Origin of the sequence: Thauera sp. 63 (assembly GCF_000310165.2) — a bacterium.
Classification (GTDB): domain Bacteria; phylum Pseudomonadota; class Gammaproteobacteria; order Burkholderiales; family Rhodocyclaceae; genus Thauera; species Thauera humireducens.
Genome location: NZ_AMXC01000002.1, coordinates 1 through 222,955 on the forward strand (window position 1 = coordinate 1; position 222,955 = coordinate 222,955).

Genomic DNA, 222,955 nt, shown 5'->3' on the forward strand with positions numbered 1-222,955 from the left:
CTGGCCGCCGACCTCCCCGCCGCCGAGGGCGTCGATCGGCTCGCCGCCGCCGCCCGCCAATTCGGCGCCAACGTGCTGATCAACAATGCGGGCATCGGAGGCTTCGGCCTGCTCGAAGAACAGGGCTGGGGCGAGGTCGAACGCATCCTCACGACGAATCTCGCGGTGCCGGTCAGGCTGACTCAGGCCCTGCTGCCTTCGCTGCGCGCACAGCCCGCGGCGGTGGTTGTGAACATCGGCTCCGCGTTCGGCAGCATTCCGTTCGCGGGTTTCGCGGCCTACTCGGCCGCCAAGGCGGGGCTGCGCGCCTTCTCCCAGGGGCTGCGGCGCGAGCTGGCCGATACCGGAGTGCGTATCGTGCATGTGGCCCCGCGGGCGATCGACACCGCGCTCAACTCGCGGGCGGTCAGGCAGCTCAATGCCGAACTCGGCAACGCCAGTGACACGCCTGAAGCCGTCGCCGGCGTCGTGATCGCCGCCATCGAGGACGAGTGCGCCGAGCGCGTTGTCGGCCAGCCCGAACGTCTCTTCGCCTGGCTCAACGGCTGTGCGCCCGCGCTGGTCGATCGCGGCCTGCGCGGCAAGTTGTCCACCATCAAGCGGCATGCCGGCGATCGGACGATCGCCGCCGCCGGACTTTCGCAATCATGAGAAGGAGCTCTCCGATGACATCCACCGTCGTTCTACGCCGAATGCTGTTCGCTGCGGCGCTCTCGTTCGGTCTGCCCGCCGCCGCGCAGCAGGCGGGCGCGCCCGAGGCGCTGGTCGCACCCATCCAGGTGCGCTGGGCCGAGATCAAGTACCAGCAGCTTGCCAAGGAGCAGGCGCAGCTGTACCGCAGTCTTGCCGAACAGGCCCATCAGGTGTCGGAGGCGCACCCCAACGAAGCGGCCGTGCTGATCTGGGAAGGGATCGTGCTGTCGAGCGAGGCCGGCGCGCGCGGCGGCCTCGGGGCCCTGTCGCTCGCCAAGGATGCGAAGGCCGTGCTGGAGGAAAGCCTCAAGCTCGACGAGCACGCGCTGGACGGCTCCGCCTACACCAGCCTGGCGACGCTCTATGCCAAGGTGCCCGGCTGGCCGCTGGGCTTCGGCGACAAGGCGCAGGCCGAGGCCCTGTTCAAGAAGTCGCTGGCCATCAACCCGGACGGGATTGACCCGAACTACTTCTATGGCGAGTATCTGATCGAGGCAGGACGGATCTCCGAGGGGCGAGTGTTCCTGGAGCGGGCGCTCAACGCGCCTCCGCGCCCGGGGCGCGCACTTGCGGATGCGGGGCGCCAGAGCGAGATCCGTGCCCTGCTAGCGCGTGCCGCCAGGGAAGGGAACTGATGTGAGGATCTTGCTGGTCGAAGACGACGCCCTGCTGGGGGACGGAATACGGGCGGGGCTGGAGCTCGACGCCTATGCCGTCGACTGGGTGCGCAACGGCGAGCAGGCGCTGCATGCCCTGGACAGTCACAGTTACGAAGCCTGCATTCTCGATCTCGGCCTGCCGGGGAAGGACGGAATCGCGGTGCTGAAGGAAGCGCGCAGCGCGGGCGACCGGACGCCGGTGCTGGTGCTGACCGCGCGCGATACCCGCGAGGACAAGATCGGCGGGCTGGATGCGGGGGCGGACGACTACCTCACCAAGCCCTTCGACCTCGGCGAACTGCAGGCGCGACTCCGCGCGCTGATCCGCCGGGCCAGCGGTACGGCGCGACCCGTGCTCGAGCATCGCGGCGTCGTGCTCGACCCCTCGACCAAGCGCGTGACCGCCGATGGCTGCGAGGTGACGCTTTCGGCGCGCGAGTATGCCTTGCTCCAGGACCTGCTCAGTCATCCCGGCCACATCCGCAGCCGGGCGCAGCTCGAGGAGAGCCTCTACGCATGGGGGGACGAAACCGGCAGCAATACGGTCGAGGTCTATATTCACCACCTGCGCAAGAAGCTCGGCGCCGATTTCATCCGCACCGTCCGGGGTTTCGGTTATCAGCTTGGGGTCGAGGGGTGAGGCGAGGGCGCCTGCTGGCCGGAATGCGGTCCCTGCGATGGCGATTGCTGGCGGCGGTGTCCGTCGCGGTGTTGCTGCTGTGGTTGCTCACGGCCTGGTTCAGCTACACCAAGGCGCAGCACGAGGCCGAGGAATTGATGGATGGCAGCCTCGCGCAGACGGGCCGGCTGCTTCTGGCGATCACCCAGCACAACGACGACGATCTGGGGAAGCTCGCGAGCCGCCTCGCCACGGTGCGGGGAGCAGCGGACAACGTCTATGAGCCCCCGCTCGAGTTCCAACTCGGCCTGGGCGACGGCACCATCCTTGCGCGCTCGATCGGGGCGCCGGATCTGCCTGTGCTCGGGGTGCCCGGCTACAGCGACATCCTGCGCAAGGACGGCTCGTGGCGCGTCCTCAACGTGGTGTCGGGCGACGGGCGGCATCGGGTGCAGGTTTCGCAGTCGATCGGCCTGAGGGACCGCGCCGCGCTCGAGGTAGCGGGGCAGACCGTTCTGCCGCTGGCGATCATCACCCCGGTGCTGCTGCTGCTGATCTATGTGTCGGTCGTGAAGGCGCTGGACCCGCTCAACCGGCTCGCGCGAGACGTGGCGGCGCGTAGCGCGGACAACCTGGCCGCCCTGTCCCGCGAGCACGTGCCCAATGAGGTCGGACCGCTGGTCGCGGCCATCAACCGCCTGTTCCTGCGGGTTGCACGGGCGCTGGACTACGAGCGGCGCTTCACCGCCGACGCGGCCCACGAGTTGCGGACGCCGCTGGCCGCGATCAAGGTGCAGACCCAGGTTGCGCGGCTCAGTCGCGATAGGGCGCAGACGGCGCGTGCGCTGGGGCAGATCGAGTGCGGTGTGGACCGCGCGACCCGCCTGGTCGAGCAACTCCTGCGCCTCGCGCGGCTCGATCCCCTGAACGTGCTGCCCGACCCGCAGCCGCTCGACCTGCTTTCGCTGACCGAAGGCACGCTGGCCAACGTCCTCGCCGCCAATCCGGCGCTGACGCAGACCGTTCGGCACGAACTGCCGCCACGGGCTCCGCGCGTGTATGGCGACGCCGACCTGCTGGGCATCGCCTTGCGCAACCTGATCGACAATGCGCTCCGCTACACGCCTGCCGGGAGCAGCATCGTGATCCGCGTGGAGGATGAGGAGGGCGGTCGCGTCTGCCTGTGTGTGCGGGACGATGGTCCGGGCGTGCCGGACGAGTTGATCACACGTCTCGGCGAGCGCTTCGTCCGGGGGCGCGACACGCTGGCCGAGGGCAGCGGGCTGGGCCTTGCGATCGTGTCACGCATCATGCAATTGCACGGCGGGCGCTTCTCGGCCCGGAACCTCGCGACGGGCGGGTTCGCCGCGTGCCTGTGCGGTCTCGTCAGAGCCGAGCCGGTATGAAAAAGCCCGGCACCTGGCCGGGCTTGCTGAAGGGCGTCGTCTTCGGGTTCAGCGCGAGTCGACGCGGTGGATCTTGTCCGCGTTCATCCTGGGCGACCACGGCAGGCCGCTGTTCTGCCAGCCGTTCTTGAGGCGGAAACCGGCCTGCGGGCCGTCCTTGATCGCGTCGCCCTGAAAGCCGTTGATGACGTAGCGTGCGTTGGGGAAGCCGCTCTCGCGCAGCAGGGCGGCGCTCGGTTCGCCGCGCTCGCTGCCCGAACGGCACATGGTGATGATCTCGGCATCGGCACTCAGACCGCGCCGGGCGAGTTCCAGCTTCACCTGATTGACGAAGTCCGGATTGCGGTAGAGGCGGAACACGCCCTTTTCGGCATTCCATTGCGTGCGGTCGACCAGCATGAAGGGCACGTTCGCGTGCACCGCATCGCTGAAGCCGACGAACATGATCTCGACCGGGTCGCGGACGTCGATGAACAGCACGTTCGGTTCGGCCTTCTGGATCTTGGCATAGGTCTCTGCCGCCGAGAGGCCTATGTCGGTCGCATGGGCGGTGAGGCTGGCGAAGCCGATGGCGGCAGCGATCAGGAGCTTCTTCATCTGATGGGTTCTCCGGTGATGGGTTGGGTTCAGGCCTTGCGGTGCAGGTAGGCAGCGATCGGCCAGGCCAGCGCGGCCGCGACCGCGCCGAAGGCGGCGGCGTAGAAGAACAGGTTCATCCAGTCCACCCAGTAGCCCATGTTGGCGAAGGACGACTTGGTCATGGCTGGGGTGATGAAGAAGGTGATCGCCGTGGCGATGAGGCCGGTGATGAAGGCCGGGGCGAGGGCCTTCGTCCAACTGGCGCCAGGCCGGGTGGCGGCGAAGATCATCAGCGCCAGCCACAGCACGACGGTGCCGATGACGGCGGGCAGGTACTGCATGCCGAGTTCGAACAGGATGTTCAGGGTCAGCCAGATTTCGTACATGTCGTCTCTCCCCTCAGACCCGGCCCTTGGCCACGGCCATGTAGGCGGGCTTGAGCAGGCGGTATTTCATGACCCAGGCGAAGTAGCTGTCCTGCAGCGGGTCGATCATGGGCAGCGAGGGCGTCAGGTTGTTCTCGTAGTCGAACTCGATCAGCAGCGCCGAGCCTTCGCGCAGCAGCAGCGGGCACGAGGTGTAGCCGTCGAAGACCAGCGAGGGCTCGCGGCCGGCGATCACCTCGATCAGGTGCTGCGCCACTAGCGGTGCGCTCTTCTTGACCGTCGCGGCGGTCTTGCCCTTGGCGGTGCCGTTGATGTCGCCGATACCGAAGACGTTGGGGAAGCGGCGGTGGCGCAGGGTCTTGGGGTCGACCTCCAACCAGCCGCCGGCGGCAAAACCGCCTTCCTTCCATGACAGCGGGCTGTTCTTCACCGAGTCGGGTGCGCGCATCGGCGGCACGACATGGATGAAGTCGTAGTCGATTTCGGTGCGTTCGCCTTCCGGGCTGGTCACCGTGGCGCGGCGCGAGCCGATGTCCACCGCCACGAGCTTGCTGTTGAAGGTGACCGGGATGTCCAGTTCGGCCCAGCGGCGCAGGACTTCCTCGTTGATGCGCGGCACGCTGAAGATGTTGCCCAGCGCGGAGTGGAAGTCGATCTTCGAGGCCGCACGCGTGCCGGCCTGCTTCAGGCGGTCGGCGATCATGAAGGTCATCTTCAGCGGCGCGCCGGCGCATTTGAGCGGCGTGGCGGGCAGGGTCATCAGCGCGTGACCGCCCTGCTGACGGAAACGGTCCATCGCCATCCAGGTGGCCTGGGCCGCCTCCGGGCTGGGGTAGACGCAGCCCAGACCGTTGGTGCCGATGGCGGCAACGTCCATGCCTTCGATCTGGGCGAAGTCCAGATGCAGGCCGGTGGCCACCACCAGGTAGTCGTACTCGATGCGCTTGCCGCTGTCGGTGACGACTGCATTGGCCTCGGGGTCGAACTCGGCCACCATCTCGCGCACCCATTCCACGCCGGCAGGCACCAGGTCGGCATTGCGGTCGCTGACCTTGCCGACCGGCCAGATGCCGGTGGCCACCAGGGTGTAGCCGGGCTGGTAGTTGTGGATTTCCTTGCGGTCGATGATCGTGATCTTCGCGCCGTCCAGCTCGCGCGACAGGCGGCTGGCAATGGCGAGGCCGCCCAGGCCGCTGCCGGCGATGACGATGCGGGCCGAGGTCTTCAGTGAAGCCTGTGCTGATTGGGGGCCGATCGACAGACCGGCACCAGCGACGACGGGCAGGGCGGACGCGCCGAACAGCAGGCGACGGCGCGTGGTGTCCACCACCGACGCGGCAAATGGGACTTGTGGCTTGTGGGTCATGTCTCGCTCCTCTCCGGCTTGACGCCTGTTCAGGGGCCGATACCGGCTTCATCCGTTTTTTCTGAATCATATAAGCGCCTGATGAAATAGCCATGCCTGTCGCAGGGCTATGTGACCGAGGTCACACAGCCCTCCGTTGCATGGGATTCGTCGTTCCATGCGCTCCGACTCTCCGAGATCTCGCCAGCAGGTGCCTTGCTTGCGCCGGTGACAGACAGAATGAGGACTGTCATGGTGGCGGTCATGTGGCGCGAATTCTGTCGTTGAGGCAGTCGTGGCAGCGCTGGAAGCGTGGGCTCCGGCGATGAACGGGCGTGGATGCTGGGAGTCCGTAGCTGGCACGGGCATTGCTGACTGGATCTGAAGAAGCGGAGTCGTGTCGTGGTCGACACCAAGATCGTCCCTCCCCTCTACGGTCATAACCCCCGTGGCGACGGCCCGATGAACTCCACCGGCTCCGCTTCTCTTTTCTTCTGCGCACTGCGCACACCCCCATCGGAGACGCAGAACATGTCAGACACCCTGAAGCAGGATCGTCGTCGGCTCCTGATCGCCACTTCCGTTGCCGGCGCGGTCGGCGCCGCGGCCACTGCCGTGCCCTTCGTCGCCAGCCTGACGCCGTCCGAACGGGCCCGCGCCGCTGGCGCGCCGGTCGAGGCCGATGTCAGCAAGCTCGCCGCGGGCGAGATGATGACCGTCGAGTGGCGTGGCAAGCCGGTGTGGATCCTGCGCCGCACGGCTGAGATGCTGGCCCGCCTGGAAGGGCACGAGCCCCGGCTGGTCGACCCCGCGTCGGTCGAGCCGCAGCAACCGGATTACGCCGCCAATCGCCATCGCTCGATCAATCCCGAGTACCTGGTGGTGATCGGTATCTGCACCCACCTCGGCTGCTCGCCCTCGGAGAAGTTCGCGCCCGGCGCAGCCAGCGGCATCGGTGAGGACTGGCCGGGCGGCTTCCTGTGCCCCTGCCACGGTTCGATCTTCGATCTGGCCGGGCGCGTGTTCCTCAGCCAGCCGGCACCGACAAACCTCGAGATTCCGCCGCACAAGTGGCTGTCCGCGAGCCTGGTGCTGATCGGCGAGGACGGCACCGCGGCCGCATGAGCGGATAGCGCGAGCTGCGCTATCCGCCGTTCCCTTCAGCTCAGAATTCGAGCCTCACGCCGACCGCAAGGTTGCGGCCCTCGAGCGGCGCGGCGTTCTTGATGAACGAGGTGTGCGCGTAGGCCAGCTGGTTGCCGAGGTTGTTGCCCTTGACGTAGACCTGCCAGGGCGTGGTGTTGTAGCGGCCGCTGTAGCTCAGGCCGACATTGACCATGTTGTAGCCCGGCGTTTCGCGCTCGAACTCGGCGACGTCGTCCTGGCGACCGACGCGATAGACCTCGGCCTCGGCACGCCAGGCATTCCACTTGGCATCCAGTCGCAGGCCGACGCGATGTGCCGGGATGCGCGGCAGGTCGCGGTCGCCGTCGCCGGCCTCGAGCCTGGCGCGAACGTAGTCGCCGAAGAGCGTCAGGCCGAAGGTGGCGTCGAGCTGCTGGCGGATGGCGCCCTCGATGCCGGTGAAGCGGGCGTCGCGCTGGGTGTACTCGATCAGCTGGAAGTCCTCATGGGCGTCGAGCGTGCGGGCGTGGATGTAGTCGTCGATGCGGTTGTGGAACACGCTGACGGAGAAGGTGGTCGGGCCGGCGAGCTTGCGCAGCGTCAGGTCGACGTTGTGGGCCGTCTCTACCTTCAGGTCGGGGTTGCCGCGTTCCCAGGTGCTGGTCGCCATGTGCAGGCCGCGTGCGTAGAGCTCCTCTGCCGTCGGCAGGTGCTGGGTGCGCGACAGCGTCATGCCCAGGCTGTACTGCGGGGCGAAGTTCCACACCGCGCCCAGCGAAACCGAGTTGCCGCGGTGGCTGCGGTTGCGCTGGGTGCTGCTGTCAACGTCGATGTCCTGCCATTCGTGACGCAGGCCGGCTTCGAAGCGCCAGTCGGGCAGTGTGTACTCCTCGGTCAGGAAGGCCGCGTGCCGGGTCGTCACGGTGGGGGGCACGTAGGCTTCGTCGCCGTCGGCGCGGAAGTCGCGGCGGCCTGTCTGCAGGCCCAGCACGCCGCGCCAGCCGCCGAGCGGCGCATGTTCGAGTTCGACGCGGGCATCGCTGGCCTTGCTGCGGAAACGGGTGCCGACGCTGTCGATCCCCTCGGCCCGCTCGATCTCGTCGTGGCCGTAGTCGGTGTAGGACGCGCGCAGGCGGGCGCGGGTGAAGCCGGCGAAGGGCTCCAGCAGTTCGCCGCGCAGGTCCCAGCGTTCGCTGTCGAGCTTCACGTAAGGGGTGCCGCCGTGTTCGTCGTGTTCATGGTCGTGATCGTGCTCGTCTTCCGCGCCGTGGTGGCCGCAGTGGAGATGGTTGCCGTGCGGGTGGCAGGCTTCGTATTCATGGCTGTGCCCGGGTAGCCCGTATTCGTTCTGCTGACGGGTATAGGCGAGGCCGAGATAGCCGCGCGCGCCCACCCAGGACACGCCGAGGCTGCCGGTCTCGGTCTGGTTGTAGCTGCCGTCGACCCGGCTGTGGTCCCAGCCGCTGCCGACACGGTAGTCGCGCGCGTCGCGCTTGAGCCCTTCGGCATGGAAGGCGAGGTTGCCGCTGCCCGCCGTGACTTCGAACGCGCCGGCGACGCCGTTTGCGACACTGTCGGCACGCAGTTCCACGCTGCCTTCGACCCCGCGTTCGGGCACGGCGGTGGGGACGCGCTTGTCGAGCACGTTCACGACGCCGCCGAGTGCGCCGCCGCCATAGGCCAGCGCGGACGGGCCGCGCAACACCTCGATCTGTTCGCTCAGCATCGGTTCGAGCGCCACGGCGTGGTCGGGGCTGATCGTGGACGCGTCCATGATCTCGCTGCCGTCCGACAGCAGCTTGACGCGCGGCCCGTCCATGCCGCGGATGATGGGCCGGCTGGCGCCGGCGCCGAAGTGGCTGGCGGCGATGCCGGGTTCGCCGGCCAGCGTCTCGCCGAGCGTGGCGGCACGACGGCGCACGAGTTCGTCGCCGGCGAGCACGCTGACCGGGGTGCTCATCTGATCGCTGCCGAGCGCGAGCGCGCTGGCAGAGACCGTGACCGGGGCAAGCGCGGTGTCGTCCGCGTACGCGACGGCGGACCCGAAAGCGAGGGCGAGGCTCAGCATGAGCGGGGTGGGTATGGTTTGAAGCCTGGACATCGGTGTTCTTCCTTCGTGTTCTGTTTGCGCAAGGCAAAGGCCGCCCTTCGTCCGGGCTAGCGCACCGGATGGAGAGGCGTCATGCAGGCCGGGTCACGGACCCGACGGTTTCAGCAGGGGATGGGGCGAAGGGCCGATGACGGCGGCGCGCGGCAGCGTGGCCGCCGCGGACTGGAGGACGACGGGGCCTGAGGGAGGGCGATGGGCGGGAGCGTGGCGCCGTCGTCGACGCAGGTGAAGGACGGCTGCGCGGCTGGAGGCAGATCGAGCGCGGCGAGCGCCAGGCATTCCAGGCACACGGCGCCGGCGTGACGGTCGTCTTCCTCGCCCGGCGATGCGCCGTTCGTCGTGGTGCTCGTGGCGGCCCGGTCTGGCTCTGCCAGATGGGACAGCGCATGTGCGTGCACCTCGATCTGCACGGCGAGCAGCGCGAGCGCCAGAACGAGCAGTAGCGCCCTGCCGGCAAGCACGTGTCCGTCGCCGATGCGGCGGGCGAGTCGGCGGGGGTGCGGAAGCGACAGGATGAAAGCGCGCAGCCCGGCGCGGGGCCGGGCTGCGGGTGCGGCGCAGGACATCGCCGCATTCTAGGATGAGGCGGCATCTAAGGCAACAAAGTTGCAATAATGAAATAGGAGGGCACGCCGAAGACCGGCAAGTCTGGTCGGGTGTGGCTCCCGGTGCTCTCGTCGCCTGGTCACGCTTCAGCGACCTGAGGCGTGGCCGCAGTTCTCGCGGCTGCGGCATACTGCGCTTTCCCCTACAACACGGAGATTCGCCTCATGAAGCTCTACTACAAGCCCGGCGCCTGCTCGCTGTCACCCCACATCGTGCTCGAAGAGTGCGGCCTGCCGTACGAGACCGAAGCGGTCGATCTGAAGACCAAGGTGACGGCCGGCGGCGCCGACTTCACGCGGATCAACCCCAAGGGCTATGTGCCGGCGCTGCTGCTCGACGGCGGTGAACTGCTGACCGAAGGGCCGGCGATCGTGCAGTACCTTGCGGACCGCGTGCCGGAGAAGAGGCTCGCGCCGCCGAACGGCACGGTCGAGCGCTACCGCCTGCAGTCGTGGCTGACCTTTATCGGCACCGAACTGCATCGATCGTGCTCCCCCTTCTTCAACCCCGCTTCGGGTGACACCTGGAAGGCGGCGGCGATGGCCAACCTCGAACGCCGGCTCGATTACACGAACGGCGAACTGGCCGGCAAGGCGTATCTGCTGGGCGACGATTTCAGCGTGGCCGACGCTTACCTGTTCACCGTGCTGAGCTGGATGCCCTTCGTCAAGATCGACCTGTCGCGCTGGTCCAACCTGACTGCCTTCCAGGCGCGCGTTGCCGCCCGCCCGGCGGTGCAGGCCGCACTCAAGGCCGAAGGGCTCGCCTGAGGATCTCCGCCGCCCTGAAGAGGGCGGCTGTGCCGGCGGCGGACGCGGAAGCAGAGGTCTTGATCCGCGTCACGATCGATGCGGATTGTCGTCCGTCGCCGGTACGCCCGGCCTGGTGCTGGTGCAGAATGGTCAGGCAGACCTCGCACGATGCATGTGGAACCCTTCGAAGCAGGAGGAAGGCGTGGCCGTCACGAACATCGAGTCGATCCTGGATCGGCATTCGCATGAGGCGCACCGCCTGGTGCAAATTCTGCGCGCGACGCAGGACGCGCTGGGCTGGCTGGCGCCGGAGACGCTGACCTGCATCGCACACCGGCTGCAGATTCCGCGTGTGCAGGTCGAGAGCACCGCGAACTTCTACAGCTTCTTCCACATCCGTCCGCTGGGTGAGTACCGCATCCTGTTCTCGGACAACATCACCGACCGCATGCTGGGCAACCAGGCGTTGATGCAGGCCCTGTGCGAGAAGCTGTGGCTCGAGCCCGGGCGCGTCGCCGAGGACGGCCTGGTCAGCGTGGACACCACGTCCTGCACCGGCATGTGCGACCAGGGGCCGGCGCTGCTTGCCAACTACCGCGCGATCACCCGGCTCACACCGGCGCGCATCGACGAGATGGCACACCTGATCCGCCGCCGCGTGCCGGTGGGCGACTGGCCGCCGGAGTGGTTCCACGTCGAGGACAACATCCGTCGCCGCGACGTGCTGCTCGACCACGGCCTGGCGCCGGGGGAAGCGCTGGCGGCCGCGCTGGATCGCGGTCCTACGGGGCTGCTGGGCGAGATCGAGCGCTCCGCCCTGCGCGGGCGCGGTGGCGCGGGCTTCGGCAGCGACATCAAGTGGCGTTCGTGCCGCGACGCCTGGGGCGACGCACACTACGTGATCTGCAACGCCGACGAGGGTGAGCCCGGCACCTTCAAGGACCGCGTGCTGCTCAGCAGCGACTTCGACATGGTGGTCGACGGCATGTGCATCGCCGGCTTCGCCATCGGCGCGAACAAGGGCTTCATCTACCTGCGCGGCGAATACCGCTACCTGCTCGACCGGCTCGAGACCCGGCTGGCACAGCGGCGCGAGGCGGGGCTGCTCGGGCGCGATATCCTCGGCCGCGGCTTCACCTTCGACATCGAGATCCACCTTGGCGCCGGCGCCTACATCTGCGGCGAGGAATCGGCGCTGATCGAGTCGCTCGAGGGCAAGCCGGGCAAGCCGCGCATCCGCCCGCCGTTCCCGGTGACCCACGGCTATCTGGGGCAGCCGACCACCGTCAATAACGTCGAGACGCTGGCGCTGGCAGCGCTGATTGCGGTGAGGGGCGGCGAATGGTTCCGCGCCATCGGCACCCCGGCCTCGACCGGCACCAAGCTGCTGTCGGTGTCGGGTGATGTGGCGCGGCCCGGCATCTACGAATTCCCCTTCGGCGTCACCGTGGCCGAGGTGCTGGAGGCCGCCGGCGCCACCGACACCCAGGCCGTGACCACCGCCGGCGCCGCGGGCTCGTGTCTGGCCGCCAGCGAGTTCGGCCGCCGCATCGCCTTCGAGGACGTGCCCACCGGCGGCTCGATCATGGTGTTCGACCAGTCGCGCGACATGTTCGAGGCGGCGCGCAACTTCGCGCACTTCTTCGCGCACGAAAGCTGCGGCTTCTGCACGCCGTGCCGGGTCGGCACCGCGGTCAATGCGCGGCTGATGGACAAGCTCGCCCTCGATCGCGGCTCGCCTTACGACCTCGACGAGATGGAGAGGATGCACCACCTGATGCAGGGCGCCAGCCATTGCGGCCTGGGCAACACGGCGACGATCGCGTTGCGCGACATCCTCGCCAAGTTCCGCCCGGCCTTCGATCGGCGCCTGCACTCGCCCGACTACGAACCTGGGTTCGATCTCGATGCCGCCCTGTCGCAGGCGCGGCGCATGACCGGTCGCGACGACGCGGGCGCGCACCTCACCGACAACCGCAGTGCGCATGCCGGCGGACATCCGAGCGAGGCCAAGCCATGACCAACAGTTTCCTGCTCGACGGCGAGGAAGTCCCCTTCACCCCCGGCCAGACGGTGATGCACGCGGCCAGCGCCGCGGGCAAGTACATCCCGCACCTGTGCTGGCATCCGGATTTCGCCGCGCATGGCTCGTGCAAGCTGTGCACGGTGAAGATCGGCGGTCGTTTCGCCACCGCCTGTACGACCCGCGCCGCGGCGGGGCAGGACGTGGAGAACGGGACCGAGGAACTCACCGCCAAGCGCCGCACGCTGCTGCAGCTGCTGTTCGTCGAGGGCAATCACTTCTGCCCCTCGTGCGAGAAGAGCGGCAGCTGTGTGCTGCAGGCCACAGCCTACGAGATGGGCATGCTGAGCCCGCACTTCGACCACTTTTACCCCGACCGCGCGGTCGACGCCTCGCACCCCGACGTGCTGCTCGATTTCAATCGCTGCATCATGTGCGAGTTGTGCGTGCGCGCCAGCCGCGAGGTGGATGGCAAGAACGTGTTCGCGCTGTCGGGCCGCGGGGCGAAGTCGCATCTCATCGTCAACAGCGAGAGCGGGCGGCTGGCCGATACCGATTTCGCCGCCACCGACCGCGCAGCCGAGGTGTGCCCGGTGGGCGTGATCCTGAGGAAGCGGGTGGGCTTCGCGGTGCCGATCGGGCAGCGCGACTATGACGCCATGCCGATCAGCCAGAAGGTGGTGGAGAAGCTTGCCGATGGCGAGCAGGAGGCCGGGTGATGAGCAGCGAAACCCTGGACGCAGGCATGAAGCCGCGCAAGCTGAAGGTTGCCACCGTGTCGCTGGCCGGTTGCTTCGGCTGCCACATGTCCTTCCTCGACATCGACGAGCGCATCCTGCCGCTGCTGGAACGGGTCGAGTTCGACCGCTCGCCGATCACCGACATCAAGCACTGCGGGCCCTGCGACATCGGCCTGATCGAAGGCGGCGTGTGCAATGCCGAGAACGTGCATGTGCTGCGCGAGTTTCGTGCCAACTGCAAGGTGCTGATTGCGCTGGGCGCCTGTGCGGTCAATGGCGGCCTGCCGGCGCAGCGTAACCACCTGGAGCTGGCCGACATCCTGCAGCAGGTGTATCGCACCGGCCATGGCCTGGCCGAGGGCAGCCAGATCCCCAACGACCCCGAGCTGCCGCTGCCACTCAACCAGGTCCACGCGGTGCACGAGGTGGTCAGGATCGACTACTTCCTGCCCGGCTGCCCGCCCTCGGGCGATGCGATCTGGGCTTTCCTGACCCAGCTCATCGAAGGCAGGGCGCCCATGCTCGGCCACGGCCTGCTGCAATACGACTGATCGAACCGAATGCCCGCGAGACTGCCATGAGCTTCGAACTCGAAACCGCCGCCGTGGCCGGCGAGAACCTGCGCCGCGTCGCCATCGACCCTGTGTCCCGCGTCGAAGGCCACGGCAAGGTCACGATCCTGCTCGACGAGCACAACAAGGTGCATCAGGTGCGCCTGCACATCGTCGAGTTCCGCGGCTTCGAGCGTTTCATCCAGGGCCGGCCGTACTGGGAGGTGCCGGTGATGGTGCAGCGACTGTGCGGCATCTGTCCGGTGTCGCACCACCTGGCGGCGAGCAAGGCGCTCGACGTGATCGTCGGCGCCGACCGCCTGACGCCCACTGCCGAGAAGATGCGCCGTCTGATGCACTACGGCCAGATCCTGCAGTCGCACGCGCTGCACTTCTTCCACCTGTCCTCGCCCGACCTGCTGTTCGGTTTCGACTCGGAAGTCTCCCGGCGCAACATCGTCGGCGTCGCCGAGAAGTATCCCGACATCGCAAGGCGGGGCATCCTGTTGCGCAAGTACGGCCAGGAGGTGATCCGCCACACCGCCGGCAAGCGGGTGCATGGCACCGGCTCGGTGCCGGGCGGGGTGAACAAGTCGTTGACCGCTGCGGAGCGCGCCGAGCTGCTGAAGGACGTCTACCAGATGATCGCGTGGAGCCGCGACGCGGTGAAGATCATCAAGGAACTGCACGAGCAGAACCCGGCGCTGTACGACCGCTTCGGCACCTTCCCGTCCAACTTCATGGGCATGGTCGCACCCGATGGCAGTCTCGACCTCTACCACGGCGTGCTGCGTGCCAAGGACGCCGCCGGGAACGTCCTCTTCGACCACGTCGACTACCAGACCTACGACACGCTGATCACCGAGGAGGTGAAGCCCTGGAGCTACATGAAGTTTCCGTACTTCACCTCGATGGGGCCGGAGCAGGGCTGGTACAGGGTCGGCCCGCTCGCCCGCGTGCAGAACTGCGACAGCATCCCGACGCCGTTCGCCGAGCACGAGCGCCGCGAATTCGTCGCCTACGCCGGCGGCAAGCCGATGCATGCCACGCTCGGCTACCACTGGGCGCGCATGATCGAGATGCTGTTCGCCGCGGAGACGATCAAGGAGCTGCTGCATGACGATGCCCTCGAGGGCTCGGACCTCGTCGTGACCGGCGAGCGCCGCCGCGAGGGCGTCGGCGTCATCGAGGCGCCGCGCGGCACGCTGTTCCACCACTACCAGGTGGGGGACGACGACCTGGTGACGATGGCCAACCTGATCGTGTCGACGACCAACAACAACCAGGCGATGAACAGTGCGGTGCGCGAGGTGGCGAAGCAGTATCTCGACGGCAATGAGATCACCGAGGGCCTGCTCAACCACATCGAGGTGGCGATCCGCGCCTACGATCCCTGCCTGTCGTGCGCCACGCACGCGCTGGGCAAGATGCCGCTGGAGGTCACGCTGCTCGATGCCGGGGGGCAGCTGCTCGACCGCAAGTACAAATCGTGATTGCGCGGGCTTGGGGTACGCGCCATGCCGCGACGATGGGCGGTGCTGGATGAGCCGGGCGCCGATTCTGGTCTTCGGTTGGGGCAATCCGGCGCGCGGCGACGATGCACTCGGGCCGCTGTTCGTCGAGGCGGTGGAGGCGATGGGCCTGCCCGGCGTCGAATGCCTGACGGACTTCCAGCTGCAGGTGGAGCATGCGCTGGATCTCGAGGGGCGCAGCCGCGTGCTGTTCGTCGATGCGTCCGTCGATGCGCCCGATCCGTTCGGCGTCGCGCCGCTGCGCGCCCGGCGCGATGACAGCTTCACCACGCACGCGATGACGCCGCAGGCCGTGTTGCAGGTGTATCGCGACCTGCGGGGCGAGCCGCCGCCCGCCTGGCTGCTGGGCATGCGTGGCAAACGCTGGGCACTGGGTGATCCGCTGTCGGCGTCCGCACGCAGGCATCTGGACGCCGCGCTGCACTGGGCGCGCCGCTGGCTTACACGGCCGCCTGCTTGAGCGGTGCCTGCATCACCCGGTTACGCCCCGCCTGCTTGGCCTGGTACATCGCCGCATCGGCGCGCTTCATCGCGGCGTCGAACGATTCGCCTGCGCCCAGAGGCGTGACGCCGGCGCTGAAGGTGATCACGATCTTCTGCTGGTCGGCCATGAAGAACTCGCGCGTGAGTTCGCGCTGCAGGCGGATCAGCGCCCGGTAGGCGTCGTCGGTCTCGGTCTCGGGCAGCAGGATCAGGAACTCTTCGCCGCCGAAGCGCGCCAGCACGTCCTGCGGCCGCAGGTGCTTGCGCACGACGTTGGCAAGATGCACGAGCGCGGCGTCGCCCGCGTGATGGCCGAGCGTGTCGTTGAGCTTCTTGAAGTGGTCGATGTCGAGCAGGCCGATCGACAGCGTGCTGCCGCGACGCTGGGCGCGGGCCGCTTCCTTCTCGAACACCTCTTCGAGGCCGCGCCGGTTGAGGGTGCCGGTCAGCTGGTCGTGCCGCATCTGCCGGCTGGCCTCGTCGAGTTCTTCCTGCAGCTTGGCGATGCGCTCCTCGGCGAGGCGGGCCTGCTCGCGGGTGGCGATCAGTTCGTCGCGCGAGCGTTGCGCTTCATCCTGCATGCTGCGGGTTTCCTGCATCACCTCGTCGAGCAGGGGGCCGATGGCCGAAATGTCGTTGACCTCCGCGATGCGCTGGGCGCAGGAGCCAATGCGGTCGTGATAGGCGCCGGTGCTTTCGGAGAAGCGGGCAAGCTGGTCGACGAAGCCGGCGAGCATCTGGCGCAGGTGCCGCTGGGTTTCGACCAGGTTGTGCTTGAGCTGACTCTGCTTGTAGATCAGATCCTTGAGGCGGCGACCGGCATCGTCGATGTTGCGCGGGTTGGGAGGCGCATCGATGATCTCGCGCAGCATCTCGATCTGGCCGGCGAGCCACTTGTCGTCCAGCACCAGGTCGTCGATGTTTCGCAGCAGCAGGCGCAGCAGTTCCAGCAGTCCGCTGCGGATCTCGGCATCGTCCGCTGCGGTCATCTCGAGCCGGTGCGCCAGCTGGCGCAGTCGCGCGCCGATGCGGTCGAGGCGGGCGGTGTCGTCGGTCGCGCCGACCTCCTGCGCAATCTGCGTGGCTTCGTCGGCGAGCTCGGGGTGATCACCGAGGAAGGCCGGCACCACGTCCTGCAAGGTGGCCTGCAGCAGCTTCAGCAGGGTGGCGGCGTGCTCGTTACCGACCAGACGCAGGATCTGCGTACTCGTTCCCGCCGGCCTGGCGGGCTGTGCCGGCAGGGCTGCGCCGCCCGTCGCCTCTGCACGACTCTCGCCGCCCGGGGATTCGCCGCCTTCCTCAGCTCCGCCCTGGTTCCAGCCCCGCAGCAGTCCTTGCAGGCGTGCGTGCAGGGTGGCGGGATCGGCTGCGTTCAGCACCCGGTCGAGCGATTCGCGTTTGCGCGCGGTGGTCCACCCCGGTTGCCGAGCCTCCCAGGCCCGCAGCAGGTTGGCGATCAGCTCGTTCCAGGCCGGCGGTTCGAGGGTCTTCAGCCCGTCCAGGTAGCGCCCTAGCGCTTCCTCCGCAGCCTTGAGCTTGCCGGCCGCCAGTGCCTGGTCGAACTCGCGGCCGATGCGTTGGCGTTCGGCCGAATCCCGCGGCAGGCGCAGACCCAGCGAGCGCAGGAAGGATTCCGACGCCCCTTCGTCCTCGCTGCGGGTGCCGGCGATCTCGTGATAAAGCTTGCGGTAGTTGTCCGGCGTCGGTGCCACCCGACGCAGGGCGAGCTGACGAAGGGCTTCGCGTGCGACTTCGGAGGGGTTGCTGAGGACGCTCATGAATGGGAAACCGGTGCTCGCAGGTGTATGCGCCGATTATATCGATAGCCCGCACCCGCGAAGGAACAGACGTGATGTCAGTGAGCGGCGGAGCTTGCATCTGCGGTGCCCTCCAGGGGGCCGCGAGACGAACAAGCGGACCCGTCCGCGGCTACGCCGGGAACGGCTCCGCATCATTCAATCCTCAGACGCGCAACTCGTTCATCAGCTTGCCGACGTCGAGCGTGCGGGCGCGTTCCTCGATCTGAGGCGCGTAGCGCTGCTGCAGTTCGCGCGCCTCGCCGACCAGCCCGCTGAACGAGGTCTTGAGCGCATCGCTGCTCAACGAGCGTCCGCCGGCGTAGTAGCGGCGGGCGACGTGACCGAGCGCGTAGGTGCTCGCGAACGAGAAGGCCGAGCCCGTGGCAACGCTGCCGATCGTGCGACCGGCCTTGCCCAGCATCTTGCCGAGCAGGCCGCCGACCAGCTTGCGGCCAAATTGCTCGACGTATTGCGAGGTCAGGCCCACGCCGACCGTAGCGAGGAAATCCTTGATGTGACCGCGGTCGAGCTCGTACCCGTAGGACTTGCCGATCCGGTACACCAGCCGCGTCTGCAGCGGGATGATCGCCATCGAAGCCAGCGATTGGGGCAGGAGTTCCAGCGCGCCGTTGAGGATGGAGGCGTTGAGGATCGTCCGGTCGAGTTCGGCGTCGCTCATCGTCGAGGGGCGCGGGCCGGACCCTGCAGCCGTCGCTGCAGGCGGGGTGGCCGATGCGGCTGCCGGGGCGACGTCGAGGGGCAGTTCGGCCAGCTGGTCAGCCTGTGCAGTGAATGCGTCGGCTTCGGCGCGAGCCAGGCCGAGCGCGGTCCGCAGGCGGTCGAGGAACGCCGTCTCGCGGGCATCGTGGACGCCGTCCGCATCGCACACGCCCACCGCGAACTCGAACGCGAGATGGCGCAGCTCCGCTGAATCCAGGGCCGCCGCAGCCGCGTCGAGGCTGAAGCGGCCGAGCAGCACATCTTGATAGACCTGCATCAGGTCCACGCCGCTGTTGGCGCTCAGCGATTCGGCAATACGCCGGATATGCTCGCGCTCGCGATCGTCCTTATGCTGGTCGGCGAAAGCCGCCATCAGGCAGATGGCGACGATGGCTCGGGTCTGTTCGGCTTGCATCCTGAAGTCCTGTCATGGTTTCGGAGAGGCGGGGGCGGGTAGAATACCGGCCTTGATCACCTTGGGATGAAATCGACCGCGTCCCGCCTGTAAGAGTTCTTGTCACCCATGATTACCGAAAACGACGGCAGCACGGCTGCTGCGCCCGAGTCCGATTCCTCTGTCGGGCCGGCCGCGCCAAAACAGCGCATCGAGCCGCGTGCCCTGCTGCAGCGCCTGCAGAAGGAATTTGCAGCCTTCCGCGACTGCAAGCCGCTGGCGTTGAAGATCGACGCCAGCATTGCCGAGCGTCTGCCCGAGATCGATCGCAAGAGCCTGCGTGCAGCGCTGCGCATGCACACCGCGTCGACCCGCTATCTCAAGGCGGTGGAGCGTTCGCAACAGCGCTTCGATCTCGATGGGCAACCTGCCGGAGAGGTCACGGAAGAGCAGCGTACGCACGCGGCAACGACTTTGAAGGAGCGGTTCGCTGCGGTCGCCAAGTTGCAGAAGGAGAAACGGGAAGCCGAGGCCGCCGAGAAGCGCCGTACCGAGAAGTTGCAGCAACTCGTGAGCAAGTTCGGGCGCTGAGCTGCGCCAGCGCTAACAGCGGCGCTGCACCAGGTTCTGCGAGCGAACCAGCCAGGTCGCGGCGCCAGCAATCACGCTCAGGGCAACGCCCGCCGCCAGGTTGCCGGTCCCCAGCATCAGGCCGGCAAGCAGGCCGAAGGCAAGCAGCAGGCGGGTAAGCAGCGTTTCGGTCATGATTGTCTCCAACATCGTGTGTTTGATGTCGGTAACTGTAAATCCATACAGGCATTGATGCAAGAGCATCGTGCAGCCTTCGATTCGCGCTTGCGCTATAATCGCGCTCCGCTGCCGGCATAGCTCAGTTGGTAGAGCAGCTGATTTGTAATCAGAAGGTCGTGGGTTCGATTCCTATTGCCGGCACCAAAGAATCAAGCACTTAGGCCAATCCTCCGGGGTTGGCCTTTTGCTTTCAGGGTGCCATGTAAGCTCTTTGTAAGCGCTGGCGCGAGGTCACCCGCCGCCGGTCTCGCTGGTGCAAGCCGTAGCCTCAGACCCTCGGCCGCCTGAAGGATGATGAGGGCGCAGGTCTGGTCCGAAAGCGCCCAGGCCATCTACAGTCTCCTGACGCTTATCGTCGCATCGCTAGACTTGAGGTTTGGATGACCTTTCAAGTACGCTTAAATCAATCCGGGTGTCGTCTCGCGCGTTGAGAAGGACGGAAGGCAGCAATGCCTTGGCATTCTTCGCACCCGGTACCTCCAGCCAAGAGCGGTCAAGGCGCAGCGAATCACGGAGCAGAGTGTGACCGTACGGCCGTGCCGCGAACATTGGATATCATGAGCCGGCGGAGCGCTCCCACCGAAACGTCAGCCAGACCCCGGGCGGATCGGTGCGTAACCCGCACGCAATCCTGCGGGTCTCGGGCAAGGGCTGCGGCGCATCGATCCGCACTACAATCACGACTGCGGCCTTCGGACGTATACGCGGCGCCACCTTCGGGTGTCGTACGTGACACGAGGGCGCACTTGCTCGCAAACGGCGGAGTAGGCGCTTGCGCTCTCCGGTAGCCCTGCGGGAACTGGGCAGTGCTCGCCTCTGGGAATTGGACCCGGACTGCATGAGGCTGCTTGGGGTGAAGCCCTGACGAACCTGGATTCTGTTGCCCAGGCTCACGTCGGGGCTTTTGCTTTGTAGCTCACCAGAAACGAGAAACCCGCCACGCGGGCGGGTCTGTCGAATCTTCGCTTGCTTTCGGCTCAGTCAGTGCTTGGTGCTGGCCTTGCATGTGCACGTGCCTCGCCACCGACCCAGATGAGCGCGGCAATCATGTCCGCCTGCTGGCTGATGGAACACAGCAAACTGGACACGCTGTCCGAATCCTGAAAGCTGCCGAAAGGACTGTCTTGCATGCCGTCGTTGTAGACAAGGCAGCTGATTCCTTCGGCCACGGACGACAGGTTCCGTGCGGCGCTTTCGGCTTGGTCGAGCATTGTGGAGCCTACCTCGTCCAGCTCGGCAGGCGTCATGTGGTCGCTTGCACGGTTATACAGCGCCGTTATGGCCTCGTGGATGCTGGTCATGCTCATGCCCTCCCGCCGAAGGCGATGCGATAGGCGAATGCAGGCCCGGTGATGCGGCGAAGGGTGCGATACAGGGTGAAGCGGGCAATGGTCGGCGCGACGTGCGCCTGAAGGATGGAGTGCATAGTGGTGCTCCTGGATTGCGGTTTCGTTCTCCGCATCCCGTCGCCAAACGGGGTGAGCGGAACCGTGTCGGGTTGGCGAACCGGATCCAGGGACCGGCAGACCTTGCGGTCTCCCAACACGGCCCGCCCATAGGGCAACACCATGCAACGGACGTAAAAAAACCGCGCTGCGGCGGTTGTCCGCCTGGATTTACCCGGTCGCCAAACCGGTGCGCCGTTGTTTGCGGTGCAAAGGAATCATGCACCCCGGATTCTCCCGGGTCAAGCGCTGTTGCAGATGTGCAGCCCCCCTTTGACGCTGCTTGGGCTGTCCGCCACAATCCGCCTCGCTCCTCATGATCGGGAGCGAATTGGGCAATTGCAGCCCATCGTCACCCGGTCGTGCGGGGTGCACCTCGTGCAGGTGAACCAGCTTTGGGCAATTGCAGCCCACTGTCTCGTACCTGCCGGGGTGCTTCTCCCGTCTACCTCCTGCCGAACAAAAAGGCAGCAGGGTAGCGATGGACCGGTCAAGGTCGAGACGTCCGTCAGAGCAAAAGTGGCTCCATTGTGCCGATCATCAACTGGCTCTAATGTGCCGGTCGGTGACACCGGTTACACGGAACAACGGTTTCCCGTGGATACCTGCTTGGATACCAGTCGGGCAGATACCGCGCCGCAAGGTCAGCGACCGGTTATGCCCAACATGCCAAGCCGCTTCGCCCACGCGCCCAGCGCGCCGCCCTTCAGTCGGTCATGCTCTGCCTTCAGCCGCCAGAAGGTGCGCCAGTGCATCCCTTTCGGCTTCCACCCGTCCGGGTTCAAGATGCCGGGTTCCCATTTCAGGCGGTCCCGGATGGCGTCCGCCCGTCTGGCCAAGCGATCCGTCTCATCCTCCCGTTGCACCTCGTAGGCCAGCCCGTAGCATGTCCGGCAGGCGAACGTCGCGCCGCCGTACAGGATCGCCACGCGCCGCCCACAGCACGGGCACAGGAACCACGGACGTTCGCCACCATAGTTACAGCCAGTGCGCACCAGCCCGACCTTGTAGTCGAAGTCCCGCCACTCGCCCCGGTCGGTCGCGCGGTAGCGCAACTGGATAGATGCTTCGCCCGCCTCGATGTTGATCTCTGCCCGCTTCTCACCGCGCCGATACCAGCACCAGCCGCCACGCCACCCAGGCACCAGTACGCCCGCACGATGCAGCTCGCGCACGTCGAGCCGTCGATAATCGGCGGTCACATCGCGTCCACCGCGCCGCCCGCTACCGCTTCCACCCATGGTGCCCCCGCAGGTTTCCCGAAATCAAAAGGCAGACCGCACCCGTGAATGCCGGTCCGAATAGGCCGCATCCCGCTTCAGCATTGGGGTTCAGCCAGATTTGACGATGTGCGATTTTTCGCATGGTCGGTAGCCCCAGCGCGCCGTCATGTTCCGTTATCAGGCGCGGCTGTTGAGGCCATTTCTTGGAGCTGACGCAGCTCCCGCCGAACCTCGCTTACCTGCGCCGACAACACCGCATTCAGGCGGGCGGCCTCATGGCCGATCTCGATCGCGACGAACTGCAACGCGGCCCCGGTCACCACCTCGCCCAGCATGCGGGACTCACGCGGGGTGAGGATCATCACCGTGTCGCCCACTTCAAGCACGGTCGTGCCATCGGGGCAAAGCGTGCGCGAGATCGGGCGGGCCGGCTTGTGCTGCTCCATCGGAACGAAGACCCCGCGCTGCACCCGGCGGATCTTGCCGTTATCCAGCAGGTAACCCAAGCGGTCGTCGATCGTTGTCAGCTTCAGGCCGGTCACCTCGGCAAGGATTTCGCGCGTGACAACCTGCTCGCGGGCGTGCAAATCCTGAATCGCTTCGAGGATCGTTTCTGCGGTCGATCGCTTCGGATGCGTGGTCGTGTCGGTCATTCGCTACCCCCTCACTCCCCGGACATTCCAAGGTGTTCGCGCTTGAGGCGGTGCAGCAGACTATGCAACTCGCTGCGGGCTGTCCTCATCTCGTCCAGCTGATTGCTCCGCCCGTTGCGCTTCTGGTTCAGTGCTGCCAGGGCTGAGTCTGCCGCGACGATCGTGCAGGACAGCCGCCGCACCTCTTCCGATGCAGCGAAGGCGCGCTTGAAGGTCAGAGGATTGTCCGCAAGGTCGTCGATCGCTGCATTCGTCATGTATGCGGAACGCTGCTGCAGTTCAAGACGCATTGCGGCGATCGCCTCTGTGAGCCGGCGATGTTGGTTCGGGTCTTCAGTCAGCTCGAACCGGCGCTCCAGAAGGGCGACGTGTTCGCGTTGGTGCTTGACCTCCGGATGGTCGTCGAACTGTGAGTCGGGCACTGCCGCAATCTGCGCGGCGATCTTCAACTGCTCGGCCTTCGTTGCTTCTCGTTCGCGGATGCTGCTCAGAAGGTTGGCGACTCCGTTGTTTGATTCGTTGCTCATGAATGTATCTCCTTGACTGGTTGTGGCTCTGTTGGTCGTCGATCTGTCTGGTTGATGCGGATCTGGTGTGTCAAGCGACACGAAGATTTGACCCCCTGACGACATCTGGAATTGACCCCCTGGGTTAATCAACTCTCCGACGTGATCGGGGTGGGGGCAGCGGCCTTCTGCAGAAGGCCGCTGCGGCGCTTGTCGCGCAGCCGGTAACTGTCACCCCGGATCGTGATGACCTGGCTGTGGTGCAGCAGCCGATCGAGGATGGCGGTGGCGGCGACCGCGTCGCCGAACACGTGTCCCCACTCGCCGACCGGCCGGTTGCTGGTGATCAGCATGCTGGCCCGTTCGTAGCGCCGCGACACGAGCTGGAAGAACAGGTGCGCGGCCGCCGGTTCGAGCGGCAGGTACCCAAGCTCATCGATGATCAGCAGCTTGGGCTTCGAGAGCTGCAACAGCTTCTCCTCGAGCCGCCCGTCGGCGTGCGCCTTCGTCAGCCCGGCCATCAGCGCCGCTGCCGAAGTGAAGAGCACCGTATAGCCGCGATCCACCGCTTCGCGCCCCACCCCGACTGCCCCAACCGAACGATCGTCGTGACCGCCTCCGGCTCCAACATCTCCCGCACTCCGCAAACCAGACGGCGTACAGGATTCACCTCGCTGTGCTTCGTTTCCAACAGTGGCCTCCTTGCGAACGAGGGGGTCAGTTCCTCGTGTCGCTAGGGGGTCAATTTACGGTGTCGCCTGACATCTGGTGGTTTCATGGGGCTGGTTGTAGTCGTCCGTTGAGTTCATCCAGCCAATCACCCGGCCGGGGTGGAATGCACACCTCAACTTCGATGCCTTTGAGCGCCAACCGGTGCGCGGCTCGATACGCTGCGGCCTGTCCAGCAAAGTTGGCGTCATGGTCGGCAAAGATGACGACATGCTCCACCCCTTCGGGAGGCTCAAAGGTTTCAATGCCCGACGTGCTTATGCAGGACCATGTGGGCACCTCGAACAGTTCGGACGCCGCTAGCGCAGTCTCGATACCCTCAGCTATTCCCAAAGATCGCGAAACGGGCGTCAGGCGGATTGCAGCGCCTGAGAGGGGTAGCCCCTGCATGAGCTTCTTCGGAGCCGGCACGGGCGCCTTTGTGCCGTCCTGAATGAACGTCCGGTGCATCGACAATGCGCGACCGGCTGCATCGGTTACGGTGGCGAGCATTGTCGGGAACGTGCCCATCACCGCGCCGCCGTCCCGGTATGGCATCCCCGGATGCAATCGAATCGACTCGGGCAGGTCGTACAGGCGCAGACCGCGCCCAGCCAGGTAACGGCAGGCTTCGTCTCCGCGTTCGATTGACTTCGACTCCAGAAACGCACGGCGTAGTGCCCTCAGCTTGTCCTCGTCGGTGCGCTCGTGCTTGATGGCGGTCGGCTTGGCAGTCCCGGCGATACGCTCCACCTCGCGCGCCACATCCCGGAAGCTCTGCCCGGTGATGCCCATCGCTAGCTGCACACCGTCACCAGCACCGCACCCGCTGCAAAAGTACGTTCCCCGGCCTTCTCGGTCGTCGAACCTGAAGCGATCCTTGCCCCCGCACATCGGGCAGGGGCCGTGCCTCCCGGATAGGGCGCGCTCATCAATGCCCAGGACTGTCAGAATCGACCGCCAGCGGCCTTGCGCGACCTCGCGCACATCTAGCCTTTCACCCATGCGCGCGGCCCTCCTGCTGCTTCTCGCGGGCCTTGGCGAATCGAATCTGCTGCGACTTCAGCCAGGACAGCAGTTCAGCCGATGGTGTGGCCGGCACATCGCGCATGTTGCGCGGCCACACGTCGAACATCGCGCGGTACTTGTGCGACACCCAGCCGGACGAATAGCCCTTGTTGCGAGCCACCTGAAGCAACTGCGAATAGACGTGCTGCTTGCGGTCGGGCGTTGCGGGCTTCTTCGTCTTGCGGTCCAGCTTGCGCAACTCGCCTTCTGCGACCTCAACATCAGACCGGCGAGCCGGTGCGAATCCGCACGACGGGCAGACATGCACGCCGGCAGGCCGTACGTACTTGCACGACGGGCAGGGCTTCGGCTCGCTCGCTTTGCGTTCCTGAGTCCTGGTGCTCGATGTGTTGGCCTTGCCGTCGTCGAGTTCCAGCGGCAGGTCATCGGTCGGAAAGCCCAGACGCAGGACCGTCCCCGAGTGGTCGAGAATCAGCGCGCGCCCTTTGCCGGGATGCGGGCGCAGTACGCGGCCGGCCATCTGAATGAAGCGAATCAGGCTCTTCGTCGGTCGCGCGAGAATCATGCACTCCGCGTGCGGCGCGTCCCATCCTTCAGCCAGAAGGGCGGAGTTCGACAGCACCGTGTAGCGGCCCTGGTTGAACCCGTCGAGGATGGCGGCGCGCTCGTCGTCGGTGTGGTGATAGTCGATGTGCGCGGCTGTAACTCCAGCGCGCTCGAACTCGGTAACGATGTGCTGCGAGTGGGCGATATTCGTCGCGAACACCACGGTCGGCTTTCCAGCCGCGTGCTTCATCCAGTGCGAAACGATGTTGCCCACCAAGGCCGGCTTATCAACCGCCTCCGCTAGCTGGCGCTCGTTGTAGTCGAGTTCGCCACCCATGCCGCGCTGCGTGCGCACGCCGGTCAGGTCGGGCTCTGCCGGGGCGAACACATCGCAGTCGACCAGATAGCCCAGGTCGATAAGCTCGCGGATGGTGGCGGCCGTCACAAGTTCCTGAAACAGTGCGCCGCGCAGTTCAGCATAGTGCTTGCCCAAGCCAGGACTGAACGGGGTGGCGCTCAGGCCGATAGCAGGGACACGGTTCAGCTTGAATAGCAGTTCGCGGTACTTCTTTGATCCGGCGACCGCGTGCGCCTCGTCGATGATGATGAGGCCGATGTCGTCGGGCAGGCCGCGCATATGCACGGTGTCGATTGAGCACACCAGCACCCGCGCGTCGAGGCTCCGCGTGTTGTCCGCTTGCAGGATGCCGTGGGCAATGCCCGAGCGCGTCAGGCGGCGCGATGCCTGATGCACCAACTCCTTGCGATTGGCGATGAACGCCACGCGGACGCCTTTTGCGAGTGCGCCGTGAATCATCCCGAATGCGGTTTCGGTCTTGCCGCTGCCGGTCGGGCTGTACAGCATCACGCGCCGGCGTCCCCGAGCCAGGGCGGCGCGGAGCTTGTCGAGGGCGGCGGACTGGTAGGGACGCAGGGTGACGGCGCTCATTCGTCGCCCCCCTCAGGGTCGTGGGTGAAGTCCGTGAAGTCAGACCACTCCCTACCAACTACCTCTGTATCTCCAGACTCAGTAACACCCCCATTCCTTGGCTGGGCTAGGCTGGGTTGTACTGTACTAAGGAGCGACCCGAAAGCGATACGCTCACCGACTCGCCCATCGTTTCGCCTACCGACTCGCTTACCGATATCGGTTGAATCCCCAGCAACGGCGCGGGGTTTGCGGCCCCAACGTTTTTCGTTTGTAGCCTTCGCTGCATCGGATTGGCGCTTGTGACGTTCGTCGAGATGCTCGCGGTAAGCTTCCAAGTCAGGTGCAAAAATGCGCCCGTTTTCGCAGGCGAAGAATTGCATGACATATGGGATTTCTGCGGCGACTTCGCTCGCATCGAATCCGAGGATGCGCGCGAGCACGTTGGGCGACTCGGGGAGGAACTGATTGACCCAGCACTCTAAGCGCATCGAGTACAACAATCCGCGCTGCGGCAGCGTCAGAGTCCGGTATTCAATCCTGCTCATCATCGCAGCGGCATACTCCTGATACGCGGGAGGGGTGCGATTCTGCGTGCTCATGCTGCACCCTCAAGGGCAGGCTCAGCGACCAACTCATAGACCGCAACGCCATAGTGCAGATAGCCTTGGTCGTCAGCGACTGTGACCCGGCCGACAGTCGGAATGTCATAGCCCAGCCGATTGCGCAGCTCGAAGATGCGAGTCTGCGACTGCATGATTCCGGCGCGCCGGAAGTCGAGTGTAGTTTTCCGGCCATGGCGCAGCATTTCGACGATGCGACGACGCTGGGCGTCGGTGGCGGTGCTAGAATCTTGGGGAGCGTTGTGGGGTGCGGCTTCGAAAGGGGCTGTGCCCTTTTTCTTTTGGTCGATCATTCGGGCCTCCCGTCGATTACGTCGGCGAGAGCGCCCAGGCGATAGGCGAGGTCGCGGAGACCGTCCGGGCCGATCAGAATGCGCGTGACAGTGGCGTCCAGATCGTTCGCAGCGATGAGACTGCCGCCATCGAACTCGATGCAGCCTTGCCCGTCGGGGTGCTGGTAGATAACGATGCTCATTGCGCCACCTCCACGTTGCGTGGCGAGGTCAGGCGCTGTAGTGCATCAGCGGGCCAGAGAAGGCGGCCGTTCGGAAGTTTGCGCGGGCGCAGGCCGAAGTAATGTCCGTCACGGCACAGGGCGGCGCGCAGGCTTTGCGGCTTAAGGCGCAGATCGCGCGCCAGTTCTTCAGTCGAGATACCCATTTCGATGAACTCCAATCATTCCGCTTACGCGGCATGGGATGCAGTTCAACGAAATGGGAAAAATGTGGAAAACCGGGGTAAAAGTGTGTAATTCAGCCGATGGCGCTAAGCTGCCCGTAAGCAGTTAGCCTGCCCTCGTGGCGAGGTGGCGCATCCTTCGGCCACATCCGACGACAGCCCGCTTCGATTTCCTCAAGGCGATAGCGACCGTGCTTCACCCTGGCGTCCATAATCCATTTGTCTTGGCGCTTCCATGCGCTCTCAAGCTCTGGAAAGCGCAAGGCCAGCCTACCGAGAATGTCACGCTTGGGCAGCACGGTGTCGGCTGGCGCGGCTACGACTTCTTCCTGGTGCTCATCGGTCGTTGGCTGAGCCTTCTGCGCTAGGGCAAGCGCTGGCGCGAAGGCCGCAGGTTGCTGCGCTACAATGCCTTTGGCGTACTTGACGAGGTAGCCTTTCAGGACGCAAAGCATGGATGATTTCACGTCAACCGGCGTGCCGAACTCAATCGCTTCTGCAAGACCGGGCTGGAAGCCTCGGTTAGCGATGAGACTCAGAAAGGGCGTGCCTCGATTCAACCTTTGCACTCCATGCCTAGCCAGCAAATGCAGGTCTCGCCTCGACAGCAGATATATCCCTTCCTCCTGGATAGTTTTTTCTATCTCTAGGCGGGTGGCTATGCCTCCGCTAAGGCCCCTTTTTGCGGCCTCCGCAATTTCCCTCGGAGTAAGGGGGCCTTTTCGCGCTGCCTTAGCATCCATCTCGACATCAACGGCCTTCGCCAAGATAGCGCGCTGCACTGCCCCTGAGAACTTGGGGTTCGCCAGAGATCTGGGTATCAACGCGCAAATGGGCAATTGCTCGCCCACAGCCAGCAGGTCATCGGGCGTGACGCGTTTCCCGGTCTTCTGCGACAACCATTCAGCGGCGTCATCGATCCGAACCGCACCATCCTTGAGTTCCATTTGCGCTCCATCGTGCGCACCATCGGGAAAGGGTGCCGCCCCAAGCCGGCGATGGTGTCCGGCTTTTCCCTCCGTCGAGGTAGGGACGGCATTGCTCGGTCAGGCGCTCAGGGCTTCGATGACGGCGGCGGGGTTGCGCTCAATGACATTGAGCAGCACCAGTGCGGGGCCGTGCGGCGTGCGGTCGCCTCGCTCCCAGTGGCGAAGGGTCGCCGTCGAGAATCCGAAGCGTGCAGCGAACTGCTCTTGCGTCATGCCCACCTTGGCGCGCAGTGCCTTCACGTCCACCGGGCGGGGGCGGTGAATGCGGGTGCCTGGTGCGGGTCGCCCTTCGGCGTGCTCGATGGCCTCTTGCAGGCCACGCTTGATGCTCTCGAATGCTGTGCTCATGTCCTTCTGTTCCTCCATGCCCTGACGAGTAGGTCAGTCAGGTCGGCAAGTTCGTTTCGTTCGGCCTTGGTCAGGTTCGCGCGGTCGCCCTTGGCGAAAAGCGTCAGCAGGTATAGCGGCACTTCCTCGCTGTGGAAGTAGTAGATGACGCGCACGCCACCGCTCTTGCCTTGCCCACCGCGCCGCCATCGCAGCTTGCGCACGCCTCCCGTGCCCTCCATAACGTCACCCTCTTTCGGGTGCTCGGCGAGGTAGCGGATGATGTCCTGTCGTTCGTCCGCGCTCATGAGCTTGTCGGCGGCGCGGATGTACTCAGGCAGTTCTGCAACGGTTTGCATGGTTGGAGTGTAATCCAATGGAACAGTTCAGCCTACTGCATGCCGTTGCTCAGGCGGCGCGCTGCCCGAGGCGGACCACGTTCGAGGGCGTGCGCTCGGCTTGGCGGATGGCCTCCAGCCTTGCCTCCCACGCAACCAGTGCGGCGCGCTTTTCGTCGGTGTATGCGTGCCGGTCGTAGTGCGCGGCCTGCACTCCGCTGATGCCGTGGGATAGCAGTTGTGCGCGGGTGTCCTTGCTGATGCCCAGGCCGGCTAGCATGGTTTCCACGGTGCGGCGAATGTCGCGCAGGGTGAAGGGCTCGCCTCGCATGCTGGCGCAGACTTCGGCGGCACGGTTGCTCACGGTCTCGGGGTTCATTGCAACGCGGCCATGCGTCGAGAAAAGCCACAGGCCGGCCATGTCGGGCGCGCGGCCGGCTTCCTTGGCTCGGGCCTGCTCTTGGGTCTTGGCGCGTTTCACAAGGGCGGACACCATCGCGGCGGCTTGCGGTGCCAGCGGCAACAGGTGTTCGCGCGGTTGCGTGCGCTTACCCTTGCCATCCCACAGGCGAAGGGTTGCCGTGTCTTGGTCGAAGTCGCTCACCTTGGCGCGCAGCAGTTGCGCCATGCGTTGCCCACCCGCGTACAGCGCCAGCAGCAAGGCCACGTCGGCAAGTTCGGGGCCGGTCTCGTGCCCGATGCGTAGCAGGTGCCCGATGTAGGCGCGCAGTTCGCCAGCGGATAGCGTGCGCTCGCCTCGCTGCACCGCAATTGCCGGGATGACGTCGACCGGGTTGTGTTCGATGCCGAAAGGAATCAGGTCAGCAGGAAGGGCGGAATCGAAGGGGGCGCGCTTTGCAGTGTTGAATGCAGCGCTCAGGTAGCTACGCAGGACTCCGGCGGCGCGTTCCTTGCCGGCCTCGCGCACCTTGCGCACCAGCGCGGCGATCTGGTGCGAGGTCACGGCGCGAGCGGGCGTGTCAGCAATCTCCGCATGTGGGAACACATGGCACTTGAAGGCGGAGCGGGTCGAGGCAGCGGACTTTGCTTTGCCGGTCTTTTCCAGACGGGCCACATAGGCATCGCACAGGGCGCGCAGGGTGTAGCGGGCCTGTTTGTCGGCTTCGGCCTTGGCGGCTTCTGCGGCGGCGCGCTTGGCCTCTTTCTCGGCCTGCTCAGCCTCCTTCGCAGCCTTTCTCGCCGCCTCTCGCTCTCGGACAAGCTCGCGCGGGTCAATGCGCTGGTCAATCAGGGTTTGGAGGCGGCGAGCCTCAGTGCGCGCGCCGCGTTGCGTCACCGCCCTGGTTTGTTTGTCGACCACGTCATCAAGAGGCCACACCCTTACATCCCCGATGGTCACCCGCAAGTCCTTGTCGTGTAGCTTGCTTTGGAAGATGTACGCCTTCCCCTTGCTGTCGTCTCGGGTCGTGCTTCCCGGCGTAGCGCGCACGGCAAGGCCGGGGGCTTCGGTGTCCCACAGGAAGACCTGCGCCTTGTCGGTCGGGCACGTGAAATCGCGGATTCGGCCGGCGGTCAGTTTGTCGCGGGGCATGGTCTAGCTCTCCGTCATGCGCGCTTACAAGGGAGTCCATGTAAGCCTTTTGTAAGCGGATTCTATCCATGCTGTTCAACATCAATCAACCATCTGACACACAAAAACAACATGTTTTCAGTGGTTTGTGGATTTATCGACGTTGAGCTGAGGTGATGTAGATTGACGGAAAATGTGATTTGTAATCAGAAGGTCGTGGGTTCGATTCCTATTGCCGGCACCAAAGAGTCAAGCAAAAACGCCAACCCTTCGGGGTTGGCGTTTTTGCTTTCTGGCACCGTGTATTAATCCTGTAAGCAGGTCCGGGCGGTCCGGGTACGCGAGCGATGCACTGGATTAAGTCGCCGGCGCGCCCGGCGTTTCCGTCAATCTAGCAGGCTAGCTCGGTCAGGGCGGCCGCGAGAATGCGTGCGCCTGCGATCAGATCCGTCTCGTCGGTGTTCTCGGCCGCGTTATGACTGATCCCCCTGTGGCTGGGAACGAACAGCATCCCCGTCGGGCACACATCTGCCAGATGCATCGCATCATGGAACGCACCCGACACCAGCCGGCAGGAGGGTTCGCCAGAGGTCGCGACGGCGGCCTCGACGATCGAAACGACTTCGTCAGCAAAAACGGTCGGAGTCCGCTGCATGAGGCGACGGACTTCAGCGGTACACCTGCCGGTGCCTTGGGCCACGATCTCGCGGATGTGGTGTTCGAATGCAGCGAGGCGCGCTTCTTCGGGGTGTCGCAGATCGATCGTGAACGTGACGCGGTCAGCAACCGTGTTGATGGCGCCCGGGGCTGCGTCGAAGCGGCCCACGGTGACGCGGAGGGCTGGGTCTTCGAGGGAGGCAGCACTATCGCCGATGCGGGCGACCATCCTTGCCGCGGTCATCAGGGCGTCGCGGCGATCGTCGAGCGGGGTGGTGCCCGCATGCGCGCTGCTGCCGCACACGGTGATCTCGAACCAACGCACGCCCTGGATCCCGGTGACGATCCCCAGTTTGCAGCCAGACGCCTCCAGGATGGGCCCCTGTTCGATGTGCGCTTCCAGGTAGGCCCGGACCGGACGGCCAAGCGGCACGTTCAAGGCTTCGGGTGTCGCCGCCACGGTGGCATCGCGCTCCGTCTCGAAGCGCACTCCGCTGGCATCGGTGCTGCCCAGAAAGGCTGCGAGGGACGCGGGTTCTGCGAAGGCACTCGAGCCCATCGCCCCTGGACTGAAGCGGGAACCCTCTTCGTTGGTCCAGATCGCCAGCTCGATCGGATGCCGTGTGTCGATACCCGCCGAGTCGAGTGCGAGCAAGGCTTCGAGCCCCGCGATGACTCCGTAGGCTCCGTCAAGCCAGCCGCCGACCGGTTGGGTGTCGATGTGGCTGCCCGTCATCACGGGCGGCAGGCTGTCATCGGTGCCGGCGCGGCGCAGGAAAAGGTTTGCCGCCGCATCGACGTGCCAGCTGTACCGGGGACCTGATACTTGCTGGATGAGCCAGCGCCTGGCCTCGCGCTCGGTGGCGGTCAGGGCTTCGCGCGCAACGCCGCCATCCTCACGGCCGCCGAAGCTTGCCAGCGTGCGCTGCAAGCCGATGAGCCGGCTGCCGTCCACCTGGGCCATGGCCTGTCTTGCTTCTTCGCTGAGCGAAGGACGGGGGTTTGCCGCATGCATCGCGATACGCCTCAGATCCGGTTCAGTGCGGCGGTGACGGCCTTGCCCATCTCCGTCGTGTCCGCCGAGCCGCCGAGGTCCGGTGTGCGCGGGCCGTGCTCGAGCACGTGCTCGATGGCGCTGACAAGCTCCTGCGCGGCCGCAAGGCATGCGGGCTGACGCTCACCGAGGAATTCGAGCATCAGTGCAGCCGACCAGATCATGCCTACGGGGTTCGCGATGTTGCGGCCGTAGATGTCGGGTGCGGAGCCATGAACGGGCTCGAACAGCGAGGGGAAGCGGCGCTCGGGGTTCAGGTTCGCCGATGGAGCGATGCCGATGGTGCCCGCGCAGGCGGGGCCGAGGTCGGAGAGGATGTCGCCGAAGAGGTTGGAGGCGACCACGACGTCGAAGCGCTCGGGCGAAAGGACGAAGCGGGCCGTGAGTATGTCGATGTGATACTTGTCCCAGCGGACCTCGGGGAAGCCGGCGGCAGCCACTTCGAGACGCTCGTCCCAGTACGGCATGCTGATTGCGATGCCGTTCGACTTGGTAGCCGAGGTCAGGTGCTTGCGCTCGCGTCGGGCCGCGAGCTTGAAGGCGTAGTCGAGTACGCGGTCGACGCCGTGGCGCGAGAACACGGCCTCCTGGAGCACGATCTCGCGCTCGGTGCCACCGAAGATCCTGCCGCCGAGATTGGTGTATTCCCCCTCGGTGTTCTCACGCACGACGAGGAAATCGATGTCGCCCGGCTTCTTGCCGGCGAGCGGGCAGGGTACGCCGGGCATCAGCCGGACGGGCCGCAGGTTGATGTACTGGTCGAATTCACGGCGGAACTTCAGCAGCGATCCCCACAGCGAGATGTGGTCGGGCACGACCTCGGGCCAGCCCACCGCGCCAAAGAGGATCGCATCGAAGCCCTTCAGGCGCTCGAACCAGTCCGGCGGCAGCATGTCGCCATGTTCGCGGTAGTACTCGGCGCAGGCCCAGTCAAAGTGTTCGTATTCAAGCGACAGGCCATGGCGCTCACCGAGCGCGTTGAGCGCGCGCAGGGCTTCGGGCATGACTTCCTTGCCGATTCCGTCACCCGGGATAACGGCGATTCTCGATGCAGACATGATTTTCCTCGTGAAAGGCTTCAGCAGCGGTCTTGCTGCCAGTCGAAGGCGGTTCGGATTGCCTGCGGGGTATTTGCCCCGTTGGCCAGAAGCAGGGCCAGGCGGATGCGTGCCTTGCGTGCCGTCAGGTGACGCACGCCGACGGCACCGGCCTCTTCCAGCTCGTGCAGGGAGCCGGGAAACTGGTAGCTCTGGTGGGTCGCGCCATGAAGGGTGGAACTGCAGACGAGGGTGGCAAGGCCCTGGTCCATCGCCGAACGCAGTGCCGGCATCCAGCTGGGCGGCACATGACCGCGCCCGACGCCATCGATGACGAGGCCGGCCGGTCCGCTCTCGAGCACGGCCTCGAGGAACGCGGCCGAGGCCCCCGCATACACGGGCAGGATGTCGACCCGCGGCAGGGGCGCGCGCAGCATCAGGCGTTGCTGGCGCATCGGCCGCTGCAGGATCTGGACCTCGCCGTTGTCGATGAAGCCCAGGCAGCCCAGTCCCGGCGCATCGAAGCCGTCGAGGCGGAAGCTGCTCACCTTGCGTACGAAACTGGCGCTGTAGAGCGACTCGTTGAACGCGATCATCACACCCATGCCGATCGAATGCGCCGATGCGGCAGCGTCTATCGCGCGTTTCAGATTGGCATGTGCGTCACTGCCCAAGGCATGTGGCACGCGCTGCGACCCGGTGACGACGACTGGCACCCTCGCGGTGTCCAGCACACACTCGAGAAAATAGGCTGTGTCCTCGAGCGTGTCCGTGCCGTGTGTAATCACGATTCCGTCGGCCAGACCGCCCGCAATCAGGGCCTCGCACCGCCGGGCAATCGTCACCCAGTCGGTGGCGTCGATGGCATTGCTTGGCTTTTGGAGTACCGACTCGACTTCGAGCCGGATGTCCTCGCCCAGTGCCAGCGCCTGAACCAGCGCCTCGCCCGGCAGTGCCCCGGACACGTCGCGGCCGTCCTGGCCGGGCGCGCTCGCGATCGTGCCCCCAGTGGAAAGCAGGAAGATGCGTTTCATGGAGATCAATAGAGTGCGTTGGGCAGCAGCATGCTGATTGCGGGAACGTAGGTGATCAGCAGCAGAGCCACCAACATGAGGCAGATCGTGGGCAGCGCCGCGCGGAAGATCTCGTAAAGGGTCATCTTCGCCACCCCCATCGCAACGAAGAGGTTCAGCCCCACCGGCGGCGTCAGCATGCCCACCGACAGGTTCACCAGCGTGATGATGCCGAAGTGGACCGCATCGACGCCGACCTGGGCGGCGATGGGCTGCATCAACGGCGCGAGGATGATGATTGCCGAAGCGCTATCTAGGAAGCAGCCGGCGATCAGCATGATCACGTTGAAGAGCAGCATGATCAGGATCGGGGAGTCCGTGCTCGACAGGACCTCCGAGGCGATCTGGGTCGGCGTGCCCGTGCTGGCCAGGATCCACGAGAATGCGGAGGCGCCCGCCGTGATCAGCAACAGGGTGCCCGACAGCAGTCCCGTGTTTCGCAGGGTCTCGAGGAGTGCGCGGAAGCTGATGTTGCGATACACCACCGCGCCGACGAACCAGCCGTACAGGCATGCCGTTGCCGCCGACTCGGTGGGCGTGAAGACGCCGCTGTAGATCCCGCCGAGCAGGATGACCGGCAAGCCGAGGCCCCACGCGGAGCGCTTGAACGCGAGGCCGATCTGTCCCAGTGACGGGAAAGGGTCACGCGGGTACTTGTGCCGGATGGCGTAGAAGGTGGTGTACGCGATGAGCAAGCCGCCGATGACCAATGCGGGCAGGAGACCGCCGGCAAAGAGCTTGCCAACCGACGTGCCGGTCACCGACCCATAGATGATGAGCGCGATGCTGGGCGGAACGATCGGCCCGAGCGTGCCCGCCGTCGCGATCAGGCCGATGGAGAAGTACTTGTTGTAGCCGGCCGCCACCATGGCCGGATACATGATGGTGCCGATCGCGATGACGGTCGCAGGACTCGAGCCGGAGATCGACCCGAAGAACAGGCAAGCGAGCACGGTCGCAGCCGCCAGACCACCTGGCAGCCAGCCGATGAGTGCCTTTGCCAGTTCGATGAGCCGGTCGGACAGCCCGCCGATGCGCATCAGTTCGGCCGCGAGGATGAAGAACGGAATCGACATCAGGGAGAAGTTGTTCATCCCCGAGAACATCCGCATCGGTACGACCAGCGGATCGACACCGCCGAAGAAGTGCAGCGCGGCCGTGACCGCGAGTGCGAGCGCTGCGAAGATCGGCAGGCCGAAAAGCAGCAGGCTGAAGAAGATGGGGACCAGAGCGGAGATCATTGCGTGCCTTTCCTCAGGTCGCGCTCATGGTGGTCGCGAGGGGCTTGTAGTCCTTGCCGGCCACCAGGGTCTGAAAGATCAGGAGATAGCGAACCAGCATGAAGGCGCCGGCCACCGGAATCGTCAGGTAGATGTACGCCACGGGGACCTGCATCGCTGGCGAGAGCTGGCCCATGTTGGACGTATTGATGAAGAGTCGTCCGCCGTAATAGACCAGCGTGGCGGCAAAGGCGAAGCCGAGGAGGGTCGCCACGTACTTGAGAACGCGGGTCAGTCGGGGACCGGCAAAGGCGTACAACATTTCCACCGAGATGTGCGCTGCGTACCGGACTCCCATGCTGGCGGCGAGGAAGCTCATCGTGATCAGCGAGTACAGGATGAGCTCTTCGGACCAGTAAAGGGAATTGTTGAATACGTAACGTGCCACGACCTGCACGATGGCAACGACCGTGGCCACGAGCATCAGGATGACCACCATGATGTTCTCGACCCAGTCGACGATTTTGTTGAGCGCGTGAATCATTGCCGTCCCCGATCAGAGCTGCGATTAGCTGCCGGCTGCCGCCTTCATGGCCTTCTGGAGCAGCGCGGGCGTGACGCGCGCCTCGAACTCCTTGTAGATCGGCTTGGACTTCTCGACAAAGGCGGCGCGGCCTTCAGGCGTCAGCTCACGAATGTCGATCTTGTCCTTGATCTCGGCGACGATGCGGGCATCCTCCGCGTCGGTGATCTGGCGCGCATAGTCGCGGCCCACATCGAAGGCGTCGCGCACGACCTTCTTCAGATCATCGGGCAGCGAGTTCCAGGCGGCCTTGTTCATCACCGCTGCATAGGTGTGATAGGCGTGACGGGTCAGCGTCAGATGCTTCTGGACCTCGTGGAAGCGCATCGAATAGATGTTCGCGAACGGGTTCTCCTGACCCTCGACGACGCCCTGCTGCAGGCCGTTGTACACCTCGGTGAAGGCCATCGCCGTCGGGTTGGCGCCGTAGGCACGATAGGTGGCGAGGATTGCAGGCGCCTGCAGGGTCCGCATCTTGATGTTCTTGAGGTCATCCGGCTGCGTGATCGGACGGACGTTGTTCGTCATGTGGCGGAAGCCCGCGCCCCAGAAGTTCACGCCGTAGAGGTTGCTCTTGTCGAGCGTGTCCAGCAGTTCGCGACCCACTTCGCCGTCGAGGACGCGCTTCATCGCGTCGTTGTCGGGCATCAGGAAGGGCAGGTCGAAGAGGTACATCTTCGGCTCGAAGTTGGCGAGGTTGCCGGTCGGCGGAATCGCGATGTGAACCAGGCCCATCTGGGTCTGTTCGATGATCTCCACGTCGCCGCCGAGCTGGGCGGCCGGCCGGATGTTGATCTCGATGCGACCGTTGGAGTTCTTCTCGACCTCTTCCTTGAACTTCACCGCGGCCTTTGCGTTGGGCGTGCTCTCGACCAGCACGTGCGCGAAGGTGAACTTGAACTCGGCGGCCTGCACTGCGCCAGAGAACAGGGCAGCCATCACGGACGCGACAGCGATCTTCTTCCAGCTCTTCTTGGGTGTCATATGAATCTCCTCCCTCTGCGAGGGTTGGTTGAAACGCAGGAAAAATCAGGCCAGCGCGGGGGCGCGGCCGAGTACGTCGAAACCCCTGCCGATCAGGGACTCGATGTTCAGTGCGATGCCGATCAGGCGATCTTCGGCCATTGGCGGTCCCATCAGCTGAAGTCCAACCGGCATGCGGCTGGCGTCCAGGCCCACGGGCAGGGTCAGCGCGCACCAGCCGAAGAGGTTGCTGATGACCGTATTGCGCAAGGCCATCATGTTCGCGGGGCCGTAGGCCGAGACCTCGGCGATGTCGGTCAGGCGCGGCGGACTGATCGGAACGGTCGGGGAGAGCAGGACATCCACCTCGTCATAGATGCGCGTGGCGCCCGCAGCGCAGCGTTTGAGCACGGCCTTGCGGCGCAGGTACTCGACCGAGGAGATGCCGTCGGCCCCCTGGACCCGGGCGCGCACCACGGGATCGAGCCGGTCGATCTTGTGAGGGAAATGTTCATTCAGGTACGCGGCCAGTTCGGGCGCGGCCAGACCGCCTTGCCGGAAGATCTCGTACGCTTCATCGCAATGCGACAACTGGAGCCGGACAATCCGCGCACCTGCTTGCGCCAGGCGTTCGATCGTCGACTCGACGAGCGCACCGATGCTGGAATCGATGTCGTGCCAGAAGAAGTTGTCAGGCACCCCGATGCGCAGACCGTCGAGCGGACGGGGCGTACCCGGGCTCGCCACCCTTAGGCCCCTGTCGTCGATGGCCGAGAAGGCGAAGGCAAGGTCCTCGACCGTACGTGCAAGCAGGCCCGGCGTATCCAGCGAGGACGACAAGGGCACGATGCCATCGAGCGACCAGCGGCCGTAGGTTGTCTTCAGTCCGACCTGTCCGGTCATTGACGCAGGCACGCGCACGGACCCGGCCGTATCCGTGCCCAGCGCGAGCAGGGCGCTTCCCTGGACCAGGGAGACGCCTGCGCCCGAGCTCGAGCCGCCGGGGGCGCGATGTTCCGACGCGGACCAGGGGTTGAACGGCGTGCCCCAGTGGGCGTTGACGCCGATGCCCCCGAACGCGAACTCGACCGTATGCGTCTTGCCGACGACGATGCCCAACTGCCTTTGCAGGCTGGAGATCACCGGCCCAGCGGCCTGCCATGCCTCAGGCAACTGCTCGGCGCTGCCGGCGAATACCGGCAGGCCCGGTACGCCGTAGAGGTCCTTCACCGAAACCGGGATCCCCATCAGCGGGCCGAGATCCACGCCCTGGGCAAACAGGGCATCGCTTGCCTCGGCGAGCTTGCGGGCACGGTCACCATCCCAGGTCTTGTAAGCGTTCAGGCGATTCTCGGTACGCAGGAAGTTCCGCGTGCAGTGTTCGATGAGTTCGACCGCTGTCTGCTCGCGATGGCGCAGCCGGCGCGCATGCTCGGCCAAGGGCAGGTAGCTTGTGTCCAACGGTGACCCCCGTAATCGTTTGGATGAACTATTTGTGTCAATTCATCGTACGATCGCATCACACCGGGGGCAACGGCCCATAAATAAACTTAGTTTTTACAAAGCGTGAACAATAGATTCTCGATCGAAGACCTGCAGGTGTTCTCGGAAGTCGTCCGGACACTCAACTTTTCGCAGGCCGCTCAAAGGCTTGGCGTGTCGCCTGCCTTCATTTCAAAGCGTATTCAGGTGCTTGAGGCGCAGCTCGAGTGCAAGCTCTTCCATCGCTCTACGCGTCAGGTTTCGCTCACGGAGCAAGGCGAGCACGTCTATGAGCTCGGTCGTTCGATCCTCGACAAGGTGAGCGAACTCCACGAGGAACTGGGGGTAAAGCGAAACGAGCCGCGCGGCGTCCTGCGGGTGTCGACGAGCTTCGGCTTCGGACGCCGGGTCGTAGGGGAGAGCCTGGCGGAGTTCTCGCACAAGTACCCCGAGATCGAGGTTCGGCTCGATGTGCTCGATCATCTGCTCGATCTCGCGCAGAACAAGATCGACCTCGATGTGCGCATCGGCGACGTCATCTCGCCGCACTACATCGCGAAGCGCCTTGCACGTAACCACCGCATCCTTTGCGCCGCGCCGTCCTACCTCGAGCGCTGCGGAACACCGACGGATCTCAACGAGCTTGCGCAGCACAACTGCCTGATCATCAAGGAACGAGACCACCCCGTCGGGCTATGGAAGCTGACGCGTCGAGGCCGGAACTACAACGTCAAGGTACGCGGCTCGCTGGTCACCAACAACGGCGAGATCGCGGTTGCATGGGCGCTTGCAGGCCATGGCATCATGCTGCGCTCGATCTGGGACGCTCGTACGCATCTCGATTCGGGGCTGCTGGTGAACATCCTCCCCGACTACACGCAGGAAGCGAACATCTGGGCCGTCTATCCCGAGCGGCTCAGTTCCTCCGCGAAGATCAAGCTTTGCGTGAAGCACATGGAAGAGTTTTTCCAGCGTTGGGAACAGCGCTGATCCTTTTCCCGCCGGTTGCCGGACCCGGTTCTTCCCCCTCTTTAGTCCGGCTGGGAGAGGGTGAGGGCACTGCCAGGGCAGCTGAACCAAAAAGATCGAAGAAAGGCTTGCATTGTTTCTCGTCATCACTTATAGTTCTGTTTCTCCGACGCGGGGTGGAGCAGTCTGGCAGCTCGTCGGGCTCATAACCCGAAGGTCGCAGGTTCAAATCCTGCCCCCGCAACCAAAAAAGTCAAAAAAGCCAATCACTTCACAGTGGTTGGCTTTTTTGTGTTTGGGCGCACGTGGGCACAGTGCGCATCCTCGCTGTACGGATTTTGTGCGCAAGGGTTTGACGCCGGTCGGCGCTATCATCTCGCACTTCGTTATTTGAGCTCGACCAACGATGCTGCCGATCAACTACCGAGGTGCGAGTTCAGTGCGGTTCGTGCCGGGGGATTTCCAGCCGACGGCCGAACAGCTGGCGATTCAGCGCTGCCAGAATCGCTATGTCATCGCAATGTCCGCTGCCGGGTCAGGCAAGTCGACGACCATCGCGCTCAAGGTGATGGAGAACGTCCGGTACGGGAAGGATCCGCGCAAGATCCTGGTGCTGACCTTCTCGCGTGAAGCGGCGCAGGTCATCCGGCGGATGATCGCCAAGCTTTCAAACGATGCGCAGCTCGCGAATGCCATCAGGTGTATCGCGTTCGACGACTTCTGTGTCGAGGTGCTGAACGGCTTTGGATACGAGCGGGCCGAACAGCTATCGTCGATGGACGAAGTCTGCGCATATGTCCGGAAGGCGGCGGCGAACATCAAGAAGCGCGAGGACGATCGCGTGCGGCCGCTCGAGATCGTGCTACCCGAGCATAACGAGCAGATCGCCGAGTTCGTGCGGAATGCCCGCCTGATGAAGGCCAATCTGTTGAGCCCCGACCTCGATGAGGACGAAACCTACGAAGACCGGGCGATCCGGTACGGGCTTCCAGAGAGCTTCTTTTATATCTATCGGGAGGTAGAGCGGGTCCGCGGGGCGGGCAGCTATTACGACGACCGGCCGGCGGCCTGGCGGAGCGAATTCGACGCAACTTTCGATCTGGCGAGGATGCTGATTGAGACGCAGGGCCGGATCCGGATGCCGACGTACGAGTTCGTCGCCGTCGACGAACTGCAGGACATGAACCCGGCAAGTTACGAGGTCTTGAAGTGGCTGCTGGATCCGTCGCATGAATCGGTCGAAGGATCGATCGCCGCGGAGATCCTGGGCCCGAAGCCCGTCTACTTCATCGGCGCGGGTGACTTTGACCAGATCATTCACGGCTGGGCGGGATCCAATATCCGCTTCATGAAGGAGTGTTTCGGGGCAGAGTGGCCATCTTCTTCGGTCGTCCGTCTCACGCTGTCGAGCACCTACCGCCACGGGCCGATCATGGCAAAGATGGTGTCGGCGCTGATGGGGGACGGGAGCGATAACGAGCGGGTGCGATCCGGGAGATCGCACAAGACCGAAGTCCGGGTAGAGCGCTATGCAGACCACGGTGCCGCCGCCGGCAAGCTCGTTGCGGCACTTGTGGACTTCAGGAAGCGAGGCGGACGTCTCGACGATACGGCGATCATCCTGCGCTCGCCCTATCAGTCCATCCTTGTCGAGAATGCGCTCTTCGAGGCCGGCCTGAACTGGCGTATCGAGGGGATGGAGAGTTATCTGATGCGGCCCGAGGTCCTGGTGCTGCGGGGCATCATGGCCTTTGCGCTGGACGATCTGACGACGATTCCTGGCGACGATAAATTTTCCAGAGTCATCAGTTCTCTGCTGCTTTGGCAGCAGTTCGAATGGGCGCCGGAGCGTCTTCAAGGGAAGTATCTGAAGGATGCGGCCAAGGATCCGGGGCTGAATTTTCAGCACTTCCTGCAGGGGGTGCTGCTGCGTCCGCGAACGATCTATGACCGGCGTGTCGCCCGTCTATCGTGGGAGCGGCAATCAATGGAGGAGACCGCGCTCCTTGAGCGGATCCAGGCGTTGAATCGGAGCGGCCAGACCGCCGAGGCCGAAGAATTGCGCCGGCGCAGCGATTACGAATCGAGCACGGTCGAGGAGACACCCGAGGAGAGAAGGAATCGTCTGCGGCTCGACGCGTCGGTGGCGCTCATTCGGGGCGCTGCGCCTGACGCTCCCGCTCACGTCCTGCTCGAACAGGTCGTAGCCACCCTGGACATGAAGAACAAGGCGCGCTTGCTGTTCGTTGACCCGGCCATGGCGCGAATGGTGTCTCAGTCGTTGGACGGCTTCGTGCAGAGTGCCAAGCGCAGGAACTGTTCGCTGCGCGAGTTCGCGAACTGGCTGAAGGATGTCGATATCGCGCTCCGAAAGGCCAGGCCGATGAACACGCTGCTGGTGTGTTCGGTAGAGGCGGCAAAGGGGCAGGAGTTCGAGGCGGTCCTTCTTCCGTTCCTGGAGGCGGGTGCTTTCCCGGCGCGGGATGCCGACCCGCACGAGGAGCGCAACCGCTTCTATGTCGCTGTCACGCGCGTCTGCGACGAACTGACCCTGCTGGTGCCGGAGGACGAGCAGCGCGTGAGCCCCTACGTCAAGTCCCTGAAGGTGGCGCGGTCGCTTCGGGAGGGGGGCTTTCTCGATCGCTGCAGTGATGACAATCGGTGATCCTTCGCTAGCAATACTCCGCCTTCGTCTCGACTTGTGCTTGCGGGCGGCCACATCAAGCGGGTCTGGCAGGCCACGCTGCGGGTATGTTGGGCTGGCTCAACCGGTGCTCATCGCCGTGTTGCCATGCAGCTTTTCCAGGCCAGTGTGATGCTGGCGGAGCGTTCCCGACTTTCCTTGGCTTCGCCATTTCCTGTGGTCGCGATTCGTGCCGCAACGCTGCGCATCCGACGACCTTTCGGGATGTACTCAAGAAGTTCGCCCAGTGAGATCAGCCATGGATGCCGGGTGGGCTCGGGCGATTTGCCGGGAAAAACGAACCAAGTAGCCGGTGTCCGATTACCGTGATGATCAGCAAGCTCAGGGTGCCCAGCGCCCAGACCGTCCAGAGCAGCGGGCTGAGCCACGCCATGCCGGCGGCAAGCCAAGGCATGATCTGACGGACCCCTTCGATGGTGGCGACGAGACCCGTGTGGATCGATTGGAGCCAGGCAGGGTCAATCCACAGTGCTAACCAGGACGGCAGCGCTGTTGCGTCGAGAACCGTACTGAGGTCGTTCTGAAGCGCAGTGCCCGACTTATGCGCAATCCAGTCGATGACATGAACAGTGAGTGCGGTCATCCCCGTCCACGCGGCGAGGGTCACGAAAAACAGGATCCAGATGATCGTTTTCATGTTGGCGTAATTCTTCCAATTGATGTGGAACGGTGAGTGTTCGATCTTCGTTGCTCGTCCGCGGTTGAGGCAATTGAGCTTACTGGCTGAAAGTCAGGCCCATCAGTGACAGCAGTTCGGTGGCGGCGACGGTGCCGCCCCACCACAGCAGCCCGACCGAAGCGACCGCGGCCAGCGTCACCAGATAACCGGCCAGCAGCATCAGGCCGTCACGCAGACGCAGCCCCCAGGAGATCAAGACGATGGCGAGCGCCGGCAGCACGTTGTCGAAGCTGATGATGGGGACGGGGATCATCATCGACAATCCCGCGGCGCAGAGCATCAACCCGTTGGCAACGCGCGCGGGCTTGTCGCTCAAGCGCAGCATGCGCGGTCGTCCCCACCGTGCGATGACCTGGATGACCCGGCTGGTCATGCGCTCGAGCAGCATCCGGGCGCGATCGTTCATCTCTCGCCTGGCAAGCCAGGCGGGCAAGGGCACGGGCTGGCCGCTAAGCAGCCCGAACGCGATCAGAATGGAAAAAGCGCCCACCACCGAAGCCATCCCCGGTAGTGCCACCGGAACAAGAAGTGGCATTGCCAGCAGGCTCAACCAGACCATGCGTTGCCGATTGCTTTGACCCACGGCGTCGGCCATCGTACCGTTCATCGAGGCCAGTCGCGCCCCGGCAATCCGTTCCAGGGTAGCTCGTCGTTTGTCCTTCATGACCAATAGACCCTGCTTGAACTATTCGGCAGTTCGGACTCGTGATCGGGTTCTGCGGTTCCCCGAGGTTTCGCCCCGGTTGCGCAACGACGCACGACACAGGCTTTCCACAGCAGCATCTTCCGGAGAACACATTCCATGCCCAACACCCGAAACCTCACCGCCGTCCGGATGCGGCATGGATGACAATTTCCGGCCCCAGTGGATCGGGGGCGACAGCGCGCACCGCGCCGCGATGTCGGCTCCCCGACTCGACCCCGCGGCGCCCCTGCTGTTCGTGATCAATGCCGGTGCGGGTGCGCTCGACCTTGAGGCCAAGCAGGCCGTGATCCGGCGTGCGCTCGCCGAGCATGGGCGAAAGGGTGAATTGTTGGCGTGCGAACCTGCTGATCTGGGACGGGTGGCCACCGAGGCCGCGGCGGCGGCGGCAGCGCGCGGCACGGCCGTGGTGGCGGTCGGTGGCGATGGAAGCCTCAACACGGTGGCGCAGGCTGCGCACGCAGCCTGTTGCCCAATGGGCGTCATCCCCTACGGTACCTTCAACTACTTTGCCAGGACGCACGGGATCGCCACCGAGCCGGACGCTGCGGCACGCCAGTTGATGGATGCGAGCCCGATGCCGGTGCAGGTGGGGGCCATCAACGACCGGATTTTCCTGGTCAATGCCAGCCTGGGCGCTTACCCCGAACTGTTGCAGGACCGCGAGGCCTGGAAAGCGCGCTTTGGCCGCAGCCGCTGGGTGGCGTTCGTGGCGGCTTGTGCGACCTTGCTGCGTGCGCAACGCCGACTGCGGCTGCACATCGAAACGGCTACCTCGGTGCGTGATGTGCAGACCCTGACGCTCTTCGTCGGCAACAACCGGCTGCAGTTGCAACAGGTCGGCGTGGATCCTGAAGACACCCTGGACGGGTCGCCCGGCGACGGCAGCATGGCCGCGCTGATGCTGCGGCCCATCGGTACGATGTCGATGCTCGGACTGATGCTGCACGGGGCAATGGGCAGACTGGGAGATGCCGCCGGCGTGGAAACTTTCGAGTTCCGGCACATGGTGGTGAGGCCCAGGCTGGCCACGAGACGCAAGGTGTTGGTCGTCGCGTTTGACGGAGAAGTGACACGCATGCGCGCGCCGATCGACATGCGTGTGCTGGACAAGCCCTTGTACCTGCTCCAGGCATCAGGCGCAGGCGGCAGGGCCAGTGCGCCCGAGGCCGCGGCATGAGTGTGCTGCTGCACATTTCCGACACCCATTTCGGCACCGAAGACCCGCGGGTGGTCGAGGCCCTGGTCACTCTGGCCGCCCAGCAGCGCCCGGATATGGTGGTGCTGTCGGGTGACATCACGCAGCGTGCGCGGCCCGCCCAGTTCCGCGCGGCAAAGACCTTCGCCGATCGACTGGGGGCGCTGGTTCTGGCTGTGCCGGGCAATCACGACATCGCACTGTTCGACCTATGGGCGCGCCTCACCCGCCCGTATGCGCGCTACGCCAAGGCGTTCGGATCTGATCTCGAGCCGGTTCACGCTTCGCAGGATCTCCTCGTTATCGGCGTCAACACCACGCGCCCATGGCGGTTCAAGAACGGCGAAGTGTCCGCGGCGCAGATCGATCGCGTGGCTGCACGGCTGGCAGGCGCCAGCGCGCAGCAGTTGCGCGTGGTGGTGGTCCACCAGCCTGCGGCCGTCATCAAGGCTGAAGACCGCGGCGACCAGTTGCGCGGCCACCATGCGGCCTTGCAGGCCTGGTCGGCTGCCGGGGCGGACCTGGTGCTGGGTGGGCACATTCATCTGCCCTACACGCTGGCACAGCACGGTTTGGCGCGGCGACTCTGGGTCGTACAGGCGGGAACCGCGGTCTCGTCACGCATACGCCTCGAGGTCCCCAACTCCGTAAACATCCTGCGCTGGGGCGCGTCGTGCGCTGAGCAGGTACGGCGCGGCGCCGATGCGGGCAAGGACTGCCTTCTCGAGCAGTGGGACTATGCGCGCCACGAAGATGCCTTCGTCCGCACGGCGGTCACGTCGGTCGCGCCCGAGCGCGACTGATCGGAAGGCGGTGTCGGCGACAGGGCGAGCCGCTGCTGGCCCCTCGTCGGCATGAGGCAGAGCCGCGGATGTCAGGGCTGTCGGCAATGCCGCCGTCCGGCGCCGATTGGTGCCCTGTCGCGAAGGACTGCTTCACGCGAACAGACAGCGCTAACGATCAGTCGGACTACAAATCCTGACGATCGTCAAAAACCTGGCATTGGTTCTTGCCGGCCTGCTTGGCAATGTACATGGCCTGGTCGGCTTGGCGCATGAGCTGATCGGGTGCGATCGGTTCGCGTTGGGGGTAGAAGGTAACCCCGATGCTGCCCGACACCTTGACCGTTGCGTTATCGAGGGCAACAGGCTGATTGATGGCGGCCAGCAGGCGAGCGATGGGTTGTTCGATGTCGCTGCGGCTGTCCAGTGCGCTCATCACCACCACAAACTCATCCCCACCCAGTCGTGCCACGGTGTCTTCGGCGCGCAGACTTTCCGTCATGCGCTGCGACACGGTTTTCAGGAGGACATCGCCAGCGTCATGACCATGAAGATCATTGACGGCCTTGAATCCGTCCAGGTCGATGAGCGCGACTGCGACGAGCTTGCTGCTGCGTCGGCTCTGGAGCAGGGCCTGCTCCATGCGGTCGGCGAGCAGGGTGCGGTTGGGGAGGCCGGTCAGCGAGTCGAAGTGGGCGAGCTTACGCAGGCGCTCTTCAGCTTCTTTCTGCGGGGTGATATCCGAGAACAGCCCGACGTGGTGAAGCACCTCACCCGAGGGGCTTCGCACCGTGCCGATTGTGAGCAGTTCGGCATAGTCTCGGCCGGATTTGTGACGGTTCCAAATCTCGCCCTCCCAGTAGCCATTGTCCTTGACCGAGCGCCACATCGCCTCATAGAAAGCCGGGTTGTGGCGCCCCGATTTGAACAGGCGCGGGTTCTCGCCAAGCAATTCGTCGCGCGACCAACCGGTGATGTCTGAACAGGCGGCGTTGGCCTCGACAATGCAGCCCTGCGGGTCGGTGATGATGATGCCCTCGCGGGCGCCACTGAACACGCTGGCCGCTAGCTCCAACTGGGTATGCGCATGATGCAACTCGGTGATGTCGGTACAGGAACCCACAATCTCGAGGACGGTGCCGGCATCGTCCAGAACGGCATTGTGGTGTAGCTCGACCCATTTCTGGCCCGCAGCGTCATGGGCAAGCCGGTAGGTGCCACTGAGCAGGCCGACAAAACCCCGTTCCCGCCAGGCCAGCAGTCCATCGCGCAGCGTTGCGCGGTCCTTGGGATGGATGGAGCCAAGCAGGTGCTCCAGATCGAGCGAGTCAGCATGGTCTGCGGGGCCGAGCAAAGCTTCAGCGTTGGGGCTGATGAATGTGCAGTTCAGCGTGTGGGGGTCAAGCGCAAACACAACCGACGGCGTGTTGCGCAGCAGGCCGGACAGACGTTGCGCTTGGGCGCGCTGCGCGTCGACCAGCGAGGCAATCTCGTCGGCCATCGCGTTGAACTGCTCGCCCAGGTGACGAAACTCGTCCTGCGACTGAACCTGAACCCTGACACTGAGGTCGCCTGCAGCAAAGAGGGCGGAGCCTTCATTGATGGTGTTTACCGAGCGCCGGATCGACGTGTAGATGGCGGCAAACAGCGTGCTGATGATGACGAAGAAGCTCATCAGCACAAGGACGTCAGCAATCATTGCGCGCCGCACGTCCGCCAGGCCCGCTTCGATCATGGCCACTGACCGAGGGTACAGATGATCGACATGAAGTCGTCTGGCCGCGTCGATGGCCTGCGTGGCGACGTCGAAGAGGTCTGCGGCCTCGACGGGTGCAGGAGAAAGGTAGGTGCTGGAGCGCGTGGTATTGCGGACATACCGGATGGCATCATGAAGCTCGCGCACCACAGGGTCATCCATGTGAAGGCTATCGGGCAGCAACCTGCTGATACGGTCGATGCGGTTGTGTGTGTGGCCTTCCACGATATCGACGGCCGACACGCGGCCAGCAAGTTCAGAGGTGATGCCTGCATCGCGCCCGCCCGCCAACAAGGTGCCGGTGGCGTAACCGCGCAGATTGGCCAGGCTTTCGACCAGACTAGGCAGTGACCGAATCTGCGCCAGATTGAGGTGGTAGAGCGCCGGGTTCGAGGTGGCGGTGATGCCTGCCTCATCCCCGATGTCCACGATCCACGCGAGCAACTCGTTTACTGCCGCCGTATGGGTGTCAAAGCTGGACTGCGCGCTTGATTGATCTTCGGTGGAGTGGATGGCGCGCTCGATACCCGCACGTACGGATGCCCAGCGGGGATGCAAGGCCGTGAGCGAATCAAGCCGCACGAGGGCCGCTTCCACCCGTTCGATGCCGCTGCGAACTGCTGCCTTCTGCTGAGGGAGGCGGGCCGTGAAATCGTCACCACCCTTACGCGCGGTGAAGGTCACCCCACGCTGGAGCTGAAGCTCGATCATCAGTGCGAGAGAGTCACGCACCAGCCCTAGACCACCGATTGCGCGCTCAGCCACCACGGCTTGCGCGCGGTAATGGGCGTAGATCTGGTGCAGGAACCCGGCTGCCGCGACGACAAACACCACGGCCACGGTCGCGAACTTCCAGCGAAAGCTGAGGCGGTCCAGGAGACGGACGATGAACGCGAACGGGGCGTAGAAGGCGGGCGTAGAGGGGGCGCTCAAGGCTGGTTCTGGGCGCCCCTTCGCTGGGTGGGGCGTGATTGTCTCAGAGTCCCGAGTGTACCTCCATCGAGTATGCGGTACTGCAACATCGGTCACGCCCCGTCTGTGTTTGCGGGGCTGGAGCGATCGTCGAGCATGCGTCAATGCAGTAAGGCGCTGAGATGCGCCTCAGTCCGACTGCTTCTTGATCCGGTAGTTGAGCTGCGGCCGGGTCATGCCCAGCAGCCGCGCGGCGGCGGCGAGGTTGCCGTTGGCGCGCTCGACGGCGCGTTGCAGGAGGCTTTGCTCGAAGGCGTCGAGCGACACCCCTGACTCGAGCACGGCAGCGGCGAGATCCTGTGGCGACTGCCGTGTGGCTTCGAGCGCGCCGTGCGCGCCCAGCGAGTGTTGCTGGGCGGCCTCACTGAAGTTGCCGATGAAAAGGTGCTCGACCTCGATCATGCCGTTTTGTGGCGCGAGGATCACGCCGCGCTCGAGCACGTTCTCGAGTTCGCGCACATTGCCGGGCCAGGTGTGGAGCTTCAGCGCGTGCATGGCCTTGTCGCTGATGCCGGCGATGCGCTTGCCATGCAGGGTCTCGAAGCGGCGGACCATGGCATCGACCAGGGCCGGGATGTCGCCCGTTCGCTCGCGCAGCGGTGGGATCGTCACCGGATAGACGTTGAGGCGGTAGAGCAGGTCGCGGCGGAAGGTGCCGGCATGGACGGCCTTCTGCAAGTCGACGTTGGTCGCGGCGACCAGCCGCACATTGACCTTGCGCGTCCGCTCGTCGCCGAGCCGTTCGATCTCCCCTTCCTGCAATACGCGCAGCAGCTTGGCCTGGGCCGGTAGAGGCAATTCGCCGACTTCGTCGAGGAACAGCGTGCCGCCGTGCGCGCGCTCGAACTTGCCCGCACGTGAGGCGTGGGCGCCGGTGAAGGCGCCGCGCTCGACCCCGAACAGCTCGGATTCGATCAGCTCGTCGGGCAGGGCGGCGCAGTTTACCGCGACGAAGGGCTCGTCCTTGCGCGGGCTCATCTCATGCAGGGTGCGTGCGAAGCGCTCCTTGCCGACGCCGGTTTCGCCGAGCAGCAGTACCGAGACGTTGGTTGACGCGGCACGGCTGATCAGGTCGTAGGCGTGGAGGAAGGCCGCGGAGTTGCCGATGAGGTCGGCGGTCCGGCGCGGGCAGGCGATCGTGTGGCGCATGGCCTCGATCTCGTCGCGCAGTTCGAGCAGGCGACCGACGATCGAGTCGGCCTCGAAGTACGGCCGCAGCTCGTCCGCGTCGGGCCACGCCTCGGCGGGTTTGCCGACGATGCGGCAGTGTTCGCTCCCCGTCGCCGCACACTCGACTTCCTTGAACAGGATGAAGCGTCCCATGAAGGCGCTGGTGTAGCCCGAGGCATAGCCGATCATCATCCAGCACACCGGGTGGTCCACTTCACCAAAAGCCTGCACGTGCGCCTCGGCTTCCCAGGCGTTGTACCACAGGAATTCGCCGTAAAAGACGTTGTCCGCGCCGCCAAACTCGAGCCGTACCGGCTCGACCTGCGCACAGTCCTCGAGCATGTGCAGTTGTGGCCCGACCACGAAGGCGTCTGCGGGTTCGCTGGTGCCGCGCGTCTTGCGCGCCAGTTCGGCGTCGCGCATGCCGGAGGCGAAGCCCATGCGCGTGAGGATGCGGCGTGCCTGTTGCTGGCCCACCGAAGCGATCAGTTCCTTGCGCAGTTCGGACATGGCGCCGGCATGCAGGAGCAGCATACGGTGCTCTCCCAGCCAGATGTGCCCGTCTTCCGCAGCGAACCGGAGCAGGCTGCGGAGATCTGCGCTCTCCGGGTAATGGATAGTGGCCAAGGGTCTCCTCCAGGTCAGGTCGCTCCGCTCTGCGGCGGGTCGTTCCCCGGACACCTCGGCGTTGTCCGGACTGAGGTCGAAGCTTAACCGAGGCGGCTCCTGTTTAGGGAGCGGGGACTTCTGGCGATGATAGTAAGAATCTCGAGATAAATAAACGATTGGCACGATTCTTGTAACGGTGCGCCACATCGCCGGTATGCGCGACCAATTGCTGATCGCGTACAGGCGTAGTGATACGCACGACGACAGGCACATCGAGAGAGGAGGCCGTAAGGATGGGGCAGAGATTCGCGGTGACGATCGAGGACAGTGGAGAACGGGTTTCATGCGCCGAGCAGGACAGCGTGCTGCACGCGATGGAGGCCCTTGGCCGCAAGGGGATTCCGGTCGGTTGTCGCGGGGGCGGATGCGGTGTCTGCAAGGTGAGGATTACCGGCGGCGCATACCACACGCGGAAGATGAGCCGTGCCTGCGTGTCCGAAGCGGAAGAGGCGGACGGGGTGGTGCTGGCATGCAAGCTGTTCCCCGACAGCGACCTGAGCCTGAAGGTGGTGGGGAAGATGGCGAAGGCGGTCTGTGCGGAGGGGCATAACTGAACCGTAGATCGGACAACCTGGCAGGGTGCCGAACGGGTCGGCGGACGCAAGTCCCCGGCCGTTCTGCTTTCGGGCTCCGGTTGTGCAGGGCAATAAAGTCAGTGAATCAAATAATCAACGAAATCCATGAATGGATCATTTGATCAAACCATGCGCCTGCCTGGTGTGGCGTTCAAATCTCGATAATGCGGATAAATAGCGCCAATACGAGGATTAGCTGAGATTGGCACGGAAGTTGTTAATACCTTCCCCGTAGCAAGCCCGTGTTGATCAAACCGAAGGAGTGGGGGATGAAGCGTACAGAGCCCGAAATCGACCTCAGCCGTAAGTTCGTGCGCCTGATCGAGCGTCGGCCCGACGGTTTCGTGGAATTCGAGTTCGCGATCGGCGATCCCGAACTCTACGCCGAGATGCTGCTTCCGGCGGAGGCCTATGCCGCGTTCTGCGAGGTCAACAGCGTGACCTTCCTCGAGCCCCGTGAAGAGGGCGGCGCGGGCGAGACGGAGGATTGGAACTGGAACCTGCATCAAGCCACGCACCAGCGGTTCCGCTGAGCGTGACCCACAAGCACAAGGAGGAGAATCCATGCAGATCGATTTGCGCACCGTCACCATCAAGCCGCTGCGGCATACGTTCGACAACATCGCCCGGCGCATCGGGGGCGACAAGCCGGCGTCGCGGTACCAGGAAGGCACGCTGGACATGCAGCAGACGGCCAACTTCCATTACCGGCCGACCTGGGACCCCGAGCACGACATCTACGATGCCTCGCGCACGGCCATCAGGATGGCCGACTGGTATGCCTTCAAGGATCCGCGCCAGTTCTACTACGGCGCCTACACCATGGCGCGCGCCAAGCAGCAGGACACCGCGGAGGCCAACTTCGACTTCGTCGAGAACCGCGGCCTCGCTGCGACCCTGCCCGAGTCGGTGCGCGATACCGTGCTGAAGCTGCTGCTGCCGCTGCGCCACGTGGCCTGGGGTTCGAACATGAACAACGCGAGTGTCTGTGCCTACAGCTACGGCACCGGCTTCTCGCAGCCGCACATCTACCAGGCGATGGACCAACTCGGCATCGCCCAGTACCTGACCCGCGTCGGCCTGCTGCTCGGCGACGTCGAATCCCTGGACGAAGCCAAGCGCGCCTGGATGGAGGACGACACCTGGCAGGGTCTGCGTCGCTACGTCGAGGATTCCTTCGTGATCAAGGATCCGGTGGAGCTCTTCGTGGCGCAGAACGTCGCGCTCGATGGCCTGCTGTATCCGCTGGTGTACGAAACCATCGTCGATGACGTGCTTTCGTCCCGGGGCGGCACCGCGGTGGCGATGCTCACCCAGTTCATGACCGACTGGTTCGCCGAGACCAGGAAATGGGTCGATGCCACGGTGAAGATCGCGGCGGCCGAGTCGCCCGAGAACAAGGAGGTCATGGCGCGCTGGCTGAGTCAGTGGCGCGATCGTTCGGCCTCGGCACTGTTGCCGGTGGCGCGCATCGCCCTCGGCAATCGCTCGGACGAGGTTCTCGCCGAAGCCGTCCAGCAATTCAACGCACGCATGGCCAAGGCCGGCGTCACCCTCTGAGCGGAGCACCCAATGTCGACCGTATTTCTTGCGTTGCAGACCAACGAAGACACCCGCCCGATCATCGAGGCGATCCTGCAGGACAACCCTTCGGCAGTCGTGGACGAGCAGCCCGCGATGGTGAAGATCAACGCCGACGGCCGCCTCGTCGTGCGCCGCGAGACGATCGAGGAGATCACCGGCCGTGCGTACGACCTGCAGGAGCTGCAGGTCAACATGATCACCATGTCGGGCAACCTCGATCAGACCGACGACGAGATCACCCTGTTCTGGAAATCCTGAGACCCCGAGGAGACAAGACGATGGACATGCAAGTTGCCAAGAAGAAGCTCGGCCTGAAAGAGCGCTATTCGGTGATGACCCGGGGCCTCGACTGGACCCCGTCCTACCAGAAGATGGAAGACATCTACCCCTACATCGCCTACGAGGGGATCAAGATCCACGACTGGGACAAGTGGGAGGACCCGTTCCGCCTGACCATGGATGCCTACTGGAAGTACCAGGCCGAGAAGGAACGCAAGCTGTACGCGATCATCGACGCCTTCAACCAGAACAACGGCCACCTCAACGTCACTGACGCGCGCTACATCAATACCGTCAAGCTCTTTATCAGCGGCATCAGCCCGCTCGAGTACGTCGCCCACCGCGGCTTCGCCCATGCCGGCAGGGCTTTCCCCGGCCCTGGTCCGCGCGTCGCCTGCCTGATGCAGTCGCTCGACGAGATCCGCCACGCGCAGACGCAGGTGCACGCGATCTCGAACTACAACAAGTACTACAACGGCATGCACGACTTCCATCACATGCATGACCGCGTGTGGTTCCTGTCGGTGCCGAAGAGTTTCTTCGACGATGCCATCACCGCCGGCCCGTTCGAGTTCATGGTCTCGATCGGCTTCTCGTTCGAGTACGTGCTGACCAACCTGCTGTTCGTGCCCTTCGTCTCGGGCGCCGCCTACAACGGCGACATGGGCACGATGACCTTCGGCTTCTCGGCGCAGTCCGACGAGGCCCGCCACATGACGCTGGGCCTCGAGGTGATCAAGTTCATCCTCGAGCAGGACCCGGCCAACGTGCCCATCGTGCAACGCTGGATCGACAAGTGGACCTGGCGCGGCTACCGCGTGCTGACCCTGGTGGCGATGATGATGGACTACATGCTGCCCAAGCGCACGATGAGCTGGAAGGAAGCCTGGGAGGTGTACTTCGAAGAGAACGGCGGCGCGCTGTTCAAGGACCTCGCCCGCTATGGCATCAAGATGCCGAAGTGCGCCGAGCAGATCGCGCTCGAGAAGGACCACCTGTCGCACCAGGCCTGGAGCACCTTCTACAACTACGCCGCCGCCGCCAACTTCCACACCTGGATGCCGGACGAGGACGAGATGGCGTGGCTGTCGGCGAAGTACCCGGAGAGCTTCGACAAGCACTACCGTCCGCGCTACGAGTTCTGGCGCGAGCAGGCCGTCAAGGGCAACCGCTTCTACAACAAGACGCTGCCCATGCTGTGCCAGACCTGCCAGATCCCCATGCTGTTCACCGAGCCCGGCGACCCGACCAAGATTTGCTACCGCGAGGTCGACTACAAGGGCGACAAGTACCACTTCTGCTCGGATCACTGCAAAGCGATCTTCGAGCACGAGCCGGAGAAGTACGTCCAGGCCTGGCTGCCGGTGCACCAGATCTACCAGGGCAACTGCTTCCCCGAGGGCACCGACCCGACGGTCGAGGGCTTCGACGCGCTTGGCGCGGTGCTCAAGTACTACAACCTCGAGCATGGTCGCGACAACCTCGACTTCGACATCTCGGAAGACAAGAAGAACTTCGCCGAATGGCGCGGCCAGGCGACGAAGAACATCTGAGCCCGCGACCGACGACAAGACATCAGGAGACATGACATGGCTGTAGTCGCCATTTCCAAGTACGACTTCGCGCCCGCCGACACCCAGGACAAGTTCCACGGCGCGCAACTGCTCTACATCGGCTGGGAAGACCATCTGCTGTTCTGCGCCCCGTTCTGCTTCCCCTTTCCGCCGACGATGCGTTTCGGCGACGTGGTTGCGGGGCCGATGAAGGCGGCCTTCGGTTACCACCCGGACTTTGCCCGGATCGACTGGGCGAAGGTCGAGTGGCTGAAGTCCGGCAAGCCGTTCGCGCCCGACTTCGACAAGTCGCTCGCCGACAACGGCCTCGGGCACAAGGACGTAATCCGCTTCCGCACGCCGGGCCTGACCGGCATCAAGGGTTCGTGCAGCTGACGCTGCGCAAGGATGGCGGCCCGCTGCGGCGGGTTGCCAACCTCGCCCGGCGGAGAACGCAAAAGAACGGAAACGCATCATGAGCTACGAACTGACCATTGAGCCGATCGGCCAGACCATCGAAGTGGAGGAGGGCCAGACCATCCTCGACGCCGCCCTGCGCGCGGGGGTTTGGCTGCCCCATGCCTGTTGCCACGGCCTGTGCGCCACCTGCAAGGTGCAGGTGATCGACGGCGAGGTCGACCACGGCGAGGCGTCCAGTTTCGCGCTGATGGACTTCGAGCGCGACGAGGGCAAGACGCTGGCCTGCTGTGCGCGCCTCGAGTCCGACGTGACGATCGAGGCCGAGATCGAGGAGGAGGCGGACGCGGAGTCGATCCCGGTGCGCGACTTCCCCGGCACCGTGACCCGCATCGAGGCGCTGACACCGACGATCAAGGCGGTGTTCATCGAGACCGACGAGCCGATGCACTTCCAGGCCGGCCAGTACATCAACTTCTTCCTCGAAGGCGGGGAGTACAGCCGGGCCTTCTCGCTGGCGAATCCGCCTTCGACCGGACGCGAGGTGGAGCTCAACATCCGCATCGTGCCCGGCGGGCGGGGCACCACCTGGATCCACGAGCAGTTCAAGGTCGGCGAGCGTGTGCGCCTGTCCGGCCCCTATGGTCGCTTCTTCGTGCGCAAGTCGGCGCCCGAAGCGCTGCTGTTCATGGCCGGTGGCTCGGGGCTGTCGAGCCCGCGCTCGATGATCCTCGACCTGCTCGAAGCCGGCGACACGCGACCGATGACCTTGGTGCACGGCCAGCGCAACCGGGGCGAGCTGTATTACCACGACGCGTTCCTCGCGCTCGCCGCGAAGTACCCGAACTTCAGCTATGTCCCGGCGCTGTCGGACGAGCCGGCCGACTCCGGCTGGGACGGCTTCCGCGGCTATGTCCACGAGGCGGCGACGGCGCACTTCGATAATGACTTCCGCGGACACAAGGCCTACCTGTGCGGCCCGCCGCTGATGATCGACGCCTGCATCACCGCGCTGATGCAGGGCCGCCTGTTCGAGCGGGATATCTTCATGGAGAAGTTCTTCTCCGCGGCCGATGTCCAGCAGGTCCGCAGCCCCCTGTTCAAGCGCATCTAGTGTTCTCTGGCCGGCGGCGCCTGCCCGGCTGCCGGCCTGTGTCGTGACGATTTCAAACCGCCGCGGGAATCCACCCCGGCAATCAATATGGAGAGGAGACAATCATGGCAATGACTGGTGTTCTGCGTCCGGGCCACGCCCAGATCCGCGTGCTCGACATCGAGGAAGGGGTCAAACACTACGGCAAGGTGCTCGGCCTGATCGAGACCGGCCGCGACAGCCAGGGCCGCGTGTACTTCAAGGCCTGGGACGAGCGCGACCACCACAGCGTGATCCTGCGCGAGGCCGACAGCGCCGGCATCGACTTCTTCGGTTTCAAGGTGTCGGACCAGGCCACGCTCGACAAGCTCGACCGCGACCTGCAGGCCTACGGCGTGAAGACCGAGCGCATTCCGGCCGGCGAGCTGCTCAAGACCGGCGAGCGCGTGCGCTTCGAGGTGCCGTCCGGCCACCTGATCGAGCTGTACTGGGAGAAGAGCGACTACGGCAACGACGACACCTACACCAATCCGCCGCCCTGGACCGACGACGCCGAGCGTGGCATCGCTCCGATCCGCCTCGACCATTGCCTGCTCTACGGTCCCGACATCGAGAAGGTGCAGGACATCTTCGTGAACGTGCTCGGCTTCTACCTCGTCGAGCACGTGATCATGGAAGACGGCAAGAGCGATCTGGCGATCTGGCTGTCGTGCTCGATCAAGGCGCACGACATCGCCTTCGTCCGCCATCCCGAGCCGGGCAAGCTGCACCACGTCTCCTTCCTGCTCGAAAGCTGGGAGAAGGTGCTGCGGGCGGCCGACATCATGTCGATGAACCGGGTGTCGATCGACATCGGTCCGACCCGCCACGGCATTACGCGCGGCACCACGATCTACGCCTTCGACCCGTCGGGCAACCGCTTCGAAGCCTTCTGCGGCGGTTATCAGTGCTACCCGGACTGGAAGCCGATCCGCTGGACCTGGGACGAGGTCGGTGCCGGCATCTTCTACCACGACCGCAAGCTCAACGAGCGCTTCCTGACCGTGGTGTCGTAAGCGGCAGCGGCCACGGCAGCCTCGCTGCCGTGGCCGGGTCTCAGTGCTTGCCCTTGCCGGTGAAGAAGTCTGCCGGCATGCGCCTGACGGCATCCAGGGTGCGCAGGATGTGCTCTGTCAGGATCGAGGTGGCGCGGGTCGCATCGCGTGCCAGCGTTGCCTCGAACAAGGCCTGGTGCTCGGCATGGATGTCGCGGGCGATGGGCTGTCGGAACAGGCTGATGCGGCGGTACCGCTCGGACTGCTGGTAGAGGATGTGCTGGAAATGACGGATCCAGCGCGAGCCGGAGGCGGAGATGAGGGCTTCATGGAAGGCGCGGTTGCGGACCTCCCATTCCTGCGTGGTGCCGACGTCGTGATCGGCCAGGCGCTGCTCGGCACGCGACAGGCGGTGGAAGGCGGCGACGATCGCGGCTTCCCACTCCTCGCCACCCGAGGCGATCGATTGCCTGAGCGCTTCGGTCTCGAGCAGTACGCGGGTGCGGGTGATGTCTTCGAAGTCGGCGATCGAGATCGGCGCGACACGGAAGCCACGCTGGCCCTGCGCGACGACCAGGGCGTCGGTCACCAGCAGCAGGAGCGCCTCGCGCAGCGTGCCGGCGCCGACGTCGTAGCGGTCCTTGAGGTGCTCGACGCGCAGCTTCTCGCCCGGTGCATGCACGCCCTCGATGATGTCGCGGCGCAGACGCTGATAGGCGCCTTCGACCAGGGTCTTGGGTTCCAGGGCTTCCGGGGCTTGGGTGAGGGCGTTTTCGCTCATGGCGGCGAGGGATCTGAAGGAAGGTTTCGCTTGCATTCTAGCTGACGCGAGGCACTGCTGTAGATTGATTAAAATATCGAGAAAACATATTGACGTCGAGAAAATGGTAGTCTAAGTTCATGCAGGTAAGGCGCAAGGGCGCGAAATGGGAGTCGAGAGAATGAAGCTTGCCGTCACGCAGAACACGATCAGCTGGGAGGCCGCGCATGCGGCGGTGGAGGCCGCCGTGCAGGAGGCGCAGCGGCTCGGTGTGCGCATCAACGTCGCCGTGGCCGATGCTGCGGGCAACCTCGTCGCCTTCCTGCGCATGCCGGGGGCCTTTCCGCAGTCGATCGCGATCGCCATCGACAAGGCCTACACGGCGGGCGGCTTCGGTTTCCCGACCGGCGACTGGATGAAGGTGGTGGGCGACAACGAGGGCATGAAGCTCGGTTTCTCCGCCCAGCCGCGGCTCATCGTCTTCGGCGGTGGCCTGCCCATCCGCAGTGGTGGCGCCCTGCTGGGCGGCATCGGCGTGTCCGGTGCCTCGGAAGAACAGGATGGCATCTGCGCACAGGCCGGCCTGCGCGCGATCGGTGCCGACGACAACGAAGCGTGAGGGAGCGCAGTCAATGAAACAGATCCACAACTTCATCAACGGCGAGTTCGTCGCCACGGCCAAGTCCTTCGACAAGTTCTCGCCGCTGGACAACGCGCTGATCGCCAAGGTGCACGAGGCCGGCAAGGCCGAGGTCGATGCGGCCGTCGCCGCGGCCCGCGCCGCGCTGAACGGACCCTGGGGCCGCATGACCGTGGCCGAGCGCGTCGACCTGCTCAACGCGGTGGCCGACGGCATCAACAAGCGCTTCGATGATTTCCTGGCGGCCGAATGCGCCGACACCGGCAAGCCGCGCAGCCTCGCCAGCCACATCGACATCCCGCGCGGCGCGGCCAACTTCAAGGTGTTCGCCGACGTCATCAAGAGCGTGCCGACCGAGTTCTTCGAGATGGCCACTCCTGACGGCCGCGGCGCGCTGAACTACGCCGTGCGCCGCCCGGTGGGCGTGGTTGGCGTGATCTGCCCGTGGAACCTGCCGTTGCTGCTGATGACCTGGAAGGTCGGCCCCGCGTTGGCCTGCGGCAACACCGTGGTGGTGAAGCCGTCCGAAGAGACCCCGCAAACCGCGACGCTGCTGGGCGAAGTCATGAACGAGGTCGGCATGCCCAGGGGCGTGTACAACGTGGTGCACGGCTTCGGCCCCGGTTCGGCGGGCGAGTTCGTCACCACCCATCCCGGCGTCAATGCCATCACCTTCACCGGCGAGACGCGCACCGGCGCGGCGATCATGAAGGCAGCGTCAGACGGCGCGCGCCCGGTGTCGCTGGAGATGGGGGGCAAGAACCCCGCCATCGTCTTCGCCGACTGCGACTTCGATGCCGCCATCGAAGGCACGATGCGCTCGGTCTTCGCCAACTGCGGCCAGGTCTGCCTGGGTACGGAGCGGGTCTATGTCGAACGTCCGATCTTCGACCGCTTCGTCGAGGCGCTGAAGAAGGGTGCCGAAGGCCTGCGGCTCGGCCGGCCGGAGGATGCAGCCACCGGGCTCGGCCCGTTGATCTCGCAGGAGCACAAGCGCAAGGTGCTGTCCTACTACGAGAAGGCGAAGGCGCTGGGCGCCACCGTGGTCACCGGCGGCGGCGTGCCCGACATGCCGGGCGAGCTGGCGAACGGCGCCTGGGTGCAGCCCACCATCTGGACCGGCCTGGACGACAGCTCGCCGATCGCGCGCGAGGAGATCTTCGGCCCCTGCACCCTGATCCAGCCTTTCGACGCCGAAGACGAGGTGATCCGCCGCGCCAACGACACCGAGTACGGCCTTGCCTGCTCGGTGTGGACCAAGGATCTGGCGCGCGCGCACCGTGTCGCCGGCCAGATCGAAGCCGGCCTGGTGTGGGTGAACTCCTGGTTCCTGCGCGACCTGCGCACCCCCTTCGGCGGGTCGAAGCAGTCGGGCATCGGCCGCGAAGGCGGCGTGCATTCGCTCGAGTTCTACACCGAACTCAAGAACGTCTGCATCAAGCTGTGAGGAACGCCGCCATGGACAAGAACACCATCGAACAGCTCGGCGACGAGCTCTATCAGGCGCTGGTCAAGCGCGAGGTGCTGGCGCCGCTCACCGAGCGTCATCCCGACATCACCATCGAGGACGCCTATCGCGTCCAGCAGCGCATGATCGCGCGGCGCCTCGAGGCGGGCGAGCGCATCGTCGGCAAGAAGATCGGTGTCACCAGCAAGGCGGTGATGAACATGCTCGGCGTGTTCCAGCCCGACTTCGGCATGCTCACCGACGGCATGCTCTACAACGAGGGCGAGGCGATTTCCGCCAACACCCTGATCCAGCCCAAGGCCGAAGGCGAGATCGCCTTCGTGCTGAAGAAGGATCTCAAGGGTCCGGGCGTGACCGCGGCCGACGTGCTGGCCGCCACCGAAGGCGTCATGACCTGCTTCGAGATCGTCGATTCGCGCATCCGCGACTGGAAGATCAAGATCCAGGACACCGTCGCGGACAACGCCTCGTGCGGTGTGTTCGTGCTGGGCGACAGCCTGGTTGATCCGCGCAAGGTCGACCTGAACACCTGCGGCATGGTGCTGGAGAAGAACGGCGAGATCGTCGCCACCGGCTCGGGCGCCGCGGCGCTGGGGGCGCCTGCCAACGCGGTGGCCTGGCTGGCCAACACCCTGGGCGCACTCGACATTCCGCTGAAGGCCGGTGAAGTCGTCCTGTCCGGCTCGCTCGCGATCATGGTGCCGGTTGCGGCTGGCGACAACCTGCGCGTCACCATCGGCGGCATCGGCAGTTGTTCGGTGCGTTTCGTCTGATTGCGCGTGTCCGGTTCGCAACTGCACGGCTCCCGTCTCCCACTTTCTCCGGGGGCCGTGCGGTCTGCGTCCTCACGCCACTCCTTGCAAGGAAGCTCTCATGAACAAGATCAAATGCGCCCTGATCGGTCCGGGCAACATCGGCACCGACCTGCTGTACAAGTTGAAGCGTAGCCCGGTGCTGGAGCCGGTGTGGATGGTGGGGATCGACGCCACCTCCGAGGGCTTGGCGCGTGCGCGCGAGATGGGCCTCAAGACCACCGCCGAGGGCGTCGACGGCCTGCTGCCGCATGTGCTGGCCGACGGCGTGCAGATCGCTTTCGATGCCACCTCGGCCTACGTCCATGCCGAGAACAGCCGCAAGCTCAACGAGCTGGGCGTGCTGATGATCGACCTCACCCCGGCCGCGATCGCCCCCTTCTGCGTGCCGCCGGTCAATCTGGCCGAGCACGTCGGCAAGGGTGAAATGAACGTCAACATGGTCACCTGCGGCGGCCAGGCCACGATCCCGATGGTCGCGGCGGTGTCCCGCGTGCAGCCGGTGGCCTACGGCGAGATCGTCGCCACCGTGTCCTCCAAGTCGGCCGGTCCGGGCACGCGCAAGAACATCGACGAATTCACCCGCACCACCGCAGGCGCGGTCGAGAAGGTGGGCGGCGCGAAGAAGGGCAAGGCCATCATCATCCTGAACCCGGCCGAGCCGCCGCTGATCATGCGCGACACGGTGCACTGCCTGACCGAGACCGAACCGGACCAGGCCGCGATCACCGAATCCATCCACGCCATGATCCGCGAGGTGCAGAAGTACGTGCCCGGCTACCGCCTCGTGAATGGTCCCGTGTTCGATGGCAACCGCGTCTCGGTCTTCCTGGAAGTCGAAGGCCTGGGTGACTACCTGCCCAAGTACGCCGGCAACCTCGACATCATGACCGCGGCCGGTGCGCGCACCGCCGAGATGTTCGCCGAGGAGATCCTCGCCGGGCGCCTGAAACTCGAATCCAACCGCGCCACGATGGTGGCCTGAGCGGCGACCAGACGAAGGAGATGAACATGGAACTTCGCGGCAAGAAGATCACCGTCCACGACATGACCCTGCGCGACGGCATGCACCCCAAGCGCCACCTGATGACGCTCGAGCAGATGAAGACCATCGCCGTCGGCCTGGACGAAGCGGGCATCCCGCTGATCGAGGTCACCCACGGCGACGGCCTCGGCGGCAGCTCGGTGAACTACGGCTTCCCCGCCCACAGCGACGAGGAATACCTCGGCGCGGTGATCCCGCTGATGAAGCAGGCCAAGGTCTCGGCGCTGCTGCTGCCGGGCATCGGCACGGTGGATCACCTGAAGATGGCGCACGAGATCGGCGTCTCCACGATCCGGGTGGCCACCCACTGCACCGAGGCGGATGTCTCCGAGCAACACATCGGCATGGCGCGCAAGCTTGGCATGGACACCGTCGGCTTCCTGATGATGGCCCACATGAACAGCCCCGAAGGGCTGTTCAAGCAAGCCAGGCTGATGGAGAGCTACGGCGCCAACTGCATCTACGTCACCGACTCGGCCGGGCACCTGCTGCCCGACACGGTCAAATCCCGCCTCAGTGCGGTGCGCGATGCGCTCAAGCCCGAGACTGAACTGGGCTTTCACGGCCACCACAACCTCGCCATGGGCGTGGCCAACAGCCTCGCCGCGCTCGAAGTGGGCGCCACCCGCATCGACGCGGCGGCCGCCGGCCTGGGCGCCGGTGCGGGCAACACCCCGATGGAAGTCTTCATTGCGGTGTGCGACCTGATGGGGATCGAGACCGGGGTGGATGTGTTCAAGATCCAGGACGTGGCCGAGGACCTGGTGGTGCCGATCATGGACTTCCCGATCCGCATCGACCGCGACGCGCTCACGCTGGGCTATGCCGGCGTGTATGGCTCCTTCCTGCTGTTCGCCAAGCGCGCCGAGAAGAAGTACGGCGTGCCCGCGCGCGAGATCCTGGTCGAGATGGGCCGGCGCGGCATGGTCGGCGGGCAGGAGGACATGATCGAGGATACGGCCTTGAATCTGGCCAAGGCGAAGGGGATTGCAGCATGAAACTGTCACGTGAAGTCATCGAGCAACTGGCCATTCATCTCGAAACCTGCGAGCTGGAGGCGAAGGACACGCCCAAGATCACCGACGATCATCCCGACATGGACTGGGACGACGCCTATGCGATCCAGGACGAGATCAAGCGACGCAAGATCGCCCGCGGCAACCGGGTCATCGGCCTCAAGGCCGGCCTGACCTCGCACGCCAAGATGAAGCAGATGGGCGTCGAGACGCCGGTGTTCGGCTTCCTGGTGGATTACTTCAGCGTGCCCGAGGGGGGTGAGATCGACACCTCGAAGCTGATCCATCCCAAGGTCGAGCCCGAGATTGCCTTCGTCACCAAGGCGCCGCTGCGCGGACCCGGTTGCCACATCGGCGCCGTGCTGGCAGCGACCGATTTCGTGATTCCCGCCATCGAGGTCATCGACAGCCGCTACCGCGACTTCAAGTTCGACCTGAAGAGCGTGGTCGCCGACAACTGCTCGTCGAGCCGTTTCGTCGTCGGTGGCCGGATGGGCAACGTGGCCGACCTCGACCTGCGCACCACCGGCATCGTGCTGGAGAAGAACGGCGAACCGGTGGCCTTCGGCGCCGGTGCCGCAGTGCTGGGGCACCCGGCGGCAGCCATCGCCATGCTGGCCAACATGCTGGGCGAGCGCGGCGAGGAGATCCCCGCCGGCACGCTGATCCTGTCGGGCGGCATCACCGAGGCGGTGGCCGTGCAGCCCGGCGACGACGTCACGCTGCGGGTGCAGGACCTCGGCTCGGTGTCCGTCCGCTTCAAGTAAATCGAACCCTTCGGGGCGTCCTCCGGCGCCCCGACTTCATTCCGGGAGAAGGCAATGCCGTTTGCGCAGATTCACATCCTCGAAGGCCGTACCGAAGAGCAGAAGCGCGCCGTGATCGAGAAGGTCACCCAGGCGCTGGTCGAAGCGCTCGATGCGCCGCAGCAGACCGTCCGCGTGATCCTTACCGAAGTACCGAAGGCTAACTGGGGTATTGGTGGGGTGTCTGCCAAGGACTTGGGGCGCTGAGAACCGCACGCACGCTTGCGCGGCAGTCCCTCAAGCCCGCGCCGTGATGCTGTCGCGCATGTCGTCAACGACACCGAGGAAGGCTTCCAGTATGGGGGCGCGATCGTCTCTTCTGTAGATGCAGCTGAGGTCGACCTTGGCATTCGACGGCAGTCCGGTGAGACGTTTGTAGACGACGCCGGGCAGCGCCAGCGAGGTGGCCGACTCGGGTACGAGACACAGGCCAAAGCCGCCGGCGGCGAGCGCCACTCCGGTGATGGCATCACCGACCTCATGGGAGATTTGCGGCTCGAACCCGGCGTCATTACACAGTGTCATCACTTTGTCGATGAAGTTCGGTCGCGCTCCCGTCGGAAACAGCACGAGCGGATGTTCCTTGAGTTCGGCGAAGCGCACCGACTCCTGCGCGGCCAACCGGTGCGCGTGGTTCACCGCAAGTAGCAGATCCTCCGTCGCGACGAGCTTTGTCTCGATATCCGGCAAGGGCGCGATCATGCGGTTGAAGCCCACTGTGATCCGCCGTTGGCGAAGGGCTTCGATCTGTTCGCCCTTATTCATCGTGTGCAGCACGATCCTCACTTCGGGATAGGCCTGCCGGAACGCGTGCAGCAGCTTGGGGATCGCGTCGAGAATCGCCGTGCCGAAGATGCCCACGTCGAGGCGACCGAGTTTGCCTTGCCCCGCCCGTTGAGTGCGTTCAGTGGCCTGCTCCACGATGGCGCGGATGTTTCGCGCCTCCTCGAGGAACAGCGCGCCGGCCTGCGTCAGCTCGACGCCCCTTGGTGTGCGCGTCAGCAGGCGGACGCCGAGTTCCTCTTCGAGTTGCTGGATCTGGCGCGTCAGCGGCGGTTGCGAGATGTGAAGTCTGGTCGCGGCGCGACCGATGTTCTGTTCTTCAGCGACCGCGATGAAGTATTTGAGATGACGCAGGTCCATCTTTACCGCCCGAAATTTGCATGCGATGTGAGCATACCTTAAAGGTATTGATGAGTCAATAAATCGGTATTGGACTGCATTTCGCGCCCTCTATATGGTTCGGACCATCCCGGCAAGCTCCACATGGAATCGGGATTCCAATACCAGATAGAGGAGGAAGGCATGGAAAAAAAGACGCCGCCGCGCTGCCCGGCCAGGATCCGTAGAAGCCTGCTCTGCCGCGCCGTGACCAGCGCATGTGCAGGCTTGGCCGTTTCCGGGACGGCACTGGCATTCCAGATCGACACGGGCAACCCCGACATCAGGATGTCGTGGGACAACACCGTCAAGTACAGCGCGAGCTGGCGCGTGCGGGGTGTGGATGCGGAGGTGGCCGACAACTCGATCGGGCCGCAGGTCAACACCAACGACGGCGACCAGAATTTCGGGCGCGGCCTGGTCTCAAACCGCCTCGACCTGCTCTCGGAGTTCGATTTCCGATTCAAGCGCAATTACGGCTTTCGCGTCAGCGGTGCGGCCTGGTACGACCAGGTCTACAACGAGTCGAACGACAACCCTGGCGCGCTCGGTGGTGCGCTGCTCAATCAGCGCTCCCGTCCTTACAATGAGTTCACCCGCGACACCGAGAAGCTGCATGGACGCAAGGCGGAGTTCCTCGACGCCTTCGTGTATGGCAGCTTCGCGCCGGGCGGCATGAACCTCAACCTCAAGGCCGGTCGCTTCACCCAGTTGTATGGCGAGAGCCTGTTCTTCGGCTCCAACGGTATCGCCGGTGCGCAGACGCCGCTCGATCTGGCGCGCGCCCTGTCCGTGCCGAACTCGCAGTTCAAGGAGGTCGCGCGTCCGGTTGGACAGGTCTCGGCCACGCTGCAGATCAACGCCGATGTGACGGTGGGTGCCTATTACCAGGCCGAGTGGCGCAAGTCGCGGTTGCCGGCGGCCGGGAGTTATTTCAGCTTTACCGACTTCGTGGATGACGGCGGCGAGCGCCTCATCCTTGGGCCCGGCGTCGAAGTGTTTCGTGGGGACGACATCGAAGCCAAGGATTCGGGTCAGGGCGGGGTGCAGATCCGCTTCAAGGCCGGTGATTCCGAATACGGTTTCTATGCGGCCCAGTTCCACGACAAGATGCCGCAGTTCTATGTGCGTCCGGGTGTCAACGTGAAGCCGGGAAGCGTCGGTGACTACGTCATGGTGTACGGTGAGAACATCCGTACCGTCGGCGCCAGCTTCAGCACATTGGTCGGCGAGACCAACGTCGCAGGGGAACTCTCGTTCCGCGACAACATGCCGCTGGTAGGCAGCGGGGTCACGATGATCCTGCCGGGCAACACCACGGCCGACGGCGACGACAATGCCGCCTTCCCCAAGGGCCGCACGATGCATCTGAACCTGTCGGCCATCAGCGTCCTTGGTGCAAGCCCGCTCTGGGATGGCGCGAGCTTCGTCGGTGAATTCGCCTACAACCGCCGCCTGAAGGTGACGGACAACGCCGATCAACTGGACCCGCTCGCCACGCGCGACGCCAGCGCGATCCAGTTCGTGTTCACCCCCGAGTACTTCCAGGTGGCGCCGGGTCTCGACCTGCAGGTCCCGATCGGCCTCGCCTATGGCCTGAGCGGTCGCTCGTCGGTGAATGGCGTGCTCTTCCCGTCGGAGCAGGGCGGCAACCTCAGCATCGGCGTCAAGGCCGACTACCAGAAGACCTGGCAGGCGGGCCTGAACTACACCCACTACTTCGGTTCGGGTGGTTCGGTCATCCGTTACAACACGGCGGTGCCCGAGCTCTCCTATGAGAACTTCCATCGCGATCGCGACTTCATTTCGCTGTCGATCCAGCGCACGTTCTGATTCTGCATAACAAGAACCTCCGGAGACGAATGATGATCAAGCACAACATGCTTTGGGCGGCGATGGCTGCCGGATTGCTGGTTGCACAAGGTGCCGGCGCCGCCGTGACCGCCGAAGAGGCCGCCAAGCTCAAGAGCACGCTGACGCCGCTGGGTGCGGAGAAGGCCGGCAACAAGGACGGCAGCATTCCCGCCTGGGATGGCGGTATCACCAAGCCTTTGACGGCAGGCAAGTCGGTCGGCGACATCCCCGGCGAAATCTTTGCTAACGAGAAGCCAGTCTTCCAGGTCACCGCGAAGAATATGGCCGAGCACGACAGTCTGCTTTCGGAAGGTACGAAAGCGCTGCTGCAGAAGTACCCGGACAACTTCCGCCTTGACGTCTATCCCACGCATCGCACGGCGGCTGCGCCGCAGCGCGTCTACGACAACACGGCGCTGAACGCCACCCGCTGCAACACGAAGGATGGCGGCTATTCGCTGGAGAATTGCATCGGCGGCATTCCCTTCCCGATTCCCAAGGAAGGTGTCGAGGTGATGTGGAACTTCCTGCTGCGCGTCGAGGCACCGTCGATCGAGTACCGGTTCAAGAACATCGTCGGCAACGCGGACGGTTCGCACACTCTGGCCACGCGCAACGAGATTTTCTTCCAGTACCCGCCGTACTACGAGGATGCGACGGTCGAGAAGTGGTCGGGCGAGTACGCGATGTTCCGGTTCAATACCCTTGAGCCGCCGTTCAAGGCCGGCGAGTCGCTCGTCATCCGTGACAGCATCGACCAGAAGAATGCTCGTGCGGCCTGGCAGTATCTGGTGGGGCAGCGTCGCGTGCGCCGGGCGCCGACCGTGTCTTACGATACGCCGGACTTCGTGTCATCGGGCGCGAACTACTTCGACGAAGTGCAGGGTTTCTTCGGGCAGCTCGATCGCTTTGAATGGAAGCTGGTGGGCAAGCAGGAAATGCTGATTCCCTACAACAACAATGGCTTCGTGGGTGCCAAGCTCGAAGAGGCGCTGTCGAAACATCACCTGAATCCGGACAAGGTCCGTTGGGAGAAGCACCGGGTCTGGGTCGTCGAGGCGACTGTGGCGCCGGGCAAGCGACACGCCGTGCCGAAGCGTCGCTACTACCTGGACGAAGATACCTGGCTGATCGCGCTGATGGACGGCTACGACGCTGAAGGCAAGCTGTGGCGTACGACGCAAGTCACGCCCTTCGTCGTGCCGAAAATCCCGACGACGCTGATGAAGACTGCAACAGTCTTCAACCTGCAGGCCGGCACCATGAGCGTGATTCAGGCGCTCAACGACGAAGACTTCAAGGTCGTTACGCCGAAGCCGGAGACGTATTTCACCGGTGACGCGGTGGCCGCCGACGCTGCGCGCTGATCGTATCGGCGTCTCTTGCCACGGCCCTGCACGGTGATGCAGGGCCTGTCGGCGAATTCTCCTCTCTTTGGATTTTTCATCCCGGTGCGTAGCGCCCCGAGGTGAGCTAATGGACAGGCATCATGGTGATCAGGCTCAAGGACCGCAGGCGTGTCGCGGCGGTTGCATTCGCCTTGCTGGCGGCGTCTTCGGCCGCGACGGTGTTCGCAGCGCAGCGGCAGGCGCTGCCCGATTTGCTCGACGCGCCCGCGGCCGCGGACCTGCGGGCACAGATCTCGCCGCAGCTCAGTGTCGCCGTGGCGGGCGAGCGTCTGGTCGGCGTCGGCGTACGCGGGATCGTGCTGCTGTCCGATGACGGCGGTCGGGTCTGGCGCCAGGCGAAGTCCGTACCGGTCAGTGTCGCGCTGACCGATGTGCACTTCGCGACACCGACCGAGGGCTGGGCCGTCGGTCACAGCGGCGTGATCCTGCGCACCCGCGACGGCGGCGAGACCTGGCAGTTGCAGATGGAGGGCCGCCGGCTGGCGCAACTCATCCTCGACGACGTGCAGGCGCGCACGGCCGCGGGTGATGCGTCACTGGGCCGCGCTTTGCGCGACGCCCAGCGTTTTGTCGAAGAAGGCCCCGACAAACCCTTTCTGGGGGTGCGTTTCGTCGATGCGCGGCGCGGCTTTGCCGTGGGCGCCTATGGCATTGCGCTGATGACCGAGGACGGGGGCGAAACCTGGCAGTCCCTGATGGGGCGCATCCCGAACCCGCGCGGCGTGCATCTGTACTCCATCCAGCAGCGCGACGCCGATGTCCTGATCGCGGGCGAGCAGGGCGCACTGTTCCGCTCGGAAGACGGCGGCCAGCGCTTTGTTGAGCTCGAGACGCCGTATCCGGGCACGTTCTTCGGCGTACTGATCATCGACAGCGACACGCTGCTCGCCTATGGGCTGCGGGGCAACGCGTGGCGCAGCGCCGACCGGGGCGCCAACTGGGAACAGATCGACCTGGGTCAGCCGGTGACGGTGACCAGCGGCAAGGTGCTGCTCGATCGCTCGATCCTCCTGGCCGATGAGAGCGGGCGGCTGATGCGCAGCAGCGACGCTGGACGCAGCTTCAAACCCGTCGAAGGCAGCTTTCCGACCGGACTGACCGGACTGGCGCAGGGTAGTGACAAGGCCGTGGTGCTATCTGGCGTGCGTGGACTGACACGGGTCGATCCGGCTCAACTTGTTGCGGAATCAAGATAATGGCTGTTGCACACACTCTTCCGACTGAAGCGGTCATCGCCGACATCGCAGACTTCGATCACCGCTCGGGTTCCCTTCCGGAACGCCTGCTCTTCAACAACCGGTTCATCGTCGTGGCCGTGTGCCTACTGGTCACCGTCGTGCTGGCCTACCAGGCGATGGGACTGCGGCTCAACGCCGCGTTCGAGAAGATGATCCCGACGAGCCATCCGTACATCGTCAATTATCTCGAGAACCGCAGCCAGCTCGCCGGCATGGGCAACAGCCTGCGCATCGCCGTCGAGACCAAGAGCGGCGACATCTTCAGTGCGGATTACCTGGAGACCGTGCGCCAGCTCAACGACGAGCTGTTCCTGATGCCCGAGGTCGATCGCCCCTACATGAAGTCGCTGTGGGCGCCGGCCGTGCGCTGGACGGGGGTGACAGAGGACGGCCTGGATGGCGGCCCGGTCATTCCGGACGACTACGACAAGTCCCCCGAAAGCCTGGAGCAGGTCCGCATCAACGTCGAGCGCTCGGGCGAGATCGGTCAGTTGGTTGCCGCTAATTACCAGTCGAGCATCATCTTCGTGCCCTTGCAGGATCGGATCGCCGAGACCGGCGAGCGCATCGACTACCACGCACTGTCGCAACGCATCGAGCAGCTGCGGGCGAAGTACGAATCGGATTCGATCAAGATCCACGTCACCGGCTTTGCCAAGGTCGTCGGCGACCTGATCGAGGGCCTGCAGCAGGTCATGATGTTCTTCGCTGTGGCGATCGTGATCTGTACCGCGGTGCTGTACTGGTACACCCGCTGCCTGCGCAGCACTTTGCTGGTCGTTGCGTGCTCGGTTGTCGCGGTGGTGTGGCTGCTCGGTTTGCTGCCGACACTGGGCTACGAACTGGACCCGTACTCGGTGCTGGTCCCCTTCCTAGTGTTCGCCATCGGCATGAGCCACGGCGCGCAGAAGATGAACGGCATCATGCAGGACATCGGCCGGGGCACGCACCGCCTGGTCGCTGCGCGCTACACCTTCCGCCGCCTGTTCCTCGCTGGTCTCACCGCACTGCTGGCCGATGCGGTGGGCTTTGCGGTGCTGATGGTGATCGACATCCAGGTCATCCAGGAACTGGCGGTGACCGCCAGTATCGGCGTTGCCGTGCTGATCTTCACCAACCTCGTGCTGCTGCCGATCCTGCTCTCCTACACCGGCGTCAGCCCGGTCGCGGCAACGCGCAGCCTGAAGGCCGAGCTGATGGAGGCCAACGACGCTCAGCACGGCAAGCATCCGTTCTGGGCCTTCCTCGACCTCTTCACCCAGCGTAAGTGGGCGTCGATCGCGGTCGCGGCCGGTCTGGTGATGGGCGCGGTCGGGCTGGCGGTGAGCTTCCAGCTCAAGATCGGCGATACCGACCCCGGTGCGCCCGAGCTGCGCCCCGACTCGCGCTACAACCGCGACAACGCCTTCATGACCGCCAACTACGCGGCGAGCAGCGACGTCTACATCGTCATGGTGAAGACGCCTCAGTATGCCTGCGGCCAGTACGACACACTGATGGCGGTCGATGCGCTCGAGCGCGCGCTGCTGCAGCTGCCGGGGGTGGAGGCGACGAGTTCGCTGGCCGGGCTGGCCAAGGTGGCCAACGCCGGCATGAACGAGGGCAGCCTGAAGTGGCTCGAGATTCCGCGTTCGCAGGACATGCTCAACGCCATCATCACCCGCGCGCCGCGGGAGATGTTCAATCAGAACTGCGACCTGCTGACGGTGTATGCCTACCTCAAGGATCACAAGGCCGACACCCTGGCCAGCGTGGTGAAGGTCACCGAGGACTTTGCGGCCCAGTATGGTTCGGATCAGATCCGTTTCCTCAACGCGGCCGGCAACGCCGGCATCGAGGCGGCGACCAATATCGTCGTGCGCAAGGCCAACGTGCAGATGCTGTTCCTGGTGTACGCGGCGGTGATCGTGCTCGCCTTCATCACCTTCCGCTCCTGGCAGGCGGTGGTCTGCGCGGTCGTGCCGCTGATGATCACCTCGGTGCTGTGCGAGGCCCTGATGGTGTGGCTCAACATCGGCGTCAAGGTGGCGACGCTGCCGGTCATCGCGCTCGGGGTCGGCATTGGAGTCGACTACGCGCTCTACGTCATGACCGTGACGCTGGCGGGGCTGAAGGAAGGCATGAGTCTCTCAGAGGCCTACTACAAGGCGCTGATCTTCACCGGCAAGGTGGTGGTGCTGACCGGCATCACGCTCGGTCTCGCGGTCGCGACCTGGGTGTGGTCGCCGATCAAGTTCCAGGCCGACATGGGCATCCTGCTGGCGTTCATGTTCGTGTGGAACATGCTCGGCGCCCTGATCCTGCTGCCGGCCCTAGGCCACTTCCTGCTCAAGCCGAAGAAAGTGATCGCCGTCTGAAGGCGAAGGAGACAGAACATGTATCAACATCTCTTGGTGCCGATCGACGGTTCCGACTTGGGCGCCCGGCTGGTGACGCAGGCGGTGCGTTTTGCCGCGTCTCTCGGTGCCCGCATCACCTTCTTCACCATGCGTGAGGACTACGGCTCGACCAGTGAAGGGGCCTTGGCACGAACGCTATCGCCCGAGGCATTTTCAGAGGCGTCGCTAGGCGAGGCCAACGCCTTGTTGGCCAAAGCGATCGCCGCTGCGGGGGAGCAGGGCGTCGTGTGTGACGGGCTGGCGCGAACGGGGGCGCGCGCTTACGAGCAGATTCTGGAGGTTGCCGCCGAATGCGGGTGCGACCTGATCTTCATGGCTTCGCACGGGCGTCGTGGACTGAAGGCGCTGATGATCGGGTCGCAGACGCAGAAAGTGCTGGCGCATGCCACGCTGCCCGTATTGGTGGCGACGGTCGAGGCCAATGTGCGTTGTTCCGCGGCTGAGTCGGCCGTCACGATCATCAAGGACGAGCATCGCGCGATTGCTGCAGTCTGCAGCGGTCTGCGTGAGCAGGCCGCCTTGGCACGACGGGGAGAGGCCGTTGATGACGGCTTCGTTGCGTCGATGCTTCACTACCTGCGTGCGTTTCCCGAGCGTCTTCATCACCCGAAGGAGGAGAAATTCCTGTTTGCAAAGCTCGTCCAACGCCATCCTGTGGCGCAGGAATTGATCGCGACGCTTGAGCATGAGCATGAAGAAGGCGGGCGCCTGTTGGCCGAACTCGAGCAGGCGCTTGCCGGGACGAGCGCAGAGCGCCGAGAGGGTGGGGCCGCTGTCGCCCTCGGTGAGGCCATCGACCGGTTTGTCGACGGGCAGTGGAATCACTTGAATACAGAGGAAAAAATGGTCATTCCGCTCGCACTCGAACAGCTCCGGGATGAAGACTGGTCTGAAATCGAAAGCGCGTTTCGTGAGAACGCGGGAGTGGGGCGAGGCTCGGACGAGGATGAAGCGTTCCGCAACCTGTTCTCGCGCTTGATGAATATGCGGGTAGGCCGACGTGTTTAAAGCTTGAGCCCAGGAATGGCGCCTCCGTGTGACTGAAGCGCGAGGGAGCGCTATTCATCGGGACGGCACTCGCGTAACGTTCCGGAATTGGCGTGGAAGATTCCGTCGCCACAAGAACAGACCGACCGGTCGCTCCCGCCACGTTTGTGTCGAGCTGGGGCGTTGCAGAGTCGGATGCGGAGCGAAGACATGGCGGAGCAACGACTCATCGAGCAGTTCAACCTGCGCTCGAGGTTGCGTTTCAATATCGACAAAGGCCAGATCTGGCTCGACGAAGACCGGATGTTGCTGCTGCACGCAAGGGCGATGGGTGCCTTGCGGAAGGAGCTGTTCGATTCGCTCGGCCCGCGACGTGCGCAGGGCTTGCTCTTGCGCATGGGCTTCATGTCCGGTCAGCAGGACGCCGATCTGGCGTCGAAGTTGTATGGGGTCGCCGATAACTACGACGTGTTTCGTATCGGCCCGGAACTCCATGCGTTCGAAGGGCTGGTCAAGGCGGAGATCACGCAAGCCGACATTGACTGGGAGGCAGGCAGTTTCTTCGGCGAAGTCGAGTGGGAAGGCTCGTGGGAAGCCGAGTCTCATATGCAGCAGTTCGGCGTCGGGCATGACACGTCGTGCTGGACCCTCGTCGGCTACGCGTCCGGGTATGTCACGCGGTTCTTTCGGCGCCCGGTCGTTTTTCGTGAGACGCAGTGTATTTGCAAGGGGGACGCGAAGTGCGTCATCGTGGGCAAGCCGGCCGAGGCTTGGGGCGATGATCCCTACCTGTTGCATTTCAATCCCGAGAACCTCGACTGGAAAATGCAGGAGATGGAGGCGGAGCTCGTCGAGCTACGTGGACAATTGTGCGAGCGGCAGGAACACGGGCGACTGGTCGGGACCTCGGCAGGTTTCAGAGCTGCTTTCGATTTGCTTTCCAAAGCGGCACGAAGTCCCATCAACGTCTTGTTGCTTGGCGAAACCGGTGTTGGGAAGGAGGTCTTCGCCCGTTGGCTTCATGACAACAGCGATCGTCACGAGCAGCCGTTCATCGCGGTCAACTGCGCGGCCATACCCCACGACCTGATCGAATCCGAGCTGTTCGGCGTTCAGAAAGGCGCCTATACCGGTGCTCAGCAGTCGCGGCCGGGGCGCTTCGAGCGTGCCGATGGCGGAACACTGTTTCTCGATGAGTTGGGTGAGTTGTCACTGGCGGCGCAGGTGAAGTTGTTACGCGTACTGCAGACGGGTGAGATCGAGCGCCTTGGTGACGACAAAACGCGACGGGTCAACGTCCGTCTCGTTGCTGCGACCAACGTCAATCTGCAGCAGGCGATTGCGGAAGGACGCTTTCGATCAGACCTGTACTACCGGCTTGCAACCTATCCGGTGACCATTCCGCCATTGCGCGATCGAAGATCCGACATCCCGCTCCTCGTTCTGTCGATGTTGGAGAAGTACGCACCCCGTTACCACAAGACGCTTGAGGGACTGACCGACCGTGCCATGCAGGCATTGATGTCCTACGACTGGCCGGGGAATATCCGCGAACTGGAGAACCTGGTCGAGCGAGGCGTGTTGCTCGCGCCCTCCGGGGGCCGGATCGAGGTCGATCATCTGTTCGCGGGGGGCGCGCCAGAACGCGTCAGCGATGGCGCGGAGGTCGATCGTCAGGGGGGCGTGGGCGATGTCGTCAGCGCAGATCGAGATCGACTCTGTGAAACCCTTCTGAATGAGGGATTTGATCTCGAGGCGCACGAAGCCAGGCTGCTGAATCTCGCCGTCCAGCGTTCGGGGGGCAATCTGACGCATGCGGCGCGGCTGCTCGGGATTACGCGTCGTCAGTTGGCTTATCGACTGAAACAGTTCGAGGGCGAGGGACGGCAGCCCGTCCGCTGAGCCCGTCTTGCCGGGCGTCCTGATCATCATGCAAATGGCCGCGATATTCGCGGCCATTTGCATGATGGGTTCACGTTTCGAGCATCGCCCCGGGACCGACGCTCCGTCCGGATTGTGCTGCGCTGCACCGTGACGTTTTTGTCAGGTGAAGTTGGATGGCGGACGTAAACGTAATACGGTGGCTCATGTGGCCGTTGCTGGAATTCATCAAAAACTCAATAAAAACAACGTTTTGTTTCTCCTGGCACGGCGCCTGCATAAGTAGATGTGAAAGAGCAATAAGCAAGGTTGATGCGTGACCTTTTTGTACGGCTCGCTCAATCGTCTTTCATCGTCGAAATAGGAGACACAACAATGGCAATGACTGGAGTGTTGCGCCCCGGACACGCGCAGGTTCGCGTGCTGGATCTCGAAGAGAGCATCAAGTTTTACCGTGACGTTCTGGGACTGGTGGAAACCGGGCGTGATGAGCAGGGGCGGGTCTACTTCAAGTGCTGGGACGAGCGCGATCACAACAGCTATGTCATTCGCGAGGCCGACTCCGCAGGCATCGACTTCTTTGGCTTCCGTGTGCTCGATCGCGCCACGCTGGAGAAGCTCGACGCCGACCTGAAAGCCTACGGAATCAAGACCGAGCGCATCCCCGCGGGCGAATTGCTGGAGACCGGCGAGCGCGTGCGTTTCGAATTGCCTTCGGGCCACCTCATTGAGCTTTACGCGGAGAAGAGGGCGGTCGGCAACGGCATCAGCCTCGTTAATCCCGCGCCGTGGTCCATGCAGCGTGAACATGGTATCGGTCCGGTCCGTCTCGACCATGCGCTCCTCTATGGGCCGAATGTGGCCGAAGTGCAGAAGATCTTTACCGAGGTGCTGGGCTTCTACCTGGTCGAGCGCGTGCTGACGCCTGACGGTCAGGGCAATGCGGCGATCTGGCTTTCGTGCTCGCACAAGGTGCATGACATCGCCTTCGCCGAGTATCCCGAGAAGGGCAAGCTGCACCACTGCTCCTTCCTGATGGAGAGCTGGGAGCAGGTGCTGCGCGCGGGCGACATCATGTCGATGAACAAGGTGCCGGTCGATATCGGTCCGACCCGCCACGGTGTGACGCGTGGCTGCACGATCTACGCCTGGGATCCGTCCGGTAACCGCTTCGAGACCTTCACGGGCGGCTACCAGCCTTATCCGGACTACGAAACGCTGACATGGACCTTCGACAACTTCGGCCAGGGTCTGGATTACCCGCAGCGCAAGCTGCACGAGACCTTCCTGACCGTCGTGACCTGAGCGGTACCGCCATGACTGCGACCGAAAGGGCGACGACGCCCCCCAGCGAGTTCGACACCTCCCGCCGCTTCGTGCGGGTCACCGGCGAGCGGCCGAATGGCTTTGTCGAGTTCGACTTTGCGATTGGCGAGCCTGAACTGTTCGTCGAGATGATCCTGAGCAAGGCGGCTTTCGAGGAGTTCTGCGCCGCCAATGCGGTGGAAATGCTCGCGGCAGACAGCGAAGAGCATCGGGAGAAGACGCCGGACGACTTCAACTGGCGGCTCGCAGACGCGACCCACACGCGCTTCAGATAAACCGTAAGAAGGGCGCCTCCAGTGGAGGCGTGAAAGGAGACATTTCCATGCAGATCGATCTTCGTACCGTCAGCATCCAGCCTCAGCGCAATGCGTTCGACCACTTGGTGCGTCGATTCGGCGACAAGCCGGCGTCGCGCTACCAGGAGGGGAGCTACGACATTCAGGCCGCCGAGAACCTGCACTATCTGCCGACCTGGGATCCGGAGCAGCAGCTCTACGACCCCAGCATCAGCAAGATCGTGATGAAAGACTGGTACGCGCTGAAGGACCCGCGCCAGTTCTACTACAGCACCTATACCCTGACGCGCGCTCGTCAGCAGGACACCACCGAGGCTAACTTCGATTTCGTCGAGTCGCGCGGCCTTGGCGACATGATGGCGCCTGAACTGCGCGAAGCCGCCTTGCGTCTGCTGGTGCCGCTGCGCCATGCGGCCTGGGGTGCCAACCAGAACAACACCTTCATCTGTGCTTACGGTTTCGGCACCACCTTCACCCAGCCGTGCATGTACCACGCCATGGACAACCTGGGTATTGCGCAATACCTGTCGCGTCTTGGCTTGCTGCTGGGCGATGTCGAGGCGCTGGAAGCGGGGAAGAAGGCCTGGATGGAGGATGCCGCGTGGCAGACGCTGCGCCGCTACGTCGAGGACAGCATGGTGGTGCGCGATCCGGTCGAACTCTTCGTGGCGCAGAACGTTGTGCTCGATGGTCTCCTGTACCCCTTGGTCTATGAGCGCATCGTCGATGACTACCTGTCGGTCAAGGGCGCGAGCGCCGTTGCGATGCTCACCCAGTTCATGGCCGAGTGGTTCGACGAGACGCGCAAGTGGGTGGACGCCGTGTTGAAGGTGGCTGCGGCTGAATCCGACGCCAACCGCGAAGTGCTTCAAGGCTGGATCAACGATTGGAGCAACCGTGCTGCCGCAGCCTTGCTACCGGTGATCGAGCTGGTGGTGGGCAAGGAGGCTGATGACGCCGTTGCCGAACAGGTCGACGCATTCAAGCAGCGCATCCAGAAAACCGGGATCACTCTCTGAGGAGTCGCAATGTCGACCGTATTCATTGCCCTACAAGCCAACGAAGAAACCCGTCCGATAATCGATGCCATTGAGATCGACAACCCGAAGGCCGTCGTCAATCGCCAGCCGGCGATGGTGAAGATCGATGCGCCCGATCATCTCGTGATCCGTCGCGAGACCATCGAGGAGCAACTCGGGCGTGCATTTGATCTTCAGGAACTGCAAATCAACCTGATCACCCTCTCGGGCAACGTGGACGAAGACGAAGACACGCTGACCCTGACCTGGAACAGCTGAGCGAGGAGCGCACCATGGACATGAAAGTCGCCAAGAAAAAGCTGGGCATGAAAGAGCGCTATCGCGCACTGACGCGTGATCTGGGCTGGGAGCCGAGCTATCAGTCGAAGGACGCGCTGTTTCCGTACGTCAAGTACGAAGGCATCAAGGTTCACGATTGGGACAAATGGGAAGACCCGTTCCGCCTGACGATGGATGCCTACTGGAAATACCAGGCCGAGAAAGAGCGCAAGTTCTACGCCATCATCGACGCCCATGCGCAGAACAACGGCCACCTTAACCTCACCGACGCACGCTATCTGTCGGCACTGAAGATCTTCCTGCAGGCGATCAGCCCGGCCGAATACGCCTCCCATAAAGGTTTTTCCCGCGTCGGCCGTGAGTTTCCGGGTGTCGGCACCCAGGTGGCGTGTCAGATGCAAGCGATCGACGAGATCCGCCATGCGCAGACGCAAATCCATGCGATGTCGAACTACAACCGCTACTACGACGGCTTCCATGCCTTCGCCGATGCGCGCGACCGCATCTGGTACACCTCGGTGGCGCGTTCCTTCTTCGACGATGCGATGTCCGCCGGTCCGTTCGAGTTCATGATCGCGATCGGCTTCTCGTTCGAGTACGTGCTGACGAACCTGCTGTTCGTGCCCTTCATGTCCGGTGCCGCCTACAACGGCGACATGGCGACGGTGACCTTCGGTTTCTCCGCGCAGTCGGACGAAGCACGCCATATGACGCTGGGCCTGGAGTGCATCAAGTTCATGCTGGAGCAGGACCCGGACAACCTGCCGATCGTGCAGGCCTGGATCGACAAGTGGTTCTGGCGCGGCTTCCGTGTGCTGGGGCTGGTCAGCACGATGATGGATTACATGCTGCCCAAGCGCGTGATGTCCTGGCGTGAGGCCTGGGAGATCTACGGCGTGGAGAACGGCGGTGCGCTGTTCCGCGATCTGGCGCGCTACGGCATCCGTCCGCCGAAGGGCTGGGACGACGCCGAAAAGTCGATCGACCACATGTCGCACCAGTTCATGCTGGGCTTGTACCAGTGGAGCTTCGGCACGTCCTTCCACAGCTGGATCCCGCCCGAGGAGGACATGGACTGGCTGTCGGCCAAGTATCCGACCACCTTCGACAAGTACTACCGCCCGCGCTGGGAGCACATCAAGAAGCTGAAGGCCGCTGGTACGCCGTTCAAGAACTTCGGCCTGGCGCGCCTGTGCCAGTGCTGCCAGTTGCCGAGCGTGTTTACCGAGCCCGACGATCCGACGATGAACTGCCATCGTGAAACGGTCTACAAGGGCGAGAAGTACCAGTTCTGCTCCGACGGCTGCAAGGACATCTTCGAGCACGAGCCGGAGAAGTACATCCAGGCCTGGCTGCCGATGCCGGCGCTGTTCAGGGAGTTCGGCGGTGACGTACCCGCGTGGATGGACTGGGTCAGCCTGCGTGATGGCTCCGATAACGGCGATTACGACGGATCGAGGGATCAGAAACACTTCAACGAATGGCGCAACCTCGCCACGTCGAACCGCTGACCCGCATCTGACGGCAGAGCGCGCGCCCTGGACATAGGCGCGCGCTGTTACCAAAAAAATGGAGACTGAATCATGGCTGTGACCGCACTCAAGGAATACATCGGCGTGCCGCGCGATAGCATCGAGCACTTCGGTGGCAAACAGATCGTCTATGCGAGCTGGGATCACCACCTGCTCTTTGCCTCGTCCCTGATGATGTGCCTGCCCATCGACATGCCCTTCGGCGAGATGGTGGATGGGCCGCTGTCGGCGCTTGTTGCGCCGGACCCCGACAGCGCTGCGTTGGACTGGAAGAAGGTCGAGTGGATGAAGGACAACAAGCCCTTCACACCGGATTTCTCCAAGAGCCTTGCCGAGAACGGCATCGGACACAAGGATCAGATCCGCTTCCACACCCCTGGCCTCAACTCCTTGCTTAAAGTGGCCTGAGGGCGTAGCGATGAGTTACGAACTGACCATCGAGCCGCTTGGCCAGACCATCGAGATCGAGGAGGGGCAGACGATTCTCGATGCGGCACTGCGCGCCGGCATCTATCTGCCGCATGCCTGCTGCCACGGGCTGTGTGCGACCTGCAAGATTCAGGTGACCGATGGCGAGATCGATCATGGCGAGGCTTCGACCTTCGCCCTGATGGATTTCGAGCGGGATGAAGGCAAGTGCCTGGCCTGTTGTGCCCGGGCGGAGAGCGACCTCGTCATCGAAGCCGAGATCGAGGAAGACCCGGACGCCGAGAATCTGCCCGTGCGCGATTTCGATGGCGTCGTCAGTCGGATCGAAACGCTGACGTCGACGATCAAGGGCGTCTGGATCAAGCTAGATGATTCCGCAGGCCTCCGCTTTCAGGCAGGGCAGTACATCAACCTCGAACTGCCGGGCGCAATCGGCAGCCGGGCGTTCTCAATCGCCAGCGTGCCTTCGCAATGTGATGAGGTCGAGCTCAACATCCGCATCGTGCCCGGTGGTGAGGCCACGACTTATGTCCACGAGAAGCTGCGGATGGGTGATCGGCTGCGCATCAGCGGGCCATATGGTCGCTTCTTTGTTAAGAAGTCGGCGAAGGTGCCCGTCGTTTTCATGGCTGGCGGCTCCGGGCTGTCGAGTCCGCGTTCGATGATCTTCGACCTGTTGGAAGAGGGTTTCGAACTACCCATCACGCTGGTCTATGGGCAACGTAATCGCAGCGAGCTTTACTACCACGACGAGTTTCTCGCGCTGGCCGAGAAGCACGCCAACTTCCGGTACGTTCCGGCGCTGTCGCATGAACCGGAGGGGTCGGACTGGAACGGCTTCCGCGGCTTTGTGCATGAGGCCGCGAAAGCGGCGTTCGACAACGATTTCCGTGGCAACAAGGCCTATCTGTGCGGACCGCCCTTGATGATTGAGGCGTGCATCACGACGCTGATGCAGGGGCGCTTGTTCGAGCGTGACATCTACACAGAGAAATTCATCTCGGCAGCGGACGCCCAACAGGTTCGGAGCCCCTTGTTCAAAGCGATCTGAGGGCCGATGTGCGATCCGGGGGCGCTTCGTGCGCCTCTTTTTTTGTCGTTAATACATACCTAATAGGTATTAATGATGTGATAACAAAGTATTAGACGGTATTTCTCGTCTTTCCTAGACTCTTATTCAAGCTGCAGTTCGGGACCCTGACACGGTGATTCTGGGCGGTGTTCGACGGGGAACCCGGACGGACTGGCTAACAACTTCATATGTGGGGGGACCATGCGTCTTGTAGAAAACTTCATCGCTGGCCAGTACCAGGCCTCGGCTTCCGGTCGTCGCTTTGAGAAGCGCTCGCCGCTCGATAATCGGGTCATAGCATCCGTCACCGAGGCGGGGCGTCCCGAGGTCGATTTTGCTGTCAAGGCCGCGCGTGACGCGCTGCGGGGCGAGTGGGGCGGGCTGACGACAGAGCAGCGTGTCGATCTTCTGTATGGCGTTGCCAACGAGATCACGCGGCGTTTTGAGGATTTCGTTGCCGCCGAGATGGCCGACACCGGTCAGCCCAGCCATGTAATGCGCCATGTGTTCATTCCGCGTGGTGCCGCCAATTTCAAGGTATTCGCCGACGTCATCAAAAATGTGGCGTCCGAGTCGTTCCAGATGGCGACGCCGGACGGGCGCGGCGCGCTGAATTACGCGATGCGCGTGCCGAAGGGGGTGATCGGCGTCATCTGCCCGTGGAACGCACCCTTCATGCTGATGACCTGGAAGGTCGGGCCTGCGCTGGCGTGCGGTAACACGGTGGTGGTCAAGCCGTCCGAGGAGTCGCCACAGACGGCGGCGCTGCTGGGCGAGGTAATGAACACGGTCGGCATCCCAAAGGGCGTGTACAACGTCGTGCACGGTTTCGGGCCGGATTCGGCCGGTGAGTTCCTGACCCAGCACCCGGGCGTCGACGCGATCACCTTCACCGGCGAAACCCGAACCGGTACGGCGATCATGAAGGCAGCCTCGGAAGGCATGCGCGACGTGTCCTTCGAACTCGGCGGAAAGAATGCCGGCATCGTCTTCGCCGACTGCGATTTCGATGCTGCGGTGGAAGGCATCTTCCGCTCGTCCTTCCTCAACACCGGGCAGGTCTGCCTCGGAACCGAGCGCGTCTATGTCGAGCGGCCGATCTTCGAGCGTTTCGTGCAGGCGCTGAAGGCCAGGGCCGAGGCGGTGAAGTACGGGCGGCCTGAGGATCACGACGCCAACTACGGTCCGCTGATCAGCCACGAGCACCGCGAGAAGGTGCTGTCCTACTACCGCAAGGCGGTGGAGGAGGGCGCAACCGTCGTGACCGGCGGTGGGGTTCCCGAGATGGCGGGCGAGCTGGCGGATGGGGCTTGGGTGCAACCGACGATCTGGACCGGCCTGTCTGACGATGCCGCCGTTGTGCGCGAGGAGATCTTCGGGCCTTGCTGCCACATCCGTCCCTTTGACTCCGAGGATGAAGTTGTCAATCTCGCCAACGACAACGTCTATGGTCTGTCGACCACCATCTGGACCACAAACCTGGCGCGTGGTCACCGTATGGCCGCACGCATCGAGGTTGGCATCACCTGGGTGAACAGCTGGTTCCTGCGTGATCTGCGCACGCCGTTCGGCGGCTCGAAGCAGTCCGGCATCGGGCGCGAAGGCGGTGTGCATTCGCTCGAGTTCTACACCGAGACGCGCAACGTCTGCGTCAAGCTCTGAGGCGAATCATGGACGACAGCAAGATCAAGCAGTACGGCGACGAGCTTTACGAGTGCTGGCGCGATCGCCGCACGGTCGCTCCTCTACGTGAGCGGGAGCCCGACATCACCATCGCTGATGCGTACAGAATCCAGGAGCGCTTCGTTGCTCGACGCCTCGCCGCAGGCGAGACCATCGTCGGCAAGAAGATCGGTGCGACCAGCAAGCCGGTGCAGGATTTCCTTGGTGTCTACCAGCCCGACTTCGGGATGCTGACCTCGGGCATGGTCTATCAGGAAGGTGACACCATCGACCTGGACACCCTGATCCAGCCCAAGGCCGAGGCCGAACTGGCCTTCGTGCTCAAGGAAGACCTGAAGGGGCCAGGCGTCACCGCGATGGACGTAATCCGCGCCACCGACTACGTCGTGCCCTGTTTCGAGATCGTCGATTCGCGCGTCACGGCGTGGAACATCAAGATCCAGGACACCGTGGCAGACAACGCTTCGTGCGGCGTCTATGTGCTTGGCAAGACCAAGGGCGACCCGCGCAAGCTGGACATCACCCTTGCCGGCATGGTGCTTGAGAAGAATGGCGAGGTGTTCTCCACCGGTGTCGGTGCGGCGGTCCAGGGCTCACCGGCGAACGCCGTGGCCTGGCTTGCCAATACGCTTGGCGAGCTCGGCATACCGTTCAAGGCGGGAGAGGTGATCCTGTCGGGCTCGCAATCGGCCCTGGTGCCGGTCGTCGATGGCGACGAACTGGTGTGCACGGTGGGCGGCCTCGGTAGCTGCCGCGTCAAGTTTTCCGGGAGCAGTGCGGTATGAGCATGAACACAACATTGTCCCGCGAGGACATCGTTCGCCTCTGTGAGCGCGTCGAAGGCGCGCAGACCCGGGCCTACGCCATCCCCAAGCTGACCGACGAATATTCCGGCATGACGATCGGCGATGGGTATGCGGTCCAGAACGAACTGCGCCATCGCTTCATCGCCAAGGGCCACAAGCTGGTGGGCTGGAAGGCGGGGCTTACATCGAAGGCGAAGATGCAGCAGATGGGGGTCAGCGTGCCGTCGATCGGCTTCCTCACCGATCGCATGGCGCGCCCCGAAAACGCTGCGATCTCGACGTCCGACCTGGTGCATCCGCGCGTCGAGTGCGAAGTGGCGTTCGTAATGAAGAAGACGCTGGCCGGTACCGGCTGCACGCGTCAGGACGTGCTTGACGCAACGGACTACGTTCTGCCGGCAGTCGAGATCATCGACTCGCGCTTTTCGGGCTTCAAGTTTGACCTCGCCAGCGTGATTGCCGACAACGGCTCGTCGGCGCGATTCGTCGGCGGCGGGCGGGCCCGCTACGTTGATGAACTCGACCTCCGCACGCTGGGCGTGGTGATGGAGAAAAATGGCGAGATCGTCGGCATGGGCGCATCGGCAGCGGTGCTGGGCCATCCTGCTGATGCCATCGCCATGCTGGTGAATATCCTCGCCGAGCTGGGTGAAGACCTGCCCGCAGGAAGTTTCGTCATGAGTGGCGGGATCACCGAAGCGGTGGCGGTCAAGGCGGGTGACAGCGTGACTGCCCGCTTCCAGGAACTTGGCAGCGTGTCGATGCGCTTTGTCGAGTAAGCCTCAGGACTGAGTCGGAGACAACAAATGCCAATCATCGAAATGCACATGATGCAGGGCCGCACGGGTGAGCAAAAGCGCAAGGTCGCCGCTGCGGTCACCGAGGCGGTGGCGCGCAGCCTGGAATGCAGTCCGGAGACCGTGAGAATTCTCATTACCGAGCACCGCGGCGAAGAGTTCTTCGTGGCCGGAATCACGATGGCGGAACGCGCCGAGCGACAGCCTCGCGCCGCATTGCAGGAGCAGAAACCATGAAGAAGATTCGATGTGCCTTGATCGGTTCCGGAAACATCGGCACCGACCTCATCTACAAGATCAAGCGTAGCCCAGTGCTCGAGCCGGTTTGGATGGTGGGTATCGATCCCAACTCCGAGGGTCTGGCGCGGGCACGCGAGATGGGACTGAAGACCACCGCAGATGGCGTGGATGGGCTGCTGCCCCACGTCCTAGATGACAACATCCAGATTGCCTTCGACGCCACCAGCGCCTACGTGCATGCCGAGAATAGCCGCAAGCTGAACGAGCTGGGCGTGATGATGATCGATCTCACCCCGGCGGCCATCGGCCCCCTGTGCGTTCCGCCGGTGAATTTGCGCGAGCACGCCGACCGCGTCGAGATGAACGTGAACATGATCTCCTGCGCGGGCCAGGCCACGATCCCCATCGTGTATGCGGTTTCGAGCGTGCAGGGTGTCGAATACGCCGAGATCGTCGCCAGCCTGGCGTCGAAGTCGGTGGGGCCGGGCACGCGCGCCAATCTGGATGAATTCACCTACACCACCTCGAACGCGATCCAGGTGGTCGGCGGGGCGAAAAAGGGGAAGGCGCTAGCCATCATCAATCCGGCCGAGCCGCCGCTCATCATGCGCAACACGATCTACTGCCTGACCGAGGACGAGCCGGATCACGTGCGCATCACCGAGTCGATCCTGAAGATGATCGGCGAGGTGCAGAAGTACGTGCCGGGTTACAGGCTGGTCAATGGCCCGATCTACGAAGGCAACAAGGTTTCGGTGTTCATGGAAGTGGCCGGATTGGGCGATTACCTGCCGAAATACGCCGGCAACCTCGACATCATGACCGCGGCAGCGACGCGCACCGCAGAGATGTTCGCCGAGGAAATCCTGGCCGGGAAAATCAAGTTGAAAGCGACGGAGGCTGCGTGATGACCGCAACGAACGCTCTGAAGGGCCGCAAGGTCATCCTGCACGACATGTGTCTGCGCGATGGCATGCATGCCAAGCGTGAGCAGATCAGCGTCGAGCAGATGGTGAAGGTCGCCACCGCGCTGGACGAAGCCGGAATCCCCTACATTCAGGTTACCCATGGCGCAGGCCTGGGTGGCAACTCGCTCCAGCATGGTTTCGCGCTGGCGAGTAACGAGGCGTACATCTCTGCGGTCGCCTCGAAGATGAAGCAGGCCAAGGTCTCCGTGCTGCTGATTCCTGGGCTAGGCACGATGAAGGAGCTGCAGGCCGCCTACGATGCCGGCGCGCGCAGCGTGCATGTGGCGACACACTGCACCGAGGCCGACACCTCGCCGCAGCACATCGCCTTCGCACGCAAGCTCGGCATGGACACCACGGGTTTCCTGATGATGGCGCATCTGAACGATGCGGCAGGCATTGCGGCGCAAGGCAAGCTGATGGAGTCCTACGGCGCACATACCGTGTATGTGACCGACTCTGCGGGCTACATGCTGCCGGACGATGTTCGAGCGCGCGTGAGTGCCTTGCGTGAAGTGCTCAAGCCCGAGACCGAGATCGGCTTTCATGGCCACCACAACCTGGGCATGGGCATCGCCAATTCGATTGCCGCGATCGAGGCGGGCGCAACGCGTATCGATGGCTCGGTGGCCGGGCTGGGTGCTGGTGCGGGCAACACGCCGCTCGAGGTGTTCGCGGCGGTGTGCGAACGCATGGGCATGGAGACCGGCGTCGATCTGTTCAAGCTGATGGACGCCGCTGAAGACATCATCGTGCCGATGATGGATCACCTGGTGCGCGTCGATCGCGAGTCGCTGACGCTGGGTTTCGCCGGCGTGTATTCCACCTTCCTGCTCCACTCCAAGCGTGCAGCCGAGCGTACTGGCGTGCCGGCGCGCGACATTCTGGTCGAGCTCGGGCGCAAGAAGATGATTGGCGGCCAGGAAGACATGATCATGGATACCGCCATGACCATGGCCAAGGAGCGCGGGCTGATCAAGGACGGCGCAGCCGCTTGAGACCGCTTGCCCCTCGGTGCTAGGGCGCGCCGGCGCCGAGGGGGAGACTGGATCGATACGACGCAAGGAGGAACCAGGCATGAGCTTCGAGAATTGTTCGGAATTGGCGGTCGTCGTTGGCGCGACAGGGGCGTTCGGACAGGAGATTGTCGCGCGCCTTCGTGAGCGACAGCTTGGCGTCATCGCGGTGTCTCGGACGGCGGCGGCGCTGGAAGGCCTTGCAGCCCAGGATGATCGAGTGCGGACGTGCGTCGCGGACATTGCGTCGGACGACGCGATCGAGCGCATCGCCCGTACGCTCGACCGCCCTGTGCGGATGGTGGTGCATGGACCCGGCGTGGCCGTTGCCGGCGGGATCCTGTCCGCGCCGACGGCTGCCGTCGTTGAGGCGGTCAACATCAAGGTCGGAGGCATGCTGAGGCTGGCGCGCGCTGTCGATCAGCGGCTCGTGAAGGGCTCGCGCCTCGTGGCGATCGGCGGGCATTACGGCTTCGAGCCGACCGCCTATGCGGCGGCTGCGGGCATTGCCAACGCTGCGCTGGTGAACCTGATGCGACAGCTCAGTCTTGCCTGTGGGCCGAGGGGCGTTACTGCGCACCTGATCGCACCGGGGCCTGCCGAAACCGAACGGCTGCATCGCGTTGCGGCGGACCGAGCCGCCTTGCTGGGCGTGGCGGTCGAAGAGGTGTTGGCGCAGATGCGGGCCGAGTCCTCCATTGGCGCATTCACGACGCCGGGGCAGGTCGCCTGGGCGGTAGCAATGTTGCTCGACCCCGAAGCGGATGCCATGACCGGCGGAACCTTGATGCTCGACGCGGGGCGCAGGCGCGGATTGCCCTGACGCGCGGTGATGATGCGAAGCCGGTCGATTGCGTCGGCTCGAACGGAGGAGAAAAAACGATGCCTGTTGTCAATTTTCACTTGGTGGAAGGCAGGGCTACGCCCGAGCAGGAGGCGGCTTTGCTCAAATCGGCCTCGCGACTCTATTGCGAGGTACTGCGGGCGCCCGCGGATCGGGTTCGTGCCTTAATCACGCACCACGCGCCGCAACGCTTTCTGGTGGCCGGAGAACTGGTCAGCGAGAACAGCCTGCATGCGCCGGTCTTCGATTTCATCGTTCTGGAGGGCAGGCCGCTCGAAGAACGGCAGAGACTGCTCGCCGGGTTTACCGACATCCTCGTCGATGTGCTGGGTGTCGACCGCGAACTCGTGCGCGGGAGCTGCACCCGGGTGCCCCCCGAGGATTGGGCGATTGGCGGCAGGCCTGCCAGTGTGCTGAGAGCTGACGAAGTTCGCGCGAGGGCGGAGCGCGCCTCCAGCGGCGTGGTCTCATGAGTGCCGCAGCGTTCAAACCGAAGATTGGTGGATGGCCTCAGTGAACATCGGTGAGCTTTCATGCGACACGACATCCTGATTGCGGATACGGGAGAGCACTACCACTGCAGCGATGACGAATCGGTGCTGGAAGGGATGGCGCGTCTGGGGCGGCGCGGCATTCCCTTGGGTTGCCGCGGTGGTGGATGCGGCGTGTGCAAGGTACACATCACCGCGGGGCAGTATCATTGCCGCGCCATGAGCAGGCAGCATGTCAGTGTCGACGAGCAGGCGGGTGGTGTCGTACTGGCGTGCCGCGTCCTGCCTGAGAGCGATCTGGTGCTCAGCGTCGTTGGCAAGATGCAGAAAGGGGTGTGCGGTAAGCTTGGCGGGTAACAACGTTGATCGTCCGCCGATGGGCCTCTCCTCCTCCTGCCTCGGCGGTAACGTTGCCCCGGAACGAAAGCGTTCCGGGGTTCTTTTTTGATCGTGTCCCAATCCCGCTGGACACTCTGGAGAACCAGGACCGATGAACACGCATACGCGAGCATCTTCCGCCCGCGTCACCCGTATCGCCCGCCGGCGCGCGCAGGCAGGGCGTGAGCGCGAATACGAGGAGCGGCTGCGCGAGATGCTGGCGAAGATGAGTGCCCACAAGGGTTTCCTCGGTGGCGACGTCATTCCGCCGGAGGTGCCCGACGGGGAGTATCAGATCGTGACCCGCTTTGCCTCCGAGGCCGAGCTCGACGAATGGGACCGCAGCGCCGCGCGCGCCCATTGCCTGGAGCGCCTGCGCGAAGTGGCCGAGGGCGAACCCGAGTTCCGCAAGATGAGCGGCCTCGAAGCCTGGTTCGAGCCCGCCGTCGTGCCCGCCAGCATGCATCCGCCGCGCGCGCGGATGGCGCTGGTGACCTGGCTCGGCATCTTCCCGACGGTGTCCTTCTTCCTCTGGTTCGTCGCGCCCTGGCTGCAGGGCCTGCCTTTCCTGCTGCGCACGGCGCTGCTGACCGCGCTGATCGTCATGACCATGACCTGGCTGGTGATGCCGCGACTGACGCGACTGATGCGCGGCTGGCTGAATCCGGCGCGCCGCGACTGAGCATGGCGTTCGGGCGCGGACTCTGACGCGACGCGTTCAGCGCGCCAGCGTGCGGATGTCCGCCAGCAGCGCGTCGACGCTTTCGGGCAGGGTGTCCCAGCCGCACATGAAGCGGGCGCCGTCGGTCCCGATGAAGGTGTAGAAGCGCCAGCCGCGCTCGCGCAGGCCGCTCATCACCGGCTCGGGCAGGCTGCAGAACACGCCGTTGGCCTGCACCTCGAACAGCAGGCGGATGCCGGAAATGCCGTGCAGGCCGGCAGCGAGGCGCTGCGCCATCGCGTTGGCGTGGGCGGCGTGGCGCAGCCAGGCACCGTCCTCCAGCATGCCGAGCCAGGGCGCCGACAGGAAGCGCATCTTGGACGCGAGCTGGCCCGCCTGCTTGCAACGCCAGGCGAAGTCCTCCGACAGCTTGCGGTCGAAGAACACCACGGCCTCACCCACCGGCAGGCCCATCTTGGTGCCGCCGAAGCACAGCACATCCACTCCTGCGCGCCAGGTGAATTCCGCCGGCGCGAGGCCCAGGGACGCGGTGGCGTTGGCGAAGCGCGCGCCATCCATGTGAACGTGCAGCCCGTAGCGATGCGCCAGTTCGGCAAGCGCGGCGATCTCGTCCGGCCGATACACCGTGCCGACTTCGGTGGCCTGCGTCAGCGTGAGGACGCGCGGGCGCGGGTAGTGGATGTCGTTGCGCCGCGTGATCAGTTCGGTCACCGCATCGACGGTGAGCTTGCCGTTGGCGCCGCGTGCCGGCAGCAGCTTGGCACCGTTGGAGAAGAACTCGGGCGCGCCGCACTCGTCGGTATCGACGTGGGCGATCTCGTGGCAGATCACGCTCTGATAGCTCTGGCACAGCGAGGCGAGCGCGAGCGAATTGGCCGCGGTGCCGTTGAAGACGAAATAGACGTCGCAGTCGGTCTCGAACAGGGCACGCAGCCGGTCCGACACGCGCTGCGTCCATTCGTCCTCGCCATAGGCGGGGGCGTGGCCGGCGTTGGCCGCCTGCAGCGCGGCGAGCGCCTCCGGGCAGATGCCGGCGTAGTTGTCACTGGCGAAATGCTGCATCGTCGGTCTCAGGCAGTTTCGGCTGCGCCCTTCGGGGCCGGCGCCGTGCATGCGGCGGCGGTGAACAGCACGTCGGTGGAGGAGTTGAGTGCGGTCTCGACCGAATCCTGCACCACGCTGATGATGAAGCCAATCGCCACCACCTGCATCGCCACGTCGCTCTCGATGCCGAACAGCGCGCAGGCCATCGGGATCAGCAGCAGCGAGCCCCCCGCCACGCCCGACACGCCGCAGGCCGCGAGCGAGGCCACGATGCAGAGCAGCAGCGCGGTGGGCAGGTCCACCTGGATGCCCAGCGTGTGCGCGGCAGCGAGGGCCATCACCGTGATGGTGATGGCCGCGCCCGCCATGTTGATGGTGGCGCCGAGCGGAATCGAGATCGAGTAGGTGTCCTCGTGCAGGTCGAGGCGACGGCATAGGTCGAGGTTGATCGGGATGTTGGCGGCCGAGCTGCGGGTGAAGAACGCAGTCGTCGCGCTCTCGCGCAGGCAGGTGAAGACCAGCGGGTAGGGGTTGCGGCGGATCTTCCAGAACACGATCAGCGGGTTCATCACCAGTGCGACGAACAGCATGCAGCCGACGATGAGCAGCAGCAGCCGGCCGTAGTCGAGCAGGGCGCCCAGGCCGGTGTCGGCCAGCGTGCTCGCGACCAGGCCGAAGATGCCCAGCGGTGCCAGACGGATGACCATGCGCACGATGCCGGACACCGCGTCGGCGACGTCGACCAGCAGCGTCCGCGTGCTCTCCGTGGCATGGCGCAGGCCGATGCCCAGCGCGGCGGCCCAGGCGAGGATGCCGATGTAGTTGGCCTCCATCAGCGCTTTCACCGGATTGGCGACCGCGCTCAGCAGCAGGTTCTTGAGCACGCCGACGATGCCGCCCGGCGGCGTGCCCGCGGCCTGCGGTGCGTCGAGGATCAGCGTGGTCGGAAAGGCGAAGCTGGCGACCACCGCCACCAGCGCCGCGCCGAGCGTGCCGATCAGGTAGAGGATCAGCACCGGGCGGATGTGCGTGGGCTGACCGTGGCGGTGGCTGGCGATCGCGGAGGCGACGAGTACGAAGACGAGCACCGGGGCAACGGCTTTCAGCGCCGACACGAAGACGTCGCCGAGCAGGGCGACCGACGCCGCCGCGGACGGGGCGAAGACCGCGAGAAGGATGCCAAGCACCAAGCTGGCTGCGATCTGGCTGATGAGGCTTGCGCGCGTGATGCGCTGCAGGACGGAGGGGCGTGCCATGTTCATGGAGTGACACCGCGCGAGGCGGGATCCGGTCAAAGAACGGAATTGTGCGGTGCGAGCGGAGATTTCGGGGCGGAATTCGCAGCGAATGCGTGAAATCCGAGGGGATGTCGCGGGGCGATGGGGCGCAACGCAAAACGCCCGTAACCTTGATCGCCTAGGCTCCCCGCCGTTTGTGCATTCATTGGGAGTCGGGGCATGTCAGCGCTGCGGGTTACCTATGTCAAGACCGAGGCCGGCGTGCGTGAAGTTGCCGCACGCAGCCTGCGCCTGCCCGCGAACCTGCGCCGCCTGCTGATCCTGATCGATGGTGAGCGCGATGCGGCGCAACTCGCGAACCTGCTTGGCGCGGATGCGGTCGCCGCGCAACTCGCCGAACTCGAGGCCGCCGGCCTGATCAGGAATCCTTCTGCGCCACCTCAGGTCAGCAAGCCCGACGCCGCGCCGGTGGTCGATCCGTCGGTGCTGCAGCATGCCCGCGCGCTGATGTGCGACAGCGCGATGCGCCACCTCGGCCTGCTTGGCAAGACCCTTGCGCGCGAGATCGAGTCGGCCGAAAGCCGCGGCGAACTCCTGTCCCTGAGTGCCCGCTGGCACATGGCGATGCGTGCCTCACGCGACGGTCATCAGGAGGCGGATGTGCTGTTGGGTTCCCTGCGCAGGATGCTGGCGCTGGCCTGATCCGATCAACGGCTGATGGCCGGCGCCGTCCCACGAGGCAGGGCGCTGCCGCCGGCCCGCTTGGCGGACGCCGCGAACGAGGAGGGCGTTGACGCCGCCTCGCCGCCGAGAGAGAGCTGCGGCCAGCCGCGTTCGCGTGCGACATCGGTTAGTCTCGCATCGGCATCCACCGCCACCGGACGGCCCACGGCCTCGAGCAGGGGCAGGTCGTTGGCGGAGTCGGAGTAGAACCCGGCGTGCGAAAGCGTGTTTGCGGGATCGAGACCGAGTGTCGCCAGCCAGCGGTGCACGTGTCCGATCTTGCGCTCGCGAAAGCAGGGCTCGCCGTCGATGCGGCCGGTGAAGCGGCCGTCGACCACTTCGGCTTCGGTACAGATCAGGCTGTCGATGCCGAGCAGGCGCGCGCTCGGTTCGGCGAGGAAGCGATGCGTGGCCGAGACGATGGCGCAGCGCTGTCCTTGCGCACGGTGGTGCGCGATCAGTGAAGCGGCACCCGGTGCGATGTGCGGCGCGAGCTGGGTGGCGGCGAAGGCCTCGCGCAGCGGCTGCAGCGATTCCAGGCTGCGGCCAACGAGAGGCTCGAGCTGGAATTCGAGGTAGGCGAGGATGTCGAGCCGTCCTGCCGTGTAGTCGGCCAGGTAGTGCGCCTGGCGGGCCAGGACCGCGGCGGCGTCGATCAGGCCGCGATCGGCGAGGAAGCCCAGCCAGAGTTCGTTGGAGTCGCCGGCGAGCAGGGTGTGGTCGAGGTCGAAGAGCGCGATCGAGGGGGAAGGGGTTTCGGGGCTGGGCATGAAGGGCGTGGCGGGATGTGGCAGGTCAACGGATGCCTGCGCGCAGGAAGCTCTGCACGAACTGGCGTTGGAACAGCAGGAAGGCGATGAGCAGCGGGCTGGAGGCCAGCAGCGTGGCGGCAGTGATGATCGCCCAGTCGATGCCCTGGTCGGTGCCGGCGAAGACCGCCAGGCCGACGGTGAGCGGGCGCGTTTCGACGGTGTTGGTGACGATCAGCGGCCACAGGAAATTGTTCCAGTGATGGCTCATCGACACCAGCGCGTAGGCGAGGTAGGTGGGTTTGGCCAGCGGCACATACACCCGCCACAGGATGCCGAGCGTGCCGCAGCCCTCGATGCGCGCGGCTTCTTCCAGTTCGCGCGGGATCGTCTTGAAGGTCTGGCGCAGCAGGAAGATGCCGAAGGCCGAGGCCATGTAGGGCAGCGCCATCGCCGGGATCGTGTCGACCAGGCCGAGCGCGTGGATGCTGCGGTAGTTCTCCACCACCAGCACGTCGGGCATGATCATCAGCTGGATCAGCACCAGCGCGAAGGCGATGTCGCGCCCGGGGAAGCTGAAGCGGGCGAAGGCATACGCCGCCAGCGTGCCCAGCACGAGCTGGCCGGCGAGGATGGTGGCGACCAGGATGCTGGTGTTGAGGAAGTAGCGCGGAAAGGGTGCAGCCGCCCAGGCGGCGCGGAAGTTCTCCAGTGTCAGCGGCGCGAGGAGATCGAAGCGCGTCGAGTAGGCGCCGGGATGGAAGGCCGTCCACACCGCGTACAACAGGGGGGCCAGCCACAGGATGCCCAGCGCCCAGGCGCCGGTGGTGTTCAGCATGCGGTCGATGCGGCCGTCGGCAAGCAGGCCCGATGGGGCCGGCGAGGCGATGGGGCGCACGAGGGCGCGGGTGAGTTGGGTGGATTCGCTCATTGATAGTGCACCTTGCGTTCCAGCCAGAAGAACTTGAGCAGCGCCACCGTTGCGAGCAGCGACAGCAGCACCATCGTCAGCGCGGCGGCATAGCCCTGGTCCCAGAACTTGAAGCCGACCTCGTAGATGTAATAGAGCAGCAGCGACGTGGCGTTGTCCGGGCCGCCGCGCGTCAGCACGAACAGATGGTCGACGAGGCGGAAGGCGTTGATGGTGGCGTTGATCAGCACGAACAGCGTGGTCGGCATCAGCAGCGGGAAGGTCACGCGCCAGAAGCGCTGCCAGCGGCTGGCGCCTTCGAGCTGCGCGGCCTCGCCCAGTTCGGGCGGGATCTGCTGCAACGCGGCGAGGTAGAAGATCATGAAGAAGCCGGCTTCCTTCCACACCGTGACCACGATCACCGCGCCCAGTGCGGTGTCGCCGCTGCCGAGCCAGTTGACCGCCGGCAGGCCGAACAGGCCGCGCAGCTGGTCGAACAGGCCGTAGTCCGGCGTGTAGAAGAACAGCCAGATGTTGGCCACGGCGATCATCGGCAGCACCGTGGGGGTGAAATAGGCCAGGCGCAGCAGGCCGCGGCCGGCGATGCGCGCATTGACCCACAGCGCCATCGCCATGGCGAGCGCGATCGAGGGCAGGATGGTGCCGGCGGCGAACACCAGGTTGTTCTGCAGCGCGGTCCAGAAGATCGGGTCGGCCAGCATGTCGCGGTAGTGGTCGGCGCCGATGAAGCGCGCCGGACGGTTGCCGCGCGGGGTGGTGAACAGGCTGTGCCAGAAGGTGGCGACGGCCGGGTAGTGGGTGAAGGCGGCGAGCAGCACCGCCGCCGGCAACAGCAGCAGCCAGCCGTGTATCGCGGCCAGGCGGCCGCCGTTGCCGAGGGGGTGTGCAGTCATGCTTGCGGGCTCCGCGGGCGGCTTCGCGTCAGCGGTAGGCGCGCAGGATGCGCTCGGCTTCGCGCTGGGCGTCCTGCATGGCCTGGGCCGGGGTCTTGGTGCCGGTCAGCGCGGCCTGCAGGCCGTCGTTGAGCGCCTTCGTCACACGCTGGTTCTCGTGCGTCGACAGCTCCGCCACCGCGTACTGCAGCTGGTCGCGCGCGACCGTGGGAGCGGGGAAGTCCGCCACGTACTTCTTCATCGTGTCGGTTTCCCAGGCCGCCGGCGACACCGCCACGTAGCCGGTGGCAATCGCCCATTCGGCGGCGCGCTGCGGCGCGGTCATCCACTTGACGAACTTCATCGCGGCTTCGCGTTCCTCGGCCGTGGCGCGCTTGAAGACATGGAAGTTGCCGCCGCCCGTGGGCGTTCCACGCTGCTTGCCCGCGGGCAGCATCGCCACACCGAAGTCGAAGCCGGCGTTGTTGCGGATATTGGTGAGGTTGCCGGTGGTGGTGTAGATGATCGCGGCCTTGCGCTCGAAGAAGTCCTTCGGCGTCGTGCCCCATTCGACCACGCCCTGCGGATGCACGCCGTGCTTGCGCGACAGCTCGACCCACCACTGCAGCGCTTCGATGACCTCGGGCTTGTCGAAGTAGGTCTGGGTGCCCGCGGCGTTCATCAGCTCGACGCCGGCCTGCGTGGTGAAGGTCTGGAACAGCCAGTAGGGGAAGCCGGAGGAGGGCACCTGCACGCCCCAGGTGGTGACCTTGCCGCTGGCGTCGCGCTGGGTCAGCTTCCGGCCGTAGTCGACGAGTTCCTGCCAGTTTTGCGGCGGACGCTCCGGATCGAGGCCGGCCGCCTTGAACAGGTCCTTGTTCCAGTACATCACCACGGTGGAGCGCTGGAAGGGAATGCCCCAGGTCTTGCCGCCGGTCTGGCTGTTCTTCATGAAGCCAGGGAAGAAGCCCTGCATCCAGGCGAGGTCCTCGTCGCTGCGGGCGAGTTCGTCGAAGGGCACGATGGCGTCTTCGTCGATCAGGGTGTACATGTCGGTCGACAGCAGGACCGAGACGTGCGGCGCATCGCCGCCCTTGCTCGCGGTCAGCACCTTGGTGATGGTGTCCTGATAGCTGCCGGAATACACCGGCTTGACGCGTATGCCGGGGTGTTCCTTCTCGAACGCGGCGGCCATGTCGTCGACGATCTTCGTCACCGGCCCGCCGACGGCAACCGGGTAGAAGAAGGTGAGATCGGTCGCCACGGCCGGGGTGGCCGCGACACTGAGGGCGATGCCGAGGCCGGCAGCGATCTGGTTGAGTCCGGAGAACAGCTTTCTCATGCGGGGAAGCTCCTGGTGGATGGAACGGGAGGGGAAGTCGGGAGGAAGGGCGCGCGCGTTCATGTGCCTGCCACGCGGCGCCCGTGGTCGCGGGCGAAGCGGTGTTCGGCATCGGTCGGCCAGACGAGGCCGACGCGTTCGCCGATGCCGGCGGTGACGCGGCCGGGCATGCGCACGGTGATGCGGTGCGCGTCGTCGTGGCGGCAGATCAGCATGGATTCGGCGCCGAGGTACTCGATGGTTTCGAGCTGCGCAGGCAGTCCGCGCCCGGGTTCGCACAGGGCGATGTGCTCGGGGCGCACGCCGATCAGGATCGAGTCCGCCGGATCGCCGGCGCGCGCGGCGGCGCCGGGCAGCAGGTTCATCGCCGGGCAGCCGATGAAGCCGGCGACGAAGGTGCTGGCCGGGCGCTCGTAGAGTTCGGCCGGGCTGCCGTGCTGCTCGATGCGGCCGGCGCGCATCAGCACGACCTTGTCGGCCATGGTCATGGCTTCGGTCTGGTCGTGCGTGACGTAGATCAGGGTCATGCCCAGGCGCTGCTGCAGCGCGCGGATCTCCTGCCGCATCTGCTGGCGGAGCTGGGCGTCGAGGTTCGACAGCGGCTCGTCCATCAGGCACACCGCCGCCTCGGCGACGATCGCGCGTCCGAGCGCCACGCGCTGCCGCTGGACGCCCGACAGCTGCGCCGGACGGCGGTCGAGCAGCGCGCCCAGGCCCAGCAGTTCTGCGGCGGCGTCGAGCCGGCGCTTGCGCTCGGCCACCGGTGCGCGCCGGACCTGCAGCCCGAACACGATGTTCTCGGCGACCGTGAGGTGCGGGAACAGCGCGTAGGACTGGAACACCATGGCCACGCCGCGCTGGGCCGGCGGCAGGCGGGTGACGTCGCGTCCGCCGATGTGGATCTCGCCCTCGTCGGCGGCCTCGAGGCCGGCGATCAGGCGCAGCGTCGTCGACTTGCCGCAGCCCGAAGGCCCGAGCAGGGCGACGAGTTCGCCCGAATTGACGTGCAGGCTGACACGATCGACAGCGCGCGTCGTGCCCCAGTTCTTGACGACCGCGTTCAGATGAACGTCGCTCATGAGCAGGTTTCTCCGGTTTGACGGGCGGGGGTCTCGGTACTGGCTGCGACGTGTACGCGGGGCCGGTCGGCATCGAGTGCACCGAGGTAGTCGGCCGGGACCGGGCCGTCGATGAAAAGGTGGTCGGCATCGCCGAGCCGGCCGCCGCGGGCAATCGCGGGGCGACCGAATTTGCTCGCGTCAGCCACGAGCAGGCTGGTGCGGCAGTTGTCCGCCATGGCCTGGCGGGTGGCGACTTCGGCCACATCGAAGTCGAGCAGCGTGCCGTCGCGGTCGATGCCGCCGACGCCGAACACCGCGAAGTCGGTCTTGAAGGCGGAGAAGCAGCTCACCGCACCGCTGCCAACGACATCGAGGTCGGTCGGGCGCAAGGGGCCGCCGGCGATCGTCACCTCGATGCCCGGGTTGCCGCCGAGCGCGGTGGCGACGTTGAGGCTGTTGGTGATCACGCGCAGGCGAGTGTGGGCACGCAGTGCCACCGCGACCTGGGCCGGCGTGGTGCCGATGCCGATCGACAAGCTGGCGCCATCCGGGATGAAGGCCGCCACCGCATTGGCGATGCGGCGCTTGGCATCGAGGTTGAGGATCTGGCGGCGCGGGTAGGGCAGGTTGCCGTGGCGGGGCGAGTCGACGCCGCCATGCACGCGCCGCAGCAGGCCTTGTTCGCAGAGGCGGTTGACGCTGCGCCGGATGGTCTGCGGGGTGACTTCGAAGCGCTGCGCCAGATCGTCGATTCCGGCGAAGCCGCTGCGCAGGACCTGCTCGAGGATCTGGCGTTCGCGGGCATCAAGGGTGGGTGGGGTCATCGCTGATTCGAATGGAGTCGGTTTTCATTCGAATCCTGAAGGGCGCGTGTTGCCGTTCGTTTGCACAAATGTGATCGCAGTGTGAAACCGCGGGTGGAGACGCTGCGGTGCGCCGCCGGACGCCGTCACGCGGGCTTCATGTGCGTCACCTAGCCTGTGGTGTCCGGGCAGGTGCGGCGCAGGCCGCGACTGCCAGCGGGGCGAGCGGTCCGTCATGAACGGGATGCGCCGCCCAATCGACCCAGGAGGGGCGTCCATGCGTGTGCTGATGGTTTCCGACGTGTATTTCCCCCGCGTGAACGGGGTCTCGACTTCCATCGAAACCTTTCGCCGAACGCTGGCGGCCTATGGTGTCGAGGTGCGTCTGGTGGTGCCGGCATACGGTGAAGACGTGCCGGAGAATGGGGTGACCCGGGTGCGTGGCGTTCCGGTGCCGGGCGACCGCGAGGACAGGCTGGTGGGCTGGCGGGCGATGCACGCGGCGGTGCTGCACGCCGCGCGGGACTGCGACCTCATCCACGTCCAGACGCCCTTCGTCGCGCACTACGCCGGGCTTGCCGCTGCGCGCAAGCTGGATCGGTCGGTGCTGGCGACCTACCACACGCTGTTCGAGGAATACCTGCAGCACTACGCCCCCTTCCTGCCTGCGGGCTGGCTCAGAGGTCAGGCACGCGCCAGGTCGCGGCGCCAGTGCAATGCGCTCGATGCGGTGGTGGTGCCGTCGACGGCGATGCGCGAGCGTCTCGCCGGCTACGGCGTCGAGGCCCCGATGCACGTGCTGCCCACCGGGATTCCGCTGGCTGCGCTCGGCGGCGGCGATCGCGCGCGCTTTCGCATGGAGCACGAGATTGCCGCGGATCAGCCGGTGGCGCTCTTCGTCGGTCGCGTCGCGCACGAGAAGAACATCGGTTTCCTGCTCGATGCACTGCGCCACGCCTTGTGTGCGCGTCCCGATCTGCTGTTGCTGATCGCGGGCGAGGGGCCGGCGCTGGAGGATCTGCGCCGCCGCGTGCGTCGCGAGGGGCTGGACGCCGCGGTGCGTTTCATCGGCTATCTCGACCGTGGTGAGGCCTTGCCGTCGTGCTACGCGGCGGCCGACGTCTTCGTCTTCGCGTCCCGCACCGAGACCCAGGGGCTGGTCCTGCTCGAGGCGATGGCGGCGGGCGTGCCGGTCCTGGCGCTGGCGGAGATGGGCACCATCGACATTCTCCAGCCCGGACGCGGTAGCGTCTCGCCGCCCGCCGACCCTGGGCTGTTCGGCGCCGAACTGGCCAGCCTGGTGGCGGATGAGCCGCGCCTGCGCGCCCTGGGCGCCGAAGCGCGGAAATACGCGCAGCACTGGTCGGACACCGCGATGGCGCAACGCATGGCGCAGCTCTACGCCGGTCTGCTGCAGCGCGCCTCAGCCGTTCGGCGCGCCGAAATGCAGGGCGACGTCGCAGTCGCCACCGCCGCGGAACCAGCGCGCGGACACGCGGGCGCCGCCCGCGAATCGCAGTGAGTGCTCGTCGGTCATCGGGCCCGCCCGCATCGGTTCGGCGCTGAACGCCGCGAGGGCGCCTGTCAGGCGTGTGGCGAAGGCCTCGGCGGCATCGCGGCAGGCTGCGCTGCTCGATGTGCGCAGCCTGCCGTGCGCGGGCTGGAGCACGATCTCCTCGATGCGGCCGTCGGCACCGGCCATGGCCATCACGCTGGCCGGCGCGCGCCCCAGCGCCTGCGGCAGACCGACCTGCAGCCCGAACTGCGGACGCGCGTCGCACCCCGGCCCCACCGCTGCCGCCGCAGGATCCAGCGTTGCCGCGATGCGGGCCGCGTCATGCACGTCGCGGCCCAGCGTCACCGGACCGACGCCGTCGGGGGCCAGCTGCACGGGCTGGCCCTGACCGGCCGGAAGCGGCGTGCGCTGCGCCGACGGCAGCGCAGTGAGCGGTGCCGTCAGCAGCAGCGCGAGCAGCGCGCGCCTGAGCCGCATCGCCTCAGTCGCCCTTGATCACGCCGCAGAAGACACGCGCGCCGGCCCCGCCGATCGGCTGTGTCGCGTGGTCGTCGCGGTTTTCGTGGATCACCAGTGCCGCGCCGTCCTCGTCAAGGATCTTCGCGCGTCCGCCGCGGCCGTCGAGGCTGGCGAGCGGGGTGTACAGCTCGGCCTCGACACTGCCGTCCGCATGCACGAAGAGGTTGGGCAGGTCGCCCGCGTCCGGCCCTTCCGGGTTCATCAGGCCGTGCTTGCGGCCATCCGGGTTGAGGTGACCCTTCGAGGCGACGAAGCCCTTGTCCGCGTCGTCGCAGGTGCCCACGCTGTGGATGTGGATGGCCTTGGGGCCGGGCGGAAGGCCCTTCGCTGTCAGGTGGATCATCACGCCTTGCGGGCCTTCGACGAGGGTCGCCGTGCCGACGGTCTGGCCCTGGCGATCGATGATGGAGGCGCCGGCGCGTTCGGTGGCATGGCTGGCCGTTGCCAGGGTCAGCAGGGCGCAGGTGGCAAGGAGGCGGGGCAGGTTCATGATCGGTCTCTCGTTGTTGTGGGGGAAACTATGATGATAGTCAGCATTCCGGACAGGTAAAGCCAGCGCCCACGCAACGCACGCTTGGGTGGCGCGGGTCGGCCACAGGCCGTAACATCGCGCCCAACATCCAGGGAGAAGAACATGGCGTCCTCCGCCGACAGCATCAGCATGGCGCTCTTTTGCGACTTCGAGAACGTGGCCCTTGGCGTGCGCGACGCCAACTACGAGAAGTTCGACATCAAGCGCGTGCTCGAACGCCTGCTGCTCAAGGGCAGCATCGTGGTCAAGAAGGCCTATTGCGACTGGGACCGCTACAAGAGCTTCAAGGCGTCCATGCACGAGGCCAACTTCGAGTTGATCGAGATCCCCCACGTGCGCCAGTCGGGCAAGAATTCGGCCGACATCCGCCTCGTCGTCGATGCGCTGGACCTGTGCTACACCAAGTCGCATGTCGATACCTTCGTCATCATCAGCGGTGATTCGGACTTCTCGCCGCTGGTGTCCAAGCTGCGCGAGAACGCCAAGCAGGTCATCGGCGTCGGCGTGAAGCAATCGACTTCGGATCTGCTCATCGCCAACTGCGACGAGTTCATCTTCTACGACGACCTGGTGCGTGACAGCCAGCGTTCCGCGCGGCGCGACGCGCGCGACGCCCAGCCCGCGACGAAGCGTTCGCCGGAAGAGGAAAAGCGGCGCAAGGAGGAGCTCGAGGCGCGTCGCGGCCAGGCGATCGAGATCGCGGTCGAGACATTCGACGCGCTGATGGCCGAGCGCGGCGACAGCGGCAAGATCTGGGCCTCGATGCTCAAGGAAGCGATCAAGCGTCGCAAGCCGGATTTCAACGAGAGCTACTTCGGCTTCCGCGCCTTCGGCAACCTGCTCGACGAGGCGCAGTCGCGCGGCCTGCTGGCGGTGGGGCGCGACGAGAAGTCGGGCACGTATGTCTATCGCCCCTCGGCCGAGCCCGCGCTGAACGTGGTGCCAGCCGAAGCTGAAGCCAAGGTGGCAGAAACCAGGGCAGCCGAAACGCCGGCGGCCGAGGCGCCCGCCGCCGAGCCGACCCGCGCAGCCCGTGGCGCGGCTGGGCGCAAGAGTGGGGATGGGCGAGCGGCGGGCGGGCGCAAGGGCAGGGGCGCGGTCGAGGTGTCGGCTGAGGAACTGCGGCCCGTGACCGAGCCTGCCGTGGCGCCGGAGCCCGCTCCGTCGTCGGTGGCCGAGGTCGAGGCGCCGCTGGCTGCAGCCCCCGCTGCCGTCGAAGGCGAGGCCGTCGTGCACAAGGCGGCGGAGCCGACGGCCAGTGGGCCCGTCGAAACCGAGGCGAAGCCGGCGAGCCGCGCGCGCAAGCCGTCCAGCGGACGTGCGCGCACCAGCCAGCGCAGCGGCAAGGCCGCCGCCACCCCGGCTGCGGTCGAGCCGCCACCGGCCGCAGCGCCGGCCAAGGCCTCCGAGGCACCGGCTGCCGAGGCCGAGACCCCCAAACCGCACAAGCCGGCCACCCGCCGCCGCACCCGCAAGCCGGCGGAGGGCGCGGGCGAAGGCCACTGAGCTCGCACGCCACGCCATCCGTCTCGAGCGCGACATGATGCAACTGCCGATCGATGCCGCGACCTGGCCTTATCCGCGCTGGATCGCCCATCGCGGGGCGGGCCAGCTTGCGCCGGAGAACACGCTGGCGGCTTTTCGCCTCGGCCATGCCCACGGCTATCGCATGTTCGAATGCGATGTCCGCCTGAGCGCCGATGGCGTGCCCTTCCTGCTGCATGACGATGTGCTGGATCGCACCACCGACGGCAAGGGGGGTGTCGCCGGCCTGGACTGGCCGGCGCTGTCGCGGCTCGATGCCGGCAGTTGGCATTCGCCGGGCTTCCGCGGCGAGCCGCTGGCGAGCCTGCAGGCGGTGCTGTCCTTCTGCGAGGCGCAGGACTGCGCGCTGAACGTCGAACTCAAGCCGACGCCGGGCACCGAATTCGAGACCGGCGTCGTCGTCGCCCGGACGCTGCAGCGCGACTGGCGCGGCCGCCTGCCGCCGCTGCTGAGCTCCTTTCGCATCGAAGCCCTGCGCGGCGCACAAGAAGGTGCGCCAGCGTTGCCGCGTGCGCTGCTGATCGAGCGGCTCGAGCCCGACTGCGTTGACCTCGCCCTGGGGCTGGGCTGCGTTGCGGTCGTCGCCCACCACGCGCTGATCACTGCGCGCTTCGAAGCCTGGCTGCGTTCGGCAGGGCTCGCGGTGCTCGCCTACACGGTCAACGACGATGCCGAGGCGTGGCGCCTGCGGCAGATCGGGGTGCACGGCCTGATTACCGACCGTGTGGATCACTTCGATCCGGCAAGCTGACCAGGGCCGCGGAGCGATGCCGGAACTCGCCATGGCAGCCGTGTTCTACGCACTCATTGTTCCGTCGAGACGCAGGTCATGAACGTTGCCCGATTGCTTTTCTCCCGCCACCTCCGCATTGCGCTCCTCATTGCGGTGCTGCCTGCGGCCCCCAGCTTTGCGGCCGCTGACGGGCCCGCCTGCCTGCAGCCCGGCGGCTGGACTGCACTCGATGCCGACGGCGTGCGGCCGGGAGCGCCAGTTGCGCCGCTGGTGGCGTCGATGGCGAAGCGCGAGGTGGTCCTGCTCGGCGAACAGCACGACGACGCCGACCATCACCGCTGGCAACTGCAGATGCTTGCAGCACTGCACGCGCAGCGCCCGGACATGGTGATCGGCTTCGAGATGTTCCCGCGCCGCGTGCAGCCGGTGCTGGATCGATGGGTGGCGGGCGAACTGTCCGAGCGCCAGTTCCTGGATCAGGCGGAGTGGGACAAGGTGTGGAGCATGCCCGCCGAGCTCTACCTGCCCCTGTTCCACTTCGCGCGCCTGAACCGCGTGCCCATGGTGGCGCTCAATGTCGAGCAGGGCCTGACGCGCAGCATCGCCACGCGTGGCTGGGACGGCGTGCCCGAGGCGGAACGCGAGGGCGTGGGGCGGGCTGCCGAGCCGCCGTCGGCCTATGTGGACTTCCTGTTCGGCATCCACCGCGAGCATGCGCGCATGCGTGGCCGTGGCGACAAGGAGGCGTCGCGCGACGAGCCTGCCTTCCGCAACTTCGTCGAATCACAACTGGCCTGGGACCGGGCCATGGCCGAGGCGCTGGTGGCGGCGCGCGACAAGGCGAGCAGCGCGCAAGGGCGTGCGCCGCTGGCGGTCGGCATCATGGGTAGCGGCCATGTGCGCTTCGGCCACGGCGTCGCGCATCAGCTCAAGGCGCTGGGCACGACCGAAGTCGGACAGCTGCTGCCGCTGGCTGCATCGACCGCCTGCGCGGAGGTCGTCGCCGGGCTGGCCGATGCGGTATTCGCGGTGCCGGAGCCGGTGCGCTCGCCAGCCCCGCCGCCCCGGCTGGGCATCAGCATGGAAGACCATCGCGACGGCGTGCGCATCGTCGAGGTCACCGCCGGCAGCCTTGCCGCGCATACCGGCCTGCGTGCCGGCGACATCATCGTCGATGCGGCCGGCGCGCCGCTCAAGCGCTCGGGTGCGCTCGCGGCACTGGTGCGGGCACAGCCGCCGGGTACCTGGTTGCCGCTGAAGCTCCGGCGCGACAAGGAGACACTCGATTTCGTCGTGCGCTTCCCGGCGCGCAAGTGAGTGGAGGGCGCTGTCGTGCGTGACGTCCTCCGTGGCTTGTCCCGGGGCCTCATCGCCGCGGTCCTTCTGCTGGGGGTGATGCGCCCGGCGCTTGCCGACACATGGCCGATATCGCTCAAGGTCGACCTTGACCCGGCGCGGCGCAGCCTGCAGGTCGATGCGGCGCTGCACCCGACCGAGCGCGACTTCCGCTTTCTGCTGCATTCGAGCCTGAGCATCCTGTCGGCGGAGGTCGATGGCAAGCCGATGCGCGTCGAGCGGGCCGGTGGCGGCGCGCGCGATGCCCTGAAGGCGTGGCGCATCCGGCTGCCAGCCGATGGCACGCTGCGCCTGCGCTATGGCGGCACCCTGCCGGCGCTGGATGCGCGGCTCGACCATCGCGAGGTGCTGCAAGGCCTGCCGCCGATGGCCGCGGAGACGGGCAGCTACCTGCCCGCAGGCGGCGCGTGGTATCCGCGGCCGGCCGAGACCTTCGCTTACCGCGTCGACGTCCGCGTGCCCGGCGGACAGCGCGTGGTCGTGCCCGGGCGGTTGGTCGAGGAGACGGTCCCGCCGGCCAATGGACAGGAAGGGGGCACCTACCGCGCGCGTTTCGAGTTCCCCCATGCCGCGGACGGTATCGACCTGATGGCCGGGCCGTGGGTCGTGCGCGAACAGGTCGTGGCGCGCGCAGGCGCCGAGCCGCTGCGCCTGCGCACCTATTTCCCGCCCGCGCTGGATGCGGAGCCGGACCTGGCGGATGCCTACCTGCGCGACAGTGCCCGCTACATCGCGCACTACAGCGAGCGCATCGGCGCCTATCCCTTCACCGAGTTCTCGGTGGTCGCCAGCCCGCTGCCCACCGGTTTCGGCATGCCGACGCTGACCTACCTCGGCGAGCAGGTGCTGCGCCTGCCCTTCATCCGCGCCACCTCGCTCGGCCACGAGGTGCTGCACAACTGGTGGGGTAATGGCGTGCTGGTCGACTACGCGCGCGGCAACTGGTCCGAGGGGCTGACGACCTTCATGGCCGACTACGCCTACAAGGAAGCGCAATCCGACGCGGCGGCGCGCGAGATGCGGCTGGGCTGGCTGCGCGATTTCGCCGCGCTGCCGGCCGATGCGCACCAGCCGCTGGCGAGCTTCCGCTCGCGCACCCACGGCGCGGCTGCGGCCGTGGGCTACGGCAAGGCGTCGATGGTGTTCGTGATGCTGCGCGACCTGATCGGTGCCGAGGCCTTCGACGAGGGTATCCGCCTGTTCTGGGCGCAGAACCGCTTCCGCATCGCCGGCTGGGCACAGTTGCAGGCGGCGTTCGAGCAGGCCTCGGATCGTGCGCTGGACGACTTCTTCCGCCAGTGGCTGACGGTGCCCGGCGGCGTGGCGGTGACGATCGAGCAGGCGCGATTCGTAGCGGCGGGCGGAGAGGGCAGGCTGCAACTCAGCGTGCGCCAGTCCGGGCCGACGCATGTGCTGAACCTGCCCGTCCGCCTGGAGGCCGACGATGGCGTCGAACCGCGCTGGATCACTGCGTCCCGTGCGCAGGAGACGGTCGAGTTGCCGGTGGCGCGCGTGCCGCGGGCCGTCCGTCTCGATCCCGAACTGCGGGTCTGGCGGCGGCCGGACGCGGCGCAGCTGCCGCCCATCCTCCGGCAGTGGATGCTCGCGCCGGCGCCGCGGGTGGTGGTCGCGAACGAGGGCGATGGGGCAGTGCGCGATGCGGCCCAGGGGCTGGCCGAGCGCCTGTTCGAGCGTCCTGCACGCTGGGCCGGGCGTGACGCGCTGAAGACGCCGGCGGACGGGACGCTGCTCGTCGGTACGCATGCGGCCGTCGATGCCGCGCTGGCCGGGGCCGGCCTGCCGCCGCGTCCGCCGACGCCGGGCCTGCGCGGTGGTGCCCAGGTCTGGACGCTGCGCACCGAAGCCGGGACGACCCTGGCCGTGGCGTCGGCACGGGACGCCGCAGAGCTGGCTGCGCTCCAGCGCCCGCTGCCGCATTACGGCGGGCAGAGCTGGCTGGTGGCGGAGGCGGGGCGGGTCGTCGACCGAGGGGTGTGGGACGCGCCGGGCACGGCGGTGCCGGTTCGGCGTGACTGATGCGCCGCACCGATGCGGCCGGTCAGCCGGCCGCACGGTGCTGAGGTGAGGGTGGCCCAGCGAGGCGTGGTCCAGAGAAGCAGGTCGTTTCGAAATGTGCCTGAGTGCGAGGGCCGCAGCTGTCGCGATTAGAATTCAGCCCATGAACACGACACTGCATTCTTGCCCTTTTCCCGCTGCATTCCGCACGCCCCTGACGGCGCCTCCAACCCGCGGGCTTTTGCGCGCCATGCTGCTGGCAGGCGCGTTGTCCGGCCTGTCTGCCTTCGCCTCGCAGTCGCTGGCTTCCGAAGAGGCCTTCGCGAGCTGCCTGCGCGAGCTGCGCGCCGAAGCCGCGTCGAAGGGCGTGACGACGGCGACCTTCGATCAGCACACGGCTGCGCTGGCGCCCGACATGGCGGTCGTCGGTTTCCTCGACGCCCAGCCCGAGTTCGTCACCCCGATCTGGGACTACCTGGCCGGCCTGGTCGATGCGGAACGCGTCGCCGACGGGCGGGCGATGCTGGCGCAGTGGCAGGACGTCCTCGCGCGGGTCGAAGCCGAATACGGGGTCGATCCGGCGACCGTGGTCGCGGTGTGGGGCGTGGAGAGCAACTTCGGGCGCAACTTCGGCTCGCGTCCGTTGCTCACCTCGCTGTCGACGCTGTCCTGCTTCGGGCGGCGCCAGCCCTTCTTCCGCGGCGAATTCTTCACCACGCTGAAGATCGTCCAGGAAGGCCACGTCGCGCCCGAGCGCCTGACCGGCTCGTGGGCCGGCGCCTTCGGCCACACGCAGTTCATGCCCTCGACCTTCATGCGCCTGGCCGTGGATTTCGACGGCGACGGCCGTCGCGACCTGGTCGACAGCGTGCCGGACGCGCTGGCTTCGACGGCGAATTTCCTCAAGCGCGCGGGCTGGAACAGCGCGCTGCCCTGGGGCTTCGAGGTTTCCCTGCCGGCGGGTTTCGACACCTCGGACGCCGGCCGGCGCAACAAGCAGCCGATGCAGCAGTGGGTGGCGCGCGGCGTGAAACGTGTCGATGGCGGGGCGCTGCCGCCAGGGGCGACGCCGGTAGGCCTGTTGCTGCCGGCCGGTGTGGGCGGACCGGCCTTCCTCGTCACGCGCAACTTCGATGCGCTGTATTCGTACAACGCGGCTGAAAGCTATGCACTGGCCATCGCCCACCTGTCCGACCGGCTGCGGGGCGGCGGCGCCTTCGCGACCGCCTGGCCGACGGATGATCCGGGCCTGTCGCGCGCCGAGCGGCGGGAACTGCAGACACTGCTGATCGCGCGCGGCCACGACATCGGCGAAGCGGACGGCATGATCGGCAGCCGCACGCGCGAGGCGCTCAAGGCCGTGCAGGTCGAGCTGGGCCTCGAGCCCGATGGGCGGGCCGGGCAGAAGGCGCTCAACGCCTTGCGCGCCGCAGTACGGAAGTAGCCCTTCCTGCACATCCGCGCTTTGCTCGGAGTGTACGTCCGATCGCGCGCGCGGGTTGAGCGTGCCCGACCGGGCGGCAGTCGCAGTCTTCAGGCCGGGGCGCGTCGGCGGCTGGCCCGCTCGGCCCGGCGCACCGCATCCTGTGCTTCGGCCAGCACGTCCTGCACGTAGAGCAGGTGGCGGCTCGACAGCGCACGCGCATCGTCGGCGCGGCCGTCCATGATCGCCCGGTAGAGTTCGCGGTGCTGGTCCATCAGCGCGTCGCGCACGTCGCTGCCTTGCGGATACATGCCACCGATGTTGGTCACCACACTGCGCTCGAGCAACTGGAACAGGCTGCGGATGGTGTGCAGCAGCACGGCGTTGTGGCTGGCCTCGGCAATGGCAAGGTGGAAGTGCGCGTCGGCAGCGCCTTCCTCGGCGCGGGTGACCTTGCCCGGCGGACGTGCATGACAGTCCACGACGCGGTCGAAGGCTGCGGTGAGACGCTCGCGGTCCGGCGCGGTCGCGCGCAGGGCGGCGTAGTAGGCGCAGGAGCCTTCCAGCGTATGGCGGAACTCGAGCAGGTCGCGCTGGGCTTCGGGATTGTTCTCGAGCAGGGCGAGCAGCGGGTCGCGGAAGGATGAGCCGATCTCGGCGCTGACGAAGGTGCCGCCGCCCTGGCGGCTCAGCAGCAAGCCACGCGCGACCAGCTTCTGCAAGGCCTCCCGCAGCGAGGGGCGCGACACGCCGAACTCCTCGGCCAGCGTGCGTTCGGCCGGCAGCCGTTCGCCCGGTTTCAACGTGCCTTCCAGGATCAGGGTTTCGATGCGTTCGACGATGTCGTCCGACAGTCTTCGCTGTTGCAGCGAGGGTGCCTTCATGTGGACGCTCCTTGCAGGTTGGCGATGGTCGGCGTCGTGGCGCCGAACGCAAGACGACCGTGCATGTTTCTGGTTGTCGCGATGGTGCCGGATCGGGCGCTGTTTCCCGATCGACGGCGGCACGGGCGTTCGGCGGAATCCGGCCTTATCTTCTCATCCAATTTGCTGATTTCCTCGATTGACTCTTTGAATTCAGTCGCCTACTCTAGCGCAACAGTTGGTCAAATGGTAAGACCAATTGACCAATTTTTCCACATGGAAACCTCTGAGGGAGTAGGTTGATGAAGATGCGGCTCAACGGAATCGGGATGCGCGCGCATCCTCTGGTGCGCGCGGCGCGAGTCTGACGGAGCGACATCGATGCAAGCCGGAACCCTCGCCTTATTCGCCTTCTCTCCCATCCTGCTCGCAGCGCTGCTGCTGGTCGGCCTGCGCTGGCCGGCCAAGCGGGCGATGCCGCTTGTCTATCTGCTGACGGCGGGCATCGGCCTGTTCGTCTGGGACATGAGCTTGAACCGCGTGCTCGCCTCGACCCTGCAGGGCCTGGTCATCACGATCGGGGTGCTGTGGATCATCTTCGGCGCCATCCTGCTGCTGAACACGCTGAAGTACTCCGGCGGCATCACGGCGATCCGCGCCGGCTTCGCCACCATCAGCCCCGACCGCCGCATCCAGGCCATCATCATCGCCTGGCTGTTCGGCTGTTTCATCGAGGGCGCCTCGGGCTTCGGCACGCCGGCGGCCATCGCCGCGCCACTGCTCGTGGCCATCGGCTTTCCGGCGCTGGCGGCGGTGCTGCTGGGCATGCTGGTGCAAAGCACGCCAGTGTCCTTTGGTGCGGTGGGCACACCGATCATCATCGGCGTCAACAGCGGGCTGGACACGGCCGCGATCGGCGCCCAGCTTGCCGGGCGGGGATCGAGCTGGGAGCTCTTCCTGCAGCAGATCACCAGCAACGTGGCGATCATCCATGCGCTCGTCGGTACGGTGATGCCCTTGATCATGGTATTGATGCTGACCCGCTTCTTCGGCCGCGAGAAGAGCTGGAAGGCCGGGCTGGAGGTGCTGCCGTTCGCGCTGTTCGCCGGTCTCGCCTTTACCGTGCCCTATGCCTTCACCGGGGTCTTCCTCGGTCCCGAATTCCCCTCCTTGCTCGGCGGTCTCGTCGGCCTGGCGATCGTGACTTCGGCGGCGCGTGCCGGTTTCCTGGTGCCGAAGAAGACCTGGGATTTTGCCGATGCGAAGGACTGGCCGAGCGAGTGGATGGGCAGTGTCGAGATGAAACTCGACCAGTTGCCGCATCACCAGCCGATCAGCGTATTCCGTGCCTGGTTGCCCTATGTGCTGGTCGGTGCGCTGCTGGTGCTGAGCCGCGTGTTTCCCGAGATCGGCGGGGCGATGAAGTCGGTGGTCATCGTCTTCTCCGACATCCTGGGCGAAAAGGGCATGAAGGCCGATTTTCAGCCGCTCTATCTGCCGGGCGGCATCCTGGTTGCAGTGGTGCTGGTCACCGTCTTCCTGCACCGCATGCATGCACGCTCGCTGGTGAAGGCCGTGGGCGAGTCCTCGCGTGTGCTGCTGGGCGCGGGCTTCGTGCTGTTGTTCACTGTGCCGATGGTGCGCATCCTGATCAACTCGGGCGTCAACGCGGCCGGCCTGCCAAGCATGCCGATCGCGATGGCGCAGTGGGTGGCGGACAGCGTTGGCACGGTCTATCCGCTGCTCGCGCCCTCGGTCGGGGCGCTGGGCGCCTTCATCGCCGGCTCGAACACCGTCAGCAACATGATGCTGAGCCAGTTCCAGTTCGGCGTAGCGAGCACGCTCGGCATCTCCGGCGCGCTGATCGTGGCGATCCAGGCGATCGGCGCCGCCGCCGGCAACATGGTGGCGATCCACAACGTCGTGGCGGCATCGGCCACCGTCGGCCTGCTGGGACGCGAAGGCGCGATCCTGCGCAAGACCTTCTGGCCGACGGTGTACTACGTGCTGATGACCGGCATCATCGCGATGGTCGCCCTCTATGTGCTGGGCGTCTCCGACCCGCTGGTCGCGGGTTGAGCGCCGGACCGGGATGATCCCGCGTATTAGCGTTATCAGCAGTCGTGCGTCTTTCGCGGCTGCTGCACAATTGAGAAGACATTCACGGAGGCACTCCGCATGAGCCATCAAACCGCTGCCGCACCGAACGCCACCCGCGTGGCGCCGCCGCTGCAGGCGCCGCGCAGCTATCCCGCCAAGCCGAGCGACGTCTTCCTGTTCGGCACCTGCGTACTCGACCTGTTTTTTCCCGACGCGGGCATGGACGCGATCCGCCTGCTCGAGCGCGAGGGCATCAAGGTTCACTTCCCGCAGGCGCAGAGCTGTTGCGGCCAGCCGGCCTATACCTCGGGCTATACGGAAGAAGCACGCGAGGTGGCACGGGCGCAACTGGCGCTGTTCGCGGGCGAGTGGCCGGTGGTGGTGCCGTCCGGCTCCTGTGCGGGGATGTTCCGTCACCACTATTTCGAGCTGTTCAAGGACGAGCCCGGCACGCTGAAGCAGGTCGAGTCGCTGGCCGCGCGCACCTTTGAGCTGGCCGAGTTCCTGCTGGAGGTGTGCCGCGTGAAGCTCGCCGACACCGGGGCGCCGGTGAAGGTGGCGCTGCATACCTCGTGTTCGGCACGGCGCGAGATGAACACCCATGTCCATGGCCGTGCGCTGCTCGCGCAGTTGCAGGGGGTGGAGCGCCTCGACCACGACCACGAGAGCGAATGCTGCGGCTTTGGCGGCGCCTTCAGCGTGCGCATGCCGGACATCTCGGGTGCGATGGTCAAGGACAAGACTGCGGCGCTGAAGGGGTCGGGGGCGGCTGAGGTGGTCAGCGCCGACTGCGGTTGCCTGCTGAACATCAACGGCGCCTTCGAGAAGCAGGGCGAGTCGCTGCGCGGCGAGCATCTCGCCAGCTTCCTGCTGCGTCGCACCGGAGGAAAGTGACATGAGCAATCTTGCCGACCTGCCCGGCGTACCGATCGAGTTCAAGCGCAACGCGCGCGAGGCGCTGGGCGATGGCCAGTTGCGCCGCAACTTCCGTGGTGCGATGGATTTCCTGATGGCCAAACGCCTGGCGCAGTTTCCGGACACCGACGAGCTGGAGCGCCTGCGCGCCTTCGGTAACCGCGTCCGGGCGCGGGCGCTGTCGAAGTTGCCCGACCTGCTCGAGCGCCTCGAGGCCAACCTGACGCGCAACGGCGTGAAGGTGCACTGGGCGGAGACGGTCGAGGAGGCCAACGCGATCGTGCATTCGATCGTGCAGGCGCATGAGGCGAAGAAGGTCATCAAGGGCAAGTCGATGGTCAGCGAGGAAATGGAGATGAACCATTTCCTCGGCGACCGCGGCGTCGATTGCCTCGAGTCGGACATGGGCGAGTTCATCGTGCAGCTGCGCGAGGAGAAGCCGTCCCACATCATCATGCCGGCGATTCACCTCAACGCCGGGCAGGTGGCCTCGCTGTTCCACGACAAGCTGGAGGTCGATTACACCGAGGACGTCGATCGGCTGATCCAGATCGGGCGCGAGACGCTGCGGCGCAAGTTCTTCGAGGCCGATATCGGTGTGTCGGGCGTTAACTTCGCCATTGCCGAGACGGGCACGCTGCTGCTGGTCGAGAACGAGGGCAACGGCCGCATGTCGACGACGGTGCCGCCGGTGCACATCGCGGTCACCGGCATCGAGAAGGTGGTCGAGAACCTGCGCGACGTCATTCCGCTGCTGTCGCTGCTGACCCGCTCGGCGACCGGCCAGCCGATCACCACCTACGTCAACATGATCTCGGGCCCGCGCAAGGCCGATGAGCTCGACGGCCCGCGCGAAGTACACCTGGTGCTGCTCGACAACGGTCGCAGCCAAGCTTTCGCCGACGGCGAATTGCGCCAGACGCTGAACTGCATCCGCTGCGGCGCGTGCATGAACCACTGCCCGGTGTATACGCGCATCGGTGGTCATGCCTATGGCACCGTCTATCCCGGCCCGATTGGCAAGATCGTCACGCCCCACATGCTGGGCCTGGAGAAGACGCGCGACCTGCCGACGGCCTCGTCGATGTGCGGCGCCTGCGGCGAAGTGTGTCCGGTCAAGATCCCGATTCCTGCGTTGCTGCGCCGCCTGCGCGAGGAGGCCGTGCGCGCCCCCGATGAAGGGCCGCATCACATGCGCGGGCAGGGCGCCAAGTACTCGGCGAAGGAAAGGATGATCTGGAAGGCGTGGAAGGCAGTGAATACCTCGCCGGGCTTGTATCGCGTCGCACGTTTCGCCGGCACCCGCCTGCGAGGACTGATGCCATCCAACATCGGCCCCTGGACCGAACACCATGCGCCGCCGAAGCCGGCCGCGCGCAGCCTGCACGAACTCGCGCGCGACCACCTGGGAGATGAATGAATGAGCGCCAAGGAACGCATCCTCGCCAAGCTGCGCGGCAGCCTCGAGGGCACGACGGCAGTTGCTGACGACTACGATGAGGCGCTCGTCACCGTGCCCTGGCGCTACGCGCCGGACAAGCGTCTCGACCGTCTGCGCGAAGTGCTCGAGGCCGTGCATGGCGAAACCCGGTTGACGACCTCCGCCGACTGGCCTGCGCTGGCGCTGGCAGCGCTGGTCGAGCGCGGCATCGACGAGTTGCTGGTGTCGCCGGCCACTGCGCATGGGCAGCAATTCGCGGGCTACCTCGCGCTGAACGGGAGTTCATTGCGCTTGAAGGCCTATGACCGCCCGGTCGAGGACTGGAAGGACGAACTCTTCTTCCATACACCGGCGAGTCTGACCGGGACGCTGGGCGGCATTGCCGCGACCGGCAGCCTCATCGTGTGGCCGACGGCGCAGGAGCCGCGCCTGATGAGCCTGGTGCCGCCCCTGCACATCGCGCTGCTGAAGGCGAGCGAGGTATTCGACAATCTGTTCGAGGCCATGCACACGCAAGGCTGGGCGGGCGGGCTGCCGACCAACGCGCTGCTGGTCTCGGGGCCGTCGAAGACCGCCGATATCCAGCAGACTCTGGCCTATGGTGCGCATGGACCGAAGGAACTGCTGGTCCTGATCCTGCAGGACGCCTGATCAGGGGGGCGGCGCTGCAAGCGACACGACGTTGATCGAGGACTTTCGCTAGAATCGCGAGCTTCAGGCCGGGCGTTTTGCCGGCCTTCATCCTTTCCTGGCTGCACATGCAAGATCTCGGCTATTTCAAGTGGTCCATCCTCGTCACCGTTTTGGGCGTCATCGGTGGTTTTCTGCTGGCGGGATGGTCCGGCGCCTTCATCGTTGTCGTGCTCGCCATTCTCGAGACCTCGTTGTCCTTCGACAACGCGGTGGTGAATGCCACGGTCCTCAAGCACATGGACGAGAAGTGGCGCCAGCGTTTCCTGCTGTGGGGCATCCTGATCGCCGTGTTCGGCATGCGCATCGTGTTTCCGCTCGCCATCGTCGGTGTCGTGGCCGACATGGGGCCGATGGCGGTCATCGACCTCGCGCTGTTCGATGAAGCCGAATACGCGCGCATCCTGCTGTCCGCCCACCACGAGATCGCCGCCTTCGGTGGCGCCTTCCTGGCAATGGTCTTCCTCAAGTTCTTCGTCGACAGCAACAAGGACTTGCACTGGCTGCAGATCCTCGAGGAGCCGCTGACCAAGCTGGGGCGACTCGAAGCCGCGCAGATCCTGCTCACGCTGTTGGCGATCCTGAGCAGCGCCGCCTACCTGGAGAGCGACACGAAGCGCGTGGAGTTCGTTGTCGCCGGTGTGTGGGGGCTGATCACCTACATCATCGCTGACGGTCTGGGGGCGATTCTGGGCGGCGAGGAGGGCGAGGGCGGCAAGGTCGTGGCCAAGACCGGTTTCGCCGGCTTCATGTACCTGGAGTTGCTCGATGCGTCGTTCAGCTTCGACGGTGTGATCGGCGCCTTTGCGCTGACGAACAGCCTGCCGATCATCGCGATCGGCCTGGGCGTAGGCGCGATGTTCGTGCGCTCATTCACGCTCATGCTGGTCTATCGAGAGACACTCAACGCCTACCGCTTCCTCGAGCACGGCGCATTCTGGGCGATCGGTGCGCTGGCGGCGGTGATGTTCATCGGTGTGCACGTCCACATCCCCGAGGTCTTCACCGGCCTGGTCGGCGCCGTGTTGATCGGTGCAGCGTTCTGGAGTTCGTTGCGCCACCGGCGGGCCATCGCCTGAGCGTGGCCCGCCGCCGGCTGCGGCGGCGTCAGCCGCGGCGGGTGTGCAGCAGGTAGTTCACGTCGGTATCGCGGCCCAGCGAATAGACCTTGGTGAGCGGGTTGTAGCTCATCCCGATCAGTTCGTGCGTGTCGAGGCCGGCATTGCGGCAGTAACGGCCGAGCTCGGACGGCTTGAGGAACTTGGCGTATTCGTGCGTGCCGCGCGGCAGCATATTCAGCACGTATTCCGCACCGATGATGGCCAGCACATACGCCTTGAGATTGCGGTTGATCGTCGAGAAGAAGACGTGTCCGCCCGGTTTGACCAGGCGCGCGCAGGCGGCAATCGTGCTGGCGGGATCGGGAACGTGCTCGAGCATTTCCATGCAGGTCACGACATCGAAATGGCCCGGCATCTCCTCGGCGAAGGCTTCCGCGCTCACCAGCCGGTAATCGACGCTGTGGCCGCTCTCGAACAGATGCAGGCGTGCAACGCTGAGCGCCTTCTCCGACAGGTCGATCCCGGTGACGCGGGCGCCGACGGAAGCCATGCCTTCGGCCAGGATGCCGCCGCCGCAGCCGACGTCCAGCACCGTCTTGCCGGCGAGGTCGGCTTTTCCGTTGATCCAGCCCAGGCGGAGCGGGTTGATCTCGTGCAGCGGCTTGAACTCGGATGCGGGATCCCACCAGCGGTGGGCGAGCTCACTGAATTTCTGCAGTTCGGCAGGGTCGGCGTTGATTGCACTCATCGTCTGTCGTCCGGGGGATGGGTTGAATGAGACCACGTGAATCGTCGTGCGTTTCGATCCGGCACTCCAAAAAACAAAAAGCCCCGCCGAAGCAGGGCTTTTCGCGCATCGGAAAACCGATTACTTGGAGCCGATGACTTCGACTTCCACGCGGCGATCCGGCTGCAGGCACTCGATCAGAGCCTTGCGGTTCTTCACGTTGTCGCACTTGTTGCCGGTAACGGGCTGCTTCTCGCCCTTGCCTTCGGTGTAGACGCGGTTGGCTTCGACGCCCTTCGACACCAGGTAGGTCTTCACGGCGGCAGCGCGACGCTCGGACAGCTTCTGGTTGTAGGCATCCGAGCCCAGACGGTCGGTGTGGCCGACAGCCAGGATGACTTCCAGCTTCAGCTGCTTCGACTTGGCGGCCAGGTCGTCCAGCTTGGCGCGGCCTTCCGGCTTCAGCGTGGCCTTGTCGAAGTCGAACAGGGCGTCGGCAGCCAGCTTGATCTTGTCAGCGGTGGGCTTGGGGGCAGGAGCGGGGGCCGGCTTGGCAGCAGCGACCGGCGCAACGCACTTGTCCTTGGCGACGATGTCGCTGTCGCACTCGCAGCCAACCGGGAACTGGCCGGCCATGGCGGTCGAGGCGGCAGCCGGCGACCAGTAGCCAGTGCGCCAGCACAGGCCGGTACCGCTACGGGCAACGACGTTGCGTGCGTCGATGACGTAGGGGATTTCGCCCTTGCCGTCGACCACGACATCCTTGACTTGCGCGTAGGCGCTGGGAGCGGACAAGCCGATCGAGGCGATGGCGGCCAGCATGAACATCTGCTTCTTGGTTTGTTTGATCATGGTTTCCTCTTTGAAGGGCGAGTCGCCGGATTTACCACTGCAACGGAAAGTGAAAGCAGCCGTGAAGCTGAATTCGCGTCGATATTGAACGACTGTATCCAGTTCAATTAGCGAGCTTAGTGTGCCATAGCGCTGCGATCCTGAGCAATTCTTTGTCGTGAATATGCAACAGCGGAACGCCTTTGTTCACGCGGAGTTCGCCATTTACCCATACATGTGTGACGTGTTCGCGACCCGCCGAATACACGAGGTGGGAGACGGGGTCGAAGCATGGTTGCGTAAGAAGACCACCGAGGTCGACGGCGCACAGATCGGCCTGCTTGCCCGGCGTGATCGAACCGATCAGTGCTTCCATGCCGAGCGCCCGTGCACCGTCGATCGTGGCCATTGCCAACACACGGTGCGCGGGAAGGGCGCCAGCGTCCAGGCTTGCGACCTTGGCCAGCAGGGCCGCGTGTCGCATTTCCTGGAAAAGGTCGACGCGGTTGTTGCTCGCGGCGCCGTCGGTGCCGAGGCCGACGCGTATCCCGGCCTCGAGCAGGCGCGTGACGGGCGCGATGCCGCTGCCCAATTTCATGTTCGATGTGGGGCAATGCGCGACGCTGCAGCCATGTCGGGCGAGCAGTTCGACGTCCATGTCGGCGAGATGCACCGCGTGCACGCCGATCGTGTTCTCGCCGAGCACGCCCAGGCGGGCCAGGCGGGTGAGGGGGCGCACGCCGTGGGTCGCCAGCGATTCATGGATCTCGGTCTCCGTTTCATGGACATGGATGTGAATGCCTGTGCCGAGCTCATCCGCCAGTGCGCGTACGCGCTCGAAAGCCGCATCGGACACCGTATAGGGCGCGTGAGGCGCCACGGAAAAGGACAGCAGGGGATGCTTGGCAAAGCGATCGCGTGTCTCCAGTCCCTTGCGCAGATAGTCGTCCGCATCGCTCGCCCACGGCGTGGGGAAGTCGAGCACCACGATGCCGACGACGGCCCGCATTCCCGCCTCGGCAAACGCTTCGGCCGCTGCGCCGGGATAGAAGTACATGTCGTTGCAGGTCGTGATGCCGCCTCGCAGCATTTCGGCTGCCGCGAGCAGGGTGCCGTCGCGCACGAAGGCGGCGGATACGTGCCGGCTCTCCGCCGGCCAGATCGCTTCCCGCAGCCAGCGCATGAGCGGCAGGTCGTCGGCGATCCCGCGCATGAGGTTCATTGCCGCGTGCGCATGGAGATTGACCAGCCCGGGTATCAGGACGTGTTGCGGTAGTTCGACCGTCTCGTCCGGCTGGAATCGAAGACGGGCTTCGTCCATGGGCAGGACGGCGATGATGCGGCCGTCGCGGATGGCGACCGCGTGGTCCTCGAGGGGCGCACCGGCCGGTTCGACGGTGATGGTCCAGCGCGGGTGAATCAGCAGGTCGATGGGTTCGCTCAAGCGCAGCTCCTGGGGCGGCGCAGCACGGCAGGCTGCGGGGGTGGTCGATTGTAGGCATGCCGCTGTGCGTGGAACAATCGAGACATGCCCGCGCCCGCTGGAACGCAGTGCCGGCGGGCGCGACTTCGTGCCACAATCAGGCGACTTCTAAGCAAAACGGCGGTGTCTGATCGCCGTCTCGATCGCAATGAGCGAAACCCCGGACAGGATCGGCAAGTACAGGATCGTGCGCGAGATCGGACGCGGTGCGACGGCGATCGTCTATCTGGCGGAGAGCCCCGACTATCCCGAGCCCGTTGCGCTCAAGCACGTCCGCTTCGACGACAAGATCAAGGACGAGGCGAAGTGGAACCGTCGCCTGCTGAAGCTGCTGAAGGCCGAGGAGGCGGTGTCGAGCCGCCTGAACCATCCGAACATCATCCGCATCTTCGACGCGTCGATCGAGACCACGCAGGCCTACGTGGTGATGGAGTATTTTCCCGGCGGCTCGCTCGAACGCTACTGCAGCTTCGAGAACCTGCTGCCGATCCATCGCACCATCGGCATCGTGTTCAAGTGCTGCATGGCGCTCGATCATGCCTATCGGCAGGGCATCGTGCACCGGGACATCAAGCCGGCGAACATCCTTGTCGATGATCAGGACAACGTGAAGATCACCGACTTCGGCCTGGCGATGAACATCAACAAGAAGGTGGACACCGATTCGACCTTCATCATGGGGGTCGGCTCGCCGGCCTACATGAGCCCGGAGCAGATCAAGGGCTATCCGCTCAACCAGAAGACCGACCTGTACTCGCTCGGCGTCCTGCTGTTCCACCTGTTGACCGGGCGCCTGCCGTTCCGCGCCAGCAACCCCGCGCAGCTGGTCTACAAGATCATCAACGCGGATCCGCCTTCCGTATCACAGCTCAACCCGGACGTGCCCGAGCAGATGGATGCGGTGATCCGCAAGGCGCTGGAGAAGGACCTTTATTCGCGTTATCGCAATGGTGCGGAGTTTGCGAAGGATCTCGCCGCGGTGCGCTACAAGATCCTGGACGACAGCTACGTGCCGCCCGACACCAGCCGCTTCGCGCGCTTGCGCAAGGTGGCTTTCTTCACCGAGTTCGAGGATGTCGAGCTGTGGGAAGTGCTGCGCATCTGCAGCTGGCGCAAGGTCGACAAGCACGTGACGCTGGTCCGGGAGGGCGACACGGATCAACGCTTCGGCATCGTGCTCGACGGCAGCGTGGAGCTGTCCGTCGATGGACGCAAGGTCATGGAACTGGGACATGGTGAAGTCTTCGGCGCCCAGGCCTGGCTCGATCACCTCGAGCACAAGCATTCGATGTCGGTGGTGTCGCTGACGCCACTGACCTACCTCGAGATCAATCCGTCGGCGCTCGCGCTGGCCAGCGAAGAAGTGCTCGAGCGCTTCCGGCGCCAGCTGACCACCGTGATCGTGCGTCGCATGGCTCAGCTGGCGAAACGGATGTCGGAAGACGGACCGCCAGCGGTGCGTGGAGAATTCACGTCAACGGGCGGTCTTGACCTGCAGTTGATCGACAACTGACTCAGCGCGTCGCACCCTTTTCCATGGCGCGACTGCGGGCTGCGGCCAGCGAAGCCTCGTCCGGGCGCCCGATTTCGAGCCAGTTTCCGAGGTGTGCGATGCTCAGGCGGGTCAGCGCATCGATCCACTCGTGGTTCTCGTTGAGGCAAGGGATGTAGTGGAATTCCTTGCCGCCGTGCTCGAGGAAGGCCTCGCGGCACTCCATGGCGATTTCCTCCAGCGTCTCCAGGCAGTCCGCGACGAAGCCGGGGCAGATCACGTCGACGCGCCCGACGCCTTGCGCAGCCAGCGCCTCGAGCGTGGGCTGGGTATAGGGCTTGAGCCATTCCGCCTTGCCAAAGCGCGACTGGAACGTGACCAGCGCGCGTTCGCGCGGCAGGCCGAGCGCCTCGGCGAGCAACCGGCCGGTCTTGTGGCACTCGCAGTGATAGGGGTCGCCGAGGTCGAGCGAGCGGCGCGGCACACCGTGAAAGCTCATGACCAGCCGATCCGGTTCGCCGTTCTTCATCCAGTGGTCACGCACGCTGCGGGCCAGGGCCTCGATGTAGCCGGGATCGTCGTGAAAGTTTCGCACGAAGCGCAGTTCCGGCTGGTTGCGCATGTGGCCCATGCAGCGCGAAACCTCGTCGACCACCGTCGCGGTGGTGCTCGCCGAGTATTGCGGATAGAGCGGCACGGCCAGAATGCGGCTGCAGCCGCGTGCGCGCATCGCCTGCAGGCGGTCGGCGATGGACGGCGAGCCGTAGCGCATCGCGAAATCGATGTCGAGATCCGGGTGACCGGCCTTGGTCAGGTAGCCGGCGAGCAACTTGGCCTGGCGCTCGGTGTGTACCTTCAGCGGCGAGCCCTCGTTCATCCACACGCTGGCGTACTTCTTGGCCGATGCGGCCGGGCGGGTGTTGAGGATGATGCCGTTCAGGATCGGCCACCACACGAGTCGGGGAATCTCGACGACGCGGGGGTCGGACAGGAACTGCTTGAGATAGGGCCGCAGCGCGGCAGCTGTCGGGGCTTCGGGCGTGCCGAGATTCACGAGGAGCACGCCGGTGCGTGCCGCGGTGCCGTGTTGGTAGGCGGGTTCGGGCCAGTAGCAAGCCATTGGGGTCCTTGAGCGGTGGTTCCAGTGCCGGTCGCGTCATGCGCGCCGGCAGGTCAGGCGTTTGCGGACAGGGCGTTCGACAAGAGCCGTGCGGTGATGTCGACGATGGGGATGACGCGGTCGTAGGCCATGCGCGTCGGGCCGATGACGCCGACCGAGCCCACGACCTGGCCGTCGACCTCGTACGGCGCGGTAACGACGCTGCAGCCATCAAGCGGAGCCAGGCCCGACTCGCCGCCGATGAAGATCTGCACGCCTTCGGCCCGGTTCGACAGCTCGAGCAATTGCATCAGTCCGGTGCGCTGTTCGAAGAGCTTGAACAGCTCGCGCAGGCGCGACATGTTCGAGGACAGGTCCTCGACGTCGAGCAGGTTGGTTTCACCCGAGATGACGTAGCTGGTGGCAGTCTCTTCGGCGGCTTCGCTGCCGGCATCCACCGTGGCGGTCATCAACTCGGTCATGTCACTGCGCAGCTGACGCAGTTCGTCGGCAAGCCGGCGACGGATCTCGTTGAAGGACAGCCCGGCGAAGTGTTCGTTGAGGTAGCTCGCCGCGCCGCTCAGTTCGCCCGCATTGTAGGCGCGGCGCGTCAGCAGGATGCGGTTCTGCACGTCACCCGCCGTGGTGACGATGATCAGCAGGATGCGGTTTTCGGACAGGCTTATGAACTCGAACTGGCGGATGCGCACGGCGTCCTTGCGCGGCGCCACGACCACGCCGGCGAACTGCGTGAGGTTCGACAGCAGGTGAGAGGCCGAGTTGATCAGGCGCTGAGGCTGGTCGGGCTGGAGCTGCCCTTTCAGCTCGCGGACGCGGGCGGTCTCGAGCGGCTGTACGGTCAGCAGGGCATCGACAAAGAAGCGATAGCCCAAAGGCGTCGGGATGCGCCCTGCCGACGTATGCGGGCTGGCGATCAGACCCATCTCCTCGAGGTCGCTCATCACGTTGCGCACCGTGGCTGGCGACAGCTCCAGTCCGGAAAAGCGTGACAGGGCGCGCGAACCAACCGGCTGGCCGTCCACGATGTAGCGTTCGATCAGGGTCTTCAGCAGGATCTGGGAGCGGGCGTCGAGCGAATTCATGGCTGACAGGGAATATAGCCCGGATTCTATGAGAGTGGGGCGCGGGTGGCCAGTAGGGCAGCGCTCGTGCAAGCGCCGCCTGCAGCGGCGCCAAGGGGCTGTCCGGTTATGGTTTAATCCGCCTCCATGAATGCCAAATTCAGGAACCTTGCCCTCGTCGGCAAATACCAGAGTCCGGACGTCGCCGAGTCGGTGATGGCGATCGCCCGCTTCCTGCGCGAAAGCGGGCTGATGGTGTGGATCGAGCAGGGAACGGCGAGTTCCATCGGCGGCGCGGGAGATTTTCCCGTCGCGAGCTACGAGCACATTGGTGGCGAGGCCGACCTTGCCGTGGTCATCGGCGGCGACGGCACGATGCTGCATACCGCACGCCGACTCGTCGAATACGGCGTGCCTCTGGCGGGTGTCAACCTCGGACGCCTCGGCTTCCTGACCGACATTGCGCTCAACGACGCACAGCGGGGACTCGGGGAGATCATCGCCGGACGCTACACGGAAGAGTCCCGATTCATGCTCGATGCCGAGGTGCTGCGCGGTGGCACACGGGCCTTTCACACGCTGGCGCTCAACGACGTCGTGGTCAACAAGGGCGATCTCGGGCGGATGATCGAGTTCGATCTGTCGATCGATGGCGAATACGTCTACACGCAGCGGTCGGACGGCATGATCGTCTCGACGCCGACCGGCTCCACCGCGTATGCGATGTCCGCCAACGGGCCGATCCTTCATCCCAGCGTGGGGGGCATCGCGCTGGTGCCCTTGTGTCCGCACGCGCTGACGGCGCGGCCGATCACGCTGCCCGACCATTGCCGTATCGACATCGAACTGCTGCCGCCGCAGGACGCGCGCGTGCACTTCGATGGCCAGGCGCGCTTCGATCTGCGCGCCGGTGACGTCGTGCGCATGACGCGCTCGGCGCAGTCGCTGCGGCTGCTGCATCCGGAAAGCTACAGCTACTTTGCGATGCTGCGCGAAAAGCTCCACTGGAGCGCCACGCCGCGCCACAACTGAACCCGTGCCGCGCCGGCGGTCCGTCCTCCCAATTCCGTTCGTCTGCCATGCTGAGAAGCCTCTCCATTCGCGATTTCGTCATCGTCGATCAACTCGAGCTCGACTTTGGTTCCGGCTTCGGCGCCCTGACCGGCGAGACCGGCGCAGGCAAGTCCATTCTGCTCGATGCGCTGGGACTGGCGTTGGGCGGGCGTGGCGAGGCCGGCATGGTGCGCGTGGGGCGGGAGCGCGCTGACGTGATCGCCGAGTTCGACCTGCCCGAAGGCGGTGGCCTGCGGGCGTGGCTGGGCGAGCAGGCGCTGCCGGTGGAGGAGGGCTGCGTGCTGCTGCGGCGGACCATCGACGTCAGCGGCCGCAGCCGCGCGTGGATCAACGGTGTCGTCGTGACGCTGGCGCAGCTGCGTGCGGCGGGGGAATGGCTGGCCGACATCCATGGCCAGCACGCGCATCACGCGCTGCTGCGCGCCGATGCGCAGCGCGTCCTGCTCGACGCCCAGGCCGGCGCCGAGGCGCTCGTCGCCGAGGTCGGAGCGCGCTATCGCGACTGGCAGCGCCTTGCCCGACTGCGACTGGAAGCCGAGAACGACTCCGCCAGTTCCGCGCGCGAGCGCGAACTGCTCGCCTGGCAGCTGCGGGAACTGGATGAACTCGCATTCGATGCGGATGAATGGGCCGAGATCAACGCCGAGCACGGGCGCCTGGCGCATGCCGCCAGCCTGATGGAAGGCGCCGACGAAACGCTCGATACGCTGGGCGAGGGCGAACTGGCCGTGTGCTCGGTGTTGCGCCACCTCGACGCGCGCATCGCGTCGCTGGCCGACATCGACCCGGCCCTGGGCGACGTGCGCGAACTGCTGGCCTCAGCGGCGATCCAGGCGGACGAGGCGCTCCATGCGCTGCGTCGCTATCGTGACCGGCTTGATCTCGATCCGCAGCGTCTCAACGAAATCGAGCGCCGCATCGCGGCGGTGACCGACATGGCGCGCAAGTACCGGGTCGGGGTGGATGTCCTGCCCGAACTGCGCGAGCAGTGGAAGGCGCGGCTCGAGACCCTCGAGGCGAGCGCGGATCCCGAACGGCTGGCGGCGGACGAGGCGCGCGCGCGCAGGGACTACGATGCGGCCGCCGAGCGTCTGTCGGCCGCGCGGCGGCCCGCGGCCGAGGTGCTGTCGCATGAGATCACCGAGGCGATGCAGACGCTGGCGATGGCGGGCGGGCGCTTCGAGGTTGCCCTTGAGCGCTGCGAGCCCGGCGCGTTTGGCGTGGAGAGTGTCGAGTTCCGCGTGGCGGCCAACCCGGGGCAGACCTTGCGCAGCCTGGCCAAGGTGGCGTCGGGCGGCGAATTGTCCCGGATCGGGCTGGCGATCCAGGTGATGACCAGCCGTGCCTCGGAGACGCCGACGCTGATCTTCGACGAGGTCGATGTCGGCATCGGCGGGCGGGTGGCCGAGATCGTCGGCAAGTTGCTTGCCCGTCTGGGCGAGGGCCGACAGGTCATGTGCGTGACACACCTGCCGCAGGTTGCCGCCTGCGCCGACTGGCAGTGGCGCATTGCAAAGCGCGAACAGGCAGGCGAGACGGTCAGCGAGGTCACGCCGCTCGATCGCGAGGGGCGCGTGGAAGAGATCGCGCGCATGCTGGGCGGCGTCAACATCACCAGCACCACGCGCGAGCACGCTGCCGAAATGCTCGGGCAGCGCGGTTAGGTCAGCGAGCCTGGCGGCTCCGGCTCAGTATTCAGCTTTCGGCAGGACGGTCCGGGCACTTCTCGCGGGTGCAGTCGGCATACAGGTACAGCGCATGCTCGCGCAACGAGAAGCCGCGTTCCTTGGCGATGGCATTCTGCCGGCGTTCGATCTCGGGGTCGTAGAACTCCTCGACCTTGCCGCACTGCATGCACACCAGGTGGTCGTGGTGACCGCCTTCATTGAGTTCGAACACAGCCTTGCCGGATTCGAAGTAGTGGCGCTCGAGCAGGCCCGCCTGTTCGAACTGCGTCAGCACTCGGTAAACGGTCGCCAAGCCGATGTCCATGCCCTCGTTCATCAGTGAGCGATAGACGTCTTCGGCGGTGAGGTGGCGTTGATCTGAACTCTGAAAAAGGTCGAGGATCTTCAGGCGCGGGTAGGTCGCCTTGAGGCCGATGCTTTTCAGGTTCTTGGAATTGTCGGTCATGGCGGCGGCTCGATGGGTGGGGGTTGGCGCATGTGCGTTGTGTGGGCGCGCGTGCGAGTCTGCACGCCCTGTAATGTCACCCTATGTTATATTTTTTGCCCTTTCCTGAGAACCGCGCACCCCGTGCGCACGCTCCTCGACACCTTTCTACATGCGCCCCTACCTGCCAGCAGCTCTTCTCGCCGCAAGCCTGATTTCCGGCTGCTCCTTCGACTCCGTGGTCGGTGTCGTCAATCCTTACCGTATCGATGTTCGCCAGGGCAACTATGTGGACCAGGACATGGTGGCCCAGCTCAAGCGCGGCATGACGCGCGATCAAGTGCGCTTCGTGCTCGGTTCGCCGCTGGTCGTCGATCTGTTCCGCAAGGACCGCTGGGACTACGTCTACCGTTACCTGCCGGGCTCCGGTCAGGCCGAGCAGCGCGTCATTTCCGTGTATTTCGTCGACGATCGTCTGGATCGCGTCGAGGGCGACGTGCAGGCAGCCAGTGATTCGGCGCCGGCCGCCGCTGTCGAGCGCAGCCGCGTGGTCGAGGTTCCGGCGTCCGCCGACAAGTGATGCATCGCCCCGCTTGGGCGGGGCCAGGATTTCTAGGACGGGATTCGATGTCTGATATTCGTGTTGCGATCGCCGGCGCTTCCGGCCGTATGGGCAGGATGCTGATCGAGGCTGCGCTGGCAGCCGAAGGGATCCGCCTCGGCGCGGCTTTCGATCGTGCCGGTACGCCCTTCGTCGGGCGTGATGCGGGCGAGATGGCCGGCGTGGCAAGCGGTGTCGCGATCGTCGACGACGTGCGTGTCGCGATCGCAGCCGCCGACTGCGTGATTGACTTCACACGGCCGGAAGGCACGCTCGAGCATCTCGCCATCGCACGCGAGCTGGGCAAGGCCATGGTGATCGGTACCACCGGCTTCGATGCGGCTGGCAAGGCAGCGATTGCGGAAGCGGCCGAGGACATTCCGGTGGTGTTCGCGCCCAACATGGCGGTGGGGGTCAACGCGGTCTTCAAGCTGCTCGAGGTGGCGGCGCGCATCCTGTCCGAGGGCTATGACGTCGAGGTCATCGAGGCGCATCACCGCTTCAAGGTCGATGCCCCGTCGGGTACCGCGCTGCGCATGGGCGAGGTGGTGGCGCGCGAACTCGGACGCGATCTCGACGAGTGCGCGATCTACGGACGGGAAGGCCACACTGGCGAGCGTCGGGCCGAAACCATCGGCTTCTCGACGATTCGCGGCGGCGACGTCGTGGGGGATCACACCGTCCTGTTCGCCGGCATCGGCGAGCGGATCGAAATCACCCACAAGTCGGGCAGTCGCATGCCCTATGCGCTGGGTTCGCTGAGGGCCGCGCGCTTCCTGCAAGGACGCAGCAAGGGGTTGTTCGACATGCAGGACGTCCTGGGATTGCGCTGAGCGAGAGCATGGACAACAAGCGGCGTAGCGACCAGCTCAGGGCGGCGGTCGCTACCCGAAAGCCCCGCTGGATCTGGCGACCGTTCCCGGCTTCGGGCATCGCGGTCGGCGGGCGTGGGCGGCGCGAAATGGAGCTGCTCGAAGCCAAGGCGGCCGCCGAGGCATCGAGCCGGGCCAAGAGCGATTTTCTTGCCAGCATGAGCCACGAGATCCGGACGCCGATGAACGGCATCCTGGGCATGACGGATCTGCTGCTCGATACCGAACTTTCCGGTGAGCAGCGCGACTACGTGCAGACCGTCAAGTCCTCGGCCGAGACCCTGCTCACGATCATCAACGACATCCTCGACTTTTCGCGTGTCGAGGCGGGGCGGCTGGAACTCGAGGAGATCGATTTCACGCCGGCCCTAGTGGTGTCGGACACCTGCCGGGCACTCGCCTTGCGCGCGCACCAGAAGGGTGTCGAGCTCTTCTTCGATCTCGCGCCCGATGTGCCGTCGGTGTTGTGTGGCGACCCGACGCGACTGCGGCAGGTGCTGACCAACCTCGTTGGTAACGCAATCAAGTTCACCGAACGGGGTGAGATCGAGGTCAGTGTTCGCGTCGAGGGGCGAACCACGGGCGGTGTGGTGTTGCGTATCAGCGTGCGCGATACGGGATGCGGCATCGATGCCGCCAAGCTCGAGAGCATCTTCGAGGCGTTCTTGCAGGCCGAGGTGTCGACCAATCGCAAGTACGGCGGTACCGGGCTGGGGCTCACGATTTCCCGTCACCTGATCGAGCTGATGAACGGCCTGATAGAAGTGCAGAGCGAGCCGGGCCGGGGTAGCACCTTCTCGGTCGTCGTGCCGCTGGGCGTGGTTGCCGAGGAGACCATGCACGGCCCTGACGATCTGCGAGCGGCGCGCCTGCTGATCGCCGCACGCAACGAAGCCTTCGCCGCCATGCTCGCCGGAGTATGCCTGCAGTGCGGAATCCGTGCCGAAGTCGCCACGACGGGTGAAGCCGTCATCGCTGCGCTCGTCTCGGCGCGCGATGGTCGTGATCCTTTCGACTTCCTACTGATGGACGCGGACATGCCCGAGCCGGCGGGTTTCGAGCTGGTCAGGCGTTTCGCCGACGCGACGCCCTGCGTCGATCGCATCGTCATGATGCTGTCGAGTCATACCCAGCGGGAGGACTCGGCGCGCTGCAAGGAATTCGGCCTGCCCGTGCGGCTGTCGAAGCCGTTCTCGGCCGGCGACCTGTTCGAGGCGCTGCAATTGGCGAAAGGCCGACACGAAGCGCAGGCCGAGGTGCCCGTGGTGGCGCCGGCCTTCGTGCTGGAGCCGGCGATGCTGCTCGAGTCGGCGCTTGCCGAGAAGCCTTCCGAGGGATACTCGATCCTGGTCGCCGAGGACAACCTGGTGAATCAGACCGTCGTCACCCGCCTGCTGGAAAAGGCCGGGCACCGTGTGAGCATCGTGGGCAACGGCGCCGAGGCCATCGAGGCATACGATGCGGGGCGCTTCGATCTGATCCTGATGGACGTGCAGATGCCGGTCCTGGGCGGCCTCGAGGCGACGCAGGCGATCCGCGCCCGCGAGGCGCGACGCAGCTGGGTCGTGCAAGGGCACTGGCATGCCGTCCCGATCATCGCCATGACGGCGCATGCGATGGCGGGCGACCGTGAACGCTGCCTTGAGGCGGGGATGGACGATTACGTCTCCAAGCCGATTCGTGCCGACGCGTTGCACGCAGCGATTGACCGGGTGATGCGACCGAGGCATGAGGACGACGATGGCTATGGCGATCACAGCCTTCTAGAGCTCGACCCGTCGGCCGACAGGCTTGTCGCCAATCTGCAGGAGGCGCGGCAGATGTTCGAGGGCGACGAGGAGGTGGTGCAGCAGTTGCTCGCGGTGTTCTTCCGTGATTTCGACCGTATCGTCGGTGACTTGCAGCGCGCAGCGGCGGGGCTCGATTTCACGCGACTCGCAGACCTTGCGCACTCGATCAAGGGGTCCGTGGGCCTGTTTGGTGCCCAGCGTGCGCTGGAGGCGGCAGGAACGCTCGAGCAGATGGCCCGCGACGGTGATCCTGCCGCCGCCACGACCGAGGCGAGCCGCCTCATCGACGAGATGAGACGGCTGGCGAAGGTGCTGCGAGCCGATTATCGTCCTTCATAGTGAATCGGCGCCGTTTGCCTTCGTTCGCCCAAAAATATATAATTCGACGGTTTATCAGCGGGATCGGCCCAGAGGCTCGTCCCGCTTTTTTGCACATATCGGGGCGCGAATGTTCGTTAGTCCCTGATTTTAAAGCTGAATCCAGGAGTTACTCGTGAGTGCATACCCGTCCGCCCTTCTTGCGCTTGCCGACGGGACGGTTTTCCACGGCAAGGGTATCGGTGCGGTAGGCAGTACGGTTGGCGAGGTGGTGTTCAATACCTCGATGTCCGGTTATCAGGAAATCCTGACCGACCCGAGCTATTCGCGCCAGATCGTCACACTGACCTATCCCCACATCGGCAACACCGGTGTCAACGTCGAAGACGTCGAGTCGGCGCGCGTCCATGCGGCCGGCCTGGTCATTCGCGACCTGCCGATCCTGCCGTCCAATTTCCGTATGACCCAGCGTCTCGACGCCTACCTGCGTGCCGAGAACGTCGTGGCGATCGCAGGCCTCGACACACGCAAGCTGACACGTGTGCTGCGTGAAAAGGGGGCGCAGGCGGGTTGCATCGTCACCGCCGCCGAAGGCGAGACGCTGAACGCCGATGCAGCCATCGCGCAGGCGCGGGCCTTCCCTGGTCTGGCCGGCATGGACCTGGCCAAGGTCGTGAGTGTGACCGAGGCCTACGAATGGAAGCAGGCCGAGTGGAAGCTCGGCGAGGGCTACGTCGACCAGGCCGAGCCGCGTTTCCACGTCGTCGCCTACGATTTCGGTGTCAAGTTCAACATCCTGCGCATGCTGGCTGAACGTGGCTGCCGCCTGACCGTGGTGCCGGCGCAGACGCCCGCCAAGGACGTGCTCGCGCTCAAACCGGATGGCGTGTTCCTGTCCAACGGCCCCGGCGACCCCGAGCCCTGCGACTACGCCATCGAGGCGATCCGCGAGATCGTCGCAACGCGCACGCCCACCTTCGGCATCTGCCTCGGCCATCAGCTGCTGGCGCTTGCCTCCGGGGCGAAGACCATGAAGATGGCCACCGGCCACCATGGTGCGAACCACCCGGTGAAGGACCTCGACACCGGCAACGTGTTGATCACCAGCCAGAACCACGGTTTCGCCGTCGATCCGTCGACGATGCCGGCCAACCTGCGCGTGACCCACGTTTCGCTGTTCGACGGCACCAACCAGGGTATTGCGCGCACGGACGTGCCGGCCTTCACCTTCCAGGGGCACCCGGAAGCGAGCCCCGGTCCGCACGACGTCGCCTATCTGTTCGACCGCTTCATCAAGCTGATGGAAGAGGCCAAGTAACACGGCACCGGGCGGGCTCTGGGCCTGCCCTCACTGTTCGACGCCGGCGCACAAGGCCGGGTCAAGGAATCATCGAGGCAAGACAATGCCGAAACGTAACGACATAAAGAGCATCCTGATCATCGGCGCCGGCCCGATCGTCATCGGCCAGGCCTGCGAGTTCGACTACTCCGGCGCCCAGGCCTGCAAGGCCCTGCGCGAGGAAGGCTACAAGGTCATCCTTGTGAACTCGAATCCGGCCACGATCATGACGGATCCGGAGACGGCCGACGTCACCTACATCGAGCCCATCACCTGGCAGGTGGTCGAGCGCATCATCGAGAAGGAACGCCCCGACGCGATCCTGCCGACGATGGGCGGGCAGACCGCGCTGAACTGCGCGCTCGACCTCGGTCGCAACGGCGTGCTGACCAAGTATGGCGTGGAGCTGATCGGTGCCTCGGAAGAGGCGATCGACAAGGCCGAGGACCGCCTGAAGTTCAAGGACGCGATGACCAAGATCGGTCTTGGCTCGGCGCGCTCGGGCATCGCCCACAGCATGGAAGAGGCGCTGCAGGTGCAGGGCGGCATCGGCTTTCCGGTCATCATCCGTCCGAGCTTCACGCTCGGCGGCACCGGTGGCGGCATCGCGTACAACATGGAAGAGTTCCACGAGATCTGCAAGCGTGGTCTCGAGGCGAGCCCGACCAACGAGCTGCTGATCGAAGAGTCGCTGCTCGGCTGGAAGGAATACGAGATGGAAGTCGTGCGTGACCGCGCCGACAACTGCATCATCGTGTGCTCGATCGAGAACCTCGATCCGATGGGCGTGCACACCGGCGACTCGATCACCGTCGCCCCGTCGCAGACGCTGACGGACAAGGAATACCAGATCATGCGCAACGCCTCGATCGCGGTGCTGCGCGAGATCGGCGTCGACACCGGCGGCTCGAACGTGCAGTTCGCCATCAACCCGAAGGACGGTCGCATGATCGTCATCGAGATGAACCCGCGCGTGTCGCGTTCGTCGGCGCTGGCCTCGAAGGCGACCGGTTTCCCGATTGCCAAGGTCGCAGCCAAGCTGGCGGTGGGTTACACGCTCGACGAACTCAAGAACGACATCACCGGCGGCGCCACGCCGGCGTCCTTCGAGCCCTCGATCGACTACGTCGTCACCAAGATTCCGCGCTTCGCCTTCGAGAAGTTCCCGCAGGCCAACGACCGCCTCACCACCCAGATGAAGTCGGTGGGTGAAGTCATGGCCATGGGTCGCAGCTTCCAGGAGTCCTTCCAGAAGGCCCTGCGCGGCCTCGAGGTGGGGGCCTATGGCCTGGACGAGATCGAGGCGGACAGCGCCGATCTCGAGCACGAACTGTCGAGCGCCGGCCCGCAGCGCATCTGGTACGTCGGCCAGGCCTTCCGCGAGGGCATGAGCCAGGAACAGGTGCATAACCTGACCAAGATCGATCCGTGGTTCCTCGCCCAGATCGAGGACATCGTGCTGTCCGAGAAGGCGCTCGCCGGCCGTTCGCTCAAGGCACTGCAGGCCGCCGAACTGCGCGAGCTCAAGCGCAAGGGCTTCTCTGATCGTCGCCTCGCGAAGCTGCTCAACACCGACGAAACTGCCGTGCGTCTGCATCGCCATGCGCTCGGCGTGCGTCCGGTGTTCAAGCGCGTCGATACCTGCGCGGCCGAGTTCGCCACTTCCACCGCATACATGTATTCGTCCTACGAGGACGAGTGCGAGGCGCGTCCGACCGACAAGAAAAAGATCATGGTGCTGGGCGGCGGTCCGAACCGCATCGGCCAGGGCATCGAGTTCGACTACTGCTGCGTCCATGCCGCGCTTGCCCTGCGTGAAGACGGCTACGAGACCATCATGGTCAACTGCAACCCCGAGACCGTCTCGACCGACTACGACACCTCGGACCGCCTGTACTTCGAGCCGATCACGCTCGAGGACATCCTCGAGATCGTGCATATCGAGAAGCCGGTCGGCGTGATCGTGCAGTTCGGTGGCCAGACGCCGCTGAAGCGCGCGAAGGCGCTGGAAGAGAACGGCGTGCCCATCATCGGCACCACGCCGGACATGATCGACGCTGCGGAGGACCGCGAGCGCTTCCAGAAGCTGCTCACCGACCTCGGCCTCAAGCAGCCGCCCAACCGCACCGCGCGTACGCCGGAAGAGGCGGTCCGCCTGGCCGCCGAGATCGGCTATCCGCTGGTGGTGCGCCCGTCCTACGTGCTTGGCGGTCGTGCGATGGAAATCGTGCATGAGCAGAAGGATCTCGAGCGCTACATGCGCGAAGCGGTGAAGGTCTCGAACGAGTCGCCGGTGCTGCTCGACCGCTTCCTGAACGACGCCACCGAAGTCGACGTCGATGCGCTGTCCGACGGCAAGCAGGTCATGATCGGCGGCATCATGGAACACATCGAGCAGGCCGGCGTGCATTCGGGCGACTCGGCCTGCTCGCTGCCGCCCTACACGCTGTCGGCCAAGTTGCAGGACGAACTGCGCCGCCAGACCGAAGCGATGGCGCGTGCGCTCAACGTCTGCGGTCTGATGAACGTGCAGTTCGCCATCCAGGGCGAGGGCGACAACGCCGTCGTGTATGTGCTGGAAGTGAACCCGCGCGCTTCGCGTACCGTTCCCTTCGTTTCCAAGGCCTGCTCCCTGCAACTGGCCAAGGTCGCTGCACGCTGCATGGCCGGCCAGAGCCTGGAGAGCCAGGGTGTGAGCGGCGAGATCGTGCCGCCGTACTACTCGGTCAAGGAAGCGGTGTTCCCGTTCGTGAAGTTCCCCGGCGTGGATACGATCCTCGGGCCCGAGATGAAGTCGACCGGCGAGGTCATGGGCGTCGGGCGTACGTTCGCCGAAGCCTTCGTCAAGAGCCAGATCGGCGCGGGCGTGAAGCTGCCGACCGGCGGTAATGCCTTCATCAGCGTCAAGCCCAGCGACCGTCCGGTGGCAGTCGAGGTGGCGAAGGAACTCCACGAGCTTGGCTTCGCACTGGTGGCCACCCGTGGCACGGGTTCGGTCATCGAGGCGGCAGGTATCCCGGTCACCGTGGTGAACAAGGTCAACGAGGGGCGTCCGCACATCGTCGATATGATCAAGAACGAGGAGATCTCGCTCGTGATCAATACGGTCGAGGAAAAGCGGCAGGCCATCACCGACTCGCGCTCCATCCGTACCAGCGCGCTCGCGGCGAAGCTCACCATCTTCACCACCATCGAAGGTGCGCGCGCGGCCTGCATGGGCATGCGGCACATGGCCAATGGTCTGGACGTGTATTCGGTGCAGGCGCTGCACGCCGAACTGAAGGGCGCAGCATGAGCAAGACGCCGCTGACTGTTGCTGGCGCCGAGAAGCTGCGCGAGGAACTCCACCGCCTGAAGACGGTGGAGCGTCCGAACGTGATCGCGGCGATCGCCGAGGCGCGCTCGCACGGCGATCTGTCGGAGAATGCCGAATACGACGCCGCCAAGGAGCGCCAGGGTTTCATCGAGGGGCGCATCATGGAGGTCGAGGGCAAGCTGGCCAACGCCCAGATCATCGATCCCAAGCTGCTCGATGCCGATGGGCGCTGCGTCTTCGCCGCGACCGTGGAACTCGAGGATATGGAGTCCGGGCAGGTCGTGACCTACCAGATCGTCGGCGAGGATGAGGCCGACATCAAGGAAGGCAAGATTTCGGTGAGCTCGCCGATCGCCCGCGCGCTGATCGGCAAGTACGCCGGTGACATCGCTGAAGTTCAGGCGCCGGGTGGTGTGCGCGAGTACGAAATTCTCGACGTGCGCTACGAGTGAAAGTCGGGTATTCGCCTGCAGGTGGCGAATGAAAAAGGGGCGGCCATCGAGCCGCCCCTTGTGCTATCTTGCGTCGCCTCGCTCAGCGACCGCGAGTGCCGCTGCCCGGACCCCGGCTGCGTGAAGCCGGCCCGCGCGCGGGCGAGCGGCGTGCTTCGGCGCTCGCCTTGGCCAGTGCGGCACGGCGCGCCGCGGCAGCAAATGCCGCTGCCGATTTGGCTGTCGAGGGTCGTGCGCCGGACTTCTGCGTAGCGGGGGCTGCATTCTTTTCTTCCTCGCGTCGCTGGCGCCAGACGACGAGGATGTTGCCAATATGCTGTACCGGTGCTGCGTCGAGCGTTTCGCACAGTTCGTTCATCAGCGCATCGCGCTGCTCGCGTTCGGCGCCCTGGACCTTCACCTTGATGAGTTCATGGGCCTGCAGCGAGCGTTCGATTTCGGCCACGACGGTGGGTGTCAGGCCATTGCCGGCGATGGTCACGACGGGGTTCAGGTGATGGGCCCGCGCGCGCAGGTCGCGGCGCTGGACCGGGGTGAGTTCGATCATTGAATCTCTCTGAATGCTTGAAGCGTCAAACGCGCAATTCTACTCTGATTACTAGAGGCGAACTTCTTCTAAGTCGATGAAAAAGAACAAGACAAGCCGTGCCTGGGTGCACGACCATCTGAACGACCCCTATGTGCAGCGCGCGCAGCAGGACGGTTATCGCGCCCGTGCGGCCTACAAGCTGATCGAGGTCGACGAGCGCGATCGCCTGCTGAAATCCGGAGCGGTCGTGGTTGATCTCGGTTCGACGCCGGGGTCGTGGTGTCAGGTTGCAGTAAAACGTTGTGGGGCAAAGGGCAAGGTGTTTGCGCTCGACATCCTGCCGATGGAACCGGTGGCCGGTGTCGACTTCCTGAATGGCGATTTCACCGAGGATGCGGTGCTCGAGGATCTCGAGTCGCGGCTCGAGGGCGCCAAGGTCGATGTCGTCCTTTCGGACATGGCGCCGAACCTGTCCGGCGTGACGTCGGTCGACCAGGCGCGATCGATCCATCTGTGCGAGCTGGCGCTCGATTTTGCCGTCCGCCATCTGAAACCGGGCGGTCAGTTTTTGGTCAAGGTGTTCCAGGGCGAAGGCTTCATGGAGTACCGCAAGCAGATGGAGGCGGCGTTTGCTTCGGTGCAGGTGCGCAAGCCCAAGGCGTCGCGCGACCGCAGTGCCGAGGTCTATCTGCTCGGCAAGGGTCCGCGTGCGGTCTGATGCTGTAGCGATTGGCCGTAGTAATCGCGGCCATTGGTTTGCCGGCGGGAACGTTCGGCACTAGAATCGGTCAGTCGCGTACATGGCCAAAAACGGCTTCTGAGGAAGGGAACGTTGAACAATCTATTCAAAAACCTCGCGATCTGGATGGTCATCGGCGTCGTGCTGATGACCGTGTTCAACCAGTTCAATACGCGTCAGGTTGCGCCCAACACCATGGAGTACTCGCAGTTCCTGGAGGAAGCCAAGGCTGGACGCATCGCCAAGGCAACCATTGACGGTCGCATGCTCAAGGCGACCACCCAGGAAGGACGCTCGATCACGGTCTATACACCCGGTGTGCAGGACATTTGGATGGTGTCCGACCTGATGCGCTACGGTGTGCAGATCAATGCGTCCAAGCCGGAAGAAGAGCAGTCCTTCCTAGCCAGCGTGTTCGTCTCCTGGTTCCCGATGCTATTGCTGATCGGCGTGTGGGTCTTCTTCATGCGTCAGATGCAGGGGGGCGGAAAGGGAGGCGCATTCTCGTTCGGCAAGAGCAAGGCGCGTATGCTTGACGAGTCCGCCAACACCATCACTTTTGCCGACGTCGCGGGCTGCGACGAGGCCAAGGAGGAGGTGTTCGAGCTGGTCGAGTTCCTGCGTGATCCCTCCAAGTTCCAGAAGCTCGGCGGTCGCATTCCCAAGGGCGTGCTGATGGTCGGCTCGCCGGGGACCGGCAAGACGCTGCTCGCCAAGGCCATCGCAGGTGAGGCCAAGGTGCCGTTCTTCTCGATTTCCGGCTCCGACTTCGTCGAGATGTTCGTCGGCGTGGGTGCGGCGCGCGTGCGCGACATGTTCGAGCAGGCGAAGAAGCAGGCCCCGTGCATCATCTTCATCGACGAGATCGACGCCGTGGGGCGCCAGCGTGGCGCAGGCCTCGGTGGCGGCAACGATGAGCGCGAGCAGACCCTGAACCAGTTGCTCGTGGAGATGGATGGCTTCGAGGGGCAGACCGGCGTGATCGTGATCGCCGCGACCAACCGTCCCGATGTCCTTGACCCGGCGCTGCTACGTCCCGGCCGTTTCGACCGTCAGGTGGTGGTGGCACTGCCCGACATCCGTGGCCGCGAGCAGATCCTGAAGGTCCACATGCGCAAGGTGCCGATCGCACCCGACGTCGATCCGCAGGTTCTGGCGCGTGGTACGCCGGGCTTTGCCGGTGCCGATCTGGCGAACCTGGTCAACGAAGCCGCACTTTTCGCCGCCCGCGCCAACAAGCGCCTGGTCGACATGGACGACTTCGAGCGTGCCAAGGACAAGATCATGATGGGCGCGGAGCGCCGCTCGGTGGTCATGCCTGAGGAGGAGCGCCGCAACACGGCCTATCACGAGTCGGGACATGCCGTGGTGGCGCGCCTGCTGGACAAGACCGATCCGGTCCATAAAGTCACGATCATCCCGCGTGGTCGTGCGCTGGGCGTGACGATGCAGTTGCCGACCGAAGACCGCTACAGCCAGGATCGCGACCGTCTGCTGCAGACCATCGCCGTGCTGTTCGGTGGCCGTATCGCGGAAGAGGTGTTCATGAAGCAGATGACCACCGGCGCTTCGAACGATTTCGCGCGTGCGACCGATCTGGCGCGTCGCATGGTGACGCAGTGGGGCATGTCGGACACGCTGGGGCCGATGGTGTATGGCGAGGAGGAGGGCGAGATCTTCCTCGGGCGCCAGGTAACGACGCACCGCAATGTGTCCGAAGCGACGATGCAGAAGGTCGACGCCGAGATCCGTCGGATCATCGACCAGCAGTACGCCTTGGCGCGTCGCCTGCTCGAGGAGAACCGCGACAAGGTCGAGGCCATGACGAAGGCTCTGCTCGAGTGGGAAACCATCGACGCCGAGCAGATCAACGACATCATGGAGGGCAGGCCTCCGCGGGCGCCGAAGCCGGTGTCGACGCCGACCTCGCGTCCGAAGGACGATGCCCCCGGGGCGGCTCCCACCGCGGCAGCTCCCGCGGCCTGAGTTTCACCGCTCTTGACCCTGTAATCCGACGGGCCGGTTTTTCCGGCCCGTTTCTCTTGGTGCTTCAGCATGACGACTGTTCAGTGTGGGCGTTTCTGCCTCGATCTTTCCCGGCCGCAAGTGATGGCGATCATCAATCTCACCGATGACTCCTTCACCGGTGATGGCCTTCACGGCGACCTGTCCGCAGCCCTGCGGCGGGCGGAATTGGCCGTCGAGCAGGGTGCGCAGATGCTCGACATCGGTGCCGAATCATCGCGCCCTGGTGCCGATCCGGTCCCTGAGGCGCAGGAGATGGAGCGCGTGGTCGGCTTCATCGAACGCACCCTCGACTGGAACATTCCACTGTCGGTCGATACGCTGAAACCGGCCGTGATGGCCGCGGCGGTGCGGGCCGGGGCGGACATGATCAACGACATCAACGCGTTCCGCGCTGAGGGCGCCATCGAGGCGGTTGCTGCGAGTCCGGCGGGCCTGTGCGTGATGCACATGCAGGGCGTGCCGCGCACGATGCAGGACGATCCGCGCTACGACGACGTGGTGGGTGAGGTGAAGGCCTTCCTCGACGAGCGGGTGCAGGCCCTCGAGGCTGCGGGCGTCGCACGCGAGCGCATCGTGCTGGACCCGGGTTTCGGCTTCGGCAAACGTACGGTGCATAACTACGCCTTGCTGCGGGAACTCGAGCGCTTCCGGGTCGATGGGTTCGCGGTGCTCGCGGGGCTGTCGCGCAAGACCATGCTGGGTGCGGTGACTGGACGGCCGGTCGAGGCGCGCATGCCGGCCAGCGTCGCTGCCGCGCTCATCGCCGTGCAGCGCGGAGCGGGCATCGTGCGCGTGCACGATGTGGGGCCGACCTGCGACGCACTGAAGGTCTGGCAGGCGGTGTGCGGCGACGCGTGAGCAAGGCTGGGTGCCGGATGCGATAATCCGCGTTTTGAGACAGACGTGGAGTGACGATGGGGCGCAAGTATTTCGGTACCGATGGCGTGCGTGGCAAGGTCGGCGACGCGCCGATCACGCCGGAGTTCGTGATGAAGCTGGGTTATGCGGCCGGGGTGACGCTCGTTGCCCGCGAGAAGCTTCCAGCTGGCGAACGCCCTGCCGTACTCATTGGCAAGGACACCCGCATCTCGGGCTACCTGCTGGAGGCTGCACTGGAGGCGGGGTTCGCTGCGGCCGGTGTGGACGTCATGCTCGCGGGACCGATTCCCACGCCGGCGGTCGCCTACCTGACCCGGGCGCTGCGCCTGCAGGCGGGCGTGGTGATATCCGCATCGCATAATCCTTTCTACGATAACGGCATCAAGTTCTTCTCCGCAGGCGGCACCAAGCTGCCGGATGCGATCGAGGTCGAGATCGAGGCGCGGCTGGATCAGCCGATGGGGTGCGTCGACTCCGCGCGACTCGGTCGGGCGCGTCGCATCAACGACGCCGCCGGACGCTACATCGAGTTCTGCAAGAGCACCTTCCCCAACGAATTCGACCTGCGCGGCTTGCGCATCGCGCTCGATTGCGCCCACGGCGCGGCATACCAGATCGCCCCCGCCGTGTTCCACGAGCTGGGCGCCGAGGTGCTTCCCGTCGGGGTGGAGCCCAATGGCCTCAACATCAACGACGGCGTCGGCGCGACCCGGCCAGAGCACCTGCGCCAGGCGGTGCTCGCGCAGGGGGCGGACCTCGGCATCGCGCTCGACGGCGACGCCGACCGGCTGATGATGGTCGACCATCGGGGCGAGATCTACGATGGCGACAAGCTGCTGTACGTGATTGCAGCAGCTCAGAAGGCAGAGGGACGGCTGGACGGGGTGGTCGGTACGCTCATGAGCAACCTGGGCTTCGAGCATGCCATTGCCCGTCTTGGTGTGCCGTTCGCGCGCGCGAAGGTCGGCGATCGCTACGTGCTGGAATTGCTGCACGAGCGCGGGTGGAAGCTCGGTGGCGAGAACTCCGGGCACATCATCTGCCTGGACCGCCATAGCACCGGCGACGGCATCGTCTCCTCCCTGCAGGTGCTGGCTGCCCTCAAGCAGCGGGGCGCGACGCTTGCGGAAGCCTGCGCCGACCTTGTCTTCTATCCACAGAAGCTCATCAACGTGCGCCTGCCGGCAGGCTTCGACTGGTGCGCTGACGGAGGCATCGCTGCGGCACAGGCACAGGCGGAAGCGGAACTGGGCGACAGCGGTCGCGTGCTGCTGCGTCCGTCGGGTACCGAGCCCTTGCTGCGCGTGATGGTGGAAGGCAGCGATGGCGCCCTTGTCGAGCGCCTTGCCCAAGACATCGCCTTGGCCGTGCAGAACGCGGTCGCCTGATTGGATGTGCTGCCGGAGCGGAGGCGGCTCCGGCCGCCGTCGCTCTGCGGGGGTTTTCTTCCCGTTTGATGACATGAAACGTGGCTGTAACAATGCATTGATACCTTACGGGTCTAGTCTTTCAACCCGAGGTAGTCATGATGCGTTTTTCCACCAAGTTCGCTCTTACCGCTTCTTCCGCCGTCCTGTTTGCCGTCACTGCCCAAGCGGCTGACATCACCGGAGCGGGCGCATCCTTCCCCGCGCCGATCTACGCCAAGTGGGCTGATGCCTATCAGAAGGCGACGGGCAATCGGGTGAACTACCAGTCGATCGGTTCAGGCGGTGGCATTCGCCAGATCACCGCCAAGACGGTCGACTTCGGTGCTTCGGACATGCCGCTGACGCCCGAGAAGCTTGCCGAAGGCGGTCTGCAGCAGTTCCCGACCGTGATCGGCGGCGTGGTGCCCGTTGTGAACCTCCAGGGCATCAAGCCGGGTGACCTGAAGTTTACCGGCGAGCTTCTGGCCCAGATCTACCATGGCAAGATCACCAAGTGGAATGACCCCGCGATCGTCGCGCTGAACCCGGGTCTCGCGCTGCCGGACCAGGACATCGGTGTGGTCCGTCGTGCTGACGGCTCGGGCACCACCTTCGTGTTCACCAACTACCTGTCGAAGGTTTCGACCGAGTGGAAGGAAAAGATCGGTGAAGGCACCGCCGTGCAGTGGCCGGTGGGGCTGGGTGGCAAGGGCAACGAAGGCGTGTCGGCGTTCGTGCAGCGTCTGCCGGGTTCGATCGGCTACGTCGAGTACGCCTACGCCAAGCAGAACAAGCTCTCGCATGCCATCATGCAGAACAAGGAAGGCCAGTTCGTCGAGCCGAACAACGAGACCTTCGCCGCTGCTGCAGAGGGTGCAGACTGGTCGAAGTCGGCGTTCTACGAGATCCTGACCAACCAGCCGGGTGCGAAGTCGTGGCCGATCACCAGCGCGACCTTCATCCTGATGCACAGGGTTCAGGACAAGCCCGCTCAGGCCGCCGAAGCGCTCAAGTTCTTCGACTGGGCCTACGTTAACGGTGGCGAGATGGCGCTCGAGCTCGAGTACATCCCGATGCCGAAGGCGACGATCGACCTGATTCGCGCCTCCTGGGGCGAGATGAAGGACGCCGGTGGCAAGGCGGTTTTCCCGGTCAAGTAACTCGGACCGCGCCCCGTGGTTCAACGTAACCAACAGCCAGAGGCCCGCGGGGCCTTTGGCGTTTCCATTTCCCCGGGTGGCGGTGCTCCGGCCGCGGCCCTTTCGGGTGTTTCCATGCGAACGACCGAGTTCACGTCTTCGGCGTCCAAGCGGGTCGGCGACAAGGTGTTCGGCGGTTTGGCGAAATCCTTCGCCTGGCTGACCCTCATCCTGTTGGCGGGCATCATCATTGCCCTTGTCTATGCGTCCTGGCCAAGCATACAGGCCTTCGGTATCGGCTTCCTGTTTTCGGATGCCTGGAATCCGCCGATGGAGGATTTCGGCGCCCTGATCCCGATCTACGGCACGCTCGTCACCTCCGCAATCGCTCTGCTGATCGCGGTGCCCGTCAGTTTCGGTATCGCGCTCTTTCTCACCGAGCTTTCCCCGACGTGGTTGCGTCGCCCCCTCGGCACCGCGATCGAACTGCTGGCCGCGATCCCGAGCATCGTTTACGGCATGTGGGGCCTGTTGGTCTTCGCCCCCATCTTCGCCCAGTACATCCAGCCCGCCCTGCAGTCGTCGATCGGTCACGTGCCCGTTATCGGCAAGCTATTCGCCGGCGCACCGCTCGGTATCGGTCTCCTCTGTGCCGGCGTCATCCTGGCGATCATGATCATCCCGTACATCGCTTCGGTGATGCGCGACGTTTTCGAAGTGACGCCGCCCATGCTGAAGGAGTCCGCCTATGGTGTGGGCTGCACGACGTGGGAGGTGATGCGGGGCGTGGTGCTGCCCTACACCAAGACCGGCGTCATCGGTGGTGTGATGCTGGGTCTGGGGCGTGCGCTCGGCGAGACCATGGCCGTGACCTTCGTCATCGGCAATACCAACTTCCTGAACTCCGCTTCCCTGTTCGAGCCCGGCAACAGCATCACTTCGGCGCTGGCGAACGAGTTCGCCGAGGCGGATCAGGGGCTGCATACGGCGGCGCTGATGGAACTGGGACTCATCCTGTTCGCGATCACGCTCGTGGTGCTGGTCGTTTCCAAACTGCTGCTGACGCGACTCGCCAAGGGCGAGGGTGCGAAGAGCTGAGCGAGTGACCGACATGAACCTGCTTGCAAGACGCAAACTCGTCAACAAGATTGCCCTGACCCTGTCGTTGTCGGCCATGGTCTTCGGCCTGTTCTGGCTGGCCTGGATCCTGTGGACCGTGTTCGAACTGGGTCTGTCCGGCCTTTCGCTGACCCTGTTTACCGAGATGACGCCGCCACCCGGCGCCGAGACGGGCGGGCTGCTCAACGCGATTGTCGGCAGCCTGATCCTGGTCGTGCTGGCGACCCTGCTCGGCACGCCGATCGGCGTGCTCACCGGCGTGTATCTTGCCGAGTACGGGCGTCATCACTGGTTGGGGCAGGCGACACGCTTCATCAACGACCTGCTGCTGTCGGCACCCTCGATCGTGATCGGCTTGTTCGTCTATGCCGTCGTGGTTGCGCAGACGGGCAAGTTTTCCGCGTGGTCCGGCGTCATCGCGCTGGCCTTGATCGTGCTCCCGGTGGTCGTGCGCACCACCGAGAACATGCTGCAACTTATCCCGAACACGCTGCGAGAGGCAGCCTTCGCGCTGGGGGCGCCGAAGAGCGTGGTGATCTCCAAGGTCACGCTGCGCGCGGCGCGGGCGGGCGTTCTGACCGGCGTGCTGCTGGCGGTGGCGCGCATCGCGGGCGAGACGGCGCCGCTGCTCTTTACCGCCCTGTCGAACCAGTTCTGGACGCTGAATCTGAATGAGCCGATGGCGAACCTGCCGGTCACGATCTTCAAGTTCGCGATGAGCCCCTTCACCAACTGGCAGGAGCTCGCCTGGGCTGGCGTCTTCCTGATCACCATGGGTGTACTGGCGCTCAACATCATCGCCCGTGTCTTCCTGCGGGCCGAGAAGATCAACTAAGGAACCAATCGATACCATCCGTGCCGCGAGGTACGAGATTGGAGATGACTATGCAAATCACCGACGCGCAAATCGAGTTCAAGGACTTCAACTTCTATTACGGCAAGTTCCACGCGCTGAAGAACATCAACTTCCAGATGGCACGCCACAAGTGCACCGCGTTCATCGGTCCCTCGGGTTGCGGCAAGTCGACGCTGTTGCGCACCATCAACCGCATGTACGACCTCTACCCGGAGCAGCGTGCCGAAGGTCAGTTGCTGTTCGACGGTCGCAATCTGCTCGGCTCCGACATCGATGTCAGCGTGTTGCGCGCGAAGATCGGCATGGTGTTCCAGAAGCCCACGCCGTTTCCGATGTCCATCTACGACAACATCGCCTTCGGTGTGAAGCTGCACGAGAAGCTGTCGTCGAAAGACATGGACAACCGGGTCGAATGGGCGCTGCGCAAGGCTGCGCTGTGGGACGAGGTGAAGGACAAGCTCAACCAGAGCGGCATGAGCCTGTCGGGCGGTCAGCAGCAACGTCTGTGCATTGCCCGCGGGATCGCGGTGAAGCCGGAAGTCATCCTGCTCGATGAGCCGACCTCGGCGCTGGATCCGATCTCCACCGCGCGTATCGAAGAGCTGATCGACGAGCTCAAGACCGAGTTCACCATCGTCATCGTCACGCACAACATGCAGCAGGCCGCACGGATCTCGGACTACACCGCCTACATGTATCTGGGCGAGATGGTGGAGTTCGGCGTAACCGATGAGCTCTTCGTGAAGCCCAAGAAGAAGGAAACCGAGGACTACATCACCGGCCGCTTCGGCTGATCGATGAAAGGGCGGATGATCCGCCCTTTTTCATTCCCAGGTGGGGCGCCCGCTTGGTACTGATGGTGCGTGACGACAACGTCCCCTCGACCCCGAGAGTCGGTATGGGCTGATCTGGCATCATGGCCCCGTGTCACGGCGTGGATTTGCCGCCACGGCGAGTGATGCCTATAATCCCGCGGTTTAGCTCTCGACGTCAGCCGTCCGTACCATGAGAAAACTCGTCGCCGGCAACTGGAAGATGAACGGCAGCCTTGCCGCCAATGAAGCGCTTCTCGCCGGTCTCGAGGCGGTGCCCGGGGTCGAGGTCGCGCTTTGCGTGCCGTATCCTTACCTGGGGCAACTCCAGCGCCGCCCCGTCGGTCTCGAGTTGGGCGCGCAGGATGTCAGCGAGTTCGACGTCGGTGCTTACACGGGCGAAGTGAGCGCTGCCATGCTTGCCGAGTTTGGTTGCCGTTATGTGATTGTCGGGCATTCAGAGCGGCGTGCGCTGTTCGGAGACGATGATCTTTCGGTGGCGCGCAAGGCAGAGGCCGCCCTCTCTTCCGGGCTGGTGCCCATCGTTTGCGTCGGCGAGACGCTGGCCGAACGTGACGCCGGACAGGTGCACGCGGTGATTTCCCGTCAGCTTGCTGCGGTCGGCGAGGTGCTGGGACGTGAGCGATTCGGCGGCGTGGTCGTGGCCTACGAACCGGTCTGGGCGATCGGTACGGGGCGTTCGGCCACGGCTGCCCAGGCGGAAGAGGTGCATGCCGCGATTCGCGGCTGGCTCATGGAGCAGGCCGTGCAGGCGGATGCGGTCCGCATTGTGTATGGTGGAAGCGTGAAGCCGGACAACGCAGCCGAACTCTTTGCCATGCCGAACGTGGATGGCGGGTTGATCGGCGGCGCATCGCTGGTGGCTGACGATTTCATGGCGATCTGCCGCGCGGCGGCTGGGGTCTGATCTTTCAACGAAGTGTCTTTTTAGGGTTTGTGATGGGCGACTATCTTTTTTCTCTGGTGCTGACCGTGCACGTGCTGGTGGGCCTCGGTGTCATCGGCCTGGTTCTTGTGCAGCACGGAAAAGGCGCTGACATGGGGGCTGCCTTCGGTAGTGGTGCCTCGGGCAGCTTGTTCGGATCGTCGGGCTCTGCGAATTTCCTGAGCCGGACGACAGCCGTGCTTGCAGCTGTGTTCTTCATCACCAGTCTGGGTCTCAGCTATCTCGCAAGCGACAAGCCCGCTGCGCCCTCCAGTGTCATGGAAGGCGTTCAGTCGTCGCCTGCGACTGATGCGGTGCCTGCCGTTCCTGCGCCTGCGGGGGATGACTCCAAGGCGCAGTCGATTCCGAAATAATTGCGCAACGAACTCTTTGCGCACCGCGCAAAAAGTCGTATAATTATCTGGCTTTGAAACGAAGCGCCGACGTGGTGAAATTGGTAGACACGCTATCTTGAGGGGGTAGTGGCGAAAGCCGTATGAGTTCGAGTCTCATCGTCGGCACCAGATTACGGAGAACGCCCGCTTATGCGGGCGTTTCCATGCAGAGCAACCAAAACAATAATGGCAGCAATAAAGCTGTCAATCTTACTGGGGGTTTCTGAACATGCTGGAAAACTACTTTCCTGTATTGATGTTCATACTCGTAGGTTTGGGTTTCGGTGTTGCTCCTGTAGTCCTCGGGCGAGTTCTCGCCCCATATCGCCCTGACAGCGAAAAGCTCTCTCCTTACGAATGTGGCTTCGAGGCGTTTGAAGACGCCCGGATGAAGTTCGACGTTCGGTATTACCTGATAGCCATCCTCTTCATCCTGTTCGATCTGGAAATCGCCTTTCTTTTCCCGTGGGCGACGGTCTTTCAGGAATTCATTGCCGCTGGCGAGCTGGCCTGGTTCGTGTTCGGTTCGGTAATGGTCTTTCTCTCGGTTCTGGTCATCGGTTATATCGTCGAGTGGAAGAACGGCGCACTCGACTGGGAGTAATGCATGAGCATTGAGGGCGTCTTCCGCGAGGGGTTTGTCACCACCTCGCTCGATGCGGTCATCAACTGGACGCGAACCGGTTCGATGTGGCCGATGACTTTCGGTCTTGCTTGTTGTGCGGTCGAGATGATTCACGCGGGTTGTGCTCGTTACGACCTTGACCGCTTCGGTGTCGTGTTCCGTCCGAGTCCCCGTCAGTCGGATCTGATGATTGTTGCCGGCACGCTGTGCAACAAGATGGCGCCGGCGCTGCGCAAGGTCTATGACCAGATGTCCGAGCCGCGCTGGGTCATCTCCATGGGCTCCTGCGCCAATGGGGGTGGCTATTACCACTATTCCTACTCGGTCGTGCGTGGTTGCGATCGCATCGTGCCGGTCGATGTCTATGTGCCGGGCTGTCCGCCGACGGCCGAGGCCTTGATCTACGGCATTCTCCAGCTTCAGAACAAGATCAAGCGCACCAATACGATTGCGCGCTGACGGGTGTCATAGACATGAGTGCCAAGCTTGAACGCCTGAGCCAGACCTTGCGCGACCTATTCGGCGACACCCTGCAGTCGCTCGTCGTTGATCGAGGCGAGGTCACCATCGAAGTTGCCGCTGCCGATTATCTGCAAGTCGCGCGCATGCTGCGTGACAATCCTGATCTGCATTTCGAGCAGCTGGTGGATATTTCGGGGCTCGACTATTCCGCCTTTGGCAATGCGCCCTGGTCGGGCAAGCGTTTTGCGTCCGCGGCTCACCTGACTTCGGTGCGGCACAACTGGCGCCTGCGTCTGCGCACGTTTGCCGATGATGATGAGTTTCCGGTGCTGGATTCTGTCGTCGACGTGTGGCCGAGTGCCAACTGGTACGAGCGCGAGTCCTTCGACCTCTACGGCATCATGTATTCGGGGCATCCGGATCTGCGCCGGATTCTCACTGATTACGGTTTCGTCGGGCATCCATTCCGCAAGGACTTCCCGGTGTCTGGGTATGTCGAGATGCGTTACGACCCGGAGCAGGGGCGGGTTGTCTATCAGCCGGTCACCATCGAGCCGCGCGAGAACACGCCGCGCATCGTGCGCGAAGAGAACTACGGGGACGTCGGCCATGGCTGAGATCCGCAACTACACGATTAACTTCGGTCCGCAGCACCCGTCCGCGCACGGCGTGCTGCGTCTGGTGCTGGAACTGGACGGTGAAGTCGTCGAGCGTGCCGATCCGCACATCGGCCTGCTGCACCGGGGCACCGAAAAGCTGGCCGAAACACGCACCTGGGTGCAGTCCGTGCCCTACATGGACCGCCTCGACTATGTGTCGATGATGTGCAACGAGCACGCCTACTGCATGGCGATCGAGAAGCTGCTCGGTGTGCAGGTGCCCGAGCGTGCGCAGTACATCCGCGTGATGTTCGACGAGGTCACGCGCATTCTGAATCACCTGCTGAATATCGGTACGCACGCACTCGACATCGGCGCGATGACGATGGTGTTGTATACCTTCCGCGAGCGCGAGGACCTGATGGACGCCTACGAGGCGGTGTCGGGTGCGCGCATGCATGCGGCGTATTATCGGCCAGGTGGTGTCTATCGTGATCTGCCCGATCGCATGCCGAAGTACGAGGTCAATCGTTTCAAGAACGAGAAGGTCGTTCGCGAGCTGAATGTGAACCGTGAAGGCTCGCTGCTCGACTTCCTCGAGGATTTTACGAACCGCTTTCCGACCTACTGCGATGAATACGAGACGCTGCTGACCGACAACCGGATCTGGAAGCAGCGCACCGTCGGTATCGGTGTTGTCTCGCCCGAGCAGGCGCTGGCTTGGGGTTTCACCGGACCCATGCTGCGTGGCTCCGGGGTTGCGTGGGATCTGCGCAAGAAGCAGCCCTACGAAGTCTACGACCGGATCGACTTCGACATTCCCGTCGGCAAGAACGGTGACTGCTACGACCGTTACCTGTGCCGCATGGAAGAGATGCGCCAGTCGAACCGGATCATCAAGCAGTGCATCGACTGGCTGCGCAAGAATCCCGGTCCGGTCATCACCGACAACCACAAGGTGGCACCGCCGGCGCGTGAGGACATGAAGTCCAACATGGAAGAGCTGATCCACCACTTCAAGCTCTTCACCGAGGGTATTCACGTGCCGAAGGGCGAGGTCTATGCGGCGGTGGAGCATCCGAAGGGTGAGTTCGGCGTCTATGCGGTGTCCGACGGCGCTAACAAGCCTTACCGGCTGAAGCTTCGCGCACCGGGCTTCGCGCATCTCGCGGCCATGGACGACATCGCGCGTGGGCACATGATCGCCGACGTGGTCGCCATCATCGGCACGATGGACGTCGTGTTCGGCGAGATCGACCGCTGAAGGTCGTGACCGTAGCAAACAAGAATCGGCAGGCTATCCGGAAGATCAAGACGACATGCTGAGCCAGGAATCGCTGCAACAGATCGATCGAGAGATCGCCAAGTACCCATCGGATCAGAAGCAGTCCGCCGTGATGGCAGCGCTGCGAATCGCGCAGGTCGAGAAAGGCTGGTTGCCGAAGGAGCTCATCGAGTTCGTCGCGCACTACCTCGACATGCCGCCGATCGCCGCGTATGAGGTGGCAAGCTTCTACAACATGTACGACCTCAACCCGGTCGGGCGCCACAAGATCACGGTGTGCACGAATCTGCCCTGTGCGCTTTCGGGTGGGGTGCAGGCCGGCGACTATCTCAAGCACAAGCTCGGCATCGACTTCAACGAGACTACGCCGGACGGCAAGTTCACGCTGAAAGAGGGCGAATGCATGGGCGCCTGTGGCGACGCCCCGGTGCTGCTGGTGAACAACCATCACATGTGCAGCTGGATGACCACCGAGAAGATCGACCAGATGCTGGCCGACCTGGACAAGAAATGAGCACGCAAGGAATGATCCTCGCCGGCTGTGACGGCGACCGCACCTGGCGGCTCCAGGATTATGTCGCGCGCGGCGGCTACGCGGCGCTTCGGCGGATCGTCTCCGAGAAGATTTCCCAGGACACGATCATCGGCGAGCTGAAGACTTCGGTCTTGCGCGGTCGTGGCGGCGCCGGCTTCCCGACGGGCTTGAAGTGGAGCTTCATGCCGCGCTCGTTCCCGGGCGACAAGTACCTCGCCTGCAACTCCGACGAAGGCGAACCGGGTACCTTCAAGGACCGCGACATCCTGCGCTACAACCCGCACAGCGTCATCGAGGGCATGGCGATTGCCGCCTATGCGATGGGGGCTGCGCGCGGTTACAACTACATCCACGGCGAGATCTTCGAGGTGTATCAGCGCTTCGAGGAAGCGCTGGCCGAGGCGCGGACCGCTGGTTTGATCGGGCAGAACATCCTGGGTTCGGACTTCTCGTTCGAGCTCTTCGCCCATCACGGCTACGGTGCGTACATCTGCGGCGAGGAAACGGCGCTGCTGGAATCGATCGAGGGCAAGAAGGGGCAGCCCCGCTTCAAGCCGCCGTTCCCGGCAAGTTACGGCCTTTACGGCAAGCCGACCACGATCAACAACACGGAAACCTTCGCGTCCGTGCCGTTCATCATGAACATGGGCGGCGAGGCCTTCCTGAGCCTCGGAAAGCCCAACAACGGCGGCATGAAGCTGTTCTCCGTGTCGGGCCACGTCAATCGCCCGGGCAACTACGAGATTCCGCTCGGCACGCCGTTCTCCGAGTTGCTCGAGATGGCGGGTGGCATGCGAGGCGGACGCAAGCTCAAGGCCGTGATCCCGGGTGGCTCGTCAGCGCCGGTCGTGCCGGGCAGCGTCATGATGGACTGCACGATGGATTACGACTCGATCTCGAAGGCGGGTTCGATGCTCGGTTCCGGTGCGGTGATCGTGATGGACGAGACGACCTGCATGGTGAAGGCGCTCGAGCGTCTGTCCTACTTCTACTTCGAAGAGTCCTGCGGTCAGTGCACGCCCTGTCGTGAAGGTACCGGCTGGCTCTATCGCGTGGTCCACCGCATCGAGAACGGTCTCGGCCGTCCGGACGATCTCGACCTGCTGAATTCCGTGACGGCCAACATCATGGGTCGCACTATCTGCGCGTTGGGCGATGCCGCATCGATGCCGGTGCAGAGCTTCGTCAAGCATTTCGGTACAGAGTTCGAATACCACATCGAAAACAAGAAGTGCCTCGTGCCGCCGGAAGTGCAGCGCGCGGGCAGTCAAATCTACGTGAGCCCGTCATGCTAGAGATCGAAATCGACGGCAAGCAGGTCCAGGTCGACGACGGCAGCACCGTGATGGATGCCGCCGCGGTTGCTGGCGCCTACATCCCGCACTTCTGCTACCACAAGAAACTGTCGATCGCGGCCAACTGCCGCATGTGTCTGGTGCAGGTTGAGAAAGCGCCCAAGCCGTTGCCGGCCTGTGCGACGCCCGTCACCAACGGCATGAAGGTGTGGACCCACTCGGAACTCGCCGTGAAGGCCCAGAAGGGCGTCATGGAGTTCCTGCTCATCAACCACCCGCTCGACTGCCCGATCTGCGATCAGGGTGGAGAATGCCAGTTGCAGGATCTGGCGGTCGGTTATGGCTCCACGGCCTCGCGCTACCAGGAAGAGAAGCGCGTCGTCTTCAACAAGAATCTCGGTTCGCTCGTGTCGACCGACATGACGCGCTGCATCAACTGCACGCGCTGTGTCCGTTTCACGGCCGAGGTCGCCGGCGAGATGGAGCTGGGTCAGGCCTTCCGCGGCGAGCATGCGGAGATCATGCCCTTCATCGAGAAGACGATCGACTCCGAGCTGTCGGGCAACATCATCGATCTGTGCCCGGTCGGTGCATTGACGTCGAAGCCGTTCCGCTTCGCCGCCCGCACGTGGGAGTTGTCACGGCGCAAGTCGGTCAGCCCGCACGATTCGCTGGGTGCAAACCTGATCGTCCAGACCAAGCACGACGTCGTGAAGCGTGTGCTGCCGTTCGAGAACGAAGACGTCAACGAGTGCTGGCTGTCGGACAAGGATCGCTTCTCCTACGAGGCGCTCAATGGGGACGAACGTCTGACGGCCCCGATGATCAAGCAGGGCGGCGAGTGGAAACGCGTCGACTGGCAGGCCGCGCTCGAATTCGTTGCGACCGGGCTGCGCGACATCGCCAAGGATCATGGCCCTGCGTCGATCGGCGCGCTGGGTTCGCCGCACTCGACGCTCGAGGAACTCTATCTGCTGCAGAAGCTGGTTCGTGGCGTCGGCTCGGATAACGTCGATTTCCGCCTGCGTCAGTCGGATTTCCGTGCTGATGGCAAGCGCAGTGGCGCGCCCTGGCTCGGCATGCCCGTCGCGGGCGTGAAGGACCTGAATCGCCTGCTCGTGGTGGGCAGCTTCCTGCGCAAGGATGCGCCGCTGCTTGCTCAGCGCGTTCGCCAGGCCGCGAAGAAGGGCCTGCATGTCAGCGCGATCGGGCCGAACGCCGAAGAATGGCTGTTGCCGGTCAAGCATCGTGCGCTGGTCGCGCCGTCGGCCATGGTTGCGATGCTCGCCGAGGTGGTCGCGGCCTTGTCCGCGGCAAAGGGCGTCGAGGTTTCGGTTGCCTTGCACGGCAAGCTCCCTGGCGTCGTGTCCGACGCTGCGCGGGGCATCGCGGAGAGCCTCGCAAGCGGGGGCAAGGTTGCGGTGTGGCTGGGTAACCTCGCCGTCCAGCATGGACGTGCGAGCGAGTTGCAGATGCTCGCCCAGGAAGTTGCACGCCTGTCCGGCGGCACGTTCGGCTTCATCGGCGATGCGGCGAACAGCGTCGGCGGATACCTCGCAGGCGCGACGCCTGGTGCGGACGGCCTCAATGCGCTCAGCATGATCGCGCAGCCCCGTCAGGCTTACGTGGTGTTCGGCGCCGAACCTGATTTCGATTTCGCCGACCCAGTGGCCACGAAGGCAGCTCTCGGCAGCGCGCAACTGGTTGTCGGCCTGAGCGCATTCGACTCGGCGTCGTTGCGCGGCGTCGCCGATGTGATGCTGCCGATCGCACCCTTCACGGAAACCTCCGGTACCTACGTGAACTGCGAAGGCCGTGCGCAGAGCTTCACCGCTGTCGCGCGCCCGCAGGGCGAGACGCGGCCGGGCTGGAAGGTCCTGCGCGTGCTCGGCAACATGCTGTCGCTCGACGGTTTCTCGCAGGGGGATTCGGAGGCCGTGCGCGACGAAGCTTTGGCCGGCGGCATCGCCGAGCGCCTCGACAACGGTCTCGAAGGCGTGTTGGTATCGTCAGCAGTGGCGGCGGCCGGCGCGCTCGAGCGTGTGACCGATGTGCCGATCCATTTCGCCGACCCGATCGTGCGTCGTGCGCCATCGCTGCAGAAGACCCGTGACGCTGCAGCGCCGGTGGCCCGTATCGCCCCTGAGACCCTTGCTGCGCTCGGCGTCAATGCCGGCGATCGCGTGCGAGTCCGCCAGGCTGGCGGTGGGCAGGCGGATCTCGTGGCACAGGCCGACGCCGGCCTCGCGGCCGGCTGCGTGCGGATTGCTGCGGCACATCTTTCAACCGCGGCGCTGGGCGCGATGAGCGGTGATGTCAGCGTGGAGCGTGTCTGATGGAAGCGATGCTGCAACCCGTGGCCGATTTCTTCGGCCCGACCTGGCCGGCCGTGTGGACGCTGGTCAAGATCGTCGCGATCATCGCGCCGCTCATGATTGCGGTCGCCTATCTGACGCTGGCCGAGCGCAAGGTCATCGGCTTCATGCAGGTCCGGTTCGGGCCGAATCGCGTCGGCCCCTGGGGACTGCTGCAACCGATCGCGGACGGCGTCAAGCTGCTCCTCAAGGAGATCATTGTCCCCAGCGGTGCGAGCAAGGGGCTCTTCATCCTCGGCCCGATCCTCGCGATCGCGCCGTCGCTTGCGGCATGGGCGGTGATTCCTTTCGATGACGGCCTGGTGCTGGCGAACGTCAATGCCGGCCTGCTGTTCCTGCTGGCGATCACCTCGATGGAGGTTTATGGCGTGATCGTGGCCGGCTGGGCATCGAACTCGAAATATCCCTTCCTCGGCTCGATGCGTGCGGCTGCACAGATGGTGTCGTATGAAGTGTCTATGGGCTTCGCCCTGATCTGCGTGCTGCTGATCTCGGCGAGCCTGAACCTGACCGACATCGTGACCTCGCAGGGGCAGGGGCGCTTTGCCGACATGGGGCTGGGCTTCCTGTCGTGGAACTGGCTGCCGCTGCTGCCGATGTTCGTCGTGTATGTGATCTCGGGCATCGCCGAGACCAACCGCGCGCCGTTCGACGTGGTGGAAGGTGAGGCGGAGGTGGTCGCGGGTCACATGGTCGAGTACTCGGGCATGGCCTTCGCGCTGTTCTTCCTCGCGGAGTACGCCAACATGATCCTGGTCTCGATTCTGACCTCGGTCCTGTTCCTGGGCGGCTGGCTGTCGCCGGTGGGTTTCCTGCCTGACGGCTTCCATTGGCTCGCACTGAAGACGGCTGCCATCCTTTTCGTCTTCCTTTGGGCGCGCGCCACGTTCCCGCGGTTCCGCTACGACCAGATCATGCGGTTGGGCTGGAAGGTATTCATACCGGTTACCCTCGTGTGGGTGTTTGTCGTGGCGGTGTGGTTGATGTCGCCGCTGTCGATCTGGAGTTGAGAAGACCATGGGTGCCAAGGATTACATCGGCAGTCTGTTCCTGAAGGAACTGCTCAAGGGCATGGCCCTGACCGGGCGGCATTTCTTCCAGCGCAAGATCACTGTCCTGTTCCCGGAAGAAAAGACGCCGCAGAGCAACCGATTCCGGGGACTGCATGCGCTGCGTCGCTACCCGAACGGCGAAGAGCGCTGCATTGCGTGCAAGCTGTGCGAAGCGATCTGCCCCGCGATGGCGATCACCATCGAATCGGAGCAACGCGACGACGGTTCGCGGCGCACGACTCGCTACGACATCGACCTGACGAAGTGCATCTTCTGCGGATTCTGCGAAGAAGCCTGTCCGGTCGATGCAATCGTCGAGACGCGAGTGTTCGAGTACCACGGTGAACAGCGGGGCGATCTCTACTACACCAAGCAGATGCTGCTGGCGGTGGGGGATCGCTACGAGTCGCAGATCGCGGCCGACCGCGAACAGGACGCGAAGTACCGCTAACGGACGGCGCCCTGCGCGCCACGAGTCAAGAACATGGAATTCAAGACCTTCGTCTTCTACTTTCTCGCCGCGATCATGGTGTTCGCGGCGCTGAGGGTGATCACAGCCCGGAATCCGGTGCATGCCGCGCTGTTCCTGGTGCTGACCTTCTTCAACGCGGGTGGCATCTGGCTGCTGCTGCAGGCCGAGTTCCTCGCGATCACGCTGGTGATGGTGTACGTCGGCGCAGTGATGGTGCTGTTCCTGTTCGTGGTCATGATGCTCGACATCAACCTGGACAGGATCCGCGAGGGTTTCTGGAGTTACCTGCCGGTCGGTGCGCTGGTCGGCATTCTGATGCTGGTCGAGATGGTCATGGTGCTGGGGGGCTCCTACTTCGGGCTCGAGGCGATGCCGGCGCCGCCGGCTGCGGGTGAAGGGTTCAGCAACACCCGCGAACTCGGGCGGGTGCTCTACACCGATTACGTCTATCCGTTCGAACTGGCTTCGCTCGTGTTGCTGGTGGCGATGGTGGCCGCTGTGGCGCTGACGCTGCGCAAGCGCAAGGGCATCAAGTACATGCATCCGTCGGACCAGGTGGCCGTCAAGCGCGATGGGCGCGTCGAGCTGGTCAAGATGCAGGCCGAGAAAGAAGACTGAACCCGCACGCGAACAAAGAAACGCACCGGTAACAGACCGGTGCGATCAGGGAGTCACAGATGCTTTCGCTTTCCCATTTCCTCATCCTGGGCGCGATCCTGTTCGCGATCAGCGTGGTCGGGATCTTCCTCAACCGGAAGAACCTGATCGTGCTGCTGATGGCCATCGAACTGATGCTGCTTGCGGTGAACATGAACTTCATCGCCTTCTCGCACTATCTCGGCGACATTGCCGGCCAGGTTTTCGTTTTCTTCATCCTCACGGTCGCGGCTGCCGAGTCGGCAATCGGTCTGGCGATCCTGATCGTCATGTTCCGGAACATGCGCACGATCCATGTGGATGATCTGGACAGCCTCAAGGGTTAAGGAAGCGTCACGATGACGGACATGCAGACTCTCTATCTCCTCGTCCCGCTGGCGCCGCTGGCAGGGGCGATCCTTGCCGGCCTGTTCGGCAAGACCATCGGGCGCACCGGCGCGCACATCGTCACCATCCTTGGCGTTGCGATTGCGCTGGCAGCCTCTGTCGTGATCTACCAGGACGTTCAGGCGGGCAACACCTTCAACGGCACCATTTACACCTGGATGGTTGCCGGTGGCATCACCTTCGAGGTGGGTTTCCTGATCGACTCGCTGACCGTCATGATGATGCTGGTCGTGACCTTCGTGTCGCTGATGGTGCATATCTACACCATCGGCTACATGTCCGAGGACCCGGGCTACCAGCGCTTCTTCAGCTACATCTCGTTGTTCACCTTCTCGATGCTGATGCTGGTGATGTCCAACAACTTCCTGCAGTTGTTCTTCGGCTGGGAAGCGGTGGGGCTCGTTTCGTATCTGCTGATCGGTTTCTGGTATGACCGCCCGACGGCCATCTACGCCAACCTGAAGGCCTTCCTGGTGAACCGCGTGGGCGACTTCGGTTTCCTGCTCGGCATCGGTCTGATTGCCGCCTATGCAGGCACGCTGAATTACGCCGAAGTCTTCGCGAAGGCCGGCGAACTCGCTTCGCAGGACATGGCCGTGACCGGCTGGCCGCTCATTACCGCGATTTGCATCTGCCTGTTCATCGGCGCGATGGGCAAGTCGGCCCAGGTGCCGTTGCACGTCTGGCTGCCGGACTCGATGGAGGGCCCGACCCCGATCTCGGCACTGATCCACGCCGCGACCATGGTGACTGCCGGCATCTTCATGGTGGCGCGCATGTCGCCGCTGTTCGAACTGTCGGACACCGCGCTGTCCTTCGTGCTCGTGATCGGTGCGACGACCGCGCTGTTCATGGGGTTCCTCGGCATCGTGCAGAACGACATCAAGCGCGTCGTGGCGTATTCGACGCTGTCGCAGCTCGGCTACATGACGGTCGCGCTGGGCGTGTCGGCTTACTCGGCTGCGGTGTTCCACCTGATGACGCACGCCTTCTTTAAGGCGCTGCTGTTCCTTGGCGCCGGTTCGGTGATCATCGGCATGCACCACGACCAGGACATGCGGAACATGGGCGGCCTGTGGAAATACATGCCCATCACGTGGATGACCTCTTTGCTGGGTTCCCTCGCGCTGATCGGCTTCCCGCTGTTTTCCGGCTTCTACTCGAAGGACTCGATCATCGAGGCTGTGCATGCCTCGACGATCCCGGGCGCGGGCTACGCCCTGTTCTGCGTGCTGCTGGGGGTGTTCGTCACCGCGTTCTACTCCTTCCGCATGTATTTCCTCGTCTTCCATGGCGAGGAGCGCTTCGGCAAGGCCGACGGGCACCATGACCACCACGGTGACCACGATGACGAGGAACCCGCTGCCGATCATCACCATGGTCTCGCTCCGGGCCAGAAACCGCACGAATCGCCGTGGGTCGTGACGCTGCCGCTGGTGCTGCTGGCGATCCCGTCGGTGCTGATCGGTTTCTTCACCATCGAGCCGATGCTGTTCGGCGACTGGTTCAAGGGTGTGATCTCCGTCGGCGACAACCATGTCGGCCTGAAGGAGCTCGAAGCGGCGTTCCACGGTCCCGTCGCAATGGCCTTGCACGGCCTGCAGACCGCGCCGTTCTGGCTGGCGATGGGGGGAGTCGCAACCGCCTGGCTGTTCTACATGGTCAAGCCGGGCATCCCGGCCGCGATCCAGCGCACCTTCAAGCCGATCCACAGCCTGCTCGAGAACAAGTACTACTTCGACCGCTTCAACGAAATCGTCTTTGCCGGTGGTGCGCGAGCGCTGGGCAAGGGCCTGTGGAAGGCGGGCGACCAGGCACTGATCGACGGTGTGGCGGTGAATGGCACCGCGCGGCTGGTGGGCTGGGTCGCGCAGATGTCGCGCCTGTTCCAGACCGGCCATCTGTACCAGTACGCCTTCATGATGATCATCGGCGTGTTCATCCTGCTCACCTTCTGGTTCAACCGCGGGTAAGCAGGACACGGCGGCAGGAATACATAACAAGATGGAACGCGCCGTACGCGGCGCACTGAACGGAAAGCAACGATGACGGACATTCCTCTCCTCAGTCTGGCGATCTGGGTGCCGATTCTCGGCGGCCTGCTGGTGCTCGCGACCGGCGCCGATCGCAATGCCCCGCTGGCGCGCATGCTCGCCCTCGCGGTTGCGGTGGCTGGTTTCGTCGTGACCCTTCCGCTCTACACCGGCTTCGACACGACGACGAGCGCGATGCAGTTCGTCGAGATGACGTCCTGGGTGCCGCGGTTCAACATCAATTACCACCTCGGCGTCGACGGCATCTCGGTGCTGTTCGTGATCCTCAATGCCTTCATCACGATCACGGTCGTCCTGGCGGGCTGGAAGGTCATCGATGACAGGGTGGCGCAGTACATGGCGGCCTTCCTGATCATGTCGGGGCTGATGAACGGCATTTTCTCGGCACTGGACGGCGTGCTGTTCTACGTGTTCTTCGAGGCCTCGCTGATCCCGATGTACCTGATCATCGGCGTGTGGGGCGGTCCCAACCGTGTGTATGCGGCGATCAAGTTCTTTCTCTACACGCTGCTCGGCTCGCTGCTGATGCTGGTCGTGCTGCTTTACCTGTTCATGCAGTCGGGCGGCAGCTTCAGCATTCTCGACTGGCACCAGCTTCCCCTGCCGATCGAGCCGCAGATTCTCATCTTCCTGGCCTTCCTGATCGCCTTTGGGGTCAAGGTACCGATGTGGCCGGTGCACACCTGGCTGCCTGATGCCCACGTCGAGGCGCCGACGGGTGGCTCCGTCGTGCTGGCCGCGATCGCGCTGAAGCTGGGTGCCTATGGTTTCCTGCGCTTCTCGTTGCCGATCGTGCCCGATGCTTCGCAGGAGCTGGCCTGGCTCGTGATCATGCTGTCGCTGATCGCCGTGGTGTATATCGGTTTCGTCGCGTTGGTTCAGGCCGACATGAAGAAGCTGGTGGCCTATTCGTCGATCTCGCACATGGGCTTCGTCACCTTGGGCTTCTTCATCTTCAATCCGCTCGGGGTGGAAGGCGCGATCGTCCAGATGATTTCCCACGGTTTCGTGTCGGCCGCGATGTTCCTTTGCATCGGGGTCCTGTACGACCGCGTGCATTCGCGCCAGATCGCCGATTACGGCGGTGTGGTGCACACCATGCCCAAGTTCGCCGCGTTCTTCATGCTGTTCGCGATGGCCAACTCGGGTCTCCCGGCGACGTCGGGTTTCGTGGGCGAGTTCATGGTCGTGCTGGGGGCAGTGCAGTACAACTTCTGGATCGGCTTCATCGCCGCCACCACGCTGATCCTCGGTGCCGCGTATTCGCTCTGGATGTACAAGCGCGTGGTGTTCGGCAAGGTCGCCAACAAGCATGTGGCCGAACTCGAAGATATCAACGCGCGCGAGTTCGCCTTCCTTGGCATCCTTGCACTCTGCGTCCTGGCGATGGGCCTGTACCCGTATCCCTTCACCGAGGTGATGCACGCGTCGGTCAACGAACTCCTGCGGCATGTTGCCGTGAGCAAGCTCTGAGTGCCGGGCATCCCGAGCGCCATAGAGACTTATAACGGACTGGTCAGAAGATGAACTTTGTCGTCCCCGACTTCTACCCCGCAGCGGCCGAGATTTTCGTTGCCGTGATGGCCCTGGTGATCATGCTCGCGAGCACCTTCGCGCGCAGCATTGCCCGATCGCTTTCCTACTACGCGACCCAGTTCACGCTGATCGCGGCGGCCTTCGTCACCATCTTCACGATGGAGGGCGAGCCGGTGTACACCTTCAGCAATCTGTTCATCAGCGACCTGATGGGCGATTTCCTGAAGCTGATGATCTACTTCTCGACGGCCATCGCCTTGCTTTACGGCCGGGCCTACCTCGCCGACCGCAAGATCGACAAGCCCGAGTACTACCTGCTTGCGCTGCTGATGACGCTGGGCATGATGGTGATGGTCACGGCCAACCATATGCTACCGATGTATATCGGCCTCGAGATGATGTCGCTGGCGCTGTACACGATGGTCGCCTTCGACCGCGAGTCGGCACGCTCGACCGAGGCGGCGATGAAGTACTTCGTGCTCGGCGCACTTGCATCGGGCCTGTTACTCTACGGCATGTCGATGGTCTATGGCGCGACCGGCTCGCTCGAGTTCTCGGCCATTGCGCAGGCGATCTACAACGAGGCAGCCAATCGTACGGTGCTGATGTTCGGCCTCGTGTTCCTGGTCGCCGGCATCTCGTTCAAGCTCGGTGTCGTGCCCTTCCACATGTGGGTGCCCGACGTCTATCAGGGCGCACCGACGGCAGTCACACTGATGATTGCGACTGCGCCCAAGCTGGCGGCGTTTGCAATGGCGGTGCGTTTGCTGATCTGGGCGCTGTTCGACATCGCCGAGGAATGGCAGACGATGTTGATGCTGGTTGCGGTCGCTTCGATCGTGCTCGGCAACCTGGCTGCGATCGCGCAACAGAACATCAAGCGCATGCTCGCCTACTCGGGTATCTCGCACATGGGTTTCATGCTGCTTGGCCTGCTTGCGGGGGTGGTGGACGGGGATCGCCACTTCGCGCTCAATGCCTACAGCTCGGCCATGTTCTACGCCGTGTCGTACGTGATCATGAGCCTGGCATCCTTCGGCATGCTCATCCTGCTGTCGCGTGCCGGATTCGAGGCGGAGAACATCGACGACTTCAAGGGACTTAACAGGCGCAGCCCCTGGTTTGCGCTGATGATGCTCTTCGTCATGTTCTCGATGGCCGGCATTCCGTTCTTCATTGGTTTCTTCGCCAAACTGTCGGTCCTTCAGGCCGTCGTGGCAGCCGGTTACTTCTGGCTTGCGGTGGTCGCGGTGCTGATGTCGGTCGCTGGGGCGTTCTACTACCTGCGTGTGGTCAAGGTCATGTATTTCGACGAACCGGTCGATGCGTCCCCGATCCACGCGCCTGCTGAGGTCCGCGTGATGCTATCGGCGAACGGTATCGCGATCGCTGCGCTGGGACTGGCGCCGCAGATGCTGATGTCCCTGTGCGCGTATGCGCTGTTGGGGTCGCTGTAAGCCGGTCCGGACGTTCGGCGCCGCTGACTCATGAACGAGACGACGAGCGTCTATCTGCTCCTGGCCATCGTGTTTACGATGGCCAACCTGCCTTTCGTGTTCGATCGCATCCTCTTCGTAATCCGCCCCCCTGCGGGGCGTGCAAAAGGCCTGGCGTGGCGCCTCTTTGAGTTGGCGATCCTGTATTTCGTCGCCGGCGCACTGGCGATGGGACTCGAAGCTCAGGGGCATGGCAGCGTGTATGCGCAGAACTGGGCGTTCTACGCCACCACCTTCTGCCTGTTTCTCGTGTTCGCATTCCCGGGTTTCGTCTTCCGCTACCTGTGGCACGCACCGCGCAAGGCAGCAGCCGAATGAGCGGGGCCGCGGGGACGGAGCCGCTGGAGGAGCGCGAGCTTTCGACCGAGCAGGTGTTCGGCGGCCGTCTGCTGAATGTGTGGCGTGATCGGGTGCGCCTGCCCGATGGCGGGGAAGGTACCCGCGAGTACATACGCCATCCCGGTGCGGTGGTGGTGGTTGCGGCGCTGCCGGACGGCAGGCTGCTGTTCGAGCGCCAGTTTCGCTATCCGTTGCGGCGCGCCTTCGTTGAGCTGCCAGCGGGCAAGATCGACCCGGGCGAGGACATCCTGGCCTGCGCGCAGCGTGAGCTGCGCGAGGAAACGGGCTACGAGGCGGCGAGCTGGCAGCATGTCGGCGTGATGCATCCCTGCATCGGTTATTCGGACGAGCGGATCGAGATCTTCTTCGCTCGGGGTCTGCGTCATGTCGGTCATGCATGGGACGAAGGCGAGTTCCTCGAGATCCTGACGCTTTCCGTGGAAGAGGCCGAGGCGGCCATTCACCACGGCGAAATCACCGATGGGAAGTCGATCAGCGCCTTGTATCGCTGCCTGCCCCTGTTGCGTTCAGCGGGGCGTTGAGGGCTACGACCCCCCTTTCGCCGAGGCCTTGAACGGGGCGTGCTCGGCCAGTTCGTCGAGATAGAAATCCATCTGCCCGCGTTCGCGGGTGAGATAGTCGTCGACCGCCGTCCGGAAGCGTGGGTCGGCGATCCAGTGTGCCGAGTGCGTTCGCACCGGCTGCAGTCCGCGTGCCAGCTTGTGTTCGCCCTGTGCGCCTCCTTCGAAGCGTTGCAGGCCATGTTGGATGCAATATTCGATGGCCTGGTAGTAGCACAACTCGAAATGCAGGAAGGGCAGGTTCTCCGTTGCACCCCAGTAGCGCCCGTAGAGTGTGTGGTCGTCGCACAGGAAGAAGGCCGACGCGACCGGTGATTGTCCGCGCTCGGCAAGCAGAAGGCGCACATGGCCGGGCAGGTCACTGGCCAGCCGGTCGAAGAAGGCGGGGCTGAGGTAGGGTGTCGAGCGGTGCAATGCGTAGGTCGTGGCGTAGCAACGGTAAAGGAAAGCCCAGTCCGCGGTCGTGGCCGAATGGCCGTCTTCCCAACGCAGGGACAGGCCGTGGGTGGCTGCGCGACGACGTTCCTGTCGGATCTTCTTGCGCTTGTCGTGATTGAGACTGGCGAGGAAAGCATCGAAGTCCCGGTAAGGCGGACCGGAGGGATCATGCGGATCGGCATTGCGCCAGTGGAACTGCACGCCGTGGCGAATCGACAGACGCGCGTTCTCCAGCACGCCCAGGTCGTCGTCCATCGGAAACAAGAGGTGTAGCGAGGACAAGCCGCTCTGACGAGCGTGCTGGATCACGCTCGTCAGCAATGCCTGGCGGCTTGCGGTCGAGCGGCCGAGGAGGCGTGGGCCGGGAATCGGGGTGAAGGGGATGGCGGACAGCCATTTCGGATAGTAATCCAGGCCATGGCGGTGGTAGGCCTCGGCCCAGGCCCAGTCGAACACGTACTCGCCCCACGAATGCGTCTTCAGATAGAGCGGCATCGCCGCGACGAGTTCGGCATCTGCCCATAAGGTTGCATGCCGGGGCGTCCATCCGGTCTCGGGGCATACGCAGCCGCTGGCCTCGAGGGCGTGCAGGTAGGCATGGCGGAGGCAGGGTGGCGCGTCGGATGGGAGCAGGGCGTCCCACGCTTCGGGCGCGACGTCGGAGATTGCGTCGAGGAGATGGAGGCCGTGCCGGGCGTGCATGAGCGGGGGCGGGAGGGAGCGCGGGTGGTTCGGCGAGTTGCCGTAGGCGGGAGCAGGCTGGGGGGCTGCCTTATTTTTGAGCAGATCGAAGATACGCTTTGTGCGCTGCAACTTGCAAGCGCTGTCCACTGCTTGTCCACAGGCTTTCACACGGTCGCTGTGGGTTACACAGGTCCGCGTTTGCACGGCGGTTGCGCCGAAGCGGTATAGTTTCGCTCCATGAATGCGAACGCCCACATGCCCCTTACGCTTGCAGTCGCCCAACTCAATCTCACCGTCGGAGATCTCGTCGGCAACGCCGACCGGATCATCGGTGCCATCGAGCGCGCTCGCGCGGCAGGGGCCGACCTTCTGCTCACGCCTGAACTCGCGCTGTCCGGTTACCCGCCAGAGGATCTCTTGCTCCGGCCCGACTTCTATCGCGCCTGCGCCCGCGAGACGCAGCGCATCGCTGACGCGGCAGGCGACATGCGGGTGGTCCTCGGCCATCCCGCGGAATCCGGCCATGCGCGCTTCAATGCAGCGTCGGTGCTGAGCGGCGGTCGGGTGCTGACCAGTTACTACAAGAACCTGCTGCCCAACTACGAGGTTTTTGACGAGGAGCGCTATTTCGAGTCCGGTGCGACGCCCTGTGTGTTCGAGCTCAAGGGCGTGCGGTTCGGCGTCAATATCTGCGCCGACGTCTGGGAGACCGGACCGGCGGAGCTCGCGCGGGCGGCAGGCGCCCAGGTGTTGCTGTCGCTGAACGCTTCGCCCTATCACATGGACAAGCAGGCGCAGCGCGTGCAGGTGCTGCGTGACCGTGTGCGGGAGACGGGCCTGCCGGTGCTGTACTGCAACATGGTGGGCGGACAGGATGAACTGGTGTTCGACGGCAATTCGTTCGCGCTCGACATGGATGGCCGGCTGGGCTATCAGGCGACGTCCTTCGATGAGCGTGTCGACATTCTCCGTTTCGATGCCGGACGCTGGTCGAGCGATACCAAGGCAGCACCCCGTCTCCTCGAGGCTGAGGTCTATGAGGCGCTGAAGACCGGGGTGCGCGACTATCTTGGCAAGAACGGTTTCCCCGGGGCGATCATCGGCTTGTCTGGCGGAATCGATTCGGCACTTACCCTGGCGGTGGCGGTAGATGCGTTGGGGGCGGACAAGGTTCGCGCGGTGATGATGCCTTCGCCCTACACTGCACAGATGAGCCTGGACGATTCGCGCGACATGGTGCGCAGGCTGGGCGTGCGTTACGACGAGATCCCGATTGCGCCGGCGATGCAGGTGTTCGCCGACCTGCTCGAACCGCATTTCGCCGGGCTGCCTCCGGATGCGACGGAGGAGAACCTGCAGAGCCGGATCCGCGGCATGATCCTGATGGCCTTGTCCAACAAGACGGGGGCGATCGTGCTGACCACGGGCAACAAGAGCGAGATGGCCACCGGCTACGCGACCTTGTATGGAGACATGGCTGGCGGATTCGCGGTCCTGAAGGATCTCTACAAGACTTTCGTGTTCCGCCTGTCGAACTGGCGCAACACCGTGGGCCCAGTGATTCCACGAAACATCATTGACCGCCCGCCATCGGCCGAGCTCAAGCCCGACCAGAAGGATCAGGACAGTCTGCCGCCCTACGAAGTGCTCGATGCGATCATCGAGGCCTACATGGAGCGTGACGAGTCGCCGCGCCATATCATCGCGGCTGGTTTTCCAGAGGCGGAGGTTCGTCGCACGGTGGGCATGCTCAAGCGCAACGAGTACAAGCGTCGCCAGGCGCCGGTGGGCATCCGCGTGACACAGCGGGGGTTCGGCAAGGACTGGCGTTATCCGATAACATCTCGTTATCAGGATGAGTTCTAGTCATTGAGCTTGGCTCTAGGTTCGACCCCAACATCTTCAGGAGACATGCATGAAAAAAATCGAGGCGATCGTCAAGCCTTTCAAGCTGGATGAGGTCAGGGAGTCGCTGTCCGAAGTGGGCATCACCGGCCTGACCGTTACCGAAGTCAAGGGTTTCGGGCGCCAGAAGGGGCATACCGAGCTCTATCGTGGCGCTGAGTACGTCGTCGACTTCCTGCCGAAGATCAAGGTGGAGGTCGTGCTCGCCGACGACATGGTGGATCAGGCGGTCGAGGCCATCGTGAAGGCTGCGCGCACGGGGAAGATCGGCGACGGCAAGATTTTCGTGACGTCGGTGGAGCAGGTCATTCGCATCCGTACCGGCGAGACCAACGAAGCCGCGATCTGAGGTTTCAGCGCTGCGCGGCGTTCTGCGCCCGCAGCAGCACCAGCAGCGCGCCCCCGCCGCCATCGTGGGGGCCAGCCTGGCAGAAGGCCAGGATCTCTTCGCGCTGGGCAAGCCAGCCGCGGGACAGTTGCTTGAGGATGGACACCTTTCCCGGCGAGCCGTGCCCCTTGCCGTGGATCACCCGGATGCAGCGTTTGCCCTGGGTCAGGCTGTCGTGCAGGAAATGGGCGAGCGCATCGCGCGCTTCGTCGCGCACCAGACCGTGCAGGTCGATCTGCCCCTGCAGCACCCAGCGCCCGCGTCGCAGGTCGGTCAACACCCTGCGCGGTAGTCCGGGACGAAGGAACGCCGCCTCGTCGCCCATGTCGAGGCGATCTTCGAACGTCAGCGGCGCCTGCAGCGATTCGTGCAGCGCTGCCCGCTCGTCTTCCTCGCGCTTGATTGGCGCCGGCCGCGGTGTTGGGCGGGCGAGCTCCACCCGGTTGCGCAGGTCGATCGGCTGGGTGTCGCCGACCACACTGCGGAAAAGCGACGCAGGGTCGCTGACGTCGGCATCAGGGGGCAGGACGATGGCGTCGGGCCGTTGGATGCGTGGCGCCTGTCCGGTCGTGTCGTGCCGAACGCGGTGCCGCAGCGGGGTGTCGAGTTCTACCCGGCCGGTATCGCGCAAGGGCATGACGCCTTCGTAGGCCAGGCTGAGCGGGTCCCGGGGCGGCTGGCGTGCGGGGGCGGGTTCATCGTCGACGGTAGGCTGAGCGCGCGGGATCGGTGCGGGACGTGGACGCTCGATCTCGATGCGGTCACCGCCGCGGACCGGCAAGGTGTCACCGGCCATGCGGCGGAACAGCGCCATCTCTTCCGCGTCGGGCAGGCGGGCGTCGGCCAGCGAGGTGTCGCCTTCGGTCTCGCGTGTGGCCGTGCGCGACGGACGGATCTTCTTTCCTGCCGGTTGTGGCACCTGCGTCGGCCGCGTGTCAGCCTGGTTGTCGCGGAGTTGCTTGCGCAGCCCCGCGAGCGGCGTGTTGGGCGGAAGCCCCCGGCCTGCGTCGGCGTCGCCCGTGCGCGCGCCGGCCGGCGTGGCCGAAGGCAGGGCAGGGCGCGGGCGACGAGCCATTGCGGATCAGTTGCCGAGTGCGTCGAGGTAGCGCTCTGCATCGAGCGCGGCCATGCAGCCGGTGCCCGCAGACGTCACTGCCTGGCGGTAGATGTAATCCTGCACGTCACCGGCGGCGAACACGCCAGGGACGCTGGTCTGGGTGGCGTTGCCGTTGCGTCCGCCCTGGGTGACGATGTAGCCGCCTTCCATCTCGAGCTGGCCTTCGAAGATGTCGGTGTTGGGCTTGTGGCCGATGGCGATGAATACGCCCTGCAGGGCCACATCACGGGCAGCGCCCGTATTGACGTCCTTGATGCGCATGCCGGTCACACCGCTATTGTCGCCGAGCACTTCGTCGAGCGTCGCATTGAGGGCAAGCTCGATCTTGCCGGCGGCGACCTTTTCCATCAGCTTGTCGATCATGATCTTCTCGGCGCGGAACTTTTCGCGGCGATGGACGAGGGTGACCTTCCGGGCGATGTTGGCAAGGTAGAGCGCTTCCTCGACCGCCGTGTTGCCGCCACCGACAACGGCGACGTCCTGATTGCGGTAGAAGAAGCCGTCGCAGGTGGCGCAGGCGGAAACGCCACGACCGGCGAACTTCTCCTCCGAGGGCAGGCCGAGGTACTTGGCGGTGGCGCCGGTGGCGATGATCAATGCGTCGCAGGTGTACTCGCCGTTGTCGCCGATCAGGCGGAAGGGCTTTTCGGCCAGTTTCACCGTGTGGATGTGGTCGAAGATCATCTCGGTGTTGAAGCGCTCGGCGTGCTTCTGGAAACGCGCCATCAGGTCCGGACCCATCACACCGTCTGCGTCGGCGGGCCAGTTGTCGACGTCTGTCGTGGTCATCAACTGGCCACCCTGGGCGAGGCCGGTGACCAGCACCGGATTCAGGTTGGCGCGGGCGGCATAGACGGCAGCGGTGTAGCCGGCGGGGCCGGAGCCGAGGATCAGCAGGCGGGCGTGTTTCGTGGTCATCGGAAGCATTCCTGCGGGTTGCGAGTGAAGCGCGGATTATAGCCGAGCGCATCCTGACGCCGCGGCGATGAAGCCGATAGGGGCGCTTCATCGCCGGTGTGCGTCCCGTGTGGACGTGATCTGCATCACGCTGCTGCAATGGTGCGGGCAATATTCGTTTAAACTCGTGACAAAACGCCCTCGACAAACATTCTTGCGCTGTGTTACCCGCGGAGTCAGCATGACCAAATCCACTGCCGTGTCCGTCATCGCCCTGAAGACGTTCCCGCTCTTTCACGGACTGTCCGACGATGTGCTCGCCAACGTGGCCCGCGTGTCGATGATGCGGCGCATTCCGCGCGGACAGTCGGTCGTGAATGCGGGCGATCGTTCAGATTATGTCTATTTCGTCCTGACCGGCAGCCTCAAGGTCATCGTCAGCGACGAGGACGGTCGCGAGGTCATTCTGTCGATCCTGGGGCAGGGCGAACTCTTCGGCGAGATGGGCATGTTCGACGAGCAACCGCGCTCGGCTTCCGTCGTCGCCGTGGTGCCGGCCGACCTCATCCTGATCGCCAAGCAGGATTTCCGCATCATCATGCGCGACAACTTCGAGGTCGCCTGGCGCATCATGTGCAATCTCGCCAGTCGTCTGCGCAATGCGGACCGCAAGATCGAGAGCTTGGCGCTGATGGACGTCTACGGGCGCGTCGCCCGCCTGCTGATCGAGATGGCCGAGGATGTCGGCGGCGAGTCGGTCGTGGTGCGCAAGATCTCGAAGCAGGATATCGCCAAGATGATCGGCGCCTCGCGCGAGATGGTCAGCCGCGTCATGAAGGATCTCGGCCAGCAGGGCCTCATCGAGGAGCGCCCGCAGGGCATCATATTGCGCGAGCGACTCAGCGAAGTCTGACCTGCTCCCGGGCGATTCCCTTCGATTGGCGCTGCACAGGTGGCGGCGCTGCGGAGAAGGGTTCCGGCGCAGGTTTGTGAGCAGGCGCAACGTCGCGGCCGTGTGCCGTGATGCATCGCATATAATCCGCGCTGTTGTTTCATTCAGGCTTGCTGCCGTCGCCCAATGCTGTCTCGTTCGTCGTCCCGTTCCCAGCCCCTGCCGGAAAAGATCTCGCTGCTGCTGCAGGAAGCACGCTGGCTGATCCTGGGCGTCATGTCGCTCTACGTCGGTCTCATCCTGCTGGGTTACAGCAAGGCTGACCCGGGCTGGTCGCACGCGTCGGATGTCGGCCGCGTGGTCAATCCGGGCGGCCGCTTCGGCGCCTGGCTGGCCGATCTTCTGCTTTACCTTTTCGGCGTGTCGTCGTGGTGGTGGGTGGTCTTTCTCGGCTACAGCCTGCTGTGGGGCTTCCGGCGCCTGAAGAACCGCCTGACGCTGGACCGCCGCTCCTTCGTCTTCGTGATGATCGGCTTCCTGGTGGTGCTGCTGACCAGCAGCGCGCTCGAGTTCCTGCGCTTCCACAGCCACGGTGCGGCCGTGCCGCTGGGGCCGGGTGGGCTCATCGGCATGGAACTGGGGGGACTGACGAACCGCTACTTCGGCTTCACCGGCGGCACCTTGCTGCTCCTGGCCCTGCTGGCGTCCGGATTGTCGCTGTTCACCGGGGTGTCGTGGGTTGCGGTCGTCGAGCGGATCGGGCTGTGGCTGGAGCAGGCTGTCGTCGGTGCGCAACAAGCGTGGCTGCGCTGGCAGGACCGGCGAGTCGGACGTGAGATCGCCCAGAAGCGTGAAGCCGTGGTCGAGACCCGTCGGCGCAAGACCGAGAAGGCGCCGCCGCCGCCACTGCGTATCGAGCCGGCTGTGGTCACCGTGCAGAAGTCGGAGCGTGTCGAAAAGGAGCGTCAGCAGACGCTGTTTGCCGACGCCGCCGAAGGGGCGATTCCGCCGGTGGGGCTGCTCGACCCGGCGTCGGGCGAGGTCGAGCCGCCGTCGGCCGAGGCACTCGAGTTCACGTCGCGCCTGATCGAGACCAAGCTGGCCGATTTCGGCGTCGAGGTGAAGGTGCTGGCTGCGTATCCGGGGCCGGTCATCACGCGCTACGAGATCGAGCCGGCCACGGGGGTGAAAGGCAGCCAGGTGGTGAATCTGGCCAAGGATCTGGCGCGCGCGCTGTCGCTGGTGTCGGTGCGGGTGGTCGAGACCGTGCCCGGCAAGTCGTGCATGGCGCTCGAACTGCCCAACCCCAAGCGCCAGACCGTGCGCCTGTCCGAGATCATCGGCTCCAAGGTCTACCAGGACATGGCCTCGCCGCTGACCGTCGTGCTCGGCAAGGACATCGGTGGCCAGCCGGTGGTCGCCGATCTGGCCAAGATGCCGCACCTGCTGGTCGCGGGCACGACCGGTTCGGGCAAGTCGGTGGGCATCAACGCGATGATCCTGTCGCTGCTGTACAAGAGCGAGCCGGACCGTGTGCGCCTCATCATGGTCGACCCGAAGATGCTCGAATTGTCGATCTACGAGGGCATCCCGCATCTGCTGGCGCCCGTCGTCACCGACATGAAGCACGCAGCCAATGCGCTCAACTGGTGCGTGGCCGAGATGGACAAGCGCTATAAGCTGATGGCGGCAGTCGGCGTGCGCAACCTCGCCGGCTTCAACAAGGCCGTCACCGAGGCGCGCAAGGCCGAGACGCCGCTGACCAATCCATTCTCGATCACGCCGGAGAGCCCCGAACCGCTGGAGACGCTGCCCTACATCGTCGTCGTCGTCGACGAACTGGCCGACATGATGATGGTGGTCGGCAAGAAGGTGGAGGAGTTGATCGCGCGCCTGGCGCAAAAAGCGCGTGCGGCGGGCATCCACCTGATCCTCGCCACCCAGCGGCCGTCGGTCGATGTCATCACCGGCCTGATCAAGGCCAACGTGCCGACACGGATTGCGTTCCAGGTCTCCAGCAAGATTGATTCGCGCACCATCCTCGACCAGATGGGGGCCGAGACCCTGCTCGGCATGGGCGACATGCTCTACCTGGCGCCCGGTACCGGCCTGCCGGTGCGGGTGCATGGCGCCTTTGTCGCGGATGACGAGGTGCACAAGGTGGTCGATCACCTCAAGCGCGTCGGTCCGCCGGATTACGTCGAGGGCATCCTCGCTGCGCCCGAGGACGATCTCGAGGCCGCCCTGGGGGGCGGGGGCGAGGGCGGGGACGGTGAGGCTGATCCACTTTACGACCAGGCGGTGGAAGTGGTGATCAAGACACGACGGCCGTCGATCTCGCTGGTGCAGCGCCATCTGCGCATCGGCTACAACCGCGCGGCGCGCCTGATCGAACAGATGGAGCGCGCCGGGCTGGTGTCGGCAATGGGCAGCAACGGCAACCGCGAGGTGATCGTGCCGGCGAAGGAGGGCGAATGATGTCAGTGCGTTTCGGCGTGGGGCGTGCAGTTCGGGCGCTGGTTCTGAGCCTGTGCGGTGCCGGCCTGCTGGCGATCGGCGGGTTGACGTTTGCCGCGGACGGGGTCGAGCAGCTGCGCCAGTTCGTGAGTTCGACGCGCAGCGCGGAGGGGGCTTTCGAACAGACCGTGGTCGCGAAGTCGGGGCGCAGGCCGCAGCAGGCGGCCGGCAGCTTCGCCTACGCGCGGCCCGGACGCTTTCACTGGGAATACGACCAGCCCTATCGGCAGGTGCTGGTGGGCGACGGCACCCGGCTATGGACCTGGGATCCGGATCTGAATCAGGTGACGGTACGCGAGATCGGCGAGGCCCTCGGCGCGACGCCGGCGGCGATCCTGTTCGGTAGCGGCGAACTCGAGGAAGGCTTCGAGTTGGCCGATGGTGGTACCGACAATGGGCTGAGCTGGGTCGAGGCGCGCCCGAAGAAGACCGAGAGCGGCTTCGAGTCGTTGCGCATCGGCCTTCAGGACGGTCAGCTGCGGCAGATGGAAATGCGCGACAACTTCGGCCAGACCACTTTCATCCGCTTCACGCGCCTGCAGCCCAATCCGCAACTCGATGCCGGTCGCTTCCGCTTCACGCCGCCGGCGGGCGCAGACGTGATCGGCGACGTGCCGGCCGTGGCGCGTTAAGTCACGGTACTTCCCGATGGCCGACCTGTTCGAATCGATCGAGCCGCCACGCGTCCCGCTGGCCGAGCGCATGCGGCCGAAATCGCTGGACGAGGTTGCGGGGCAGCAGCACCTGCTGGGTCCCGGAAAGCCCTTGCGCCTGGCCTTTGCCGCGCGCAAGCCGCATTCGATGATCCTGTGGGGGCCACCCGGTGTTGGCAAGACGACGCTCGCCCGGCTGATGGCGCAAGGCTTCGATGCCGATTTCGTCGCGCTCTCGGCGGTGTTCTCCGGGGTCAAGGAGATTCGGGAGGCGATCCAGCAGGCGCAGGCCGCCAAGGCGCGCGGACGGCATACGATCCTGTTCGTGGATGAAGTCCATCGCTTCAACAAGTCGCAGCAGGATGCATTCCTGCCATACGTCGAGCAGGGGCTGGTGACCTTCATCGGCGCCACCACCGAGAATCCATCCTTCGAGGTCAATTCGGCGCTGCTGTCGCGTGCCACCGTGTATGTGCTCGAGCCGCTGGACGCCGGTGCGATGCAGATGCTGTTCGGGCGAGCATGGCAGATTGCCTGCCCGGCGCTGGCCATCGACGATGATGCGCGGGATCGCATGATCGGCTTTGCCGATGGCGATGCACGCCGCCTGATGAACCTGATCGAGCAGGTGCAGGTGGCGGCCGAGACGGCCGCGGTGGCACCGGTGACGGCGGATTTCATCGACGCTGCGCTGTCGCAGAACCTGCGGCGCTTCGACAAGGGCGGTGAGGCCTTCTACGACCAGATCTCGGCGCTGCACAAGTCGGTGCGCGGTTCTGACCCGGATGCCGCGCTGTACTGGCTGTGCCGCATGCTCGACGGTGGGGCCGATCCGCTCTATCTCGGACGACGACTGATCCGCATGGCGGTGGAGGACATTGGTCTCGCCGATCCGCGTGCGCTCGAAATCAGCCTGAACGCCTGCGCGACCTACGAGCGCCTCGGCTCGCCGGAGGGCGAGCTGGCATTGGCGCAGGCGACGATCTTTCTGGCGTGTGCGGCCAAGTCCAACGCCGCTTACAAGGCCTACAACGCGGCGCGCGATTTCGTGAAGCGGGATGGCTCACGTCCTGTGCCGCTGCACCTGCGCAATGCACCGACCCGGCTGATGAAAGAGCTGGGCTACGGCAAGACCTACCGCTACGCACATGACGAGCCGGAGGCGTATGCGGCCGGGGAAGACTACCTGCCTGAGGGCATGCTGCGGCCGGGCTGGTACCAGCCCACGCCACGGGGCATGGAAGCCCGGATTGGCGACAAGCTCGCCCATCTCCGGGCGCTGGACGTCGCCGCACAACAAGAAAGCACCCGCCTCGGGAAGCATGCTGCTCCCGCGACGGGTGCAAACCCGGAGGGGACATCCGGGCAAGATCGTGACGACCTCAATGTGGCAGGGGGTGATCGGACATGAAACGCTCGCACACCCTGCGCGCCAATTGCGCCTTCCGTTCGTCGCCGCGTTCACTGGCCCGCTCGATGAGGTCGAGCATGTAGTGGGTCAGCATCAAGACGCCTTCGGGCGTCTGAACCAGACCACAGGCCATCTGTGCCGCAGCCACGTCGGGAATGCCCTCATGCTCGGCGATGAGCGAGACCTCATCGTCGGTAAGGTCGCAGTAGTCGAGGCAGTCTCGAATGGATAGCATGCCGTAATCCTCCTTTGATGGTTACCGTCTGGTGCGGCTTGATGACTCCTTTAAACATATTCGACGATAGAGAATTTGCAAGTTCGATTTACGTAGGGTCAACTCTCTAAGTGATTGATCTCGATAATTAATTTTGTGCGTCGCATCATCGTGGTGCGGCGTCCTGGATGCCGTTTCGGATCAGATACTTGTTGAATCTGTTCCAGGCTCCACTTCAGATTTCGACGCCAAGTCGATGACTCAATAACGATTTCAGGAACGACCGATGCTCGACATTCAACTTCTGCGCAGCCAGATCGATGTGGTTGCCGCTCGCCTGGCCAGCCGCGGACTGCAACTGGACAGCGCTGCCTTTCAGGCACTCGAGGACGAACGCAAGCAACTGCAGACCCGCACCCAGGAACTGCAGGCGCGGCGCAACGCCTTGTCGAAGCAGATCGGCATGCTCAAGGGCAAGGGCGAGGACGTCGCGCCGGTGATGGCCGAGGTGGCGCAACTCGGCGATGAGCTGAAGGCCTGCGAGCAGGCTCTGCCCGGCCTGCTGGAGCGCATCAACGACTTCGTGGCCCGCCTGCCCAACCTGCCGCACGAGAGCGTGCCGGTCGGCGAGGACGAGAGCGGCAACGTCGAGGTGCGCCGCTGGGGGATGCCGGCGCAGTTCGACTTCGAAGTGCGCGACCACGTCGATCTCGGTGCGCCGCTGGGTCTGGATTTCGAGACCGGCGCCAAGTTGTCGGGTTCGCGTTTTGCCTTCCTGCGCGGCCCGATCGCGCGCCTGCACCGTGCGCTGGCGCAGTTCATGCTCGACACCCACACGCGCGAGCACGGCTACACCGAGTGCTACACGCCCTACATCGTCAACCGCGAGGCCTTGTTCGGGACTGGCCAGCTGCCCAAGTTCAAGGAAGACCTGTTCTGGGTGCTGCGCGGCGGCGACGAGGAAGGTGTCGAGCAGTACCTGATCCCGACTGCCGAGATCACGCTGACCAACAGCGTGCGCGAGGACGTGCTGGCGCTGGATGCGCTGCCGATCCGCATGACGGCGCACAGCCCCTGCTTCCGCTCGGAGGCGGGCAGCGGTGGCCGCGACGTGCGCGGCATGATTCGCCAGCACCAGTTCGACAAGGTCGAGATGGTGCAGGTCGTCGAGCCGTCGACCAGCTACGAGGCGCTGGAGCAGATGGTCGGCCACGCCGAGGCCATCCTGCAGAAGCTCGAGCTGCCCTACCGCGTGATTACGCTTTGCACCGGCGACATGGGCTTTTCCGCGGCGAAGACCTACGACCTCGAGGTCTGGCTGCCGGCGCAGAACACCTATCGCGAGATCTCGAGCTGCTCGAACTGCGAGGCCTTCCAGGCACGCCGCATGCAGGCGCGCTTCAAGAACGCCCAGGGCAAGAACGAGTTGGTGCACACGCTCAATGGTTCTGGCCTGGCGGTGGGTCGCACGCTAGTAGCGGTGCTGGAGAACTATCAGCGCGCGGACGGTGCCATCGTGATTCCCAAGGCGCTGGTGCCCTACATGGGCGGCGTCGAGGTGCTCGAGCCGGCGTTGTAAGCAGGGCTCAGTCGGTCTGGCCCAGCCTCAGGCGGGGCAGGGCCAGTGCCGGCTCGTAGGGGGCCTCGAGGCGTAGCAGGATGTCGTGGAAGCTGCGCACGTTTTCCGTCATCACCACCGCTTCGCCGCCGCGTGCCGGCCCGGCTTTCAGCCGCTGTGCGTATTGCGGTCTCGACAGCAGCGGCAGCACCGACTTCATGTCCCACCACGAGCGGTCGTCCTTGCCGAGGCCGCGTGCGATGGTGCGCGCGCCTTTCATGTGGCCCATGCCCAGGTTGTAGGCCGCGGTCGCCATCCACGTTCGATCCGGCTCGGGGAGGTCGTCCGGCAGTTGCTCCCTGAGCATGTCCAGGTAGCGGGCGCCACCCAGGATGCTCTGGCGCGCATCCAGCCGGTTCTCGACGCCGAGGTGATCGGCGGTGTCCGCCGTCAGCATCATCATGCCGCGCACACCGGTGAACGAGGTGGCGTGGGGATCCCAGTGCGACTCCTGGTAGGCGACGGCCGCGATATAGCGCCAGTCGAGGCCGGTCAGGGCTTCGGCCTCGTGGAAGAAGGGGCGGTAGCGCGGCAGGCGCTCGCGAATGCGGCTCAGGAAGGTGGCGACGTCGGCTTCGTCGAGCCGCCGCACGTGGCCGAAGTAGCGATCGGCGATGCGTGCCAGGCGGCCACTGGCGGTGATCTCCGTGAGGAAGGCCGCAATGTCGGTCGCGAGTGCGCCTCCCGCCTGAGGCAGCGCCCAGGCGATGCCTGAGCGGCCAGGCAGTTCATGCACGATTTCGAGTTCGGGATGGATGCGTGCGGCAAAGACGAAATGCAGGCGATCGGTGGCGACGAGGTCGAGTCTGCCTTCGGCCAGATCGCTCAGCAGCTTCTCCTCGGCGCTCCGGGTCGGGAAATGCACGTTAACGCCCGGCAGGCGCTTGCGGATCTCCGACACCTTGTCGGCGGCGAGTGTGCCGCGACGCACGGATACGGTACGTCCCGCAAGATCCTTCTCGGCGTTGACCGCTCGTCCATCGCTGCGTCCGACGATGACGTACTCCACCTCACGCAAGGATTGCGACCAGCTCAGTGGCAGGCGATCGTTGCGTCCTAGGCCGGCGGCGGCCATATGGACCTGGCCGTTGATGACGGCGTCGAGCGCGCGTGCGGCATCGGGATAGGGCACGAAACGCACGGGTACGCCCAGCGTGTCACCGAGTGCAAGCAGCAGATCGTGCTCGAAGCCACTGGCGCGGCCGTCCTCGTCGAGGCGGTATGAGATGGCGTCGTGGCGGGTTGCCACGCGCAACTCACCGACGCTGCGATAGTCGCCCACGCGCGGGGTTTCGCTCGGGGCACAGGCGGCCAGGACAAGGCTCAGCAGGGCAATCAGGAGCAGTCGGAGCATCGTGTATCCCGGTGTTGTGCCTGCGCTCAGGCCGGGCACGTCCGTGAGTGAGCTCAATCGGGTAGCCATTGTGCCTGCCAGGCGGCCAGTTCCGGTAGGTGATGTGCCAGCGCGCCCTGGAGTTCCCGCTCGAGGGCTTCGAGCAAGGGCTGAAGCGTGTCGTCGGCATGCGACAGCATGACGGGGCGCAACTCGACGATCAGGTCTCCCGCAGGGCGTTCGCCGCGCGCCGGAAAGCCCGCACCGGGGATACGGAGCTCGCGCGGGGCCGTGCTGCCTGGGGCGAGCGAGAGCGTGCGCGTTCCGTCTGGATGGGGGATCTGAAGATCGCCACCGAGCAGCAGACGAACGGCGCTTACGGGACGCTGCAGGCGCAGATCGCGGCCCTGGCGTCTGAACAGCGCATGCGGCTGAAGACGTATGTGCAGATGAAGGTTGCCCGGGAGATCATGGTGATCTGCGGACGGCTCGCCTTCGCCCGCCAGGCGCAGGCTGTCGCCATCGATCAGCCCTGCGGGAAGGCTGACTGCGAGCCAGCGCTCGAGCGTTGTGTTGCCCTGTCCGTGGCAGTGCGGGCAGGGCGTGGTATTGCGATAGCCACGACCGCCGCAGACCTCGCAGCGTGTCAGGTGCCTGCTGCCTCCCACGCGGCCGGATCCTCGACAGGGTTCGCACAGACGCGTGTGCGCAAGGGTCACCTCGGCCTCGCCGTCGCAGTGGGCGCAGGGCGAAGACTGTTGCAGACATAACGGCTTCTGCCCCCCGCGGAAGGCCTCTTCGAATGTGAGCTCAAGCTTCATGAAGCGATCTGCGCCGCGCGGCTCGGCATTGGCGGCGGCGCGCGCCGCTTCCGCCTCGGGTGCGGCTCGCCGCGTGTTCGCATCGTCGGCCGATGTCGGCCCGGTGCTGGCCAGGCCCTTCTCGATTTCATCGAGCAGCGTGTCGTGCGCCTGGCGCAGTGCCTTGAAGTGTTCTGCGGCCAGGGGATCGCCATTCCGATCGGGATGCCAGCGCATCGCCAGCCGGCGAAACGCACGCCTGATTTCGGCCCGGGTCGCGCCGGGCTCCAGGCCGAGCAGTTCGTAAGCGTCGTGCATGATTGGCGTCTGCCTGATGGAGGAGGGGCTCCAGAGCGCTTGGGTGTCGAGACGGTGCCGAAACGCAAAAGGCCCAGTCCGGAGACTGGGCCTTTTGCGCGAAGCTGGCGCGCCCGGAAGGATTCGAACCTCCTACCCCCTGGTTCGTAGCCAGGTACTCTATCCAGATGAGCTACGGGCGCAATCTCGAAACGTTTAGGGCCCGTCATCGAAAGGCCTGAAAAACTGGCGCGCCCGGAAGGATTCGAACCTCCTACCCCCTGGTTCGTAGCCAGGTACTCTATCCAGATGAGCTACGGGCGCTTTTTGCTGCACTGCGAAGGAGCGGGATTATAACGCTTAATTCCGCATCTTCAAGTGTTTTTTGGCGGAGAGGGTGGGATTCGAACCCACGGTAGGCTTGCACCTACGCCTGATTTCGAGTCAGGTACATTCGACCACTCTGCCACCTCTCCGCTCGAAGGTCGGCATTATAGGGCGTAATCCGGGGAAGTAAACGCCCTTGCGTGAAATTTTTAAGCTGTGGGGGTCTTCGGTGCCATTTCCTCATACGCACGAACCGCTTCGGCCGCATACATCAGGGCCGGGCCGCCGCCCATGTAGGTGCATACGCCCAAGGTTTCCATGATCTGCTCGCGGCTGGCGCCGAGTCGGATCAAGGCCTTGATGTGGAAGCCGACGCAGGCGTCGCAGCGTTGGGTGACAGCGATCGCCAGGGCGATCAGTTCCTTCTGCAGTTCGCTCAAGGCGCCATCCTGCAGCGCGCCTTTGGCCATCGCGCTGAAGCCCTGCATCGTTTCCGGGGTCTCCTTGCGCAGCGTGGCGAGCGCCTTGGATACGTCGGTGGTGATCTGGACGAAGGACTTGGAGGACATCGCGGCGACTCCGTATTTAAGGAAATGCTTATTTTAATCCGAAAGTGCGGGCGAGGGGCATTGGCCTTGTCGATTCATGCATGCGGCAAACGAATCGGCCGGAAAGCGAAACGGCGGCCGTCCCTTTGGGGGATGGCCGCCGCAGGCAGGATTGAGACGCGGGCGACGCTCAGGGGCGGCGCTTGTCACACTCGATCAGGGCGTACGCGGAGTGGTTGTGGATGGATTCGAAGTTCTCTGATTCCACGACGTAGGCGTCGATGCGAGGTTCGGCATTGAGCAGGCCGGCGACGTCGCGCACGAGGTCCTCGACGAACTTGGGGTTGTCGTAGGCGCGCTCGGTGACCCATTTCTCGTCCGGTCGCTTGAGCAGGCCGAAGACCTCGCAGGAGGCCTGGCTTTCGACCAGCTGCACCATGTCCTCGATCCACAGGTGGTCGTTGAGCACCGCGGTCACGGTGATGTGCGAGCGCTGGTTGTGCGCGCCATAGTCCGAGATCCTCTTGGAGCAGGGACACAGGCTCGTGACCGGCACCACGATCTTCATGGTGAACTCGTAGCGGCCACCTTCACGGATCTCGCCGATGAAGGTGACGTCGTAATCGAGCAGGCTATTCACGCCGGAAACCGGTGCGGCCTTGTTGATGAAGTAGGGGAAGCTCATCTCGACATGGCCGGTCTCGGCCTCGAGGCGCTCGACCATGGCACGGAGCATCGGTTCGAAGGATTCGACCGAGATGTCGCGTTCGTTCGAATTCAGGATCTCGACGAAGCGCGACATGTGGGTGCCCTTGAAGTTGTGGGGCAGCCCGACGTACATGTTGAAGCTGGCGACGGTGTGCTGGACGCCACCGGTCTTGTCGCTGACCTTGACGGGATGGCGGATCGACTTGATGCCGACCTTGTTGATCGCGATCTGCCGCGTGTCCGTGCTGCTCTGGACATCGGGCATGGGTGCATCGGTGGGGGTGTTCATGAGCGGCTCTCAGGAAAGGCTGCGGGGCGGCCTGCCGCGCCCGCATGACATGCAACCCAGTTGCAACAGGGTTGCCATCTTAGCTTTCCCGACAAAAATGCTCAACTATCGATCTGATTGACTTTCCCGATACTGGCAAGGATGCCCGCTTCGTCGAGGCCCACCGAGGCGAGCAGTTGCGCCTGGTCGCCGTGGTCGATGAAGCGGTCGGGCAGGCCGAGGCGCAGCACGCGCGGACGCTGCGGCAGCGTATCGACGAAGCGCGAGACTTCGGCACCGGCGCCGCCGACCACGGCGTTCTCCTCGAGGGTCACGAACAGTTCATGGCTACCGGCGAGTTCGGCGAGCAGCGCTTCGTCGAGCGGCTTGACGAAGCGCATGTTGACCACGGTGGCGTCCAGCGTCTCGCCGACCCGCTCGGCCACGCCGACCATGCTGCCGTAGGCCAGCAAGGCGACCCGCTTGCCGGCGCGCCGCACCTCGGCCTTGCCGATCGGCAGGGCCTGCATCTGTGCCGCCGGCGCCGCGCCGGTGCCGCTGCCGCGCGGGTAGCGCACGGCGGTCGGTCCCGGGTGTTGCGTGGCCGTGTAGAGCATCTGGCGGCATTCGTTTTCGTCCGCCGGCGCCATCACCACCATGTTGGGGATGCAGGCGAGGTAGGACAGGTCGTAGGCGCCGTGGTGGGTGGCGCCGTCCGCGCCGACCAGGCCGCCACGGTCGATGGCGAACACGACCGGCAGGTTCTGCAGCGCGACGTCGTGGATCAACTGGTCGTAGGCGCGCTGCAGGAAGGTGGAGTAGATCGCCACCACCGGGATGAAGCCTTCGCAGGCCATGCCTGCGGCGAAGGTCACGGCGTGCTGCTCGGCGATGCCGACGTCGAAGTAGCGGTCCGGGTACTCGTGGGCAAAGCGCACCAGGCCCGAGCCTTCGCGCATCGCGGGAGTGATGCCGACGATGCGCGGATCGGCCTTCGCCATGTCGCACAGCCAGTCGCCGAAGACCTGGGTGTAGGTGAGCTTGCCCGCGCCCTTGCCGGTCTGGATGCCTGCCGTGTGGTCGAACTTGGAAACGCCGTGATAGAGAATCGGATCGGCTTCGGCCAGTTTGTAACCCTGACCCTTCTTCGTGATCACGTGCAGGAACTGCGGACCCTTGAGCTTCTTGAGGTTCTGCAGCGTCGGGATCAGCGCGTCGAGGTCATGGCCGTCGATGGGGCCGTAGTAGCGGAATCCGAATTCCTCGAACAGCGTTCCCGGGCTGATCATTCCCTTTGCGTACTCTTCGACCTTGCGCGCCAGCTCGGCGACCGGCGGAGCCATGCCCAGCACCTTTTCGCCAACGCGGCGCGCCGTGTTGTAGGTCGAGCCCGAGAGCATTCGGGCGAGGATCTTGGTGAGTGCGCCGACCGGCGGCGAGATCGACATCTCGTTGTCGTTGAGGATCACCAGCAGGTTGATGTCCTCGATGTCGCCGGCGTTGTTGAGCGCCTCGAAGGCCATGCCGGCGCTCATCGCGCCGTCGCCGATGACGGCGATGGCATGGCGGTCTTCCTTGCGCGCACGAGCGGCGACAGCCATGCCCAGTGCCGCCGAGATCGAGGTCGACGAGTGTGCGGTGCCAAAGGTGTCGTATTCGCTCTCGCAGCGTCGCGGGAAACCCGAGATGCCGCCCCAGTGGCGCAGGCCGGACATCGCCTCGCGGCGGCCGGTGAGTACCTTGTGGCCGTAGGTCTGGTGGCCGACGTCCCACACGATACGGTCGTAGGGCGTGTCGAACACCCGATGCAGCGCGATGCTCAGTTCGACCGTGCCGAGGTTTGACGAGAGGTGGCCGCCGGTCTTGGAGACCGATTCGATCAGGAAGGCACGCAATTCCTGAGCAGCCGTGTCGAGCTCGCGGCGGTCGAGTGCGCGCAGGTCGGCAGGTGAGCTGATGCGTTCCAGGGTGGGGTAGGACATGGGCGGTCCGAGTCTGAGTCGTGTTCGTTCGTGGGCGTCGGTCGGGCGGTCGCTTGCCTAGAAGGCGCGGTGCACGATGTAGTCGGCCAGGGATTCGAGGCGCGCGGCAGCGGCGCCCAGGGGCGACAGTGTCGCACGGGCGTCGGCCAGCATGTCTTCCGCCAGGCGTTTGGCGTCGGCGAGGCCGAGCAGGCTCACGTAGGTCGGCTTGTCGTTGTCGGCGTCCTTGCCCGCGGTCTTGCCGAGCGTGGCAGTGTCGGCCTCGGCATCGAGGATGTCGTCCACGACCTGGAAAAGCAGGCCGACGACCTTGGCGTAATGGTCCAGGCGCTTCAGGGTCGCGTCGTCCAGGCTGCGTCCGGCATGCGCACCCAGCAGCACGGCGGCGCGAATCAGCGCTCCGGTCTTGTGGATGTGCATGAACTCCAGCTCCTCGCGGCTCAGCTGCGTGCCCACCGCAGCGAGGTCGATCGCCTGGCCGCCGGCCATCCCGCGCGAGCCCGATGCCGTCGCCAGCAGGCCGAGCATCTTGAGCTGCGTCTGCGGCGTGTCGGCCGTCTCTGCATCGGTCAGGGACTGGAAGGCGAGCGTCTGCAGGGCGTCGCCGACCAGCAGCGCGGTGGCCTCGTCGTATTCGACATGCACGGTCGGCTTGCCGCGACGCAGCACGTCGTTGTCCATGCAGGGCATGTCGTCATGCACCAGCGAATAGGCGTGGATCAGCTCGACCGCACAGGACACGCGATCAAGTCGCTCGGCCGACGCTCCCGCGAACTCGCCGGCTGCATGCGCCAGCAGCGGGCGGACACGCTTGCCGCCGCCCAGTACCGCGTAGCGCATGGCTTCATGCAGACGCTGGGGGGCAATCGCCGACGCGGGCAGCAAGGTGTCCAGTGCGACCTCGGTGCGCTGCTGCACCTGGAGCATCCATTCCTTGAAGGACTGAGTGGTGCTCATTCGGCATCTCCCGTGTTCGCGGCCTGACCGCCTTCGTTGCCGAATGCGACCAGTGTGTCGCCTTCGAGCACCTTGATGCGCTGTTCGGCGTTCGCGAGCGTACCCTGGCAGTAACGCAGCAGGCCGACGCCGCGCTGGTAGCGCGTCAGCGCCTCTTCCAGTGGCAGGTTTCCGGATTCCATCTCCTGCACGATGGCTTCGAGTTCGGAAACCGCAGCTTCGAATGACTTTGGGGAGGTCGCCGACTTTGGCATGGATGAATATCTGCGCGGCAAAAGCGGGAAAATAACCGATGGCAGGTCTGGCGGTCAAACCGAGGGTGGCTTACACTAACCTGTTTATTTTTCCGGATTTCTTGTCCGCAAGGGGGGTTCGGGGATGACCGACATCGCTTCCAAGGCTCAACTGGCCCAGGCTGTTTCGCAACTGCCTGTTTCGTGGTACTTCGACGAGAAGGTGTTCGAACTGGAGAAGAAACTCCTCTTCGATGCCGGTCCGGGGTACGTCGGCCACGAGCTGATGGTGCCTGAGGTCGGCAACTACCGTTCGCTCGAGTGGCTGGATCACTCCAAGCTGCTGTTCCGCACCGAAGCCGGCATTCACCAGATGTCGAACGTCTGCCGCCATCGCCAGGCCATCATGCTGCAGGGCAGTGGCACAGCCGAGCACATCGTTTGCCCGGTGCACCGCTGGACCTACAACCAGCAGGGCGACCTCATCGGGGCGCCGCATTTCGCCGAGAAACCTTGCCTGGGACTCAAGCACGATGCGCTGGAAGACTGGCATGGCCTGCTGTTCAAGGGGCCGCGCTCGGCCAATGCCGACCTCGCGGGCATGAAGGTCGCGCCTGAACTGGACTTCTCCGGTTACAAGCTCGACCGCGTCGAGATCCACCAGTGCAACTACAACTGGAAGACCTTCATCGAGGTCTATCTTGAGGACTACCACGTCGTGCCTTTCCATCCGGGCCTGGGCAGTTTCGTGACCTGCGACGACCTGACCTGGCAGTTCGGCGACTGGTATTCGGTGCAGCAGGTGGGGATTACTTCGCTGGCCAAGCCGGGCTCGGCGACTTACGCCAAGTGGCACAAGGCGGTGCTCGACTACTACGGCGAGAAGAAGCCCGAGCATGGGGCGATCTGGCTGACCTACTACCCCAACATCATGGTGGAGTGGTATCCGCACGTGCTGGTGGTGAGCACGCTGATCCCGACTGACATCGATAAGACGACCAACGTGGTGGAGTTCTACTACCCGGAGGACATCGTCGAGTTCGAGCGCGAGTTCGTCGAGGCCGAGCAGGCCGCCTACATGGAGACCGCCATCGAGGACGACGACATCGGCGAGCGCATGGATCGCGGGCGGCTGGCGCTATACAAGGAAGGCCGCAACGAGGTTGGTCCGTACCAGTCGCCGTTCGAGGACGGCATGCAGCATTTCCACGAGTTCTACCGGCGGATCATGGAGCCGCACATCGGCGGCTAGGAGTCTGCGCGGCAGAACTCCAGAGCGTGTTTTTTAGCAGAACGATTGGCGAACCGAGAGGTGCGGCAAGAGACTGAGGCCGTGGTTAAGTTGCTTTGCGACGTCGCGGCGCGCATGCCGGACGGCAACGGGGACAGGTTTGCCCCCTTTTCCCGTCATGCCGTCCTCAATGTGCTCATCCTGCGCAGGTTCAGCGCCATACAGACGAGCTTCCACTCCGCTTTGACGCGCTCCAGGCCCCGCAGGCTGAACTGCCGGAATCCCAACACGTTCTTGATCCAGCCGTTGGGCGGTTCGGCGATCCATTTCCGTTTTCGGTAGGCGCTCTTGCCCGCCTCGCTCTCGAGCTTGTCGGCCATCTGTGCGGTGTGCGGATTGCGTTCGCGGTCGAAACCGAGTCGGCGCTTGCCTTCCCGGCCCAGCGCCACCACCAGTTCGGTCCCGCACCCGTCGAGTTCCCGGAACGTTTGCTCCGAGCGGTAGCCGGTGTCGGCCAGCGCCTGGCGCGGTCGTTGTTCGACGTTGTCGCGCACGGCCTGCAGTACCCCCGCCAGTTGCCCGGCGTCGCTGGCGTTGTTGGTCAGTTCGGCCGCCACGATGATGTGGGCGGTCTCGTCGACCGCCGTCTGGGCGTTGTAGCTCGGATCGAACCCGCCGCCGGCGCGCTTCATGATGCGGCTGTCCGGATCCGTGAAGTTCTCCTGCGCCTTGTCCTCGGGCACTCCAAAGTCGCGCTTGTAGCGCCCGCCCTTCGGTTTGCCGTCACCGCCGCGCGGGCGACGGTCGTCATCGTCGCTGCGCCCGCGCGCCTGATCGGCCTCGCGCTGGCGCTGCTCGAGCCGCGCCCGGGCTTCAGCAATCGCCGTCAGCCGCGCCTCGCGCCGCGCGATCTCGGCCGGCACATCCAGCTCGGGCTCGTTCCGCTCGGCGTCGTCGGCGGCCTTGGCCCGATTGAGCAGCGCCTCGATCTGCCGTTTCAACTCGGCCTCCGCCTTCACCATATGGCCGTAACTCATCGCCTTGTGGCGGCTGGCGTTTGCCTTGACCTTGGTGCCGTCGATGGCCACCGTCCCGAGCTTGACCAGCCCCATCTCGCGGGCCAGTCGTACCACCTGCACGAACAACTCGCTCAGCTCCTTCAAATGGACAGCGCGAAAGTCGCTCAGCGTGCGGTGGGCCGGGAAGTTGTCTGCCGCCAGGACCCGGAACGCCACATCCTCGTGCAGCTTGCGCGCGATCTTGCGCGAACTGAACACGCCCGTGGCGTACGCATACAGCAGCACCTTGACCATCATGGCCGGATGAAACGGCTGGTTGCGCGGTCCGCCACCGGCATACCGGGCGTGGAACGCGCTCAGGTCCAACCCGTCGACCGCGTCGCTGATGAAGTACGCCAAGTGGCCTTCGGGTAGCCACTCCTGCAGCGCCTGGGGCAGCAGCATCTGCTGCTGCGGGCAATAGGGCAGATAGCTCGTCATCTCGACAGTCTACCGGCCCCGAAACGCCCGGGAGGACTTAACTCACCGACGCTTGGCTTCTGCCGCGCAGACTCCTAGGGTCTGATTCGCTGGGTACATGATGAAGAACCCTCGCGGCTCCTGCTCGCGAGGGTTCTTCGTTTTTAGCGTCGGGAACCAAGCTGCGTTCCAGTGTGCTGCGGGGTGTTTGCGGAGTCGGCGAGGACTGTCTGAGCCCGTAGGGCGAGTTCCGCAGCCGATGGAGCAAATACCCCGCAGCGCACCCGCCACGAAGGCCGCAATCAGCGAACGTCCTGCAGTTCCTTCGGCAACGGAAAGGTCACCTTCTCCGGCACGCCGTCGAGGTTGCGCACCGAGCCGCCGCTCAGTTCCTTGAGCCGCGCGATCACTTCCTCGACCAACACCTCCGGTGCCGATGCCCCCGCGGTGACGCCGACGCGGCGCTTGCCTTCGACCCAGGCCGGGTCGATGCCCGCCGCGTTGTCGACCAGGTAGGCCGGCACGCCGCGCAGTTCCGCCACTTCGCGCAGGCGGTTGGAGTTCGAGCTGTTCTTCGAGCCGACCACGAACACCACGTCCGCGTGTGGGGTCATGAACTTCACCGCATCCTGGCGGTTCTGCGTGGCGTAGCAGATGTCGTCCTTCTTCGGTCCGGCGATGTTCGGGAAGCGCGTGCGCAAGGCGTTCACGATGTTTGCCGCATCGTCCACCGACAGCGTGGTCTGCGTGACATAGGCCAGCAGATCCGGATTGGCGACCTGCAGCGTGGCGACGTCTTCCGGGGTTTCGACCAGATGGATGCCGGTCTTGACCTGGCCCATCGTGCCCTCGACCTCGGGGTGGCCCTTGTGGCCGATCATGATGATCTCGCGGCCCTGCTCGCGCATGCGGCCGACCTCGATGTGCACCTTGGTCACCAGCGGGCAGGTGGCGTCGAACACGCGCAGGCCGCGCTTCTCCGCTTCCTCGCGCACTGCCAGCGATACGCCGTGGGCCGAGAAGATCACGGTGTTGCCGGTGGGGACTTCGTCGAGCTCCTCGACGAAGATCGCGCCCTTGTTGCGCAGGTCGTCGACGACGAACTTGTTGTGCACGACTTCGTGGCGCACGTAGATGGGCGCGCCGAAGCGCTGCAGCGCGCGCTCGACGATCTCGATCGCGCGTTCGACGCCGGCGCAGAAGCCGCGCGGGTTGGCCAGCAGGATTTCCTTGTCGCTCATGTTTCGTCTCTGTGGGGCGCAGGGCTCAGGACACGCCGATCACTTCCACCTCGAAGCGGATGGATTTGCCAGCGAGCGGGTGATTGAAGTCGATCAGCGCGGACTGTTCGTCGATTTCGCGTACCAGGCCCGAGTAGCGCGAGCCGTCGGGCGCGGTGAATTCCATGATGCTCATCGGCTCGATCTCCTCGTCCGGCATGTGTTCGCGCTTCACGCGCTCGATGAGCTCGGGACGGTGCGGGCCGAAGGCCTGTTCTGCTTCCAGCTCGAACACGTGGTGCGTGCCGGGGGCGAGGCCGATCATCAGCTGCTCCATCGCCGGCAGCATTTCGCCCGCGCCCAGTTGCAGGGTGGCGGGCGTGGCATTGAAGGTGCTGATCAGCGGCTGCCCGTTGGGCAGCGAGATGCGGTAGTGCAGCGTGACCAGGCTGTTGGCTTGGACGACTTGGCTCAAGATGGCTTCTCCGGGGTCGGGCGGCGGTCGTGGCGGAATTGTCCCCACAGCATCAGCACCACGCCGACGGTAATGGCCGAGTCGGCCAGGTTGAACGCCGGCCAGCTCCAGCCGGCGTAGTGGAAATGCAGGAAATCGACGACTGCGCCATGCACGAGGCGGTCATACACGTTGCCGACGGCACCGCCGATGATCAGGGCGAAGGCGGTCGGCAACAGTTTCTCGTCGCGGTGCTGCCAGGTCAGCGCCAGCAACCAGCCGCAGATCACGGTGGCGAGCCCGGTGAAGAACCAGCGTTGCCAGCCGTCGTGGTCGGCAAGAAAGCTGAAGGCCGCACCCGGATTGAACACCAGCACCAGGTCGAAGAAACCGGTGACCGGGATGATCTGGCCGTGGTGCAGGCTGTCGAGCACCCATTGCTTGCTCGCCTGGTCGAGCACGGCGACCGCGATCGCCAGCACGATCCAGGGCGCCATGGCGGCCAGTGCGGGACGTGTCGAGGTCTTGCGCATCGCGGGCAGTACGTCAGGCATGGATGCGCGTCTCGCCGCCGCCGAATAGGTTGCTCACGCAGCGGCCGCACAGCGTGGGGTGTTCGGTCTGGCTGCCGACCGATTCCACGTAATGCCAGCAGCGCTCGCACTTCTGCGCGGCACTGGGCGTGGCGACGATGCGCTCGTCCTCCGCGTTGGCCACCTGGACGAGGGTTGCGGCCGAGGTCATGGTGACGAAGCGCAGGTCCTCGCCCAGGCTGGTCATCGCGGCGAACTTGTCGGTCGTCAGCGCGAGGCTCAGTTCGGCCTGCAGCGAGGCGCCCACCTTGCCCTCGGTGCGCAGCGCCTCGATCACCTTCAGGCCTTCGCTGCGCACGGCGCGGATGATCTCCCAGCGCGCGATCAGGCCGGCTTCGCCTTCCTGGGCGGGCAGGGCATGGAAGGTGTGCAGCATCACGCTGTCGGGTTCCTCGCCGGCCTTGGCCGGGTTCAGGATGGACCAGGCTTCCTCGGCGGTGAAGGACAGGATCGGCGCCATCAGCTTGAGCAGCGTCTGGGTGATGTGCCACAACGCGGTCTGCGCGGCACGGCGCGGCAGGCTGCCGGCAGCCGTGGTGTACAGGCGGTCCTTCAGGATGTCGAGATAGAAGGCGCCGAGGTCCTCGGCGCAGAACACCTGCAGCGCCTGCACGATGCGGTGGAACTCCATCTTCGCGTAGTCGGCCTCGGCCTGCTGCGCCATCTGGCGGGTGAAGGCGAGCGCGTAGCGGTCGAGGTCCATCCACTGCTCGAGCGGCACCGCGTCCTTGGCGATGTCGAAGTCGGCGGTGTTGGCGAGCAGAAAGCGCAGCGTGTTGCGGATGCGGCGATAGACCTCGACCACGCGGTCGAGGATCTCCTTCGAGATCGACAGCTCGCCCGAATAATCGGTCGACGCGACCCACAGGCGCAGGATCTCGGCGCCGAGCTTGCCGGTGACTTCCTGCGGCACGACCACGTTGCCGAGCGACTTGCTCATCTTGCGCCCGGCGCCGTCCACCGCGAAACCGTGGGTGAGCAGGCTGCGATACGGTGCGTGGCCGTCGATCGCGCAGCCGGTGAGCAGCGATGAGTGGAACCAGCCGCGATGCTGGTCCGAGCCTTCCAGGTACATGTCGGCGCGCGGTCCTTCGGGGTGGCCGTCGTTGTGCGAGCCGCGCAGCACGTGCTTGTGGGTGGTGCCGGAGTCGAACCAGACGTCGAGGGTGTCGCTGATCTTGTCGTACTGGCCGGCTTCGGCGCCGAGCAAGTCCGCGGCGTCGAGCTTGAACCAGGCCTCGATGCCTTCCTTCTCCACGCGCAGCGCGACTTCCTCCATCAGCTCGACGGTGCGCGGATGCAGTTCGCCGGTTTCCTTGTGCAGGAAGAAGGGGATCGGCACGCCCCAGTTGCGCTGGCGCGAGATGCACCAGTCGGGGCGGTTGGCGATCATCGCGTGCAGGCGCGCCTGGCCCCAGCCGGGGTAGAACTTGGTGGCTTCCACCGCGCGCAGCGCGCGCTCGCGCAGCGTCGAACCGTCGGCGGCCGTCTTGTCCATGCCGACGAACCATTGCGCGGTGGCGCGATACACCAGCGGCGTCTTGTGGCGCCAGCAGTGCATGTAGCTGTGGGTGATCTTGCCGTGCGACAGCAGGGCGCCGACTTCGGCGAGCTTGTCGACGATGGCGGCGTTGGCCTTCCAGATGTTCATGCCGCCGAAGAAGGGCAGGTCGGGCACGTACTCGCCGCCACCCATGACCAGCGACAGGATCTCCTCGTTGCTGCGGCCGTAGGCGCGCCACGAGTTGAAGTCGTCCACGCCATGCGCCGGTGCCGAATGCACGATGCCGGTGCCGGCGTCCACGCCGACGTAATCGGCCAGATACACCGGCGAGACACGGTCGTAGAAGGGATGGCGGAACGCGATGCGGTCGAGCGCCACGCCCTTGGCGGTCGCGACGATCGTGCCTTCGCGCTGGTAGCGCTGCAGGGCGGTCTCGACCAGTTCCCTGGCGAGCACCAGAAGACGATCACCCACGTCCACCAGCGCATAGTCGAACTCGGGGTGGGCGTTGAGGGCCTGGTTGGCGGGGATGGTCCACGGGGTGGTGGTCCAGATCACCGCGGCGGCGGGCTTGTCGAGCTTGGCCAGGCCGAAGGCGGCAGCGAGCTTGTCAGCCTCGGCCACCGGGAAGGCGACGTCGATCGTCGGCGACTGCTTGTCGGCGTACTCCACCTCGGCTTCGGCCAGCGCTGAGCCACAGTCGAAGCACCAGTTGACCGGCTTCAGGCCCTTGAACACGTAGCCGTTCTTCGTCATCTCGGCCAGCGCGCGGATCTCGTTGGCTTCGTTGGCGAAGTCCATCGTGCGGTAGGGGTTGTCCCAGTCGCCGAGCACGCCGAGGCGGATGAAGTCGGCCTTCTGGATCTCGATCTGCTCGGCGGCGTAGGCGCGGCACAGCTCACGCACCTTGTCGGCGGGCAGGTTTTTGCCGTGGGTGACCTCGACCTTGTGCTCGATCGGCAGACCGTGGCAGTCCCAGCCCGGCACATAGGGCGCGTCGAAGCCGGCGAGGGTCTTCGAGCGCACGATGATGTCCTTGAGGATCTTGTTCAGCGCATGGCCGATGTGCAGGCTGCCGTTGGCGTAGGGCGGGCCGTCGTGCAGCACGAACTTGGGCCGGCCGGCGCTGGCCTTGCGGATGCGCTGGTAGAGCTTCCTTTGCTGCCAGTCGGCGATCCAGTTCGGCTCGCGCTTGGGCAGGTCGCCGCGCATCGGGAAGGGCGTGTCGGGCAGGTTGAGCGTCTTGCGGTAGTCGGCCATGGCGTAAACGTCAGTCTTGTGGGTTCTTGGGGCTCGGGCCGTTCAGGCCTGAAGGCGGTCGGGGTGGTCGGCAAACCACTGCCGTGCGATGTCGGCGTCGAGTGCAATCTGGGTGCGCAGGGCGTCGAGCGATTCGAACTTGCGCTCGGCACGCAGCTTGTGCAGGAAGTGCACGCGGATGTGGGCGCCATAGCAGCTCTGCGTCCAGTCGAAGAGATGCACTTCCAGACGCGCGCGTCCTGCGGATGTCGCGGTGGGACGAACGCCGATGTTCGCCACCCCGGCGATGCGCTTGCCGGCTAGTCCTTCGACGCCCACTGCATAGACGCCGGTGAGCGCCGGCCGGCGGTGCTTCATCTGGATGTTGGCGGTCGGGAAGCCCAGCTGGCGACCGATCTTGTCGCCATGGCTGACGCGGCCGGCAATGCTGTAAGGGCGCCCGAGCAGGCGCGCGGCATGCTCCAGGTCGTCCTCGCCGAGCGCGTCGCGTACCGCGGAGCTCGATACACGCTCGCCCTGGACGCCGAGCGTCGGCATGGATTCGACCCCGAAGCCATGTCTGTCGCCCGCCGCCTGCAGCATCGCGAAGTTGCCCTGACGGCGCGCGCCGAAGCAGAAGTCGTCGCCGACGAAAAGGTGGCGCACACCCAACCCACGGACCAGCGTGTCCTCGATGAAGGCTTGCGCGGTCTGCGATGCAAAGCGGGCGTCGAAGCGGCACACGTAGGTACGGTCGACACCTGCCGCGTCCAGCAGCAGCAGCTTCTCGCGCAGCGAGGCGAGGCGGGCGGGGGCGTCGGACGGGCTGAAGTACTCACGCGGGTGCGGTTCGAATGTGAGCACGACAGCCGGCAGGCCGAGCGAACGCGCCTTGTCGGTGAGTAGCTTGAGCAGCGCCTGATGGCCGAGGTGGACACCATCGAAGTTGCCGATGGTCAGCACCGCGGCGGTGTCGGCTCGCTCGGGAATCCCGCGAAAAACCCGCATAAGCGCCTGAAAAAAGCGGCAATTATAACGGCAAAGCGCGACCGTGCGGGCTTGCCGCGGACCGCGTCGGTTGCGACAGGGTCCGCAGGCCGCGGGGTGTTCAGCCGAGTTGGGCGACGCGCGTCGTACCCGCTGGCGGGTTGGTCTCGAAGTAGCGCCGGATTCCGCGCAGCAGGGCGTTGGCCATTTTTTCCTGGTAGGCCTCGTCGTTCAGGCGGCGCTCTTCCTGCGGGTTGCTTATGAAGGCCGTCTCGACGAGCACCGAGGGGATGTCCGGCGCCTTCAGGACCGCGAAGCCCGCCTGTTCGACATCCTGCTTGTGCAGGCGGTTGATGCCGCCGATCTCGCCGAGCATGGCGCGGCCGAGCTTGAGGCTGTCGTTGATCGTCGCGGTCTGCGACAGATCGAGCAGGGTGCGGGCGATGTGGCCGTCCTGGCGGGCGAGATTGACGCCACCAACGAGGTCGGCGTCGTTTTCCTTTTGCGCCAGCCAGCGTGCCGCGGTACTCGAGGCGCCGCGCTCGGACAGCACGTAGACCGAGCTGCCGTTGGCCTCGGGTTTGACGAAGGCGTCGGCGTGGATGGACACGAAGAGGTCGGCACGCACGCGGCGCGCGCGCGTGACACGCTGCTGCAGCGGCACGAAATAGTCGCCGTCGCGCGTCAGCACCGCGCGCATGTTCGGTTCGGCGTCGATCTTGCGCTTGAGGCGGCGGGCGATGGAGAGCGTGACGTTCTTCTCGTAGCTGCCCGCGGCGCCGATCGCACCCGGGTCTTCGCCGCCGTGGCCCGGATCGAGCACGACGGTAAACAGGCGATTGACGTTCGGGTCGGCGCGGCGGGCGGTGCTGCGTTCCGCCGGCGGATTCCCGTTGTCGGAAACGCTGGCCTGGGCGCTGTCCTGGCCAGCGTCGCCCGCCGCGGCGTCCATCGGCGAATCCTTCATGATCAGCGCCAGCAGCGGGTCGTGCTCCTCGGTCGAGTGCAGGTCGAGCACCAGACGGTGGCCGTAGTTGCCGACCGGTGCAAGGGTGAACACCTGCGGATTCACCGGCGCTTTCAGTTCGACCACCACGCGCACGACACCGGGGCGGTTCTGGCCCGCGCGGATCAGGCGGATGTACGGGTCGGACTCCATGACCTTGGAGGGCAGGGACTGCAGCACGCTGTCGAGGTGAACGCCCTCGAGGTCGACCACCAGTCGGTCGGGGTCGGGCACCAGCATGTGGCTATAGCGCAGGGTGGTCGAGCCCTCGAGCGTGATGCGGGTGTATTCGGCCGACGGCCAGACGCGAACGGCGAGCAGGCTGGCCGGCGCTGCGTGGCCGACAGGGCTGACCAGCATGGCCAGCGTCGCCCCGGCGAACTTGAGCAGGCGACGACGATCGATGCCCTGCGCAAGCGCAGCATCCGGCTCCGTCAGGACGCCGGGTCCGCGCCCCGCAATGCTTTCCCCAGTTCGATCACGCATGTCCGCCCCGCATCCGTATTGCCATCGATCTCCACAAACCGCCCGGAATCATGGGTTTCGAGCCGGATTTCGAGGTCAGGCGGCGGCAGATAGGGGGCGGCTTTGTCCGGCCATTCCACTACACATACGCCCTGACTCGCGAAGTATTCGTCCAGCCCCGCGTCCAGATATTCTTCGGGCGAATTGAAGCGATAAAAATCAAAGTGATATAAGTCTAATCTAGAAACAACGTAAGGTTCAATCAAGGTGTATGTCGGACTTTTCACCTTGCCTTCGTGACCAAGTGCCCGCAGCAGCCCGCGCGTGAGCGTCGTCTTGCCCATGCCGAGGTTGCCCTGCAGCCAGATTCTGAGCCCCGGACGCAGGGTGGCGGCCAGTGCGGCGCCGATGGCTTCGGTGTCGGCTTCGGCGGGCAAGTGCGCGCGGAGGCGGGCGCCGCTATCATCGGCGGCCTTGAGCAACTCGATCATGGAATCCTCTCGTTGATGGCTGAAAACGCGGCGGCAGACGGCATGGCGGGTGCCGATGGCACCCCGTTCGACGGGGCCGCCCTGCTGGCCCGCATCCGCCAGTGGGCGGCGGAACTCGGTTTCGGCGCCGTCGGCGTCGCGGACACCGACCTGCACGAGGCCGAGCCCGGGCTCACGGCATGGCTGGATGCCGGTTTTCACGGCGGGATGGATTATATGGCGCGCCACGGCATGAAGCGTGCGCGTCCGGCCGAACTGGTGCCCGGAACCCTGCGCGTGATCAGCCTGCGGCTCGACTACTGGCCCGACGCCGCCGATGCCGGAGCGAACCTGGCCGATGGCCAGCGTGCCTACGTTTCGCGCTATGCACTGGGGCGCGACTACCACAAGGTCTTGCGCAACCGGCTGCAGAAGCTGGCCGAGCGGATCGCCGCCGAGGTGCCGCACGCGTACCGCGTGTTCACGGACTCGGCGCCGGTACTCGAGGTCGAGCTGGCCAGTCGCAACGGGCTGGGCTGGCGCGGCAAGCACACCTTGCTGCTGGATCGCAGCGCCGGCTCCTATTTCTTCCTCGGTGAGATCTTCACCGACCTGCCGCTGCCGGTCGATGCGCCGGTCGAACCGCACTGCGGTCGCTGCACCGCCTGCATCGACGCCTGTCCGACCGGCGCCATCGTCGCGCCCTACCAGGTCGACGCGCGGCGCTGCATCTCCTATCTGACGATCGAACTGCATGGCCCGATTCCCGAGGCGCTGCGCCCGTCGCTGGGCAATCGCATCTATGGCTGCGACGACTGCCAGCTGGCGTGCCCGTGGAACCGCTTCGCACGCCTGACGGCGGAGGGCGACTTCGCGCCGCGTCATGGCCTGGACACTGCGCGCCTCGTCGAACTGTTCGCCTGGAGCGAGGCGGTGTTTGCCGAACGCACTGCCGGCAGCCCGATCCATCGCATCGGTCACGAACGCTGGCTGCGCAACATCGCGGTGGCGCTGGGCAACGCGCCGGCCGCGCCGGATGTGCTCGCCGCCTTGCAGGCGCGCGCCGACCATCCCTCGGCCCTGGTGCGCGAACACGTGGCATGGGCGCTGGCGCGGCATGGCGCGCCCCTTGCCAGCTAGGAGTCTGCGCGGCAGAACTCCAGAGCGTGTTTTTTAGCAGAACGATTGGCGAACCGAGAGGTGCGGCAAGAGACTGAGGCCGTGGTTAAGTTGCTTTGCGACGTCGCGGCGCGCATGCCGGACGGCAACGGGGACAGGTTTGCCCCCTTTTCCCGTCATGCCGTCCTCAATGTGCTCATCCTGCGCAGGTTCAGCGCCATACAGACGAGCTTCCACTCCGCTTTGACGCGCTCCAGGCCCCGCAGGCTGAACTGCCGGAATCCCAACACGTTCTTGATCCAGCCGTTGGGCGGTTCGGCGATCCATTTCCGTTTTCGGTAGGCGCTCTTGCCCGCCTCGCTCTCGAGCTTGTCGGCCATCTGTGCGGTGTGCGGATTGCGTTCGCGGTCGAAACCGAGTCGGCGCTTGCCTTCCCGGCCCAGCGCCACCACCAGTTCGGTCCCGCACCCGTCGAGTTCCCGGAACGTTTGCTCCGAGCGGTAGCCGGTGTCGGCCAGCGCCTGGCGCGGTCGTTGTTCGACGTTGTCGCGCACGGCCTGCAGTACCCCCGCCAGTTGCCCGGCGTCGCTGGCGTTGTTGGTCAGTTCGGCCGCCACGATGATGTGGGCGGTCTCGTCGACCGCCGTCTGGGCGTTGTAGCTCGGATCGAACCCGCCGCCGGCGCGCTTCATGATGCGGCTGTCCGGATCCGTGAAGTTCTCCTGCGCCTTGTCCTCGGGCACTCCAAAGTCGCGCTTGTAGCGCCCGCCCTTCGGTTTGCCGTCACCGCCGCGCGGGCGACGGTCGTCATCGTCGCTGCGCCCGCGCGCCTGATCGGCCTCGCGCTGGCGCTGCTCGAGCCGCGCCCGGGCTTCAGCAATCGCCGTCAGCCGCGCCTCGCGCCGCGCGATCTCGGCCGGCACATCCAGCTCGGGCTCGTTCCGCTCGGCGTCGTCGGCGGCCTTGGCCCGATTGAGCAGCGCCTCGATCTGCCGTTTCAACTCGGCCTCCGCCTTCACCATATGGCCGTAACTCATCGCCTTGTGGCGGCTGGCGTTTGCCTTGACCTTGGTGCCGTCGATGGCCACCGTCCCGAGCTTGACCAGCCCCATCTCGCGGGCCAGTCGTACCACCTGCACGAACAACTCGCTCAGCTCCTTCAAATGGACAGCGCGAAAGTCGCTCAGCGTGCGGTGGGCCGGGAAGTTGTCTGCCGCCAGGACCCGGAACGCCACATCCTCGTGCAGCTTGCGCGCGATCTTGCGCGAACTGAACACGCCCGTGGCGTACGCATACAGCAGCACCTTGACCATCATGGCCGGATGAAACGGCTGGTTGCGCGGTCCGCCACCGGCATACCGGGCGTGGAACGCGCTCAGGTCCAACCCGTCGACCGCGTCGCTGATGAAGTACGCCAAGTGGCCTTCGGGTAGCCACTCCTGCAGCGCCTGGGGCAGCAGCATCTGCTGCTGCGGGCAATAGGGCAGATAGCTCGTCATCTCGACAGTCTACCGGCCCCGAAACGCCCGGGAGGACTTAACTCACCGACGCTTGGCTTCTGCCGCGCAGACTCCTAGAATCGCGCCCCTCAACTCACCGGATACCCGCATGGAAGACCGCCTCGAAGCGCTCGAAACCAAGATCATGTCGGCCGAGGATCAGCTCGACGAACTGAACCGCACCGTTTGGCGCCAGCAGCAGGAACTCGACCTGCTGCGCGAGCAGGTGCGACAGCTGGCACAGCAGGTCAAGACCATCCAGCCGGGCGCGCCGAACCGTCCGGAAGACGAGATCCCGCCGCACTGGTAGGACATCCGCGGAACGCCTCGGAGGCGGACGCACGCGCGTGTTCGCGACACCCTCGGCCGGGCCCGGGAGACCGGCAGGTGGCGGCACCCTTACCCTCGATCAAGTCCGGTTTGGCCTGAAACCCGCACGCCGACCGGGGTTTTAGGCCCTCTTGATTTTCATCAAAGCGGCGATTTTCCTGCTTGCGAAATTGCGCCACCGATTTCGTTTTCAGCCAGGAGAAGGGACCATGAAGTCAGCAGCTTTGAAGCAGTTCGGGGTGCTTGCGGTGTCGACGCTCGCGCTCGCATGTCAGGTGGCCTTCGCCGAGGCCCCGGCCGGACATGGCGATGCGGCGATGAAGGAGTACCAGGCCGGCGGCTCGCCGATGGCCGACGTGCCGATGCACCACGACATCAACCCGCTGGCGCCGCGCATGTCCGAGCCCGAGTTCGACAAGGCCAAGCGCATCTTCTTCGAGCGCTGTGCCGGCTGCCACGGCGTGCTGCGCAAGGGGGCGACCGGCAAGGCGCTGACGCCCGACATCACGCTGGAGAAGGGGCTCGAGTACCTGAAGGTCTTCATCAAGTACGGCTCGCCCGGTGGCATGCCGAACTGGGGTACGTCCGGTGTGCTGAGCGACGACGAGGTCGACCTGATGGCGCGCTACATCCAGCAGACGCCGCCGGCGCCGCCCGAGTACGGCCTCAAGGAAATGGAAGCGTCGTGGAAGGTCGTCGTCCCGGTCGAAAAACGTCCGACGAAGAAGATGAACGATCTCAATCTCGAGAACCTGTTCTCGGTGACGCTGCGCGATGACGGCAAGATCGCGCTGATCGACGGCGACAGCAAGAAGATCGTCAGCGTTCTCGAGACCGGCTACGCGGTGCACATCTCGCGCATGTCGGCCTCGGGCCGCTACCTGTTCGTGATCGGCCGCGATGCCAAGATCAACCTGATCGACCTGTGGATGGAGAAGCCGGACACGGTCGCGGAGATCAAGGTCGGCCTCGAGGCGCGCTCGGTGGAGAGCTCCAAGGCCAAGGGCTGGGAGGACAAGTACGCCATCGCCGGCACCTACTGGCCGCCGCAGTTCGTGATCATGGACGGCGACACGCTGCAGCCGCGCAAGATCGTCTCCACCCGCGGCATGGTCACCGGCACCCAGGACTATCACCCCGAACCGCGCGTGGCCGCGATCGTGTCCTCGCACTTCAATCCGGAATTCTTCGTCAATGTGAAGGAAACCGGCATGGTGTATTCGGTGGACTATCGCGACCTCGAGAACCTGAGCATCAGGATGATCGAGGCGGCGCCCTTCCTGCACGACGGGGGCTTCGAGTCCACGCACCGCTACTTCATGGACGCAGCCAACGCATCGGACAAGATCGCGGTCATCGATACCAAGGAAGGCAAGCTGGAGAAACTGGTCGACGTGGGCAAGGTGCCGCACCCGGGCCGTGGCGCGAACTTCGTCGATCCGAAGTTCGGCCCGGTATGGGCCACCGGCCACCTGGGCGACGAGACGATCTCCTTGATCGGCACCGATCCGCACCAGCACCCGGACAATGCCTGGAAGGTGGTGCGCACGCTGAAGGGCCTGGGGGGCGGATCGCTGTTCCTGAAGACGCATCCGACGTCGAAGAACCTGTGGGCCGACACCACGCTGAACCCGGACGAGAAGATCAGCCAGTCGGTTGCCGTGTGGGACATCGACAACATCGACAAGGGCTACGAGCTGATCCCGATCGGCGAGTGGTCCGGCGTCAAGGCCGGCCCGAAGCGCGTCGTGCAGCCGGAATACAATAAGGCGGGCGACGAGGTCTGGTTCTCGGTCTGGAATGGTGCGGACCAGGAGTCGGCGATCGTCGTCGTCGATGACAGGACGCGCAAGCTCAAGGCCGTGATCCGTGATCCCAGGTTGATCACGCCGACGGGCAAGTTCAACGTCTACAACACGCAACACGACGTGTACTGAGGCGCCTGCGAGTCCCTCGGGGGAGAGGGTAGCCCCTCCCCGGATTGCTCAGTCCGTCGCCTTGCCGAACCATCTAGAGGTGTCGTTGAAGTGATCGCCCCAACGAGGGACGCCCTTTGGGCGCAACGCAAGCTGCTGGCGGCCGAGCCGCTCTTTGCCGGCCTGCCGGCGGCCTTGTTCGACGAACTGGCGGTGGGTAGCCGCGTGCTCGAACTGAACGCGCAGAGCCTGCTCTACCGTGCCGAGGAACCGATCCGCGAGGCCTTCGTGCTGGCCAGCGGCAGCGTGGCGCGCGAGCACCTGCTGCCCACCGGCAACGAGAAGGTGCTGGAACTGGCGCAGGCGCCGCAGGTGCTCGCGCTCGGCGAACTGCTGGCGCGCACGCATTACGGCGCATCGTGCAGGGCGCTCGCCCACAGCGTCGTCGTTGCGATCGACATCCGCCGCCTGCGCGGGGCCATCCAGAAGGACCCTGCGCTGAGCTGGCGGATCGTGCAGACGCTGGCGAAGCGCCAGTGCGCGATCGAGTTCGACGTTTCCGGCCACCATTCGGGGGCCACCGGCGCACAACGCATCCTCGACTACCTGCTCGCGCAGGCAGGGGATCGCATCGGTCTCGCCGGCGAGACCACGGTCGTGCTGAAGGCCAGCAAGAAGATTATTGCAGCCCGCATCGGCATGACCCCCGAGTCCTTTTCACGCAGCCTGCGCCAGCTCAGCGACCAGGGTGTGGTCGTCGTCGAGGGGCGCAAGGTGCACGTCCAGCACGCCGCGCTGAGCGATATCGAAACCGGCAAGTCGGGCCAGCGCCTGCGCTTCGTGCGCAAGGGCAAGGCCCAGGGCGCGCCGTCCGGTGCGCGTATCGCGCCCGGGGCACTGGTCAACCTGTGCGGCCGCTGTCGCATGTTGTCGCAGCGCATGGCTATCGCCTGGGCGCTGATCGCGGCCGGCCTGTCGGTCGAGAAGGCCGCGGTGCGCCTGCGGCGGCTGGTGCACGAGTTCGAGCGCGTGCTGGCCCGTCTCGAGGCGCTGGGGATGCCCGATCTCCTGGAGTCGGGGCGCGTGGCCGTGGTCGAGGCCTGGCCCGATTACCGTGCCGCGCTGGCCGAGGACGGCGCGACGCCAGCGCGGGCGAAGCGGGTGCTTGCCGCCAGCGAAACCGTGCTCGATGCGGCCGACCGGCTCACCAGCGCGGCCGAGCAGGCGTTCGGGCTGCCGGACGCGCATTACGTCAATGTGGCCGGTCGCAACCGCATGTTGTCGCAGCGCATCTGCAAGCTGTTCGTGTTTCGCGAGTGGGTGGCCGAGCCGGCGCGCATCCAGGATGAGATCGACGCGGCGACCGGTGAGTTCGAACGCAACCTCGACGAACTGCGCCACAGCGGGCGGCGCCTTCCCGAACTGTCTGGGCAGCTGCAGGAAGTGTCGGACCAGTGGCAGCGCTTCCTGCGTGCGCTGGCGCCCGATGTCATGCGCGTGCAGCGCGCGCAGCATGTGCGGGCGGTGGTCGGCGAGGCCGATCGGCTGCTGCGCCATGTGGATACCGCCGTGAAGCTCTATGAGCGGCTGACGCCGGCGCCGGCCGCCTAGGGCATGACACGGCGCGGGCCAACGGGGCGCATCAGACCAGCGCGCCCGTCAGCCGTGCGAGCATGTCGCCGAAGGCGCTGGTGAGGATCACCAGGATCGGCATGCCGTAGCAGAAGCCGTGCATCGCCAGCCGGATGCCGCGCCGGGCCGTCGGCAGTTCGAGGAAACGGTCGCACACGATGCGGACCTTGATGCCCATCACCAGCGCGACCAGCACGGTGACGCCGAAGCCGGTGTCCGGGCTGCCGCCGAGCGCGGCGCCGACCACGCTCAGCACGACCAGTCCCAGCCAGGCGAGGTCGAGCTTGCGGATCTCGTTCATGGCATCGTCTCCAGGCTCAGCGCAGCACGTAGAACAGCGGAAAGATCATTAGCCAGATGATGTCCGTCGCGTGCCAGTAGCAGGCAAAGGCCTCCAGTCCCGAATGCTCGTCGGCCGAGTAGGAGCCGGTGCCGGTGCGCAGCATCACCCAGATCAGGCCGAGCAGTCCCCAGAACACGTGGATCAGGTGGTTGAAGGTCAGGTAGTAGTAGGTGACGATGAATACGCCGGCATCGCCGTCGAGACCGTGGGCGAGGTTCCAGCGCACTTCGAACAGCTTGATCACCGGGTAGCCGAGACCGAACACGAACGCGCCCAGCAGCCAGCGCAGGCTCGCCTTCCGGCGTCCGGCGCGCATGGCGTGCACTGCGCGTGCCACGCACCAGCCGCTGGTCAGCAGCATCAGCGTGTAGCCGGTGCCGGCCAGCAGCGACAGTCGCTCCGGGCCGGCGCGGAAGACCTCGGGGTGATGCGCGCGTGCGATGAAGTACACCGCGAACATCAGCGCGAATTCGGTCACCTCGCAGAAGATGCCGACCCACATCGCCTTGCTGCCCGGGATGCGGCCGGGGGCGGGTGGAGCGTCGGGCAGGGTGGCGGCGTACGACACGGGAGGGGCTTGAAGGCTGGATCGGAAAGGCATTCTCGCGCGGCCGCGGCGGCGCTGCCTTGATGCAGGGTAAATTGCGCGTCGCAATGCGATACTGGCGGCTCTCCGCAACAAGGATGCACGGACGTGAAGATCTTCCTGCTCGGCGCGCTGGGCGCCGCCCTGGCATTGCCGCTTTGCGCGCAGGCCGAGACCGTCGGCGCTGTCGATACCGCATTCAAGCTCATCGGGCGCAATCACCAGGTGGTGGTCGAGGTGTTCGACGACCCCAAGGTGAAGGGCGTGTCGTGCTACGTGTCGCGTGCGCGGACCGGTGGCATCAAGGGGACACTGGGCCTTGCCGAGGACACGGCCGATGCCGCGGTTGCCTGCCGCCAGGTGGGTGAGATCACCCTGCTGGAACCGTTGGACAAGCAGGAGGAGGTGTTCTCCGAGCGCGCGTCGATCCTGTTCAAGAAGGTGCGCATCGTGCGCATGGCCGATGCCAGGCGCAACACGCTGGTGTATCTCGTCTATAGCGACAAGCTGATCGACGGCAGCCCGCAGAACAACGTCACCGCCGTGCCGCTGCCGGCCAGCGTGCCGCTTAAGTTGCGCTGATGGACGGTCGCTTCGTCTGTCTCAGGCGGCGGCGACTTCCTGCAGGCTGCACTTGGCGACGCCGAATTCGGTGTTCACCAGCAGCGGGTAGCGGGCACCGCTGAAGCGGCCGTAGTGGCCGATGTTGTAGCCCACCACGCAGCCGGCGACGTGGCCGACCAGGACTTCGCGTCCGACACGGTAACCCGCATGGATTGCGCGGTTGATCGCGATCTCTACGCCGTCGGGGCAGATGGGGTCGTGGGGTTGGTGGCGCGAACCCTCCACGATCAGGAGGTCTTGGGAGCGCATGATGGCCTCTGGGTCCTTGTGTTGAAGCGCGGATTTCGCGCCTGTCTTGTCTGACTCAATGTTAATCCCCGATGCCGTTCGACTGCGTGTGAGCCCTGTCACGGAGCGGCGCATGCAGTCTGCGCGGGCGGGGAGGCCGGTTTCGACCTCGGGCTGTCCGCGGGCCGGGGCCCTTTGCTAGCATCTGGGCAGGAAACGGCGGGAGGCAGAGGCGTGGACGACACGGACGAGCATCGGAAGGGGGTGTCGGCGTCTCACGGTGGCGGAGTGTCCGGCGCCCGGCGCGACGGCATGGGACCGGACGAGACGGCGGGGCACTATCTCGTTGCCAACGTGCCGCGTGCCCGGCGCGGGCAGACGGTGGCCGAGGTGCTGACCCAACTTATCGCGCATGCCCACGACTGCATGGACGTCGTGTGCGTGCTCGATGACGACGAGCGTCTGGTGGGCGTGCTGACCCTGGCCGCCCTGTTCGCGCTGGAGCGGGACCGCCGTCTCGGCGACGCGGTGCAGCCGGGGTTTCCCAAGGTGCACGCCACGACCGACCAGGAACGGGTGGCCTCGCTGGCGCTGCACCATGCCATCAGCGCAATCCCGGTGGTCGATGCGAAGGGCAAGCTGCTGGGCGTGGTGCCCTCAGCAGCGCTGATGCACATCCTGCGCCGCGAACACGTCGAGGACCTCCACCGGTTCGCCGGCATCGCGCGCGAGACCACGCTTGCGCGCGAGGCGATCGAGGCGCCGCCCTTGCGCCGGTTGCGTCACCGCCTGCCGTGGCTGCTGCTCGGGCTGGCGGGCAGCATGCTGGCGACGCTGATCATGTCGCGTTTCGAAGGGGCGCTTGCGATCGATCCGGCGATTGCGTTCTTCGTCCCGGGCCTCGTCTATCTGGCCGACGCCATCGGCACGCAGACCGAGGCCGTCGCGGTGCGCGGCTTGTCGCTGAGCCATGCCCGCATGCGCACCATCATCGGCGGCGAGGCGCGCACCGGCGTGCTGATCGGTCTGGTCATGGGCGGGCTGACCTTTCCCGCCGTGTGGCTCGTGTTCGGCAGCGTCCACCTGGCGGTTGCGGTCGCGGTGGCACTGGTGGTGGCCGGCGGCATCGCCACGACCGTGGGGCTGGTGCTGCCCTGGTTGCTCGGTCGCTTCGGCAGCGATCCCGCCTACGGCAGCGGGCCGATGTCCACCATCATCCAGGACCTCCTGACGCTGCTGACCTATTTCGTCGTGGTCAGCCTGATCGTCGGCTGACGGCAAGGGACTGCGGCAGGCACCGGCGTTCAGCCGGCCAGGCGTGCGCCGAGTTCGAGCACCTCGGCCGGGATGTCGCGCGGCGCGCCCGCGGGTGTGGCGGCTGCGCTGCGGATCAGGCGCGTGACCACGGGCTCCAGGGGCAGGGAGGCGCCGAAGTGCAGCGGTGTGCCGTGGTGGAAGATCGCGAGCGTCGGGAAGCTGTCGAGTTCGATGTCGCCCACCAGCTCGGCATCGTCCTCGATGTCGGCCCAGGCGAACACCATCTCGGGATGGGCGAGCGCGATGCGCTCCAGCACGGGCTGGAACTCGCGGCAGGTTCCGCACCAGTCGGCGCAGAGCGCGATGACGATCACCGGCCCGTCGGCAAGGCGCGGGTGAGCGGGAAGGCTCTGGATCGGGTGCAGGGCGGACATGGGGGCGGGGCTCAGTTCCGTGCTGCTGCGGTCTTGTCGCTGCCCGGCTTGCTCGGGAAGAAACTGACCTTCTGGGCCACCACGGTGTCGCGCATCTTCGCGATGTGCGGCTTCATCGCGCCGACGACGTGCATCTCGCAGCGCTTGCAGTCGAAGCGCAGGGTCAGCGTCTCGTTGCCGTTGACCAGCTGCATCGGGTCGGGGCGGATGCCTTTCACTTCCTTCGGGCACAGGTTGAAGCTGTAGCGCAGGCAGTGCTTGGTGATCATCAGCGAGACGTCGTCGGTCTCCTGGTTCTCTTCGAAGGCCGCGTCGATGAGCTTGACGCCGTGCCTGGCGTAAAAGGCGCGCGCCTTGTCGTTGAGCACGTTGGCGAGGTAGCTCAGCGCGTCCTGCGGGTAGGGCACCGGCGGCTCGACCGCGGCGGCGCGCGGCGGGCGCGCGTGGGTCGCGATGCGGGCGGCTTCCAGGCGTTCCACGGCCTCGCGGCGCAGCGCGTTGAGCTGGCCGGCGGGCAGGAAGGGCACGGTGGGCAGGTCGAGCGTGACCGCGTCGAGGGTGAAGATGGTGTTGCCCAGCTTGCCGAGGTGCTCGTGCAGCGTGGCGAGCGCGCGCTCGGCGTTCTGCGCCGGCTCGAGGGCGGCGGCGAGCGTCGCGGTGGCGCTGACGCCGTCCTCGTCGCGCAGCGTCAGCGCCAGGCCGTCACCGGTGACGGCGAGCTGCGCGTCGACGCGGATGCGGCGCTCGGCGGACTTCTTTTCCAGCGCACGCTCGAACGCGTGGTCGTGGTTGCGGAACACCGAGGTGCCCGGCACCAGTTCGGCCGGCAGCGCGTCGGACGGGAAGATGCGGTCGATGCCCTCGCCGCCGCCGTTGGGCTCCGAGCGGTTCACCCGCAGGCCGGTGAGTTCGCCCTTGGGCGTGTACCAAGTCAGGCCGTCGGCGTTGTGGATGGGCGAGCTGCGCTCGACGTCGAAGAACTTGCGGCCCTTGGTGTCGATCTTCGTCACCCTGCCGATCGGCTCGCCCACGAACTTGGGCGACTCGAAGGCCTCGATGCCGTGCTGGCGATCGTTGGCGAAGTAGTCGGTGTAGCCGCGGTTGAAGGTCTTGTCCGCCTGTGGGGTGAACAGGAAGGTGGTGCGACCGCTCGAGGCGCGGCGATACGCCGGGCCGTCGGCGTCCGGGTGCTCGATGATCTCGTCGAGCAGTGTGCGGTAGTGCGCGGTGATGTTCTTGACGTAGGAGAGGTCCTTGTAGCGGCCCTCGATCTTGAACGAGCTGATGCCGGCCGCGGCCAGCGCGCGCAGGTTGGCGCTCTGGTTGTTGTCCTTCATCGACAGCATGTGCTGCTGGCTGGCGATGGTGTTGCCGTCCTTATCCTTGAGGTCGTAGGGCAGGCGGCAGGCCTGCGAGCATTCGCCGCGGTTGGCGCTGCGCCCGGTGTGGGCGTGGCTGATGTAGCACTGGCCGGAAAACGCCACGCACAGTGCGCCGTGCACGAAGTACTCAAGTTGGCAGGTGGTGGCCGCGGCGATCTTCTTCACGTCATTGAGCGACAGTTCGCGCGCCAGCACGATCTGCGAGAAGCCCACGTCCTGCAGGAAGCGCGCCTTGCTGGCGTCGCGGATGTCGGTCTGCGTGCTGGCATGGAGCTGGATTGGCGGCAGGTCGAGCTCGAGCAGGCCCATGTCCTGCACGATCAGCGCGTCGACGCCCGCATCGTAGAGCTGCCAGATGAGCTTGTGCGCCGGTTCCAGTTCGGCATCGAACAGGATGGTGTTGGTGGCGACGAAGACCTCGGCGTGGTAACGGTGAGCGTGCTGCACCAGGCGGGCGATGTCTTCCACCGTGTTGTCCGCCGAAGAGCGTGCGCCGAAGGCCGGGCCGCCGATGTACACCGCATCCGCGCCGTGGTTGATGGCCTCGATGCCGAAGTCGGCGGTCTTGGCCGGGGCGAGGAGCTCGAGGGTGTGACGGGGATGGCTCATGGGGGCGGCTCGGGCGCGTGTCTGTCGCAAGCGCTTGATTGGAAAGGGCGCGATGATAGCAATAGGCCCGGTTCTTGACGAGCGGACCGTGTCTCAGCGCCGCTGGCTGCGCAGCCAGGCCGGCAGCAGCACGAGCAGCCCGACCGCATCGGCGAGCCAGTCCCAGGGGTCGCCGAAACGGTGCCCGGTCTGGGACTGGGCCAGCTCCATCGCTGCGCCGTACAGCAGGAGGCCGAGGGCGATGGCGACCGGTCTCGTCGGCCACGCCAACAGCGCGAACAGCGCCAGCGCGGCGAACAGGACGGCATGCTCGATCTTGTCCTGCCACGACACGAGCCTGGCCACATCCGGCGCGGGCATCAGGGCGAGCCAGAATACGGCGACCAGCGCGAGCACGAAGGCGATTCGAATCAGGGTGCGAACGGATGAGGTCATGAAGAGTCCTAGAATCGTTCCCGAACGCCAGGCGGTTCGGGGTGCGTGGGCCGCGGGCGGGGCCGAGGCCGGCGAAAAGCGCCGCTAACAGGGAGGAGCGCATGATGAAGATCATTCACAGGATTGTCCTGTCGGCGGGGCTGGTGTTCGGCCTGAGTCTGTCCGTGGCGGGCTGGGCGACGGACCGGGTGCTTCAGTCGGAAACGGGGCCCCTGCGTGTGACCGAAGTTGCGCACGGGCTCGATACGCCCTGGGCGCTGGCCTTCCTGCCGGATGGCCGGCTGCTCGTGACCGAGCGGCCAGGGCGCATGCGGCTCGTCGCACGCGACGGGTCGCTGTCCGCACCCATTGCCGGTGTGCCACCGGTGCATGCCCGCGGACAAGGCGGTTTGCTCGACGTGGCGCTCAGTCCGGACTTCGGCACTGACCGGACGATCGTGTTTTCGTTCGCCGAACCGACCGCGGGCGGTGCCCGTACCGCAGTGGCGCGGGCACGGCTGGACCTCGAGCGGCTGAGGCTGGAGGACGTCAAGGTCATCTTCGCGCAGAACGAAGACCCCTCGGGCAGCCACCACTGGGGCTCGCGTCTGGTGTTCGACCGCGCGGGCAACCTCTTCGTGACGCTGGGCGACCGCTTCCATTCGCGCGACCGTGTGCAGGCGCTGGACAGCCACATCGGCAAGGTCGTCCGCATCCGGCCCGATGGCAGCGTACCGGCCGACAACCCCTTTGTGGAGCGGGAGGGCGCGCGGCCCGAGGTGTGGTCCTACGGCCACCGCAACGTGCAGGGCGCCGCGCTGCATCCGGTGACCGGCGAGCTGTGGGCGCACGAGCACGGCCCCCAGGGCGGCGACGAGCTCAACCGCGTCCTGCCCGGGCGCAACTACGGCTGGCCGGACATCACCTACGGGCGCGAATACGTGATCGGCACGAAGATCGGCGAGGGCACGACACGGCCGGACGTGGAGCCGCCGGTGACGCAATGGACGCCGTCGATCGCGCCCTCGGGCATGAGCTTCTACACCGGCGATGTGTTTCCGCAGTGGAAGGGGAATCTTTTCGTTGGCGCGCTCAAGTTCCAGTTGATCGCGCGCCTGGTGCTCGACGGCGACAGGGTGGTGCACGAGGAGCGCATCGAACTGGGCCACCGCGTGCGCGACGTGCACGAGGGGCCGGACGGCCGGCTGTGGCTGCTGGACGAGAGCGGCGGGCGCGTGTTGCGGATCGACCCGGCCTGAGCCGGCGTGAAGCCAGGTCCGCCGCTCGTCAGCCGGCCTGCTTGATTGCCATCACCGCCTGGTTGCGCAGGGTACGCAGCAGGGCCAGCTCCTGCTCGCTGATCTCGATCTCGCCGGCATTGTCCTTGTCGGCGTAGATCATTCCCACCGGCCGGCCCTTGATCATCAGCGGGAACAGCACGAAGGTGCGCGAGGGCACGTTTCTCCGGTACCAGGCGGGGATGCGCGCGGCGATCTTCGCCTCGTCGATGTCCTCGATCAGGATGTCCACCCCCTTCGCCGTGGCGACGTTGAAGACGTTGTCCGGGTGGGCCGACAGGCTGAAGCGCAGGTGACGGGCGAGTTCGGTCGCGCCGGGGCCGAAGCCGAAGCGGCCGGTCATCTCGTTGCTGCGCGCATCGCGCACGCACAGCAGCACGCGCTTGAAGCCCATCGCGCGGTACATCGTCTCGAGGATGATGCGCAGCACGTCGTTGAGCTTGAAGTCCTCGACCAGCGTATTGCTGATGTCCTGGATGCCCGAGCTGAGCACGGCCTGCGGGTCGGCCGGTTTCTCGCCGGCCAGCGCCGCTTCGGCCACCGACTTCTGTTCGAGCACCGCCTCCGAAGGCATCTGCGTCTCGGTGGTCGCGTGCGGGTGGATCAGGGTCTCCTCGCTGTCGAAACTTGCGAGATTGCGGCCGATGCGGGTCTGGCGCAGGTTGATCTTGATGATCTGGGCGAAGTTCTCGATCTCCTGCACCGCGGCCTGCATGAGCTCGCGCACCGCCTTCAGCTCGACCGGCACCGCATCGGCAAAGCGACCCGCGATGGCTTTCATCGCCTTGTCGCGTTCGGCCGGGGCGAGGTGCGCGACCGCGTCGCAGTATTCGTTGGCAACCGCCGACAAGGCGCGCAGCCGGTCTTCCTGGGTCGCCGGCCGGCGCACCGCGCCCGCGGGCAGCTTGCGCATGCTCTCGAGAATCACCTGCGGAAAGCCCCAGCTGCGTGCGAGGCCGATGCCCAGGTCCTCGAAGCTCACGCCCAGCACGCGCTGGGCGGCCACATCCTCGCGGTAGTCGTGCTGCGTCATCACGCGGCGGATGTCCTCGGACTCTTCCGGAAAGTAGTACTGGCACAGCAGACGCCCGAGGCTGTGGAAGATCGAACAGATGTAGGCCTGCTCGAGCTCGCGGGTCTTCATGTGCTTGGCGAGGTCGCGCGCGAACAGCCCCGCCAGGCAGGCTCGCAGGAACTCCTCGCGCAGCAGCGCCGCATGCGACTTGTTCTGCAGGTGCTCGAACAGCAGCACCGTGATGGCGATGTTGCGGACGGTGTCGAAGCCGAGCACGACCAGGGCGCGCGACACCGTGCTGATGCGTCCGCTCGCCGGGCGGTAATGCACCGAGTTCACCAGCCGCAGCAGCTTGTTCGTCAGCGAGAAGTCGCGCAGCACCAGGTTGGACAGGGTGTCGATGTTCTCGGCCTCGCTCGAGGCGATGCGGTTGATCGCCGCGACCGATTCGGAGAGTGCGGGGAAGTCGCCGCGGTGGCGCATGCGGCGCAGCAGGAAATCGACCGCGCCGGAGCCCGCCGGTGCGCTTGGTGCTTCCTGGGGATTGAGCCACGCGTCGAGGGCGACGCGGAAGTCCTCGGCGCTCTGGAAGCGGGCCGCAGGGTCGAGCGCCGCGGCGCGCAGGGCGATGGCCGCAAGCGCCTCGTCGACGTCCGGCGCGTCCTTCGGCAGCGTTACCGGCACGGTGGCGGCGAGCTGCAGGGCGCGCTGCGGGTCGCGTTCACGCATCACGCGGCGTCCGCTGATCATCTCCACCAGCATCACGCCGGCAGCGAACACGTCGTTGGACGGCGCGACCTGGCGGCTGCGGATGTACTCGGGCGCCATGTAGCCGGGCGTGCCCGACAGCGTGGTGCCGGCGGTGTCGGCGTCCAGGCGTTGCGCGATGCCGAAGTCCATGACCCGCGGCTTGCCGTCGACGTCGATCAGCACGTTGCTGGGCTTGAGGTCGCGATGGACGATGCCTTCGGCGTGGGCCGTCGACAGTGCGGTGAGGATGTCGATGCACAGCCGCGCGGCATCGGCCGCGGGCAGGGGGCCGCGCTGCTGGAGATGCGTGCCGAGGTTGTCGCCCGGCACGTACTCGAACACCAGGTAGACGTCGCCGGCTTCCTCGCCCGCCTCGAACACCGGGACGATGCCCGGATGGCGCAGGCGGCTGACGGCGCGCGCCTCGGCCAGCAATGCGGCGTTGTCACGCCGCTCGGCCGCGCTGAAATGCAAGGTCTTCACCGCCACCTCGCGCTCGAGCTGGGGGTCCCAGGCCAGGTAGACGATGCTCTGGGCGCCGCGCCCGAGTTCGCGTCGAATGTCGAATCGCCCGATCTTGCGTGTCATGGGTGTGGAGGAAGAAGGCCGGTTTGCGCAGCCGGCAGCGCAGTGTTGCTGGGTGCGGCACGCTATTACGTTTCGCCCGCGGCGTCCAGCGTGCGCATCCGCGTGCAGGACTGCAACCGGAATGACGCAGGATGTGTGCAATCATCCCGCCTTTGCGACGTTTTGGAAGAAGCTGGATGGAGAGTCCATTCAAGGGCAAGACCGGCCTGCGCCGCGTCTGGAACGCCTTTCACTATTCGCTCGACGGACTGCGCGCGGCCTACCGCCACGAGGACGCCTTTCGCCAGGAGGTCTGGCTGGCGCTGCTCCTGATCCCGCTGGCGCTGTGGCTTGGAGACGGGGCGGTGTCGAAGGGGCTGATGATCGGCAGCGTGATGCTGGTGCTGATCGTCGAACTGATCAACTCGGCCATCGAGGCCACTGTCGACCGCATCTCGCTCGAAAGCCACCGCCTGGCGAAGCGCGCCAAGGATATCGGCAGCGCGGCCGTGCTGATCGCGCTGCTCAATGTCGGCGTGGTCTGGGGGCTGGTGCTGTTCGGGTGAGGTGATCCGGAAATGAAACCGGGCGCAGCGCGCCCGGTCGAACTTTCGAAATGGCCTGGCGCAGAACCCGCGCCGGGAAGCGCCCGGTCCGCACTCAAGTCGCACTCAAGCCGATTTGGGACCCCAGTGGCGCACCGGGCCGGTATCGATATGGACGAAGTCGGAGTCAGGGTAGTAACCGACCCCGCCGGCACCGAGGGCGATGGCCGCATCGCGCACGCGGGCGGTGTCGCAACCGACCAGGCGGATGTCGATGGCCTTGCCGTCCATGTGCTGGCTGCGCTTGGCGACGCCGCCGCCCCCCGTCTTGCGCAGCATCGCGTTCGTCTTGGGGGAACGGTAGCCGGAGATGATTTCGAAGGTCTCCCCGCCGCAGCTCACGCTGAGTGCGTGGAGGATGTCGTACAGTCGGGGATCCATGCGGGCCACTTCGCCGGTCCGAAAGTCGCGGAGCAGCCAGTTCATGCGCTTGATCGCCGGCTCGATGTAGCCGCGGCGGTTGCGGAACGCGGTGCTGAGATGTTCGTCGGTGTGGGTGTGTCGAAAGGACAGGTGGAGCATGTCGCCCGCCTCTGCAGAAGCAAAGGGAAGGGCCAGCGGTAGCGAGGCGAGGCCTTTCAGGAACAGACGGCGATGCGGGACGGTGTGGTGGCGGGAACGTGAGAACATGAATAATCTTCAGTCCGTACAAGCACTTGAAGGCGGCATGCTAACCGAACTCGGGATTGGTTTGCGCAAATCAGTTGTAACGGTCGCGACCCTTTTGACGGTGGCAGTGATCGGAGCGCCGCAGACAACTCTGGCCGTGGGCGTCGCGGCGGCGGACGGCGCCGCCGCCGGGCAGCCGGCCGCAGCGCTGCCTGCGCTGATCGAGGCGGGCCTGCTGGCCGGCGCCTACGACGTCGACGAGACCGTCCAGATCTTCTATCGGCAACGGGGTTTTCAGCCTGTCTGGAATCGGCCCGAGCGCATCCACGAACTGATCGCGGCGGTCGAAGCCCTGCGCGACCATGGGCTGGATCCTTCGGAGTTCGAGGCCGATGGCCTGCGCGCCGAGGCGTCCCTGTCCGTGGCGGCACTCCCGCCCGAGCGGCAGGTCGAGCGGGAGCTGCGCCTGACGGGCACGCTGGCCCGTCTGGTGCAGCAGATTCGCTTCGGCAGGGTCGATCCGCGCGGCCTCTACCGCATGTGGAACTTCTCGGTGCCGGAGCAGGCCTTCGAGCGCGCCCTGCGGCTCTCTGGCGTCGTCGATGGACCGTCGCTGCAGGCGGCCGTGGAAGCCCAGGCGCCCGATCTGCCGCTCTATCGCGAACTGCGCGCAGCGCTGCAGCAGTATCGCGCGCTGGCGGCCTTGGGCGACTGGCCAAAGGTGCCCGGCGGCGCAACCCTGCGGCCGGGCGAGCGCAGCGCGCGCGTGCCCGCGGTGCGAGCCCGGCTGGCGGCCGAGGGCGAGGGCGAGGGTGATGACGGGTTGGTCGGCAGCGACGATCCGGCGCGCTACGACGACGCGCTGGCCCGAGCCGTGATGCGCTTCCAGCAGCGTGCCGGTCTGGCGCCGGACGCAGCCATCGGGCGGCAGACGGTCGATGCGCTCAACATCGGCCCCGCGCAACGTGTCGACCAGATCCGCGTCAACCTCGAGCGCCTGCGCTGGGTGGCGCAGGACATGCAAGGCGATCACCTGCTGGTGGACATCACCGCATACCATGCTCATCTCTGGCTCGGCGGGCTGCCTGCATGGTCGTCGCGTGTGATCGTCGGCAAATCCGCGCGGGCGACGCCGGCCTTGCTCGACAGCGTTCAGCACCTCGTCTTCAACCCGAAGTGGGTGGTTCCGCCGACGATCCTGCGCGAAGACGTGATCCCGGGCGTGGTGCGCAACCCGGAGTACCTCACCGATCATCGCATGCGCGTCGTCGACCGTTCCGGCCAGGCGGTCGATCCGGCACTGATCGACTGGCAGAACGCGAGGCGCAGTGGTTTTCCCTACATGATCGTGCAGGCGTCGGGCGCAGACGGATCGCTCGGGCGGATCAAGTTTTCGCTCGCCAATCCCTACTCGATCTACCTGCACGACACCAACGCGCGTTCGCTGTTCCGGCGCGACATGCGCGCATTGAGTTCAGGCTGCGTGCGACTGGAGAAGCCGCAGGAGCTGGCGCTGATCCTGCTCGACGATGCCGCGCGCTGGACCCCCGAGGCGCTGGAGGCGGCGCTGGCGGGCGGCAAGACCCGCAGCGTGCCGGTGGCGCGCGAGATCCCGGTGCTGCTCCACTATGCGACTGCCGGCCTGGACGAGGAAGGACGCTTCCAGTTTCGCCCCGACATCTACGATCGTGATGCGGCGGTGCTGGCCGCCTTGAACGCCGCGCCTCGCTGACGCGCTGGTCGCTGGCGCGGCTGGTCCCTGTCACGCAGCAGACACGCCGGCGTAACGCCGCGGTCTTTTTCGCCGCCTATGCTGCGGCGCATGAAAGCGATCGATTTCACGACCGAAGAGCTCTGTCATGATCCGCGGCTGCGCATCGCCCTGGTGACCGAGACCTGGCCGCCGGAAGTCAACGGCGTGGCAATGACGCTCAAGCGCATGGTCGATGGCCTGATCAAGCGCGGCCACAGCGTGCAGCTGGTGCGGCCGAAGCAGACGCCTGGCGACGTGGCACTGCGGGGTGGCGCGCTGGAGGAGGTGCTGTCGCGCGGGCTGAAGCTGCCGCGCTACGACGGCCTCAAGCTCGGCCTGCCGGCCAAGTCGCGGCTGGTGCGAACCTGGACGCGGCAGCGGCCCGATCTGGTGCACGTCGCCACCGAGGGGCCGCTCGGCTGGACCGCGGTCTCTGCCGCCGCCAAGCTTCGGCTGCCGGTGACCTCCGATTTCCACACCAACTTCGACCACTACAGTGCGCACTACGGCGTGGGTTGGCTGCGCCAGCCCGTTGCGGCCTATCTGCGCCGCTTCCACAACCGCACTGCCGCCACCTTCGTACCGACCGGCGAACTGGCCCACGCCCTCGCCGGTCAGGGTTACGAGCGGGTCGAGGTGATCTCGCGCGGGGTGGATACGACGCTGTATTCGCCCGCCCGCCGCAGCGACGAACTGCGCGCGCAGTGGGGCGTGGCGCCCGGCGGACTGGTCGTGGTCAGCGTCGGCCGCCTCGCGCCCGAAAAGAACCTGGGCCTGACCCTGCGCGCGTTCGCGGCGATCCGCCAGCAGCGGCCCGATGCGCGCATGGTGGTGGTCGGCGACGGCCCGATGCGCGAGGCGCTCGCGCGCGACTGTCCGCAGGCGGTGCTCGCCGGCATGCGCCATGGCGAGGATCTGGCGGCGCACTATGCGTCGGCCGACCTCTTCCTTTTCCCCAGCCTCACCGAGACCTTCGGCAACGTCACGCTGGAGGGCATGGCGAGCGGGCTATGCACCGTTGCCTACGACTACGCGGCGGCGGCCGAGGTGATCCACGACCTGCACAACGGCGCCGTGCTGCGTTGCGGTGACGAGGACGGCTTCATCGAACGTGCGGTGCAACTGGCCTGTGCGGATGAACTGCGCATCGAGATCGGCCGCGAGGCGCGGCGCAGCGCGGAGGGTATCGACTGGGAGCGGGTGAACGACCATTTTGCCGAAGCGCTGGTGCGCGTCTGGCGCGGTGGCGTCGGTGCCCGCGATGGCAGGACCGTGTTGCGTACGCAGGAGGCGGAAAGCTGATGCCGGCCGTTCGAGCGATCTTCATCTCCGATGTCCATCTGGGCACACGGGCGAGCCAGGCCGACCGCCTGCATGCCTTCCTGAAGGAGTACGAGTCGGAGTACCTCTACCTGCTGGGCGACATCATCGATTTCTGGTCGATGAGTCGCAGCGTGCAGTGGGCGCCCGCCCACAACACGGTGGTGCAGAAGGTGCTGCGGCGTGCACGGCATGGCGACAAGGTGTTCTTCATCCCGGGCAATCACGACGAGACGCTGCGCGAGTACACCGGCATCGCGTTCGGCGACATCCGCGTCGAGAGCGAGTGGATTCACGAGACCATCGACGGCCGCCGCTACTGGCTGATCCACGGCGACGAGTACGACCAGGTCACGCGCCACCACCGCTGGGTGGCCGTGCTGGGCGACGTGGCCTACAACGCGCTGGTGCGGCTGAACCTGATGCTGTCGCGCGTGCGCCGCCTGTTGCGCATCCCTGGCTACTGGTCGCTGGCGGGCTACGCGAAACAGAAGGTGAAGCGCGCGGTCAGCTTCATCTTCGACTTCGAGGATGCGGTCGCACACGCGGCCCAGCAGCGCGGGGTCGATGGCGTGATCTGTGGTCACATCCACTGGGCGGCCGACCGCCGCATCGGCAACGTGCGTTACCTGAACTGCGGCGATTGGGTCGACACCTGCAGTGCCGTTGTGGAGCACTACGACGGCCGGATCGAGGTGTTGCAGTGGGGCGCGCAGGCCGTGCCGCAGGCGCGCCCGGACGAGCCTGGCGTTCCCGTGCCCGCCGCGCAGCCGGCGGAGCCCGCGACTGCGGCGAAGTCCGTGCTCGAACTCGAGCGCCTCTATCTCACTCCCGACGTCTGATCGCGCGCTGCCGGGGGCTCGCGCATCAGCCCGACGGCAAGGCGGATGCCGAGCCAGGCATTGACCAGCGCAAAGCCCGCCACCACGATCATCGCCAGCGGCACGAGGGGGTAGGTGCGCAGGATCCAGGCCAGAACCGACGACATCACATTGAGCACCACCATCATCCAGAAGGCCGGATTGCGGGGTTGCCAGAGGCGGGAAAGCTTCATCGGGATTCCAGGGCAGGGTGGGCCCGCAGCCTGCCGCGGCGCGCGATGAAGAGGACCGCCAGCGCCAGGACGACCTCGATGGCGCCGATGGTGATGAACACCGGGGCATTGGGGTTGGCGGAGAATTGGCCGTAGAACGCCAGCAGCAGACTGCTGATGAGCGGTCCGGCAGCGAAGCCGAGTGACCCCGCCATGTTGAACGCGGCCAATGCGCTGGCGCGGCAGTCCTCGCCACCGTAATGCGCCGCCAGCACCAGCGAGGGCGCGTACATCAGCGCGGCGATGACGCCGCCGGCGGCCATCGTGCCGACCACCCAGTCCGGCGGCACGAAGACCAGCGCGCCGAGAAAGACGCCGTACAGCACGCTGCCCGCGACCATCATCAGCAGCGGATCCCAGTGGCGCGACAGGTGGCCGGCTGGCCAGGTCAGCAGCGAGAACGGAATCAGGAAGGCCGCCATCGCACCGCCGATGGCGCGTGCATCGAAGCCGAGGGTGAGCCCGAGATAGAGTGACAGCGTCGACACGATGAAGCCGACCGTGAGCCGGTCGGCAAACGAGAAGGCGAGCGGGATCGCCAGGGCCCGGCGGGTGCGCAGCGTGGCGAGGATCTCGCCGATCGCGAGGCGGGGGCGGGCGCCGCCGCTGTCCTGCAAGGCGATGGCGCCGAGGCCGGCCAGTGCCACCGACAGCAGGCCGCCACCCAGCGGCACCCACGCCGGGTCGATGCCGCCGATCACGCCGCCCAGCGGTGCGCCAGTGGCCACGCCGAGGCTGATCGCTGCGCCGATCGCACCCATGCGTCCGCCCAGCCCGCCGCGCCCGACGTGGTCGGCGCCCAGCGCCATCAGCAGCGACAGCGCGGACATGTGGGCGAAGCCTTCGATGAGGCGCAGGGACAGCAGCAGGGCGTAGCTGTCGATGTGGCGATAGGCGAGAGCGATGCCGAGCAGCGTCAGGCCGTTCAGGGCCAGCGCAGCGACGGCGAGCGCCTTGCGCCGGCCTAGGCGGTCGGACAGCAGACCGGCGACCGGTGCGCCCAGCAGCGCACCGATCATGTTGATGGACATGAAGAAGTGGCTGGCGAACTGGCTCAGGCCGGCGAAGCGCTGCGCGGTGAACTCCGACAGCACCGGCACCATCCCGGTCACCGGCAGCATCAGTCCGAACAGCAGCAGGAGCGGAGCGAGCGTCCGTACCGGGGCGATGCCATCGGAGGCGGTGGAAGGAGCGGCCATGGAGGAAGAGGCGGGACGGTAAGCGCCCAATGATACGCTGACCGCACCGTGCCCAAGCCCGGCCCGAGGGGAAAGCGCTTCCGCCCCGGGCACGCGCAGCCAGCGTGCGCCTCAAGCCGTTATGCCTCGCCGAATCCGTCCGTTTCCAGCGCGTCGCGATGCGGCGCGGGTCCGGCATTGCCGAGCGAGGCCGCAGTCAGCGTGCTTGCGTGCAACGGCCTTCGACTTGTCAGTCCTCGTCGCGACCCAGGCGCGGAAAGCCGCCCGCGATCCACCTGACAGCCTCGGCATTGGTGAGCCGGAAGTCCGGCCGAACGCGCTCCTGCGCCACTTCCTCGCCTTCGTCGTCGATGGCGCTGAGCGTGGCAAAGGGCTCGTATTCGTCGGGCGTGATGTCGAGCCGGATTTCCCACTGGCGTTCGAGCGCGAACACCGTCAGGCGCTTGTGCAGGGCTGCGTGTGCCTGTTGCGCGTGGCGCTGCAGCACCTCGGTCGCCGTCTTGACCAAGGTGTTGAAAGCGGACTGGTCGAGCGGCTTGGGGTTCTTCTTGTCCCGTCCCATGGTCCAGGGGCCGACGAGGGCGGGTTCGGGCTCGCCGTCCTTGAACATCTCGACGGCCCAGCCGTCGTCATCCTCGTTCTTGACGACGCGTGCGGTCCAGCCGTTGTCGTGCCACAACCGGTCTTCGCGAATCGCGGTGTTGGAACTGTCCTGTGCGGCATCGGTTGAATCAGTGGGGGCGGGGAGGTCTGTGTGCTGCATGGGGCCTGGGGCTGGAGTCGGGGTGGAGTCGATGGCGTCGTGCGCGATCAGGCGCGGCTGTGGGGACGTCGCAGGCGGGGCGGCAAGCCTGGACGCTGCGCGAGTCCGTGCGGGCCGGGCCGTGGGTGCGGGCATGACTGCGTCTGGGAGGGCAAGACTGAGTTGGCTCACGTGAGGCTATCCGGGGTGCTTTCCGAGAGGCTGAAATTTTATACAGTTATTGCGTTCGTGCAAGCCTGGCGGAATCACGATGTCGAGGCGCAAGCGGCATGGGAGGTTTTCCCCAGCCGGTGGGGACAGGCTTGTGGGGCGACTTGTGGATAAGTGCCGGCAGGGCGCGGCCGTCCTGGGAACGACGCTGATGCCTCACAAATAGGCAGCGGCGGGGCGTGGCGTGTCAGCGCGGTCTTTATGTCCGCGCTCAGGCTGCCTGCAAAGAAACGGTCATAATTCGCGGCAATAATTCAACTAATATTAAAACGTTGTTGAACGGAGACCGTACATGAAAGTGGGCATCAATGGCATGGGCCGCATCGGGCGGCTGGCACTGCGTGCGGCGATGGGCGCGGCGGAGCGGCAGGCGGACGATCCGCGCGCCGGCAACCGCCTGGAAGTCGTGCATCTCAACGAACTGAAGGGCGGAGCGGCGGCGACCGCCCACCTGCTGGCCTTCGACAGCGTGCAGGGCAAGTGGCGCGCCGACCTCCGCGCCGAGGGCGAGGACGCGATCCGCATCGACGATCGTACGCTGTCGTTCTCGTCGCATGCGACCGCCGCGGAGATCCCCTGGGGCGAACTGGGCGTGGACGTGGTGCTGGAATGCACCGGCAAGTTCCTGACCCCCGAGACCCTGCAGGGGCATCTCGATCGCGGCGCCAAGCGCGTGATCGTGGCCGCCCCGGTCAAGACCGGCGGCGTGCTCAACATCGTGGTCGGCATCAACCACGAGCGCTACGATCCGACGCGCGACCGCATCGTCACGGCGGCCTCGTGCACGACCAACTGCCTCGCGCCGGTGGTGAAGGTGGTGCATGAGAACCTCGGCATCCGCCGCGGCCAGATCACTACCATCCACGACCCCACCAACACCAACCTGGTGGTCGACGCACCGCACAAGGATCTGCGCCGCGCGCGCAGTTCGCTGATGAGCCTGGCGCCCACCACCACCGGCAGCGCCACCGCGATTGCGCTGATCTACCCGGAGTTGAAGGGCAAGCTCAACGGCCATGCGGTGCGCGCGCCGGTGTTGAACGCCTCGCTCACCGACTGCGTGTTCGAGTTGCAGCGCGAGACCACGGTGGAGGAGGTGAATGCGCTGTTCAAGGCCGCGGCCGAAGGTCCGCTCGCCGGCATCCTCGGCTACGAGGAGCGCCCGCTGGTGAGCGTCGATTACGCGCGCGATACGCGCAGTTCGATCGTCGACGCGCTCTCCACCATGGTCACCGACGGCACGTTGCTCAAGGTTTACGCCTGGTACGACAACGAGATGGGCTACGCCTGCCGCATGGTCGACCTCGCCTGCCACATGGACGCCGTGGGCATCTGAAAACCATGCAACACGCCGCGCGCAACTACGCCATCGTCACCGCCGCCTACTGGGGCTTCACGCTCACCGACGGCGCGCTGCGCATGCTGGTGCTGCTGCATTTCTATCGGCTCGGCTACTCGCCCTTCACACTCGCCTTCCTGTTTCTGCTCTACGAGGCGGCAGGTGTACTGGCGAACCTGGTGGGCGGCTGGCTGGCGACGCACTACGGCATCGCGCGCATGCTGGCGGTGGGCTTGGTGACGCAGATTGTCGGCTTCGTGCTGCTGTCGGTGCTCGATCCGGGCTGGACGGCGGCGATGGCGGTGGCCTGGGTGGTGGTGGCGCAGGGCATCTGCGGCGTGGCCAAGGACCTGACCAAGACCGCGAGCAAGTCGGCGATCAAGATCACCCAGGCGGAGGCGAAGGCCGAGGCCCAAGGGGGAAGCCCGGGGCAACTCTTCAAGTGGGTAGCGTGGTTCACCGGCAGCAAGAATGCGATGAAGGGCATCGGCTTCTTCCTTGGCGGCCTGCTGCTGGAGACCCTGGGCTTTCGCGGCGCGCTGTGGGCGATGGCGGGGCTGTTGGCGCTGGTGCTCGCGGGGGTGCTGCTGTCGCTGCCGCCGATGATGGGCAGAAAGAAGGCCTCGAGGTCGGTGCGCGAACTGTTTGCCAAGAACCCCGGCATCAACGCCCTGGCCGCCGCGCGGGTGGTGCTGTTCGGTGCGCGCGACGTGTGGTTCGTGGTCGGCGTGCCGGTGTTCCTGTACTCGGCAGGCTGGACCTTCACGATGGTCGGGACCTTCCTCGCCGCGTGGACCATCGCCTACGGCGTGGTGCAGGCGCTGGCGCCGCAGATCGTGCGCCGCAGTGCCGACGGCCTCAGCCATGAGGTGCCGGCGGCGCGGCTGTGGTCGGCGCTGCTGGCCTTGATTGCGGCGGCGTTGGCGGCGGCGGTGTGGCTGCAGGCGCCGAATCTGGAATGGGTGGTGGTCGGCGGGCTAGGGCTGTTCGGCTTTGCCTTTGCGGTCAACTCCTCGGTGCATTCCTACCTGGTGCTCGCCTATGCAGGCTCGGAGAAGGCGGCCGAGGATGTCGGCTTCTACTACGCCGCCAACGCGCTCGGCCGCTTCATCGGCACGCTGCTGTCGGGCCTGCTGTACCAGTGGGGCGGGCTGCTGTATGCGCTGATCGGTTCAGCCGTGATGCTGCTGATCTGCTGGCTGACGACGCTGGCCCTGCCGCTGGCACGTCACGATGCCGCCCGGGTGGAGTCCTGAGCAATCTGGAGAACGAATATGGAAAAGAACACTGCGCTGCCGATCTTCGAGGCCCTGTCCTCGGGCATCCGGCTGGACGTCTTTCGCCTGCTGGTCCGCGTCGGGCCCGAGGGCATGGTGGCGGGCGAGCTGTCGGCCGCGCTCGATGTCCCGCCCACCAACCTGTCCTTCCATCTGAAGACGCTGACCCATGCGGGCCTGGTGTCGGCCGAGCAGGAAGGCCGCTTCCAGCGCTACCGCGCCAACATGGCGCTGATGCGCGAACTGGTCGCCTACCTCACCGAGGAGTGCTGCGCGGGGGCGCCCGCGCTGTGCGGCGTCGATGCCTGTGCCTCGGGATTGAACTGCTGAACTGAAAGACCGCCCGATCCGGGCTCATAACGATTACTGGAGTCTCCCATGTCCGACAAGATCTACAACGTGCTCTTCCTGTGCTCGGCCAACTCGGCGCGCAGCATCATCGCCGAGGTCATCCTCAATCAGATCGGGAAGGGCCGGTTCCAGGCCTACAGTGCGGGCAGCATGCCGCGGGGCGAGGTGCACCCGATGACCCTGCAGGTGCTGCAGGGACAGGGCTATGACGTCAGCGCGCTGCGCAGCAAGAGCTGGGATGAGTTCGCCCGCCCCGACGCGCCGCAGATGGACTTCGTCTTCACCGTGTGCGACCAGACTGCCGGCGAGGTCTGCCCGGTGTGGCTGGGTCAGCCGCTGACCGCACACTGGGGTGTCGCGGACCCGGTGAAGGTCGAAGGCAGCGAGCAGCGCCGCCGCGACGCCTTCAGCCTGACGCAGAATCAGCTCCTCAACCGCCTGCGGTTGTTTACGAGCCTGCCGCTGGCCAAGCTCGACCGCCTCGCCATCCAGCACGAGATCGACCGCATCGGCCAGACGCCGGCAGAGGGCTGAGATGGGGCTGTTCGAACGCTACCTCAGCGTGTGGGTGGGGCTGGGGATTCTTGGGGGGGTGGGCCTGGGCTTGGTCGCGCCGGGCGCCTTCCAGACGGTTGCCGGTCTCGAGTTCGCCCAGGTCAATCTGGTGGTGGCCGTGTTCATCTGGGTGATGATCTACCCGATGATGATCCAGATCGACTGGCATGCGGTGAAGGACGTGGGCAAGAAGCCGCAGGGCCTGCTCCTGACCCTGGTGGTCAATTGGCTGATCAAACCCTTCACGATGGCGGCGCTGGGGGTGCTGTTCTTCCAGCATCTTTTCGCGCCCTGGGTCGATCCGGCTTCGGCCAGCGAGTACATCGCCGGCATGATCCTGCTCGGCGTGGCGCCGTGCACCGCGATGGTGTTCGTGTGGAGCCAGCTGGTGAAGGGCGATCCCAACTACACCCTGGTGCAGGTGTCGGTGAACGACCTCATCATGGTGTTTGCCTTCGCCCCGATCGCCGCCTTCCTGCTCGGTGTCACCGATCTCACCGTGCCGTGGGAGACGCTGCTGCTGTCGACGGTGCTCTACGTGGTGCTGCCGCTCGTGGCCGGCATGGCGACCCGGCACGTGCTCGAACGCCGTTCGGCACAGGCAGTCGCTGAATTCGTCGGCCGGCTGAAGCCTTGGTCCATCGTCGGCCTGATCGCCACCGTGGTGCTGCTGTTCGGTTTCCAGGCACGTACGATCGTGGCGCAACCACTGGTGATCGGCCTGATCGCGTTGCCGCTGCTGGTGCAGAGCTACGGCATCTTCCTGATCGCCTATGTCGCCGCGAAGGCGATGAAGCTGCCGCACAACGTGGCGGGGCCGGCCTGCCTGATCGGTACGTCCAACTTCTTCGAGCTGGCGGTGGCGGTGGCGATCTCGCTGTTCGGGCTGAACTCGGGCGCGGCGCTGGCAACCGTGGTCGGCGTGCTGGTGGAAGTGCCGGTGATGCTGTCGCTGGTGGCGATCGTCAACCGCACGCGGTACTGGTTTCCAGCGCCGATCGCGCGGCGCTGAGCGAAACCGCGCTAGCGCGAGCTGTTTGCTTGCGGATCGGCGGCGCGGCTGGGGTCGGGGGTGTCCTCGGGAAGGTCGAGGCCCCAGTCCCCATGCATGTACCAGTCGTCGCCAAGCATTTCCGCAGGGTGCATGGTGCGCCCAGAACCGTTGCCGCACCCGAGGGCGTCTGCTGCGCAGTACTTGTCGCAACCCCAGCAGATGCGCTCGGGGTGCTTCGGGTGGAGGGGGAACTTCTTGACCATGGGAAGCCCTGCAGAAGGGGAGTGCCCAAGGCTAAGCCTTTGCCGCAGTCAATGCACTGACTGCAATCAAGTCTGGAAGGTTTTGCTTTGGAGATCCCGTGCACTCCGCCCGACGAGGGTGCTCTGCCGTTGCCTCGTCGGCCCGTAGAGCCTGATGCAGAACGCCAGCTAGAAAAAGAAAAAGCCCTGAAGAATCAGGGCTTTCCGGTGTTCGGTGGCGGACAGGGCGGGATTCGAACCCGCGTTGGGATATTATCCCAAACACGCTTTCCAGGCGTGCGACTTAAACCACTCATCCACCTGTCCATCGAAGCCCGGCAGTATAGCCGAAAGAGGCGGGCATAGGAAGAAAAAGATGTGAGGCGAGAGGCGCGTGCTTCAATCAGCCAAGTAGGTCTTGACTTCGGCCAGCACGGCCTTCAGTTCATGTTTTAGCGGGGCGACATCCGCTTCGGTCGGGCGATAGACGGAACCGTCCTGCTTGCAGCGCGATTCGATGCGCTGCGCGATCTCGACGGCGTTGCTGGCGTGGAGCTGGGCCAGCGTACCGCGCACGGTGTGCGTCACCCGGGCCAGCGCCAGCGCATCGCCGGCTGACGCCGCGGCCTGAAGGTCGGCCTGCGCACCATCATGCCAATCCGCGAACGCGCCAAGCACGCTGGCGACGACGGCCTCGTTGTCGAACAGGTCGTGAAGCAGGGCCTGAGGGGCGAAGTGCGTGTAGCTTCCTTCCGGCATTCAATGGCTCCCGGGGCTGCCGATGGTTTGGGTCAGGGCGGCGACCGTGACGGGCTTGATCAGTACCGCATCGAAACCGTCGGCCAGAAAACGGTCGATGTCCTCGTTCATCGCATGTGCCGTGTAGGCAACGATACGGACATCCTTGCATTCCGGATTGCTCCGGATTCGTGCGCACGCCTCTTCGCCGCCGATGTCCGGCATCGAGATGTCCAGCAGGATCACTGCAGGTCGAACCGACTGGAGACGGTCGAGCATCGGGGCGGCGCCTTCGAACGCCTCGATGCGCCAGCCGAGGCGTTGCATGAGCGCAGTCGCGACCTTGACGTTGATTGCGTTATCGTCGGTGACGAAGGCCAGGTTCTGGTCGATATCCATCAGTCGATTCGCCGGGCGGAACATTCGAAGCTGCGTGGCCGTGAAGACCGACCCGCCACATGCGGCGAGTGTAGCGCTAACCGGTTGTCCTTCGTCATCGCCGAACGGTCGGAGTCCGGTTCCAGGGTTGCAGCGTGGGTTTTCGAGTCGGCGTCTGTTCGGTAGCCCTGACTCGGCGTTCGGTCCGTCGGCGAGTCTGCGCGCCACATCACCGCAACATGCGCATCGACCCCGGCCGAGGCCGGCGTCAGCCGGTCGTGCGGGTGCGCCGGCGCTGCGCCACCAGCGCTTGCATGTAGCCGTGGAGTTCGTGGAAGGGGACGGGCTTGCGATACGCGGTGACGTCCTCGGGGAGGCCACCTTCGGCCGCGATCTCTTCAGCGCTGAGGGCAGATACCACGACGATGGCGACTTCGCTGGCGAGCGGGTTCTCGCGCAGGCGCCGGATCATCTCGAAGCCATCGAGGCCGGGCATGCGCAGGTCTGCGATGAGCAGATCGGGCGGTTCGCGGCCGACTTCAACGAGGGCGTCGAGGCCGTGATCGAACACGCACAACTCGATATCCATCGTCCATTCGCCGAAGGTTTCGCGGTACACCTGCTGCAGCAGGCTGTCGTCTTCGACCACCACCACCCGGAGCTTGGCGCCGTTGTTGCGCGGACGGGCGCTGCCCGTATGCTGGCTGCGGGCGAGGAGCGCATCGACCGAGTCCTGACGGATGCGGCGGTGGCCGCCGGCCGTCTTCCAGCCTGCCAAGGTTCCGCTCTCGACCATCTGCTGGACCGCTCCGAGCGAAAGTCCGAGCTGGCGGGCGGCCTGAGCGGTGCTGATGAATTCGCGTGTGGAGTCAGCGTTGCGCGCCATTTGTGATCCGACGAAATGCGTAAAACAGTGAAAATAACAGCATTGGGTCGATTGCGGCAAACCCAATTTTGACCGGGCCAAATTATTCTTACAAATGGGTGATCTGACCAGCGCACATGACCCTTGGATGCGTGCTTGCGCCGCACCGCGGTGATACGCAAGGGGCCTTCGGCGAGCCGGCAGAGTGGCGGTACAATTGTGTTCCGCGCGCTGGCGTCGGCTTGATGCCTGGCCTCGCGCTGGGCTGGATGGAATGTGACGCGACCTCGGGGGTCTGCATGAACACATCGAAGAACGTTCTGGGTGGGCCATTGCTGGCCTGCAGTTACGCCCCGCTAACCGGGTTCTACCGGACAGGATGTTGCGAGACGGGGCCGGAGGATGCCGGCCGTCACGTCGTCTGCGTGCGGGTTAGTGAAGCGTTTCTGGCTTTCTCGCGCAGTGCCGGCAACGACTTGTCGACGCCTCGGTCCGAGTACCGCTTTGCCGGCCTGAAACCGGGTGACCGCTGGTGCCTGTGCGCGCTGCGCTGGAAGGAAGCATGGGAGGCGGGGGTTGCGCCGCCGGTCGTGCTCGAGGCCACGCACGAGTCGGCTCTGCGTATCGTCGATCTCGACACCCTCAAGGCGCACGCCTTCGGCACCGCGGCGGGCTCGCGGGACTGAGCCCGCCATGGCGCCCCAGGCCGCCGTACTTGCCCACGACTGGCCGGCACGGCTGTCGCCGATTCTCGTCGCGCTGGAAGCGGGGCTCGTCGAGCGCCGACTGCCGCTCCGACTGGCCTTGCTTGCGGCACTGAGCGGCGAGCACACCTTGCTGATCGGTCCGCCGGGCACGGCTAAGAGCGTACTCGCCCGCCGCGTGCATCTGGCGTTTCGTGACGCCCGCTATTTCGAGCGACTGCTGACGCGCTTCACCGTGCCGGAAGAGCTGTTCGGTCCCTTGTCCATCCGTGCGCTGGAGGAGGATCGCTATGAGCGTCACACCGCGGGTTTCCTGCCCGATGCCACGGTGGCTTTCATCGACGAGGTGTTCAAGGCCAACAGCGCCATCCTCAACGCCCTGCTGACGCTGCTCAACGAGCGAGAGTTCGACAACGGCGCAGGTCGCCAGCTTTGTCCGTTGGTGAGTGTCATCGGCGCCACCAACGCCGTGCCCGAGGACGAAGTGGCGGAAGCCTTCTTCGACCGTTTCCTCGTGCGCCTGAGCGTGGGGCCGGTGAGCGCGGGCGGCTTCGAGCGTCTGATGCTCGACGCGGCCTCGGTCGCCGTGGGTGAGGCAGGCGTCGCCATGCCTGCGGCCTTGTCGGCTGCCGAGCGTGCCGCCCTGTCGCAGGCTGCGCTGCAGGTCGCCTTGCCGGACGAGGTGCTGAGCCACCTCGGTGCCTTGCGGACCTGGCAGGCAGAGCGGGGGAGTTACGTCTCCGATCGGCGCTGGGTCAAGCTCGGGCAGTTGCTGCGCACTGCGGCAGCCTGCGAGGGGCGCGACAGTGTTTCGGCATGGGATCTTGCCTTGGCACCGTATTGCGTGGCGGCCGATGCGGGCGAGCAGGGCGAGATCGCCGCGTGGCTGGCGGCGCGCCTGGGCGTGCGGGCGGTCTGGTCGCCACCGCGATTGACCCGCATCGTCGAGGCGTTCGAGGCCCAATTGAGCGCCGAGCGTGCGGCCAACGACCTCGACTACGACGAGGCCGGCCGGCTGCGTTTCTCCGCGATCGGGCAGGCGCAGGAGCAGGCCGAGGCGCTTGCGGGTGCGATTGGCGATGCCAAGGGCGGGGCGGGCGCGCTGCGCATGAGCTATTCGCGCCAGCGCCGCTACGGCCCATTGCACATCGGCGCACGCACGCGCCAGATCGACGAACTGCTTGAACGCATCGCCCGCTACCAGCGTGAGCTGGCGGCCCAGCGCGCGGCGCTGGCGGACTGGAGGGCCGGCAGCCTGTGGGCGCCGCCGCGCTTCGCCGAGCAGGCGCAGACGGTGCTGGAAGGTGTGGCCGCTGCGCTCGATGCACTCCAGGTCCGCGCGAGCGAGGCCCGCGCCGGGTTCGAGTCGCTTCCCCGTCTTGCGGAAGGGGCAGGAAGCGCACCGGAGCCGGTCGCGCACGAACCGTTCGCCGACTGAGGGCGAGGCCAGATGGAAGAGGTGCGCCCCATGCCCTGCCTGTTCGAGCCCCTCGAAGCCCGGCTGGCGGTGCTCGACGCCTTGCCGCGCGCCCTGTGGCTCGGCGGCATGACGCACGCAGGTGGGCGGCTGGAACCCCGCTTGCTGGCCCTGCAGACGTGGCGCGGACTGCTGGCGCAGGGCGTGAATCCACTTGATCGCCTTGCACCGGGGCCGTCGTCCGACGCGGACTGGCCCGCGCCTGTGCTACGCGAACCATTGAAGACCTGCTTCGACCACCTGCAGCTGGCGCGCTACTGCGAGGCGCATGCCGATCTCGCCGATCTGGTGTTGCAGAGCCTGCTGTTCCATCTCGACCTCATTGTCGATTACCGCGATCGCGGTGCAGGCGAGGCCGCGGCGGCGCGCATCGCGGTCGAGGCCTTCCATGCCGACTGGGCCGAACGGTGCGGCGAGATCGACGAGCTCGTCGCGGCCTTCGGTGAGCTGGGCGACCTGTTCAAGAACACGCGCTGGGATACCTTGCGCGGCCTGCTGCGCAGCCGCGAGTGGCAGGACGTGGTGCGCATCCGCAGGCTCGTCGAGAGATTGCCCGAGCTGGCACGA

At 65.2% G+C, this 222,955-nt stretch carries 218 protein-coding genes, 7 tRNA genes and 1 pseudogene (1 of these 226 cut by a window edge); 131 read left to right on the forward strand and 95 right to left on the reverse strand.

Annotation, left to right across the window (positions count from 1 at the left end; all coding sequences use genetic code 11):
* From C664_RS02120 to C664_RS02135, 4 genes are all read left to right on the forward strand, one after another.
* The coding region (locus C664_RS02120) for an SDR family oxidoreductase (protein WP_157353917.1) at nt 1-651 on the forward strand (651 nt) is incomplete at its 5' end.
* Nucleotides 652-665: 14 nt separating this feature from the next.
* Nucleotides 666-1,328, forward strand: a complete 663-nt coding sequence (locus tag C664_RS02125) for a tetratricopeptide repeat protein (RefSeq protein WP_038010693.1) — start codon at nt 666-668, stop codon at nt 1,326-1,328.
* Nucleotide 1,329: 1 nt separating this feature from the next.
* Nucleotides 1,330-1,992, forward strand: a complete 663-nt coding sequence (locus tag C664_RS02130; protein WP_038010696.1) for a response regulator — start codon at nt 1,330-1,332, stop codon at nt 1,990-1,992.
* A 23-nt stretch (nt 1,993-2,015) separates the two neighbouring features.
* On the forward strand, nt 2,016-3,377 hold the full coding sequence (locus C664_RS02135) for an ATP-binding protein (protein WP_083483041.1): 1,362 nt from the start codon (nt 2,016-2,018) through the stop codon (nt 3,375-3,377).
* A gap of 48 nt (nt 3,378-3,425) precedes the next feature.
* Here the strand turns inward: C664_RS02135 and C664_RS02140 are convergent, their stop codons facing one another.
* The 3 genes from C664_RS02140 to C664_RS02150 are packed head-to-tail and all read right to left on the reverse strand — an operon-like array spanning nt 3,426 to nt 5,708.
* Nucleotides 3,426-3,974: a rhodanese-like domain-containing protein gene (locus C664_RS02140; protein ID WP_004252742.1), complete on the reverse strand. Its 549-nt coding sequence runs from the start codon at nt 3,972-3,974 to the stop codon at nt 3,426-3,428.
* A 29-nt stretch (nt 3,975-4,003) separates the two neighbouring features.
* The gene (locus C664_RS02145) at nt 4,004-4,342 is read right to left on the reverse strand and encodes a hypothetical protein (protein WP_004252745.1); all 339 of its coding nucleotides are present in this window, start codon (nt 4,340-4,342) and stop codon (nt 4,004-4,006) included.
* A 13-nt stretch (nt 4,343-4,355) separates the two neighbouring features.
* On the reverse strand, nt 4,356-5,708 hold the full coding sequence (locus C664_RS02150) for an NAD(P)/FAD-dependent oxidoreductase (RefSeq protein ID WP_004252747.1): 1,353 nt from the start codon (nt 5,706-5,708) through the stop codon (nt 4,356-4,358).
* A gap of 510 nt (nt 5,709-6,218) precedes the next feature.
* Here C664_RS02150 and petA point away from each other — a divergent pair.
* The gene (gene petA / locus C664_RS02155; protein ID WP_004252749.1) at nt 6,219-6,812 is read left to right on the forward strand and encodes a ubiquinol-cytochrome c reductase iron-sulfur subunit; all 594 of its coding nucleotides are present in this window, start codon (nt 6,219-6,221) and stop codon (nt 6,810-6,812) included.
* A 40-nt stretch (nt 6,813-6,852) separates the two neighbouring features.
* On the opposite strand, the gene C664_RS02160 is transcribed toward petA, so the two are convergent.
* Entirely contained in the window at nt 6,853-8,913 is a 2,061-nt protein-coding gene (locus tag C664_RS02160) for a TonB-dependent receptor domain-containing protein (RefSeq protein ID WP_038010702.1), read from the reverse strand.
* Between the two features lie 110 nt (nt 8,914-9,023).
* Entirely contained in the window at nt 9,024-9,488 is a 465-nt protein-coding gene (locus C664_RS02165; protein WP_004252754.1) for a hypothetical protein, read from the reverse strand.
* A 204-nt stretch (nt 9,489-9,692) separates the two neighbouring features.
* Here C664_RS02165 and gstA point away from each other — a divergent pair, with 204 nt between their 5' ends.
* The 6 genes from gstA (at nt 9,693) to C664_RS02195 (ending at nt 15,586) form a co-directional block, all read left to right on the forward strand.
* Nucleotides 9,693-10,298 carry a glutathione transferase GstA gene (gene gstA, locus C664_RS02170; protein WP_004252758.1) on the forward strand — a complete coding sequence of 202 codons (606 nt, stop codon included), beginning with the start codon at nt 9,693-9,695 and terminating at the stop codon, nt 10,296-10,298.
* A 154-nt stretch (nt 10,299-10,452) separates the two neighbouring features.
* Nucleotides 10,453-12,300, forward strand: coding sequence for an NAD(P)H-dependent oxidoreductase subunit E (locus tag C664_RS02175; RefSeq protein WP_051019110.1), 1,848 nt, complete (start codon nt 10,453-10,455; stop codon nt 12,298-12,300).
* A complete protein-coding gene (locus C664_RS02180; RefSeq protein ID WP_004252761.1) occupies nt 12,297-13,022 on the forward strand; it encodes a 2Fe-2S iron-sulfur cluster-binding protein in 726 nt (241 codons plus the stop codon). Before C664_RS02175 ends, C664_RS02180 begins: the two co-directional genes overlap by 4 nt.
* Nucleotides 13,022-13,594 (forward strand): NADH ubiquinone oxidoreductase 20 kDa subunit, encoded by a 573-nt coding sequence (locus C664_RS02185; protein WP_004252762.1) that lies wholly within the window; start codon nt 13,022-13,024, stop codon nt 13,592-13,594. The genes C664_RS02180 and C664_RS02185 overlap by 1 nt, the downstream gene beginning before the upstream one ends.
* 26 nt (nt 13,595-13,620) lie before the next feature.
* Nucleotides 13,621-15,087: a Ni/Fe hydrogenase subunit alpha gene (locus C664_RS02190; protein WP_004252763.1), complete on the forward strand. Its 1,467-nt coding sequence runs from the start codon at nt 13,621-13,623 to the stop codon at nt 15,085-15,087.
* A 49-nt stretch (nt 15,088-15,136) separates the two neighbouring features.
* Nucleotides 15,137-15,586, forward strand: a complete 450-nt coding sequence (locus tag C664_RS02195; protein ID WP_004252764.1) for a hydrogenase maturation protease — start codon at nt 15,137-15,139, stop codon at nt 15,584-15,586.
* Here C664_RS02195 and C664_RS02200 read toward each other — a convergent pair.
* Nucleotides 15,567-17,387, reverse strand: a complete 1,821-nt coding sequence (locus C664_RS02200; RefSeq protein ID WP_004252765.1) for a GGDEF domain-containing protein — start codon at nt 17,385-17,387, stop codon at nt 15,567-15,569. The genes C664_RS02195 and C664_RS02200 overlap by 20 nt on opposite strands.
* 184 nt (nt 17,388-17,571) lie before the next feature.
* Nucleotides 17,572-18,543, reverse strand: coding sequence for a YcjF family protein (locus tag C664_RS02205; protein WP_004252766.1), 972 nt, complete (start codon nt 18,541-18,543; stop codon nt 17,572-17,574).
* A gap of 108 nt (nt 18,544-18,651) precedes the next feature.
* Here C664_RS02205 and C664_RS02210 point away from each other — a divergent pair, with 108 nt between their 5' ends.
* Nucleotides 18,652-19,113: a ProQ/FINO family protein gene (locus C664_RS02210; RefSeq protein ID WP_004252767.1), complete on the forward strand. Its 462-nt coding sequence runs from the start codon at nt 18,652-18,654 to the stop codon at nt 19,111-19,113.
* Nucleotides 19,114-19,125: 12 nt separating this feature from the next.
* On the opposite strand, the gene C664_RS20580 is transcribed toward C664_RS02210, so the two are convergent.
* Nucleotides 19,126-19,287 carry a hypothetical protein gene (locus C664_RS20580; RefSeq protein WP_156480629.1) on the reverse strand — a complete coding sequence of 54 codons (162 nt, stop codon included), beginning with the start codon at nt 19,285-19,287 and terminating at the stop codon, nt 19,126-19,128.
* Nucleotides 19,288-19,400: 113 nt separating this feature from the next.
* On the opposite strand from C664_RS20580, the gene C664_RS02215 reads away from it, so the two are divergent.
* Nucleotides 19,401-19,476, forward strand: a tRNA-Thr gene (locus tag C664_RS02215).
* A gap of 833 nt (nt 19,477-20,309) precedes the next feature.
* Here C664_RS02215 and C664_RS02220 read toward each other — a convergent pair.
* The 24 genes and pseudogenes from C664_RS02220 to C664_RS02325 all read right to left on the reverse strand — a co-directional run bounded on the left by C664_RS02220 (nt 20,310) and on the right by C664_RS02325 (nt 38,904).
* The gene (locus C664_RS02220; protein ID WP_038010705.1) at nt 20,310-20,633 is read right to left on the reverse strand and encodes a hypothetical protein; all 324 of its coding nucleotides are present in this window, start codon (nt 20,631-20,633) and stop codon (nt 20,310-20,312) included.
* 2 nt (nt 20,634-20,635) lie between these two features.
* A complete protein-coding gene (locus C664_RS21135) occupies nt 20,636-20,758 on the reverse strand; it encodes a hypothetical protein (protein WP_269745288.1) in 123 nt (40 codons plus the stop codon).
* A 663-nt stretch (nt 20,759-21,421) separates the two neighbouring features.
* Nucleotides 21,422-21,979, reverse strand: coding sequence for a hypothetical protein (locus C664_RS02225; protein ID WP_004252770.1), 558 nt, complete (start codon nt 21,977-21,979; stop codon nt 21,422-21,424).
* Nucleotides 21,980-22,164: 185 nt separating this feature from the next.
* Entirely contained in the window at nt 22,165-22,653 is a 489-nt protein-coding gene (locus tag C664_RS02230; RefSeq protein WP_004252773.1) for a hypothetical protein, read from the reverse strand.
* A gap of 11 nt (nt 22,654-22,664) precedes the next feature.
* Entirely contained in the window at nt 22,665-23,180 is a 516-nt protein-coding gene (locus tag C664_RS02235; protein WP_038010709.1) for a hypothetical protein, read from the reverse strand.
* Between the two features lie 128 nt (nt 23,181-23,308).
* The gene (locus C664_RS02240) at nt 23,309-23,725 is read right to left on the reverse strand and encodes an ATP-binding protein (protein WP_269745289.1); all 417 of its coding nucleotides are present in this window, start codon (nt 23,723-23,725) and stop codon (nt 23,309-23,311) included.
* 208 nt (nt 23,726-23,933) lie between these two features.
* Nucleotides 23,934-24,662, reverse strand: coding sequence for a DUF7146 domain-containing protein (locus tag C664_RS02245; protein WP_232435059.1), 729 nt, complete (start codon nt 24,660-24,662; stop codon nt 23,934-23,936).
* Nucleotides 24,663-24,683: 21 nt separating this feature from the next.
* Nucleotides 24,684-24,872 (reverse strand): annotated as a pseudogene (locus C664_RS21140) (primase-helicase zinc-binding domain-containing protein); the annotation flags it as partial.
* The gene (locus tag C664_RS02250; RefSeq protein WP_004252781.1) at nt 24,865-26,391 is read right to left on the reverse strand and encodes a DEAD/DEAH box helicase; all 1,527 of its coding nucleotides are present in this window, start codon (nt 26,389-26,391) and stop codon (nt 24,865-24,867) included. The gene C664_RS02250 and the pseudogene C664_RS21140, both read right to left, overlap by 8 nt.
* Nucleotides 26,388-26,972, reverse strand: a complete 585-nt coding sequence (locus C664_RS20585) for a hypothetical protein (RefSeq protein ID WP_038010711.1) — start codon at nt 26,970-26,972, stop codon at nt 26,388-26,390. Before C664_RS20585 ends, C664_RS02250 begins: the two co-directional genes overlap by 4 nt.
* Entirely contained in the window at nt 26,969-27,286 is a 318-nt protein-coding gene (locus C664_RS02260) for a helix-turn-helix domain-containing protein (RefSeq protein WP_004252786.1), read from the reverse strand. Before C664_RS02260 ends, C664_RS20585 begins: the two co-directional genes overlap by 4 nt.
* Nucleotides 27,283-27,468 (reverse strand): hypothetical protein, encoded by a 186-nt coding sequence (locus C664_RS02265; RefSeq protein ID WP_004252788.1) that lies wholly within the window; start codon nt 27,466-27,468, stop codon nt 27,283-27,285. Before C664_RS02265 ends, C664_RS02260 begins: the two co-directional genes overlap by 4 nt.
* Complete coding sequence (locus C664_RS02270; RefSeq protein ID WP_004252790.1) at nt 27,465-27,668, reverse strand: hypothetical protein; 204 nt, start codon at nt 27,666-27,668, stop codon at nt 27,465-27,467. The genes C664_RS02265 and C664_RS02270 overlap by 4 nt, the downstream gene beginning before the upstream one ends.
* 77 nt (nt 27,669-27,745) lie before the next feature.
* Nucleotides 27,746-28,618 (reverse strand): hypothetical protein, encoded by an 873-nt coding sequence (locus C664_RS02275; protein WP_038010713.1) that lies wholly within the window; start codon nt 28,616-28,618, stop codon nt 27,746-27,748.
* A gap of 99 nt (nt 28,619-28,717) precedes the next feature.
* The gene (locus C664_RS02280; protein WP_004252792.1) at nt 28,718-29,008 is read right to left on the reverse strand and encodes a helix-turn-helix domain-containing protein; all 291 of its coding nucleotides are present in this window, start codon (nt 29,006-29,008) and stop codon (nt 28,718-28,720) included.
* Complete coding sequence (locus C664_RS02285) at nt 29,005-29,346, reverse strand: type II toxin-antitoxin system RelE/ParE family toxin (protein ID WP_004252794.1); 342 nt, start codon at nt 29,344-29,346, stop codon at nt 29,005-29,007. The genes C664_RS02280 and C664_RS02285 overlap by 4 nt, the downstream gene beginning before the upstream one ends.
* Nucleotides 29,347-29,395: 49 nt before the next feature.
* Nucleotides 29,396-30,877: a tyrosine-type recombinase/integrase gene (locus C664_RS02290; protein ID WP_004252796.1), complete on the reverse strand. Its 1,482-nt coding sequence runs from the start codon at nt 30,875-30,877 to the stop codon at nt 29,396-29,398.
* 370 nt (nt 30,878-31,247) lie between these two features.
* Nucleotides 31,248-32,477 (reverse strand): M20 family metallo-hydrolase, encoded by a 1,230-nt coding sequence (locus C664_RS02295; protein ID WP_004252798.1) that lies wholly within the window; start codon nt 32,475-32,477, stop codon nt 31,248-31,250.
* Nucleotides 32,478-32,539: 62 nt separating this feature from the next.
* Entirely contained in the window at nt 32,540-33,625 is a 1,086-nt protein-coding gene (locus tag C664_RS02300) for a tartrate dehydrogenase (protein WP_004252799.1), read from the reverse strand.
* 20 nt (nt 33,626-33,645) lie between these two features.
* Entirely contained in the window at nt 33,646-34,638 is a 993-nt protein-coding gene (locus C664_RS02305; protein ID WP_004252801.1) for an asparaginase, read from the reverse strand.
* Between the two features lie 5 nt (nt 34,639-34,643).
* Nucleotides 34,644-35,918 (reverse strand): TRAP transporter large permease, encoded by a 1,275-nt coding sequence (locus tag C664_RS02310; RefSeq protein WP_004252805.1) that lies wholly within the window; start codon nt 35,916-35,918, stop codon nt 34,644-34,646.
* Between the two features lie 13 nt (nt 35,919-35,931).
* The gene (locus C664_RS02315) at nt 35,932-36,441 is read right to left on the reverse strand and encodes a TRAP transporter small permease (protein ID WP_004252807.1); all 510 of its coding nucleotides are present in this window, start codon (nt 36,439-36,441) and stop codon (nt 35,932-35,934) included.
* 24 nt (nt 36,442-36,465) lie between these two features.
* Nucleotides 36,466-37,464 carry a TRAP transporter substrate-binding protein gene (locus C664_RS02320; protein WP_004252808.1) on the reverse strand — a complete coding sequence of 333 codons (999 nt, stop codon included), beginning with the start codon at nt 37,462-37,464 and terminating at the stop codon, nt 36,466-36,468.
* A gap of 45 nt (nt 37,465-37,509) precedes the next feature.
* On the reverse strand, nt 37,510-38,904 hold the full coding sequence (locus C664_RS02325) for an amidase (protein ID WP_004252811.1): 1,395 nt from the start codon (nt 38,902-38,904) through the stop codon (nt 37,510-37,512).
* Between the two features lie 105 nt (nt 38,905-39,009).
* On the opposite strand from C664_RS02325, the gene C664_RS02330 reads away from it, so the two are divergent.
* The 3 genes from C664_RS02330 (at nt 39,010) to C664_RS02340 (ending at nt 42,559) form a co-directional block, all read left to right on the forward strand.
* Nucleotides 39,010-39,915, forward strand: coding sequence for a LysR substrate-binding domain-containing protein (locus C664_RS02330; protein WP_038010717.1), 906 nt, complete (start codon nt 39,010-39,012; stop codon nt 39,913-39,915).
* 149 nt (nt 39,916-40,064) lie between these two features.
* A tRNA-Met gene (locus C664_RS02335) sits at nt 40,065-40,141 on the forward strand.
* A 159-nt stretch (nt 40,142-40,300) separates the two neighbouring features.
* The gene (locus C664_RS02340; RefSeq protein ID WP_004252813.1) at nt 40,301-42,559 is read left to right on the forward strand and encodes a UvrD-helicase domain-containing protein; all 2,259 of its coding nucleotides are present in this window, start codon (nt 40,301-40,303) and stop codon (nt 42,557-42,559) included.
* Between the two features lie 271 nt (nt 42,560-42,830).
* On the opposite strand, the gene C664_RS02345 is transcribed toward C664_RS02340, so the two are convergent.
* Both C664_RS02345 and C664_RS02350 read right to left on the reverse strand, forming a co-directional pair.
* Nucleotides 42,831-43,235, reverse strand: coding sequence for a hypothetical protein (locus C664_RS02345; RefSeq protein WP_004252814.1), 405 nt, complete (start codon nt 43,233-43,235; stop codon nt 42,831-42,833).
* Nucleotides 43,236-43,314: 79 nt separating this feature from the next.
* Nucleotides 43,315-43,941, reverse strand: a complete 627-nt coding sequence (locus C664_RS02350; protein ID WP_232435055.1) for an exopolysaccharide biosynthesis protein — start codon at nt 43,939-43,941, stop codon at nt 43,315-43,317.
* A gap of 178 nt (nt 43,942-44,119) precedes the next feature.
* Between C664_RS02350 and C664_RS02355 the strand changes: the two genes are divergently transcribed.
* Nucleotides 44,120-45,160 carry a diacylglycerol/lipid kinase family protein gene (locus tag C664_RS02355; protein ID WP_004252818.1) on the forward strand — a complete coding sequence of 347 codons (1,041 nt, stop codon included), beginning with the start codon at nt 44,120-44,122 and terminating at the stop codon, nt 45,158-45,160.
* Nucleotides 45,157-45,981, forward strand: a complete 825-nt coding sequence (locus C664_RS02360; RefSeq protein WP_004252820.1) for a metallophosphoesterase family protein — start codon at nt 45,157-45,159, stop codon at nt 45,979-45,981. The genes C664_RS02355 and C664_RS02360 overlap by 4 nt, the downstream gene beginning before the upstream one ends.
* Nucleotides 45,982-46,147: 166 nt before the next feature.
* Here the strand turns inward: C664_RS02360 and C664_RS02365 are convergent, their stop codons facing one another.
* Nucleotides 46,148-48,649 (reverse strand): diguanylate cyclase domain-containing protein, encoded by a 2,502-nt coding sequence (locus C664_RS02365; RefSeq protein ID WP_004252822.1) that lies wholly within the window; start codon nt 48,647-48,649, stop codon nt 46,148-46,150.
* A gap of 168 nt (nt 48,650-48,817) precedes the next feature.
* Entirely contained in the window at nt 48,818-50,485 is a 1,668-nt protein-coding gene (locus C664_RS02370; protein ID WP_038010720.1) for a sigma-54-dependent Fis family transcriptional regulator, read from the reverse strand.
* 275 nt (nt 50,486-50,760) lie between these two features.
* Between C664_RS02370 and C664_RS02375 the strand changes: the two genes are divergently transcribed.
* The 8 genes from C664_RS02375 to C664_RS02410 all read left to right on the forward strand — a co-directional run bounded on the left by C664_RS02375 (nt 50,761) and on the right by C664_RS02410 (nt 57,083).
* Entirely contained in the window at nt 50,761-51,081 is a 321-nt protein-coding gene (locus C664_RS02375) for a 2Fe-2S iron-sulfur cluster binding domain-containing protein (protein ID WP_004252829.1), read from the forward strand.
* Nucleotides 51,082-51,371: 290 nt separating this feature from the next.
* Nucleotides 51,372-51,635, forward strand: a complete 264-nt coding sequence (locus tag C664_RS02380; protein ID WP_004252831.1) for a phenol hydroxylase subunit — start codon at nt 51,372-51,374, stop codon at nt 51,633-51,635.
* 31 nt (nt 51,636-51,666) lie between these two features.
* Nucleotides 51,667-52,662 carry an aromatic/alkene monooxygenase hydroxylase subunit beta gene (locus C664_RS02385; RefSeq protein ID WP_004252833.1) on the forward strand — a complete coding sequence of 332 codons (996 nt, stop codon included), beginning with the start codon at nt 51,667-51,669 and terminating at the stop codon, nt 52,660-52,662.
* A 12-nt stretch (nt 52,663-52,674) separates the two neighbouring features.
* Nucleotides 52,675-52,944: an MmoB/DmpM family protein gene (locus C664_RS02390; RefSeq protein ID WP_004252836.1), complete on the forward strand. Its 270-nt coding sequence runs from the start codon at nt 52,675-52,677 to the stop codon at nt 52,942-52,944.
* A gap of 20 nt (nt 52,945-52,964) precedes the next feature.
* Nucleotides 52,965-54,518 (forward strand): aromatic/alkene/methane monooxygenase hydroxylase/oxygenase subunit alpha, encoded by a 1,554-nt coding sequence (locus C664_RS02395; protein ID WP_004252838.1) that lies wholly within the window; start codon nt 52,965-52,967, stop codon nt 54,516-54,518.
* 36 nt (nt 54,519-54,554) lie between these two features.
* Nucleotides 54,555-54,914, forward strand: coding sequence for a phenol hydroxylase subunit P4 (locus C664_RS02400; RefSeq protein ID WP_004252840.1), 360 nt, complete (start codon nt 54,555-54,557; stop codon nt 54,912-54,914).
* Nucleotides 54,915-54,993: 79 nt separating this feature from the next.
* A complete protein-coding gene (locus C664_RS02405) occupies nt 54,994-56,049 on the forward strand; it encodes an NADH:ubiquinone reductase (Na(+)-transporting) subunit F (protein WP_004252842.1) in 1,056 nt (351 codons plus the stop codon).
* Between the two features lie 104 nt (nt 56,050-56,153).
* Entirely contained in the window at nt 56,154-57,083 is a 930-nt protein-coding gene (locus C664_RS02410) for a catechol 2,3-dioxygenase (protein ID WP_004252844.1), read from the forward strand.
* Between the two features lie 40 nt (nt 57,084-57,123).
* Here the strand turns inward: C664_RS02410 and C664_RS02415 are convergent, their stop codons facing one another.
* A complete protein-coding gene (locus C664_RS02415) occupies nt 57,124-57,843 on the reverse strand; it encodes an FCD domain-containing protein (protein ID WP_004252846.1) in 720 nt (239 codons plus the stop codon).
* A gap of 160 nt (nt 57,844-58,003) precedes the next feature.
* On the opposite strand from C664_RS02415, the gene C664_RS02420 reads away from it, so the two are divergent.
* From C664_RS02420 to C664_RS02450, 7 genes are all read left to right on the forward strand, one after another.
* The gene (locus tag C664_RS02420; RefSeq protein ID WP_004252847.1) at nt 58,004-58,441 is read left to right on the forward strand and encodes a GlcG/HbpS family heme-binding protein; all 438 of its coding nucleotides are present in this window, start codon (nt 58,004-58,006) and stop codon (nt 58,439-58,441) included.
* A gap of 13 nt (nt 58,442-58,454) precedes the next feature.
* A complete protein-coding gene (locus C664_RS02425; RefSeq protein WP_004252848.1) occupies nt 58,455-59,909 on the forward strand; it encodes a 2-hydroxymuconic semialdehyde dehydrogenase in 1,455 nt (484 codons plus the stop codon).
* Nucleotides 59,910-59,920: 11 nt separating this feature from the next.
* Nucleotides 59,921-60,703 (forward strand): 2-oxopent-4-enoate hydratase, encoded by a 783-nt coding sequence (gene dmpE / locus C664_RS02430; RefSeq protein ID WP_004252849.1) that lies wholly within the window; start codon nt 59,921-59,923, stop codon nt 60,701-60,703.
* A 100-nt stretch (nt 60,704-60,803) separates the two neighbouring features.
* Entirely contained in the window at nt 60,804-61,727 is a 924-nt protein-coding gene (locus C664_RS02435) for an acetaldehyde dehydrogenase (acetylating) (RefSeq protein WP_004252850.1), read from the forward strand.
* Between the two features lie 26 nt (nt 61,728-61,753).
* Nucleotides 61,754-62,785: a 4-hydroxy-2-oxovalerate aldolase gene (gene dmpG, locus C664_RS02440; RefSeq protein WP_004252852.1), complete on the forward strand. Its 1,032-nt coding sequence runs from the start codon at nt 61,754-61,756 to the stop codon at nt 62,783-62,785.
* The gene (gene dmpH, locus C664_RS02445; protein WP_004252855.1) at nt 62,782-63,570 is read left to right on the forward strand and encodes a 2-oxo-3-hexenedioate decarboxylase; all 789 of its coding nucleotides are present in this window, start codon (nt 62,782-62,784) and stop codon (nt 63,568-63,570) included. Before dmpG (C664_RS02440) ends, dmpH (C664_RS02445) begins: the two co-directional genes overlap by 4 nt.
* A 54-nt stretch (nt 63,571-63,624) precedes the next feature.
* Nucleotides 63,625-63,816, forward strand: a complete 192-nt coding sequence (locus tag C664_RS02450) for a 4-oxalocrotonate tautomerase (RefSeq protein ID WP_004252857.1) — start codon at nt 63,625-63,627, stop codon at nt 63,814-63,816.
* Between the two features lie 30 nt (nt 63,817-63,846).
* Here the strand turns inward: C664_RS02450 and C664_RS02455 are convergent, their stop codons facing one another.
* Complete coding sequence (locus C664_RS02455) at nt 63,847-64,752, reverse strand: LysR substrate-binding domain-containing protein (RefSeq protein ID WP_004252859.1); 906 nt, start codon at nt 64,750-64,752, stop codon at nt 63,847-63,849.
* Nucleotides 64,753-64,914: 162 nt separating this feature from the next.
* Between C664_RS02455 and C664_RS02460 the strand changes: the two genes are divergently transcribed.
* From C664_RS02460 to C664_RS02570, 23 genes are all read left to right on the forward strand, one after another.
* A complete protein-coding gene (locus C664_RS02460; protein ID WP_004252860.1) occupies nt 64,915-66,603 on the forward strand; it encodes a DUF1302 domain-containing protein in 1,689 nt (562 codons plus the stop codon).
* A 32-nt stretch (nt 66,604-66,635) separates the two neighbouring features.
* Nucleotides 66,636-67,991, forward strand: coding sequence for a DUF1329 domain-containing protein (locus C664_RS02465; protein ID WP_038010810.1), 1,356 nt, complete (start codon nt 66,636-66,638; stop codon nt 67,989-67,991).
* A 122-nt stretch (nt 67,992-68,113) separates the two neighbouring features.
* Nucleotides 68,114-69,229, forward strand: coding sequence for a WD40/YVTN/BNR-like repeat-containing protein (locus C664_RS02470; protein ID WP_004252862.1), 1,116 nt, complete (start codon nt 68,114-68,116; stop codon nt 69,227-69,229).
* A complete protein-coding gene (locus C664_RS02475) occupies nt 69,229-71,628 on the forward strand; it encodes an efflux RND transporter permease subunit (protein ID WP_004252863.1) in 2,400 nt (799 codons plus the stop codon). The genes C664_RS02470 and C664_RS02475 overlap by 1 nt, the downstream gene beginning before the upstream one ends.
* Before the next feature lie 18 nt (nt 71,629-71,646).
* Nucleotides 71,647-72,678 (forward strand): universal stress protein, encoded by a 1,032-nt coding sequence (locus C664_RS02480; protein ID WP_004252865.1) that lies wholly within the window; start codon nt 71,647-71,649, stop codon nt 72,676-72,678.
* Nucleotides 72,679-72,867: 189 nt separating this feature from the next.
* Nucleotides 72,868-74,559: a sigma-54-dependent Fis family transcriptional regulator gene (locus C664_RS02485; protein WP_004252867.1), complete on the forward strand. Its 1,692-nt coding sequence runs from the start codon at nt 72,868-72,870 to the stop codon at nt 74,557-74,559.
* Between the two features lie 354 nt (nt 74,560-74,913).
* Nucleotides 74,914-75,843: a catechol 2,3-dioxygenase gene (locus C664_RS02490; RefSeq protein WP_004252869.1), complete on the forward strand. Its 930-nt coding sequence runs from the start codon at nt 74,914-74,916 to the stop codon at nt 75,841-75,843.
* Between the two features lie 11 nt (nt 75,844-75,854).
* Nucleotides 75,855-76,139: a phenol hydroxylase subunit gene (locus tag C664_RS02495; RefSeq protein WP_004252880.1), complete on the forward strand. Its 285-nt coding sequence runs from the start codon at nt 75,855-75,857 to the stop codon at nt 76,137-76,139.
* Nucleotides 76,140-76,186: 47 nt separating this feature from the next.
* Nucleotides 76,187-77,179 (forward strand): aromatic/alkene monooxygenase hydroxylase subunit beta, encoded by a 993-nt coding sequence (locus C664_RS02500; RefSeq protein WP_004252882.1) that lies wholly within the window; start codon nt 76,187-76,189, stop codon nt 77,177-77,179.
* Nucleotides 77,180-77,188: 9 nt separating this feature from the next.
* A complete protein-coding gene (locus C664_RS02505; RefSeq protein ID WP_004252884.1) occupies nt 77,189-77,458 on the forward strand; it encodes an MmoB/DmpM family protein in 270 nt (89 codons plus the stop codon).
* Between the two features lie 14 nt (nt 77,459-77,472).
* Nucleotides 77,473-78,990 (forward strand): YHS domain-containing protein, encoded by a 1,518-nt coding sequence (locus tag C664_RS02510; protein ID WP_004252887.1) that lies wholly within the window; start codon nt 77,473-77,475, stop codon nt 78,988-78,990.
* Between the two features lie 72 nt (nt 78,991-79,062).
* Nucleotides 79,063-79,419, forward strand: a complete 357-nt coding sequence (locus C664_RS02515; protein WP_004252889.1) for a phenol hydroxylase subunit P4 — start codon at nt 79,063-79,065, stop codon at nt 79,417-79,419.
* Nucleotides 79,420-79,429: 10 nt separating this feature from the next.
* Nucleotides 79,430-80,491, forward strand: coding sequence for an NADH:ubiquinone reductase (Na(+)-transporting) subunit F (locus C664_RS02520; RefSeq protein ID WP_004252892.1), 1,062 nt, complete (start codon nt 79,430-79,432; stop codon nt 80,489-80,491).
* Between the two features lie 222 nt (nt 80,492-80,713).
* Complete coding sequence (locus C664_RS02525; protein ID WP_004252895.1) at nt 80,714-82,174, forward strand: 2-hydroxymuconic semialdehyde dehydrogenase; 1,461 nt, start codon at nt 80,714-80,716, stop codon at nt 82,172-82,174.
* An 8-nt stretch (nt 82,175-82,182) separates the two neighbouring features.
* Nucleotides 82,183-82,980, forward strand: a complete 798-nt coding sequence (gene dmpE / locus C664_RS02530) for a 2-oxopent-4-enoate hydratase (protein WP_004252897.1) — start codon at nt 82,183-82,185, stop codon at nt 82,978-82,980.
* Nucleotides 82,977-83,780 (forward strand): 2-oxo-3-hexenedioate decarboxylase, encoded by an 804-nt coding sequence (gene dmpH / locus C664_RS02535; RefSeq protein WP_004252898.1) that lies wholly within the window; start codon nt 82,977-82,979, stop codon nt 83,778-83,780. The genes dmpE (C664_RS02530) and dmpH (C664_RS02535) overlap by 4 nt, the downstream gene beginning before the upstream one ends.
* A gap of 9 nt (nt 83,781-83,789) precedes the next feature.
* Nucleotides 83,790-84,035 (forward strand): tautomerase family protein, encoded by a 246-nt coding sequence (locus tag C664_RS02540; protein WP_269745291.1) that lies wholly within the window; start codon nt 83,790-83,792, stop codon nt 84,033-84,035.
* Nucleotides 84,032-84,946 carry an acetaldehyde dehydrogenase (acetylating) gene (locus C664_RS02545; protein ID WP_004252901.1) on the forward strand — a complete coding sequence of 305 codons (915 nt, stop codon included), beginning with the start codon at nt 84,032-84,034 and terminating at the stop codon, nt 84,944-84,946. The genes C664_RS02540 and C664_RS02545 overlap by 4 nt, the downstream gene beginning before the upstream one ends.
* Nucleotides 84,946-86,004, forward strand: coding sequence for a 4-hydroxy-2-oxovalerate aldolase (gene dmpG, locus C664_RS02550; protein WP_004252902.1), 1,059 nt, complete (start codon nt 84,946-84,948; stop codon nt 86,002-86,004). The genes C664_RS02545 and dmpG (C664_RS02550) overlap by 1 nt, the downstream gene beginning before the upstream one ends.
* Before the next feature lie 79 nt (nt 86,005-86,083).
* A complete protein-coding gene (locus C664_RS02555; protein ID WP_004252903.1) occupies nt 86,084-86,845 on the forward strand; it encodes an SDR family NAD(P)-dependent oxidoreductase in 762 nt (253 codons plus the stop codon).
* A 59-nt stretch (nt 86,846-86,904) separates the two neighbouring features.
* Nucleotides 86,905-87,339, forward strand: coding sequence for a tautomerase family protein (locus C664_RS02560; protein WP_004252904.1), 435 nt, complete (start codon nt 86,905-86,907; stop codon nt 87,337-87,339).
* 60 nt (nt 87,340-87,399) lie between these two features.
* Nucleotides 87,400-87,714 (forward strand): 2Fe-2S iron-sulfur cluster binding domain-containing protein, encoded by a 315-nt coding sequence (locus tag C664_RS02565; protein WP_004252905.1) that lies wholly within the window; start codon nt 87,400-87,402, stop codon nt 87,712-87,714.
* Between the two features lie 133 nt (nt 87,715-87,847).
* A complete protein-coding gene (locus tag C664_RS02570; RefSeq protein WP_004252907.1) occupies nt 87,848-88,417 on the forward strand; it encodes an antibiotic biosynthesis monooxygenase in 570 nt (189 codons plus the stop codon).
* Nucleotides 88,418-88,453: 36 nt separating this feature from the next.
* Here C664_RS02570 and C664_RS02575 read toward each other — a convergent pair whose 3' ends face one another.
* Together C664_RS02575 and sstT are read right to left on the reverse strand one after the other, a co-directional pair.
* Nucleotides 88,454-89,479, reverse strand: coding sequence for a threonine aldolase family protein (locus C664_RS02575; RefSeq protein WP_004252908.1), 1,026 nt, complete (start codon nt 89,477-89,479; stop codon nt 88,454-88,456).
* Between the two features lie 8 nt (nt 89,480-89,487).
* Entirely contained in the window at nt 89,488-90,723 is a 1,236-nt protein-coding gene (gene sstT / locus C664_RS02580; protein ID WP_004252910.1) for a serine/threonine transporter SstT, read from the reverse strand.
* A gap of 195 nt (nt 90,724-90,918) precedes the next feature.
* On the opposite strand from sstT, the gene C664_RS02585 reads away from it, so the two are divergent.
* Entirely contained in the window at nt 90,919-91,401 is a 483-nt protein-coding gene (locus C664_RS02585; protein WP_004252912.1) for a hypothetical protein, read from the forward strand.
* A 5-nt stretch (nt 91,402-91,406) separates the two neighbouring features.
* Here C664_RS02585 and C664_RS02590 read toward each other — a convergent pair whose 3' ends face one another.
* The 6 genes from C664_RS02590 to C664_RS02615 are packed head-to-tail and all read right to left on the reverse strand — an operon-like array spanning nt 91,407 to nt 97,201.
* On the reverse strand, nt 91,407-92,192 hold the full coding sequence (locus C664_RS02590; protein ID WP_004252915.1) for an HAD family hydrolase: 786 nt from the start codon (nt 92,190-92,192) through the stop codon (nt 91,407-91,409).
* 25 nt (nt 92,193-92,217) lie between these two features.
* A complete protein-coding gene (locus C664_RS02595; RefSeq protein WP_004252916.1) occupies nt 92,218-93,102 on the reverse strand; it encodes a carbohydrate ABC transporter permease in 885 nt (294 codons plus the stop codon).
* Nucleotides 93,099-93,995 carry a carbohydrate ABC transporter permease gene (locus C664_RS02600; RefSeq protein WP_004252917.1) on the reverse strand — a complete coding sequence of 299 codons (897 nt, stop codon included), beginning with the start codon at nt 93,993-93,995 and terminating at the stop codon, nt 93,099-93,101. The genes C664_RS02595 and C664_RS02600 overlap by 4 nt, the downstream gene beginning before the upstream one ends.
* A gap of 28 nt (nt 93,996-94,023) precedes the next feature.
* Nucleotides 94,024-95,316, reverse strand: a complete 1,293-nt coding sequence (locus C664_RS02605) for an ABC transporter substrate-binding protein (protein ID WP_004252920.1) — start codon at nt 95,314-95,316, stop codon at nt 94,024-94,026.
* 59 nt (nt 95,317-95,375) lie between these two features.
* Nucleotides 95,376-96,395, reverse strand: a complete 1,020-nt coding sequence (locus C664_RS02610) for an ABC transporter ATP-binding protein (protein WP_004252923.1) — start codon at nt 96,393-96,395, stop codon at nt 95,376-95,378.
* Nucleotides 96,392-97,201 (reverse strand): DeoR/GlpR family DNA-binding transcription regulator, encoded by an 810-nt coding sequence (locus tag C664_RS02615; protein WP_004252926.1) that lies wholly within the window; start codon nt 97,199-97,201, stop codon nt 96,392-96,394. The genes C664_RS02610 and C664_RS02615 overlap by 4 nt, the downstream gene beginning before the upstream one ends.
* Before the next feature lie 256 nt (nt 97,202-97,457).
* Here C664_RS02615 and C664_RS02620 point away from each other — a divergent pair, with 256 nt between their 5' ends.
* The gene (locus C664_RS02620; RefSeq protein WP_004252928.1) at nt 97,458-98,702 is read left to right on the forward strand and encodes a glycosyltransferase; all 1,245 of its coding nucleotides are present in this window, start codon (nt 97,458-97,460) and stop codon (nt 98,700-98,702) included.
* On the opposite strand, the gene C664_RS02625 is transcribed toward C664_RS02620, so the two are convergent.
* On the reverse strand, nt 98,604-99,173 hold the full coding sequence (locus tag C664_RS02625; protein ID WP_051019106.1) for a hypothetical protein: 570 nt from the start codon (nt 99,171-99,173) through the stop codon (nt 98,604-98,606). The two genes, C664_RS02620 and C664_RS02625, sit on opposite strands and share 99 nt — an antisense overlap.
* A 4-nt stretch (nt 99,174-99,177) precedes the next feature.
* Nucleotides 99,178-99,705 carry a superoxide dismutase family protein gene (locus C664_RS02630; protein WP_004252932.1) on the reverse strand — a complete coding sequence of 176 codons (528 nt, stop codon included), beginning with the start codon at nt 99,703-99,705 and terminating at the stop codon, nt 99,178-99,180.
* 144 nt (nt 99,706-99,849) lie between these two features.
* Between C664_RS02630 and C664_RS02635 the strand changes: the two genes are divergently transcribed.
* The 5 genes from C664_RS02635 (at nt 99,850) to C664_RS02655 (ending at nt 106,841) form a co-directional block, all read left to right on the forward strand.
* On the forward strand, nt 99,850-101,253 hold the full coding sequence (locus tag C664_RS02635) for an NYN domain-containing protein (protein WP_004252934.1): 1,404 nt from the start codon (nt 99,850-99,852) through the stop codon (nt 101,251-101,253).
* Nucleotides 101,254-101,287: 34 nt separating this feature from the next.
* Nucleotides 101,288-102,043: a glycerophosphodiester phosphodiesterase gene (gene ugpQ, locus C664_RS02640; RefSeq protein WP_004252938.1), complete on the forward strand. Its 756-nt coding sequence runs from the start codon at nt 101,288-101,290 to the stop codon at nt 102,041-102,043.
* 78 nt (nt 102,044-102,121) lie between these two features.
* Nucleotides 102,122-103,342 carry a ChaN family lipoprotein gene (locus C664_RS02645; RefSeq protein ID WP_004252941.1) on the forward strand — a complete coding sequence of 407 codons (1,221 nt, stop codon included), beginning with the start codon at nt 102,122-102,124 and terminating at the stop codon, nt 103,340-103,342.
* A gap of 78 nt (nt 103,343-103,420) precedes the next feature.
* Nucleotides 103,421-105,418, forward strand: a complete 1,998-nt coding sequence (locus C664_RS02650) for a M1 family aminopeptidase (protein ID WP_198291469.1) — start codon at nt 103,421-103,423, stop codon at nt 105,416-105,418.
* Nucleotides 105,419-105,647: 229 nt separating this feature from the next.
* A complete protein-coding gene (locus tag C664_RS02655) occupies nt 105,648-106,841 on the forward strand; it encodes a lytic murein transglycosylase (RefSeq protein WP_004252948.1) in 1,194 nt (397 codons plus the stop codon).
* Nucleotides 106,842-106,930: 89 nt separating this feature from the next.
* On the opposite strand, the gene C664_RS02660 is transcribed toward C664_RS02655, so the two are convergent.
* Entirely contained in the window at nt 106,931-107,704 is a 774-nt protein-coding gene (locus tag C664_RS02660; RefSeq protein WP_004252950.1) for a GntR family transcriptional regulator, read from the reverse strand.
* 360 nt (nt 107,705-108,064) lie between these two features.
* Between C664_RS02660 and C664_RS02665 the strand changes: the two genes are divergently transcribed.
* The 5 genes from C664_RS02665 to C664_RS02685 all read left to right on the forward strand — a co-directional run bounded on the left by C664_RS02665 (nt 108,065) and on the right by C664_RS02685 (nt 113,908).
* Nucleotides 108,065-109,762, forward strand: coding sequence for an L-lactate permease (locus C664_RS02665; RefSeq protein WP_004252951.1), 1,698 nt, complete (start codon nt 108,065-108,067; stop codon nt 109,760-109,762).
* Nucleotides 109,763-109,861: 99 nt separating this feature from the next.
* A complete protein-coding gene (locus C664_RS02670) occupies nt 109,862-110,677 on the forward strand; it encodes a (Fe-S)-binding protein (RefSeq protein WP_004252954.1) in 816 nt (271 codons plus the stop codon).
* Between the two features lies 1 nt (nt 110,678).
* On the forward strand, nt 110,679-112,118 hold the full coding sequence (locus tag C664_RS02675; RefSeq protein WP_004252956.1) for a LutB/LldF family L-lactate oxidation iron-sulfur protein: 1,440 nt from the start codon (nt 110,679-110,681) through the stop codon (nt 112,116-112,118).
* On the forward strand, nt 112,119-112,790 hold the full coding sequence (locus C664_RS02680; protein ID WP_004252959.1) for a LutC/YkgG family protein: 672 nt from the start codon (nt 112,119-112,121) through the stop codon (nt 112,788-112,790).
* A 107-nt stretch (nt 112,791-112,897) separates the two neighbouring features.
* Nucleotides 112,898-113,908 carry a DUF475 domain-containing protein gene (locus C664_RS02685; RefSeq protein WP_038010827.1) on the forward strand — a complete coding sequence of 337 codons (1,011 nt, stop codon included), beginning with the start codon at nt 112,898-112,900 and terminating at the stop codon, nt 113,906-113,908.
* A 28-nt stretch (nt 113,909-113,936) separates the two neighbouring features.
* Here C664_RS02685 and ubiG read toward each other — a convergent pair whose 3' ends face one another.
* The 3 genes from ubiG to C664_RS02700 all read right to left on the reverse strand — a co-directional run bounded on the left by ubiG (nt 113,937) and on the right by C664_RS02700 (nt 116,892).
* Nucleotides 113,937-114,638 (reverse strand): bifunctional 2-polyprenyl-6-hydroxyphenol methylase/3-demethylubiquinol 3-O-methyltransferase UbiG, encoded by a 702-nt coding sequence (gene ubiG / locus C664_RS02690; protein ID WP_004252963.1) that lies wholly within the window; start codon nt 114,636-114,638, stop codon nt 113,937-113,939.
* Between the two features lie 120 nt (nt 114,639-114,758).
* Nucleotides 114,759-115,469, reverse strand: coding sequence for an OmpA family protein (locus tag C664_RS02695; RefSeq protein ID WP_004252965.1), 711 nt, complete (start codon nt 115,467-115,469; stop codon nt 114,759-114,761).
* 103 nt (nt 115,470-115,572) lie between these two features.
* Nucleotides 115,573-116,892: a TRZ/ATZ family hydrolase gene (locus tag C664_RS02700; protein WP_004252968.1), complete on the reverse strand. Its 1,320-nt coding sequence runs from the start codon at nt 116,890-116,892 to the stop codon at nt 115,573-115,575.
* Nucleotides 116,893-117,079: 187 nt separating this feature from the next.
* Between C664_RS02700 and C664_RS02705 the strand changes: the two genes are divergently transcribed.
* The gene (locus C664_RS02705; protein ID WP_004252971.1) at nt 117,080-118,444 is read left to right on the forward strand and encodes a serine/threonine-protein kinase; all 1,365 of its coding nucleotides are present in this window, start codon (nt 117,080-117,082) and stop codon (nt 118,442-118,444) included.
* 1 nt (nt 118,445) lies between these two features.
* On the opposite strand, the gene hemH is transcribed toward C664_RS02705, so the two are convergent.
* Both hemH and hrcA read right to left on the reverse strand, forming a co-directional pair.
* Nucleotides 118,446-119,543 carry a ferrochelatase gene (gene hemH, locus C664_RS02710; RefSeq protein ID WP_004252973.1) on the reverse strand — a complete coding sequence of 366 codons (1,098 nt, stop codon included), beginning with the start codon at nt 119,541-119,543 and terminating at the stop codon, nt 118,446-118,448.
* Between the two features lie 53 nt (nt 119,544-119,596).
* Nucleotides 119,597-120,625, reverse strand: a complete 1,029-nt coding sequence (hrcA, locus tag C664_RS02715) for a heat-inducible transcriptional repressor HrcA (RefSeq protein ID WP_004252974.1) — start codon at nt 120,623-120,625, stop codon at nt 119,597-119,599.
* Between the two features lie 126 nt (nt 120,626-120,751).
* Between hrcA and C664_RS02720 the strand changes: the two genes are divergently transcribed.
* Together C664_RS02720 and recN are read left to right on the forward strand one after the other, a co-directional pair.
* A complete protein-coding gene (locus tag C664_RS02720) occupies nt 120,752-121,636 on the forward strand; it encodes an NAD kinase (RefSeq protein ID WP_004252975.1) in 885 nt (294 codons plus the stop codon).
* A 47-nt stretch (nt 121,637-121,683) separates the two neighbouring features.
* Nucleotides 121,684-123,342 carry a DNA repair protein RecN gene (gene recN / locus C664_RS02725; protein ID WP_004252978.1) on the forward strand — a complete coding sequence of 553 codons (1,659 nt, stop codon included), beginning with the start codon at nt 121,684-121,686 and terminating at the stop codon, nt 123,340-123,342.
* Between the two features lie 31 nt (nt 123,343-123,373).
* On the opposite strand, the gene fur is transcribed toward recN, so the two are convergent.
* A complete protein-coding gene (fur, locus tag C664_RS02730) occupies nt 123,374-123,811 on the reverse strand; it encodes a ferric iron uptake transcriptional regulator (protein ID WP_004252981.1) in 438 nt (145 codons plus the stop codon).
* A 151-nt stretch (nt 123,812-123,962) separates the two neighbouring features.
* On the opposite strand from fur, the gene C664_RS02735 reads away from it, so the two are divergent.
* From C664_RS02735 to greA, 6 genes are all read left to right on the forward strand, one after another.
* Nucleotides 123,963-124,370, forward strand: a complete 408-nt coding sequence (locus tag C664_RS02735) for an outer membrane protein assembly factor BamE (protein ID WP_004252983.1) — start codon at nt 123,963-123,965, stop codon at nt 124,368-124,370.
* A 47-nt stretch (nt 124,371-124,417) separates the two neighbouring features.
* On the forward strand, nt 124,418-125,224 hold the full coding sequence (gene dapB, locus C664_RS02740; protein WP_004252985.1) for a 4-hydroxy-tetrahydrodipicolinate reductase: 807 nt from the start codon (nt 124,418-124,420) through the stop codon (nt 125,222-125,224).
* A gap of 8 nt (nt 125,225-125,232) precedes the next feature.
* A complete protein-coding gene (locus tag C664_RS02745; RefSeq protein ID WP_004252988.1) occupies nt 125,233-127,392 on the forward strand; it encodes a response regulator in 2,160 nt (719 codons plus the stop codon).
* 154 nt (nt 127,393-127,546) lie between these two features.
* On the forward strand, nt 127,547-128,689 hold the full coding sequence (carA, locus tag C664_RS02750) for a glutamine-hydrolyzing carbamoyl-phosphate synthase small subunit (RefSeq protein ID WP_004252989.1): 1,143 nt from the start codon (nt 127,547-127,549) through the stop codon (nt 128,687-128,689).
* A gap of 85 nt (nt 128,690-128,774) precedes the next feature.
* Nucleotides 128,775-132,005, forward strand: a complete 3,231-nt coding sequence (gene carB, locus C664_RS02755; RefSeq protein ID WP_004252991.1) for a carbamoyl-phosphate synthase large subunit — start codon at nt 128,775-128,777, stop codon at nt 132,003-132,005.
* Nucleotides 132,002-132,478 (forward strand): transcription elongation factor GreA, encoded by a 477-nt coding sequence (greA, locus tag C664_RS02760; RefSeq protein WP_004252992.1) that lies wholly within the window; start codon nt 132,002-132,004, stop codon nt 132,476-132,478. The genes carB and greA overlap by 4 nt, the downstream gene beginning before the upstream one ends.
* An 82-nt stretch (nt 132,479-132,560) precedes the next feature.
* Here greA and yhbY read toward each other — a convergent pair whose 3' ends face one another.
* A complete protein-coding gene (yhbY, locus tag C664_RS02765; protein WP_004252994.1) occupies nt 132,561-133,025 on the reverse strand; it encodes a ribosome assembly RNA-binding protein YhbY in 465 nt (154 codons plus the stop codon).
* Between the two features lie 76 nt (nt 133,026-133,101).
* Here yhbY and C664_RS02770 point away from each other — a divergent pair, with 76 nt between their 5' ends.
* The 27 genes from C664_RS02770 (at nt 133,102) to C664_RS02900 (ending at nt 159,040) form a co-directional block, all read left to right on the forward strand.
* A complete protein-coding gene (locus C664_RS02770; RefSeq protein ID WP_004252996.1) occupies nt 133,102-133,725 on the forward strand; it encodes an RlmE family RNA methyltransferase in 624 nt (207 codons plus the stop codon).
* Nucleotides 133,726-133,839: 114 nt separating this feature from the next.
* Nucleotides 133,840-135,732, forward strand: coding sequence for an ATP-dependent zinc metalloprotease FtsH (ftsH, locus tag C664_RS02775; RefSeq protein WP_004252997.1), 1,893 nt, complete (start codon nt 133,840-133,842; stop codon nt 135,730-135,732).
* A gap of 69 nt (nt 135,733-135,801) precedes the next feature.
* Complete coding sequence (gene folP, locus C664_RS02780) at nt 135,802-136,632, forward strand: dihydropteroate synthase (protein WP_038010729.1); 831 nt, start codon at nt 135,802-135,804, stop codon at nt 136,630-136,632.
* A 56-nt stretch (nt 136,633-136,688) separates the two neighbouring features.
* Complete coding sequence (gene glmM, locus C664_RS02785) at nt 136,689-138,041, forward strand: phosphoglucosamine mutase (protein ID WP_004253001.1); 1,353 nt, start codon at nt 136,689-136,691, stop codon at nt 138,039-138,041.
* Between the two features lie 137 nt (nt 138,042-138,178).
* Nucleotides 138,179-139,222 carry a phosphate ABC transporter substrate-binding protein PstS gene (gene pstS, locus C664_RS02790; protein ID WP_004253003.1) on the forward strand — a complete coding sequence of 348 codons (1,044 nt, stop codon included), beginning with the start codon at nt 138,179-138,181 and terminating at the stop codon, nt 139,220-139,222.
* Between the two features lie 114 nt (nt 139,223-139,336).
* Nucleotides 139,337-140,299, forward strand: a complete 963-nt coding sequence (gene pstC, locus C664_RS02795) for a phosphate ABC transporter permease PstC (RefSeq protein WP_004253006.1) — start codon at nt 139,337-139,339, stop codon at nt 140,297-140,299.
* A 13-nt stretch (nt 140,300-140,312) separates the two neighbouring features.
* Nucleotides 140,313-141,155 carry a phosphate ABC transporter permease PstA gene (gene pstA, locus C664_RS02800; protein ID WP_051019107.1) on the forward strand — a complete coding sequence of 281 codons (843 nt, stop codon included), beginning with the start codon at nt 140,313-140,315 and terminating at the stop codon, nt 141,153-141,155.
* Between the two features lie 50 nt (nt 141,156-141,205).
* Nucleotides 141,206-141,970: a phosphate ABC transporter ATP-binding protein PstB gene (gene pstB / locus C664_RS02805; RefSeq protein ID WP_004253009.1), complete on the forward strand. Its 765-nt coding sequence runs from the start codon at nt 141,206-141,208 to the stop codon at nt 141,968-141,970.
* A 211-nt stretch (nt 141,971-142,181) separates the two neighbouring features.
* Entirely contained in the window at nt 142,182-142,916 is a 735-nt protein-coding gene (gene tpiA / locus C664_RS02810) for a triose-phosphate isomerase (RefSeq protein WP_038010749.1), read from the forward strand.
* Nucleotides 142,917-142,948: 32 nt separating this feature from the next.
* On the forward strand, nt 142,949-143,308 hold the full coding sequence (gene secG, locus C664_RS02815; protein ID WP_004253012.1) for a preprotein translocase subunit SecG: 360 nt from the start codon (nt 142,949-142,951) through the stop codon (nt 143,306-143,308).
* A gap of 65 nt (nt 143,309-143,373) precedes the next feature.
* A tRNA-Leu gene (locus C664_RS02820) sits at nt 143,374-143,458 on the forward strand.
* A gap of 100 nt (nt 143,459-143,558) precedes the next feature.
* Nucleotides 143,559-143,933, forward strand: coding sequence for an NADH-quinone oxidoreductase subunit A (ndhC, locus tag C664_RS02825; RefSeq protein WP_004253014.1), 375 nt, complete (start codon nt 143,559-143,561; stop codon nt 143,931-143,933).
* 3 nt (nt 143,934-143,936) lie between these two features.
* A complete protein-coding gene (locus C664_RS02830) occupies nt 143,937-144,413 on the forward strand; it encodes a NuoB/complex I 20 kDa subunit family protein (RefSeq protein ID WP_004253015.1) in 477 nt (158 codons plus the stop codon).
* 14 nt (nt 144,414-144,427) lie between these two features.
* Entirely contained in the window at nt 144,428-145,033 is a 606-nt protein-coding gene (locus C664_RS02835; RefSeq protein ID WP_004253017.1) for an NADH-quinone oxidoreductase subunit C, read from the forward strand.
* Nucleotides 145,026-146,279 carry an NADH-quinone oxidoreductase subunit D gene (locus C664_RS02840; RefSeq protein WP_004253018.1) on the forward strand — a complete coding sequence of 418 codons (1,254 nt, stop codon included), beginning with the start codon at nt 145,026-145,028 and terminating at the stop codon, nt 146,277-146,279. The genes C664_RS02835 and C664_RS02840 overlap by 8 nt, the downstream gene beginning before the upstream one ends.
* A 55-nt stretch (nt 146,280-146,334) precedes the next feature.
* The gene (nuoE, locus tag C664_RS02845) at nt 146,335-146,814 is read left to right on the forward strand and encodes an NADH-quinone oxidoreductase subunit NuoE (protein WP_004253019.1); all 480 of its coding nucleotides are present in this window, start codon (nt 146,335-146,337) and stop codon (nt 146,812-146,814) included.
* An 11-nt stretch (nt 146,815-146,825) separates the two neighbouring features.
* A complete protein-coding gene (gene nuoF / locus C664_RS02850) occupies nt 146,826-148,130 on the forward strand; it encodes an NADH-quinone oxidoreductase subunit NuoF (RefSeq protein ID WP_004253021.1) in 1,305 nt (434 codons plus the stop codon).
* Nucleotides 148,124-150,466: an NADH-quinone oxidoreductase subunit NuoG gene (gene nuoG / locus C664_RS02855; RefSeq protein ID WP_004253023.1), complete on the forward strand. Its 2,343-nt coding sequence runs from the start codon at nt 148,124-148,126 to the stop codon at nt 150,464-150,466. Before nuoF ends, nuoG begins: the two co-directional genes overlap by 7 nt.
* Entirely contained in the window at nt 150,466-151,515 is a 1,050-nt protein-coding gene (gene nuoH / locus C664_RS02860; RefSeq protein WP_038010751.1) for an NADH-quinone oxidoreductase subunit NuoH, read from the forward strand. Before nuoG ends, nuoH begins: the two co-directional genes overlap by 1 nt.
* A 7-nt stretch (nt 151,516-151,522) precedes the next feature.
* On the forward strand, nt 151,523-152,008 hold the full coding sequence (gene nuoI, locus C664_RS02865) for an NADH-quinone oxidoreductase subunit NuoI (RefSeq protein ID WP_004253026.1): 486 nt from the start codon (nt 151,523-151,525) through the stop codon (nt 152,006-152,008).
* Between the two features lie 33 nt (nt 152,009-152,041).
* Complete coding sequence (locus C664_RS02870) at nt 152,042-152,647, forward strand: NADH-quinone oxidoreductase subunit J (protein ID WP_004253032.1); 606 nt, start codon at nt 152,042-152,044, stop codon at nt 152,645-152,647.
* Nucleotides 152,648-152,706: 59 nt separating this feature from the next.
* A complete protein-coding gene (gene nuoK / locus C664_RS02875; protein WP_004253033.1) occupies nt 152,707-153,012 on the forward strand; it encodes an NADH-quinone oxidoreductase subunit NuoK in 306 nt (101 codons plus the stop codon).
* Nucleotides 153,013-153,024: 12 nt separating this feature from the next.
* Complete coding sequence (gene nuoL, locus C664_RS02880) at nt 153,025-155,046, forward strand: NADH-quinone oxidoreductase subunit L (RefSeq protein WP_004253035.1); 2,022 nt, start codon at nt 153,025-153,027, stop codon at nt 155,044-155,046.
* A gap of 72 nt (nt 155,047-155,118) precedes the next feature.
* Nucleotides 155,119-156,600, forward strand: a complete 1,482-nt coding sequence (locus C664_RS02885) for an NADH-quinone oxidoreductase subunit M (RefSeq protein ID WP_004253036.1) — start codon at nt 155,119-155,121, stop codon at nt 156,598-156,600.
* 50 nt (nt 156,601-156,650) lie between these two features.
* Nucleotides 156,651-158,120, forward strand: a complete 1,470-nt coding sequence (nuoN, locus tag C664_RS02890; protein WP_004253038.1) for an NADH-quinone oxidoreductase subunit NuoN — start codon at nt 156,651-156,653, stop codon at nt 158,118-158,120.
* Nucleotides 158,121-158,150: 30 nt separating this feature from the next.
* Entirely contained in the window at nt 158,151-158,477 is a 327-nt protein-coding gene (locus tag C664_RS02895) for a DUF2818 family protein (RefSeq protein WP_004253040.1), read from the forward strand.
* The gene (locus C664_RS02900) at nt 158,474-159,040 is read left to right on the forward strand and encodes an NUDIX domain-containing protein (RefSeq protein WP_004253042.1); all 567 of its coding nucleotides are present in this window, start codon (nt 158,474-158,476) and stop codon (nt 159,038-159,040) included. The genes C664_RS02895 and C664_RS02900 overlap by 4 nt, the downstream gene beginning before the upstream one ends.
* Before the next feature lie 3 nt (nt 159,041-159,043).
* Here the strand turns inward: C664_RS02900 and C664_RS02905 are convergent, their stop codons facing one another.
* Nucleotides 159,044-160,219, reverse strand: a complete 1,176-nt coding sequence (locus C664_RS02905) for a GNAT family N-acetyltransferase (protein ID WP_004253044.1) — start codon at nt 160,217-160,219, stop codon at nt 159,044-159,046.
* A 219-nt stretch (nt 160,220-160,438) separates the two neighbouring features.
* Here C664_RS02905 and C664_RS02910 point away from each other — a divergent pair, with 219 nt between their 5' ends.
* Complete coding sequence (locus C664_RS02910; protein ID WP_004253045.1) at nt 160,439-162,067, forward strand: NAD+ synthase; 1,629 nt, start codon at nt 160,439-160,441, stop codon at nt 162,065-162,067.
* Between the two features lie 49 nt (nt 162,068-162,116).
* The gene (locus C664_RS02915) at nt 162,117-162,455 is read left to right on the forward strand and encodes a P-II family nitrogen regulator (protein WP_004253047.1); all 339 of its coding nucleotides are present in this window, start codon (nt 162,117-162,119) and stop codon (nt 162,453-162,455) included.
* A 4-nt stretch (nt 162,456-162,459) separates the two neighbouring features.
* Here C664_RS02915 and C664_RS02920 read toward each other — a convergent pair whose 3' ends face one another.
* Both C664_RS02920 and trxB read right to left on the reverse strand, forming a co-directional pair.
* Nucleotides 162,460-163,569, reverse strand: a complete 1,110-nt coding sequence (locus tag C664_RS02920; protein WP_004253048.1) for a Smr/MutS family protein — start codon at nt 163,567-163,569, stop codon at nt 162,460-162,462.
* 6 nt (nt 163,570-163,575) lie between these two features.
* Nucleotides 163,576-164,529: a thioredoxin-disulfide reductase gene (gene trxB, locus C664_RS02925; protein ID WP_004253051.1), complete on the reverse strand. Its 954-nt coding sequence runs from the start codon at nt 164,527-164,529 to the stop codon at nt 163,576-163,578.
* Nucleotides 164,530-164,749: 220 nt separating this feature from the next.
* On the opposite strand from trxB, the gene C664_RS02930 reads away from it, so the two are divergent.
* From C664_RS02930 to C664_RS02945, 4 genes are all read left to right on the forward strand, one after another.
* On the forward strand, nt 164,750-165,421 hold the full coding sequence (locus C664_RS02930; RefSeq protein ID WP_004253058.1) for a Crp/Fnr family transcriptional regulator: 672 nt from the start codon (nt 164,750-164,752) through the stop codon (nt 165,419-165,421).
* 165 nt (nt 165,422-165,586) lie between these two features.
* The gene (locus C664_RS02935) at nt 165,587-167,878 is read left to right on the forward strand and encodes a DNA translocase FtsK (RefSeq protein ID WP_004253059.1); all 2,292 of its coding nucleotides are present in this window, start codon (nt 165,587-165,589) and stop codon (nt 167,876-167,878) included.
* On the forward strand, nt 167,878-168,549 hold the full coding sequence (gene lolA / locus C664_RS02940) for an outer membrane lipoprotein chaperone LolA (protein WP_004253060.1): 672 nt from the start codon (nt 167,878-167,880) through the stop codon (nt 168,547-168,549). Before C664_RS02935 ends, lolA begins: the two co-directional genes overlap by 1 nt.
* A 16-nt stretch (nt 168,550-168,565) precedes the next feature.
* Nucleotides 168,566-169,981: a replication-associated recombination protein A gene (locus tag C664_RS02945; RefSeq protein ID WP_004253067.1), complete on the forward strand. Its 1,416-nt coding sequence runs from the start codon at nt 168,566-168,568 to the stop codon at nt 169,979-169,981.
* Here C664_RS02945 and C664_RS02950 read toward each other — a convergent pair.
* Nucleotides 169,953-170,216, reverse strand: a complete 264-nt coding sequence (locus tag C664_RS02950; protein ID WP_004253074.1) for a hypothetical protein — start codon at nt 170,214-170,216, stop codon at nt 169,953-169,955. The two genes, C664_RS02945 and C664_RS02950, sit on opposite strands and share 29 nt — an antisense overlap.
* 265 nt (nt 170,217-170,481) lie before the next feature.
* Between C664_RS02950 and serS the strand changes: the two genes are divergently transcribed.
* Complete coding sequence (gene serS, locus C664_RS02955) at nt 170,482-171,774, forward strand: serine--tRNA ligase (protein WP_004253076.1); 1,293 nt, start codon at nt 170,482-170,484, stop codon at nt 171,772-171,774.
* 7 nt (nt 171,775-171,781) lie between these two features.
* Here the strand turns inward: serS and mltF are convergent, their stop codons facing one another.
* From mltF to C664_RS03005, 10 genes are all read right to left on the reverse strand, one after another.
* The gene (gene mltF, locus C664_RS02960) at nt 171,782-173,167 is read right to left on the reverse strand and encodes a membrane-bound lytic murein transglycosylase MltF (protein ID WP_004253079.1); all 1,386 of its coding nucleotides are present in this window, start codon (nt 173,165-173,167) and stop codon (nt 171,782-171,784) included.
* A gap of 53 nt (nt 173,168-173,220) precedes the next feature.
* On the reverse strand, nt 173,221-174,264 hold the full coding sequence (locus C664_RS02965) for a DnaJ C-terminal domain-containing protein (RefSeq protein WP_004253088.1): 1,044 nt from the start codon (nt 174,262-174,264) through the stop codon (nt 173,221-173,223).
* 105 nt (nt 174,265-174,369) lie between these two features.
* Nucleotides 174,370-174,446: transfer RNA gene (locus C664_RS02970), tRNA-Arg, on the reverse strand.
* 44 nt (nt 174,447-174,490) lie between these two features.
* Nucleotides 174,491-174,567: transfer RNA gene (locus C664_RS02975), tRNA-Arg, on the reverse strand.
* 62 nt (nt 174,568-174,629) lie between these two features.
* Nucleotides 174,630-174,719, reverse strand: a tRNA-Ser gene (locus C664_RS02980).
* Nucleotides 174,720-174,779: 60 nt separating this feature from the next.
* A complete protein-coding gene (locus tag C664_RS02985) occupies nt 174,780-175,139 on the reverse strand; it encodes a carboxymuconolactone decarboxylase family protein (RefSeq protein ID WP_004253090.1) in 360 nt (119 codons plus the stop codon).
* Between the two features lie 169 nt (nt 175,140-175,308).
* Entirely contained in the window at nt 175,309-176,115 is an 807-nt protein-coding gene (gene folE2 / locus C664_RS02990) for a GTP cyclohydrolase FolE2 (protein WP_004253091.1), read from the reverse strand.
* A 101-nt stretch (nt 176,116-176,216) separates the two neighbouring features.
* Nucleotides 176,217-178,076, reverse strand: a complete 1,860-nt coding sequence (dxs, locus tag C664_RS02995) for a 1-deoxy-D-xylulose-5-phosphate synthase (RefSeq protein WP_004253093.1) — start codon at nt 178,074-178,076, stop codon at nt 176,217-176,219.
* Between the two features lie 57 nt (nt 178,077-178,133).
* Nucleotides 178,134-179,033 (reverse strand): polyprenyl synthetase family protein, encoded by a 900-nt coding sequence (locus C664_RS03000; protein ID WP_004253095.1) that lies wholly within the window; start codon nt 179,031-179,033, stop codon nt 178,134-178,136.
* Nucleotides 179,030-179,287: an exodeoxyribonuclease VII small subunit gene (locus C664_RS03005; RefSeq protein ID WP_004253097.1), complete on the reverse strand. Its 258-nt coding sequence runs from the start codon at nt 179,285-179,287 to the stop codon at nt 179,030-179,032. Before C664_RS03005 ends, C664_RS03000 begins: the two co-directional genes overlap by 4 nt.
* A gap of 124 nt (nt 179,288-179,411) precedes the next feature.
* On the opposite strand from C664_RS03005, the gene C664_RS03010 reads away from it, so the two are divergent.
* Complete coding sequence (locus tag C664_RS03010) at nt 179,412-180,518, forward strand: aromatic ring-hydroxylating oxygenase subunit alpha (RefSeq protein ID WP_004253099.1); 1,107 nt, start codon at nt 179,412-179,414, stop codon at nt 180,516-180,518.
* A 155-nt stretch (nt 180,519-180,673) separates the two neighbouring features.
* Here the strand turns inward: C664_RS03010 and C664_RS03015 are convergent, their stop codons facing one another.
* From C664_RS03015 to tsaE, 8 genes are all read right to left on the reverse strand, one after another.
* Complete coding sequence (locus C664_RS03015; RefSeq protein ID WP_004251208.1) at nt 180,674-181,996, reverse strand: IS1182 family transposase; 1,323 nt, start codon at nt 181,994-181,996, stop codon at nt 180,674-180,676.
* A gap of 281 nt (nt 181,997-182,277) precedes the next feature.
* Complete coding sequence (gene ispH / locus C664_RS03020; RefSeq protein ID WP_004253101.1) at nt 182,278-183,216, reverse strand: 4-hydroxy-3-methylbut-2-enyl diphosphate reductase; 939 nt, start codon at nt 183,214-183,216, stop codon at nt 182,278-182,280.
* Between the two features lie 25 nt (nt 183,217-183,241).
* Nucleotides 183,242-183,670 carry an FKBP-type peptidyl-prolyl cis-trans isomerase gene (locus C664_RS03025; RefSeq protein ID WP_004253104.1) on the reverse strand — a complete coding sequence of 143 codons (429 nt, stop codon included), beginning with the start codon at nt 183,668-183,670 and terminating at the stop codon, nt 183,242-183,244.
* Nucleotides 183,667-184,203, reverse strand: coding sequence for a signal peptidase II (lspA, locus tag C664_RS03030; protein ID WP_004253107.1), 537 nt, complete (start codon nt 184,201-184,203; stop codon nt 183,667-183,669). The genes C664_RS03025 and lspA overlap by 4 nt, the downstream gene beginning before the upstream one ends.
* Nucleotides 184,196-187,006: an isoleucine--tRNA ligase gene (gene ileS, locus C664_RS03035; protein ID WP_004253109.1), complete on the reverse strand. Its 2,811-nt coding sequence runs from the start codon at nt 187,004-187,006 to the stop codon at nt 184,196-184,198. Before ileS ends, lspA begins: the two co-directional genes overlap by 8 nt.
* A 42-nt stretch (nt 187,007-187,048) precedes the next feature.
* Nucleotides 187,049-187,993 carry a bifunctional riboflavin kinase/FAD synthetase gene (locus C664_RS03040; protein WP_004253110.1) on the reverse strand — a complete coding sequence of 315 codons (945 nt, stop codon included), beginning with the start codon at nt 187,991-187,993 and terminating at the stop codon, nt 187,049-187,051.
* Nucleotides 187,994-188,093: 100 nt separating this feature from the next.
* Nucleotides 188,094-189,464, reverse strand: coding sequence for an N-acetylmuramoyl-L-alanine amidase (locus C664_RS03045; RefSeq protein WP_004253111.1), 1,371 nt, complete (start codon nt 189,462-189,464; stop codon nt 188,094-188,096).
* Entirely contained in the window at nt 189,413-189,934 is a 522-nt protein-coding gene (tsaE, locus tag C664_RS03050; RefSeq protein ID WP_004253112.1) for a tRNA (adenosine(37)-N6)-threonylcarbamoyltransferase complex ATPase subunit type 1 TsaE, read from the reverse strand. The genes C664_RS03045 and tsaE overlap by 52 nt, the downstream gene beginning before the upstream one ends.
* Before the next feature lie 42 nt (nt 189,935-189,976).
* On the opposite strand from tsaE, the gene queG reads away from it, so the two are divergent.
* Nucleotides 189,977-191,053 (forward strand): tRNA epoxyqueuosine(34) reductase QueG, encoded by a 1,077-nt coding sequence (queG, locus tag C664_RS03055; protein ID WP_232435061.1) that lies wholly within the window; start codon nt 189,977-189,979, stop codon nt 191,051-191,053.
* A 155-nt stretch (nt 191,054-191,208) separates the two neighbouring features.
* On the opposite strand, the gene C664_RS03060 is transcribed toward queG, so the two are convergent.
* Nucleotides 191,209-192,531, reverse strand: coding sequence for an IS1182 family transposase (locus C664_RS03060; RefSeq protein ID WP_004251208.1), 1,323 nt, complete (start codon nt 192,529-192,531; stop codon nt 191,209-191,211).
* A gap of 109 nt (nt 192,532-192,640) precedes the next feature.
* Here C664_RS03060 and C664_RS03065 point away from each other — a divergent pair, with 109 nt between their 5' ends.
* From C664_RS03065 to C664_RS03075, 3 genes are all read left to right on the forward strand, one after another.
* Nucleotides 192,641-192,841, forward strand: a complete 201-nt coding sequence (locus C664_RS03065) for a SlyX family protein (RefSeq protein WP_004253114.1) — start codon at nt 192,641-192,643, stop codon at nt 192,839-192,841.
* Between the two features lie 229 nt (nt 192,842-193,070).
* Nucleotides 193,071-194,798, forward strand: a complete 1,728-nt coding sequence (locus C664_RS03070) for a nitrite reductase (RefSeq protein WP_004253115.1) — start codon at nt 193,071-193,073, stop codon at nt 194,796-194,798.
* Nucleotides 194,799-194,888: 90 nt separating this feature from the next.
* Nucleotides 194,889-196,388: a type IV pili methyl-accepting chemotaxis transducer N-terminal domain-containing protein gene (locus C664_RS03075; RefSeq protein ID WP_004253118.1), complete on the forward strand. Its 1,500-nt coding sequence runs from the start codon at nt 194,889-194,891 to the stop codon at nt 196,386-196,388.
* 31 nt (nt 196,389-196,419) lie between these two features.
* On the opposite strand, the gene C664_RS03080 is transcribed toward C664_RS03075, so the two are convergent.
* On the reverse strand, nt 196,420-196,710 hold the full coding sequence (locus tag C664_RS03080; protein WP_004253119.1) for a cytochrome C oxidase subunit IV family protein: 291 nt from the start codon (nt 196,708-196,710) through the stop codon (nt 196,420-196,422).
* Between the two features lie 16 nt (nt 196,711-196,726).
* On the reverse strand, nt 196,727-197,254 hold the full coding sequence (locus tag C664_RS03085) for a cytochrome c oxidase subunit 3 family protein (RefSeq protein ID WP_004253121.1): 528 nt from the start codon (nt 197,252-197,254) through the stop codon (nt 196,727-196,729).
* Between the two features lie 192 nt (nt 197,255-197,446).
* Here C664_RS03085 and C664_RS03090 point away from each other — a divergent pair, with 192 nt between their 5' ends.
* Nucleotides 197,447-197,920 carry a CreA family protein gene (locus tag C664_RS03090; RefSeq protein WP_004253123.1) on the forward strand — a complete coding sequence of 158 codons (474 nt, stop codon included), beginning with the start codon at nt 197,447-197,449 and terminating at the stop codon, nt 197,918-197,920.
* Nucleotides 197,921-197,941: 21 nt separating this feature from the next.
* Here C664_RS03090 and C664_RS03095 read toward each other — a convergent pair whose 3' ends face one another.
* Nucleotides 197,942-198,211: a hypothetical protein gene (locus C664_RS03095; protein WP_004253126.1), complete on the reverse strand. Its 270-nt coding sequence runs from the start codon at nt 198,209-198,211 to the stop codon at nt 197,942-197,944.
* Between the two features lie 213 nt (nt 198,212-198,424).
* Between C664_RS03095 and C664_RS03100 the strand changes: the two genes are divergently transcribed.
* Complete coding sequence (locus tag C664_RS03100) at nt 198,425-199,465, forward strand: magnesium transporter (protein WP_198291467.1); 1,041 nt, start codon at nt 198,425-198,427, stop codon at nt 199,463-199,465.
* 29 nt (nt 199,466-199,494) lie between these two features.
* Here the strand turns inward: C664_RS03100 and C664_RS03105 are convergent, their stop codons facing one another.
* From C664_RS03105 to C664_RS03115, 3 genes are all read right to left on the reverse strand, one after another.
* Nucleotides 199,495-199,881, reverse strand: a complete 387-nt coding sequence (locus C664_RS03105) for a thioredoxin family protein (RefSeq protein WP_004253131.1) — start codon at nt 199,879-199,881, stop codon at nt 199,495-199,497.
* An 11-nt stretch (nt 199,882-199,892) separates the two neighbouring features.
* On the reverse strand, nt 199,893-201,872 hold the full coding sequence (locus C664_RS03110; protein WP_004253134.1) for a peptidase U32 family protein: 1,980 nt from the start codon (nt 201,870-201,872) through the stop codon (nt 199,893-199,895).
* A 93-nt stretch (nt 201,873-201,965) separates the two neighbouring features.
* On the reverse strand, nt 201,966-202,307 hold the full coding sequence (locus tag C664_RS03115; RefSeq protein ID WP_004253137.1) for a VanZ family protein: 342 nt from the start codon (nt 202,305-202,307) through the stop codon (nt 201,966-201,968).
* 101 nt (nt 202,308-202,408) lie between these two features.
* Between C664_RS03115 and C664_RS03120 the strand changes: the two genes are divergently transcribed.
* Nucleotides 202,409-203,545, forward strand: coding sequence for a PQQ-dependent sugar dehydrogenase (locus C664_RS03120; protein WP_004253147.1), 1,137 nt, complete (start codon nt 202,409-202,411; stop codon nt 203,543-203,545).
* Nucleotides 203,546-203,573: 28 nt separating this feature from the next.
* On the opposite strand, the gene C664_RS03125 is transcribed toward C664_RS03120, so the two are convergent.
* Nucleotides 203,574-205,937: a serine/threonine protein kinase gene (locus tag C664_RS03125; RefSeq protein WP_004253150.1), complete on the reverse strand. Its 2,364-nt coding sequence runs from the start codon at nt 205,935-205,937 to the stop codon at nt 203,574-203,576.
* Between the two features lie 176 nt (nt 205,938-206,113).
* On the opposite strand from C664_RS03125, the gene C664_RS03130 reads away from it, so the two are divergent.
* A complete protein-coding gene (locus C664_RS03130) occupies nt 206,114-206,482 on the forward strand; it encodes a diacylglycerol kinase (RefSeq protein ID WP_004253152.1) in 369 nt (122 codons plus the stop codon).
* Between the two features lie 105 nt (nt 206,483-206,587).
* Here C664_RS03130 and C664_RS03135 read toward each other — a convergent pair whose 3' ends face one another.
* Nucleotides 206,588-207,151, reverse strand: a complete 564-nt coding sequence (locus C664_RS03135) for a YcbK family protein (protein ID WP_004253154.1) — start codon at nt 207,149-207,151, stop codon at nt 206,588-206,590.
* 100 nt (nt 207,152-207,251) lie between these two features.
* Between C664_RS03135 and C664_RS03140 the strand changes: the two genes are divergently transcribed.
* From C664_RS03140 to C664_RS03150, 3 genes are all read left to right on the forward strand, one after another.
* Nucleotides 207,252-208,862: a L,D-transpeptidase family protein gene (locus tag C664_RS03140; protein ID WP_232435057.1), complete on the forward strand. Its 1,611-nt coding sequence runs from the start codon at nt 207,252-207,254 to the stop codon at nt 208,860-208,862.
* Between the two features lie 90 nt (nt 208,863-208,952).
* Nucleotides 208,953-210,185 (forward strand): glycosyltransferase family 4 protein, encoded by a 1,233-nt coding sequence (locus C664_RS03145; protein WP_038010845.1) that lies wholly within the window; start codon nt 208,953-208,955, stop codon nt 210,183-210,185.
* The gene (locus tag C664_RS03150; protein WP_004253158.1) at nt 210,185-211,045 is read left to right on the forward strand and encodes a UDP-2,3-diacylglucosamine diphosphatase; all 861 of its coding nucleotides are present in this window, start codon (nt 210,185-210,187) and stop codon (nt 211,043-211,045) included. The genes C664_RS03145 and C664_RS03150 overlap by 1 nt, the downstream gene beginning before the upstream one ends.
* On the opposite strand, the gene C664_RS03155 is transcribed toward C664_RS03150, so the two are convergent.
* The 3 genes from C664_RS03155 to C664_RS03165 form a co-directional block, all read right to left on the reverse strand.
* Nucleotides 211,024-211,257: a hypothetical protein gene (locus tag C664_RS03155; RefSeq protein ID WP_004253160.1), complete on the reverse strand. Its 234-nt coding sequence runs from the start codon at nt 211,255-211,257 to the stop codon at nt 211,024-211,026. The genes C664_RS03150 and C664_RS03155 overlap by 22 nt on opposite strands.
* Nucleotides 211,254-212,495: an MFS transporter gene (locus C664_RS03160; protein WP_004253161.1), complete on the reverse strand. Its 1,242-nt coding sequence runs from the start codon at nt 212,493-212,495 to the stop codon at nt 211,254-211,256. The genes C664_RS03155 and C664_RS03160 overlap by 4 nt, the downstream gene beginning before the upstream one ends.
* A gap of 229 nt (nt 212,496-212,724) precedes the next feature.
* Complete coding sequence (locus C664_RS03165) at nt 212,725-213,258, reverse strand: hypothetical protein (RefSeq protein WP_038010757.1); 534 nt, start codon at nt 213,256-213,258, stop codon at nt 212,725-212,727.
* Nucleotides 213,259-213,760: 502 nt separating this feature from the next.
* Here C664_RS03165 and C664_RS03170 point away from each other — a divergent pair.
* Genes C664_RS03170 through arsB form a run of 5 tightly spaced genes read left to right on the forward strand, consistent with a single transcriptional unit; the run spans nt 213,761 to nt 218,002 of the window.
* Entirely contained in the window at nt 213,761-214,804 is a 1,044-nt protein-coding gene (locus C664_RS03170; RefSeq protein WP_004253167.1) for an ArsJ-associated glyceraldehyde-3-phosphate dehydrogenase, read from the forward strand.
* Between the two features lie 5 nt (nt 214,805-214,809).
* Nucleotides 214,810-216,063 carry an organoarsenical effux MFS transporter ArsJ gene (gene arsJ / locus C664_RS03175; protein ID WP_004253170.1) on the forward strand — a complete coding sequence of 418 codons (1,254 nt, stop codon included), beginning with the start codon at nt 214,810-214,812 and terminating at the stop codon, nt 216,061-216,063.
* 18 nt (nt 216,064-216,081) lie between these two features.
* On the forward strand, nt 216,082-216,414 hold the full coding sequence (locus C664_RS03180; protein ID WP_004253172.1) for an ArsR/SmtB family transcription factor: 333 nt from the start codon (nt 216,082-216,084) through the stop codon (nt 216,412-216,414).
* Between the two features lie 48 nt (nt 216,415-216,462).
* Nucleotides 216,463-216,969 (forward strand): arsenate reductase ArsC, encoded by a 507-nt coding sequence (locus C664_RS03185; protein WP_004253176.1) that lies wholly within the window; start codon nt 216,463-216,465, stop codon nt 216,967-216,969.
* Nucleotide 216,970: 1 nt separating this feature from the next.
* On the forward strand, nt 216,971-218,002 hold the full coding sequence (arsB, locus tag C664_RS03190) for an ACR3 family arsenite efflux transporter (RefSeq protein ID WP_004253178.1): 1,032 nt from the start codon (nt 216,971-216,973) through the stop codon (nt 218,000-218,002).
* 11 nt (nt 218,003-218,013) lie between these two features.
* Here arsB and C664_RS03195 read toward each other — a convergent pair whose 3' ends face one another.
* The 5 genes from C664_RS03195 to C664_RS03215 form a co-directional block, all read right to left on the reverse strand.
* A complete protein-coding gene (locus C664_RS03195) occupies nt 218,014-218,247 on the reverse strand; it encodes a DUF3079 domain-containing protein (protein WP_004253182.1) in 234 nt (77 codons plus the stop codon).
* A 215-nt stretch (nt 218,248-218,462) separates the two neighbouring features.
* A tRNA-Ser gene (locus C664_RS03200) sits at nt 218,463-218,553 on the reverse strand.
* A gap of 72 nt (nt 218,554-218,625) precedes the next feature.
* Entirely contained in the window at nt 218,626-218,985 is a 360-nt protein-coding gene (locus C664_RS03205; RefSeq protein WP_004253185.1) for an Hpt domain-containing protein, read from the reverse strand.
* A complete protein-coding gene (locus tag C664_RS03210) occupies nt 218,986-219,387 on the reverse strand; it encodes a response regulator (RefSeq protein WP_004253188.1) in 402 nt (133 codons plus the stop codon).
* A gap of 223 nt (nt 219,388-219,610) precedes the next feature.
* Complete coding sequence (locus C664_RS03215) at nt 219,611-220,228, reverse strand: response regulator (protein ID WP_004253192.1); 618 nt, start codon at nt 220,226-220,228, stop codon at nt 219,611-219,613.
* A gap of 278 nt (nt 220,229-220,506) precedes the next feature.
* Between C664_RS03215 and C664_RS03220 the strand changes: the two genes are divergently transcribed.
* The 3 genes in view from C664_RS03220 to C664_RS03230 are tightly spaced (at most 12 nt apart) and all read left to right on the forward strand, a layout consistent with a single transcriptional unit that may run on beyond the window.
* On the forward strand, nt 220,507-220,893 hold the full coding sequence (locus tag C664_RS03220; protein ID WP_038010855.1) for a DUF2237 family protein: 387 nt from the start codon (nt 220,507-220,509) through the stop codon (nt 220,891-220,893).
* 7 nt (nt 220,894-220,900) lie between these two features.
* Nucleotides 220,901-222,349: an AAA family ATPase gene (locus tag C664_RS03225; protein WP_004253197.1), complete on the forward strand. Its 1,449-nt coding sequence runs from the start codon at nt 220,901-220,903 to the stop codon at nt 222,347-222,349.
* A gap of 12 nt (nt 222,350-222,361) precedes the next feature.
* Nucleotides 222,362-222,955: the beginning of a VWA domain-containing protein gene (locus tag C664_RS03230; RefSeq protein WP_004253200.1), read on the forward strand. Its footprint extends 1,023 nt past the window's final position; the window shows 594 of its 1,617 coding nt (coding positions 1-594); it begins with the start codon at nt 222,362-222,364; its stop codon lies beyond the right edge, outside the window.

Excerpts from the sequence above, each read along its gene's own strand:
- C664_RS02125 (WP_038010693.1), top strand. The coding sequence starts at position 666 with ATGACATCCACCGTCGTTCTACGCCGAATGCTGTTCGCTGCGGCGCTC.
- C664_RS02135 (WP_083483041.1), top strand. The coding sequence starts at position 2,016 with ATGCGGTCCCTGCGATGGCGATTGCTGGCGGCGGTGTCCGTCGCGGTG.
- C664_RS02140 (WP_004252742.1), bottom strand. The coding sequence starts at position 3,974 with ATGAAGAAGCTCCTGATCGCTGCCGCCATCGGCTTCGCCAGCCTCACC.
- C664_RS02145 (WP_004252745.1), bottom strand. The coding sequence starts at position 4,342 with ATGTACGAAATCTGGCTGACCCTGAACATCCTGTTCGAACTCGGCATG.
- C664_RS02150 (WP_004252747.1), bottom strand. The coding sequence starts at position 5,708 with ATGACCCACAAGCCACAAGTCCCATTTGCCGCGTCGGTGGTGGACACC.
- petA (WP_004252749.1), top strand. The coding sequence starts at position 6,219 with ATGTCAGACACCCTGAAGCAGGATCGTCGTCGGCTCCTGATCGCCACT.
- C664_RS02160 (WP_038010702.1), bottom strand. The coding sequence starts at position 8,913 with ATGTCCAGGCTTCAAACCATACCCACCCCGCTCATGCTGAGCCTCGCC.
- C664_RS02165 (WP_004252754.1), bottom strand. The coding sequence starts at position 9,488 with ATGTCCTGCGCCGCACCCGCAGCCCGGCCCCGCGCCGGGCTGCGCGCT.
- gstA (WP_004252758.1), top strand. The coding sequence starts at position 9,693 with ATGAAGCTCTACTACAAGCCCGGCGCCTGCTCGCTGTCACCCCACATC.
- C664_RS02175 (WP_051019110.1), top strand. The coding sequence starts at position 10,453 with ATGTGGAACCCTTCGAAGCAGGAGGAAGGCGTGGCCGTCACGAACATC.
- C664_RS02180 (WP_004252761.1), top strand. The coding sequence starts at position 12,297 with ATGACCAACAGTTTCCTGCTCGACGGCGAGGAAGTCCCCTTCACCCCC.
- C664_RS02185 (WP_004252762.1), top strand. The coding sequence starts at position 13,022 with ATGAGCAGCGAAACCCTGGACGCAGGCATGAAGCCGCGCAAGCTGAAG.
- C664_RS02190 (WP_004252763.1), top strand. The coding sequence starts at position 13,621 with ATGAGCTTCGAACTCGAAACCGCCGCCGTGGCCGGCGAGAACCTGCGC.
- C664_RS02195 (WP_004252764.1), top strand. The coding sequence starts at position 15,137 with ATGAGCCGGGCGCCGATTCTGGTCTTCGGTTGGGGCAATCCGGCGCGC.
- C664_RS02200 (WP_004252765.1), bottom strand. The coding sequence starts at position 17,387 with ATGAGCGTCCTCAGCAACCCCTCCGAAGTCGCACGCGAAGCCCTTCGT.
- C664_RS02205 (WP_004252766.1), bottom strand. The coding sequence starts at position 18,543 with ATGCAAGCCGAACAGACCCGAGCCATCGTCGCCATCTGCCTGATGGCG.
- C664_RS02210 (WP_004252767.1), top strand. The coding sequence starts at position 18,652 with ATGATTACCGAAAACGACGGCAGCACGGCTGCTGCGCCCGAGTCCGAT.
- C664_RS20580 (WP_156480629.1), bottom strand. The coding sequence starts at position 19,287 with ATGACCGAAACGCTGCTTACCCGCCTGCTGCTTGCCTTCGGCCTGCTT.
- C664_RS02220 (WP_038010705.1), bottom strand. The coding sequence starts at position 20,633 with ATGACCAGCATCCACGAGGCCATAACGGCGCTGTATAACCGTGCAAGC.
- C664_RS21135 (WP_269745288.1), bottom strand. The coding sequence starts at position 20,758 with ATGCACTCCATCCTTCAGGCGCACGTCGCGCCGACCATTGCCCGCTTC.
- C664_RS02230 (WP_004252773.1), bottom strand. The coding sequence starts at position 22,653 with ATGACCGACACGACCACGCATCCGAAGCGATCGACCGCAGAAACGATC.
- C664_RS02235 (WP_038010709.1), bottom strand. The coding sequence starts at position 23,180 with ATGAGCAACGAATCAAACAACGGAGTCGCCAACCTTCTGAGCAGCATC.
- C664_RS02245 (WP_232435059.1), bottom strand. The coding sequence starts at position 24,662 with ATGGGCATCACCGGGCAGAGCTTCCGGGATGTGGCGCGCGAGGTGGAG.
- C664_RS02250 (WP_004252781.1), bottom strand. The coding sequence starts at position 26,391 with ATGAGCGCCGTCACCCTGCGTCCCTACCAGTCCGCCGCCCTCGACAAG.
- C664_RS20585 (WP_038010711.1), bottom strand. The coding sequence starts at position 26,972 with ATGAGCACGCAGAATCGCACCCCTCCCGCGTATCAGGAGTATGCCGCT.
- C664_RS02260 (WP_004252786.1), bottom strand. The coding sequence starts at position 27,286 with ATGATCGACCAAAAGAAAAAGGGCACAGCCCCTTTCGAAGCCGCACCC.
- C664_RS02265 (WP_004252788.1), bottom strand. The coding sequence starts at position 27,468 with ATGAGCATCGTTATCTACCAGCACCCCGACGGGCAAGGCTGCATCGAG.
- C664_RS02275 (WP_038010713.1), bottom strand. The coding sequence starts at position 28,618 with ATGGAACTCAAGGATGGTGCGGTTCGGATCGATGACGCCGCTGAATGG.
- C664_RS02280 (WP_004252792.1), bottom strand. The coding sequence starts at position 29,008 with ATGAGCACAGCATTCGAGAGCATCAAGCGTGGCCTGCAAGAGGCCATC.
- C664_RS02285 (WP_004252794.1), bottom strand. The coding sequence starts at position 29,346 with ATGCAAACCGTTGCAGAACTGCCTGAGTACATCCGCGCCGCCGACAAG.
- C664_RS02290 (WP_004252796.1), bottom strand. The coding sequence starts at position 30,877 with ATGCCCCGCGACAAACTGACCGCCGGCCGAATCCGCGATTTCACGTGC.
- C664_RS02295 (WP_004252798.1), bottom strand. The coding sequence starts at position 32,477 with ATGGCCCAGGTGGACGGCAGCCGGCTCATCGGCTTGCAGCGCACGCTG.
- C664_RS02300 (WP_004252799.1), bottom strand. The coding sequence starts at position 33,625 with ATGTCTGCATCGAGAATCGCCGTTATCCCGGGTGACGGAATCGGCAAG.
- C664_RS02305 (WP_004252801.1), bottom strand. The coding sequence starts at position 34,638 with ATGAAACGCATCTTCCTGCTTTCCACTGGGGGCACGATCGCGAGCGCG.
- C664_RS02310 (WP_004252805.1), bottom strand. The coding sequence starts at position 35,918 with ATGATCTCCGCTCTGGTCCCCATCTTCTTCAGCCTGCTGCTTTTCGGC.
- C664_RS02315 (WP_004252807.1), bottom strand. The coding sequence starts at position 36,441 with ATGATTCACGCGCTCAACAAAATCGTCGACTGGGTCGAGAACATCATG.
- C664_RS02320 (WP_004252808.1), bottom strand. The coding sequence starts at position 37,464 with ATGACACCCAAGAAGAGCTGGAAGAAGATCGCTGTCGCGTCCGTGATG.
- C664_RS02340 (WP_004252813.1), top strand. The coding sequence starts at position 40,301 with ATGCTGCCGATCAACTACCGAGGTGCGAGTTCAGTGCGGTTCGTGCCG.
- C664_RS02345 (WP_004252814.1), bottom strand. The coding sequence starts at position 43,235 with ATGAAAACGATCATCTGGATCCTGTTTTTCGTGACCCTCGCCGCGTGG.
- C664_RS02350 (WP_232435055.1), bottom strand. The coding sequence starts at position 43,941 with ATGAAGGACAAACGACGAGCTACCCTGGAACGGATTGCCGGGGCGCGA.
- C664_RS02355 (WP_004252818.1), top strand. The coding sequence starts at position 44,120 with ATGGATGACAATTTCCGGCCCCAGTGGATCGGGGGCGACAGCGCGCAC.
- C664_RS02360 (WP_004252820.1), top strand. The coding sequence starts at position 45,157 with ATGAGTGTGCTGCTGCACATTTCCGACACCCATTTCGGCACCGAAGAC.
- C664_RS02375 (WP_004252829.1), top strand. The coding sequence starts at position 50,761 with ATGGGGCAGAGATTCGCGGTGACGATCGAGGACAGTGGAGAACGGGTT.
- C664_RS02380 (WP_004252831.1), top strand. The coding sequence starts at position 51,372 with ATGAAGCGTACAGAGCCCGAAATCGACCTCAGCCGTAAGTTCGTGCGC.
- C664_RS02385 (WP_004252833.1), top strand. The coding sequence starts at position 51,667 with ATGCAGATCGATTTGCGCACCGTCACCATCAAGCCGCTGCGGCATACG.
- C664_RS02390 (WP_004252836.1), top strand. The coding sequence starts at position 52,675 with ATGTCGACCGTATTTCTTGCGTTGCAGACCAACGAAGACACCCGCCCG.
- C664_RS02395 (WP_004252838.1), top strand. The coding sequence starts at position 52,965 with ATGGACATGCAAGTTGCCAAGAAGAAGCTCGGCCTGAAAGAGCGCTAT.
- C664_RS02400 (WP_004252840.1), top strand. The coding sequence starts at position 54,555 with ATGGCTGTAGTCGCCATTTCCAAGTACGACTTCGCGCCCGCCGACACC.
- C664_RS02405 (WP_004252842.1), top strand. The coding sequence starts at position 54,994 with ATGAGCTACGAACTGACCATTGAGCCGATCGGCCAGACCATCGAAGTG.
- C664_RS02410 (WP_004252844.1), top strand. The coding sequence starts at position 56,154 with ATGGCAATGACTGGTGTTCTGCGTCCGGGCCACGCCCAGATCCGCGTG.
- C664_RS02415 (WP_004252846.1), bottom strand. The coding sequence starts at position 57,843 with ATGAGCGAAAACGCCCTCACCCAAGCCCCGGAAGCCCTGGAACCCAAG.
- C664_RS02420 (WP_004252847.1), top strand. The coding sequence starts at position 58,004 with ATGAAGCTTGCCGTCACGCAGAACACGATCAGCTGGGAGGCCGCGCAT.
- C664_RS02425 (WP_004252848.1), top strand. The coding sequence starts at position 58,455 with ATGAAACAGATCCACAACTTCATCAACGGCGAGTTCGTCGCCACGGCC.
- dmpE (WP_004252849.1), top strand. The coding sequence starts at position 59,921 with ATGGACAAGAACACCATCGAACAGCTCGGCGACGAGCTCTATCAGGCG.
- C664_RS02435 (WP_004252850.1), top strand. The coding sequence starts at position 60,804 with ATGAACAAGATCAAATGCGCCCTGATCGGTCCGGGCAACATCGGCACC.
- dmpG (WP_004252852.1), top strand. The coding sequence starts at position 61,754 with ATGGAACTTCGCGGCAAGAAGATCACCGTCCACGACATGACCCTGCGC.
- dmpH (WP_004252855.1), top strand. The coding sequence starts at position 62,782 with ATGAAACTGTCACGTGAAGTCATCGAGCAACTGGCCATTCATCTCGAA.
- C664_RS02450 (WP_004252857.1), top strand. The coding sequence starts at position 63,625 with ATGCCGTTTGCGCAGATTCACATCCTCGAAGGCCGTACCGAAGAGCAG.
- C664_RS02455 (WP_004252859.1), bottom strand. The coding sequence starts at position 64,752 with ATGGACCTGCGTCATCTCAAATACTTCATCGCGGTCGCTGAAGAACAG.
- C664_RS02460 (WP_004252860.1), top strand. The coding sequence starts at position 64,915 with ATGGAAAAAAAGACGCCGCCGCGCTGCCCGGCCAGGATCCGTAGAAGC.
- C664_RS02465 (WP_038010810.1), top strand. The coding sequence starts at position 66,636 with ATGATCAAGCACAACATGCTTTGGGCGGCGATGGCTGCCGGATTGCTG.
- C664_RS02470 (WP_004252862.1), top strand. The coding sequence starts at position 68,114 with ATGGTGATCAGGCTCAAGGACCGCAGGCGTGTCGCGGCGGTTGCATTC.
- C664_RS02475 (WP_004252863.1), top strand. The coding sequence starts at position 69,229 with ATGGCTGTTGCACACACTCTTCCGACTGAAGCGGTCATCGCCGACATC.
- C664_RS02480 (WP_004252865.1), top strand. The coding sequence starts at position 71,647 with ATGTATCAACATCTCTTGGTGCCGATCGACGGTTCCGACTTGGGCGCC.
- C664_RS02485 (WP_004252867.1), top strand. The coding sequence starts at position 72,868 with ATGGCGGAGCAACGACTCATCGAGCAGTTCAACCTGCGCTCGAGGTTG.
- C664_RS02490 (WP_004252869.1), top strand. The coding sequence starts at position 74,914 with ATGGCAATGACTGGAGTGTTGCGCCCCGGACACGCGCAGGTTCGCGTG.
- C664_RS02495 (WP_004252880.1), top strand. The coding sequence starts at position 75,855 with ATGACTGCGACCGAAAGGGCGACGACGCCCCCCAGCGAGTTCGACACC.
- C664_RS02500 (WP_004252882.1), top strand. The coding sequence starts at position 76,187 with ATGCAGATCGATCTTCGTACCGTCAGCATCCAGCCTCAGCGCAATGCG.
- C664_RS02505 (WP_004252884.1), top strand. The coding sequence starts at position 77,189 with ATGTCGACCGTATTCATTGCCCTACAAGCCAACGAAGAAACCCGTCCG.
- C664_RS02510 (WP_004252887.1), top strand. The coding sequence starts at position 77,473 with ATGGACATGAAAGTCGCCAAGAAAAAGCTGGGCATGAAAGAGCGCTAT.
- C664_RS02515 (WP_004252889.1), top strand. The coding sequence starts at position 79,063 with ATGGCTGTGACCGCACTCAAGGAATACATCGGCGTGCCGCGCGATAGC.
- C664_RS02520 (WP_004252892.1), top strand. The coding sequence starts at position 79,430 with ATGAGTTACGAACTGACCATCGAGCCGCTTGGCCAGACCATCGAGATC.
- C664_RS02525 (WP_004252895.1), top strand. The coding sequence starts at position 80,714 with ATGCGTCTTGTAGAAAACTTCATCGCTGGCCAGTACCAGGCCTCGGCT.
- dmpE (WP_004252897.1), top strand. The coding sequence starts at position 82,183 with ATGGACGACAGCAAGATCAAGCAGTACGGCGACGAGCTTTACGAGTGC.
- dmpH (WP_004252898.1), top strand. The coding sequence starts at position 82,977 with ATGAGCATGAACACAACATTGTCCCGCGAGGACATCGTTCGCCTCTGT.
- C664_RS02545 (WP_004252901.1), top strand. The coding sequence starts at position 84,032 with ATGAAGAAGATTCGATGTGCCTTGATCGGTTCCGGAAACATCGGCACC.
- dmpG (WP_004252902.1), top strand. The coding sequence starts at position 84,946 with ATGACCGCAACGAACGCTCTGAAGGGCCGCAAGGTCATCCTGCACGAC.
- C664_RS02555 (WP_004252903.1), top strand. The coding sequence starts at position 86,084 with ATGAGCTTCGAGAATTGTTCGGAATTGGCGGTCGTCGTTGGCGCGACA.
- C664_RS02560 (WP_004252904.1), top strand. The coding sequence starts at position 86,905 with ATGCCTGTTGTCAATTTTCACTTGGTGGAAGGCAGGGCTACGCCCGAG.
- C664_RS02565 (WP_004252905.1), top strand. The coding sequence starts at position 87,400 with ATGCGACACGACATCCTGATTGCGGATACGGGAGAGCACTACCACTGC.
- C664_RS02570 (WP_004252907.1), top strand. The coding sequence starts at position 87,848 with ATGAACACGCATACGCGAGCATCTTCCGCCCGCGTCACCCGTATCGCC.
- C664_RS02575 (WP_004252908.1), bottom strand. The coding sequence starts at position 89,479 with ATGCAGCATTTCGCCAGTGACAACTACGCCGGCATCTGCCCGGAGGCG.
- sstT (WP_004252910.1), bottom strand. The coding sequence starts at position 90,723 with ATGAACATGGCACGCCCCTCCGTCCTGCAGCGCATCACGCGCGCAAGC.
- C664_RS02585 (WP_004252912.1), top strand. The coding sequence starts at position 90,919 with ATGTCAGCGCTGCGGGTTACCTATGTCAAGACCGAGGCCGGCGTGCGT.
- C664_RS02590 (WP_004252915.1), bottom strand. The coding sequence starts at position 92,192 with ATGCCCAGCCCCGAAACCCCTTCCCCCTCGATCGCGCTCTTCGACCTC.
- C664_RS02595 (WP_004252916.1), bottom strand. The coding sequence starts at position 93,102 with ATGAGCGAATCCACCCAACTCACCCGCGCCCTCGTGCGCCCCATCGCC.
- C664_RS02600 (WP_004252917.1), bottom strand. The coding sequence starts at position 93,995 with ATGACTGCACACCCCCTCGGCAACGGCGGCCGCCTGGCCGCGATACAC.
- C664_RS02605 (WP_004252920.1), bottom strand. The coding sequence starts at position 95,316 with ATGAGAAAGCTGTTCTCCGGACTCAACCAGATCGCTGCCGGCCTCGGC.
- C664_RS02610 (WP_004252923.1), bottom strand. The coding sequence starts at position 96,395 with ATGAGCGACGTTCATCTGAACGCGGTCGTCAAGAACTGGGGCACGACG.
- C664_RS02615 (WP_004252926.1), bottom strand. The coding sequence starts at position 97,201 with ATGACCCCACCCACCCTTGATGCCCGCGAACGCCAGATCCTCGAGCAG.
- C664_RS02620 (WP_004252928.1), top strand. The coding sequence starts at position 97,458 with ATGCGTGTGCTGATGGTTTCCGACGTGTATTTCCCCCGCGTGAACGGG.
- C664_RS02625 (WP_051019106.1), bottom strand. The coding sequence starts at position 99,173 with ATGCGGCTCAGGCGCGCGCTGCTCGCGCTGCTGCTGACGGCACCGCTC.
- C664_RS02630 (WP_004252932.1), bottom strand. The coding sequence starts at position 99,705 with ATGAACCTGCCCCGCCTCCTTGCCACCTGCGCCCTGCTGACCCTGGCA.
- C664_RS02635 (WP_004252934.1), top strand. The coding sequence starts at position 99,850 with ATGGCGTCCTCCGCCGACAGCATCAGCATGGCGCTCTTTTGCGACTTC.
- ugpQ (WP_004252938.1), top strand. The coding sequence starts at position 101,288 with ATGATGCAACTGCCGATCGATGCCGCGACCTGGCCTTATCCGCGCTGG.
- C664_RS02645 (WP_004252941.1), top strand. The coding sequence starts at position 102,122 with ATGAACGTTGCCCGATTGCTTTTCTCCCGCCACCTCCGCATTGCGCTC.
- C664_RS02650 (WP_198291469.1), top strand. The coding sequence starts at position 103,421 with ATGCGCCCGGCGCTTGCCGACACATGGCCGATATCGCTCAAGGTCGAC.
- C664_RS02655 (WP_004252948.1), top strand. The coding sequence starts at position 105,648 with ATGCTGCTGGCAGGCGCGTTGTCCGGCCTGTCTGCCTTCGCCTCGCAG.
- C664_RS02660 (WP_004252950.1), bottom strand. The coding sequence starts at position 107,704 with ATGAAGGCACCCTCGCTGCAACAGCGAAGACTGTCGGACGACATCGTC.
- C664_RS02665 (WP_004252951.1), top strand. The coding sequence starts at position 108,065 with ATGCAAGCCGGAACCCTCGCCTTATTCGCCTTCTCTCCCATCCTGCTC.
- C664_RS02670 (WP_004252954.1), top strand. The coding sequence starts at position 109,862 with ATGAGCCATCAAACCGCTGCCGCACCGAACGCCACCCGCGTGGCGCCG.
- C664_RS02675 (WP_004252956.1), top strand. The coding sequence starts at position 110,679 with ATGAGCAATCTTGCCGACCTGCCCGGCGTACCGATCGAGTTCAAGCGC.
- C664_RS02680 (WP_004252959.1), top strand. The coding sequence starts at position 112,119 with ATGAGCGCCAAGGAACGCATCCTCGCCAAGCTGCGCGGCAGCCTCGAG.
- C664_RS02685 (WP_038010827.1), top strand. The coding sequence starts at position 112,898 with ATGCAAGATCTCGGCTATTTCAAGTGGTCCATCCTCGTCACCGTTTTG.
- ubiG (WP_004252963.1), bottom strand. The coding sequence starts at position 114,638 with ATGAGTGCAATCAACGCCGACCCTGCCGAACTGCAGAAATTCAGTGAG.
- C664_RS02695 (WP_004252965.1), bottom strand. The coding sequence starts at position 115,469 with ATGATCAAACAAACCAAGAAGCAGATGTTCATGCTGGCCGCCATCGCC.
- C664_RS02705 (WP_004252971.1), top strand. The coding sequence starts at position 117,080 with ATGAGCGAAACCCCGGACAGGATCGGCAAGTACAGGATCGTGCGCGAG.
- hemH (WP_004252973.1), bottom strand. The coding sequence starts at position 119,543 with ATGGCTTGCTACTGGCCCGAACCCGCCTACCAACACGGCACCGCGGCA.
- hrcA (WP_004252974.1), bottom strand. The coding sequence starts at position 120,625 with ATGAATTCGCTCGACGCCCGCTCCCAGATCCTGCTGAAGACCCTGATC.
- C664_RS02720 (WP_004252975.1), top strand. The coding sequence starts at position 120,752 with ATGAATGCCAAATTCAGGAACCTTGCCCTCGTCGGCAAATACCAGAGT.
- recN (WP_004252978.1), top strand. The coding sequence starts at position 121,684 with ATGCTGAGAAGCCTCTCCATTCGCGATTTCGTCATCGTCGATCAACTC.
- fur (WP_004252981.1), bottom strand. The coding sequence starts at position 123,811 with ATGACCGACAATTCCAAGAACCTGAAAAGCATCGGCCTCAAGGCGACC.
- C664_RS02735 (WP_004252983.1), top strand. The coding sequence starts at position 123,963 with ATGCGCCCCTACCTGCCAGCAGCTCTTCTCGCCGCAAGCCTGATTTCC.
- dapB (WP_004252985.1), top strand. The coding sequence starts at position 124,418 with ATGTCTGATATTCGTGTTGCGATCGCCGGCGCTTCCGGCCGTATGGGC.
- C664_RS02745 (WP_004252988.1), top strand. The coding sequence starts at position 125,233 with ATGGACAACAAGCGGCGTAGCGACCAGCTCAGGGCGGCGGTCGCTACC.
- carB (WP_004252991.1), top strand. The coding sequence starts at position 128,775 with ATGCCGAAACGTAACGACATAAAGAGCATCCTGATCATCGGCGCCGGC.
- greA (WP_004252992.1), top strand. The coding sequence starts at position 132,002 with ATGAGCAAGACGCCGCTGACTGTTGCTGGCGCCGAGAAGCTGCGCGAG.
- yhbY (WP_004252994.1), bottom strand. The coding sequence starts at position 133,025 with ATGATCGAACTCACCCCGGTCCAGCGCCGCGACCTGCGCGCGCGGGCC.
- C664_RS02770 (WP_004252996.1), top strand. The coding sequence starts at position 133,102 with ATGAAAAAGAACAAGACAAGCCGTGCCTGGGTGCACGACCATCTGAAC.
- folP (WP_038010729.1), top strand. The coding sequence starts at position 135,802 with ATGACGACTGTTCAGTGTGGGCGTTTCTGCCTCGATCTTTCCCGGCCG.
- glmM (WP_004253001.1), top strand. The coding sequence starts at position 136,689 with ATGGGGCGCAAGTATTTCGGTACCGATGGCGTGCGTGGCAAGGTCGGC.
- pstS (WP_004253003.1), top strand. The coding sequence starts at position 138,179 with ATGATGCGTTTTTCCACCAAGTTCGCTCTTACCGCTTCTTCCGCCGTC.
- pstC (WP_004253006.1), top strand. The coding sequence starts at position 139,337 with ATGCGAACGACCGAGTTCACGTCTTCGGCGTCCAAGCGGGTCGGCGAC.
- pstA (WP_051019107.1), top strand. The coding sequence starts at position 140,313 with ATGAACCTGCTTGCAAGACGCAAACTCGTCAACAAGATTGCCCTGACC.
- pstB (WP_004253009.1), top strand. The coding sequence starts at position 141,206 with ATGCAAATCACCGACGCGCAAATCGAGTTCAAGGACTTCAACTTCTAT.
- tpiA (WP_038010749.1), top strand. The coding sequence starts at position 142,182 with ATGAGAAAACTCGTCGCCGGCAACTGGAAGATGAACGGCAGCCTTGCC.
- secG (WP_004253012.1), top strand. The coding sequence starts at position 142,949 with ATGGGCGACTATCTTTTTTCTCTGGTGCTGACCGTGCACGTGCTGGTG.
- ndhC (WP_004253014.1), top strand. The coding sequence starts at position 143,559 with ATGCTGGAAAACTACTTTCCTGTATTGATGTTCATACTCGTAGGTTTG.
- C664_RS02830 (WP_004253015.1), top strand. The coding sequence starts at position 143,937 with ATGAGCATTGAGGGCGTCTTCCGCGAGGGGTTTGTCACCACCTCGCTC.
- C664_RS02835 (WP_004253017.1), top strand. The coding sequence starts at position 144,428 with ATGAGTGCCAAGCTTGAACGCCTGAGCCAGACCTTGCGCGACCTATTC.
- C664_RS02840 (WP_004253018.1), top strand. The coding sequence starts at position 145,026 with ATGGCTGAGATCCGCAACTACACGATTAACTTCGGTCCGCAGCACCCG.
- nuoE (WP_004253019.1), top strand. The coding sequence starts at position 146,335 with ATGCTGAGCCAGGAATCGCTGCAACAGATCGATCGAGAGATCGCCAAG.
- nuoF (WP_004253021.1), top strand. The coding sequence starts at position 146,826 with ATGATCCTCGCCGGCTGTGACGGCGACCGCACCTGGCGGCTCCAGGAT.
- nuoG (WP_004253023.1), top strand. The coding sequence starts at position 148,124 with ATGCTAGAGATCGAAATCGACGGCAAGCAGGTCCAGGTCGACGACGGC.
- nuoH (WP_038010751.1), top strand. The coding sequence starts at position 150,466 with ATGGAAGCGATGCTGCAACCCGTGGCCGATTTCTTCGGCCCGACCTGG.
- nuoI (WP_004253026.1), top strand. The coding sequence starts at position 151,523 with ATGGGTGCCAAGGATTACATCGGCAGTCTGTTCCTGAAGGAACTGCTC.
- C664_RS02870 (WP_004253032.1), top strand. The coding sequence starts at position 152,042 with ATGGAATTCAAGACCTTCGTCTTCTACTTTCTCGCCGCGATCATGGTG.
- nuoK (WP_004253033.1), top strand. The coding sequence starts at position 152,707 with ATGCTTTCGCTTTCCCATTTCCTCATCCTGGGCGCGATCCTGTTCGCG.
- nuoL (WP_004253035.1), top strand. The coding sequence starts at position 153,025 with ATGACGGACATGCAGACTCTCTATCTCCTCGTCCCGCTGGCGCCGCTG.
- C664_RS02885 (WP_004253036.1), top strand. The coding sequence starts at position 155,119 with ATGACGGACATTCCTCTCCTCAGTCTGGCGATCTGGGTGCCGATTCTC.
- nuoN (WP_004253038.1), top strand. The coding sequence starts at position 156,651 with ATGAACTTTGTCGTCCCCGACTTCTACCCCGCAGCGGCCGAGATTTTC.
- C664_RS02895 (WP_004253040.1), top strand. The coding sequence starts at position 158,151 with ATGAACGAGACGACGAGCGTCTATCTGCTCCTGGCCATCGTGTTTACG.
- C664_RS02900 (WP_004253042.1), top strand. The coding sequence starts at position 158,474 with ATGAGCGGGGCCGCGGGGACGGAGCCGCTGGAGGAGCGCGAGCTTTCG.
- C664_RS02905 (WP_004253044.1), bottom strand. The coding sequence starts at position 160,219 with ATGCACGCCCGGCACGGCCTCCATCTCCTCGACGCAATCTCCGACGTC.
- C664_RS02910 (WP_004253045.1), top strand. The coding sequence starts at position 160,439 with ATGAATGCGAACGCCCACATGCCCCTTACGCTTGCAGTCGCCCAACTC.
- C664_RS02915 (WP_004253047.1), top strand. The coding sequence starts at position 162,117 with ATGAAAAAAATCGAGGCGATCGTCAAGCCTTTCAAGCTGGATGAGGTC.
- C664_RS02920 (WP_004253048.1), bottom strand. The coding sequence starts at position 163,569 with ATGGCTCGTCGCCCGCGCCCTGCCCTGCCTTCGGCCACGCCGGCCGGC.
- trxB (WP_004253051.1), bottom strand. The coding sequence starts at position 164,529 with ATGACCACGAAACACGCCCGCCTGCTGATCCTCGGCTCCGGCCCCGCC.
- C664_RS02930 (WP_004253058.1), top strand. The coding sequence starts at position 164,750 with ATGACCAAATCCACTGCCGTGTCCGTCATCGCCCTGAAGACGTTCCCG.
- C664_RS02935 (WP_004253059.1), top strand. The coding sequence starts at position 165,587 with ATGCTGTCTCGTTCGTCGTCCCGTTCCCAGCCCCTGCCGGAAAAGATC.
- lolA (WP_004253060.1), top strand. The coding sequence starts at position 167,878 with ATGTCAGTGCGTTTCGGCGTGGGGCGTGCAGTTCGGGCGCTGGTTCTG.
- C664_RS02945 (WP_004253067.1), top strand. The coding sequence starts at position 168,566 with ATGGCCGACCTGTTCGAATCGATCGAGCCGCCACGCGTCCCGCTGGCC.
- C664_RS02950 (WP_004253074.1), bottom strand. The coding sequence starts at position 170,216 with ATGCTATCCATTCGAGACTGCCTCGACTACTGCGACCTTACCGACGAT.
- serS (WP_004253076.1), top strand. The coding sequence starts at position 170,482 with ATGCTCGACATTCAACTTCTGCGCAGCCAGATCGATGTGGTTGCCGCT.
- mltF (WP_004253079.1), bottom strand. The coding sequence starts at position 173,167 with ATGCTCCGACTGCTCCTGATTGCCCTGCTGAGCCTTGTCCTGGCCGCC.
- C664_RS02965 (WP_004253088.1), bottom strand. The coding sequence starts at position 174,264 with ATGCACGACGCTTACGAACTGCTCGGCCTGGAGCCCGGCGCGACCCGG.
- C664_RS02985 (WP_004253090.1), bottom strand. The coding sequence starts at position 175,139 with ATGTCCTCCAAGTCCTTCGTCCAGATCACCACCGACGTATCCAAGGCG.
- folE2 (WP_004253091.1), bottom strand. The coding sequence starts at position 176,115 with ATGAACACCCCCACCGATGCACCCATGCCCGATGTCCAGAGCAGCACG.
- dxs (WP_004253093.1), bottom strand. The coding sequence starts at position 178,076 with ATGTCCTACCCCACCCTGGAACGCATCAGCTCACCTGCCGACCTGCGC.
- C664_RS03000 (WP_004253095.1), bottom strand. The coding sequence starts at position 179,033 with ATGAGCACCACTCAGTCCTTCAAGGAATGGATGCTCCAGGTGCAGCAG.
- C664_RS03005 (WP_004253097.1), bottom strand. The coding sequence starts at position 179,287 with ATGCCAAAGTCGGCGACCTCCCCAAAGTCATTCGAAGCTGCGGTTTCC.
- C664_RS03010 (WP_004253099.1), top strand. The coding sequence starts at position 179,412 with ATGACCGACATCGCTTCCAAGGCTCAACTGGCCCAGGCTGTTTCGCAA.
- C664_RS03015 (WP_004251208.1), bottom strand. The coding sequence starts at position 181,996 with ATGACGAGCTATCTGCCCTATTGCCCGCAGCAGCAGATGCTGCTGCCC.
- ispH (WP_004253101.1), bottom strand. The coding sequence starts at position 183,216 with ATGAGCGACAAGGAAATCCTGCTGGCCAACCCGCGCGGCTTCTGCGCC.
- lspA (WP_004253107.1), bottom strand. The coding sequence starts at position 184,203 with ATGCCTGACGTACTGCCCGCGATGCGCAAGACCTCGACACGTCCCGCA.
- ileS (WP_004253109.1), bottom strand. The coding sequence starts at position 187,006 with ATGGCCGACTACCGCAAGACGCTCAACCTGCCCGACACGCCCTTCCCG.
- C664_RS03040 (WP_004253110.1), bottom strand. The coding sequence starts at position 187,993 with ATGCGGGTTTTTCGCGGGATTCCCGAGCGAGCCGACACCGCCGCGGTG.
- C664_RS03045 (WP_004253111.1), bottom strand. The coding sequence starts at position 189,464 with ATGCGTGATCGAACTGGGGAAAGCATTGCGGGGCGCGGACCCGGCGTC.
- tsaE (WP_004253112.1), bottom strand. The coding sequence starts at position 189,934 with ATGATCGAGTTGCTCAAGGCCGCCGATGATAGCGGCGCCCGCCTCCGC.
- queG (WP_232435061.1), top strand. The coding sequence starts at position 189,977 with ATGGCGGGTGCCGATGGCACCCCGTTCGACGGGGCCGCCCTGCTGGCC.
- C664_RS03060 (WP_004251208.1), bottom strand. The coding sequence starts at position 192,531 with ATGACGAGCTATCTGCCCTATTGCCCGCAGCAGCAGATGCTGCTGCCC.
- C664_RS03065 (WP_004253114.1), top strand. The coding sequence starts at position 192,641 with ATGGAAGACCGCCTCGAAGCGCTCGAAACCAAGATCATGTCGGCCGAG.
- C664_RS03070 (WP_004253115.1), top strand. The coding sequence starts at position 193,071 with ATGAAGTCAGCAGCTTTGAAGCAGTTCGGGGTGCTTGCGGTGTCGACG.
- C664_RS03080 (WP_004253119.1), bottom strand. The coding sequence starts at position 196,710 with ATGAACGAGATCCGCAAGCTCGACCTCGCCTGGCTGGGACTGGTCGTG.
- C664_RS03085 (WP_004253121.1), bottom strand. The coding sequence starts at position 197,254 with ATGTGGGTCGGCATCTTCTGCGAGGTGACCGAATTCGCGCTGATGTTC.
- C664_RS03095 (WP_004253126.1), bottom strand. The coding sequence starts at position 198,211 with ATGCGCTCCCAAGACCTCCTGATCGTGGAGGGTTCGCGCCACCAACCC.
- C664_RS03105 (WP_004253131.1), bottom strand. The coding sequence starts at position 199,881 with ATGTCCGCCCTGCACCCGATCCAGAGCCTTCCCGCTCACCCGCGCCTT.
- C664_RS03110 (WP_004253134.1), bottom strand. The coding sequence starts at position 201,872 with ATGAGCCATCCCCGTCACACCCTCGAGCTCCTCGCCCCGGCCAAGACC.
- C664_RS03115 (WP_004253137.1), bottom strand. The coding sequence starts at position 202,307 with ATGACCTCATCCGTTCGCACCCTGATTCGAATCGCCTTCGTGCTCGCG.
- C664_RS03120 (WP_004253147.1), top strand. The coding sequence starts at position 202,409 with ATGATGAAGATCATTCACAGGATTGTCCTGTCGGCGGGGCTGGTGTTC.
- C664_RS03125 (WP_004253150.1), bottom strand. The coding sequence starts at position 205,937 with ATGACACGCAAGATCGGGCGATTCGACATTCGACGCGAACTCGGGCGC.
- C664_RS03130 (WP_004253152.1), top strand. The coding sequence starts at position 206,114 with ATGGAGAGTCCATTCAAGGGCAAGACCGGCCTGCGCCGCGTCTGGAAC.
- C664_RS03135 (WP_004253154.1), bottom strand. The coding sequence starts at position 207,151 with ATGTTCTCACGTTCCCGCCACCACACCGTCCCGCATCGCCGTCTGTTC.
- C664_RS03145 (WP_038010845.1), top strand. The coding sequence starts at position 208,953 with ATGAAAGCGATCGATTTCACGACCGAAGAGCTCTGTCATGATCCGCGG.
- C664_RS03150 (WP_004253158.1), top strand. The coding sequence starts at position 210,185 with ATGCCGGCCGTTCGAGCGATCTTCATCTCCGATGTCCATCTGGGCACA.
- C664_RS03155 (WP_004253160.1), bottom strand. The coding sequence starts at position 211,257 with ATGAAGCTTTCCCGCCTCTGGCAACCCCGCAATCCGGCCTTCTGGATG.
- C664_RS03160 (WP_004253161.1), bottom strand. The coding sequence starts at position 212,495 with ATGGCCGCTCCTTCCACCGCCTCCGATGGCATCGCCCCGGTACGGACG.
- C664_RS03165 (WP_038010757.1), bottom strand. The coding sequence starts at position 213,258 with ATGCAGCACACAGACCTCCCCGCCCCCACTGATTCAACCGATGCCGCA.
- C664_RS03170 (WP_004253167.1), top strand. The coding sequence starts at position 213,761 with ATGAAAGTGGGCATCAATGGCATGGGCCGCATCGGGCGGCTGGCACTG.
- arsJ (WP_004253170.1), top strand. The coding sequence starts at position 214,810 with ATGCAACACGCCGCGCGCAACTACGCCATCGTCACCGCCGCCTACTGG.
- C664_RS03180 (WP_004253172.1), top strand. The coding sequence starts at position 216,082 with ATGGAAAAGAACACTGCGCTGCCGATCTTCGAGGCCCTGTCCTCGGGC.
- C664_RS03185 (WP_004253176.1), top strand. The coding sequence starts at position 216,463 with ATGTCCGACAAGATCTACAACGTGCTCTTCCTGTGCTCGGCCAACTCG.
- arsB (WP_004253178.1), top strand. The coding sequence starts at position 216,971 with ATGGGGCTGTTCGAACGCTACCTCAGCGTGTGGGTGGGGCTGGGGATT.
- C664_RS03195 (WP_004253182.1), bottom strand. The coding sequence starts at position 218,247 with ATGGTCAAGAAGTTCCCCCTCCACCCGAAGCACCCCGAGCGCATCTGC.
- C664_RS03205 (WP_004253185.1), bottom strand. The coding sequence starts at position 218,985 with ATGCCGGAAGGAAGCTACACGCACTTCGCCCCTCAGGCCCTGCTTCAC.
- C664_RS03210 (WP_004253188.1), bottom strand. The coding sequence starts at position 219,387 with ATGTTCCGCCCGGCGAATCGACTGATGGATATCGACCAGAACCTGGCC.
- C664_RS03215 (WP_004253192.1), bottom strand. The coding sequence starts at position 220,228 with ATGGCGCGCAACGCTGACTCCACACGCGAATTCATCAGCACCGCTCAG.
- C664_RS03220 (WP_038010855.1), top strand. The coding sequence starts at position 220,507 with ATGAACACATCGAAGAACGTTCTGGGTGGGCCATTGCTGGCCTGCAGT.
- C664_RS03225 (WP_004253197.1), top strand. The coding sequence starts at position 220,901 with ATGGCGCCCCAGGCCGCCGTACTTGCCCACGACTGGCCGGCACGGCTG.